Origin of the sequence: Carboxylicivirga mesophila (assembly GCF_018271975.1) — a bacterium.
GTDB lineage: Bacteria > Bacteroidota > Bacteroidia > Bacteroidales > Marinilabiliaceae > Carboxylicivirga > Carboxylicivirga mesophila.
On the sequence record NZ_JAGUCN010000006.1, the window covers coordinates 1 to 230,686 of the forward strand.

The following is a 230,686-nucleotide window of genomic DNA, read 5'->3' on the forward strand; positions in this document are numbered from 1 at the left end:
ACGTGGCTTATTCGCTGGCCAATTATGGCATTGATGCCTCATTGATTACGCGCCTTCCGCAAAATGATATGGGCAGAGCCTGTATGATGGAATTGAGCAAATATGGTGTGGACACCAGCCAAATTATTTATGGAGGCGAGCGACTGGGGATTTATTTTTTAGAAACAGGAGCTGTGGCTCGTGCCAGCAAAGTGGTTTACGATCGTGCGCATTCGTCATTCTCAAGTATCCGGAAAGGGATGGTTAATTGGGAAGAGGTGTTGAAAGATGCCAGCTTCTTTCACTGGACAGGTATAACCCCTGCCGTTTCGCAAGGTGCAGCCGATGCCTGCCTGGAAGCTATTCAGGTGGCCAACCGTTTGGGAGTGACTGTTTCGTGTGATCTGAATTATCGGAAGAACCTATGGAAATACGGTAAAAAGGCATCTGAAGTGATGCCCGATTTGGTAGCTGGTTGCGACATTGTATTGGGTAATGAGGAAGATGCAGCCATGGTATTGGGCATCCATCCAGAAGGAATGGACGTAACTAGCGGACATGTCGAAGCAGAGGCTTATCGTAGCGTATCACAACAAATCATGCAACAGTATCCTCGCGTGAAGAAGGTGATCACAACGCTTCGCGGTTCCATCAATGCCAATCACAATACGTGGTCGGGTGTGCTGTACGATGGCGAAACATTATTTAAAGCAGCTGATTATGATATCACACACATCGTCGATCGTGTGGGGGGTGGCGATTCATTTATGGGCGGACTCATATATGGACTGCTCACCTACGAAGGTGATGATCAGAAAGCGCTTGACTTTGCTACCGCAGCATCCTGCCTGAAGCATACGATACCAGGTGACTATAACCTGGTGACAGTTGAAGAAGTGGAAAAACTGATGGCTGGCGATGCCTCAGGACGTGTATCGAGATAATAGTTTTTTGAAGGAGGACTGAACAGTAGTGCATGCAACCAAAGTGTTGATGCACGCTGATTCGGTCAATTAAAGCAGACTAGATAAATGGCTAAATATTCAAGAATAGAAGTGTTTCAGGCGATGAAGACGACGGGTGTTGTACCTGTTTTTTTTCATCAGGATATTGATGTGTGTAAAGCAGTGGTAAGGGCTTGCTATAATGGTGGCATCAGGGTATTTGAGTTTGTTAACCGGGGCGATTTTGCCCATGAGTTATTTGCCGAACTGAATAAGTATGCCCTGGCTGAATTGCCGGGAATGATTTTGGGAGCGGGTTCTATTGTTGAAGAAGCCACTACCGCACTCTATATCCAGAATGGCGCCAACTTTATTGTTTCGCCATTATTGAATGAGAACATGGCACGCATTTGCAACCGGCGCAAGATTATGTGGTCACCAGGTTGCGGAACAATCTCTGAAATCAATATGGCGCAAGAACTAGGTGCCGAGGTGGTTAAGTTATTCCCTGCCTCAGAGGTTGGCGGGCCATCATTTGTAAAGGCCGTTAAAGCCCCAATGCCCTGGACTGATGTAATGCCAACAGGTGGTGTTACCTGTGAGAAGGAGAACTTATCAGAATGGTTTGCAGCAGGTGTGACTTGTGTGGGTATTGGCTCTAATCTGTTTTCTAAAGCGATTATGGAAAGGCAGGACTGGGAAATGCTTGAAGAAAAAGCTAAGGAATTAATAGTGATAATAGGTGATATTTGTTCAAGAGAGAATAAGAATATTTAGCTTGACTTTTTATTACTATTAGAAATCTGTTCTTTTTGGGAGTGTAATCTAAACTCTGTCTGGATTCGATTTAGTAGTTTCTTTCTTATTTATTAGTGCAGTAGGTTCTGCAAAAGCGTTGATTTCAGTCTTCGCTTCAAATGGTGATTCACATTGCTCACATATTTCTGGAATCTTCAGCTTGCTTTTTCCCATGGTATTTGCAGTTATTGGATTATTCATTTTAAATGAGGATGAAGTAAGACTGATTAAGGCGCATATTGTCATCAATTAGCGCGCGGTACAGTTATGGTACATATCTATGGTGAAAAACAATGAAATTCCAGTATTATTTAAAACTAATTAAAACACAAAGATCCCGGTAAAACACTGTCTTACCGGGATTTTGTTATTGTTGTCTATCGTTTGTGATAGTCGTTTACTTCACTTCTTCGAAGTCCACATCTGTTACTTCGTCGTCTTTGCCGCCCTGTGCTTCTGCTCCTGCCTGTGCACCTGCATCAGGTCCTGGTTGCGCACCTGCCTGCTGGCTGGCGTTGTACATCTCTTGCGAGGCAGCCTGGAATACAGTATTTAGCTCAGTAGTTGCCGCGTCAATAGCTTCAATGTCCTGTGCTTTGTGTGCTTCCTTCAGCTTTTCAAGAGCCGCTTCGATAGGTTGCTTTTTGTCAGCTGGCAATTTGTCACCGAACTCTTTTAGTTGCTTCTCAGTTTGGAAAATCAAGCTGTCTGCACCATTCAACTTATCAATCTTTTCTTTGGCCTGCTTATCTGAATCAGCATTGGCTTCAGCTTCTTCTTTCATGCGTTTGATTTCGTCATCAGACAAACCAGAAGAGGCCTCAATACGGATACTTTGCTCTTTACCTGTTGCTTTATCCTTAGCTGTTACGTGCAAGATACCGTTAGCATCAATATCAAATGTTACTTCAATTTGAGGTGTGGCACGTGGTGCTGGTGGAATACCATCCAGGTGGAAACGGCCAATGGTTTTGTTGTCTTTAGCCATTGAGCGCTCGCCCTGTAACACGTGAATCTCTACTGAAGGTTGGTTGTCAACTGCTGTAGTAAAGGTCTCAGACTTTTTAGTAGGGATTGTTGTGTTGGCTTCAATCAGCTTAGTCATTACACCACCCATGGTTTCAATACCCAATGAAAGAGGCGTTACATCTAACAGAAGAACGTCTTTTACTTCACCGGTTAATACGCCGCCCTGAATGGCTGCACCAATAGCTACTACTTCATCAGGGTTTACACCTTTTGAAGGCGCTTTACCGAAGAAGTCCTCAACTACTTTCTGGATAGCAGGTATACGCGTTGAACCACCTACTAAAATTACTTCGTCAATTTCTGATGGCGTCATGCCGGCATCTTTCAAAGCTGCTTTACATGGCTCCAGTGTGCGCTGAATCAAGTTGTCAGACAATTGCTCGAACTGAGCACGCGACAAGCTGCGAACCAAGTGCTTTGGAATGCCGTCAACCGGCATAATGTATGGCAAGTTGATTTCAGTGCTTGTTGATGATGATAACTCGATTTTAGCTTTTTCAGCCGCATCTTTCAAACGCTGAAGAGCCATTGGGTCTTTGCGTAAGTCGATGTTTTCATCTTTCATAAACTCATCAGCCAGCCAGTTGATGATTACATCATCGAAGTCATCACCACCCAGGTGAGTATCACCGTTGGTTGATTTTACTTCAAATACACCATCACCTAATTCTAATACTGAGATATCGAAGGTACCACCACCAAGGTCGAACACGGCCACTTTCATGTCGCGGTCCATCTTATCTAAACCATAAGCTAACGAAGCAGCTGTAGGCTCGTTGATGATACGGCTCACTTTCAAGCCTGCAATCTCACCAGCTTCTTTGGTAGCCTGACGCTGTGCATCATTAAAGTAAGCAGGTACCGTGATCACAGCCTCTGTTACTTCCTGACCAAGGTAATCTTCAGCTGTCTTCTTCATTTTCTGAAGTGTCATGGCTGAAATTTCCTGAGCCGAATATAAGCGATCGTCAATTTTAACACGTGGGGTGTTGTTGTCACCTTTTACAACCTCATAAGGCACACGTTTCACTTCGTTTGGAATCTCATCAAACATTGAGCCCATGAAGCGCTTAATCGAGTATACTGTTTTATGTGGGTTGGTGATTGCCTGACGCTTAGCCGGATCACCTACTTTACGTTCACCACCTTCAACAAAAGCTACGATTGAAGGAGTGGTTCTTTTACCTTCGCTGTTTGGAATCACAACCGGCTCGTTTCCTTCCATTACAGAAACACAAGAGTTAGTTGTTCCTAAGTCGATACCAATAATTTTTCCCATTGTTATGTAATTATCTTGTTATTCTTTTAATGTTTGCTTCAAAATTACGGGGAGCAATACTCAAATGGTGTGCCATTGCAAAATGTGCCGTTTTTTGTGCAAATATGACAGAGAAGCATACAAGAAATGGAAAAGTCTGTCAGGTTGAGTGACAGAATGACAAATTTCTATTGCAATCTAATTGTATCGAGCTGGGCAGCATTCTCTGGTTCGACGGTTAAGACGATGTCTTTTTCATCGAGCCCTTGTAGTATCTCAAAAAACTGTTCGTTTTCAATGCCAACATTTACTTCTTGTCTTACGACTGATAGTCCACTTTTTTTGAATACATATTTTAACGAGTCGCTACCTCTGACTGCACTTTTCTCAATAAATAAGGTATTGCTCTTGCTTTGTGTAATTATGGTGTTGCTGGTTGTCATGTTTGGCAGTAGGGCTGCCGTATAGTCATCCAGCTTCACTTTTACTTTAAAGCCATTCTGAAATTCGCCCGGTATTTCCTGTCCGATGTTAGCGATACTAATGATCTGCCCTTTAAACACCTCCTTGGGGAAGGCATCAATAGTAATGTTCACCTGCTGACCGGTTTTAACTTTAGCAATATCAATCTCTTTCACATACATTTCAGAGATAATGGAACTAAGGTCGGGTAGGGTGGCGATCAGCGGCATCCATCGTCCTACGCGGGAGCCTACCTTCACCTTTTGGCCTTCGTAGCTATTGCCGTAAATAATCATGCCATCAGCGGGCGATTTAATGGTGAGCTCGCTTCGTAGTTGTTCCAATAAGGCCTTTTTACGCTCGTAGCGATCCACTTTTCTTTGGTTGCGGGCTATTTTGGTTTTGTGCTTTTGTGTTTTAGTTATTAAGTCGCGTTGTGCTTTTGATAACGAACGTTGAGCTTTTTCAAGTTCGATTTGTGTTTGGCGCTGCACAGCTTTTGATTCAAAACTCGATTGTTCGACTTTTATTTTAGTATCCAATACCAAATCTTTCTCCTTCTGTATGGTTTCTCTTTGAGCTGCCAGCTCGAGGCTGGAGTCAATTTTAGCATCTTCCACCAGGGTATAGTGTTCATTCAGTTTTTCGTTGACGCTGGCCAGGTTTTCTTCAACCTCGGTAGGCTCAAGCTGAGCCACCTGATCACCCGCCTTCACTATTTTACCCTCTTCAACAATGCTGAGGATTTTCATGGCCCATATATCCACCTCGTCATTGAAGCTAACTTCCGGCACCAGTATATCTACGGCTTTTTCGGCCTTTAATTCGCCAGTAACAACCACAGTGGCTTCAATAATTCCTTTTTTTACAGTAACGGTTCTGTCTGAGTTTTTAAGCAAATGCCATGGTTGCCATATGATGATAGCTACCAATGCAACACCTGCTAATATGCCAATGGTCTTTTTATTCATAGTTTAGTTTTCCAAAAGGTAATCCAGCGATTTGATTAAGCTTTCATTGCGGTCAAAATCGTAGAGGGTAATTTGACGAATGGTATAGTAACCTCTCCAGAATTCGGATAAGGCCTCGATGTAACGTCGACGGGCATTATCGAGCGAGTTACGGGCAGCGTTTAATTTAATGACATCTACCTTGTCAATCATAAAACGCTGTTTGGTCACATTGTATCCCAGTTGCGCAACTGTATCAGCTTTTGCCGAGATGTCTACTTGTTCTTCCTGCAGGTTGAATTGAAGGATGCGCATAACGATGTCTTGCTCAAAATCAATCAATGCTTGTTTGACCTCTGCTTCTGCCACTTGCTTATTGGATTTGGCCATCAGTATTTTACCTCGGCGGGTGCCCCAATCAATGATAGGCGCATTGAGTGTTACTCCCAAACCTCTGTCATCGCCGTAGGGTGGGGTGTAGAGGTCGCTTATGTTATCCGCCTGCTTATTGATTCCAATATTGGCACTTAAGTCTGCACTTAAGCCGCTGGTGGAGCGTGTTCGCGCAATGTCTTCATTTGCTCGTATCAGTTTAGCTTCCAAAGCCAGTACCTGTGGGTTATTTTCTTTGGCTAGCTCAAGCGCCTTATCGGCATTGATTTTTAACCCGGGTATGGTATTGGGGATGAGTGGGGTGATAACAATTTCTTTGTCAAAGCCTAAGAATGAGTTCAGCTGGTTTCGCATTTGCTTTAAAGTCACCTCCGCTTTGGTTCTTGACATTTTGGCATTCAGGTAAGTTAGTTCCAGATCCAGCAGTTCATCCTGCGTAACAGTACCTATTTGAAAGCGCCCTTTACCAACATTGTATAATGTATCGGCATTGGCCAGGTTGGTTTCGGCTATGTTAAGATCAATGTGAGCCCCAACGACATTAAAAAAGATTCTGACCGTTTGTTCCGAGAGGGCTTCCATCTCGGCCAGGAATTGCTTTTTCGCCTGTTCAAATTCTAAAGGTCTGAGTTTAGATTCCCATTTGAACTTATTATATCCGGTTAAGGGTTGGCTGAGACGAATACTTATAGGCACTGAAGTATAGCTGGTATTTTCAGAGCGCATATTTTCAAGGCGTCTGGCAACAGATGTGAGGCTCAGCTCACCACCAGTAAATGTGATGTTCTGATTGACCGATAGTCCAATATCATTGGAGATACGTTCATCGGGTACGAAGATAAAATCGCCTGATTCGGAATCGTACTGTGGTGTTACCGAGCGATTGTAATTAAATGGTGTTGTATTGAGACGTAAACCTGGTAACTGCGACGCTTTAAAACTCCTGAAGTCCCAGTAGCTGGCCAGGTACATGTTTTTTGATTTAAAGCTGGAGATGGATTGCAGCTTGGCAAGCTGTATGGCCTCATTGAGTGTCAAACTCATTTTTTGTTTTAACGAGTCGGCTGAGACTTGCGCACCGACTTGTAAATAACCAGTTAATAGGATTAGAGATAGGATGTAACGCATGAGTTTAGTGTCTTAATGATTCAACAGGATCCTGGCTGGCAGCACTTTTAGCCGGGATGTATCCGAATATGATACCTACCGTGGCTGATACGCCAAAGGCAACAATAACAGAAAAGAATGAAACGATTGTTTTAATATCGGCCATCAGGTGAATAAGGTGAGCCAGTAAAACCCCCAGTATGATGCCGATTAGTCCACCGGAGATACTGATTAAGGTTGATTCGGCCAAAAACTGAACAATGATGTCCTTACGTGATGCTCCAATGGCCTGTCGAGTGCCTATTTCGCGAATACGTTCCCACACTGAGGCCAGCATGATGTTCATGATACCAATGCCACCTACAATAAGGGAGATGCCAGCAATTGCACCCAGAACAATATTGAATATTTCATTGGTTTTTTGTTGTTGTTTCAGCAGCAGCTCAGGTACGGTTACTTCAAAATCGTAAATATTGGAATGCCGTCTTAAGATGAGTCGTTTAATGACATCGGCAGTGGCCGATAACTGTTCCGTTTCATCCACCTGAACAATTATCTTATCGAGCTGGTTGGTAGTTTTGCCTGAAGCTTTGGGTGCTTCATCCTCCGGGTTGCCACCCATGAAAAAGACAAATCCGCCACCTGCCATGTTGTCCATTACCTCAGGTTTTATGGCGCCTCTGTCCTTAAAACGCATCAGCATGGTTTTAATGGGGATGATTATTTTGTTGTCACTACTGCTAATACCCATTTCATCAGATGCAGAAGCTGTAAAGTCGCGTTTTTCGATAGTGCCTATTACCTGCAGCCACACCTGGCCACACTTGATGTACTGTCCAACAGGATCACTTTGATTGAAAAAGCGGTTGCGTATATTGTCACCAATTATACAAACTGGCGTTCCCATGTCGGAGTGTTGTTCGCTGAAATGTTTGCCCTGATCAATAACAATATTAAGCATTTCGAAATAGTCAGGTGACACACCTTCAAGCGTTACAGGGTAACTTTTACCCTTTTTAATGGCATGATAGTTCAGTGAGACAACCGGACTGACCTTTTTGACGGATGGTATGGTTTCAATAATGGCATTGGCATCCAATTGATGAAGGCCTTTGGAGAATTTCTTCTTTTTATTGCCATTGTCGGCGTTTTCGCCATTGCCATCTATTGATTGGTTAACAGGTGTAATAATTATATTATTGACACCTACCAGCTTTATCTGTTCGAGCACCTCTTGTTGGGCACCTTTGCCAATGGCCAGCATACTAATAACGGCTGCAACGCCAAACATAATACCAAGAGCAGTCAGAAACGATTTTACTTTATTGGATAAAATGGCTTCTATGGCAATGGTAATATTATGAGCATAGCGCAAGTATATTTGAAACGGAGTTTTTCTCATGGTCGGTGGTATCAAATATTAGCAGGTTCATTGTTTAGGCTGTCTGCCTTTGCTTTTAACTCGCGCTCGTATATTTCAATGCCGCTAAATAGCTTCTTATCTGCATCTGTGGGTGTATTCATTAACAGTTCATCGGATTCATTCACACCATCAATCAGCTGCACATGGTTTTCGTTACTGATGCCTAGCTGCACTATCTGTTTACGATAAGCATTGCCACCTTCTTTAATAAATACAAAGCTCAAAGAGTCGTTGGTGAATATACATTCAAGAGGTGCGTATATAATATCCTCCAGATAAGCCGTATTAATAATGTTGCTGGTGGTCATGGCTGGGCGTAAGTCCTTATCGGTACCATCAATTTTAACAGACACTTCAAACACTTTTGCGTCGCCTTCGGGAATGACTTGCCCGATATTAGCCACCGAAATGACTTCGCCATCAAAGCTCTTTTCAGGGAAGGCATCGATGCCTACTTTGACAGATTGACCTACCTTAACTTTAGAAATATCTATTTCGTTGATAAAGGTTTTGGATAGCATTGAGCTTAGATCGGGTAATTCGGCTATTTGCGGGCGCCAACGACTGATGGTTGAGCCTGCTTTAATCTTTTTGCCAAAGCGATCGTAACTATATATAACCAATCCGGGCTTTGGTGCTTTTACTTCAAGTACTTTGAATAGCTTATCAATGTCATTGACCTTATCCTGCTTTACTTTAACTTTTTCCCACGCACGGTAAACTTTAAACTCGTCTTGCTTTTGTTTCAGCTTATAGTTCCGTTTCTTCTGCTCCAGATCGCGCTCCGAACGTTCAACGTCAAGTTTTGCTTTTCGTTTAACGGCCGGCGACTCGTAAATGGATTGCTCCAGAATCAGCCTCTTTTCTTCCAAATCAACATCAGCATTAAGCAACTCGTCGCGTAATGTGCTTAGATTTAAGTTAGTATCTATTTTAGCATCTTCGTAGGCATTAAGCGATGTTTCCAGCTCCTCCTGTGCCTTTGTTCTAAGTTCTTCAACGGCAGCATGGTCGAGCGTGGCTACATAACCGCCTGAGTCAACGACCGTTCCTTCTTCAACAATGTTCGATACTTTAATCTCGTACATGTCAATATTACGGCTCGACATTTCTTTAGGCAGAACTATAAGTTCAGAGTTTTCTGTCTGTAACTGGCCTGTAGAGTATACACGTGCAGTAAAGTTACCTTTTACTGCTCGGGTAGATAGGTGATTATCAGCTGATTGTTTTCTAGGGATAAATAGTAGGGAAAGGATACCTATAGCTATGCATGCTATAATAATGTAGTGCTTCTTCTTCATAATACGTTAGATGCAGGTTTAGCAACTACGATTTTAGTTAAAAACTATATAACGGCACAAAAAAAAGCCCGTTTTTCAACGAGCTTTCTGTTAAATAATGTTAATAGGCTGTTAAATCAAAGCTTTAATATCATTTATTATTGTTTGTGCTAGCTCATCAGCAGCAGCCATTGATTGAGCTTCGGCATATATGCGTATGATTGGTTCAGTGTTTGACTTACGCAATTGCACCCATTTATCAGGAAAATCTATTTTTAGTCCATCAACCGTGTTGATGTCTTCGTTTCTGTATTTTTCCTCAATGCTTTTTAAGATGCCATCTACATCAATGTCAGGCGTTAATTCAATCTTGTTCTTTGATATGTGGTATTCTGGGTATTTTGCACGAAGTTCGGAGCATTTAGTACCTGATTTTGCCAGATGCGTCAGGAATAAACCAATACCAACCAATGCATCACGTCCATAATGACTTTCAGGATAAATAACGCCGCCATTGCCTTCACCTCCAATTAACGCGTTTGTAGCTTTCATGGTGGCAACCACGTTTACTTCACCAACTGCAGCCGGTGAATATTCGCCGCCAAAGCTGCGTGTTACATCAGCTAAGGCACGTGATGACGACAGGTTGGATACTGTGTTGCCAACTTGTTCCGATAACAGATAGTCAGCTACGGCTACAAGCGTGTACTCTTCACCAAACATACTGCCATCTTCATTAACAATAGCCAGGCGATCTACATCCGGGTCTACCACAAAGCCTACGTCGGCTTTTTTCTCTTTAATAACTTTAGATATCTCAGTCAGGTTTTCTGGCAGTGGCTCAGGGTTGTGTGGGAAGTGGCCATTAGGTTCGCAATAAAGCTCAATGATATTGTTTACACCCAATGCATTCAGAAGCTTTGGCAATGCAACTCCACCAACACTATTTACGCAGTCAATGGCCACCGTAAAATTTGCCTTTTTAATGGCATCCACGTCAACCATTCTCAGGTTAAGTACATGCTCTACGTGTAAGTCAGTATAGTTATCCAGTTCGCTTACTTGTCCCAAGTCATCTACGTCGGCGAAAATAAAACTTTCGTCTTCTGCAATTTTTAGCACCTCGGCACCATCAGCTGCCGTTAAGAATTCACCTTTTTCATTCAAAAGCTTCAGGGCGTTCCATTGCTTAGGGTTATGACTGGCAGTGAGAATTATGCCACCGTGTGCTTTTTCTTCCGTAACAGCTATTTCGGTAGTAGGAGTGGTGGCTAAGCCAATATTTACAACATCAATACCTAATCCCTGAAGACTGCCGATTACCAGGTTTTTGACCATATCGCCCGAGATGCGTGCATCGCGTCCTACAACTACTTTAATTTTACCTTTATGGCGCAGTTTAGCCCATTGCCCATATGCCGATGCAAATTTAACTACGTCAAGAGGTGACAGGCCTTCACCTACCTGGCCGCCTATTGTACCTCTGATTCCAGAAATGGATTTAATTAATGTCATAAATAAATTGCTTTTAAAGATAAGTACGCAAAATTGGTTGTAATTTTTTAAAAAGCCAATAATTTCTTACGAAACATTTTATAATAATTAAATATCCAATTTGTTTTCTTACGTAAGGTTTCGAAAGTCGTAAATCTTAGCTGTATGTTGAAGGGCTTTATTTTTTATTGTGTATTCAGCTAATTTTAGCTGGTTTTTTATCAACTTTGCACAGTTAAATATTTGAGTTTGCCACTGTTGGTAAGCTGATGCAACGAATTGAAATAAATGAAGAAAGAACGAAATAGTGGAGGTCGGCGACGATTTGACGGAGAAGCCAGGCAGGAACATAAACCAAAAGCATTCAGACGCAAGGACTCGGAAGAAAACGGGATGGATGCTTCGCGTCGAAAGCCCTTTGTCAAAAAAGAAGCTAAGCCGGTTGAGGTTGTTTCCGAAACTATGCGCTTAAATAAATACATTGCCAATGCGGGCGTATGCAGTCGCCGCGATGCGGATAAGCTGATTGAAAAAGGTGAAATCACCGTTAATGGCAAGGTGGTGACGCAGCTGGGAACTTCCGTAGGGCGTAAAGATGATATTCGTTACCAGGGACAACGCCTTAATCCGGAAGAAAAAGTATATGTGCTTTTGAATAAACCCAAAGGTTACGTAACAACTGTAGAAGATAAGCATGCCAAACAAACCGTGATGGATTTAGTGGAGGATGCCTGTGAGCAGCGCATCTATCCGGTTGGCAGACTGGATAAACAAACAACAGGTTTGCTTTTGCTTACCAATGATGGAGAACTGACTAAGATGTTGACTCATCCGAAATATAATGCCAAGAAAATCTATCATGTATTCACAGATAAACCGGTTTTTGCCAGTCATCTGGAGCAGTTAGCATCAGGTATTACCTTAGAGGACGGTCCCATCCATGCGGATGCCATCAGTTATGCAGAGAAGGACGATAAAACACAGGTGGGTATAGAGATTCATTCGGGACGAAACAGGATTGTACGCCGTATGTTTGAGCACCTGGGTTATAAAGTGATGAAGCTCGACAGGGTTTATTTTGCAGGTTTAACTAAAAAGGGTGTGCCCAGGGGTAAATGGCGATATCTGACTGATAAGGAAGTGACCAGGCTGAAGGCAGGCATGTTGAAATAGCCTCGTTGAACGATATAATCCCTTGTTATTTAATTATAGCAAGGGATATTTTTTTAAATCCATAAGTGTTTTATAATTTAGAACGGTTAACCAATCTAAACAATATCCCTGATGAAAGTATCATCAATCTTACTTTTACTCTTTCTGCAGTTATGTCAGTTCGTATCAACTGCTCAAACCTACAAAGGTATAGTGGCCGATGAGCAAACCAAAGAGCCCATTGCCTTCGTTAATATTGTGTATAGCGAAGGTGCAGGAACCGTAACAGATATTGATGGTCGTTTTGAAATCAGAACTAATATAGAGGTAAGCGAGTTTAGAGTCAGTTGTTTAGGATATGAATCCAAAGTGATTGATGTTAGCCAGTTTGCCAATAAAGCCACCATCTTTTTGAAGCCTTTGGAGTATCATCTGCCAACGGTTAATGTATTACCAACAGAAAATCCTGCTGTTATTATTATGAAGCAGGTGGTAAAAAACAGGTATCGGCATAATCCAGATAACTACGATCCTTTTAGCTGCATTATTTATCACAAAATGACCTTGGATTTTGAATGGCCTGCTAACTTGAGTGCTGAAGAAAGAGCTGAGTTAAGGGATTCGCTGGGCTTGATAAATGATAGTTACCTTTTTCTGTTCGAATCAGTTTCTGAAAAGAAACATTTGAAAAAAGGAGTTGGTAAGGAAAAGATATTATCAGGCAGAGTAAGCGGTTTAAAAGATCCAATATTGGCTTCATTTCCTGCTATGCTGCAACCGTTCTCATTTTATAATCAATACGTCAAACTATTGGGGTATTCTTATCTCAATCCGGCATCTAAACCCGGGTTGGCAGCCTATCAGTTTGTATTGGAAGATACTTATACAACTGCTAGTGGCGACTCCATCTACTACATATCGTACCGTCCGCGTAATGATAGAAACTTCAGAGGTTTAACTGGTGCGTTTCATATCGATGGTAGTTCATTGGCCATAAAGACCGTATCGGCCACCACCGCTGGCACCGAAAATGGAATGCGTTTATTTATAAGGCAAAATTACCAGCCGGTTGCTAATGGTGCCTGGTACCCAAAGCAACTTGAAAGTAGTCTTGAACTGGGAGGTATGGGCGCATTGCGAAAACTGCCGTTCCCGCTGGTTGGCAAAGGCAAGAGTTATGTGACAGCCATTAATACACAGCCACAATTTTCACCCAGGGAATTTGATAATGTAGTGATGGAGGATTTAAATATAGCTGATGATGCTCCTGATATTGCACATTTTCGTTATGAACCATTGACGGCAAGGGATTCATTAACTTATCAATACCTCGATAGTATTGGGCGAAAAAATCATCTGGATGCCATACTTAAAACCCAAATTTCTCTGGTGAAAGGGTACGTACCAATAGGGAAACTACAGCTGGATGTTTCCAGGTTAATCGACTATAACGATTATGAAGGGCTAAAGCTTGGGGCAGGTCTGTATACCAGTCCTCGGCTGTCAAAGAATTTCTCTACCGGAGGCTATTATACCTATGGCTTTGGAGATAAAGCCAGCAAATATGGACTTGAATTGACATTGTCTCCATTTCGAAATAAAGAGAATCGCTTATATGTGAAGTATCAGGATGATGTTTATGCTACTGGTTCATTTGAGTTCATTGATGGCGTAAAAGCACTATCAAGTGAGCGCTTTAGCCGGTTTTTAACAGAAACAATGGATTTGTCAAAAGGGTGGACCACCGGAGCTGAGTTTCGGTTCGTGAAATATTTTAAGGCAGGTATCTATTATAGTAATCACGAGTTGAATCCACAGCGATCGTATCGTTTTGTGGTTGATGATAATGTGGCTCCGGCATTAGAGTTGAATGAAGTTGGTCTTAAACTGAAATGGGCCAATAAAGAGACTTTTTCGAACTCTCCATTGGGTAAAATATCGAATGGAACCAATTGGCCCGTTGTGTGGTTAAATGCTGCAGCAGGCAAGTGGGAAAGTGATAGTCAGTATGAATATGCCCGCTTGGAGTCGAGGGTGCATAAGCGCTTTAACTATCCCAATTCCATGTACACGGTTTTGCGATTCGAGGGTGGCTATATGTCAGGCGATTACCCAAGTACGTTAGTATATAGTGCTTTAGGTAGCTATAAGTCATTTACAGTTTTGGTGCCATATACTTTTGGTACCATGCGTTTAAATGAGTTTGGAGCCAATCAGTTTACTGCCATGTATTTTAGTCATGGTTTTCCACTGGGACTCAATACAAATAATCGCATTAAGCCCGAGATTGTTGTTAGTACCAATGTGGCTTTTGGTGATGCGCCTGAAGGGATTTCAACTTTTAATAAAGGCTACTACGAATCGGGTTTATACCTGAAAAATCTCTTTTCAAATTTTATCTTCCAATATGGTTTATCGGTACAGTACCGATACGGCGCATATCGTTTGCCTGAAGCGATTGATAACTGGGCGTTTAAATTGGGGCTTGAATTTGCCTTCTAAAATAAAGAAGCTGCCTTTGTTATCAGTAACCAGAGAGTAGGGAGGCCTTCTATGTAAAAGTTGATGAATGCAGCTGATGGGTGCGCAGCTACCTTTCCTATAAATAGTATTGCCAAAGTCAAAAAGAGGGTATTACCAATGATGATATTTACAGTGTTGTTTGATGTAGTCAATAATATCAAACTAGTTAAAATGCATCCAAAGGAAAGCCAGGTGGCCGCATTGGTGCCTGTGAGTTGAGGAATTGTTTTTAAGGCTTTGGGATCAGTTGCAATATCTCGTATGTCAAACGGGATGGTGAGGCCAATAATGAAAAGCCATGTTGCCAATATGGCTATGGCATTAAACTCAATTGATTGCTGGAGTGGAAGCGTAGCTAATAAGGTCCAACAGCTGGCAATAACTAAAATTTTTAGACCTGAAATCCAGCGTAATCCTATGTTTTTTCGGCTGGGAATAATGTAAAGAGCAGAGATGATAGTAAAGAGCAATATATTTTTCTGATTGCCTGAGCCTAAATAGAAAAATAGGTATACGCTAATTAATGCAGCAACTAATGTGATAATGATAATGAGGGTTTTGTGTTTGTAGAGCCATCGCAGTCGTGATGCCTTTAAATTGTGCGGGCTGACAATAAAAACAGAAAGATGCATATAGTTATAACCCGCCAATGCCGCGCAAAAATTAAATATTACAATAAGAAGGTTGTCAATTTGGGCATGAATATTTAGCACCTCTGTTAAAGATGCTACTGAAAGTGCTACCCATATATTTGAATAAACCAGAAAATTCCGAACATTTCGGAAGAGTGCTTTTTTTACTATCATTTAACCAACCCGACTGATGTTTTCGAGGGTTTTGGGGGAGTTAATTTCAATTTGATTACCATTAATCGAAATAATGCCACTTTCTTTAAAATCCTTCAGCACTCTAATTAAGCTTTCTTTTGACACGCTTGAAAGATCTGCTATATCTTGCCTGCTGAGCGTTGTGTAGAAATTACGGGAGTGATAAATTTTTTCAGAAAGGTACAGGATAGTATTGGCAATTCTGCCTGTCATTTTTTTGTGCGAAAAGTTGATGAGTTGGTGGTATAAGTCTGTCGTAATCTGATGATTTAGTTTTAGTATTTGTTCAGCAAAGCAAATGTTGTTTCTAAAGGCACTGGTAAAAGCCTCAACACTAATAAGGCAAGTATCCATTTCAGTCAGGGCACTTACCGAAAAGTGGTTCAGATTATCGGTAAAGAGCCCCGGACTAACAATGAAATCTCCCTCTTTAAGTACTTTTATGATGATATTTTTATTTTCTAATCCTTTGATATAGAGTTTGGCATACCCTTTTTTGATGCAAATGATATTATTGCATCGGGTGCCTTCTTTTATAATGGTTTCACCCTTTTGGTAAACGACCTTACAGTGAGATTCCTTGAACGCATTTAGCTCATCTTCATTAAGCGTTTCAAAGCCATTGAATTTGATATTGCACTTGCTACATCCGGTAATGTCACTCATTGTTTTTGTCATATTAGTACCTAATTGATGAATTGTTGCTGAAATTGAAAGTATAAAGTTTCTTTCAATTTACCAAATCGCTAACGCTTGTACGTTATGCGCAGTCTATAGCTGGTTTTAAATTAATTATCACATTCATAGAATAATAAGATTACTCTTTAGATGGACTGAATTTAAATAACGAGAAGCTTCGTTAATCAGTTTGTAAATTCTAATATACCAAATATCAATTAGATATGCAATTTGTATTGATTTATATCAATCATTAGGCGTATAACTTACATCGTGTTAGTTAACAAGGAAATATTTAAAATTGTTAAAAAGTATTTTAAAATTAAGAAACCGCGTAATCACAATTAAGTCCAAGAGTTATGAAAAAACTAAAACAATTTATTTGGCTTGTAGTAATGGCATTAGCTGTTGTATTCGCTAGCTGTACAAAAGAAGGTCCTCAAGGCCCTCCGGGATCAGATGGTACCAATGGGACTGATGGAATTAATGGAATTGATGGTACTACAGGATGTATTGAATGTCACACTAATGATAGTGAATTACCTATCAAGATTGCTCAATTTAAGCATTCATTGCACTTCTCCGGTGGTCAGGAACACGTGGGTTATGCAAATTATGCTGGAGGTTCCTGTTCAATGTGTCACTCACATAATGGTTTCATTAAGGCAGTTGAAGATGGTACAAATTCAGGTGGATTGCATCCTGAAGCTGCACCTATGTCGTGCTCTACTTGTCACCAAATCCATACTACCTACAAGCGCGGTGATTATGCATTGCATTACACAGATGCTGTAGATTTCTACTTAAATGAAAACGATAATGGTATATTCACAGGATTAGAAGTGGATGCAACCAATCAATATAGTGATCCTGATGGATTAAGTAATACTTGTATTAAATGTCACCAGCCTCGCCATAGAGGAACAAGTCAGCCAGATCCTAGTGTTGAAGGTTCAATTGAAATCTCAGCAGGTTCTGCGGCTCACTGGGGACCTCACTATGGTGCTCAGGGTGCTATATTTGGTGGTGTAGGTGGATACATTGGTACAGATAACCCAACTGCCCCTTCAGGCACAAAAGGACATCATAGCTGTAAAAGCTGTCACATGTCGTTTAACGCTTTGACAGGTAACTACGGTGGGTATGTTGGTGGTCATTCAATGAAAATGGCTGCTACAGAAGACGGAGAACCTGTGTTTACTGCTTGTGATGAGTGTCATACAGATAGAGGTGCTACTATTGATCTGCCAGGTAAGATGGCAGCCAATAAAATATTATTAGACGCGCTTCATGCTGATTTGATGGCTGCTGGTATTGCTGATGCAGATGGACATTTAATTGGTGGTACATGGACACATCAACAATTAGCTGCCTACTGGAACTTTGCACTTGTTAAGAATGATCATAGCTACGGTATCCATAATGAGGAATATACTCAGAGTTTGATTAATGCAGCAAGAACTTATTTAGGAACGAATTAGTAAATTCAATTGAATGGCTATTCTATTATGATAGCCATTCAATCTTTTGTTTAACTAACTAAATAGGTCATATGAAAGCATTACAAGTATTATTTGTTTCTATATTATTCCTTTCGGTGCTGGGTGCTGGGTGTGATTATAAATTTATCAAACCTGACACAGGTGAACCGGTAGATCCTGAAGAGCCAATCAGTTTTTCTGAGCAGATAGAGCCGATATGGACAACGCAAAGTTGTACTAATTGTCATAATGGTAGTGTGACATTTAGTTTAGAGCCAGGTAACGCCTATCAATCGCTGACTAGTTTAAATCTTATGGATTTAGATAATGCCCCCAATAGTTTAATTGTAAAAGTGCCTGGCACCAGTGCCCCGCACACCAATTATAATTATGTTGGTAATCAGAAAGCGCTCATTATCACCTGGATTGAACAAGGTGCAGAGGATAACTAAAAAACGATTACAATGAAAAAAATAGTATATCTGATTGTTTTGGTGTTGTTATCTGGTCACTTTGCAATGGCTCAGGAAGAAGCACCAGTTGAAAAAAAAGTAGATAAGCCGGTTAGAGCGCCATGGGAGTCTGGAACTCTGGTAAACCACCAGACCAGTATTACTCAGTACAAAAATACATTGGAAATGGTGATAAGTCACCGTTTTGGTCCTGTAGAAAATGGGATTAGTGATGTATTTGGTATTATGGCGCCGGGAGCAAACATCCGTATTGGCTTTAATTATTCGATTTTAGATAATTTAAGTGTAGGTTTTGGAACGAACAGCCAGAAGAAGTATCAGGATTTTCAGGCCAAATACACCCCATTTCAGCAGACGCGCGAAAATACCATTCCGGTTAGCTTAACGCTATATGGTAATGCAGCCATAGATGGTAGAGAGGACGCTGCTTTTGGCGTAGATTATGCCTTTTCCGATAGATTATCATACTTTTCTGAGGTGATAGTAGGCCGTAAGGTTAATGATTGGTTATCGGTTCAGGCAAGTGCCAACTTTACTCATTACAATTCAGTAGATAGTTTGCTGGATAATGATAAGATTGGACTTGGCTTTGGAGGACGTATTAAGTTTAGTCCTCAATCGTCATTGACTCTTGAGTTGGGGGTTCCACTAAAGATTGAAAGTATTTCGCAACACACATCTTTTACCAACCACCCAAAGCCACACTTCTCAATCGGTTATGAGGTATCAACGAGTACGCACGCTTTTCAAATATTTGTGACTAATGGTTTAGGTATCCTGGCACAAGAGTTGTATATGTACAATACAAATGAGTTTGATAGCAAGAGTATTCGCTTTGGTTTTAATATAACGCGATTGTGGAATTTCTAGATAATTATTAAAAACTAATAGTATGAAAAAGTTGAAGATGTCGATAATGGTTAGCTGTGCATTAGTAATGCTAAGCTTTGTGTTAATGTCTTTTGTGCAGGAAAAGAAACCTTGGGATGTGCCAGCCAAGTATCAGAGTATGAAAAATCCTCAGGCTGCTGATGATGCTGAGATGATAAAAATTGGTAAGATGAATTATGCACGTCATTGTAAATCGTGCCATGGAAATATTGGAAAAGGTGATGGTCCAAAAGCAAGAAGTATTGATGCAGATTTAGGAGACTTTACTTCAGCTGAATTTCAGGCTCAAAAAGATGGCGTGATTTATTATCAGTCTTTTGTAGGTCGTGATGATATGCCAAATTTCGAAAAGAAAATTCCGGATGATGAAGACCGATGGGCAATCGTTACGTATTTACGTACGCTTAAAAAATAAATAAATCACCATTATTACAAACTGCCCGCGCAAGAGGTATTTGCCTTTTATGCTGGCAGTTTTTTGTTTTATCCAATAGTATATTCAGATACAATGGTTCAAAAATTAAAAATAATTCCGATTTACCTGCTGGTTCTTCTGTTTGGTCATCAGATATGGGCAAATGGAGTGGCCGACAATTCACAATGTTTAAAGTGTCATGGTCAGGTGTTTTATGAATACCATAATGAGTGGACGGATCAAATTGATCGTAAACCTCTTAATCCATTTCATCATATAGATAGTACGAAACTGCACACCTCTGTTCATAAGATGTTTGCTTGTGTAGATTGTCACTCTATGGAGTATGAGACATTTCCACATAGTGGTGAATTAAGGCTTGAAGAGAAGTATCAGTGCATGGATTGTCATGGAGGTGACGAAACCTTTGCTAAATTCAACTTTGAAGGTATTGAGGCTGCTTTTATGGAAAGTGTGCATTACAAAGCTTCCGATGAGCGTTTTAATTGCTGGATGTGTCATGATGCGCATGGATATGAGTTGGCTTTAAGAGAAGATAGGCCTATAACTGAGGTTGTTGAACTAAGTAATAATATGTGCTTAAGTTGTCACGATAACAAGTTTAAATATGGGCTGTTATCTGATGATGAACCACAGGATATTGCAAGTATTCATTCCTGGTTGCCAAACCAGAGCCGACATTTTACCAAAGTGAGGTGTATTGATTGCCACACAAAGGTTCAGTCTGACTTGCTTGTCTCCCATAATATATTGCCCAAAGAGGAAGCAGTGCATAATTGTGTGGAATGTCACAGCTCTAATTCAGTATTAATGGAATCGCTTTATGCTCATCGGGCCAAGGAAAGCAGAGCTGAATCAGGCTTCTTCAATGCCGTTGTGTTAAATGAAGGATATATTATTGGTGCCAATCGAAACAAGACATTGAATTTTGTTAGTATAGCCTTATTTGGTATGCTGGTAATAGGTTTGTTGATACATGCCACATTACGTTTCATCGTTTCAAAAAAGAAGTAATATGAGTGATAGACTTTATTTATATCCAGTTTGGATCAGGATTTGGCATGCAGTTAATGCGTTGTGCTTTCTGGTTTTATTAATATCAGGGATTAGTATGCAGTATTCCAACCCGGCATATCCTTTATTACCATTTGATGTAGCTGTATCTAGTCATAATGTGTCGGGGATTGTAATATTTCTGGCCTACCTATTCTTTTTAGCAGCCTTTGTTTTTACTTCTAATAAAAAGCACTACAAAATAAGGTTTAAGGGGATGTCTGAACGTTTATTTAAGCAAATCAGATATTATACATTTGGTGTATTTAAGGGTGAGAGTTCTCCTTACCCAACAACAGAAGATGCAAAGTTCAATCCATTGCAGCAAGTAACATATGTAGGAGTCATTTTTGTATTGTATCCAATATTAATTATAACAGGTTTAGCGCTTATGTTTCCAGAGGCCATTATTGATAATTTCTTTGGAATTGGCGGTACCTTATTGACAGCATTACTTCATGCCAGTGCTGGATTTTTGGCCAGTTTGTTTTTGGTGATTCATTTATACTTTGCTACTATGGGAGCTTCTGTAAGTGCCAATTTTAAGAGTATTGTTAACGGTTATCACGAATCTCATTAATCTATGGATGATTTATCGATCAAAAGAGGATATCTGTCGGGTATCCTCATCACTATTGGGTTGTTATTAATTGGTTATTTTTTAAGTCCTGTATTATCTACGCTGGGAATTGTACAGCTGGTGTGGCCACAGAACCTTTATTTTATATTACTGGTTGGTGCTATAGGGCTGGCTGTAGGAATTATCTCTGATTCAGCAAAGGTTAAGTTTGTTGGGGGTAAGGAAGTATTGTTGCCCGTTGGTATTGCAGTTGCCATATTTGGAATTGTGATTCTAATCAGGCCCGATGGGCTTGAGATTTCTTTAATTAATCGCTTGCTGACTGTACCAGCCATGCTTCTTGCGGTTTTTGCATTTTTTGCTGGGGGTGTTTTTCTTGGAGTAAATAGTCGCCAATTTAAAGCTAAATGGTCTGCATTTGCTTTGGTAATTGCTACCCTCGTATTTGTATTTTCAACAGTAGTAGGGCAGCATGACTATTATAACCTGTCTATGCGCATTGGTGCCGATAGAGCTCTGTTTGAGGCTGAAGCTGAAACTGGTCAATTCTATCGTTTGCCTTTTGCTGTAAAGTTGCTTGGAAATGAAGGTGGAGAAGAAAGCGTGGTAAGTGAATCAGGTGAGATTAAGGTTCGCTTTTTCGATACTGTTAGTGAATATACTGATGTTGTAATGGGAACTGACGATGTTCATAATTTAAAAGGTTGGGTGGTTAAAAGAATTAATACACCTGTTATTAGCGAAGATTCAGCCGAATTAATAGATTTAAGCCTGGTGTTTGATCGCTGGGTGGAGTTGAAATACATTAGTCTTGGATTATTATTGCTTTGTCTGGGGTTAAAGATTAAATTTTAGTGTTGAGTTTGATAAAAAAAGAGGCTGTTCATTGTATGAACAGCCTCTTTTGTATGCTTGAATTGATGGTTTAAAATACGCTGGCAATTTTATCGCTCTTGTATTTACCATCTTTAAGTTTTTCTTGTACTTCGCGGAATGCTTTGATCGTATAATCAACATCCTCCATTGTGTGAACAGCGGTAGGAATAATACGCAGCATAATCTGGTCTTTAGGAATTACCGGATAAACAACAATAGAGCAGAAGATATTGTAGTTTTCACGCAAGTCCATTGTTAACTGAGTTGCTTCAGCCACGTTACCTTCAAGGAATACTGGTGTAACAGGAGATTCAGTTTTTCCAAGGTTAAACCCGGCTTCTCTTAGGCCTGATTGAAGCCTTTCAACCACTTTCCATAGGTTGGCTTTGTGTTCAGGCTCATCACGCAACATCTCTAATCGCTTAAGCGCACCTACTACCATTGGCATTGGTAAAGACTTAGCAAAAATTTGCGAACGCATATTATAGCGTAAATAGTTGATAACTTCTTCGGTACTGGCAACAAACCCACCAATGCCGGCCATTGACTTGGCAAATGTATTGAATACAACATCAATTTGGTCAACAACATCATAGTGCTCTGCTACACCAGCACCTGTTTTACCCATGGTGCCAAATCCGTGTGCATCATCCACTAAAATGCGGAAGTTATATTTTTCTTTTAGCTTAACTATTCCTTTAAGATTACCAAGGTCACCAGCCATGCCAAATACACCCTCTGTAATAACAACGATACCTCCGCCTGTTTCTTTTACTCTTTTAGTGGCAAACTGAAGCATCTTTTCGCATTTATCCATTTCATTATGGGCAAATACGAAACTTTTACCTCCTTTGGCTTTGTGAAGGAAAATACCGTCCATGATGCAAGCGTGTGACTCAGAGTCATATACTATAACATCATTGCGGCCAATTAAGGTGTCAATGATTGATACCATTCCCTGGTAGCCAAAGTTTAGCAGGTAGGCATCTTCTTTACCAACAAATTCGGCCAGTTTAGATTCCAACTCTTCATGTTTGCTTGTTTGACCTGACATCATCCGAGCACCCATTGGATAGGCCATGCCATATTCTGCAGCGGCATCAGCATCAGCTTTACGCACTGCCGGGTGGTTAGCTAGTCCAAGGTAGTTGTTTAAACTCCATGTAAGTACTTCTTTTCCACGGAATTTCATTTTTGGACTAATTTCGCCCTCTAACTTTGGGAAAGTGAAGTATCCATGTGCTTCTTTACTATATTGACCCAATGGGCCCATATGTTTCTTTATTTTATCGAAAATATCCACTATACTGAGCTTTTAAAATTTTCGCTGCAAATGTAATGTTTTTACTTATCTTTTTGAAAGAAACCCGGTTAAAAAAGAGATGTAGCCGATTGATGTTCGGCAGGATTACACATGAATTGATGGTAATGTTCAATCCGTGAGGTATTTAGTTGTTTTCTTGACTTATCTGTTAGTGAGTTTTCTCTACTGCTGCAGTTTGTTGAAGTAATATGAGTGGTTGTAGGTGCAAATTATTGTGCTTGTTGATTATATCTGTTTCGGGGTTGTGAGGTTAAATCCTAAAGATTATCTTTGCACGTTGTAAAAGCAGCTAAAAAGAACTGGCTTATTACGTATTTTTTGAATCTCAAAAATTTCAAATATATGAAGTTGAAATACTTACTGATTGTTGTCGCATTACTAGGGATAATTGGTTCTGGTTGTAGTAAATATCAGAAACTACTTAAAAGCCAGGATTATGAGCTTTGGTATGCTGAAGCGATGAAGTATTATGAGCAGGAGGATTATACGCGTGCAGCTACTCTTTTAGGGCAATTGGTAAATATTTACAGGGGTACGGATAAAGCCGAGGAAGCAAACTACGTTTATGCTAATTGTTTATATGGGTTAAATGATTTTTTAACTGCAGGCCATTACTACCGTGAGTATGTTAAGAACTTTCCGGCAGGAGATTATGCTGAAGAATGTCAGTATATGAGTGCCTATTGTTATTATATGCGTTCGCCTAAACCACGTTTGGACCAGACAACAACAGAAGAAGCAATACAGGAGTTTCAGTTGTTTATTAATATGTATCCTAATAGTGCCAGAGTTGATGAATCGACCCGTTTAATGGATGAGTTGCGTGATAAGTTAGTATATAAGTCGTATCTTAATGCCAAGTTGTATTATAATTTGGGTGACTATTTAGGTAATAATTATCAATCGGCAGTCATTGCAGCTCAAAACAGTCTGAAGGATTTTCCTGATACGAAATACAGAGAAGAGTTATCGTTCCTGATTCTGGAGTCTAAATATATTCAGGCAGTTAATAGTGTTGAGGAAAAGAAAGAGGAGCGTGTGCGAGATACTATTGATGAGTATTATTCGTTTGTAAATGAATTTCCGGAAGGAAAATATAAGAAGAAGGCAGATCGGATATTTGAAGATACCGATAAGATGCTGAAAGGATATAATAACGAAGTTGCAGTAAATTAAAAATTATCATATGTCAATCGACTACAAAAAAACAAATGCACCGGTATCGACAGTGACCTGGGATAAAAATGTTTTATCTGAGCCAACCGGTAACATCTACGAATCAATCGTAGTTTTGGGTAAACGTGCCAATCAGATTAGCTCTGAAATGAAGGAAGAGTTAAACAAGAAGCTTCAGGAGTTTGCGTCGTATACCGATAACTTAGAGGAGGTATTTGAAAACAGGGAGCAGATTGAGATTTCGCGTTTCTATGAGCGCTTACCAAAGCCTGTATGCATTGCTACGCAAGAGTTTGTAGAAGGTAATGTGTACCATCGTAATCCTGATAAGGAAGAAAACGAGGAGTAATCAGATTTATTCTGGTTAATTCAACGACTTTATAAGAATAATAATAAAAGGTAAAGGAGGATAGTATATTCTCTTTTATCTTTTTTTATTTTTGAGTATGCTAAAAGGTAAGAAGTTTATTCTCGGAATATCAGGTGGTATTGCTGCATATAAGTGTGCCACGCTCGCACGTTTGCTGGTCAAAGAAGGAGCAGAAGTGCAGGTTATCATGACGAAATTGGCGAAACAGTTTATAACGCCACTCACCATGGCAACCTTATCAAAACGACCGATTCTGGTGGAGTTTTTTAATCCTGAAAACGGCGATTGGAATAGTCATGTGGATAGTGGATTGTGGGCTGATGCTATGATTATTGCGCCGGCCACTGCTAATACAATGGGTAAGATGGCCAATGGGGTGGCTGATAACTTGTTGATCACTACTTATCTTTCTGCACGTTGCCCGGTGTTTATTGCCCCAACAATGGACCTGGATATGTACCAGCACCCATCAACGCAGCGTAACATGGCCACTCTTCGTTCTTATGGTAATCATTTGATTGAGCCTAATTCGGGTGAGTTGGCCAGTGGTCTGATTGGTAAAGGGCGAATGGCTGAGCCCGAAGAAATTGTGGAAGAACTAAGAATGTTCTTTAGTAAACAAGAAACGTTGGAGTTGGAGGGTAAAAAAGTACTTGTGTCTGCTGGACCAACTCATGAGAAAATTGATCCTGTGCGCTTTATTGGCAATTACTCGTCTGGTAAGATGGGATACGCAATTGCGGAGGAACTAGCTCAGCGAGGTGCTCTTGTGACCTTAGTGAGCGGGCCAACCAGCCTTACTGTAAATCATCCGAATATCGGCCGTGTTGATGTTGTTAGTGCCAATGATATGTATAATGCATGTGAGAAGACTTTCGCAGATATGGATGGGGCCATTATGTCAGCGGCAGTAGCGGACTATACGCCTACTATTAAGGCTGATGAAAAGATTAAGCGTACATCAGAAAAGATGGCCATTAACCTGGAAGCAACGATTGATGTAGCCGCTGCATTAGGGAAAAAGAAAACGGATAAGCAAGTTTTAGTGGGGTTTGCTCTAGAAACGCAGGATGCCCTAAATAATGCCCAAAAGAAGCTTCAAAAGAAGAACTTAGATTTTATCGTTTTAAATAGTCTGGAGGATAAAGGGGCTGGTTTTAATTCTGATACAAATAAAATTACGATCATCGATAAGGATAATAAGACCACGGAATTTGCGTTAAAAGCTAAGGATGAAGTTGCTCGTGATATCGTAGATGAGTTCGTTGCTTGTATACATGGGCGAGAGTAAAAAATCATAAATAGCTATGAGATATTTAATCAGTATTCTTCTTTTGGTGTATGGGCTATCGTCGACGGCACAAGAGTTTCAGTGTGCGGTTCAGGTAGTGTCACCTCAAATTCAAGGTTCAAATAAGAAGGTTTTTGAAACCCTTCAAACGGCCATTATGGAGTTCATGAATAATCAAAAGTGGACCAATGATAAGTTTGCGCCAGAAGAACGTATTGATTGTAATATAATGATTAACGTTGCTGAAATGATTTCGATTGATGAGTTTAAAGGTTCATTTCAGATTCAGGCTCGGCGACCGGTTTATAACTCAAATTATTATACAGTACTGTTCAATCATCAGGATCAGGATTTTCATTTTAAATATGTGGAGTTTGAGCCATTGATTTATAATCCGAATAATTTTGAATCAAACCTGATAGCCGTGTTAGCCTTTTATGCCAATGTGGTACTTGGATTAGATTACGACTCCTATAGTAATAATGGAGGAACGCCTTACTTTCAGGAAGCTGAACGTATAGTTAACAGAGCCCAGGGAGCCAGGGAGGCTGGCTGGAAATCGTTTGAAGGTCAGCGTAACCGTTACTGGTTAATCGAAAATATTCTTAATGAATACCATCGTCCTTTGCGACAGTGTATGTATGAATATCACCGAAAAGGTCTGGATAAAATGAGTGATAAGGTAGAGGAGGGGCGCGCCGAAATTGTAAAGGCTCTGGAGTTGACCAGAAAGGTGCATCGTCAAAGGCCCAGTTCATTTTTTACACAGGTGTTTTTTACCGCAAAATCTGATGAATTGGTGAAGATTTTTGAAGAATCCTTTTCAATGGAAAAAGGACGGATTGTAGAGTTGTTACAGGAGGTAGATCCTGCCAATAATAAGAAGTACGAAAAGATATTATCATCAAACTAATATGCTCAAGTCATTATCTATATCTAATTACGCCTTAATTGATAAGGTTGAAGTGACATTTGACAGCGGCTTAACTGTTATCACCGGCGAAACAGGTGCAGGTAAGTCTGTTCTGCTTGGAGCACTCTCGTTGATTTTAGGTCAACGAAGTGATGTAAATGCTTTGCTGAACAAGGATCAGAAGTGTGTGGTTGAAGGAGAGTTTTATATTGGCAATTATGGTTTGCTTGATTTCTTCAATGAGCATGATGTGGATTATGAGGAGGTAACCATCATCCGACGCGAGTTGCTGCCTTCAGGTAAATCGCGGGCCTTTGTTAACGATACACCTGTTAATCTTGGTTTCTTGAAAAGTATTAGTGCTCAGTTGATAGATGTACACTCTCAACATCAAAACCTGCTGCTTGATGATAATGGATTCCATCGGATGGTGGTTGATACCTTAGCTGGCAACAAGACATTGCTTGATGAATACCGCATTAACTATGCTGCCTATAAATCTTTACAAAAGGAAATCGAAGAGCTGATTGCGGAAAATGAGAAACAAAAGGCAGATTTGGATTATATGCAGTTTCAGTTTGAGCAGCTGGATAGTGCCAAATTAAAGGTTGGTGAACAGGAGGAGCAGGAGCAGTTACTGGAGCAGTTATCGCATGCTGAAGAAATAAAATTGAACCTGGTAGAGGTTGTAAATAACCTCAGTCAGGAACCTGCACCGGTGGTGGGCCTACTGACTGATTCAGTGAATAAGCTTGGCCGCATAGCTAATTATTTGCCGGATGGAGAAGAGTTGATTCAGCGGTTGGAGTCGGCTCGTATCGATCTGAAAGACTTAGCAGAAGATATCGAAGCCCGTTCTGAAGATCTAGAGTATAATCCTGAGCTTATTCAGCAAGTGCAAGAGCGTCTCAATCTGATATATAGTTTACAGCAGAAGCATCGGGTTGATAGCGTTGGACAGTTAATGGCGCTCAGGGATGAGCTGGGACAGGCTATTGATAAGGTAAATTTCTTTGATGATGAGCTGAAAGCAAAGCAAGGGAAACTGCAGCAGCTCGAAAAGGAACTGGTGAAGACAGGTAAAACCATTACCAAGAGCCGGACAGGCGTTTTTGAACTGGTTAAATCAAGCATTGAGAAGCAGCTGCAAACTCTTGGGATTCCACATGCTAATTTTGTGATTCAGCACCAGATAAGTAGGCATTTTACGAATGATGGTGTTGATGAAATTGAGTTTCTGTTTTCTGGTAATAAAGGCGGTCAGCCGTCGCCCATTAATAAGGTTGCCTCTGGAGGGGAAATATCACGTGTGATGTTGTCTATTAAATCTCTTCTGTCGTCTTCCAAAGGCTTACCAACCATTATTTTTGATGAAATTGATACAGGAGTTTCTGGTGAGGTGGCTGATCAGATGGGCGGTATCATGGCTCAAATGGGGAGCTCCATGCAGGTAATTAGTATCACTCATTTACCGCAAATTACTGTCAAGGGCGATCATCATTTTAAAGTGTTTAAAACGGATGAGGCCGAAAAAACAATATCTAATATCCGAAAACTTTCACACGAAGATAGGGTTGTAGAGGTGGCAAAGATGTTAAGTGGATCAACTTTATCGGAAGCCGCTATCGAAAATGCACGTTCGCTATTGAATAACTAATCAGCTATTTATAACTTATAAGAACCTTTTTAATAATTAATTGTTAAAGAAGGTTAGGTATAGAATATTAACATTGAAACTTGTGTTGTGCAACATATGCAGTATATTTGTGCGCTCAAAATTAAATTAATATGGGATTTGATCTTTTAAAAGGAAAAAGAGGGATTATTTTTGGTGCCCTAAATGACATGTCTATCGCATGGAAAGTAGCTGAAAGAGCTTACGAAGAAGGAGCACGTTTTACTTTATCTAATACACCGGTAGCTTGCCGCATGGGTGAGGTGGTTGAATTAGGTAAAAAATGTGAAGCAGAAATTATTCCTGCTGATGCTACTAATGTGGCCGACCTTGAAAATGTTTTCCAGAAATCGATGGATGTGCTTGGCGGAAAGGTTGACTTCGTATTGCACTCAATCGGGATGTCGCTAAACGTTCGTAAGAAAAGGGTTTATCATGATTTAGACTATAACTATCTAACCAAAACATTAGATATTTCAGCTATTTCATTTCATAAAATGTTGCAGGTTGCTTTCAAGATGGATGCTGTAAGTGAGTGGGGCTCTGTTCTTGGATTAAGCTATGTAGCTGCACAGCGCACATTCTATGGCTACAACGATATGGCAGATGCTAAAGCCTTATTGGAATCTATTGGTCGTAGCTTTGGTTATATCTATGGCCGTGAACGTAAAGTGCGTGTTAACACTATTTCGCAGTCGCCTACAGTAACGACAGCTGGTAGTGGAGTGAAAGGTATTGATGGCCTTATCGACTTCTCTGACCGTATGTCGCCACTTGGTAATGCCGATGCTGCCGACTGTGCTGACTATTGTATTACAATGTTCTCAGACTTAACTCGCAAAGTGACCATGCAGAACCTGTTCCATGATGGCGGTTTCTCAAATGTGGGAATGAGCCTCAGGGCCATGACACAGTATAATAAGAGTTTTGATACCGATGATATTGAAACGAAATACTAAAACATTGTGAAAGGGTGCCGAAAGCACCCTTTTTTTATAGGGTTAATTTCCTAAAAAGCACTGCTCTCAAAATTTTCAAAGTCTTTTATTTATCATTAAATTTGGCGTCGTTTTTGTTAAGAGATGGCAGACGACAGCATATCTGTCAAGTTATATTGTAAGACAAATCAACTTATCATGGATCAATACCGAATAAATCACCTTAAGGAACTGGAAGCAGAGTCTATCTATGTTATTCGAGAGGTTGCAGCTCAATTTGAAAATCCTGTGATGTTATTCTCCGGAGGAAAAGACTCAATTGTAATGTTTCACCTGGCGCGCAAGGCTTTTTGGCCGGGCAAAGTCCCTTTTCCTTTAATGCACATCGATACAGGCCATAACTTCCCCGAAGCGTTGGAATACCGCGATCGTATTATGGAGGAAACTGGTACTAAATGTATTGTGGCATTGGTGCAGGATTCAATTGATCAGGGCCGCGTAGTAGAAGAAAAAGGCGTTAATGCCAGTCGAAATAAGCTTCAGACCGTAACACTTCTGGATGCGATCGAAAATCATAAGTTTGATGCAGCCATGGGTGGCGGGCGCCGTGATGAAGAAAAGGCACGTGCTAAAGAACGTTTCTTCTCACACCGTGACGAATTTGGACAGTGGGATCCAAAGAATCAACGTCCCGAACTTTGGAATATCTTCAATGGTCGTAAAAACATGGGCGAGCACTTCCGTGTATTCCCAATCAGTAACTGGACTGAAATGGATGTGTGGCAATACATTTATATGGAACAAATTGACCTGCCAAGTCTTTATTTTACGCACAAGCGTGAGGTATTTAATCGGGATGGTGTTTGGTTGGCTAAATTGCCCTTTATGCAGTTGAAAGATACTGAAAAAGTAGAGACGCTTGATGTACGTTGTCGTACCATTGGTGATGTTACTTGTACGGGTCTAACACTATCAACCGCTAATACATTAGAGGATATCATTCATGAAGTAGCTTCAACAAGAACAACCGAGCGTGGAGGACGTGCTGACGATAAGCGTTCTGAATCAGCCATGGAAGATCGTAAGCGTGAAGGTTATTTCTAAACTTTGTTAAATCTGAAAATTCAATAATATGTCCGGAAAAGAATCAGGATATCTCGATATGGAGCTTTTACGATTCACCACTGCAGGTAGTGTTGATGACGGTAAAAGTACATTAATAGGTCGTTTATTATATGATAGTAAAGCCATCTTTGAAGATCAGATGGAAGCTATTGAGCGTGTTAGTGAGCGCTCGGGTCATGAAGAAGTGAATCTGGCTTTATTAACTGATGGATTGCGTTCGGAGCGTGAACAGGGGATTACCATTGACGTTGCTTATCGTTATTTTGCAACGCCTAAGCGTAAATTCATTATTGCCGACACACCGGGTCACATTCAGTATACCCGTAACATGGTAACTGGTGCAAGTACAGCCAACGTAGCTTTAATTTTGGTTGATGCCCGTCATGGTGTTTTGGAGCAGACATTGCGTCATGCTTATATTGCTTCTTTGTTGCAGATCCCTCATGTTATTTTCTGTATCAACAAAATGGATTTGGTTGATTACAGCCAGGAAACATTTGAGAAGATTAAATCTGATATTGATGCAGTGTCATCAAAATTATCAGTCAAAGATATTCGCTTTGTGCCAATTAGTGCCTTAAAGGGTGATAACGTTGTCGATCGTTCTGAGGTAATGGATTGGTACGATGGACCAACTTTAATGTATCTGCTGGAGAATATACACATCAGCAGCGATATTAATCACGATGACTTCCGTTTTCCGGTGCAGTATGTGATTCGTCCTCAATCGGCTGAGTGGCCTGACTACCGTGGTTATGCCGGACGAATTGCCAGTGGCGCTATTAAGGTGGGTGACGAGGTAGGTGTATTGCCAAGTGGTTTTACTTCTAAGGTGAAATCCATTGATATGATGGAGGAATCTTTGGAGGTTGGTTTTGCGCCTCAATCGGTTTCTATTACCCTGGAGGATGAGATTGACATTAGCCGTGGCGATATGCTGATTAAGAGAAACAATGGCTCTGAGCCCAAAAATAGTCAGGATATTGAAGCGATGGTGTGCTGGTTTAATGAGCGTAAGCTGATGCCGCGTGGTAAGTATGTGATTAAACACACTTCTTCAGATGCCCGTTGTATGGTGACTGATATTCAGTATAAGATGAATATTAATACACTTGAAAAGAATGAAGAAGATAAAGAGGTTGGTATGAATGATATTGCGCGTATCAAGATTCGCTCAACAAAGCCTTTGTTCTTCGATTCGTATAGTCGTAATCGCATCACAGGTAGTTTAATTCTGGTTGATGAAGCAACTAACGAAACTGTAGCTGCCGGTATGATTATTTAAGCTAAATGTTTAGTTCAAATAAAAGGCCGCTTCTCATTTGAGAAGCGGCCTTTCTTATGGTTAAGAATAGGTTGGAGAAGGTTAAAATTTCCAACCAAAGGTAAAGCTTGCCTGATGGTTTCTGTATTCCTGAGCAACCGGGTCAGTAAACGATAGTCCATGCAGAAGCGACAGATCGCTCACAGTGTCTATATAATAGTTGTCTTTATTGAATTTATAGGCATAGGCCACGTCAAAGAAGAAGTTTTTACTGCGTACACCAATACCTCCTGTAGCCATCCATTTTGTGAGTTCCTGATCGATAAACTCCTTCTTGATAGGCGAGTCAAAATAGGCTGCACCTGCACGGATAGCTAAATAAGGAACGGGCTTAATTTCAAGGCCAGCCTTAAAGTCGTGCGTCACCTTCATCGTCGTTTTGATTGCTTCGTTGGCATCCTTAATATTAGTGGCAAATCGGCTTGATGAAAATTTTGACGAAGTATGGTCGGTCATTTCATAGTCAAATGAGAGAAGCCCAAATTTTCCCAGAATCATTGAAATGCTTCCCTGGGCTCGGTATGGAGTGCGGTAATCATATGAAAATTCACCATGCTCAAAAGGTTTGTCAAATGAACGATAATCAATAAAATATGAGCTAATCCCCTTATTAAATTTTTCATCTATATTATAGAATGTTGGGGTGTGAAAAGATGCTCCTAAGCGAATGGGGAATAAATTGACGATCAAACCAAACTTGCCATTCACTCCAAATCCTTTTTGTGATAACTTGTTGTAGGCATCAAAGTAATCTACATCTTCGGGGCCGGATGGAACGAAGCTGTTATTGTTAACTTCCCTGAAACTTTCTTTTTGCTCGAATCGGTATGTTTGAAAGTTTAGAGAAGCACCAAGTAAGAGTACATGACTAATGTTAGCGCCAAAAGTAAGTCCGTACTCGCCAGAATAACCGCTGCGCTCTATGATATTGTATTGGTCGATTCCGTTAACATTACGATCGAAAATATAACCATCAGCATCAATGTCTTCGTATTGGCTAAAGTACTCGTAACTTCCTTCTTCAACAGGGTCAAAAAGATAGGCTTCGTAAGCAAAATACTCTCTGTTTTTAAAACTCTCGGGAGCTTGACCGTTGGCATCCCAAACAATATTATTCAGTAATGTATTAAGTTGTGTCGGATAGCCTGAAGCATCGTAATAATCTTGTACGCCCCTACCCATAAACATACTGGTGTTTTCGTTAAAATCAGCAGTGCGGGTGTAGGTTAATCCAAAGTGAGTACTGATTAGCCCTTTTTCTTTCTCTCTCATTGGTTTGTTGGTTGCCACACCACCTACCTGATTGAATGGGAAGGCATATTTATCATCTTTATCGGCCAATCCCATGTAATTTGTTTTGGATTGATTTAAAGAAATAGATGGCGTAAAAGCAAATTCTGAAGTACGATATACTGCAATGCCCGCCGGGTTAATGCTTATACCGGTTAAGTCGCCTCCCAATGAGCCAAATGCATTAGCCATGCCCAGAGAGCGAGATGTACCAGTGAGTTCTCTTTTATTAAACCTAAGGGCATCATCCAGGTTTTGTGCGTTTAAGAAACTGCTAACAAGTAGACTGGCAAGCAGAATGTATAATGACTTTTTCATATTGGTTAAATATTAGGGTAAATAGATTAAGTGCTTATCGTCTTCCTCCGCTTCGCGATGACCCACTGCTTCGTGATGAACCAGAGCTTGAACTTGAGCTACGTGAGCTCCCGCTTGAACTACTTCCTGAATAGCTACTTGAACTACTCGAACTTCGGCTTGGCGTGTAAGAGCTACGGCTGCTACTGCCAGATGAACGGCTGGGAGTATAGCTGCTTCGACTACTATTTCCAGACGAACGACTTGGCGAATAGCTGCTTCGACCGCTATTGTTGTAGCTCTTATTTGACGAGCTACTGTTGCTTTGACTACGCGTTGTCATGCTTCTGTTTGTTGAGCTAGAGCTACGTGTTGAAGAAGGTCGACTGTAACTGCTGTTTCTATTATAGGTAGTTCTGCTTGTGTTGCTTCTTGAATTAGAATAGCTGGGAGTGTAGCTTCTCCTGGTATTGCCCTGACTTCTTGAGGTTCCAACGGAACCTGAACTCTTGGTAGTGTTATCTTGTCTGCCAACTCTGGTATATGTATTGCCGGTTTTAGTACTGGTTATTGTCCGTTGGTTCTGACTGTTATGTGTTACACTGGTTGTGCCACGCGTATAGGATTCTCTGGTGGGTGTAGTTTCAATGTAGCTTTTGGTGCTGGCAGTTCTGCCACTTGAAATTCTGCTCGACGAAACTCTTGAACTACCTTCCGGACGTACAGATGTGGCCTGTCCGCCTCTTGGTCTATATTCGCGGGCGATACCTCCGCCACCACCTCCAGGTAAGTGGGCAGGAGGATAATAGCCGCCTCCGTACCAGGGATAGCAGTGGTGATGTCCGTAGTATGGATAATACCACGGGTCGTACCAGGGCGAGTACCATGGTGAATACCAGGGATCATAGAATCCACCATATCCCCATCCCCAGCTCATAGATACATTCCAGCGCCATGGGTTGCGGTAGCCGTAATTCCATCGGTAGTCGTTGTACCAAGGGTTGCTCCAAGTGGGGAAGGCGTAGGCGTAGTTACCATCTACATATACATTCCAGTCCCAGTTATTGAAGTAAACCATGTCATTATATAAAGGCGACCAATAGGGAATGCCGTTGAAAGGTCCATGAAATCTTATGAGTCGTTCGGCATAATCCTGATCCATAGTTGAACCATTGAATCCATCCACCCAGTAGCCGGTTTCTTCATTAAAATAGACCAAAGTGTCCATTTGCGCCAGCGAATCATTGGTAAGCAGGTCCATGTAATCAGCCTGTATTTGAGAGAAGTTTCTGTTATCCTCTGTTGCCAGTTCTGATTGGTTGTACTGGCTTTTAAGTTGATTGACTGTTTTCTGATCTTCTTTTCTTATTGCTTTATCCTGGGCGATAGGCGCATAAGAATCGTCAACTACTACAGGATTACTTTTTGGTTTATAATACAAATCATCATCGTAGTAACTACTGTCAAGATACTGAGAAGAACTACATCCGCTTAAAATAAGCAGGATAAATAAGCCGAATACTGTATAGGTTTTCATCGCTAATCCTCCGGATTTACAAGGTTTAATTATACATGAAAAGAAGCAAATACCGTGCCGTATATTAAAAAATGTAAATATTATTTCAATAAATGTTAACGGTGGTTGTTTCGGTTGTTTCTCTTCTGATGTGTGCAATATTAAAAAATCAAGGGTTATGGCCTAACGAATTGGCTTAAATTTTGTTATTTTTGTGCCTCTTGTTTAGAAACGGATACAAATTAAGAATTATAAGATGGCAAAAGTTTTAACGCCTAGGAGTGAAAGTTATTCACAATGGTACAACGATCTTGTACTGAAAGCAGATTTAGCTGAGAATTCAGCTGTACGTGGATGTATGGTAATTAAGCCTTATGGCTATGCTATATGGGAAAAAATGCAAAGTGTATTAGACCGGATGTTTAAAGATACCGGGCATGAAAATGCATATTTCCCAATTTTTATTCCCAAGTCATTCTTTAGTAAAGAAGCAGATCATGTGGAAGGGTTTGCTAAAGAGTGCGCCGTTGTTACCCACTATCGCCTGATGAATGATCCTGATGGAAATGGTGTTGTTGTTGATCCGGAGGCAAAACTGGAGGAAGAATTGATTGTGCGTCCAACATCTGAAACCATTATCTGGAATACATATAAAAACTGGATTCAATCGTACCGTGATCTGCCAATAAAATGTAACCAATGGGCCAATGTGGTGCGCTGGGAAATGCGTACGCGCCTGTTTTTGCGTACAGCCGAATTTTTGTGGCAGGAAGGTCATACGGCCCACGCCACCAAGCAAGAGGCTATAGAGGAAACGGAGACAATGATTAATGTATATGGTGATTTTGCTGAGAAATTTATGGCCGTGCCGGTTGTGAAGGGTATCAAATCAGCTAATGAGCGTTTTGCAGGTGCTCTTGAAACCTATACGATTGAAGCATTGATGCAGGATGGAAAAGCTTTGCAGTCTGGCACATCGCATTTCTTAGGTCAGAATTTTGCTAAGGCATTTGATGTGAAATTTGCCAGCAAAGAAGGAAAAGAAGATTATGTTTGGGCAACATCATGGGGGGTGTCAACGCGTTTGATGGGAGCCTTAATTATGGCTCACTCAGATGATAATGGCTTGGTATTACCTCCAAAATTAGCCCCAATTCAGGTGGTGATTGTACCTATCTTCCGCAAGCCTGAGGAGTTGGCGAAAATTAAAGAAGTAGCCGGCGGATTAATTGCAAAGCTTCGTGATAGAGGTATTGATGTGAAATTTGATGATAACGATAATAAAAAGCCAGGCTGGAAATTTGCCGAGTACGAATTGAAAGGTGTGCCTGTGCGTTTGGCCATGGGGCCACGCGACCTGGAGAATGGAACGGTTGAAGTGGCTCGCCGTGATACTCTTAGTAAAGAAGTTGTTGCACTGGATGGTGTTGATGAGCATATTGTCAAACTATTGGATGATATTCAAACAAATATATTCCAAAAGGCCTTGGATTTCAGAGCTCAGAGCACAGTATCAGTAGATACCTATGATGAGTTTAAAGAGCGCCTGGAAGAAGGTGGCTTTATTATGGCTCATTGGGATGGAACGCCTGAAACAGAGCAGAAGATTAAAGAGGAAACGAAAGCAACAATACGCTGTATTCCATTAGATCAGCCAGAAGAAGAAGGTGTATGTATCTATTCCGGAAAACCGTCGAATAAGCGTGTTATGTTTGCAAGAGCCTACTAAAAGTATATTAATTGATACAGTAAAGGGAGACCATGATAAAGGTTTCCCTTTTTTTATGCGAAAAAGTTTAAATTTAGCCAACCTTTTACTATTAAAACTTTAAAGTACACTCTATGAATAATCAAGAAATAAAAAAGGGAATAGTCGATATTTTGCAGACTAAAGCTGTTGTTAAACAAGATGTTTTTGAATCAACAAAGAAGAATTTTGACTTGCTCAAAGAGGTACTTAAAAAAGTGCAGCACGAGTATAACCTGCAATTAGGTGATGCGGACGCCAGAATACACTTGCTGTTTGAAGATAAAGGAGAGTTTGTAGCTCAGTTAAAGGTGGCAGGAGATGTACTGGTATTCCATATGCATACCAATACTTTCGAATTTGATCGCGACCATGAGGTATGGAAAAGTGACTATGTAAAAGCCGAAGAGAACAACTCATACTGTGGCGTTGTTAATATCTACAACTTTTTGCACGATTCTTTCAGGTATAACCGAGAGCATGATGCCGGTTACCTGATTGCCCGTGTATTTATTAATAAAGAAGGGCATTATTTCGTGGAAGGAAAACGACAAAAGGGCACGGGCATTAATCATTTTGGCAGTTCAATAATTAATGCAGAGAATTGGCAGAAGATTATTGAGACAGCCATCTTATATTCACTGGAATTTGACTTGTTGGTACCTCCTTATGACGATGTGAAAATCATATCGATGATGCAGATGAATGGTGAGATACTCAGTTCTAAAATGCAAACGGGCAAGCGCTTGGGTTTTGTTTATAAGGCCGATGATGTGAAACAGTGAATTTAGATATTAAGACGCTTCGCTGATAGTTATTCGATAAATAATCAGTAAAGCAACTTAACAATTCAACAAATAACCAAGCTAGTGGTCAACAGCCAATAGCTATCAGTATAAAATTATGGAACAAGTACTTAATCGATTTTTGAAATATGTGGTGGTGGATACACAGTCGGATACAGATACTGGTCTGACACCTTCAACACCAGGGCAGATGGAATTTGCAAAGACATTGGCTGAAGAGTTAAAGGCCATTGGTCTGGAGGAAGTAAGTGTGGATGATAATGGTTACGTAATGGCCACCGTGCCGGCAACAACAGATGAGGATGTGCCCGTTATTGGTTTTGTTGCGCATATGGATACCAGCCCAGATTTCTCTGGAAAGCATGTCAAGCCCCGGGTAATTAACAATTATCAGGGAGGTGATATCGTTTTAAATGAATCAGAAAATATTATTCTAAAGGTAGCTGACTTTCCTGAAGTGGAGCACTATAAAGGACAGGATTTAGTGGTGACAGATGGTAACACTCTTTTAGGTGCAGATGATAAAGCAGGAGTAGCTGAAATTGTGACGGCAGCTGAATACCTCATTAACCATCCAGAAATTAAGCACGGCAAGATACGCATCGGATTTACACCCGATGAGGAAATTGGTGCCGGGGCAGACCATTTTGATGTGAAGCAGTTTGGTGCCGAGTTTGCTTATACGCTGGATGGTTCACAAATTGGTGAGTTAGAGTACGAAAACTTCAATGCGGCAGGAGCAAAGGTTATTGTGAAAGGACGAATGGTGCATCCGGGCTATGCCAAAAACAAGATGCGTAATTCAATTCGCATAGCAAATCAGATTATTACTATGTTGCCACGCCATGAGACACCAGAACATACTGAGGGTTACGAGGGATTCTACCACCTGATGTCGTTTAATGGCGATGTGGAAAAAACTGAGCTGGTGTATATCATTCGTGATTTTAAACGCGATCGCTTTGAAGACCGCAAGCGCGAGATGCAGCACCTGATTAATAAGATCAATGCTGAATATGGTGAAGGTACGGCTACTATTGAGATTAAGGATCAGTACTATAATATGCGTGAGAAAGTGGAGCCCGTAATGCATGTGGTTGATTTTGCCAAGCAGGCCATGGAGGAAGTAGGCGTTACGCCAATAGTAAAACCAATACGAGGAGGAACTGATGGTTCACGCTTGTCGTACATGGGATTACCATGTCCAAACATATTTGCCGGAGGGCATAATTTCCACGGACGTTTTGAATTTGTGCCTGTGCAGAGCATGCAGAAGGCCGTTGAGGTAATTCTTAAAATAGCTGAATTAGTTGCAAAAAAACACTAAATCGTTGAACATCCCCTGACCATTTTTGTTTGAAGAGTGGTTTTAATTAAGAAAATAAGTTTAACGATTAAAAATAAAATTATGGCTGTATTAGTAGGAAAACAAGCCCCTTCATTTAGCGCAAGTGCTGTGGTTAACGGCGGTGAAATTGTTGAGAACTTCTCATTGGAGCAGTTTAAAGGTAAGAAGTACGTTATCTTATACTTCTACCCGGCAGATTTTACTTTTGTTTGTCCAACAGAGATTATTGCATTTCAGGATAAAATGGAAGAGTTTGAAGCGCGTAACGTTGAAGTGGTAGGTGTTTCTGTTGATTCAGAATTCTCTCACTGGAAGTGGTTACAAACAGATCCTAAAGATGGCGGTATCAAAGGTGTTAAATATCCATTGGTGGCAGATAATAGCAAAACCATCTCTGAAAACTACGATGTGTTGGCTGGTGAATATGATTACAACGAAGATGGACAAATTGTATTCAATGGCACGCCAATGGCTTATCGTGGTTTGTTTTTGATTGATAAAGAAGGTGTTGTTCGTCACCAGGTAGTAAATGATATGCCGTTAGGACGCAGCGTTGAAGAAGCTATCCGTATTGTTGATGCTTTGCAATTCTTCGAAGAAAACGGTGAGGTTTGTCCGGCTGACTGGCACAAAGGCGACAAAGGTCTGACTGCTACTCAGGAAGGTATTGCCGACTATTTGGGAAGCAAGTAATTAATACATTTGTACTGAGTTATAAGAAGCACCTTCGTTTGAGGGTGCTTTTTTTATGCAAGCCAGTAACGATATTAAGGTAGAATATTGATATAATCTTGAAGCATTCCAGACGGCTTATGCCATTTCTCATACATGTGAGAAAAGCTGGCACAATTGTTTTTCTTATTTTTGTGTCATGCGTAAGTACCTTAATATTCATCCCGGCGATGAGCGTACATTCAAACAGCAAATATGCCAGGCTTCACGTAACGAGGGGGCGGCTGTTATTTTAGATGGTAATGGTTTTCATTCTCCTGCCTGCGTAAAAAGTGATATTAATTATGATTTTGTGGCTGGCTTGCAAAGTGTTGGCGACTGCACTAACGATATTCATCAGTTAAAGCTATTTCATGATCAGTATCAAGACTGGATTTTAGGTTTTATAGCCTATGATGTAAAGAACCTGCTGGAGGAACTATCGTCTGATAATCCCGATCGCATTGAGATGCCTGATATGTTCTTCTTCAGGCCACGTTACCTATTTTTAAATGATGGTACTAGTTGGCAGGTGGGCTATCTTGAAGAGTATGATGATGAGGCCTCTGTGAAAGACTATATCAGTGAATTTGAAAGTATTTGTTTAACCGAGGAGCCGCTGGGGGATATCAAGTTGAACCATCAGGTATCGCATGCCGAATACCTGGAGGCCATTGAAAAAGTATTATGGCATATTCAGCGTGGCGATATATATGAGCTTAACTACTGCATGGAGTTCTTTATTCAGGATGTTGATTTGATGCCTCAATGTGTGTATGAGCGATTGAAATCTATATCTCCAACACCTTTTTCATCGTTCGTTAAGTACCATGATAAGTTTTTGATGGGCGCCTCACCCGAGCGCTACCTTAAAAAAGAAGGTGCGCGTATTGTTTCTCAACCGATAAAAGGTACATCTCCCCGCGATAGTAATCCTTTTATTGATAGGGCCAACAAACGCTATCTTATTAACTCGGAAAAGGAGCAGGCTGAAAACATCATGATTACTGATTTGGTGCGTAATGATTTGTCAAGGGTGGCCAGGCGGGGCTCAGTAAAAGTAGATGAGTTGTGCGGTATCTACTCTTTTAAGCAGGTGCACCAGATGATTTCAACTATCTCAGCAGAACTGGAAGGAGCTTATAACTGGCTGGATGCCATAAAGGCAACTTTTCCGATGGGTTCAATGACTGGCGCACCAAAGGTTAGTGCTATGCAGCTGATTGAGAAATACGAAAGTAGTAAACGAGGCTTGTATAGTGGTGCTATTGGTTATGTTACGCCGGAAGGCGATTTTGATTTCAATGTGGTCATTCGTAGTTTATTGTATAACCGCAAGAAGCAATGTGCCTCTTTTATGGTAGGTGGCGCCATTACCAATCAGTCTGAACCTCAAAAGGAGTACGAAGAGTGTTTGCTGAAAGCATCTGCCATAATGAAAGTGTTTAACATTGAGCAATAGAAGTTGATATGTATGCAATAACACCTCAGACGATACAAAATGTTTTAGCAGAAAAGTGTCAGGTAACCGAAGCTGATAAGCTGTTAGTGGCTGTTAGTGGCGGAGCTGATTCAATGGCTTTGTTGCATTTATTGCAGCAAGCAGGGTACCAGCTGGCTGCTGCCCATTGTAATTTTCAGTTACGGGGCGATGCTTCGGATAGTGATGAGCAGCTGGTGACTGACTATTGTAATGCGCATGCAATACAGCTTAATAAAACCACCTTTGATACTCGAAAGTATGCTGCTGATAATAAGTTTTCGATTGAAATGGCAGCACGTGAACTGCGCTATAACTGGTTTCAGGAAATTGTCAATAATGAAGGGTATAATGCCATTGTGACTGGTCATCATGGTAATGATTCCATCGAAACGTTTTTTCTTAACCTGGTACGAGGAACCGGCGTAAAAGGACTGACGGGGATTAGCTTCCGTAATAATAATATTGTTCGGCCTTTGTTGCCTTTCACCAGGGAGCAAATAGAACGCTATTGTGAGAAAAATAATCTGGATTGGTGTCATGACGCTTCCAACGATGATTGCCGTTTCATCCGCAATAAGCTGCGCCACGAGCTGATACCGGTGCTGGAGTCTATCAATCCTGCTTTTTTTGATACCATGCAAATGAATATGGCGCATTTACAGGATACCGAATTGATGCTGGAGGAGGAGGTTGAACGTTTTCGAACCAATGAGGTCGTCGATGAAGAGGGTACGGTCATTATCCCCATCTCGAAGTTAAAGTTGTACCCTTATTATGCCTCTTTGCTATTTGAGTTGCTGCGACCATATGGCTTTAATTCATCGGTCGTTAAGGAGGTGCTTGAGCATCTGGAAGGCTTATCAGGCAAGCAGTTTTTTAGTGATTCATATCGTTTGATTAAAGATCGCCATAATCTGCTGGTGTTGCCCATCGAAGAAATAGGGGTGCAGCACTTTTGGGTGGAGGAAGGGCTAAATATTGGCGAGCAGCCCATGAAGATTCAGGTGTACGATAAACCGGCAGATTTTTCATTTTCACGAAAGCCAGAGCTGATTCATTTAGATGCAGATCTGGTTGATTTACCTTTGCTTGTGCGTAAATGGAAGCAAGGTGATGCGTTTATGCCATTGGGGATGAAGAATTTTAAGAAGCTGAGCGATTTTTTTATCGATGAAAAATATAGCCTGAAAGATAAAGAAGATGCCTGGCTGATGTTAAGCGGCGAAAGTATTGTATGGGTACTTGGCAAACGCATTGATGAACGTTATAAAGTGATGAAACGTACCAAACGTATACTGGAGATTCAGTTGCAATAAAAAGGCCCTAAGAATATCTCTTAAGGCCTTTATTGTTTATTATAGTTCCTTCTTTATTACAGGATAACTATTCAGTAGTTGTTCCAACTCAATCACTACTTCTTGTTTCTTTTCTTTAAAAAGCTCAGTGTAGTAATTAACTCCTTCCATTATGTTTTTACGGAAGGCTGTCAGTTGCTTCATTTCTTTGGCATCTTCCGGTTGGCTTAGAAATTCATCCATGCGCTTTTTGAAAATATCCAGATACATACCCAGCTCTTTTAAAAACATGTGTGGTCGCGGACGCTTATCCAATAAATCCTGTCGGCCATATATGTGGTCAACCATTTCGGTTAAACTGGATTCTTTCGAGAAATATGCCAGGTTTGGTCCCGGACAAACCGTTACCTTATCGGTTGGCCCAACAGGAATATTTTTTGATTCCAATAGAGATACGCCTAAACCAACACATAGACACTCTTTTTCAATAATGTCGGCATAGGCTTTGTTGTGCGCTTCCTTAGGCAGGTTCAATGCATCCAGCTCAGCCAGTTTTTTGCGTTGGTATTGCTTGGAGGCAGTACAGATAGGTTTCTCGGTATATTCAGTATTGTACTTCAGGAATTGCTTGGTACAAGGCATTCCATGCTCACCTTTTTGCGCATTAGCCAATCGTTGCTCACTCATTGAGGCCCATTTAACACTGTTGAACGGAACGCCTAATGGAGACAGACCACTGAAATATAAATCTTTCTCCTTAGCATCTTTAAGAAGCTGCAGGGTAGCAGTGTCAATACTCACTGCTTCAGGTACCAGCATAAAAGGTGTACCCCAGCCAACGCCATCCATTTTGTAGTGCTCCATTAACAAACGGTGCTCCTCATTGGTGCCTACTCCACCCTGGGCAGTCACTTTTATTTCTGGAGTTTGTGCAGGTGTGTTGAGTTCCTTCTTGGCCAGGGCCGACTCGTAAACGCCTCTACAGGTTTCAATCAGCTTGTCCCTGTTTTTGCGGAATTCATCCAGTATGGGGCCAAATAAAACACCGTTGGTAGGGAAGGCATGTCCGCCACAATTGACCCCGCTCTCAATACGGTATTCAGATACCCACAGACCTTTGGCTGCAAGCATTTTTCCTTGTACCAGCGCCGATCTGAAATCACTAACTTTCAGAATAATCTTCTTCTTGAGTTCACCATTTACATCAGGGAAGAAGTCTTTAAACTTCTCGATGTAGCTGTACAGCCGTGGGCTCATACCTGCCGAAAGAACCAGTGAAGAACTTAAGTTACTGTTGGCAAAACCTCTTAGCGCTGCGTGGGCATCGTTGAACTCAATCGGCAATGCCTCGCCATCCTTGTAGTTGACTTTATCCAGTTTGGTCATGATGTTGACATCAATTTCACCAACATGCAAGTGGTTCTGAATCCAGTTGTTTACTTCTTCCTTTATCTGGCGGCTTTTGTCACTCAGCTTAAATTTTTCTTTTATAGAGCTTAAATCGGGCAACATATTGAAATATTTTTCCAATTCACTGCCTTTATCAAGCGCCGATTTCTTTAAATCAGTCACTTTAGCCGTCACAATCTCATCTACCATGTTAAGGTAAGAAGTAATGCGCTTAGCTCTGAAATCATCTACTTTTTCCGAAATAGCTTTAAATGGCATGTCAAACTTCTCGCAATAGAACTCGCGTAATTGCTCCATAAGTTTGTCGTCAACCAATGAAATAACGGACGAAATGCCGTACGGCGCCACCTTAATAGGCGTATCCAGAGTGTATCCAAGTCCGAGTACCGGAATATGGAAAGTGTGTTTGTTCAAAAAGTCCATTGAAAATTATGGTTTATTAGATGCCCGAAGATACATCAATATTGGGTACAAAAAAAACGACCTGCAGGTCGTTTCTTATTCAATTTCAATATTTTAGAATATTTGTTTGTTTTGTTCAAACAGACTGTCCTAATTTGTGTTTTATTAACTGCTGAATATCAGCGGTCAACTCTTCCACATCTTTACCTTTGGGCTCGATAGGAGCAAGGGCGGTGTAGCTTATTTTTTCGCCAAATTTTAAAGGAAACATACCGTTGTACATCATTCGACTATGGCCGTCTATTACAAATGGAATGATAATAGCATCTGGAGCTGCTCTTAAGAGGGTGTTAAGGCCAGCCGTCATAAACTTTTTCACACGACCTGTTTTGCTTCTGGTACCTTCAGGAAAGATGCAGGCAGCATAGTTATTTGCCTGAATCAATCGGCCCAGTTTGAAAATTTCTTTAACCGATTGAGAGCCGTTTTTACGATCTATTAAGGCTGATTTACCATGAATGAGGTTGTATGAGATGCTTGGCAAGTTTTTGCCCAGTTCAATTTTTGATATAAATTTAGGATAGTATTTTCTGAACCCATACACTACAGCCGGTATATCATATAAGCTTTGGTGATTGGAAACAATGATGACGGGGCGCCCCTCAGGTAGCTGCTCAAAACCCGAAAACTTGATCCGGCATCCCATAATATAAAGGCCTTTAACTAGAAAGAAATTGAGTGTATCCACTACTTTTCGTCGTGCATGGTCGCCAAGTAGCTTATGACCAATTACCTGGAAGGGGTGAAAGATAACTAATACCAGTCCAAAATAAAGGTGGAATATGGGGGTTAAAAGAAACCCTAAAACTTTTCTCATTGGTGTGCTTATTATTTATTAAGCCACAAAAAAACAAAAATACAACGATAATCGCCGCATATGTCGCTATTATCTATTGTTGTAAACCATTAAAATCTGTTATACGTCTGATAATTGGTTATATTTCGCAAATTTGACCTAAACTACTTGGTATGCATATAGAAGTTAACCAACATATTATCCTAAAGGAGATCAATCAGGCAGATGCACCTGTTATTTTTTCAGTTATTGACCAGCAACGGGACTATTTGGGTAAATGGCTGCCATTTGTTGCTGGTACAAAGGAACAGCGAAATACAGAAGAGTTTATAAAATCAATACTGACGCAGCCAGTAGGTGAGCGCGAACAAATCTTTACCATTTGGTTTGAGGACGAGTTTGCCGGTATTGTAGGTTTTAAAGATACGGATCGCTTAAACCGTAAATCAGAAATAGGTTATTGGTTATCAGAGGGATATCAAAAGAAAGGGATTGTAACCCTTTGTGTACAAATGCTGTGTGGTTATGCATTTAGTAGATTGGGATTAAATAGAGTGCAAATCAAGTGTGCTGTAGGTAATATTCCCAGTCAGAAGATTCCTGAACGGCTGGGCTTCGTTTTTGAAGGAGTAGAAAGAGCAGGTGAGCGATTCGGGGAAAACCAGTATTTTGACTTAAGAGTGTATAGTATGTTGAAAGACGACCTGTGTTAACTGGCTCTTGGTTACATTGTCTTTGAGGATGCACAGCCTGCGCTGCACATACAGAGAACTTACAACCGTCTGCACCAATCAGTAGGGTAAATTTTAATATTTGCGTAAGTGCTTTTCTATTGAAATCAGAATGATAAATTAGCACTTTTCGCCTTGTTAACATATATTAACAAACCATGGGGTGTACTGTTATTACTGCATTACGGAAGCTTTAGTAGTATATTTGTTTAATAAATATTAAAAATAAATAAACAAAAAATCATATCTACAGTTAGGTTGGTGTAAACACTTTAAACTTAGAGATATGAATAGATCGATGATTAAGAGTAACAGACTAGTGAGCCAATTTTTCCTGGTAGGATTTTTGGCCCTCGCCGTGATTTTTGCAGGATGTGAGAAAGATGCAAGCATAGCTCCTGAGAACGCGACTGAACAGCAACTGTATGATATCGAAACGACCCTTGAGATGATTACAGAGAACCCTGAATTTTTGCAGGAAGACGGTAACAGTGATTTAAAGCGCTGGAGAAAATTCCCAACTTTCAGAAATCTGACGTATGCTTTATTTAAAACTCGACTTTTCGGTACGGTTGTGCGTAATCAGCTAACCGTTTTTGCTCCAACAGATGAAGCATTTGAAAAGCTTTTTGATCAAATTGGCGTTAAAAGTATCAGGGAGGTACCTACCGAACAATTAAAAACTATACTTCTATACCATGTTGTTGCTGGTAAAGTTAAATCCACTCAGTTAAGTAATGGTTTTGTTCCCACATTAAATGGAGCGGCTATTGAGGTAAATCTTGATAATGGTGTCATGATTAACAATGCCGAAGTGCAATATGCAGACATACGAGCCCTGAATGGTATAATTCATATCATTGATGAGGTGTTACTTCCTCCTACTCAAAATCTTGTTGAGATTGCTCAGGCAAATGAAGCATTTTCAATTTTAGTGCAGGCAGTTATCAAGGCTGATTTAGCAGAAACCCTTGCAGCAGGTGGACCTTTTACTGTTTTTGCACCAACTAATGACGCATTTGTGGCTTTGTTAGATGAACTTGGTCCTGATGTAAATAGTCTAGATGATATTCCGGTTGATTTATTAACTCAGGTTTTATTGTACCACGTAGTTGATGGTAGGGTTTATTCAAGTGATTTGCCTGCTGGACCGGCGGATGTACCAACCTTGCAAGGCGAAACATTTGCTATTGATGTGACCATTCCTTCTATTACTGATGCCAATAGCAGGGAAGCCGGATTAGTAGGTACATTGCTAAATATTCAGGGAACAAATGGCGTCATTCATGTTATTGACCGTGTGATATTACCAACACTTCCATAGGTACCTTAAATCAATCAAACAAAAAAGGGGTAAACAGCTACAGTTTTACCCCTTTCCCTTATTGTAGTATATCGGTTTGTTGTGTGCCTATTGATACTTGCTTTCGCGCACTGCTTTAATGGTATCGTCTGAAAGGTATTCTTCAAAATCCATTAATTTATCGACAATACCATTAGGCGTTAGTTCGATAACACGTCCGCAAGTCGTTCTAATAAACTCATGGTCATGTGATGCCATCAGGATTTGCCCGGGGAATGTTTTCATATTGTTGTTAAACGCCTGTATAGATTCCAGATCCAAGTGGTTGGTTGGATGATCCAGGATTAACATGTTTGGCTCTTCCATCATCATACGTGCAATCATACAGCGCATTTTCTCTCCTCCGGACAGTACGGTGGCTTTCTTCTCAATATCATCGTTGGAGAATAACATCTTACCCAGGAAGCTACGCATATAATCTTCAGAGGTGTCTTTGGCAAATTGCGCCAGCCAGTCATACAGTTTTATGTCTTTTTGGAAATACTCTGTATTGTCCATTGGCAGGTAAGCACTGGTAATGGTTTGTCCCCATTCGTAAATGCCTGATTCAGCTTCTTTCTCGCCATTAATAATCTGGAAAAAGGCTGTTACTGCGCGGTTGTCTCGCGAAATGAAAACTACCTTCTCGTCTTTTTCGATGTTGAATGTCACATCTTTAAACATCACTTCGCCATCGATGGAGTAACTCAGGTTCTCCACCTTCAATATTTGATCACCAGCAGGGCGTGATGGCTGAAAAATGATGCCCGGATAACGACGTGTCGAAGGTTGAATTTCTGTAATATTGAGCTTATCCAGCATCTTTTTACGGCTGGTTGTTTGCTTGCTCTTAGCCACATTGGCACTAAAGCGTGAAATAAACTCCTGAAGCTCTTTCTTCTTTTCTTCAGCTTTTTTGTTTTGAGCAGCTAACTGGCGTGCAGCCAGCTGACTTGATTCGTACCAGAAACTGTAGTTACCAGAGAACATACGGATTTTGCCATAGTCAATATCAACAATGTCGGTACATACATTATCCAGAAAGTGACGGTCGTGAGAAACAACTATCACCGTATTTTCAAAGTTGGCCAGGTAATTCTCAAGCCACAATACTGTTTCTAAGTCCAGGTCGTTGGTAGGCTCATCGAGTAACAGGTTATCCGGGTTGCCAAATAGCGCTTGAGCCAGCAGAACACGTACCTTTTCTTTACCAGTTAGACTGCTCATTTGCTGATGATGCAGCGCCTCTTTAATACCTAGGCCACTTAATAATTCAGCTGCATCACTTTCGGCATTCCAACCTCCCATTGCTGCAAAATCATCTTCCAGTTTGGCGGCCTTCATACCATCTTCCTCATTAAAATCGGGCTTCATGTATAGGGCATCCTTTTCCTGCATCAGGTCCCACATTTCCTTATGACCCATCATTACCGTGTTTAAAACGGTAAACTCATCATAAGCATAGTGATCCTGTTTTAAAACGGACAGACGCTCGCCTGGTTCCATTTTGATGTTACCACGTGTGGAATCTAATTCGCCCGAAAGAATACGCAGGAAAGTAGATTTACCGGCACCATTGGCACCAATCAAACCGTAGCAATTACCCGGTGTAAACTTTAGGTTAACATCTGAGAATAAAGGTTTTTTGCCAAACTGAATGGCTAAATCAGAAACTGTAATCATGTTGCAACTCGATTTTTTCAGGGCGCAAAAGTAGGAAGTTTTATTTGAATAGTGGCCTATTTAGTGTTAAAAAAGGTTGGAATGATGGATGTTGAGTTTCTTGGCTGTTGCTATTAATTATCTTGTTTTGAGTCAGTTTTGTATTCTCGAGGGGTTTTTTGATATTCCTTCTTAAAGCACTTGGAAAAATATTTTGGATCGTTAAAGCCTACACGAAAAGCAATCTCAGCAATGGTAAAATTGTATTTTTCAAGGAGAGAAGCCGCTTTTTGCAACCTGAAAGAGCGAAGGAAGTCAACCAGTGTTTTACCAGTCAGGGTTTGGAATTTGCGATAAGTATTAGAGTAGCTCATGTTTAGCTTCGAAGCCAACTCTTCTAATCTGAAGTCAGGATCTTCAAAGTTGTTTTCCAATTCGCGTAAAATTGATTCTAGAAATACTTCGTCAGGAGAGTCTACCTCTATTTCTTTGCTATTAGTGAGAATATCAGTACGGTATTTTTCAATTAAGTTTTCTTGTGAGCTAAGTATGTTATTAACTTTTAATAGCAGTTCCTTTACAATAAACGGCTTGTTAATGTACTCGATGGCGCCAAATTTAAGGCCTTCTAATTTGGAACTGACGGCATGTTTTGTAGTTAATAATATGATAGGAATGTGGCGTGTGTTTTTTTCCTGTTTGAGTGTTTTGCAGAGCGTTATTCCATCCATTAAGGGCATCATTACATCGCTGATTATGAGGTCTGGAGTAAATTTGCCAATGGAGTTAATGGCTTCCTTGCCGTTTTGAACGCTACATACGTTATAGTCTGGCCGAAAGCTGTCTTCAAGAAACATCAGCATTTCGTAGTTGTCCTCAACCAACATTATATTTTTTTTGTTTTTGTCATTTGTTGGTTGTTCTGCTCTTTGGTTGTCAGATGTTTCAATTTTAGTCTGTACAATGTTCTTGTTTTCAACCTGAACAGGCACTATTTCTTTACTGCTAAAATGTTGGTTGCCTAAAGGAAGATAGATAGTTACACTGGTTCCTTTGTTAACTTGTGAACGTACACTAATTTCTCCTTTGTGCAGAGCAACTAGTTCGTTGCAAAGTGCTAATCCGATGCCGGTTCCCCCAATCCTTTCTCCATCTGGCGATTGGTAAAACAGGTCAAATATTTTTTGTAAGTCTTTTTGAGGAATACCAATGCCAGTATCGGATACTGTTATTACTGCTGCATTTAGAGAAGTATCTTCGGATATCGTCAATGTAATATCACCTTCAGGTTGTGTGAATTTAAAGGCATTGGTTAGTAAATTATAAACGACGTGTTCGATTTTATCCTTATCATACCACACCCATATTTTCTGGTTAGAAACACCTTCTGTGTTAAAATTGATTCTTTTATATTGAGCTTGTTCTTTAAAAGAAAGAGCAATATTATCAATTTCCTGAGCCAGGTTATTTCTGCTGGCTTTAATCTTTAGTTTACCAACTTCCTTATTTCTAATGGTTGCCAGTTCATATGCAATCTTGGATAAACGTTTGGCATTATTCCTGATTATTTTTAAACGCTGACTTAATAGCAGGTTACCTTCTGCGCGCTCTATCATATTTTCGAGAGGTGACAAAATCAAGGTCAGTGGCGTTTGAATTTCATGTGACATTTTAGCGAAGAAATTCATTTTCATTGCATATACTTCTTTGTTTTTTTCATTTTGCCACTCTTCCATCATTAGTTTTCTTTTTAACCTGGTCCACAAAAGAGAGTAACGTATGATAACATAGCCGATGACGACTGCCAGTATAATGTAAAGAGTAATTGCCCACCATCGAAAACCTATTGGTGTCAGAATTTTAATCGTTAACGACTGAGGAGCAATATCCCATTCATTTCTTGTGCTTCCCGCCTTAACTTCAAAAGTATATTCGCCGGGCGGAATATTAGTATAGGTTGCAGTGCGTTGGTTGTCATTAGCCATCCAATTATTATCAAATCCTTTTAGTCTGTAGGCATAATAGTAGTCAGGTTCAAGGTAGTCGTCAATCACCGAAAACTGTATGGTGAAAGAATTATGGTTGGGCTTTAGTGTTATAGATTCCAAGTGTTCTATGCCTTCAGTCAATTGATTAGGTATGAGCTGTTGAGCATCGCGGTTAATAATGGTTAGGTGATTGATGTAGAGATGGTGTTTTGTTCGCTGTGTTTTCATAAGCGAGGGATCAAAAAAGTTAACACCATCAACGCCACCAAAGTATAGAATTTTATTCTTGTCATTATAAACACTGCCTGTAAGGTAGCCTCCCTTTAGCGTGCCATTTTTTTGAGTGTACTTATAATATTCTTTATTGGCCAAATCAATGTGCGCTATGCCATCTGTTCTTGATGTCCATATATTGTCTTTATCAGTCATTGTGATGCTAAGCACCTGGCTAAGCTTGTCATTAGTAAAACCCTCGATTAGAACGACTTTTTTACTGGCAATATTAAATTTAATAAGTTCTGAATTTGAATTAATGAGATATAGGTTACCAAGCTTATCGGCAACGCCATTATATACACTGTTTTCTACTGAGGTATTACTAATAGAAATGTTATGGTTTATGAATGTGGATTTGTTGAGGTCCTCTGCTTCAATAAACTGGGCAATGCCACCGCCAAACATGCCAATCCATATGTTAGAATTTTCATCTTCCATAAAAACCTCTGCGATATCACCTATAAGACCGTTTTTATTTTTTGGAAAGTAGGCTAGTTGTTTAGCGTCTTTAGAAAAAATAAAAATACCGGTGTTACTGCCAGCCCATATTCTTTCCTGTTTGTCGATGTAAAGAGACCGGATGTCTGTAGATGGCTGGTCTGTGTAATTAGAAGTCGGCACGTGTGAGAAAAAGCCTGTTTTGTCGTCGTAGATTGCTAATCCATTCAGGTATGTTCCAATCCAGATATTACCTTGTTTATCCTCTTGCATTGCCTGAATATAATTTCCAGGAAGACCATTTGCAGTTTTAGTGCCAGCTAAATATTGCCTTTGCGGAACACCATTTTCATCAATAATAGTTATTCCTTCACCATCTGTTCCAAGCCACAGCTTATTGCTCCGTGTTTTTAATACAGATAAAATTCTGCTGGGGGAGCCTGAGATACTGCCACTATGATAGCCTATTGTTGAAGATTCGGCAGGAAGAATATTTATGTTCCCGTAATTTGTAAAGACCCAAATGTCATCGTTCTTCGATTGACTGATCCCAATTACGGTGTTGCTTTGAAGAGAGAATTGATTAGCTTTCGAATGGTTATATACCTTTAGGTTATGAGTTTGAGGGTCTATTCGGTATAAACCGCCGCCATCGGTGCCAGCCCAAATAATGCCCTGTCTGTCATTAAAAATGGTAATAATCATGTTACTGGGAACGAAGCGGGAAGCGTTTGATTTGTTATTTAACTGTTTGAATGTTGAAGATTTGGTATCATAGAAGTATAGACCAAATAGTTCTGTTCCAATCCATAAGTTCCCATTTATATCGGTAGTAAGCATAACATTGTTGTACTGATTGCTTCGAGGGAGCTTTAGCTCAACGAACTCTTTGGTGCTTAGGTTGCCATTAAATACACGGCCTTTATTGGTGCTAAACCAAATTGTATTGTTGTCAGCTTTTGAAACTGATATTATTGATTCATTTGGAGTGAGTATATCGAAGGTGATTTTTGAAGAATCTTTAAGGTTTAATCCAAGCACAGCGCCTCTATTAGTGCCAACCCATAAACGCTTTTCGGTCATCTGCATGCAGGTCAGCTCACTTTTATCCTTTAAATGAAGATAACCTAATTTGCGCTGTTCAAAATGCTCTGAATTAAGTAGTTTCGAGATTTTTCCATTTTTTGAAACAAACCAAATTTGTCCCTTACTATCTTTTGTTATACCTAGTATTGAGGAAGTATAACCATCAAAACCAAATATCTGGTTATTGCTGTAGTGTTTATAGTCATATCCATCAAAGCGAAGTATGCCCATTTTTGATTCCATCCATAAGTAACCCAAAGAATCTTCCACTACATTGGTAATGATGGTTTGCTTCCGACCTACCTCAGCCGTTAGATGAATAAAGTTTGCTAATTCCGATGCATTACTGTTGGTAGTATTATTCAGAGAAATAAATACGATGATAATGTTTAGGATAGTTTTTAAGACTTTCTGTTGCATCATGTGTCAGCAGTGTTTCGGGTTGACAAATCTCAAGCAAATATATAGGAAAATATTAGTTGGAAATAAATCCCTGAATACAGAAAGGAATCAGACCCTGGTTTTAAAAGTTTTTCCATTTTTGCGAAATATGGGTATTCATAACTAATGCATAGATTAGCATTGCGGTAAGTTAGAGTTTCGTGTTAGTTTGCAAAATTAGTCGCCATATACGTGCGATTGTGTCTTTGAAATGTGATTCTTTTATTTTTATATTTGGGTCGAATTTATTCATAATCGGCAGTTGGGTTATAATAGTAGCGATTTTATATTACACGAGCTAAAAAGTGGTCAGGAAAGAGCTTTTGACTACATCTTCAGAAAGCACTATAAAGGACTTTGTGCGCAAGCCATGCTGTACCTGAAAGATTTGGATACGGCTCAAGGTCTGGTGCAAAATTGCTTTATTAAATTCTGGGAAAAACGCAGTGAAGTAACCGAGATACAAAACATTCCCGCCTATCTTTCCTTCATGGTTAGAAATCAGTGTATCGATTATTTGCGAAAAGAGAAAGTGATTGCAAAAGCTCATAATGAGCATGAATCAGGTAAATCCCAGGCTGAAAATTCAACCGAGAATTTGGTGATGCTTCGTGAATTTGAAGAGGAGTTGGTGATTGCTCTGTCTAATTTGCCCGAACGCTGCCGAATGGCTTTCGAATACAGCCGTTTTGAAGACTTAACTTATCCCGAAATTGCTAAAAAAATGAATGTTTCTGTAAAAGCGGTTGAAGCCTTGCTGAGTAGGGCTTTAAAGTCGTTGAGGTCAGAGCTTAAAGAGTATTTTCCTTTGTTGCTTTTACTGTTGGATGTCATCCGATAATTTCTTCTCATTAACTTTTTTTATAGTTCTTTAAAAATTTATTATGACTTCAATGCATTGTGAGACAATGTGTTGTGTGATTTTCTTTCTTGAATTTTAATTTATTTTAACATCGCATGTAGGGTGTCCTTCTTTTGGTTTCGTCAGAGTTGTAAATGAAACGAACTGAAAGTTTACATCTGTATTAATGTTAATCTAAAAATTAAATTTTATGAAAAAAAGAAGAATTAGTGAAGGTAAATGTCCAAAGATTCCGAAGCGGAATTTTATGGGGATTTATTTTTTCGCCATGGCCTTAATGGTTTTTTCATTAACGAGTTGTGATAGTGATGATGAAGGAGGTAGCTTACCGGTTACAACAACTGTAAGTGTTACAGATATAAAGGATGTTAGCGCTGTGGTTAACGGAGCCGTTACTTCTGATGGCGGTTCTAACATTTTAGCTATCGGTGTTTGTTGGATACAAGGAGAAGGCGAGCCTACCATTGATGATAATTATATTCCAGTGGGTGAGTATACTAAAGATGGGATTTTAGAAGAAGATTGGGATTACTCAATAGATTTTGAGGATTTATCTTCAAAAACTGATTATAGCGTTCGATCATATGTGGCTAATGCCGCAGGTGTTTCTTATGGCGAAACAATAACATTTACCAGTAAAGCAGGAAAAACCTTCCATACTTTGACTGCTGATATGATTGAAACACATGTTCAGGAACCATATGAAGGACCAAAAGAAGGTCTTGTGGATGGTGATCCGGCTACTTTCTGGCACTCAGCATGGTCAATTGCTGGTGTAACTTTGCCTGCACATATTCAAATCAATTTCTCTGAAGAAAAAAGCATTGGTGGATTTAATTTTATGACTCGCTTTGGAGGAGCTAATGGTAATGATGCCGATCAGTTTGACCTGCAAACCAGTGCTGATGGCGTGAATTTTACAACCGTTTGGGAGTCTGCAGAAGTTATTAACGCGTTAGTGCAACCAGAAGTAAACGTGATTGCTTTTGACAAGAATTATACATCCAAGTACTTCCGAATCCGGATTTTGAATACGCGAAGTCGTGTCGGAACCTCTACGCACATGGCTGAATTGCAGGTGTTCGAAGATGGTTTACTGCCTTACTAATAGCTAACAAGATTAAACGATAAATAATGAAGTATATAAATTCAATAATATTAAAAGGTCGAATTAAGGTTTTAAACCTTTTGATCGTTATACTGCTGGCATCGTTTTATGCCAATGCGCAGACGCTTGAAGTGAGTGGAAAGGTTACAGATGCTGCCACACAGGAGGCGCTACCTGGAGTTTCCATTGCAATTGTAGGAACAACAACAGGTACAATCACTGATTTTGATGGAAATTATAGTCTTGAGATAAGTGATAAGGAAGCTATTTTGGCATTTTCATTTATTGGTTACGAAACACAAGAAATACCTGTTGCAGGCCAATCTATGATTAATGTAGCTCTAAATCCTGATACAGAGAGTCTGGATGAAGTTATGGTGGTAGCATACGGTACCATCAAGAAATCTAACTTGACTGGTTCGGCTGTTGCAATTGACAACAAGGAGCTTAGGGATGTTTTTACACCAAGTGTATCATCCATGCTACAAGGTAAGGTGGCCGGTGTTTATGCTTCTTCTACAAGCGGTAGACCTGGGGCCACTACAGATATTACGATTCGTGGTAAAGGATCTCTATCAGGACCTACAGCACCACTTTGGGTAGTAGATGGTATAATCTATGGTAATTTTGATCCAGGAATCAGTCCGAATGATGTAGAGAGTATTACTGTACTTAAGGATGCATCTGCAACATCGCTATACGGTTCTTTAGGTGCCAATGGGGTCATCTTAGTACAGACTAGAACAGGTGATGGCGTATCAAGAATTAGTGTGAATGCGTCGCGTGGATACTCTAAATTCAACATGGGGAACTTCTCCCTGATGAATTCACAGGAACTGTATGACTATCAAAAGACCTGGAATCCTAATATTACTGAAGATGTTTTAGGAACAGACACAGACTGGCTTGAAAATGGCACACAAACAGGTGTTGCTCAGGAGTATAATGTTAGTTATTCAGGTGGTAGTGAGAAAATTAGCACCTATCTGTCTGGAACCTATTATGGGGAAACGGGTACCATAAAGGGATTTGAATATGACCGCTATTCAGCACTAGGTAACGTGAATATTAATGCGACTGATAAACTGTCCATCAGATTAAACCTTTCAGGTGATTACAGTACAACGTATAACCAGGAGCACTCGCTTTATAACATGTTTACCTACATGCCATGGGATGAGCCATATCTTCCAGATGGTTCTGTATTGGATCCACGAACTGAAGCAGGAGAAGACTATCTGCTGGAGAATGGTAAGGTTTGGTATGGTCGTGACAATAACAACTACCTATACGATTTGCAATACAACTACGGTACTTCACGTGGTAACAATTTTCGTATTAATGTTGGGGGAGATTATAAGATTAACGATTGGTTGACATTCTCCTCAATGAATAATATTACGCTTACCTTTGGTCAGAGCGATTATTATACGGACCCTCGTTCATTCGCAGGAATGGCCAATAACGGTAGTTATTCTGAATCTCATAGTTTTACTCAACGACGCTTTACCAACCAGTTACTTCGTCTCCAAAGAGATTTTGGACTTCATTCGGTAAATACTTTTGTTGCTTGGGAGTATAGTGATTATTATACAGAGAATACGTCAGCTGCTGGTAAAGGCGTTGGTGGTGGTTTGCAGGTGCTTAATACCACAGCAGAAGCATTAAGTGTTGGTGGTTATAAAGGTGAAAGTGCCAAACAAAACCTGATGGCGAATATTCAATATGCCTATGATAACAAATATCTGGCTACAGCTTCATTTAGTCGTCAAGGCTCAAGTAGCTTCGGCCCTAACAATAAATATGGTAACTTCTGGTCTGCCAGTTTAGGATGGAATGCTCACCACGAATACTTTATTCAGGATATTGAGTGGTTAAATGTACTGAAGCTTTCGGCGAGTATGGGGCAAATTGGTAATGCACCAAGTGGATTCCAGTATCTTGGTTATTATGCTTTTGTTGACCAGTATAACGGTAAGGGTGCTGCCACGCCATATCAGAAAGGAAATCCGGATATTAGCTGGGAAAAAGTAACTACTTATAACACGGCCATTAACGCACGTTTATTCAACCGCGTTGGATTAAACCTGGATCTGTATTATAAGAATAGTGACGGTCTGTTGACATATGTGCCACTGCCTGCAATGACTGGATATAACGGTGTTTGGATGAACGTAGGACAGGTTAGTAACAGAGGATACGAATTAAGTATTTCACCTGAAATAATTAAAGGAAATCGCTTCTCATGGGATATGACCATTAACCTGGCGTACAATAAAAACCGAGTTGAAGAATTATATGATGATCAGGCAGTGAATCGTGGCAATACCCGGTTTGAAGTTGGATATGATATGGATTCATATTATCAGCGCGTATGGTATGGCGTGAATCCTAACAATGGTGATCCGCTGTGGGAGAAAGTTGAAGAACAAGTGGATGAAGAAGGGAATGTGATTGGTGAAACAGTGAGTCTGACTTCAGATTATGCAGATGCAACACTTCAGTTCACAGGAACTAAAGGTACGCCTAGCTATATTGGTGGTATTTTAAACTCTTTCACGTTTGATAACTTTACTTTGACGGCCAATATATCTTTCGTCAGTGATGTGTATAAATATAACAGCAACCGCGAGTTATTCGATAGTGATGGTTCTTATGTTGGATTCAATAACATGAACCTGATGGATGGCTGGAGCCGTTGGGAAAAACCAGGTGATATTGCTACTCACCCAAGACCATTTGATGGCGGTGTAAATGCGAATAAAGTGTCATCGCGTTATCTTGAAGATGCCAGTTTCATTCGTTTACGTAATGTGAACCTGTCGTACACAATTCCGGAAACTTTGGCGGAACGTTTAAAAATTAAAAATGCCTCGGTATATGTCAGTGCTGATAACCTGATTACCATTACCGATTGGTCGGGAATGGATCCTGAATCAGGCGCTCTGTATCCCTTATCGAAAAAGGTACTGTTTGGCGTAAAAGTAGATTTTTAACAATGAATCCTTTTTTAATCTAAGAGTATGATAACTAAAAAAATATATTCTATTATTGCAATTTTGCTGGCACTTTCAATAACTGCCTGCGATATTACCAGAGAACCTTTTCAGGATTTATCAGATGACAAAGTGTTTGCTGATGAGTTAGGAATTGAAGCAGCTGCTTTGGGTACTTATGCCTTGTTGAAAAAGAATGAATTTATGCGTCCATACCATTTTCATGGTGAATTTGGAGGTGATAACATTGCATTAAGTGGTTCTACTACTGACCCTTTGTTTTACATGTACAACTATCAGCATATTCCAACTAATGGGCATTTGAATAGTTTATGGTCAACATGTTACCAAGGGATTGTAAACGCCAATAAAGTTATTGCGAATGCAGAAGAGGGTACACCTCGTATGAATCATGTGATTGGAGAAATGTACTACTTGCGTTCATTCTTCTATCTGAATCTTGTAACTATTTGGGGAAGACCTTACAACCAGGATCCTGATGGAAACATGGGTGTGCCTATTATCCTGGATGCAGAACCAGATGTTGATAATTTGCCAGGAAGAGCTAGTGTGAAAGAGGTTTATGACCAGATTCTCAGCGACCTTGAAACGGCTGCTGATTTGATGAGTGAGTTTAAACGAGTGGATAGTGAGTATCCGATTTATGCTTCTGAGCAGGCTGCGAATGCTTTGTTGTCACGCGTTTATCTTTACATGGAAGAAAATGTAAAGGCTGCTGAATACGCAACGAAAGTAATTGATTCTGGTAATTTCTCTTTACTTACAGGTTCAGCTTATGAGACTTTTCCAACGATGGTTCCAGAGGATAATCCGGAAGTAATTTTTGCCTGTCGCGCCCTGAAAGATGAGGATGACTATGGGTGGTATGCTTTTGGTGGTATGTATGCTACTATTGATGGTGTTGGTTGGGGTGAAATGTATGCTTCAGAACCATACCGTGATTTGTTGGACAAGAATCCTGAGGACCGCAGACATAAGTTTATTGAGCCGCAGTACGTGGATGATGGTACCTATGAGTTAACTTATTCATATGATAAAGCTACACCTGTTGGTTCAAGAATGTTTCAGATGTACGCTGTTACAGATAATGCAGGTACTTGGGAGTATGAATACAATGGGGGAACTCACGCTGTGATGACTGAAGAGGTGAATGGTGTAATGAAGTATTACATTACCGAAGGTGACCACATTAGTGGAAAGACCTATGTACGTATCAATATGAAGATGAAAGTTCGTAATGGTTATCCTAAGTATTTTGTCATTAAATGTTCGAACCAGGAAGGACAACCACAACTTTTCTCACCGATTATTTCTCGTTTGGCAGAAATGTATCTGAATCGTGCTGAAGTGAATGCTAAAGCTAATAAAGTTACTGAAGCATTGGCAGATGTAAATGTAATCAGAGAACGTGCGGGTATTCCAACTTATACAGAAGTGCCAGATGGTATGACTATACTTGAAGTGGTATTGGAAGAGCGTCGCCTGGAGTTGGCCTATGAAGCTCACCGTCGTTACGATATCTTCCGTAATGGTCTGACACTTGATCGCAAATATCCGGGTACACACGATAAAGGTTCAAATGCCTTACTGACAGTACCGGCTAATCATCCGAGGGTAGTAGATTATATTCCTGAAGCACAGATTTTGGCGATGCCAAATCTGATTCAGAATCCATAATATTTGCCTGAATAATTTAAGAGAGACTTTGCCAGGTAAAATCATGCCAGGTAAAGTCTCTTTTTCTAAAAAAATAAAGACATATGAAATATTCAAAACAATTCATTGCGTTTATTTTATCCATATCCCTGGTGAGCTTTATTATTTCTTGTGATGGAGCTAATGGAGATGAAGATACCGATCCTCAACCGGAGACAAAAGAACCTCCGAAAATGTTGACTCAAGTTCCTGCAGAAGGAAATAGTTGGTTCCTAATAAACGTGGGGACAGCTCAAATGCACTCGAAAGATTTTAAAGGTAATAGCTGGTCATCAACTCAGTCGGTTTTACGTACTTATTTTCATCTCGAAAAGGCAGGTACAGTGCATATTGGTATTAAGGGTAAGGTAGTTTCCGGAACCTCTACTATTGAAGCAACTTTTCAGGGGGAATCTAAAGAGGTTACCATGAAAGATTCATATACAGGAGTAGTTTATATTGGTTCCTATGAGGTGGCATCTGCCGGGTATTATCACCTCGACTTAAAGGGAATAAAAAAAGTGGATGTTCAATTTGCTGAACTTGAACATATTGCCCTGGGTGGTGATGCAACCAGTGCAGGCGTTAATTTTTCTAATGAAGATTATTTTTACTGGGGACGTCGTGGGCCTTCAGTACATTTAGGGTACCAGGTGCCGACAGAAGCGAGCGATGTGCAGTGGTTTTATAGTGAGGTGCAGGTGCCGGAAGGAAATGATGTGATAGGCTCATACTACATGGCCAATGGCTTTGGACAGGGGTATTTTGGAATGCAGGTAAATTCAAGCAGCGAAAGACGGGTGCTATTTTCTGTTTGGAGTCCATACCACACCGATGATCCCAATAGTATCCCAGAAGATCAGAGAGTGAAGCTAATCTCTAAAGGGGAACTAACAATTACCAACGATTTTGGCAATGAGGGTTCAGGAGGCCAGAGCTACATGGTACATAATTGGGAAGTTGGTCGTAAATATGGTTTTCTCCTGAGAGGCGAACCAGCGGCCGATAATAAAACTGAGTACAAAGCTTACTTTTTTGATTCGAAAGAAGAGAGGTGGCATTTCATTGCGCATTGGAGTCGACCAGAAACTTCAACCTATTTGACGAACTTGTATTCTTTTCTTGAGAATTTTAATACGTCAACAGGCCCGCTGGGACGCATGGCCTATTACGGTAATCAATGGGTTTATGATACAACTGGCAAATGGTATGAGGTAACAAGTGCCAAATTTACAGCTGATGCAACAGCTCGTGATAAAGCCCGTATGGATTATGCCGGAGGCTATGTGGCTGGTGATGATGGATTTTACCTTAAAAACTGTGGGTTTTTCAGTGAAGTTTCTACGCTGGATGTTGTTCATAATCGTCCTGCAGGTGGCACTGCGCCAGTCATCGATTTTGACGCGCTTCCATTGAATTAGTAAATAGGACAGGAAAAGTGAAATAAACTAAAAAATATGATTTCTTCTTGAAATATCGTATTATTTTGGTTTATTTCACACCTTTGTTATAGGGTGTAAGGCCCCTGGAACCGTCTTACAGATAAGAAACAAACAATGCAATAGTGCCGATGGATTTTAAGAAGGATACAGATCATCTTATTATAAAATCTTTATCCAACAATTTGAATAAAGAAGAACAGTCGCGTCTGGATCAATGGTTAGCTGATTCAGAGCATAATGAAGATGAGTATTCTGCTTACTCCGAATTGTGGAAGCGTTCAGAAAAACTTGCTTTATCTGATGAGATTGATGTAGACATGTCTCTTGCCGCTACCAAAAGCCGGATGAACTTCAATTCCACAAAGCAAATTTGGTTGAATCGTTTACAGCAAATTGCAGCCATATTGGTTGTTTCTATAGCTATCTCAACTGTTTTACATTTCTGGACAAGCTCTGAAGCTGAAGATGCAGTTTATCAGGAAATCGCAACAGCTTTTGGTGTTCAAACCAATGTTACTCTGGCCGATGGGACTGTGGTATGGCTTAATTCCGATAGTAAGCTTCGTTTTCCTGTGTCTTTTGACAATATGAAGGAAAGAAGGGTTGAATTGTTAGGGGAAGCATTTTTTAAGGTAGCGCATAATGCTGAGGTGCCTTTTATTGTTAATGCCGATGAGTTGGATGTTAAAGTTTTGGGAACTTCGTTTAATGTCACAGCATGGCCTGAATATGATAAATGGAGTGTTGCTTTAGAGGAGGGAAAAGTTAGTCTGTTTAATGCTAAATCCGATTCTAAGAAAGCACTACTTACAATGAAACCTAATGAAGTGGTAACTTTTGATCGTGAATCAAGAAGTTTAAATGTGGCTCATGTTAATGATCTTGAAAGGTATAGTGAGTGGAAGGATGGTCGTTTAGTATTTTTGGGAGATGACATCGAAACAGTGATGCAAAAGCTGGATAAGTGGTATAATGTGGAAACGGTTATTGCCGATGAAGCACTCAAAGATTTTCACTTTACTGCTACTTTTACTAAAGAAACACTCAACCAGGCTTTAAGTCTGTTATGTAGTACCTCAGGTATAGCATACAAGATAGAGGCTGCTGTGCAAATGCCAGACGGAAACTACACGAAGCGAAAGGTGGTACTGTCTTCGATAAAATAAACTGGACAACAATAATAAAAAACAGAGGGGTGATGACGCACTCCTCTGTTTTGCAACTTATACCCAAATGTTAATCAGGTAAAATAAATGTTAATTTAAGCTAAAGGCAAAAATATGAAAAAATAGAAACAACCGGTTATTTCCGATGAGATATATAGAAAAAAAAGTGTCAGTATGGAGAAGCTTATTGTTGACAATCATGTTGGTCAATGCCTCTCTAATACCTGATCTGTGTGCGCAGGAAAATGGGATTCACCTGGATGAGAAAGATGTTTCCATTAAGGATGTATTGCGGAAAATTGAAAGAATGAATGGTTATTTCTTCCTCTACAACAACAATCTGATTGATGTGGAGCGTAAGATTGATATACAAGTCTCCAATGCTGTAATTGATGAGGTTATTCCTCTTATTTTCAGCAATCAAAAAGTTAATTACGTCATTCATGACAGGCAAATTGTTCTTTCACCTTATGAGCTGCAGGCATTTAAAGGCCGTGAGTATATAGCGCAGGGGAGGGTTATTGATGAACAAGGGCAGCCCCTCATTGGTGTGGCCATTGGTGTGTTAGGTACAACGCGAGGTACAATTACGAATATGGAAGGGCAGTTTAAAATTGAATTGGATCGTCCGGTTGCTGAATTGATATTTACTTTTGTTGGCATGAATACTATTCGTTTTGACTATCAAGGCGAAGAAGATATTCAGGTTGTGATGTCGGCCAAAAATCAATTGATTGATGAGGTGATTGTTGTAGCATATGGTCGGCAGGCTGCCATGACGGTCACCGGGGCTGTACATTCCATCAATATGCAAAAAGTTGAGAATGCAGGTGTGCCTCAGGTGGCCAATTTGGTGCAAGGAGTTGCTCCCGGATTATTGGTGATTAATTCATCAGGTATGCCGGGTGAAAAGCCCAAAATGCGTATCCATGGCGAAGGTTCGTTCAATTATTCCAACGAGCCTTTGTGGGTGATTGATGGTATAATTTATGGGCACTCTTCCCCGGATATTAACCCCACCGATATAGAGTCGGTTTCTGTATTGAAAGATGCTGCTGCTACAGCACTTTACGGTTCCAGGGCTTCAAATGGCATCATAATGGTTGAAACAAAGGTTGGAAAGTCTGGGCATAATGCCTTTACTTTTAACTCCAACGTGGGTGTTACTCAGCTCAACCAAGGGCGTTTTCAGATGATGAACGGGAAGGAGTTATATGATTATACCATTGGTTTTGTCAATGATCAAAATCAATTTACCATGCCAGATCCTGACTCTGATAATGTTCTTAAAAGTACCAATTGGCTCGATATTGTATCAAAAACGGGTGTTGTTCAAGATTATAATTTGTCATACGAAGGCGGCCGAAAGGGAGTGTTGATTTATGCCAACCTGGGATATTTCGAAGAAAAGGGTGCCGTTATCGGGCATGAGTGGAATAAGATTTCCGGGCGAATTAACTTTGACTACCAGGTATCAGAAAAAGTTAAGATGGAGGCCCGTCTCAGCGGAGTGTTTCAGGATCGATTCAATAAAGAAAATGGAATGCTTCACTACTCATACCTGATGTTACCATGGGATAATCCTTATCACGAAGATGGAAGTATTAAATTAATTACCAGCGATGACTCCAGCATAGAGTGGTATAGCCGCTATCAGTTGAATCCGTTATATGATCAGCAATATAATTATACTCAAAGCAAAAATTACCAATACATGTCAGACCTTAAACTGGAACTTAAGCTGACTGACTGGTTGAGTTTTTCTTCCGCAAATCGACTGCACAATACGCACAGCCGATATGAAAGCATTGTTGATGCGCGTACTTCTGCTGGTATTGCTAATAATGGTTCCATTGAAAATCATTATGCTCAACGCCATTACTTTTCAACCAGTAATATCTTTCGTTTCAATATTGAACAGGAGAAACATCACCTGTTCGGCTTGGCTGCTTATGAATATTCAAAATCATACTTCAATAATATGAATGGAGCAGGCAGAGGTGTGTATTTCGATCTTGAGACCTTGAATAATACCTCGGTGCCCATGTGGCTGAATGGTACTAAATCAGAATCTGCATTTTTATCTGGCCTGTGCAATTTTCAGTATAACTACGACCAAAAATATATGATGAATGCTTCATTTAGAAGTGATGGATCATCCCGTTTTGGCAAAAATAATCGCTTCGGAAATTTCTACTCTGTTGGTTTAGCATGGGCACTACACCGTGAGAAATTTATGAGTGCTGCCGGTTTCATTGATCATCTGCGAATCAGGGCAAGTTATGGCTCGGTGGGTAATGCTAATATCAATGAATACGTGGCTTATGGGGTATATAATATGAATAATGTGCAGTACAATGGTGAGCCTGGCGGTCATCCCAGACGCCTGTCAAACCCTGATCTCACTTGGGAATCAAATTATAATGCCAACTTTGCCATTGATGCTGGTTTATTTCGTCGATTAAACCTGACACTGGATATTTACAGTAAGAAAACTGCGAATCTGATACAGGATATACCAATGCCCCTTGTGAGTGGCTTCTACTGGTACACCGACAATGTAGGCTCGATTCAAAACAGAGGAATAGACATTCTTTTGGAGGGCAGTATTGCCGAAGGACGGTCTTTTGAATGGAGAGCCAATTTTAATGTTAGCTTCAATAAGAATAAAGTGATTGAACTAAATGAAGGTGAAGAAATATTTATCGGTAATAAAATAATTCATGAAGGCTGGGATATGAATACCTTATATCTGCGCAAGTGGGTTGGTGTGAATCCCGAAAATGGAGATCCTTTATGGGAGAAGGTCGTCATCGACGAGAATGGAGATGAGGTGATAGAAATCACCAATAATTATAGCGATGCCACGATGCAGCCCGTTGGAAGTACTTCACCGGAGTTCTTCGGAGGTTTTTCCAATACATTACGCTATAAGCGCTTGAGTATGATTGCTGATTTCAATTTCGTTTATGGTAATCAGATTTATAATAGTTACCGCGAATTGTTTGATAATGACGGAGCTTATCCCAGTTATAACTCCATGAAACTACATTCGGGTTGGAAGCGATGGGAAAAGCCAGGTGATGAGGCCACTCATCCCAAACCTGTGTTTCAGGGTAACAGGTTATCCAATAAGAGTTCGTCGCGTTATATTGAAGATGGCAGTTATATACGTTTGCGGCAACTGGTGTTACGCTATACGTTACCCGAAAAGTATATCAATCGGATAGGCCTGAAAACGGCAGAGTTGAGTGTGTCTGGCGCTAACTTATGGACATGGGCTAACTTTTCAGGTATGGACCCGGAAGTTGGTATTGAAGGTTATTCCCAAGCGTTGTATCCGGTGACACGTAAGTTTATGCTTGGAGTTGATATTAGTTTTTAATGCAGACAATGGTGAGTATTATGAGTAGAAATATTTTTTTACTGGCAATTGGCTTAGTTTTATTGCAGGCTTGCAATCTGGATTTAGAGCCTTATGAGGGACTGCCCGAATCTGAACTTATTGACAGTGACCATGGGATAAAAGGAATTACAGTTGGTAATTATAACTACTTGAAGGACTCGTATTATCAGCGCAACTTTCATTTTTTTGGCGAGTATGGCGGTGATAATATTTCACTGAGTGGAACCACCACGGATCATTTGTTTTATTGTTATAACTACCAGCATTTCCCGGCTATGTCCAGTACAACCAATTTCTGGGAAAAGGCCTATCAGTTGGTGGTTGGTTGCAACAAAGTGATATTGAGTGTAAACACAAAAACAGCATCAGCTCAACAGCGTGAACTAAAAGGTGAAAACTTGTTTCTACGGGCGCAAACCTTCTTTCATCTGTGCAATACTTTTGGCAGACCATACTATCAAGATCCTGAAAATAATCTGGGAATACCCCTAAAGTTGGATGATGACCTTGAAAATATTCCGCATCGTTCAAGTGTTGAGGAAGTTTATCAGCAGGTTATATCAGATTTAAAGGAGGCAGAACAGCTCATGACTAGCCGCAAACCAAATATCTACGCTACAAAGGAAGCTGTTCAGGCGCTCTTGTCAAGGGTTTACCTATACATGTCAGGAAGCATTGAGAATCCCAATAAAGAGTATGCCTTAATGGCGGTCGAATATGCCACAAAGGTGATTGATTCAGAGATATTTCACCTGCTTAATACGGAGGTTTATAAGACTTATTTTCAATTAGCTCCGGAAGAAAATATTGAAACAATTTTTGCGGTGAAGCATCTTCCGGACATAGATGATCGAGGCTGGAATTCCATCGGTTCAATGTATAACTATGTTAATCAGCAGGGTTGGGCTGAGATGTTTGCTTCTGAACCATATCGTGAGCTTTTGGGCCAGAATATGGAAGATGTACGCCACTCATTTATAGAACCTCAGTATGAGCAGGACGGCGTTACCTTACAGAAACGTAATGGCTATCCCAAATACTATATCAATAAATTCTCTTTGCAGGAAGGATACCCAACACTTAGTTCGCCCGTATATATTCGTCTTGCGGAAATATATCTGAACCGGGCTGAAGGGAATGCCCGGGCAGGCCATGAGCAGGCTGCTCTGGATGATGTGAATTTACTTAGGGAGCGCGCCGGTCTTTCAGGTCAACAGCTATATACGATTGATGATCTAAAAGGAAGAGAAAGCGTTTTGGCAGTTGTGCTGGAAGAGCGCCGACTTGAGTTGGCTTTTGAAGCTCATCGACGTTGGGATATATTCAGAAATGGTCTGACATTGGATCGACGTTATAGTGGAGTGCACGAGAATGATTTTGAAACACTACTCATTTCTCCTGAACATCTAAGGGTTGTATTTTTTATTCCCGAATCACAAATGATTGTGCAGGATAATCTGGTTCAAAATCCATAATGAAATTAAGACACTGCTGATATATGTTAGTTTTATAAGGGTGCTTATTGTTGAAAATAATTAATTAGCTTTCCTGAATTGCATGATGATTTTTGTAGCGTTCGTCAATTAATTGGTTATTTGGATTATAAGCTGTTTGATGCCGGAAATTTATACCTTTTTGACGAAAATATCCTCCTTGATGCTAAGCGGATGAATATCAATTATATGCGTTGGTCTCTAAAGGAGGCTATGGTTTTTTTATCTCGCTCATATATCCGTAGATGGGATTATTTAACTGCCTTAAAGCTCTCATTTATTGGTATTAAAACTCTGTACCCTTATTTGCTTAAAATTTGCACCTGTTTCCGCGTCGTTTATGTCAATTTTGAAGATGACTAAAAACTAGTAATATGACATCAAGAAGATCTTTTTTAAGGAATATGGCGATGGGTGCAGGTGTTGCAGCAGCAGCTCCATTGGCAAGTTGCAACACGCGCTCAAACGAGAAAGAAGCTGTTGCTTATATACGCGAGAATGCTGAACGTGTACCAAAGATGGAATTCAATATGTGTGGGTATGCCGCACCAAAGCTTGATAAAGTACGTGTCGGTTTTGTTGGTATTGGCGATAGAGGTATTGGTGCAGTTGATCGTATGGGTTTCATTGAGGGAGTTGAAGTAACAGCTCTTTGCGATACGCGTCAGGCGGCTATTGATGGAGCGCAGGCTTCATTGGCAAAATCAGGTTTGCCAAAGGCTAAAGAATTTACAGGTAGCGATACGGCTTTTAAAGCTTTATGCGATAGTGGCCTGGTTGATTTGGTATATATTGCCACACCATGGGAATGGCACGTGCCTGTTGCCCTGGCTGCAATGCGCGGTGGTAGTCACGCTGCTGTGGAGGTATCAACGGCTAAAACCATGGACGAGTGCTGGGAAATGGTGGAAGTGTCGGAGCAAACTAAAAAGCACTGCGTGATATTGGAGAACTGCTGTTATGATTTCTTCGAACTGTTGACATTGAATATGGCTCGTCAGGGTGCTTTTGGTGATCTGGTGCATGGCGAAGGAGCTTATATTCACGATTTGGATTACTGGCACTTTAATAAGCCACAGGATGATAAACCACGTGGTGATGGTGCTTACGACAAGCTATGGCGCTTACATGAAAATACCCGCAAAGCCAATGTGTATCCAACACATGGTTTAGGACCTATTTGCCAAGCCATGGATATTAACCGTGGTGATAGAATGGATTACCTGACAGCTATGATGTCGGATGATTTTACTTTAAAGCATCGCATCAAAGAGTTGGCACCGGACAGACCTGATTTGCAGCAGTTCATTGGCAAAGAAATGCGCGGTAATATGGATATGCAAATGATTAGAACGGTAAAAGGTCGTACCATCATGATTCAGCACGATATCAGTTCTCCTCGTCCTTATTCACGTATCCACATGTTAAGCGGTACCAAGTGTTTTGCACAAAAATGGCCGTTGCAGCACATTGCTTTTGGACATAGCAAGGCTGATGATGCTAAAATGAAGGAATTGCAGGAAAAATATACACCTGAAATTGTAAGGCGTATTGGAGAGATGGCCAAGCAGGTAGGTGGTCATGGAGGTATGGACTTTATGATGGACTGGCGTTTAATCGACTGTCTGCGCAATGGCTTGCCGATGGATATGGATGTATACGATGCGGCAGCCTGGAGTTGTATCACGCCACTAAGTGAATGGTCTATTTTAAATGGTTCGAAGCCTATTGATATTCCTGACTTTACAAGGGGCAAGTGGAAAACAAATAAACCTGTTGAATTAACACTGAAAGGTGGCGGTACAACGGGAGTAAGAAACCTTAAGAAGGCAGATTCCAATAATCAGTTATCTGTTTAACCTAAATTCTGTCAGAAATTGCGATTTTTGACCATCTGTACTTAATTAGGATGATGCAGTCATGCGTCATCCTAATTTCTATCGATATTCAATAACCCATCCAGATAAATCTATGAAAACATTTACCTACTTATTAAGTGTTGTGGTAATGATGGTCCTTATGGCATGCTCATCAGATACTCCACAGCCACAACCAGAACCTGAAAATCCAGAAGAACCAGTCAGCTATAATTACACATCTTCGGCTAAATACAATTTGAATGTAGTTTATTTTGTTCCTAATGATATTAGTGAACGCCAGGAGTGGCATCGCCGTTTAAGTGAAATTCTTTTAAATGGACAGGATTTTATATTGAAACATATGAAGGCCTATGGGTTTGGCGACAAAACCGTTCATTTGAAAGTAGATGAGGAACATGCCCGCGTTAAAATAACGCTTGTTAACGGAAAGTATGCCACAAGCCATTATCCATCCGAAGGAGGTGGCACAAAAATAATTGAGGAACTGGAGGCTTATTTTGCTAGTCATCCTGATGAAAAAGACAGTGATCATACTTTGGTGTTAATTCCTGTAGATAACCCGGATCCGGGTCAACGAGATATTCCTTACTATGGTTATGGCCGCTATTGTTTTGCACTCGACTACAACGAAATGGATGTAGCTTATCTGAAAGATGAAGATGAACGCGGACAACGTGCCACAACATACATTGGAGGGCTTTTGCATGAGTTGGGCCATGCGCTTAATTTACCTCATAATAAACAAACAGTATCAGCCGATAAGAATCCTGAACAAGGTACTGCTTTAATGGGAAGCGGAAATTATACCTATGGAAAGTATCCTACATATTTAACCAGGGCTAGCTGTGCAATATTAAATAATTGTCAGGTAGTCAGTACTGACGAATCCACTAATTTTTATTCAGAGGTATCATTAAAGGTTACTGATATACAGGCCAAATACGAAAATTCAGAATTGAAGGTCTCAGGTAGTATTGAATGTGATGTGCCAGTTAATCAAGTGTGTTTTTATAATGATCCGGCTACAGATAACGCTGATTATGACGCAGTGAGCTGGAGTGTGGCATTGGATGGAGGCAACAGCTTTAGTGTTAATATGCCTGTTAGTGAGCTTTTTCAGCGCGGAAATACGCCATACGTCTTGCGTTTGCGCTTCTGTCATCAGAATGGAGCCATTTCCACCTATTCATACGCTTACACATTTAAGGATGACAATCTGCTAATTGAGTTTGGCGATAAGGACTATCTCGACAGGCAAGGGTGGAGCATGGTTGATTTCAGTTCTGAAGAAGCAGGCGAACAAGCAACTAATGTACTTGATGGTGATCATTCAACTTTTTGGCACTCACGTTGGTCAACAAATGCAGCTTCGTACCCGCATTACTTAACCATTGATATGGGACAAAGTCAGACAATTAACGGATTTACATTTGTGCAGCGCGACGGTATGCGCAAAGTAAAGGATATTGAAATATTGCTAAGTAATGATATGGAAAACTGGGAGAGTCAAGGAAGTTTTGTATTGAAGAACATTAATACAGCGCATCATATTGAACTGAATCAACCGGGTACTTATAGATATTTTAAAGTAATTGCAAAATCAGCATTTGATGGTCAGCAGTTTGCTGCTATGGCTGAAATAATGTGTTTCTAATGACAATATAAACGTATGAAAACAATCTGTAGTTTTATTCTGATATTATTAGCTGTAGTTTTTCTAAGCTGCAACGGAAGTAATACAAAACAAAAGGTGAAAACCGGTGAGGTGCCAGTCATGGGCGTACGAGTGCCTGCAGGTGGCAATACCTGGGTGGTTGATAATCCCTTTAACGGCTCCAACGTTATTGGTGAAGATGGTATTAAAAGCTGGGACAATCAATCTGATAAATTTCGTATTTACTTTAAACTGCCCAAAGCCGGGGAGTTGCATGTTGGCCTGAATGCCAAAACAGGAGGTGGTTTGTCGGTAATTAAGTGCTCCGTTAATGGTATATCAAAAGAGACTAAGGTACAAAGTGATGCATTAACAACGCATTTTGTGGGCACTTTCAGTATTGATGAACCCGGTTACCATTTTGTTGAGCTCGAAGGCGTAGCCAGAGAAGCAGGGATTTTTGCCGAAATAAAAGACGTGTTGCTGGGTGGAGAAGCTACGGTGGGTAAAATGTACTTTGTCAATGAAGAATACTACTGGGGACGTCGTGGGCCCTCAGTACACTTAAGCTATAAAGTACCTGAAGCCGCATCTGATATCGAATATTTCTATAACGAAATAACAGTGCCTGAAGGAGAAGATGTGATTGGCTCTTATTATATGGCCAATGGTTTTGGTGAAGGCTATTTTGGTATTCAGGTAAATTCTGAAACCGAGCGTCGTGTGCTATTTTCTGTTTGGAGCCCTTATCATACCGATGATCCAAGTTCTATTCCAGATGATGAGAAAATTATTCTTGTCAGAAAAGGAGAAGGTGTTACAACCGGAGAATTTGGCAACGAAGGTTCGGGTGGTCAGAGCTATTTAAAGTATAACTGGATAACAGGTAATACCTATCAATTCTTATTGAAGGGACAACCTCTCAACGACGGTTATACTCAATATTCAGCATGGTTTAAAGGGCCTGAATTGGATGACTGGCGATTGATTGCCAGCTTCAAGCGTCCCAAAACCCAAACCTGGCTAACCCATCAGTATTCATTCCTTGAGAATTTCCATACCGAAACCGGTGCTATTAGTCGTAAGGCCTTATACAATAACCAGTGGGTGCGCGATACCAAAGGGGACTGGTACGAAATGACTGAAGCTAAGTTTACAGCTGATGCTACGGCACGCAAAGAGTCGCGTATGGACTATGCAGGAGGTGTTGAAGACGGCATCTTCTTTATGCAAAACTGTGGTTTCTTCAACGAAACAACGCCGATCGATAGTTATCACCAACGTGATGCTTTGGGCGTTCAGCCTGCTATTGATTTTGATAAGCTCCCATAGATTTTTTTATTGCATACTAAAGGTGGATAATCTCTGGTTGACATTTTTGTTAATCGGGGATTTTTTATTTTGCTATTGCAGAGTAATCAGCGAAAGAAGGAATACAATTTAGTCGCAATAAACCTTGGGTTGTACAACAATAAACTATTTTTACATGCGTTCTCAATGAAGGTTATTTAATAAAGTATATCAAATAATGAATCGCTTAGCTAATATCATTTTACTATCAGCGCTTTTTATCCAAGCCGCTTTTGCACAGGACAACATATTGTTAACCATAGGAGACAAGCAGTTTTCTGTTGATGAATTCAATTACATCTATGATAAAAACAATACTTTGTCGCAAGAGCCTATTAATAAAAAAGAATACATCGATCTTTTTGTAAATTATAAGCTAAAAGTAGAAGAAGCCATTGCTCAGGGCTACGATACAGTGCCATCGTTCCAAAAAGAGCTGCAATACTATCGTGATGAGCTGGCAAAACCATACCTCAGCGATAAAAAGGCCATTGAAGAAGTAGTTGAAGAGGCTTATGAGCGCATGTGCTACGAAGTGGATGCTTCACATATTCTTATTAAACTTCCGCCATCACCTACGCCCGAAGATACCCTCAAAGCCTACAACAAGATTATGGATGTTAAACAGCAACTAGGCAAGGGTGCTGACTTTGAGGAAATGGTACTGCGCTATTCCGAAGGACCTTCGGCTAAGCAGAGTAATGGCCATTTAGGCTATTTTACGGCATTTATGATGGTCTATCCGTTTGAAGAAGCTGCTTTTGATACGCCTGTGGGGGAAGTATCAGAAATTGTGCGCACGGCCTTTGGCTATCACCTTATAAAGGTACACGATAAGCGAGAAAATAAAGGGGAAATACTGGTAGCTCATATTATGAAATCATTCCCTTATAAGGCCAGTGAAGCGATTCAGACGCAAGCCAAAATAGCCATTGATTCTATTTATCGGAAGCTGCAAAGCGGCGAATCATTTAATGCCCTGGTAGCAGAATATTCTGATGATAAACAAACAGTACCTAATAATGGTAAGTTACCATGGTTTGCTACAGGCCGCATGGTGCCTGAGTTTAGCGAGGCTGCTTTTGCCCTTACCGAAAATGGGCAAATAGCTCCGCCTGTTAAAACACAGTTTGGCTGGCACATTATAAAGCGACTGGACAGCCGACCGATAAAACCTTTGGAAGAATGTCGCGATGACATAATGCAGAAAATAAAGCAGGATGAGCGGTCGTTGGCAGGGCAAAAAGCTACAGTCGCCCGATTAAAGAAGGAGTATCAGTTTACGATTGATGCCAAGGGCTATGAGCAATTAAAGGCTTTTGTAATCAACAAGAGCAATGCCGAAGGGTGGATGGATGAACTGAAAGCCAGTTATTGGACGGTGGCCTCCTATGTCGAAGGTCAAATTTTATCAGCTGACTTTGCTAAGGAAATGGCTGCTCACCGTTTGCCTGAAGAAGGTGTGAGTGAGGAGCTGTTTACCAGGCTTTGGAATAGTTTTACTGACAAGGTGCTGATTGAAACTGAAAAGGCCAACCTCGAAAATAAGTATCCGGAATTTAGATACCTGATGGGAGAGTACCATGATGGCCTGTTAATCTTTGAAATCAGCCAAAAGGAGATCTGGAATAAAGCGTCAAACGATAGTGTGGGGCTGGCTGCATTCTATGAAGCACATAAGGACAGGTATGTGCAGGAGGAGCATTTTGATGGGCGTGTCATCTATTGCAAGACGAAAGCAGTTCATAAACAGCTAAAAAAGTTAGCAAAGAAAGGAGAGCTGCAGATAGATTCGCTTGCCCAATCGACGCGCGAAGAGTTGCTGGTGAAACAAGGTCCGTTTTACAAAGGCGATGAGGCCCAGCTGGATAAGCAGGTATGGAAAGTGAAGACGGCCGCTATTAATGCCAATTACCCCTACATGCTTAGTGATGGTCAATTGGTTTCTAAAAGGGTTCAGCCACTGGAAGAAATACGTGGGCGCGTAATTTCTGATTATCAGGAGAAATTGGAGCAGCAATGGATTGAGTCGCTTCAACAAAAATACAATCCAAAGGTCAACACTTTTGTTTTTGACTAGACAATGATATACTTTAGCCATAACATTTTCTTTTAACACAGATAGAAATGAATGGAAAGTACTCTGCAGCCGGCCTGGCAGCTGTTTTATTGGTGGTGGTAATGGCCGCCTGCAACAATTCAGGTAGTTCAATTAATGATGATCCTTTGGTACGTATTAATGAAAAGGTACTCACTAAAGGGATGATTTATCAGGCAATACCCAACAGCCTGTCAAAAGATGACAGTACCATATTTGCTCAGGATTATATCAATCGGTGGATTCGCTCGGAGTTGCTGATTAGTAAAGCAGAACTTAATTTGACACCGGAAGAGAAAGATGTGGCTCAACTGCTGGAAGAGTACCGCCGTTCGCTTTTAATACACCAATACCAGCAAAAACTGCTTGAGCAAAAGTACAGTCCGTTGATTACTTCATCCGAAATCAGGAATTACTACAATGATATGGAGGATAACTTCAAGCTGGCTGACCCTATTATTAAAGGCGTGTTTGTGATTGTGCCGCAGTCGGCTCCTAATATCAATAGTTTAAACGAGCTGTATCGGTCCGATGATTCAGAGGATTTGGTTAAGCTGGAAGCCTACTGTTTTCAGAATGCCAAAAAGTACGAGGTGTTTCTCGACCACTGGTTGGTGATAGATGATATCAATAAGTTTCTGCCCGAACCCATTAATCGGGTAGAACGTTTCCTGAGAAACAATACTTATTATCATACAACCGATTCGTTATATCAGTATTTTCTGTCCATTAAAGAGTATAAACTCAATAATGAACTGGCACCATTGGAGTTTGTAGAAGGTAAAATAAAGGCCATCTTACTCAATAAGAAACGACTGGAGTTTATTAAGCAATTAGAATCGGACTTGTATGAGGAGGCCCTGAAGAATAAGAGCATTACCTTCTATTAACAGAACCTGTCAAGGGGCTAAAAACTTATTAACTATTGGTAATAGCAGCAAAAAATTATGTAGGTTTGCAATTGCCTTTTCAGATGCCCATGTTAATTGGAGAGATAATAGTGTCCGGCACCTGAAAACAGATTATTACGAAAAAGATTATACAAACTACCGAACATGAAGAAATTCATTAAGATAAGCACGTTTATTTTATCAATATTCTTTTCATTCCAAACCCTTCAGGCACAAACTAATGTAATTGATGAAGTAATTGCTGTTGTTGGTGATAATGCTATTCTTAAATCGGATATAGAGCACCAATATGAGCAGGCTTTAGTGGAAGGCGCTAACTATGCAGGCGACCTAAAATGTCACCTTTTCGAGCAGGCACTGATTAGTAAGTTGTTGCTCAACCAGGCTAAGCTGGATAGTATTGAGGTGGGCGAAAACGAGGTGGTTAACCAGGTTGACCAGCGTATTAACTACTTTATTCAGCAGATTGGAGATAAGGAAAAACTGGAAGAATATTTTAATAAGTCATTGCTGCAAATTAAGCGCGACCAAATGGAAATGGTGCGCACGCAAATGCTGACTCAGCGCATGCAGCAGGAAATCACTAAAGATATTAAGGTAACACCAGCCGATATCAGGGGCTACTACCGCAACCTGCCCAAAGATAGTCTGCCCATGGTACCTACTCAATTTGAATTGCAGCAAATTGTGTTGCACCCAAAGGTGGACCAGAAAGAGATTGACCGTGTGAAAACACTGTTACGCGACTTCCAGAAGCAGGTGAACGAAGGACGCGATTTTGCCACCTTGGCAGTGTTATATTCTGAAGATAAAGGTTCGGCTACACGTGGTGGTGAATTGGGCTGGATGCCGCGTTCAGGGCTGGTACCTGAGTTTGCCAGTGTAGCTTTTAACCTGCAGGATAAAAAGAAAGTATCGAAAATTGTCGAAACAGAATTTGGTTTCCACATTATTCAGCTGATCGACCGTAAAGGTGAGCGTATCAACTGTCGCCATATTCTGATTAAACCAAAGGTAAATCAATCAGCCCGTGAAGAAGCAAATGCAACACTTGATACTATCAGAGGTTTAATTACGGATGAAACCATGTCGTTTGAAGAAGCTGCTCTGCGCTTCTCAATGGATAAGGATTCAAGAACCAGTGGCGGACAGATGGTTAATCCGCAAACGGGTACCTCTAAATTTGAGATAGCGCAAATACCTGTGGAGATTAATAAGCAGTTACAAAACCTGAAGGAAGGGGAGGTTTCTCCATCATTCTTTATGCTGGATGAGCGTAAAGGACAGGAAACCTACAGGCTGATTAAGCTCAAGCGCAAGTCGGAACCGCACAAGGCTAATCTGAAGGAGGATTACCAGCTATTGCAGTCGATGCTTGAAAACAGTATGCGACAGGAAACACTGGATAAATGGATTAAAACCAAGCAGCAGGAAACCTATATTACGGTTGATAAGAATTGGGTGAATTGCGACTTTGAATACGATAATTGGGTAAAAGAATAATTACTTGTTTAGATAACATATAACTCCGGTATTGTATTCAATACCGGAGTTTTTTTATCCCTTAAGCCGTAGATTGTATAAAAACAGTACAGATTTTCATGGCTGCAAATAAAAAATGCTTACATTTGAATTATTGCAACAGTTGAGGTGTGAAACGAGTAACCTATAAGTATAGAAACTCCCATTTAGAAGCTTATTTTTGGTTAATCGCCCTTGTTTCACTAGCGTTTTCCTCACCTGACAACGCAACGCATTACACGTTATGTATTTTCAAGAATCTTGGTTTTGATTTTTGTCCAGGCTGTGGCTTAGGTCATGGTATCGCCTATTTATTTCGCGGGCAACTATTGGAATCATGGCAGGCACATCCGTTGGCTTTGCTGGCTGTTGTGATATTGGTTGTTCGATCGATTAATATTTTAAGAAAGGATATAAAATTCACCATAAAAGAATAGACACTATGAATAAAATTTACACCTTATTACCAGAAGTTGAAGGGGAAGAGGCTATCTTCCTGGATTCACTTTTAAAAGATTTGAATGAGGAACAAGCGCAAAACTTTATCCTTATTTACAGGGGACGACGTAAAGACCCGCAGACCATACTGTTGACAGCTTTGTTGGGATTCTTTGGTTTTGCCGGTATCCATCGCTTTTTTATTAATCATATCGGTATGGGTATTTTGTATTTCTTTACAGCTGGCCTGTGTTTTATCGGTACAATTGTTGATTTAGTTAACCACAAAAACCTGGCGTTTGAGTATAATCAACAGGTGGCACGCGAAATTAAAATATTAATCAATTGATAGCATTCATCATCAGTTGTGCATAACTGATGGGATAGTGTTTACTACCAAAGCTCCGGATTATCGGAGCTTTTTTCTTCTTGATACGGCATGGCCTGCAAACGCTCTTCAGGAAATGGTATTAATAAGGACGCCAGGGCATTTTTGTCCTTGAGCTGTAACCAATCATCTTCCTTTCCATCGGCTAGTATAAGCGGCATGCGCGGCTCTTTGACCTTGGGATTATTATGAATCTGAGTCATTAGTTCGTTGGCTTGTGTGGTAACAATGGTGCAGGTGTGATGGCTTTGCCCGTTGTCAGGATTAATCCATTGGCTCCATAGGCCGGCCAGTTGCATTGGTTCGTTGTCTTGCCTGGCAATGTAATAGGGAATGGTTGTATTATCACGATGATGGTATTCATAAAAGCCAGCAACCGGAATGAGACATCGCCAGCTATGAGCAGCAGCCTTAAATGAGGGCTTCTCAAATATGCTCTCTCCACGTGCATTAAGTGTCTTATTCCAGATGTTATGGGCTTGCGCCGTGTTGCGAATCCAGTGAGGAATCAGTCCCCATTGTGAGAGAATGGGATGATAAGGCTCTTTATTCGTGTAGATAATGATTTTAGGGTGCGAAAAGCCCGATGCTTTTTCCAAATCTTTAAAGTCTTTCAGTTCTTCTTCATAGCGTCTGATGTCTTCAGCAATGCCATAGTGTCTGGCTCTTTTTAGTGCCTTTTCAATAAGGTATTTGGCTGTGTAACACATATTAACATGCTTTCTGTTACAACAGCCTCGGCCATAAATTTGTTGCGTGGCTAATGTGGTTATATCAGCTACTTTAATCAGAACAACCATCGCACATAGCAATTTGCCAATCATCAAACATGTGGGCTGTGTGGTTGTATAAACCGGTGCTAGAATAGAATTCGCCTAAAAACAGACAATGTTCAATTTTGGGCATAGTTGCGCAGTTGCGTTTGTGAATGGTTCTAACACCCTCTTTACTGGCCTTGTATTGTATGTAATAGCTATTCATGGCCAGGTATTAACTGATAACGCAAACGCGTTTTAGTCCCCTTAGGTTGGTTACTTTAATGGTTTCCTTATTCATCTCGATGAGGCCTTCGCGCATAAAGTCGTTCAACGAACGACTTACCGACTCTTTGGAAGTGCCAATCCAGCTGGCCATATCTGTGCGCGATATACGAACCGGAAAATCATTGCCTTCTTCTACCTCAAATAATTCGAGTTGCTGAACCAGTATGTTGGCCGCCCGCGCTCTAACGGTTTTCTGGCTCATGTTAACAATAGAAATGCAGGTTTCTTTCATCTCCGAACAGGCTTTCTGAAGCATTGTAAAAGCCAGGTTACTGTCTGTTTTAAAGGCTTCCTGCAGGTTGTATTCCGAAAGTTCACACAACACCGAGTTGACCATGCATTCGCAGCCGGTTACTTCAGGCTCATTGGTGAATTGTGAATAGTAGCCTACAATCTCTCCTTCGCGCACCATTCGTATTATCTGCTTAGTGCCTTTGGCTCCTACACTAAAAAGCTTGACCATGCCTTTTTTTACCAAATAGGCGGTTTTGGCTTTGCTGTTAACGTCATAAACGACTTCGCCGGTCCGGTACATTGAACACTTGTCAAATGAAGTGAATACCTGCCTGTCTGGTTCCATTGTTCTTTCCATTTGGCTTCATTTGTGGTTGTACAATTATCAGGTATAAAACGGTGGCTCTTGTTATTTATTGTAGCATTACATCGCTTAAACCTGCTGTAATTGTATAGACACCTGTAATGTTAAAATGGGTGACAGGTTAATCAAAAAAATGGCCGGGAAACTGGAAATTATGCGGCCTCTTAAGTGCTTATTTGATTGCAGGAATGGGTATTGCGTGGGTCTTTTAATGACCACTCTTAGTGCTTCAGCGAGGTCTCAATGCTTCTTAGAAGTGTCTCTGAATGCTTCACGGGCGCCTCTGGGCTTTTCAGGGATATCTCTGAATGATTCAGCAACATCTTTAAGCTCTTTAGAGATGTTCTTGAATGCTTTAGCGATGTATCCAAGTTTCTTGGAGGGGACTCTGAATGATTCAGAGGTGTCATCAAATGATTCGGCGATATCTCTGAGGCATTTGGAGATATCACCGAACGATTTAATTATGCATTTTTCATGCTGAGCTGAATACGTTTTCGAACCCGATCCACTTCCATCACTTTTACTTTAACCTGCTGCTGCAGCTTAACCACCTCATTGGGGTCGCTAATGTAACGGTCGGCCATTTGCGAGATATGCACCAGGCCATCCTGTTTAACGCCAATGTCAACAAAGGCGCCAAAGTTAGTAATGTTGGTTACCAGTCCTGGCAATACCATACCTTCGTATAAGTCGTCGATTGAATAGATGCCTTCTGCAAACTCAAAAGCTTTGATTTCACTACGCGGATCACGCCCGGGTTTATCGAGCTCTTTCATGATGTCGGTAAGTGTGGGCAGCCCAATGGTATCGCTCACATAGTTCTGCAGCTTAATTTTATCGCGCAGCGCCTTGTCTTTCACCAGGTCATCGACCTTACAGCCCAGGTCGGCCGCCATCTGTTTCACTACTTTATAGGCTTCGGGGTGAACGGCTGTATTATCGAGAGGGTTCTTAGCATTCTGTATCCTCAGAAAACCGGCTGCCTGTTCAAAGGCTTTAGCGCCCAGACGTGGTACCTTCTTCAGTTTATCGCGCGAGTCAAAGGCACCGTTTTCGGCTCTGAAATCAACAATGTTTTGTGCCAGTTGCGGACCTAATCCCGATACATAGGTGAGCAGGTGTTTACTCGCAGTGTTCAGATTAACACCAACCGAGTTAACGCACGACTCCACCACCGTGTCCAGCGATTTTTTTAGTTGTGTCTGGTCCACATCGTGCTGGTATTGACCCACGCCAATTGATTTGGGATCAATCTTAACCAACTCGGCCAAAGGGTCCATCAGTCGGCGGCCTATGGAAACGGCTCCACGCACAGTAACATCATAATCAGGAAACTCCTCGCGTGCCACTTTGCCTGCTGAATACACCGAGGCGCCATCTTCACTCACAACAAATATCTGTACCGATTGCTTCAGGCGTAATCCTTTGGCAAAAGCCTCTGTTTCGCGCGAGGCCGTGCCGTTACCAATAGCAATGGCTTCTATCTGATGCTTGTCAATTAATGCAGTAATGGTTTGTGCCGATTTCGGATAATCGTTCTGTGGCGGGTGTGGATAGATGGTGGCATTATCCAGCAGGTTACCTTGTGCATCGAGGCACACCACCTTACAGCCTGTCCGATAACCGGGGTCGAGTGCCAGCACCCGTTTTTGCCCCAGTGGTGAAGCCAGTAACAACTGACGCAGGTTCTCTGAGAAGACACGGATGGCTTCGGTATCTGATTTTTCGGCAGAGAGTCTGGTAAACTCCGTTTCGATAGAAGGCGCTAAAAGTCGTTTATAGGCGTCGGCCACAGCATCGGCCACTTGTTCTGATGCGCTGGTATTGCCCTTTACAAAGAAACGATCGAGGCGTTGGATGCTGTTCTCAGCATCTGGTGCTATCGTTAGTTTTAAGAAACCTTCCTTCTCGCCGCGGCGCATAGCCATAAAACGGTGTGAAGGACAGCGTTTCAGGGGTTCGTTCCAGTCAAAGTAATCCTTGTACTTGACACCTTCTTCTTCCTTACCTTTTACTACTTTGGAGCAAATGGTGGCTTCTTTATCAAATACCGAACGTACAATCTCGCGAGCCACCTGATGCTCATTTACCCATTCGGCAATAATGTCGCGGGCGCCCTGAAGTGCTTCATCCACATCTGCTACTTCGTCGTTGACAAAGCTGGCAGCTCGTCCTTCGATGTCACGTTCATATTGCTTCATCACGATTTTTGCCAGAGGCTCCAGTCCTTTTTCTTTGGCTTTCACGGCTCTGGTTTTGCGCTTGGGCTTATATGGCAGGTAAATATCTTCCAGTTCGGTAGCATTATAACAGGATTTAATTTTAGCTTCCAGTTCTGGTGTTAAAACGTCCTGTTCATCCATTGATTTCAGGATGGTTTCTTTACGTTTTTCCAGTTCCTGAAGCTTTTCATATCTCTCCTTAATGGCACCCACCTGTAGTTCATCCAAACTACCTGTCATTTCTTTACGGTAGCGACTGATGAAGGGAATAGTTGCTCCTTCGTCAAGCAGTGTAACCGTGTTTTCAACGCCTTTAAGTGGCAGGCTTAGTTCCTTTGCTATTAGCTGAGTTAATTGCATATAATCAGATGACAGTATAATGAGATTATCCGTTGTTAATAGTTCGTTAGTTTTTAGGCAGTAGGCAGTAGTTTGTTTCGTATGTGTTTAAAATACTGCACATTGTTCATAAACATTATAGAGTCTTCAACCTTTTGGAAATAGACACCAATAAAACCTCAACTAACTATTGCATTTGTGTTGATTAAAAATACCAGTGTTATTCCCCTTTATTGGTTTTTTTACCGGGTTTCTTTTTGTAATTATTCCGTTTGTTGCCCGATGGTTTTCCTTTGCCACCTTTGCCTCTTCGGCGCCCCTTTAATAGTTCTTCGGGATTATAAACAGGTGCTTCGCCCAGCTCCGGATTAAGCGGAATCTTGTAGATATTCGTTTCAATCAGGCGCTCAATCTTATGAAACTCCAGTATTTCCTTATCGTTGATTAAGGTGATGGCCACCCCTTGTGTTTGTGCCCTGGCCGTACGACCAACACGGTGCACATAATCCTCGGCATCGCGTGGCACATCAAAGTTGATGACCAGGTCTATCTTTTCGATATCTATACCGCGGGCAATAATATCGGTAGCCACTAATATCTGGATGTTGCGGTTTTTAAACTCGCGCAGTACATTCTCGCGATCAGCCTGTTCCAAATCAGAGCTGATATCCTGCGCGTTAAAGCCGTTGCCTTTAAGCGAGCGGGCTATCTCCTTCACCTTTTGTTTGGTAGAAGAGAAGATGATGATGCTGGGTAAGTCTTTGTCCTTAAGCAGGCTGTTCAGCAATGGTATCTTTTGTGTGTCATACACCATATAGGCGGCCTGCAGGATGCCTTCGGCCGGCTTGCTGATGGAGATATTCACTTCATCGGGCTCAACCAAAATGTTTTTAGCCAGTTCCCTGATTTTTGGCGGCATGGTAGCCGAGAACATCAGGGTCTGTCGCTCCTTGGGCAAGTACTTTACCACTTGCATAATGTCATCGAAAAAGCCCATGTCGAGCATACGGTCGGCTTCATCCAGAATCAGGTGCTGCAGTGTATCCATTTTCACATAGCCCATGGTTAAATGCTGGATGAGGCGGCCTGGCGTAGCAATCACAATATCAGCACCAGTGGTCAGTGCATTTTTTTGACGGTTCCATTCACCTGAATCATTACCGCCGTAGATGGCTGTCGATGAGATGTCCAGAAAGTAGCCAAATCCTTCCATCTGCTGATCAATCTGGATGGCCAGTTCGCGTGTGGGAACCAGAATAAGGGCGTTTATTTTGTTATGGCCGTTACGCACCAGCTTGTCTAAAACGGGCAGGAGGTAGGCGGCCGTTTTTCCGGTTCCTGTCTGAGCGCAGGCAATCAGGTCTTTGCCATCTTTGATAACCGGGATGGTTTGTTCCTGCACCGGTGTTGCTTTTTCAAAACGCATGGCGTTCAGTCCGTCAAGCAACTCTTCCGAAAATCCAAATTCTTTAAATTCCAATGTATTCGCTTTACAATAATACTATTCTACATATACAACCAATCCTTTAAGGTATTCTCCCTCAGGATGGTAAATGTCAACCGGGTGATCGGCTGGCTGTGTTAGTTGCTGCAGTATTCTTACCTTTCGACCAGCTCGGGCAGCAGCCGAAAATACCATCGTTCTGAACTGCTCTTTAGTTATCACCTGTGAGCAGGAGAAGGTAAACAAAATACCGCCCGGGCGTATTTGCTCAAGTGCTTTGGCGTTTAATCGACGGTAACCCTGCAGGGCATTCTTAACCACATTGATATGCTTGGCAAAGGCCGGAGGATCTAATATAATAAGGTCGTATTTGTTTTTGATTTTGTTGAGATACTTAAAGGCATCAACCGCAAAAGCTTCGTGTCGGTTATCGCCCGGGAAGTTAAGTTCAACATTATCGTTGGTGATTTGTATGGCACGCTCCGAGCTGTCAACTGAGTGAACCACCTTTGCGCCACCCCGCATGGCGTAAAACGAAAACCCACCAGTATAACAAAACATGTTCAATACTTCACGGTTGCTGCTGTAATGCTCTATCAGAGAGCGGTTATCGCGCTGGTCGACAAAAAAACCGGTTTTCTGGCCGCGTTCCCAATCAACTTTAAATTTTAAGCCGTTTTCAAGTGCAATCTTCTCTGAACTTTTACCATAGATATAGCCATTAACGGGTTCTACATCGGCTTTATAAGGCATGGTGCCTTCTGATTTATTAAAGACAGATTTAAGTCTGTCACCAAGCACTTCCTGCAGGGCTTTTGCAATCAGGTCTTTTACCAGGTACATACCAACGGTGTGCATTTGCACCACTGCTGTTCCATTGTAAAAATCGATAATAAGACCGGGCAAATAATCACCTTCACCATGCACTAATCTAAACGCATTGGTATTAGCATTATCGGCCAGTCCAACGGCACACCTTAAGTCAAAAGCTTTCTGTACTCGGTTCTTCCAGAAGTCATAATCAATAGTCTCTTGATTAAAACTTAGTATTCTGACGGCTATTGAACCAATTATATAATGTCCGATAGCCAGGAAATTATCCTCACTATCTAATACTTCAACAATATCTCCTTCTGTTAATTCGGGTCCTTTTACGCCTTTTACAGCTCCTGAAAATACCCAGGGGTGAAAACGACTTAAGCTCTGCTCTTTACCTTGTTTAAGAACTAATTGTGGACGTTCTGTCATCGGTGCTAAAATTATTATATGGTTTGCGCCTCTGCGTGCGGAAACTCTTCCTGTAGTTTATTTAATAGTTCAATGGCCACCCAGGCATCGGTGGCCGCATATAGGATTTGGCCTTCGGATAAATGTGGTGCTTCCCAGTTAGATAGCCGCTGACGCTTGCTTACTCTGAAATTAAGGACTAGTCCCGCCAGTTTTTTTAGGCTGGTATCTTCAATGCCTACACCTTTCACGTGGTCCTGAATTTCGATGAATCCAGCTTGTTTAAAAGGCACTAATCGGTTTAAGCCTTTAATATCGTCTCTGATACCAACACCCACTTTTTTTATTTGTGGGTTTGATAACAGACGTACAAGTGATGGGTGAAATCCTGTTTTGTTTAATCGAAACAGATAGGCTTTTTCATTGGTTGCCAGCTGCAGCAGAGCTACCTGGTTCACTTTCCCTTTCTGAAAAGAAGGTTTGGTTTCTGTATCAAATCCTATTGTATCGTGTTTTTCAAGTTCTTTTACAAGTTCTTCGATGACATTGATGTCTTCAATAACATCAACACGGCCTTCAAAGTGCTTTAAAGGTAATTGATTAAGTTCTTCTTTTGTAATGGTTTTCTCCATTTATCTTAGTTGGCTTTATTATAGTAATGGGGGCAGTTCGTCACTATCATCCTGCCAGTCTTGTTGCATTCGGTTGTACCAGTTATCTTTTTGTTGATTGCTCTGGAAGGTATCTTCACCCTCTTCCTCATCCAGTGGCTCATCTCCATATTGTATGGCATGTAAGGCCCTGAGCGTATTGACCATTTTTTGTCCCCAGTACAATTGAAAGTTCTCAACGACTTCGGCCAGTGCATCATTCATAATTTCAGTCACACCCAATCGATAGGCCGAAATAAAGTCTTTAATATCCTGGTAAATGTCAGTCAGATCTTCGGCAATGAAAGAAATAACCGGGGTATCACTACGTTGCATGTCAGGGGTGAAAACTTCCAGGTAATCATTAAAGCGGCCCAGTTTAGTGGTTAAGGCATCTAATACATGGGTGTAAGTCATTTCATCCACTGTTTTTTCGATGCTCTCTTCCAATTCACTTTCTACCTTTGGTAATACTGTCGCTTTAAGATACAGAAGTGGAATAATACGCGTGGCTACCGTTACAAATTGCTGCCTGTTGTATTCATCTGTGGATTCCAAAAAGGCACAATATTCCTTAGCTACAGTAACAAATTCAATAACATTTTTAGAGTAAACGATGTGCTCAAATGCTTCTTCCATACTTAGTAATCACCCTTATGTTGAGACAATGTAGATATGATAAGTGGCAAAAGTAACAAAAATTAGCGACTATATCCGGCGTGTTGAGATATTAACATCACCAGGCTGGTGAAAGGCAATGACAGTAGGTTACGCAGAGTGTTTTGGCTGGTTGATTATCTCTGAAGCTGCAGCCGCATCAGCTCTTGGATGTTAAGAGTTGGGGAAAAATATTATTTTTGCACAGAAGTGTTGAGAAGCTGTATATGCGCCGCAACATTTTTTGTGCATTAATAATGACAGATGAATAAGGAAGCAATAAGTTTAGGAGTGTTGTATAAAAATCTGATTGGTAGGTTGAAAGGTTTGGTGGTGAGTCCGCAAAAGGAGTGGAGTGATATCTTCTCAGAGCGTAAAACTATCAACGAGGTGCTTGCGCAATTCAGTTTTCCCTTGTTGGGTTTTTATACCCTCAGCACTTTTATTGGTTACTTGTTATCACATCAGGGACTCGATTTTGGTTCGGCGGTTAAGGAGGCTGTGTTTACTTTCTCATCCAGTTTTTTCGGACTCTATGTAAGCTATTTTTTATTGGTTAAGGTGGGGGCCCTTTTAGGGCATGAAATTGGGAAAGAAAAAGCTTTTCAGTTGATTGCCTATGCATCAGCGATTACATACCTTACCGGTAGTATTATTGCTTTAGTTCCTGAAACCATTGTTGTTGCAAGTATTGTCAATCTGTATATTATATACCTGGTGTGGCTGGCCTGCGGAGTGTTATCAACTTCGTCGCAGGATGCTCGAATCTGGCTAACCATCATCGCAAGTATCTTCATTCTTGCTGTACCGGTATTAATAAGCCGATTGTTTGTTTTCATCAGTAACCTTACAGTATGAGTCTGCCCACATCACGCATCAATATAAGAAATAAAAGAGCCACGTTTGATTATGAATTGATCGAGCGCTTTAGTGCTGGTATACAGTTGGCGGGTACAGAAATAAAGTCCATCAGACTAGGTAAAGCCAGTTTGGTTGATTCGTACTGCTACTTTGTTAATGGCGAGCTATGGCTCAAAGGAATGCGTGTGTCCGAATATTTCTACGGAACCTTTAATAATCATCAACCTGAACGTGAAAGAAAATTGTTGCTAAAAAAGAAAGAGTTGCAGAAATTGGAGCGTAAAACCAAAGAATCTGGTTTAACCATTGTGCCAATTAAACTCTTTTTCAATGACAGAGGCTTTGTGAAAATTGAAATTGCATTGGCCAAAGGTAAAAAGCAACACGATAAGCGTGAAACACTTAAAATGAAAGACGCAGGCAGGGAGATGGATAGGGCTAGAAAAAAGTTCTAAAAATCAACATCTGTCACGCAACCCCTTCTAAATTAATTCATCTATCAGGTGAATTTAATTTCTATGAAAGAATGAGGTTGATGCCACTGCTGCGACAATTTATTATTCAGTTTAGGTGTTTAATTAGAATCATCTTTAATGCTAAATTGGTAATTAATTGTTGTGAATAATCTCAATGACATAATTAAGGGATGTCAGAAGAACAAGGCTGCTGCTCAAAGGCAATTGTATCAGGCATATGCTGCAAAAATGTTTGCGGTATGCTTGCGCTATTGCAAGGATAAAACAGAGGCCGAAGATTGTTTGCAGGAAGGTTTTATTAAGGTATTCAACAACATAGGTAAGTACGGATTTAAAGGCTCGTTTGAAGGATGGGTGCGTCGTATAATGGTTAATACGGTTATTGAGATGTTTCGAAAAAAGCAGCCTGAGCTGTTGGTTGATGAATTTCCTGTTCTGACCGATGGTGAAGATGAAGATGTTTATGATGCGTCGTTTACACATGATGAATTAATGGCTATGGTGCAGGAGTTGCCGCCAAAGTATAAGCTGGTGTTCAATTTATATGTGCTTGAAGGATTTTCGCATGCCGAGATTGCTCAAACTGCAGGTATTTCTGTAGGAACGTCAAAATCAAACCTGGCACGAGCCCGCCAGTGGCTTAAAAAGAGTGTTGAAAACAGATTGTTGGAGAAAAAACAGGCCGTATGTTAAGGGAAGGCAAAAATATAGATGCTGTTTTTAGAGAAGGGCTATCTGAACATGAGGTGGTACCTGAAGGATACGTATGGGATTCTCTTGAGAAATCGCTTGCTAGCCAACGCAAACAACGGAAGGTATTGGTTATCTGGCGAAGTTTGGCTGCCGCCTGCATTGCTGGGTTTATAGCACTTGCTATTGGCTGGCTCTTCAGGGTGAGTGAACCATTGACCAGTTCCGAGGTGCAATTGGTGGAAAATGATAAGATTGAGAATGAAATGCCTTTGCAGACTGCAGGATTTACTGAGCAAGTTGTCGAAAAGAAGACTATTGTTGAGGATGCTAAGAGTGAACCAGTCTCTTTAATAGAGAGTAATTTACTACAGCCTAAGAAGGTAACTGTTGCAGTGAATGAAAAGAAGACCGTTGGTGCTGCAGGTGCATTGGATTATTTATCTTCCAATTCATCTCTTCAGTTAACTGAGAATTATGATATTGACAGGCAGCTTCATAACAGGCAAGAAAAAGTATATTATCCGATATATGCGTATAATTCCACACCAGTACCTGAAAAGAAAAAGGCTACGGTAAGCGTAGGCGGTTTGCTCTCGCCAGCTTATAATTCAAAAGTGAGTTATGGAGCTCCTGCCAGAAATGTTCTTAAATCGGGAGGTTCAATTAATGAGAGTGGCATTAACTCATTAGGTGGAGGTTTGCAGGTGAGGGTTAATACCGGTTCGCGCTGGAGCTTCGAAACGGGTGTTTTATACTCGCAGGTAGGACAGTCTGTAAAAAATGCACAATCGACCACATTTGCAAATGTGCGCGAGGGTGTCATAAGCCCAAATACTGCAACGGCTAATTCACTTGGTGAGATTGTGATTAACAAAGCCAGTGAGGATTTTAGTAGAGCACAAGTGTATGCCAACGATATTGAATCAGCAGTGTTAAATTACGACAATTCATACAATTCAGTTAAGCAAACGCTTGATTACATTGAGGTGCCTTTAATGGCCCGTTATGCCTTATTTAATAGTTTTCCCTATTTGTCAGTTTCAGGAGGCTTTAGTTCCAATTTTTTAGTGAATAACAGTGCCTATGCGGTTAGTGGCAGTTCTAAAGAGAAAATAGGAGAGACGAGCGATATTAAGTCATTTGTGATTAGCAGTTCTCTGGGAGTAGGTGTTGATGTGCCTATCACAAAAACTATCCGTTTGAGTTTAGAACCCAGGTTCAAATATTTTCTTAATTCAGTCAGCTCTAATGAGCTCAATAGTTTTCAGCCGTATTCCTTTGGTGTATACGGAGGCCTCACTTTTGTGGTGAATTAGATTATTTTAGTGATTCGAGCATAGAAAAGTACACTCCCCTTTGTTTCAGCAGTTCATCGGGTGCTCCCACTTCAGCAATGCCTGAATTTTCCATCACAACAACTATATCAGCCAGTTTGATGGTGGATAGGCGGTGGCTGACAATGATGGCTGTTTTATTTTTGGTGATTTCTTTAAAGTGGGCAATAAGCTTTGCTTCGGTAAATGCATCCAGCGAGCTGGTTGGTTCATCCAAAATAATAATTTGTGCATCGGTATTGTAAAATGAACGTGCCAGTGCAGTACGTTGCCATTCTCCTCGACTGAGCATTTGACTGCCTTTAAAGAGAGTGCCCAGGGTGGTATCAAATCCTTCCGGCAGATTTGAAAATAATTCATGTATCCCTGCTTTCTGGGCTGCCTCTTGTATGATTCCGTTTTCATCTTTACGTCGCATATTACCAAAGCGGATATTATTGGTGGCACTTACATTGTAAAGCATAAAGTCCTGAAAGATGACTGATATGTTTTTAGAAATCTCTGATGATGATATATGGTACCAATTGATATTGTCAACCGTGATTTGTCCTTCGTTTGGTTGATGCAGGCCGGCAAGCAATTTAACCAGTGATGTTTTGCCACAGCCATTGCGGCCAACCAGTGCTACTGTTTTACCTTTCGGAATAGTCAGGTTTATGTTTCTCAGTACCCACTTGTTGGTGTTAGGGTATTTGAAGCTGACATTTTCTATTTCAATGGTATTTTTAATGGGGTTAGGAAAAAGTTGATTAGCAATGGATTTTTCAATGCTGATATTATTAAACTCAATGAAGTTCTGAAGAAATAGGTTGTCTTCATAAAGTGAACTAAGGCTGCTTAACAGTCCCTGAAGTACCGCATAGGCACGTTGAAGGGCCAGAAAGTACATGGCCATTGAACCGCTGCTAATCTGCCCTTCTACTGTTTGTTGTACAACATAGCCAATTATTAACAACAAAATAATTGTTGCCAAGATCTGTACTGTTACTTCATAAAGGGTTTTAGATTTGGAAAGAGTCCACTGCTTATCCCGCAAATCGTGTTTGAAATACTCATATTCGCGCTTGAAGGTTTCTCCCAGATTAAATACACGAAGTTCTTTAGCGAAGTCTTTGGCGGTTAGTAGCCTGTTGAAGTAATGAACGCGTCTTTCGTCTTCGGTATGCTGTTTTCTGTATTGGTAAATTTTGCGTGTATGGGCTATTCTGAAGTAAAAGATGGGAGCGCCGGAAATGATTAAAATGGGTATCATGGCCCAATGGATATTACTCAGTATAATTAGTATCAGCAATAGTGTCAAGCTGTTCTGTGCCAGCTGTAAAATACCATAGAAAACCCTGGCGGGCCTGAAGTTGGCGTCATTCAATGCTCTGTAAAACGTATCCTGATAATTGGCATCTTCAAAATATTTGTAGTCAATGTTAATCGTTTTTTTATGGATGATGTTTTGAACGTAGTCATTCACGAAATGACTCTGGCGTTCTCTTACCAGGCTACTTACCGAACCGCTTATGGCATTGAGTAAAAAGAAAAGCGCCGTAGCGCCAATAATATAATAGAGGTGCTGGGGATTATTATTGATGGTGTTGATGTGATTGGTGACTACATCAATCAGTTCTTTTACTACATAGAGCAACAGCAAGGGAATGCAGCCTCTTACTATTGTTATAATGGCATTGATAAGTGTCCATTTAGGAGAACTCCTATAGACGATACGTAATGATTCAAGTAGATGATTAATTGATAGTTTGTTGACTCTTTTCATTCAACACAGGTGGTTTATATTACTTCCATGTAAATATAGGATCTTTTATTAATGGAATGATTATAATCTCACCTGTAATTCCGTAGTTGAAAACACTAATTGCCTGATAGCAGGGTTGTCAGCTTGTGATGAATTCGACCATAATAATAAAATGGCCTTCCTGTTATAGGTGTTAGTTTGGGCATTAGTTTCTTGAATAGTTTGAAAAGAAGATGATTGACAGATGTTGTTTTGTTGTTTCTTTTACGTGCTATAACGGTTCCTAATACGTTTTTAGCTTCGATGGGAGTGTCGGCTTTAATAAGTCCGTCACCCTTGAAATAATAATAGTGATTATCGGTTTTGATTAAGCGGTGGGCAATTAGTATCTCCTGGTTATTGAAGATACCTATATCGCCAATGTCAGGAAGCTTTGGAATAACGATTAATTTATCGCCCGGATGCAGGAGAGGATACATGCTGATACCATGTGCGGGTACTTCCACCTGGTGCCCATCCTGAAGTAGCTTTTTTAGCGTTATTTGTAGTTTAGTATCAGCCAAGTTTCTGCAGAATTAGATTAACTATTTCGTTATCTGGTTTAAAACCACATTCGTATACTCCGCAGCTTTCAGCAATGGTGAGCAAGGCATCAAGGCGGCTTTGCACCTGTTGTTCATCATACTGAAATTGCATACAGTTGCTTAAAAGTCCCATTGTGCCTTTAATGGCAGGTAGCTTCTTGATATAGTTGTGTGGCGATTGGCTGATTAGGAATGTTTTGTGTAGCCTCACACTCTTGTAATTATCCTGATAATAGGGCATAGGAGTGTTATATGTCACAAACCCCTCCTTATCGGGTAATATAATCAGCCTGTCGTCATTAATGATAGTGGCACCTTGTTGACGCCATAATTCGGCCATGGTTGACTTGCCTGTGCCTGATACTGCTGAAAATAGATAGCCTTTATCTTTATATTCAACTGTTGAGGCATGGATAACAAAACCGCCGTATTGATGAATGATGTATTGTAACAGCAGAATGCCCAGAGGATGAAAAAACGGATCGAAAGAGAAGGCCTGAAGGTGTTGAGCGCAGATATCGATCCCTATCTCTTTGCGTTGGATACTAATATTTGCCAGAGCTTCTTTAATGTATTGGTGGTTTTCGAACTCAACAAATATTCCTTCATCTTCGCTATTTCTTATTACCGACCACTTGTAGGGTATTTCAGTGTCAAACTTGTCTGCACCGGTAAAGATATGATTGATTTCGCGATGGTTTATTTTTTCCGTCAGCCTAATGTTAATTGTCCATTCATTCAAAGATGTTGGTTGTACAGATGAAAAATTACTACTCCCACCCATCGGGTCGAAGTCAAAAAGGGGGCATAAGAGATTAACTGTAAATCTTATGCCCCCAATTGTATACTGTTGGGTTTTATAAACCGTGTCCATTTACTACATATTAGAAAAATCAGGTGAATCATTACCGAATGGATAATCCTGTGCCGGCGGATTCTGATAATCTGGTGCCGATTGTTGCATTGGTGCCGGTTCTTGAGGTGCAGCCTGAGGAGGCAGTGGTGCACTTCCTTCCCAGAGGTTTACTACCCTATCAATACAGTGTTCCTCAATATCTGGCTTATTATATCTTCTTTTAATATTCATTCCCGATTCGTCTCCGTTTTATCGCCTTTATAGCTCTTGTATTATGCCTTTATCAACAGCCTTATTTAAGAATTGTTCTAAATCAGAATGAGCTGTTTCCCTGTCAATCTCAAACTCACAAAGGATTAACTCAAGTAGTTGATCCAATGATTTTGGTTGGCTTAATGCATTATAAACAATCGATCCAATTTCATTTAGGGAGAAAACTTTTTCCATCAGAGCAACCTGGTCAACAAGTGGTACAATCACCATCTCTTCACCAACTGTTTTTTCAACAAAACCGTTCTTTTTCCTGTACAATTTCCCCACTAAACACGTTTAACTTCGGCAAAAATATAAAAAATCAAAAAATCAATTCGCAATTATGCTAAAAGTAATGATTAATTTGACCAATGGCTCATTTTAGCCAATTAATTAGTTAATAGTCGTTATTTTTTGATTGATTAAAATTCTGTTCGTGCAAATGGTGCTACCTCCTGACCAACAAAATCTTGTTTAAGATATTTATAGTAACCATTAATGGCAATCATGGCAGCATTATCGGTTGTATAAGAAAACTTTGGAATAAACGTTTTCCAACCTTTTTCTTGTGCTAATTGTGTCAGTCTGTCGCGCAGACCCGAATTAGCCGAAACACCTCCTGCCAATGCAACCTGTTTAATGCCTGTATCTTTGGCTGCTTTTATCACCTTATCCATCAATATGTCAATAATGGTTTTTTGCAAAGAGGCACAAATATCAGCTTTATTCTCTTCAATGAACTCAGGGTTTTTCTTCAATTCATCACGGAGAAAGTAAAGAACTGAGGTTTTTAAACCGCTGAAACTGTAATTGTAATCTTTAATTTTTGGCTTATTGAATTTGAATGCTTCAGCATTACCTTCTCTGGCCATTTTGTCAATTAAAGGACCTCCCGGATATGGCAGCCCGATAATTTTAGCACATTTATCAAAGGCTTCTCCGGCAGCATCATCAATGGTTTGTCCAATTATTTCCATGTGCAGTTGATCCCTCACAACAATAATCTGGCTGTTGCCACCTGATACCAAAAGGCATAGGAAAGGAAATGAAGGCTGGTTGGTGTCGTGTTCATTCTCTTTAATGAAGTGCGCCATTACATGCGCGTGCAGATGGTTCACTTCAATCAACGGCAGATTATTGGCCAAGGCAAAGCCTTTGGCGAAAGAGGTGCCCACTAATAATGAACCCATCAGTCCAGGACCGCGAGTGAAAGCTACTGCGTTTATATCGTTTCTGCTTACACCAGCATCTTTAATGGCCTTTTCAACCACCGGGATGATATTCTGCTGGTGCGCTCGTGAAGCTAATTCTGGCACCACACCTCCATAGGCTTTATGCACATCCTGATTAGCTACAACGTTTGATAATATGACATCATCTTTAATAACAGCCGCTGAAGTGTCATCGCATGATGACTCAATTCCCAAAATTATCGCACTCATAATTTTTATCAGATAGATTTATCCCTAATCAAATTATTATTCCCGCCTTTTTCTTACTTTTGGTGGGTTAAAACGGGATAAAAGTATAAAAAAAAATATCAAAATAGGATTGTATGTATTGGCGGGACTATTACTAGTGCCGCTCTTGTTGTATTCTGTTTTGTTATTGCCTGCAGTTCAGACATCTGTGGTGAATTATATCACAGCTGAATTATCCGAAGACTTAAACGCTGATATAACTATCAAACGGGTCCATCTTAGACCATTCAAAACACTGGTGCTGGATGATATTGTGATTTATGATCAGCATAAGGATACACTGCTGGTTGTTGAGCGCGTTTCTGCTAATATTGACTCGTTATATTTCAGAAGCAAGGAGCTTTATGTTGGGCTCTTGAGTGTTCAAGGTCCTGATATAAATATTCAAAAAGAAGATTCGGTTTATAATTATAGTTTTTTAACCAAAAGGCTAGTCAACAGGCGCACAGGAAATTCAAAATGGACAATTGGTCTGAAGGATCTTGAAGTTAAAAATGGAACGGTCGATTATGCTGTTGATTCATTGTCACGCGCTACCACTATTTCAGAAATCAATCTGCTGTTACATGACCTGCGAAAGGATAGTCTCTGGCGCTTTGATATCAAAGAATTTGGACTTAAAAACCTAATGCGCCTTAATCTTGAAAGGGTTGAGGCTAATGTAGCTGTTGGTGATTCGTGCTTGTTCTTAAATAAGGCTTTAATTTCTACCGGCCGTTCATCATTGCATATTGATTCGTTAGCTCTTGAGTTTAATAAGGGGAAAAAGGGAATGGCGCAAATTGGTAGTTTTTATGCAGATGTCAGAAAATCCGATTTCAGTGAAGCAGATATTGTTAAGATTAGTCCACTGAAGCGAGCTACAAATATTGGGCTTTCAGGAGTTGTGTATGGAACGGTGAATAACATAAAGGGGCGTAATGCCAGGATTTATTTCGGGCCTCATTCGCAATTGGTTTCCAGTTTTGATATTAGTGGATTGCCAAATATCGACGAGACGTTTTTGTATTTAAAAGTAAACCGATTGAGTACAACTCCGTCCGATTTAGAGCAACTTTTTTCGCATGTAAAAGGGCAGGCTTTAACCTTACCGGCGGCTATCAATAGTTTAAATGAAATAAAGTATCAGGGAAACTTTACAGGGTTTTTAACAGATATGGTGGCCTATGGTGAGTTTACAACTGCTTTGGGGCAAATAAGCACAGATATAGGCCTGAAGATTGATAGCCAGGATGATCTGGTATTCTCAGGTAACCTGAAGACACAACAGTTTGATATTGGTCAACTAGCCGGTGCCGAGGAGTATGTTGGAAAAGTTTCAATGGCCGTGACTATTAATGGAAGACGGCGTTCAACTGAACAGTTTGATGCTTTTCTGAGTGGCGTTATCGATACTTTATCCATTAATAACTACGATTATAAGAACATTCGATTGAACGGCCTTTTTGAAAACAATAAATTTGATGGTGATTTTTTGATTGATGATCCCAACGGACAAGTTGGATTTAATGGAAAAATTGACCTGTCGGGTGACCTTCCCAATTTCAGCTTCAACGCCCACTTAACCGATATCAAACTTGATCGCCTCAACCTCTATTCAAAACATAAAAACAGTTCGCTTACTGTTGATATAGAAACTGATATTTCAGGTAAAGACCTGAATGATATTGTTGGGTTTATGCATCTTGATAATTTCTCATATCTGTCCGATGATCACGATGTTGCCATTGACTCGTTGTTGTTGATTTCTGTGCGTGAGGGAGAGAGAAAACGCGTTGTGCTGCAGTCTGATATTGCTGAAGGTGATTTGGTGGGTGTTTATAATTTTACACACATTGGGAGTTTGCTCAAAAAGAATCTTACTCAGTATTTGCCAGCTCTGGCCAATACGGTTAATATCAAAGAAAAAGAGCTGACGCATAACGATTTCACGTTTTCCTGCACTTTTAAACGTATTTCTGAAATAGCAGCAGTGTTTGCTCCCGGTATTAGTGTTTCCGATGAAGGTTTGCTCTTAGGTAGCTATAATTCATCACTGGGGGAGATGGATGTTGAAGTGGAGTTGCAGTATATTGATGCCAATGGATTAAGTGCCAGTCATCCCGAGGTGCATATTTCCAGCGGACAAAGTGATGAGCTGGATGTTGTATCACGATTCAGAGAGTTAAGTGTAGATAAGCTTGGCACTTTTCAGAATCTGAGTTTTCATCATAGTGCCCATAATGATACAGTTGATTTCAATATTTTCTGGAATAACTGGGACGACTATACCAATAGTGGTTCTATTTTAACAACAACCACCTTTAAAGCAAGGGATAACGGCGTGTATGCAACTTGTAATCTTCACCCTTCCTATATCATGGTGCGCGACAGCCTATGGGAGATTCAGCCAACTACTTTGCATTACCACCCAGACGGATTCTCAATGAAAAATTTCAGGGTGTACCATGGCAACCAGGAGGTTGGCATTAATGGTTTTGCTCATCGTCATGTAAAAGATGGATTAAGGGTTCATTTACAAAATATCAGTCTGTCTGACATTATTGGTTACCAGGATTTGCAGCAGGTGCAGGTATCAGGTGCTCTGAGTGGCACATTAGATTTTCATAACATTTATAAGTCACCTGTCATCAGCGGAGATTTGGCGGTTGATGGTTTTGTTTTTAATGATGATAAGGTTGGTGATTTTTCAGTTGTGGCCGACTATCAGCCAAAGAAGAATCAGTTAACCGTGCAGGCAAACGTAGTTAAGGACGAAAAGCAGTCGCTTACAGGTGGTGGGTATATTGATTTGGCCCAACAGGAGTTAAACATGAATTTCGATATTGATCAGTTGGAAATTGGTTTTCTGAATCTTTACCTCAGTCGAATTATGCAAAACTTAACGGGTACCGCCAGTGGACAGATTGCTGTGGTTGGTGCACTCAGTAGCCCCGAGTTACTAGGTAGACTCCGCATTAATAAGGCGTTTTTTGATGTAGGCCTGCTTAAGACAACCTATTCTGTAGCCGATTCGGTTATTTTCGAACCTAATGAAATGATCTTTAAAAATCTATTGGTGGCCGACAGGAATGGGAAGCAAGGTAGTTTTAATGGTACAATTCATCATACTGCCTTTCGGAATATGAGCTATAACCTTAGCCTTATAGCCAACAATATGTTGGTGATGGATACTAAATATAGCGATAACCCTTTGTATTATGGCGAGGTTTATGCCGATGGCAACATGGCTATAACCGGAACGACAAAGGATTTAATAATTGATATAGCCGGACGGACGCGTGAGAATACAGAGTTTTTTATTCCCCTTACCGATGAAGAAAGTGCTGAAGAGAGTAGTTTTATTCGCTTTATTAATCCTGTTGAAGAGGCAAATACACAGCGCAAAAAGGGCGACGAGATTAGTAATGAATACGATATTGATTTGACCGGGATGACCGTAAGTATGGATCTGGATATTACACCCGATGCTCGCTGTCAAGTGATATTTGACTCTACTGTGGGTGATATACTCAGGGGAAGTGGTAATGGCAACCTACAGGTTAAAATGGATAAAGAGGGAGGTATCAACTTCTATGGGGACTTTAATTTTGAAAATGGTGACTATATGTTTACCCTTCGAAATGTGTTAAATAAGAAGTTTGTTATTAATCAAGGTTCAAGCATTAACTGGGATGGCAACCCGTATGATGCCAATATTGACCTTAATGCCACTTATAAGCTGAAAACAAGCCTGCTGGATTTGATTGGTGATTATTCCGATGAAACGCAAAGAGACTTTGGCCGGCGTATACCCGTTAACTGTAATCTGCTTCTGAGTGACCGACTGACACAGCCAAATGTGAAGTTTGAAATTAAGACACCATCCAGCCAGGATTATAATCAGAATATTATTGATGCCTACATTAATACCGAAGAGGAAACCAATCGTCAGGTATTATCCCTACTGGTGTTAAATAAGTTTTACACCACCGAAAATGCCTCTGCTAATAACCCAACCGGGTTAGCGGCTGGTAACAATGCGGCTTTAGTTACCACTACCGAGATGCTATCTAACCAGTTAAGTCACTGGTTGTCCCAAATAAGTCGTGATATTGATATAGGTGTAAGCTATCGTCCGGCAAGTGAAATGACAGATGATGAGGTGGAAGTGGCGCTCTCAACCCAAATGTTCAATAACCGGGTGCTGGTCAATGGTAATGTGGGTTATGGACAGGACCAAACGCGCCCCAGTAACCTCATTGGTGATTTCGACGTCGAAGTAAAGCTGAATAAATCAGGCAGTTTAAGGGCTAAAGCTTACACACATACTAATAATGATCTGATTTATTCCAGCGATTATAATGTGTCGCCAACCACGCAGGGTGTTGGTGTGTCTTTCCGCGAAGAGTTTGATACGCTCGAGGAACTCATGCATAAATACTGGCTGAAAATATCGGGTCAGAATAAGAAAAAAGCTGAGCAAGGGCAGAAGGAAGAGGAAGAAGAGACTAAAGATTAAATCTTTTCGTTACCTATTACATAGCTATTTTATTATTTTTAGCCTTGAATTATTTAAGAGGTAAGGAAGAGGTTGTGTATACTTCCTTATGGGTTTTGTCAATATTATAAAACTAATTGATATGAATTTGTTGTTGTTCATTCAGGCAACTGCTGAAGAAATGCCTGTAGACGAATTGGCTGAAGGAGCCGAAAAAAGCATGAATTACATGGAGATGGCTAAAGCCGGTGGATTGATTATGATACCGTTGGTGCTGCTGTCGTTTGTGGCTGTGTATATATTTATAGAGCGCTACCTGGCTATTCGTCGTGCAACAAAAGAGGATGCCGGCTTTATGAATAAGATAAAGGATTACATTCATGATGGTAAAATAGAATCAGCACTGGCTTTGTGTCAGTCGCACGATTTTCCGGTGTCGCGCATGATTGAAAAAGGCATCACCCGCATTGGTCGTCCGTTGAATGATGTGAATACCGCCATCGAAAATGTAGGTAACCTTGAGATTAGCCGACTGGAGAAAAGTCTGCCTACTTTAGCAACTGTTGCTGGTGGAGCGCCAATGATTGGTTTCCTGGGAACCGTAATTGGTATGGTAAAGGCTTTCTTTGATATGGCCAATGCCGGCAATAATATTGATGTGCAGTTGCTGTCATCGGGTATTTATACGGCGATGGTTACTACCGTTACCGGATTGGTGGTTGGTATTATTGCCTATTTTGCCTACAACATATTGGTAGCCAAAGTAGAGAAGGTGGTGTTCAAAATGGAAGCCCGCACCATGGAGTTTATGGATTTATTAAATGAACCAGCTCATTAAGCATGGCTTTAAAGCGAAGGACAAAGATTAGTGCAGCTTTTAGCATGTCATCTATGACAGACATTGTGTTCCTGTTGTTGATCTTTTTTATGATCACATCAACAATGGTGCACCCTAATGCTATTAAACTGCTCATACCAAAAAAGGCCACTAAAAAGGTGGTGGTAGAGAAATATCTGAATGTGCGCGTAACAGAATCGGGCAGGTACTATGTGGATGGGAAGCGCTTGGGTGCCGATAACCTTGAATCGGGCTTAATAAGGGCGTTCAGCAGCAGCGATAGAGCTATTGTGAGGTTGCGCACCGACCGGAATGCATCAACAGGGCATGTGGCCCGCATTCTCGATATAGCAGAATCGAATGGAATTAAAGTAATTTTAGATATCAGGTAATGGCACTTAAAAGACAAAGTAAAGTAGATTCGGGCTTCAGCATGTCGTCCATGACCGATATTGTGTTTCTGTTGCTCATCTTTTTTATGATTACGTCCACCTTGGTAACGCCTCAGGCAGTGCGCGATTTAGTGCTGCCCAAGAGTGATCACCAGGTGTCGGCCAAGCCCAATACAACCATATCCGTAACTGCAGATATGCGCTACTATGTGGAGGGTGAAGAGGTGCCCTTCTGGAAGATTGAGCGGCGATTGAAGGAAATTATCGAGATCAGTCCCGATACTTACATCGCTTTGCACGTGGATGAGTCGGTGCCTTTTTCGGTCGTTGGAAAGATAAGAGATATTGCTATCCGTAATAAGTACAAACTGATATTGGCCACACAGGGTAAATAAAATGGAAGAAAAGGATAAGAGATATGGCATTATAGGCTCAGTAATATTTCATGCTGTAATATTATTGTTGTTGATATTCTTTGGCCTTCAGACTTTACCACAGGAGGAAGAAGGCATACTGGTGAATTTTGGTGACACCGTATTGGGACAGGGTGAAGTGGAGCCGAAGGAATCGCAGGCACCGCCTGTGGAGCAGCAGCAAACACCACCGCCCCCTAAAGTAGAAAAGGTGCCTGAACCTAAAGTAACCGAGCCTGAAAGTAAAGATGAGGTAGCTACTCAGGATTTTGATGATGCCCCGGTAGTAAAATCGGAAGCACAAAAGAAAAAAGAAAAGGAAGAGCAGGAGCGATTGGATAAGGAGCGCCGTGAACGCGAGGAACAGGAGCGTATAGAGCGTGAAAAAGAGCTGGAAAGGCAGCGCATTGCTGCAGAAGAGGAGGCCAAACGTCAAAAGGAGCTGGCTGAACAGCGGGCCCGCGAAGAAGCCGAACGTAAAAAGCGGGAGGAGCAGGAGCGACAGGCGGCCGAAGCGCGAAATCGTGTGTCTGGCGCTTTTAGTGGTAAAGGTACGGGCGATAGCTCATCGGAAGGTGAAACGGGTGGCAGCGGTAACCAGGGCTATGTAACGGGTGATCCGAATTCGAAAAACAGAACAGGATCGGGATTAGGTGACTCGGGCAGTGGCTTTGATCTGAAAGGACGTTCATTAATAGGTAGCTTGCCAAAGCCACAGCATAACTCCAATAAGGAAGGTGTTGTTGTGATCAAAATTATTGTTGACAGAAATGGTAATGTGACTTCGGCCGAGTTTCAGTTGAAGGGTTCTAATACGCAAGACAGGGAGCTGGTGGAAAATGCAAAGGCAGCAGCTCGCCGCGCGAAGTTCAATGCTGATAAAAATGCCAGCGCCTACGCACAAGGTACTATAACCTATTATTTCCAGCTGGATTAAGCATCGCTACCATCTGCCCAATATAGGCTATGTTGTCCTCTGGAAGGGGGTGTCTGTCCCCAATAAAGTTGAGCCGTCCCCAGTAAGGGTGAGCCTGTCCCCAGTAAGGGTGATTCTGTCCCCAGTAAAGTTGATTCTGTCCCCAGTATAGGTGAGCCGTCCCCGGCAAGGGTGAGCCGTCCCCATGGGGTTTTCAAGGTGAAATTAAAAGAACAACACCTTAAGACCTGCCACAAATACTGTAGCCAGCAATATGTACCGAATATACTTAACGCCTATCTGCTGCGCATATCTGGAGGCGATAAAAGCACCACTGGCATTGCCAACAGCCAGAATAATGCCGTATAAAAAATTCACCTGTTCAGACCAAATAAAGATGCCAAGCGCAATGGCTGTATAAGCCAATACAATGAAAACCTTAATGGCATTAGCTTTTATTAAGTCATAGCCAACACCCAGCACCAGGCCTGCCAGTAAAAAGAAGCCGACACCGGCCTGTATGAATCCACCATAGACACCAATAAAAAAGAAGATAACAACCTGCCAGAAGGCTGGTTTTTCATTCACTTGTCCGGCTTGTGCTTTCACCCATTTGTCTGGTTTAAACAGGATGACGAAGAACATGACGAAAAGGAGTGAACCGATAAACAGGTTCAGAATTGCCTCATTAATTGTAACAGCAATAGAGGCACCAATAACAGAACCAATAATGGCCGGAATAACCAGGAACGAACTGCTCCGGTAATTAATCAGGCCCTGCTGTTTAAAGTTACGCACTGCTATCACATTCTGGAAAAAGATAGCTACCCGGTTGGTGGCATTGGCCTGGTGTGACGACAGACCCAGAAACATCAGCAGGGGCAAGGTGATTAAGGAACCACTGCCCGCCAAGGTGTTAATAAAACCGGCAAAAAGGCCGGCCAGTATAAGTAGTGCAGCATCAATTATTGACATGTTTGTTTGCTTTTCAGGTACAAATATAAGGCGTATAGGGATGCGATCTTTATGTGCACTGTGTAAATAAAGATCGCATCCCCATTAACAACAAAAGCCGCTCTCAATCGAAAGCGGCTCTGTATTTTATTATGTGCATTGTAAATAGCTATCAGCCATTAGCCAACAGCTATCAGCTTTAATCTACCATGCAAACATAGGCTTATCAGCCATCAATGCATTTACTTTTTTACGTGTTTCAGCGATAGCTTCTTCGTTGTCGATGTTCGAAATTACTTCGTCAATCAAATTAACGATAGTACGCATGTCGTCTTCTTTCAAACCACGTGAAGTGATAGCAGAAGTACCTACACGGAAACCTGAAGTAGCAAATGGTGAACGTGTATCGAAAGGCACCATGTTTTTGTTAATGGTGATATCAGCCTTCACTAATGTGTTCTCCACTTTCTTACCTGAGATATCAGGGAATTTTGTGCGAAGGTCGATCAGCATTAAGTGGTTGTCTGTTCCGCCAGAAATAATTTTGTATCCCAACTTAACAAACTCAGCAGCCATAGCTTGTGCGTTAGAGCGAACCTGATCTACATAAACAGCGAAATCATCAGAAAGAGCCTCGCCAAAAGCAACTGCTTTAGCCGCAATCACGTGCTCCAAAGGACCACCTTGCTGGCCTGGGAATACGGCGAAATCCAGTACGGCACTCATCATCTTGGTTTCACCTTTTGGTGTTTTGTAACCAAATGGGTTTTCATAATCTTTACCCATCAGAATCATACCACCGCGTGGTCCGCGTAGTGTTTTGTGAGTAGTGGTAGTTACAATGTGACAGTGCTCAACAGGATTGCTCAAACGACCTTTGGCAATTAAACCAGCCGGGTGTGCCATATCGCAAAGCAATAAAGCACCAATCTCATCAGCCAAACGACGCATGCGGGCATAATCCCATTCGCGTGAGTAAGCCGAAGCGCCTGCAATAATCATTTTAGGTTTGTGCTCACGAGCAATAGCTTCCATCTCATCGTAATCTACCAATCCGGTATCTTCTTTAACATGATAGCAAACCGGGTTGTATGTTACACCTGAGAAGTTAACAGGTGAACCGTGCGTTAAGTGGCCACCATGTGCCAAATCCAAGCCCATGAAAGTGTCACCTGGCTTAAGTACAGCAAAAAATACAGCGGCGTTAGCCTGAGCTCCAGAGTGAGGCTGTACGTTGGCATACTCAGCACCAAATAACTCACAAGCACGGTCAATAGCCAATTGCTCAGTCTGGTCTACCACCTGGCAACCACCGTAGTAACGTTTGCCCGGATAGCCTTCAGCATATTTATTAGTTAAACAAGAACCTTGAGCTTCCATTACTTGCTCACTTACAAAGTTCTCTGAAGCGATTAGCTCAATACCTTCTTTTTGGCGAGCGTATTCCTTCTCAATTAGGTCGAAAATTACTGTATCGCGTTTCATCTTATTGATATGATTTTAAGATGTGAGTATCAAAACACAAGATTTATAGTCGATTTTGCGTAGTTAATACTGACTGATTATGATTATTTATTAAACTATTTCTCTCTTTTTGCTCCTGCCGTTGCAGGTTGCGACTGAACACGCCAGGTATTATTGCCTTGTTGTCAGTAGCTTGTTTTTATCAAGGGAACACAAATTTACGCGAACCAGCCGATAAAAAAAACATTGCAGTTTATAACTTTTTATGAGAGGCAAAAATGATAAACAGCAACATTGATATCATTCATCTTTTTACCTTGCAAAGCTCATAAAAAGTACATGGGGAGAAATACTTTGTTGAGAAGGCTGCACTAAGCACCAGGCACAATGTACCAGGCACTTTAATTAATCATCCGAATAGTGAATAAGTACACGACGATAAACGGAGAATATCTTTGATTTTGAGACAAAGCCGAGGTATTTACCGTCTTTAACTACCGGCAGGTTCCAGGCGCTGGTGTCTTCAAACTTACGCATCACCCGGTCCATGTTTTCATCAATTTCTATCATGGCAGGCGGTATTGACATCAGTTCTTCAACGGTTGTTTCGTTGTAAAGCTCATTGTTAAACATTATCTCACGAATATCATCCAGCAGCACTATGCCGCATAATTCATCCTTATGATTAATCACAGGAAAGATATTTCGTTTTGAGGTGGATATGACCTTTACCAGTTCGCCTAATGTCATCTCCGGATAGATGCATTTGAAGTCTGTCTCCAGCACCTTCTCCAATCGCATGAGTGTTAACACTGCTTTATCCTTATGGTGGGTAATCAGTTCGCCCTTTTGTGCCAGTCGCTTGGTGTATAATGAATGAGGCTCAAAATACATGATGGTCAGGTAGGCAATGGTAGAGGTAATCATCAATGGAATAAACAGGCCATAGCCATTGGTTATTTCGGCAATCAGAAAGATGGCTGTCAGTGGCGCGTGCATTACACCAGCCATCATACCAGCCATGCCAACCAGTGTAAAGTGCGACGATGGCAGCTCTGCCAGTCCTAATGTTTCCATAAGCTTAGCAAACAGGTAGCCTGTTACACCGCCCATAAATAGAGTGGGGGCAAAGATACCACCTATACCACCACTGCCGGTTGTGGCAGCTGTGGCAAATACCTTAAAGATGATAAGCAATACAAGGAATGAGATTAAAGCCCAGGTATTGTCGTGCCACACATAAAAGAAGCTTTCACCCATCACTTCCTGACTATTACCATTCAGCAAGGCAATAATTGTGTTGTAACCTTCTCCATATAGCGGAGGAAACAGGAAAATCAGTAAGCTCAGTGCCAATCCACCCACAATCCATTTCGAAAACGGGTTTTTCATCTTGCCAAACTGCTTCTCGGTATTCATAATACCGCGGGTGAAGTAGAGTGAAATAAACCCAGCTAAAATGCCCAACAGTAAGTAATAAGGTATGTTGTTCAGTACAAATGGTGCTTCAAGGGTAAATGCAAATTCGGCTCCTTTGCCCAAAAAGAAATAGGCGATGGTTGATGCTGTGATGGCGGATATAAGTAAGGGAACAATAGATGCCATGGTCAAGTCAAGCATCAATACTTCCAGTGTAAATACCAACCCGGCAATGGGTGCCTTAAAGATGCCGGCGATGGCACCTGCAGCTCCACATCCCATAAGCAGGATGATGGTTTTGTAGTTCATTCTGAACAGGCGTCCCAGCGAGGAGCCAATGGATGCTCCTGTGAGTACAATCGGGGCCTCTGCTCCAACCGAACCACCAAAGCCAATGGTGAATGTACTGGTGATGATGGACGAGTAGTTATTGTGACTTTTTATATGTCCGCCTTTTTTGGAGATAGCATAAAGTATTTTGGTAACACCGTGCCCAAGGCTGTCTTTTACAAAGAATTTAATAATCAGGATGGTGATTAAGATACCAATCATCGGATAGGCCAGGAATAAGTAGTTTCCTTTATCCAGGCTAAAGTTCTCTGTTAAAAAGTGGTGAGTATGATGTACGGCATTTTTAAGCGTCACAGCAGCCAGTCCGCTAAAAATGCCAACCAGTAAACTAAGTAATAAAATAAAGTGTTTTTGACTGATGTGCTTAACTCGCCAAATAAGAACTTTCCCGATTATCTGATTGATTTTGTTCATAGTGGGCACAAAAGTAATACAAATAAAACGACAATGTTTTAGGCGGTTTTTATTTTTAACGAATCTTAAGAGTACTGATAGTCTTACTATAATTGAAAGGAGTGTGGGTATTGGGCACACAAAAAGGGAGTTTTTAACTCCCTCCACAACTATATCCTGTAATTAATAGATTACATCTTGGGTTCAATCTCAGCCCAGTTTTCTTTTCGAGCAATGCGGCTTACCTGCATTTCACTCACGCAAAACAGCTTGGCTATCAGGTTCTGCTTAACGCCTTTTTCGAGCATGCCTTTAATAACTGCCACATCATCAGTCGAAAGCTTAGAGCTGGTTACTACCTTGCCGGCTTTTTTGCGAGCTTCCTGAAGCACCTTGTGCATGCGCTTGTAACTTTCGGCTTTAGTTACCCACTTGAGGTTGGTGTGGTAGTTGTTTTGCTTATTCCAGTCAAGGTGAATTACCACATCCTGGTCTTCTGCTGTTTTATCAACAAAATACTCTGCTGTTAACTTATGTACTAAGTATGACTTTTTTTGTCCTTCTACTCGTAGACTAACATTGTAAAAGCCCTTAATATTACCAAGTTTAACGATGCGCCCGTTTACCTTATCATAACAATAGCTTTTTATGCGGCCATAGTTACTTATTTCATATTTTTTGTCGGTAAACGTAAGCTCTTTCCACTGCTCGTCTTCAATTTTCCGAAGCTTGCGTTCGTTCATGTTTGGTTTCATTACACTTTAGGTTAAAGGTTGAAATATACTAGATTAATGCTGTAAGATCTTATAAATCTATACTTTTAGTGTCGAGAAAAATGTCGAGAATTCGACTAACTGTTTTAAAGTAACAGCAAAAGTATGAAAAAGGATCTGTCAATTCAATATAACGCTGACTTTTAGTGCTGTTAAAAAAAGTTAAGTGCTTATGAGTTGGAAGACAGGGAGCTGTTGGCTTGCTCAAATAATTGGCATTTTAATATCTTTGCAGCCTAAAGTGCTATTACTATGTCGTTAGGTATTGATGATAAAGAATTAGAGAAATTTATTTTGGTAGGCGATCGTATTTTACTTAAGCCTAAAGTGCCTCAAAGTAAAACCAAATCGGGGCTTTATCTGCCACCCAGTGTTCAGGAAAAAGAAAAGGTGCATAGCGGTTACATAGTAAAGGTTGGCCCGGGCTATCCAATACCAGCTATGGCTGATGAGGATGAAGCCTGGAAAAAGAAGGATGAAACCGTTAAGTATGTGCCTTTGCAGCCCAAAGAAGGGGACTTGGCCATATACCTGCAAAGCGGGGGCTACGAAATAGAGTATAAAAACGAAAAATATGTCATTGTATCTCAATCGTCGGTATTGATGGTGATTAGGGATGAAGGATTGTTTGAATAGGAGAAATCAATGAGTATAATGGGAGAACGAATTACCACCAATAAAACCAACTACTGGAAAACAAGTGAAGGGCCAATCTGGGCGCTTGCACCAATGGAAGATGTGACTGATACTGTATTTCGTGAGGTTGTTTTACGTTTATCGAGTCCGGGCAACCTGCATTTACTGTTTAGCGAGTTTTTATCAACCGATGGTTTTTGTCACCCGGTGGGCAAAGAAAAGGTTGTGCACCGCTTTCATGTTAACGATAGTGAACTAGAGCTGATTAAGCGTGATAATGTAAAGCTGGTAGCTCAAATTTGGGGTACCGATCCGGAGAAGTTTTATAAAACAGCCAAATATATTGCTGAAGAAACGGCGTTTGACGGTATTGATATCAACATGGGCTGTCCCATGAAAAATATTATCAAAAAGGGCGCATGTTCGGCATTGATTAATACACCTGAGCTGGCGCGTGAGATTATAACTGCGGTGCATGAGGCCAGTGATTTGCCATTAAGCGTTAAAACGCGTGTAGGCTTTAAATCAGTAGTCACGGAGTCGTGGATCTCAAACCTGCTGCAATCCGAAGCCGATGCCATTATCGTGCACGGACGTATCCAGAAAATGATGTCGGAGGGTGAAGCTGACTGGAACGAAATAGCCAGGTCGGTAGAGTTGCGTAATCAAATTAATCCTGACATAAAACTGCTGGGTAACGGCGATGTCATGTCTATTGAGGAATCGCTTGATAAAGTGATGGAGTATGGTGTTGATGGTGTAATGGTTGGTCGTGGTATATTTCATAATCCATGGTTTTACAATCCTGCCTATTCACCTGCAATGGAAGAGCGTATTGAGGCCCTTCGATTGCATGCATCGCTATATGCCAATACCTGGCAAGGCGTGAAGCCCTGGTCGATTCTTAAGCGCTTCTTTAAAATTTATACCAATAGTTTCCCGGGAGCAGTTCAGTTGCGTGCACAGTTAATGGAAACGCATGGTTTTGATGAGGTAGAGCAGATACTCAATGATTTCCTGTTGGAGCAGGAGGCCAGAAAGCAAGCTAAGGAGTCAGAGGCTGAAGAAGTACAATAGCTTAAGTAAACTGTTTGAGCTGATTGCGGTAAGCGGTAAATGCATTGGCCCGCGATATAAAACCAAGGTATTTACCCTTATCGATAACAGCAATGTTAAAGCGGCTCGATTTGCGAAACATTTCCACCAGGTCTTCCATGCTGTCATCCGGGCTAATATAGTACTCCGGCATGTACATCAGGTCTCTTACCAGGGTTGATTCGTAAAGCTCCGGTTTAAATATGATTTTACGGATATCGTCCATCTTAATCATACCATGTAGTTGTCCTTCATCATCTACTACCGGAAACAGATTTCTGTGAGCTTCCGAAATAACCTGCACAAGGTCGCCCAGATTGGCATCTGGCTTAATTTTGGCGAAATCATTCTCAATCAGATTTTTAACTTCCATCATGGTTAATACGGCATGATCTTTATCGTGCGTGATAAGTTCGCGGCGTTGTGCCAGTTGATGCGTATAAACCGAGTGTTTAACAAAAGTTTTTGTGGTGGCAAACGAGGCTGTAGCTGTAATCATCAAAGGCAAAAACATTTCGTAGCCACCCGATAAATCGGCAATCAGAAAGATACCTGTGAGAGGAGCCTGTAATACACCTGCGATGAGTCCTGCCATACCAATGAGCGCAAAGTTTGGTGTGTGTAGCTGATGAAATCCCAGTTTATTGACAATGCTGGCAAAAAGTAAACCTGTATTGGCGCCCATAAAAAGAGTAGGTGCAAAAATGCCACCAACACCACCACTGCCAAAGGTGAGTGAAGCGGCTACTACTTTCAGCAAAATGATGATACTGAGCAGGGAGGCCATTGCGGCAAAGTTATCGGTCATAAATGCAAAGACCGAACCATCAAATACATGGCTGAAATCGCCGGCCAAAGCCTGGTTAATGTATTCATAACCTTCTCCGTACAGCGATGGGAAGAAAAATAAAAGTGTACCAAGTAATAAACTGCCCACCAACAGGCGTATCCTGCTTTTATTAAATCGTTCGAACCACTGCTCAATAAGAATGTATACACGTGTAAAATAGGTGGCAACAAAGCCAGCAATAATGCCCAGCAATATATAATAAATAAGGTCTTTCAGTTCGTAGGTGTGGGTAACATCAAAGGGATAAACCACCTCTTGTCCCATGAATAGATAGGATGTTACTACTGCCGAAATAGAGGCCATCAGGATTGGCACCAAAGAAGCCAGTGTAAGGTCAAGCATAATCACTTCCAATGCAAAAACAATGGCGGCAATGGGTGCTTTAAAAATGGCTGCCATAGCTCCGGCACAGGCACAGCCCAACAGTAATTTTATCTGCCTGTAATTTAAACGAAATAGTTGGCCAACATTACTCCCGATAGCCGCACCGGTTGACACAGTTGGACCCTCTAATCCCACACTTCCGCCAAATCCAACAGTTAATGCACTGGTTATGATTGATGAGAACATATTGTGCCGGTTCATCTGTCCCTGATTTTTTGAAATGGCATAGAGCACATTAGGAATACCATGACGTACCGGACGTTTGATGACATACTTGATAAATAAAACCGATAAAAAGATGCCAATTGAAGGGGTGATGAGGTAAAGGTAGCCTTTGCTGCTTTGTGTATAATGGTGAACCAGTTCGCTGATAAAGTGGACCGAGTTTTTGATGATCACAGCAGCTAAACCGGCTCCTATGCCAACTAAGATGCTTAAAATCATCATAAACTGACGATTGCTCACATGTCTTAAACGCCATACCAGGAACTGGCGAAAGAGAGATTTTCGATTCATTTTCAAAGATTGTAGCAGCAAGGTAGCAAAAAATGTACATTTCCTGAATATTGCTTAATTGTAGAAGGGAAAAACATTTTCTGCGATATCGTGTTTAAGGATTAACTTTGTTTATTCAACAGATACAACCCTGATAAATATGAAAAATAGGTTCAGATTATTAATAATATTCGTCTCTTTATTGATTAGCCATACTTTAACTGCACAAACCGGAACCATCAAGGGTTTAGTGAAAGATAAGTATAATAACCAGCCGATTCCTTTTGTAAATATTGTCGTGTATGGGACAACTACCGGAACGATGACTGATTCCATTGGCCGGTTTGAGCTTCAGAATGTGCCAGCTGGTTTTGTGCAGCTGCAACTCTCATCAATTGGCTATAAGCCTTTTGTTACCGAAGAATTTAACATCTCGCAGGTACGAAATAATTATTTTGAGATAGCACTGGAAACTACCGCTGAGGCATTGGATGAAGTGCAGGTAACGGCATCGCCCTATGCCGTTAAACCAGAAGCGCCGGTTTCGCTGCGGCGAATTGGCATCGACCAGATTGAAAAGAGTGCCGGTGCCAACAGGGATATTTCAAAAGTATTGCAGTCGTTCCCCGGTGTAGGAAGTGCCAGTACCTTTCGCAATGACTTGTTTGTGCGGGGTGGTGGTCCTTCTGAAAACCGCTTTTTTATCGACGGCATCGAAATACCAACCTTAAACCACTTCACCACTCAGGGGGCATCGGGTGGTCCGGTTGGTATTCTGAATGTGGATTTTATTCGCGAGGTGGATTTTTATTCGAGTGCTTTTCCGGTGTCAAAGGGTAATGCATTGAGTTCGGTGTTTGAATTTAAACAGATTGATGTGCAGGATGATAAGCCACACTTTAAGGGTACTGTGGGAGCATCTGAATTATCATTGACAACCACAGCTCCTATCAGTGAGAAAACAGGATTGATTGCATCGGTGCGTCGTTCATATCTGCAATTTTTGTTTGATGCGCTGGAGCTGCCGTTCCTACCCACTTTTACTGATTTTCAGTTTAAGACCCAAACACGCATTGACGCTAAAAATGAAATCACCTTTTTGGGCGTAGGAGCCATTGACAGGTTTAAGCTTAACCTGGATGCTGAGCCCACTGAGGAGAACAATTATATTTTAGACTATCTACCGGTTAACAATCAGTGGAGCTATACAGTTGGCGCTGCTTATAAACATTTTTTTGAGCGTAGCTACCTGTCTGTTTTTATGAGTCGCAACCACCTAAATAATGTGGCATATAAGTACAAGGATAATATTGAAACGCCTGAAAATCTGTTGACCGATTATTCGTCCGACGAAATTGAGAACAAGTTGAGGGTGGAATATACAGCCCGCCCCAATGATTTTACAATAAATATTGGCGCTGGTACCGAGTATGTGCAATATCAGAACGAGACCTACAACAAAGTGTTCGAAGATGGTGTTCCCAAGGAAATTAATTATTCATCGGAGCTTGATTTTATAAAATGGTCGGTTTTTGGCTCCGTTTCGCATCCTTTCTTCAACGATCGTTTAACGCTTTCGGCCGGACTGCGCATGGATGCCAACAGCTATTCATCGCAAATGAATAATCTATTTAGTCAAATTAGTCCCCGGGTGACGGCTTCATACATGCTTTTGCCTGATATCTACCTGAATATGAATGTAGGACGTTATTATCAGAACCCGGCTTATACTACTTTGGGCTATCGGAATAACGCAGGCGAACTTGTCAATAAATCAAACGGAATAAAATATTTGCAGGCCGATCATGTTGTGGGAGGGCTGGAATATCGTCCCAATAAAAGAACCCGTATAACCCTGGAGGGCTTCTTTAAGCAGTACGATGATTACCCTTTTTCGGTTAAGGACTCTATTTCTATGGCCAGTAAGGGAGGTGATTTTGGCATATTTGGTGATGAGGAAGTGACATCTACCTCTAAAGGGAAATCGTATGGTGCAGAACTACTCTTCAGAACTCGTACAGATAAAGGTTTTAGCATGATAGGGGCTTATACTTTTGTACGAAGTGAATTTACTGATTGGAAGAATGACTATGTGCCATCATCATGGGATAGCCGCCATATTTTAACATTTACTGGAAATAAGGATGTCGGTAAAAACTGGAACATTGGCGTTAAATGGCGTTTTGTGGGAGGTTTACCATACACGCCTTACGATTACGATAAGTCATCGCTGGTTTTGGCCTGGGATGCACAAAATCGGCAGTACCTTGACTATTCACAGTTTAACACGCAGCGCTTAGATAATTTTCATCAGCTGGATTTGCGCATCGATAAGACCTGGTACTTGAAAAATATGACACTTGGCTTTTACATCGATATCCAAAATTTGTATAATCAGAAGGCCAACCAGCCGCCCGAGTTGATTCAGGAACTGGATGATAGTGGTATGCCAATCATTGAAAACCCTGGTGTGCCAATAGAAGAACAGCGATACCGTCTGAAAGAGATTATTACAACATCGGGCACAGTGCTGCCAACCATTGGATTGATGATTGAGTTCTGATGTAGCTATAACTATCAGCTGCTTTGAGTTAATACTCTTCGAAATAGGTTGTACGTGATAAATAAGATTAACAGAAAAAGATTAGTTAGGGCGTTTAGTTTAGTTGTTTTGTTAGTGAGTTTGTTAACGTTAGTTAATGGTAACGAACTACTTGTTAAACCTTTTCCAGGTATTTGTTGCATGCCATTTGGAACCGTAATAGCCTGGGGTGGATTTATTTCATTTTCAATTTTATTATTATCATTTAATGCGTTAAACTTTCTTGCAAAAGTAGCTATCGCCAACTCATTTCTATGGGGATTTATTAGTTATTGCCTGGCCGGAAACTGGCGCTTTGAGTTCTCAGGTTCTGTTGACGTCTTTATTGGTAGTGCACAAGCTTTCAGTTGGTTTGTGGCATACAGTGCTTTTACCTTGGTTTTTCCTTCAGCCATATTTCTACTTTCATTAATTATTAGGCGTTTCAGGTAAATCTGTTATTTAGGCCTTATCTTCGCAAAAAAAGATTCACAATGGATATTGTTTTAATCGGTTCAGGAAATGTAGCAAGCCATTTGGCAAGGGTTTTATACGCGGCTAAGCATCAAATATTACAGGTTTATAGTCGTACAATTGACAATGCCCACATTTTGGCTAAGGAAGTGAATGCCGATTCAATTGATGAACTCCAACAAATAGATGTACAGGCAGATTTATATATTCTATCCATTAAGGATGATGCAATGGCGGAAGTTGTTGAACAAATGCCTGATGTAAATGGACTGGTAGTGCATACGGCTGGTAGTGTATCTGTTGATGTCTTATCGCGATTTAAAAATTATGGGGTGCTTTACCCGTTTCAAACCTTTATTAAAAGTGCAGAGCTTCAATTTGATACTATCCCCATTTTAGTGGAAGCCAATACCACAGCTAATGCTTCTTTGCTGATGAGGTTGGGTAATGAATTAAGTAAAAGAGTTCTGCAGGCCAGTTCAGAACAACGGGGCGCTTTGCATATTTCAGCTGTTTTTGCCTGTAACTTTGTAAATCATATGTATCGTTTGGGTGAAGATGTACTAAAAGAGAGTGGACTTCCATTTGAATTGTTACATCCTTTAATTAAGGAAACAGCAAATAAGGTATTACGCATGTCACCATCGGTAGCGCAAACAGGGCCTGCATCGCGCAATGATCAGCAAATAATCCAAAAGCACCTTAATCAGTTGGAAGGCCAGGAGGAAACTCAACAGATATATCGAATACTAACGGATAGTATTGTAAAGCACAATGAATAGATCATAGTCGGGTTAAAGTTGACTGACTAATACATCGGCAATATGCATGGTTTTGATGTTCAGTTTCTGGGCATTAATGTAGCTTTGGATATTTAACAGGCACGATGCTTCCGTTGATACAATGTATTCGGCTCCGGTTGAAAGCGCATGCTCAACCTTTTGCTCCGTCATGGCTGTTGAAATAGGTGCATATTTTACCATAAAAGTGCCACCAAATCCGCAACATTCAGTGCGCTGAGGCATTTCAATAAGCTCCAAATCGGCCACATTCTTCAATAGCTGGCGAGGTTCATCTTTTAATCCGTACTCTCTCAGGGCCGAGCAGGCATCATGATAAGTTACTTTATGAGGAAATGAAGCATCGAAATGAAGTACCTTAAGCTGATTGACCAGAAAATCTGTTAATTCAAAGGTATTGTTTTGCAGGCGTTGGGCATGTTCTTCATCTACCAGATTTGCATAGTGATTGCGAATATAGGCGGCGCACGAAGCTGAAGGGGTAACGATTGGGCGATTATTAGGAAAATCCGTAATGAATTTTTGGGCCAGTTTGCTTGAGTATTTCACATCACCACTGTTGAAAAGAGGTTGACCACAACAGGTCTGTTTCGGGTTGTAATGTATCTCACAGCCGGCTTTTTCCAATAGTGTAATCGTATTCCAGGCGGTATCTGGAAACATCTGGTCAATAAAGCAGGGAACAAATAGATTGATCAGCATGGGAGATTGAATTTATATGAGGAGCAAAGTTAAGTTTCCCCAATTAAAGGATGTTAATAATTAGCAATTATTTGTAAAGCTCATTTGTTTGGCATGTTAAATGTTTATCACTGAGTGATTAAACTTTCTCATAGCTTTGGTGTAACTGAATGGCTATAGTTTACGTTGAAGGCTTTGGGTGGATAAAAACTCATGCGGATGAAAAGGTATATTGAGCACCTTATAGAGGATTTGGAAAAGGTAAAAGTTGAGTCAACAGAACGCCTCAACAGTTTTTTTACCGTGCCGGTGGCCAGTGATTATGATTGCATGCACGATGAGGAGCTGGAAGGAGTTAAATTGTCGGACCTTATTGGGCTTGAGCAATTCTTTTTCCCCAATATTGATTATTTATCGGATGTTGAGGTGGCAGAAGTGGTAATGTCATTAATAAAGGTGTATGAGGCATACGGTTTAAATCCCATATTCGAAAGCTGCGTAAATGATCGCATTAAATACGGACATTTGCGCTTTGCTTTGGAGCACCAGGTGTTTCCAGTGCGCAATCAGGTGGTTGATTTAGAAATGTGTGACTATCTGCCTAAATATTGTCCTCTGTACGATTTATGCTCGCATCACAATGCACATAATGTTTGCTGCGAACTAAAGCGGAGAGCATAACTCACTAAGTCAGCAATTAAAAACTCTCTACTGCCTTTTGACGAAATAAAATCGTAATTCCAAAAGCTGAATCTATTTAGCAGGCACAAACTTCAGCGAAATTGAATTAACGCAGTGACGGGTGTTTTTGGGCGTAAAGCCTTCACCTAAGAATACATGGCCCAAGTGACCATTACAACGGGCGCAAACAATTTCGGTTCGTCGGCCATCGGCATCGGGCACACGTTTAACTGCGCCTTCAATTTCATCATCAAAGCTGGGCCAGCCACAATGCGAATCAAATTTGTCATTTGAATTATATAAAGGGGCGTTGCATTGCTTACAAATGTATTGTCCCTTTCCTTTGTGGTTAGTATATTCTCCGGTATAGGGGTATTCTGTTCCCTTATGCAGAATAACTCTTTTTTCCTCTTCATTGAGCGGATTAAGAACCAGTTTTGTTGAATCTTGTGCCATCATATTTTGACTTATCAGAACTGTCAGAATCAATATTAACCATTTCATCAGCCTATCGTTTTTTGTAGCTACTCAGTGTCGCTATTTCTTCATTGACTTATTGGTAGGTATTACCTTATATTGGTCGCTTTAGTTTGAGAATCCTTACAACGATTCTGTTACTTAAACTCATTTTAAATAGAGCAAATCTGCTGTCATTTTGTTCATTGTTCATAGCTATTTGTGAATTTGTTCGAAAAGTATTTGGAGTTGTTTGTAATGTGGTGATAATGTGAAAAATAAGAGGGTGTTTTAAATGATTTGTTAAAAAGTATTACATTACCTAAATGTTAAACAATATCTTGTAAGGTATTTAAATACAGTATGATGTGTTGCTCTTTGTTAATTGAACTCTTTTTATATATTTGTCAACCGTTAATAATTCTTTACCAAAAATTGAAGCAATGGGATTAAAAATTGTAGTTCTTGCGAAGCAAGTACCTGATACCCGAAATGTAGGCAAAGATGCCATGAAAGCTGATGGGACAGTGAATCGTGCGGCCTTGCCGGCTATCTTCAATCCAGAGGATTTAAATGCCCTTGAGCAAGCCTTACGATTAAAAGATAACTATCCGGGTACTGAAGTAACTATCTTGACGATGGGGCCGGGACGTGCAGCGGATGTTATTCGCGAAGGTCTATATAGAGGAGCTGATAATGGTTACTTGCTAACCGACAGAGCTTTTGCAGGTTCCGATACTCTAGCAACTTCTTACGCCATATCATGTGCCATTAAAAAGATGGAGAAATGTGATTTAATTATCGCAGGTCGTCAGGCGATTGATGGAGATACCGCTCAGGTAGGTCCTCAGGTGGCCGAAAAATTAGGATTACCACAGGTAACCTATGCCGAAGAAGTTCTTTCGGCTGATAAAAAGAAGATTGTTATCAAGCGCCGTTTAGAGCGCGGTGTTGAAACTGTTGAAATGCCGCTACCTGGTGTGATAACAGTTAATGCCAGTGCGCCCGATTGTCGCCCGCGCAACACCAAGCTGCTGATGAAGTTTAAGCACGCTAAAACCATTACCGAACGTCAGAGCGAATCAGAAGATTACATCGATTTAACCGCTGATCGTCCGTATCTTAACATTGAAGAGTGGAGTGTTAATGATATTGAAACCGATATTAACTGGTTAGGTTTATCAGGCTCACCAACGAAGGTGAAGAAAATCGAGAATGTGGTATTCCAGGCTAAAGAAGCCAAGCGAATGACACCAGCCGATGAAGAGATTGATGAGTTAATGAAGGAATTAATTGCTAATCACACAATAGGTTAATAAAGCTAACGGCTAATAGCTATTAGCTAATAGCTTTTGTTTCACCGACCGGAATAACCGGTAAAAAATCGAAAAAATGAACAGCGTATTTGTTATTTGCGAAATAGATGAGGGAAAAGTAGCCGACGTGTCGTTAGAATTAATGACTAAAGGGCGTTCTCTTGCCAACCAGTTAAACTGTAAATTGGAGGCTTTGGTATTAGGCCACAAGCTGAAAGGGATTGAAAAAGAATTATATCCATACGGAGCTGATGTGGTTCACATTGGCGATGATGAGCGTTTGGATCCGTATACAACATTGCCTTTTACAAGCATCATCGTTAACCTTTTTGAAAAGGAGAAACCACAGATTGCTTTATTAGGTGCTTCTACTTTTGGCCGCGATCTGGGGCCTCGTGTATCTTCTGCTCTGGTTAGCGGTTTAACAGCTGACTGTACTTCACTGGAAATTGGTCCGCATGAAGATAAAAAGGCCGGTAAAACCTATGAGAATCTGTTGTATCAGATTCGTCCTGCTTTTGGTGGTAACATTGTAGCAACTATTATCAACCCGGATTGTCGCCCACAGATGGCTACCGTTCGCGAAGGGGTGATGAAGAAGGAAATCTACGATGCTAATTATAAAGGGAAAGTCAACAACCTTGATGTTGATAAAATATTAAAGCCTGAAGATTTAGTGGTGAAGGTAATTGAGCGCCACATGGAAAAATCAAAGGTCAACATTAAAAACTCGTCCATCATTGTGGCCGGTGGCTATGGCGTTGGTTCGAAAGAGAACTTTGCGCAGCTGCAGGAACTGGCTGAAGTATTAGGTGGTGAGGTTGGTGCTTCACGTGCCGCTGTGGATGCCGGTTTTGCTGAGCACGATCGTCAGATTGGTCAGACAGGTGTAACTGTTCGTCCAAAGCTGTATATCGCTTGTGGTATCTCGGGACAGATTCAGCACACCGCAGGTATGGAAGAGTCGTCTATGATCATTGCCATTAACAATGATCCGAATGCACCAATTAATAAAATTGCTGACTACGCCATTACCGGTGATGTGGGCGAGGTGGTGCCTAAATTAATTAAGTTCTATAAGCAGAACACTAAGTAGCAAAAAGCTAATGGCTGGCAGTCAATAGCTATCAGCTAACTAAAATTATTGTTGGATCAGAATTCCGATGTGTCGGAACTCAAAATAAAAAACAAAATGGCAAATTTTTTCACAGACAACCCGGATTTGAAATTCCACCTGGAGCATCCGTTGATGAAGAAGATTGTGGCTTTAAAAGAGCGCAATTTTGCTGATAAAGATAAATTCGATTATGCGCCCATGGACTTTGAAGATGCCATGGACAGCTATGATAAAGTACTTGAGATTGTAGGGGAGATTTGTGGCGATATAGTGGCGCCAAATGCCGAAAGTGTAGATCAGGAAGGTCCGAAGATTGTAAATAACGAAGTGGTGTATGCCCGCGGAACACAAGAAAACCTGGATGCTTTGGTTAAGGCCGGTTTGATGGGTATCACCTTGCCACGTAAGTACGAAGGATTGAACTTCCCAATTGTGCCTTATATCATGGCAGCTGATATTGTATCACGTGCCGATGCTGGTTTTGTGAACATCTGGGGCTTGCAGGATTGTGCCGAAACAATTAATGAATTCGCTGATGAAGATCAGAAAGAGCGCTTCCTGACACGTGTCTCAAGAGGCGAAACAATGGCCATGGATTTAACAGAGCCAGATGCCGGTTCTGACCTTCAGGCGGTTGAGTTAAAAGCTGAAATGAAAGATGGCAAATGGGTGTTGAATGGTGTGAAGCGTTTTATCACCAACGGAGATGGCCACATTGCTTTAGTACTGGCTCGTTCAGAGGAAGGTACGCATGACGGACGTGGTCTGTCAATGTTCATCTACGATCGTAACCATAAATCGGTTATTGTTCGTCGTTTAGAGAACAAGATGGGTATCAAAGGCTCACCTACTTGTGAATTGGTATTCAAAGATGCGCCTGCCGAGTTGGTTGGTTCACGTAAAATGGGACTGATCAAATATGTGATGGCTTTGATGAACGGTGCTCGTTTAGGTATCGGTGCCCAGTCGGTAGGTGTTTGTGAGGCCGCTTACCGCGAAGCGTTGGAGTATGCCAAGGAGCGCGAGCAGTTTGGCAAGCCAATTATTCAATTCCCGGCAGTATACGAAATGCTGGCAACCATGAAAGCAAAGCTGGATGCTGGTCGTACCATGTTGTACGAAACATCGCGCTACGTAGATATCTATAAGACATACATGCATATTTCAGAAGAACGTAAGCTGGAGCCGGAAGAGCGCAAAGAGATGAAGCGTTACCAAAAACTGGCCGACTTCTTTACACCACTTTTGAAAGGGATGACATCAGAGTACAGTAACCAGTTGGCTTACGATGCGGTTCAGATACACGGTGGTTCAGGTTTCATGAAAGACTATCCGGTGGAGCGTATCTATCGAGATGCACGTATCACATCTATCTACGAAGGAACCACTCAGTTGCAGGTAGTGGCTGCTATTCGCGGTGTTACAACTGGCGGCTATCTTGACAGAATCCGCGAATTTGAGATGATGGAATTAAAGCCTGAACTGCATGCCTTGCGTCGTACTTTAATTGGCATGACCGATGAATATGAGCGTGCTGTGAAGGCGGTGGTTGCTGTTAAGGACACTGAGTATGTGGATTACCATGCACGCCGTATGGTGGAGATGGCCGGTAACATTATTTTTGGCTATCTGTTGCTGCACGATACTCAGCGTAACGATAAATTCCGTACCTCTGCCGAAATATTTATTTCACGAGGTAAAGCAGATAACCATGCGAAAGCAGGATTTATCTTCAATTCGTCAATTGATGACCTTGGATTCTATAAGCCTGATTTAGCGGAAGCTTAATAGCAATTAGATATAAATCAAAAAAACGGCTGTTCCTCAGGAGCAGCCGTTTTTATTGATGTGTAATTGTAATTACCGGGCTTCGTTACCAGTTTTATATGTTTCTAAAAGAACGTTCAGTTCTTTTACAATCTCCGGATATTCATTGTATAAGTTATGCTGTTCGCTACTGTCATTGTGCATATTATAAAGCTGCTGGTTAAGGCTGTCGGTGCAATTCCCCTCAGGCAAACTCCAGCCTCCCGAACCTTTGGCATCAATCAGCTTCCATTCGTTTTTGCGTATGGCGAATGTGCCATTAACGGAGTGATGCACAATATTTGTTCGTTGCTCGTTTGGCGATGATGCACCTGTTAATGCAGGTAGGAATGAATAACTATCGCAGGCAGATGATGGCGTTAGTTGTCCGCTTATTTCTGCACATGTCGCCATTAAATCTGTTGAACTTACCAGAGTACTGCTTTTAGTACCTGCCTTGATGGCTTCAGGCCAACGAGCAACCATCGGCACCCTATGTCCGCCTTCCCAAACATCTGATTTCATACCGCTAAAAGGTCCGTTGGCGCTGTGGTTGAATTGTTCAACGTCTTTAGGTAACCAATGCGATCCATTATCGGAAGTAAAGATGATTAGCGTATTGTCGGCAATACCAGCGTTGTCAAGTGCCTGCATTACCTGGCCAACAACATCATCTGTCATGGCAACAAAGTCGCCATAAACTCCAGCTTTTGATTTACCGGCAAATTCCTCAGATGGAAACCAGGGCGTATGAGGTGAAGTTAAAGGGAAATATAGGAAGAATGGCTCTTCTTCATTTCTGTTAGCAATAAAGTCAAGTGCTTTTTGGGTGAGTGTTTGCAATACGGTAGTATGATCGAAGTCCTCAGCCACATCGCCCCGCCGATACCAAATGCCTCGCGCGCTTTCATCCTTATAAAAAGGAACTTGCCGGTTAATAGCTGCAGTTGTCTGATCATTCTCCAAATAAACGTAGGGTGCAATATCAAGTGAAGCAGGTATTATAAACGAATAATCGAATCCCAAATCACATGGTCCACCAGATACGCGAGCAGCATAATCCACATTTTCCGTATGAAAAATATCCCACAGGTTACCACCATGAAACAAGGGTTGAGTTGTGTCTTTTTTGGCCCAGTTTAGTCCTAAATGCCATTTGCCAATACAGGCTGTTTGGTAATCGGCTTGTTTCAGCAGACTGCCTACTGTGGGCATGGAGGGCTCAATCAATGCAGGTTCATGTCCAACAAGCACGCCGCTTTTAAGCCGGCTGCGAAAGGCATACTGTCCCGTTAAGGTTCCATAGCGGGTGGGGGTGCAAACAGCCGAGTTGCTATGCGCATCTGTAAAGGCTATTCCTTCGTTTACCAGTTGATCGAGGTGGGGCGTAGGAATTTTTGAGTTAGCGTTTAAAGCTTTTATATCGCCATAGCCCATATCGTCTGCTAAAATATAGATGATGTTGGGGGCTTTGGGTTGATTTGTGCATCCCACAATAAGTGGGGTAAGCAGCAAGAAGAGTTGTAGAAATCGTGGCTTCATCTTTAATGATTTGATAGGAAGTGCAAATTTAACATCGATAATTGCTCCTATGGCGTACGTATGTTATAAAGGGGGCTGTTTTGTTTATTTGCTATTCCTGGCTATACTCAGAATGAAATGCCGCAAGGCCAAGTCTCAGTTTTGAAGTTGAAGGACTTGGGTAAAATACAAAACAGATGATTGGTAAAATACGGCAAGGCGGATCTATACAGCAATGTAGATCTTCATGTTGTGCACATAATGTGACTGCTATTGCTCTGCGTAATGGTTATTTATTTTGTTTGGGGTGGATATAAGCTTTCGTACGTTGTTCTATTTGTAGAATAAAACAACAAGTACATTATTCTGATAATCTAACTGATAAAATTGTGTCTTTTTTAAAGGTTGACCGTAAATGAAGAAAATAAAAATAGCTAAGCTTCAGTTAGGCTATAGATACAGAATTTCATCATTTAAATTGTTCATTGTTATTGCTTTATTTTTATGATTATCAATGCTCAATCGTCATATTAGATTTTTAATCAATATTAGTATACAAAAGTATTGTATAGATAATGTCAAGTATTTCTTGGAAAATTCTTTTAGAACTGTAATGTTGTGTGATAATCTACTTTCATTAAGTAACACAAAAAGAGGTTTATAACGGTGGTTTGTGTATTGCTAGGGTTGATTCTTATATATCCTTCTGTTTGTTATTGCTTAACTCATTCGCGTTAGCTTATTCAAGGTTATATTCTGTAAATAAACAATTTTAATCAAGTAAATTAATATATACATATAAAAAATAATTTAATTCATCATAGAGTACGTGTTTATACGAATTTATCTTTCATTATTTTATACATTTGCTTCATAAATATGACATAAGTTTATGTAACTTGTTATCAATGATGATGTGTTAATGGTCATAAATAGAAGAAGATGTATTGTTTAAATATTATATATTTTAATCTGTTTGTGTTGCCATTTATTTACTGAATCATATCAATTATTTTAAAGCTCTAAATCAAACTCTAATTCAATTAACTATCTATTAAAAGTTTAAAGATTAACTAAACATGAAAATGATTAAAAATTTACTTTTACTGTTGCTTATTAGCGGCGTAGCGATTTTCTCGTCTTGTTCAGATGATTTACAAGATGAAGTAGATCAATTAAAAAAAGAAAAAGAAGAGCTGCAGAAACAATTGGATTTGCAAAACTCTTCATTAAGCGATTTGGAAGCGCAGTTAGCATTACTTATTGATGAAAAAGAAGCTTTGGAAGGTGACAATACAGAGCTAAATAATCTGATTGCTCAGCTGCAAAGCATGATTAATAACCGTTACATTGAGCGTCATATTGCCTTTGTATTTCATGGCTATGACAACATTAGCTCTCAAACCTGGCAGCACCTTTATTCTGAGGATATGAAGTTGTCGATGTCGATTAGAACGACCACCAATTACTATGATTTTGAAAGTTACGATATCAGGAGGGGAAATATTGATGGTGTTAAGACTAAGCGCGTTATTGAGCATAGCTACGAAGATGGCCTGTTAACTCGGTCATCTTTCGACGATAAATCCATTGACTGGATTTGGGAAGATGGGGTATTAACATCCTATGTGTATAAGTATGAAAACTACAAAACCATTTATTCAATTAGTGACGATTTCATCTATCTTGATTTAAAGGAGAATTATGTGGGCGATGAATTGATTAGTACAACTACTTATGACTACAACCAGAATGGAACTATTAAGTCACTAACTACAAAAGATGCCCAGGATGTTGAATTGTATAAAGAAAATTACGAATACAATGAGGCTACCTTTCTAACAGCATACACATATGTATCAAATGGAGAGGTGATTCGTTCAATTGAATGGCAGTATAATGAAAGCTTGCAGCTGACCTATTATAAGGAAGTCGACAGCTATGAAGTGGTGACGATTGATGTAGTATTCCATGAGGATGATTCATATACTGTAAAGTATTATGTTGATAGAATGGATTGGAGTCCCCGAAGACAAGATTATACCTTTAGAGCTGATGGGCTTATTCTTCAAACAGTTTCATATAATTACCAGTATAGCTCTGTAAGCGAGGATTACTATGTGAGACAGACCTCGACTGTTACAAACACCCTTGATGAAAATGATCAAATAACAAATCAACAAGATGTAGATGTATACTATGATGAGCAGGGGGTAATGACTGAGCATAATGCTATTCATTTCGACAATATTGTTTGGTCTGCAGATGGTTATGATAGGATGGAATACATCGAAAGCCGATATTCTAATGATGTGCTGCTCTATAAGAGCGAATATAAATACATTAATAAGGGTACAGAAAGATACCTTGATTATGTGGCTCATTGGTATGTGGAAAGTGGTGAAGTCAAGTATATTATAGAAACCGAACAGATAGATAGCTATTTTGAAGCGGCACCTTTTGCACCGCTTACTAAAACCATAACGAATTATAATGAAGCTGGAGATGCTGTTATTACTAAGAAGGAAAATAGTTTAAACAGCAAGTTGGAGTGGGAGTGGATATGGCAAGATATTACTGAGTAGGTTTATCTTACAAGAGATATCAAATTAAAGAAATAAAAATCCGGAGATGACTAGTCTTCGGATTTTTTTTGTTTATACCTGGCTAATCAAGTTATTAATGCTGATGAGAAAAATAAATCTACAACCCAGACTGATAGTACTTTGCCAATAAAGGCTATAAACTATCTATGTTTTTATGAGCAATCCTTCTTCATGCCAGTCAAAACTTCTATTTTTGTGGCTCAAAGAACACTACGTTACTATGACTAAAGAATTCAAAGCAACGCCTTATAAACTGGAGTCGGTTAAGTCAGGCAAACAGTTTGAGGACGAAGGCTGGACACTGGATGCACCAAATGAGCATGAGTGTAGTTTGGTAAGAGCTATCTATAATAAAAAACAAATTCAAGTTAAGGATGATTCATACGGGGTATTCCGTTTCGCCGACTGGCTGCCTGTGCATAAAATGCTGGAGGGATCATCGGCGCCTGTTACTTATAAGAGTGAAGGTTTAGCTAAGTACCTTGGGTTATCTGATTTATATATCACATTTAGTGGTTACTGGCCCGAGAAGGGTGCTAACTTCCGTACTTGTTCTTTCAAAGAAACTGAAGCTTATTCGGTAGGAGGAAGATTGAACAACGAGGATGGAACCGTATTGGTTGTCGCTTCGGCCGGTAATACAGCCAGAGCCTTTGCACGCGTTTGCTCAGATAATAATATTCCATTGTTACTGTGTGTACCAGAAGATAATATTGACGCTTTGTGGTTCGATGAACCAATCAAAGATAATGTTAAGCTGGTGGTGACTAAATCAGGTAGTGACTATTTTGACGCTATCCATTTGTCGAACCTGGCTTGCGAGCTGGATGGTTTTATTGCCGAAGGAGGTGCTAAAAATGTGGCCCGTCGAGATGGTATGGGAACCACTACTTTGTCAGCTGTTACCACCATTGGTCGTATTCCACAGTATTATTTTCAGGCCGTGGGCAGTGGCACAGGTGCTATTGCGGCCTGGGAAGCCAACAAACGATTGATTGAAGATGGTCGTTTTGGTAAGCATTTTATGAAGCTGATGGTGTCACAAAACGTACCTTTCCTGCCGATTCATGATGCATGGAAAGCTGATTCACGCAAGATGTTGCCACTAAATGATGATATAGCCCGCAAGCAGGTGGAAGAAATTGATGCAAAGGTATTATCAAACCGAAAACCTCCTTATGCTATTTTTGGTGGTTTATATGATGCCATGAAAGAGGCTGGTGGTGATGTATTAACGGCTACCAATGAAGCAGCACTGGAAGCAGCCCGTATCTTTGAAGAAACTGAAGGTAATGATATTCATCCGGCAGCAGCTGTAGCAACAGCTACGCTCATTCAGGCTGTTAAAGACGGTGTAGTTAATAAAGACGATTGCATCATGCTTAATATTACCGGAGGAGGTGAGCAACGTTTCAAGAGTGACAAAGAGATTGTGTATTTAAAGCCAGCGCATGTTTTTGACATTACTCCATCGAAAGAAGATGTTGAGAAGGTGTTGAGTCAATTGTTTAAAAAGTAGAATAATGAGTGTAGAAAAGGCGCTTATGGCGCGAAGTGGCGGTAAATGTGAATTGTGTGGAAGCGAAGAAGGATTGACTGTTTATCAGGTGCCTCCTGTAGAGGAGGTGGCTGCAAAAAGCATTCTAACCTGTTCTACTTGTCGTTCGCAGATAGAGCAGCCTGATGCGATGGATGCTAACCACTGGCGATGCCTGAATGATAGCATGTGGAGTACAGAACCGGCTGTTCAGGTAATGGCCTGGCGATTGCTCAGCCGTCTCAATGCCGATTGGACGCAGGATTTACTGGATATGCTTTACCTGGATGATGAAACGCTGGAGTGGGCTAAAGCTGATGGCGATGGGTTGAGTGATGATGAGGTGGTGAAGTACATCGATAGTAATGGTGCAGAGTTGCAAGCGGGCGATACCGTAGTACTTATCAAAGATTTGAATGTGAAAGGAAGTAGTTTTGTTGCCAAGCGCGGTACAGCGGTTCGTAACATTATTCTTTCACACGGCGATCCGGAGCATATCGAAGGGAAAGTAAATGGTCAACACATTTACATTTTAACCAAGTTTGTGAAGAAAAACTAATTACCGCATTTGATAATTATACAGGGGGTGACTACTTTAGAACAAAATAGTCACCCCCTGAATGTTAATAGACCGAAAGTATGCTTTTGAATATTGCTTTAATCGTCACCTTAGCTTTGGTTTTATACTACCTGTTTTCGCTCGTTAAATTACCAGGGATTCTCGGCTTAATTGTTGCCGGAATTATTGTTGGCCCGAGTGTTTTAAATGTGGTGGATCCGGAAGTGAGTATCATATTAAAGGAGCTCAAAACGGCAGCCTTAATCGTCATACTTATACGTGCGGGCCTGGGCATTAACCGCAAAACCTTGCATAAAGTCGGGCGTCCGGCCATTAATATGAGCTTTATTCCCGGGGTAATTGAAGGAAGCATGGTAATGGTTGCTACACATTTCTTATTTGATTTCACCTGGATTGAAGGGGGAATTTTAGGCTTTATAATTGCTGCAGTTTCTCCGGCTGTGGTAGTGCCAACCATGCTTGACCTGAAAGAAAAAGGTTTTGGAAATAAGAAAGAAGTACCGACACTGGTGCTGGCAGGGGCCTCGGTAGATGATGTATTTGCTATCACTATTTTTAGCGTTTTTATAGGCTTGGCTGCTGGTACAAGCATCAATATCGGGCACTTAATCTGGAGTGTGCCGGCAGGGATTGTGCTGGGGGCTTTGCTGGGCTTGGTGTTAGGATGGGGCTTAGTCTGGTTCTTTAAGAAATTTCATATCAGGGACACAAAAAAGGTCATCATCTTTATGATTGTTGCTGTGGTGTTTTATGAACTAACCGAGATGGAGGCTGTGAAATCGGTTATCCCACTGACTGGTCTCCTTGGAATCATGGCAATTGGGTTTATCATCCTTGAGCAATACGGTAAACTGGCAAAACGCCTGGCTTCTAAATTCAATAAAGTATGGGTGTTGTCTGAAATTTTGCTGTTTGTATACATTGGAACGGAAGTGCAAATAAAGCAACTGGATGTCTCTATTGTTGGCGTAGGGTTATTAATCCTCGCATTGGGTTTGATGGCTCGTAGTTTTGGCGTTTGGCTATCGTTACTGGGCTCTGACTTAAATAGCAAGGAAAAACTTTTCTGTGTGATTGCCTATTGGCCAAAAGCCACTGTGCAGGCTGCTATTGGGGCCGTACCTCTGAGTCTTATTCAAGCCGGGAAGCTGGGGAATGTGTCTGTGGAAACGGGTCAGGTGATTCTCGCAATTGCTGTATTGAGCATTATCACTACCGCCCCTGTTGGAGCTATTGGTATAAAATTGTTTGGACCGAAGTTGTTGGGGAAAGATGATGAGTAAGCATTACCTCCAATTAAATGAGTGATTTCTACTGCATGAAGTTTTTCTGATAAAATAATAGTTAGTGCTATATGTCTTTTATAGTACTAACTATGTACATTGATTAGTTATAACTATACGCAATTGATTAGTTATAACTATACGCAATTGATAGTAGTAACTATATATCATCAATAGTTGCTACATACGTTATCAATCGTTCAATTTATGTATATAGTTTTACTGTTCAAGGAGGGATTCTTCTATCTGGGTTAAAATACGAACGGGCGTCATATATATCTGAGACTTGTAATGTTTGTAATCATCCGATGCATCAGAATCATGCAGTACATAGTTGGCCCAGTGGTATAAATATTGTCCAAAACCGGCTGCGATAGTTAAGCTGTCTGTATAATGTTCTACTTGCCTTTTGCCTTTTTGTGAAAGGTACTGAAGGCCGCGCTCCATCACTCCTGTAACTTTTCTGCTTTCATAGTCGCGAATGTGCATCAGTTCATGAGCAAATAATCCAATACGTGCTTCCGAAGGAACATCTTTAAGGTGCACACCTTTAAATGATTCTTTCTTATTTACCAAGATGACATATCGCCTGTTCTTTTTTCCCAACAGTAGCGAAAAGAAGTGAGGACGTGCTGCCATAGTGGTTTTAATATTTTTGTTTCTGACCTTAATTTTGCAATTATGCAGGTCTGCAAACTCTTGATAGGGCACCATGAAATCCTCTAGATATGCACTATTAAAGCTTGTATCTACTTTTAAGTTACCAATTTTATTGTATCGCTTGATTTTTTGATTAACCGAATCCTGAGCGGTAATCACTGAAGAAATAAGTACACCTGTTACCAACCCAAACAAATCTTTCAACTTCATATCCAACAAGTTTTTGATTAGTATTTATGTATTTTCTTACCGAAATGTTACGGATAAGACGTTAAAAAATGTGAATAAAAATACTAAGTGGCTTATTTGTAGTGTTTTGGTTGTTGGTCGGGAAGGGTTAAATAACCAGTGGCTATTTCGAATTAAAAGCCACCGGCTAATGTTTTAGCTCATTTGCATCGAGTGCAGTTTCTTATAAATCCCATCTTTAGCGATTAGCTCATCGTGCGTGCCTGTTTCTACGATCTTACCTTCATTAAACACACAAATCATGTCGGCGTTACGCACGGTTGATAATCGGTGCGCAATCACCAAAGAAGTACGATTCTTCATCAGGTTTTCAAGTGCATCCTGCACCAAACGTTCTGATTCGGTATCTAAAGCTGAGGTGGCTTCATCAAGAATCAGAATAGGTGGATTTTTCAAGATGGCCCTTGCAATGCTAATGCGTTGGCGCTGACCACCCGACAGTTTGCTTCCCCGATCGCCAATGACGGTTTGATAGCCTTCTTCTGTAGCGGTGATAAAATCATGTGCGTTAGCAACTTTAGCTGCATTAATTACTTCTTCTTCGGTTGCCTGCTCCACGCCAAAAGTAATATTGTTGTAAATAGTATCGTTGAAAAGGATGGCTTCCTGATTAACGTTCCCCATCAATTCCCTAAGGTTATATAATTTTAAATCCTTAATGTTATGACCATCAATGTAGATACCACCTTCCTGCACATCGTAGAAACGAGGAAGTAAATCCACAAATGTGGTTTTACCACTACCTGATTGACCTACCAGAGCAATGGTTTTTCCTTGCGGAATACTCAGGCTTACATCTTTCAGTACTTTAACATCTTCGTAGGCAAAACTGATGTTGCGGTATTCAATCTGATTTTTAAAAGTGGTGATAGCTTTAGAGCCATCATGCTCTTTAATATCCAGGTCGGCACTTAATACCTGCTCAATACGCTCGTAGGCTGCCATTCCTTTCTGGATGCTATAGGCTGCTTGTGAAAAGGCTTTTGCAGGGTTAATGATTTGATAAAACATGCCCAGATAGGTCATAAATACGGCCATGTTTAATGTATCATCACCTTGCAAGATGAGTGAGCCACCATACCAAAAGATGATGACGAACACGATGGTTCCCAGGAATTCACTCGTTGGGTGGGCCAGGTGACGCCGCCGTTGAAGTTTATTCATCGTTCTGCGGTAACTCTCAACTTCACCTGTAAAGCGGCCTGCCATTCTATTCTCGGCATTAAATGCTTTAATGATGCGTAAACCTGATAATGATTCTTCTATGATACCCAGAATTACTCCCAGTTTTGTTTGCCCTTCCCGTGATGTTTTTTTCAGGCTTTTACCGATGCGCCCGATAACAAAACCAGCAATGGGTAGCACAATAAACACGAACAAAGTTAGCTCAAAGCTCACGTAAAACATGGATGTCAATACCACAATAATGATGATGGGGTTTTTAAGCAACATGTCTAATGATGACATAACGGATGCTTCCACTTCTTGCACGTCGGCAGTGGAACGTGCCATCATATCACCTTTGCGTTCATTGCTGTAAAAGCCCAGCGGTAGTTCAATCATCTTATTATAGATGGCCTTTCTGATATCGCGCGTAATGCCATTGCGGACGCCTGTAATGGTGTATGAGCCCAGGTAGGTAAAGCCGGTTTTAAGCAAGGTGGTGACAATGCCGAATATTCCCAGGTAAAGGAGTGTTGTACCTGGTCCGTATTGGCTTTTTATAAGCGTGATGTAGTAATTGATGTTATTGAACAGGGCATCTTTGTCAAACGACCAGGCCATTAATGTGCTTACCTCTTTATCTTCTTCCAGAATTACTTGTAGCATCGGTATCATGGACATCATTGAAAAAACAATGAATAATGCACTTAAAATGTTGAACAGGAAAGTTAAGGCAAGTTTAGCTTTATATGGAGGCAGATAAATGCGTAATACTCTGAAAAAGTCCTTCATTATTGTCTGTTTGTTATTAGTGTCAATATGACAGTTTGATTGCGAAAGTTTATAGAGTCAATCATCTTGCCATAAAACGAAAACGGGCAGTAAAAGTAACTTTTTACTGCCCTAAACACAAATGGTAGTTATGTTTTATATTTTGAAAACACCTGTATAGGAGTGAGGCGTCAATGCCCTCATTTCTTCTTTCACTTCTTCTGATACGTTAAGTCGTTCGATGAAAGCACCCATGGTTTTGGCATTAATTTCTTCGTTGGTGCGTGTTAAATCCTTTAGGGCCTCATAAGGATTCGGGTATCCTTCGCGGCGTAAGATGGTTTGAATGCCTTCAGCAACTACGGCCCAGTTATCTTCCAAATCGCGCTTGATGGCATTTTCGTTCAGTAATAATTTACCCAAACCTTTGGCCAAAGAGCGAATTGATATAACAGAGTGAGCGATAGGCACGCCAATGTTACGTAATACGGTTGAGTCGGTTAAGTCGCGCTGAAGACGGGAAACCGGCAGTTTTTCAGCTAAGTGCGAGAAAATAGCATTGGCAATACCCAGGTTACCTTCGGCATTTTCGAAGTCAATAGGATTCACCTTGTGTGGCATGGCACTTGAACCAACTTCCCCTTTTTTAATCTTCTGCTTGAAATACTCCATCATGATGTATGTCCAGAAGTCGCGGGCTAAGTCCAATAAAATGACATTGATGCGCTTAAAGTTGTCGAATGACGCAGCCATATTGTCATAGTTGGAAATCTGCGTTGTTACCTGCTCGCGATCCAGCTTCAGGATGTTGTTGACAAAGTTGTTTCCAAAATCTACCCAGTCGATAGAAGGATAAGCCGCGTTGTGTGCGTTGAAGTTTCCGGTTGCACCACCAAACTTAGCTGAGCAAGGAATACCTTTTAGAAGAGCCAGTTGCTTGTTCAAACGCTCAACATACACTTTCATTTCTTTTCCTAAACGAGTAGGAGAGGCAGGCTGCCCATGCGTTTTAGCCAACATCGGGATGTCTTTCCATTCGTTAGCCAAATCATCAAGTGTTTGAATCAGCTCTTCCAACAGCGGGTAGTAAATATCATGTACGGCGTCGCGCAATGAATATGGTACCGCTGTATTGTTAATGTCTTGTGAAGTTAAGCCAAAGTGTATAAATTCTTTATACTTATCTAGCTTCAATACATCAAATTTCTCCTTGATGAAATACTCAACAGCTTTTACATCGTGGTTAGTGACTGATTCGATTTCCTTAATACGCTCAGCATCCTCCAATTCGAAGTTCTTGTATACTTTGCGTAAATCAGCATACAGGTTTTTGTCAAAGTCGGCCAATTGAGGTAGTGGCTGCTCGCAAAGTGCAATAAAGTACTCTATTTCAACAAGCACACGGTAGCGAATTAGTGCGTATTCAGAAAAATACAAAGCCAGACCATCTACTTTGTTTCGATATCTTCCGTCAACAGGAGATATGGCAGTCAATAATTGAATATCCATCATTTTTTCTATTTGATTTTTTGGCAGTGCAAAAGTAGTAAATTTTAGCCGAAAAGCTTAGTTTTGGCTCCTCAGGATTATAAATATCGGAAAATTACAAATGAATTACAGACAAGGTTTTCAGTTGGGTATACGAACCTACTCCCAGGCAATGTCATTTATGTTTCGAAATCGCTTGGGCTGGTTTTTTATCTTCCCGGTGCTTTTTAATATCCTGCTCTTTATTGCAGGTTTTTATTCAGTCAGTTCTCTAAGTGATGGAATGATTCATTCGCTGAATGAATGGATGAATATTGAATCGTGGGACTTTTGGGGAGCGAGTGCCATTGTGGCATTAATCAAAGGGCTCATTTGGATTGTTTTACGTCTGCTGTTCTTTATTATCTATGCCTATATAGGTGGTTATATTATTTTGATTTTGCTTTCACCTGTTTTTGCCTATTTATCGGAAAAGACGGAGGAGGCTATAACAGGGAATAAGCTGCCATTTGATTTTATACAATTTGCCAAAGATATTCTGAGGGGGGTGTTATTGGCTGTTCGGAATTTAACGGTTGAACTTTTGTTTACGGCTCTGCTATTCATTCTCAGTTTTATTCCGTTGGTGGGCTACTTTACACCTGTTGCTTTATTTTTTGTTTCGGCTTATTTCTACGGATTCTCCTTTCTGGATTATACCTTTGAACGACGTCGTTTGCAAATAGATGTGAGTGTGCGGTTGATGCGTAAAAACAAGGGATTAGCGATAGGTAATGGCTTTGTATTCTCATTGGTTCTATTGATTCCATACATTGGTGTGATGGTGGCAGGTTTTGTAGCAATTATATCGGTTGTTGCTGCTACCCTGGCGGCTGCTGAGGTGGTTGACAAAGAGTTGGAACTTATCAGATAACTGATAAAAGAGGGTCCAATCACTGATATAACTCATCACGAGGCGTTCATTTTTTGTCACCAATCCTGTCTAGCTTTGCAGTGTGTTTATTTGAGTATTAATTTTTACTTATTCTAGAAGGATGACATCTAAAAACATTGCAATTCTTGGGGGAGGGAACCTTGGCTCTTCAATTGCAAAAGGGCTTGTGAAAAGTGGTTTAATGACACCACAGCAAATTACCATTACCAATCTTGATTTAGAACTGATTCAGCATTTACATGATGAAGATGGCTTTAATATTACAACTGATAACATTAGTGCCATAAATGGTGCACAAATTGTAATTATAGCTGTTAAACCAACTGCTGCGCGTGCTTTACTTAATCAGGTTAAAGGCGCTTTAGGTAATGGGGAGCATGTAGTGATTTCGGTAATATCGGGCATTAAAATTCACGACCTGGAGGAGATTTTAGGCGATATGCCAATTATACGAGCGATGCCTAACACAGCCATTGCTATTCAGGAGTCGATGACGGCCTTATCATTTAATGAGAAAGGATTGATCTATAAGCAGGAAGTGTCTGAAATTTTCAACCAGCTTGGCTCAACGATGCTTATCCCTGAAGCTCAGATGCCTGCTGCTACAGTATTGGCTTCATGTGGCATTGCTTTTGCTTTGCGCTTTTTACGGGCTGCCTCACAGGGAGGAATTGAAATTGGCTTTTCTTCAAAGTTATCCCTTGAGATTGCTGCACAAATCATGAAAGGTGCTTCTAAACTGATTATTGAAAACAACTCTCACCCTGAGCCTGAGATTGATAAGGTTACCACACCGCTTGGTGTAACCATCAAATCGCTTAATAAAATGGAGTATGAAGGATTTAGTTCTTCGTTGATACAGGGTGTTGTAGCTGGTTATAACAAAATTCTGGAAACAGAATCGTAAAATGCCGACATAGGATTTTTAGCCTGGTTGATTGAAGATACAATAAAACCGCCTTCTTGCAATATGAAGGCGGCTTTATCCAAACCAAAACTTTACTCAAACTATTATTATTGTAATTAGTGTGCAGGTTCGCGTCGCGGGCAAGCAGGTAGCTTTACCTCATTATCCTGTCCTTCGTAGCAGGACTCCATGCAGTCGCTCGGATCGCAGCAGGTATGACAAACTCTTTTGAAAGCAGCGTAGCTTAGTAATTCCACACCTGGAGCAAGAAAGTCATCTTTAACTGGCTCATCCTTCATTAAATCTGTACTCAGGTACTTCTTATTATCGTCAGCAAAAACAGTAACAACTACTGCATCCGGGCCGAGTTCTTCCTGTATTTTAAGCGCCCCCAGGAAGTTGGCCCCGCTGGAGATACCAACGCCTAGGCCTAACTGAGCGCTTAGTTTTTGGGCCATTATTATAGCATCGCCATCATCAACGCTAACTATCTCATCCAGCTCATCCAGTTTTACAATTGAAGGAATAAACTCATCTGAAATTCCCTGAATGCGGTGTTTGCCCACTTTATAACCGGTTGACATGGTTGGGGAATTTGATGGTTCAAGCGGATGAATTTTTATACCAGCAACCTTTTCTCGCAAATATTTACCCACGCCCATTACGGTACCTCCTGTGCCTACACCAGCTACAAATGCAGCAGGCTCCAATGAACGGAATTTTAACTGCCAATATAGTTCAGGACCAGTGGTGGTGTAGTGTGCTTCGCAATTGTCGTAGTTAGAAAACTGACGGGGAAGAAATGTGTTGTCATTATCAGCAGCCAGTTGATTGGCCATTTCAATACTTCCCAGGAAACCACCTTCCTCAGGAGTTACTAACCGGATGCTGGCACCAAAACTTTTTATCAGATTTTTTCGTTCCTGACTCATCCAGTTAGGCATAAATATAGTTACGGGATGCCCCATGGCCCTTCCCACACCAGAAAACGCAATACCAGTATTACCACTTGTGGCTTCTATGATTCGGTCTCCCGAATTTAATTCGCCATTTTCATAGGCTTTGGTCAGAATATGATAGGCCATACGATCTTTAATGCTGCCGGTAAGGTTAAGAAACTCAGCTTTTGCATAAATCTTTCGTATTGTGCCTTTGTATTCAAACTCTATGGCCAGTAATGGCGTATTGCCAACTAAAGTTGATATGCCTTGTATTCGTTTAAATTGCTTTTCATTCATGGTGTAAGAATTAAATATATCAATTGCTTATAGTTTGTTATATGCTCTAAAGACACTTATACGTAGCTTTAGGGTGACAATGATACATGAAAAATGTATACTATACTTATGATTTTTTGCACTCTGTATAACGGAAATTCTTAAAGATGAATTACTAAGCTGGCAGGATAGTATAGCAAAGCGCCCAATTAATGTGATGATCAATTGGGCGCTTTATAAGCTGAACAGGTATGCTAATTGAAACTGAGGTGACGGCCTCTGTTCATATGGTGCCTGTCAAACCATATTTTTTCTTCATCACTCATTTGGCTTCTAATGGCCTGCATTTTAGAGGAACGCAGTTTGGCAATATCCAGCCTTAATGCAGCTTGCTTGTCAATTAGTTGATCAACTTTCTTGAGATCAACCGATTTACCTGAGGTCATGGTTTTAAGTTGTGCATCGAGTTCGTTTAGCTGATTAGTAAGTGGTTGCTGCTGTTTTAATAAGTCAATATGAGCTTGTTTGATAGTCTGTTGCATTTCATCACTTAACATTGCTGGGGAATTTGCTGAACCATAACCACGTCCATAGCCTTTGCCGTTTCCTTTACCTTGGCCTGGACCATTGCCTCTTCCATAACCTGACTGGTTGTTATAACCTTGCCCTCGTCCGCCACTTAAAGCCTTATTGTCGCATTGTCCCTTATTAAAGTTGCGGCCTTGGTTGGGGCCCATGCCATTTTTAGGACCTCGTTTACCATTAAAGCTGTCGTATGCAACTGCCTGGTCATCAGTTAAAAACGATTTGACAGTTTGCTGGTGTCTAATACGTTTTTTTTGGATGGCAGTATTCACTTTATTCATCTCAGCCATAATGTTGTCAAGGCCTTGCTGGTCAATCGGCTCAGTGGTTTCAATGGTGCGTCTTTTAGCCTGTAGTTCACCCAAACGGTTTCTGTCGGCCTGCACATCTTTCTGAAACTTCACTCTTTCAGCATTCATTTTGTCTTGTTGCTCATCTGTCAAATCATCTATTATACAATACTGATTTGGACTGTTAACCGGACAGTTTGATTGCCTGAATCCTTTGTTACGTTGCGCTGTTACACTGCCAATAGTTATAGCTATTAATGCTAAAGCTAAATAATATCTGTTTTTCATCGGTTTATTATTAAAATGTTAAACAAAAGGGTATAGTTATCACATCTCAGCAAGCGCGCATTTGCTAAGTGTTAGATATTTAATATGTTATCAATTAGTGGTTTTTTCTACGGCCTCTGAAGCGTTTTCGATGGCCATCTTTCATTATTCTCGAACGCAATAGCTTATCCAGCATCTCACGTTGTTCATCGGTTTCGCATACATTTCTTAGTTTTCGGAAATGCTGGTAGTTAATCTCTTCAATTTGTTGCTGCCTGAAGGCTAGCTGGTTCATCAAATTACGGATTCTTATAGTGTCAGTATTATTACTGAATGTTTCATTCATCAATAACTGGCGCAGACTGTCTAATTCTATGTGACTTTTATACATCTGTTTTGAGTGGTCTTGCCAAAGCTGATACATTTCCTCAAATTGTTCTTCGTTTATGGAAGTGTTCTGCAGCAGCATGCCTCGCATTTGATCGCGGTACTCTTCTTTATTAAATCGTCGCACATCCTCATTTTGCTCTGGCTCCTTTTCATACCACCAAATGCCCAGTAATATGAGGTTGCCCAATAGAAAGAGGCTTAGTATAATCCAGCAAAGTTTACACGAATATCTCATATTACTTTAGTGTTTGATTGTTAGCAATAAAAGTGTTTTCACTATTGTATTCATACCAGTTGGATGTGGTTTCTAACTGATAAACAGTTGCCCAGTCATTATCGCTTGATTCAGTGTTTTTAGTGGCCGTTGTTAAAATAAAAAGATTGCTTGTAAACACAATAATTGCAGCAGCTGCAGCAACTTGTAATAGCATTTTAATATACTTCGATGCCGGACGTTCCATCTGTACCTTATCCATCACTCTGTCGATAAAACCGTCGGATGGTTCGTAATTGGTAACCAGCATCTGATTCAGCAGCTGGTCAATTTCGTCTATATGTTTTTTATTCTCTTTCATAATAACACTCACTTTATATGACGATAAGCCTTTCAGTTTCCTGCGCTTATATGAATTCTTCTTTATGGCGAATCAATGTTTCTTTTAATTTTCTTTTGGCTCTTACCAGTAACGATTCAACAGATGCTATTGTTGTTTCCATTATTTCGGCCACTTCCTGCTGTTTCAACTCTTTAATTTGCGAGAGGATGATGGCTTTCTTTTGTCGCTCTGGCAGCTGTTCTATGGCCATGTACAGTAATTTCTTTTTATCATCTTCCTCCATACCGTCGCTAGGCATTTGCCTGTTGCTAATACTTAGCCGTTCCAAGTCATTTTTTTCCATCAGCCCAACTTTTCCACTTCCTCTTTTTTGGCGTTTCGATTGGCGGATGAAGTCAAGCGATTTGTTAACCGATAGCCGGTATAGCCAGGTTGAAACAGATGCATCCTTTCTAAAATTCTTCAATGAGCGAAACATCTCTATAAATACCTCTTGTGCTATATCTTCGGCATCATGCGGGTCATTTACGAATGACAAACAGATATGAATAACCTTTCTGTGATGCAGCTCCAACAGTTGCCTGAATGCGGCTGTATCACCCTGGTTGATTTGGTCAATTAGTTCTATCTCGTTTATCATTAATTTCTCTCTACAAATCTATAGACGCTGAATGAAAAATAATCCTGTGCTTATCTCAAAAAAAAATGAAACCTCTCTTAAGTTTAGTGATTTGGAGGTGGTAGACGTTTGATGTTGAGTAAGACTGGCAGGTGGTCGCTAATGCCGCCATTGTATCGCGGACCAATATAGGTTCTGTAAGGTTTTACGCCACTAAAGGTTAAGTCATCTTCAAGTAGAAATGGTAATGATACGATCCGGTGACTGATGTCATAATTTGGATTTTCTAGCCAGTTTTTGGATAGAAATATGTGATCAATCAACGACCATTGCCCTTGATATTTATAGGAGCCGCCAATGCGATGATGACTGACATCATCAGGTTTTAATTGAGAGTCAATATCGTTTTTTGTAATAAAAGACTGGAGCACATCGGATGTATATTCTGCGTTAAAGTCTCCTATGATTATTAGTTTGGGATTTGTCTCAATCTGTTTTATAGAGTCAATGTGTGCTGTTATCTTTTCGGCTACTCTTACTCTTTTGTGTGCCGACTGCAGGCTGCCTCCGCGCTTGGATGGCCAATGGTTAATAACCAGATGTATGGTATCTGTTGCAATCGCCCCTTTAACGTATAAGGCATCTCTTGTGTAAAACTCACTGCCAGGTTCTGATAGTTTGATTGGCGCTGAAAGAACTGGGGTAAATACCTCGCGTTGGAATAATAATGCAATGTCAATGCCCCGATGATCATCAGACTCAAAATGAATGTAATTGTACTTCAGTGAAGAAAGTCCGGTATTGTAGATTAGTTGTTTGATTACCCATTCATTTTCAATCTCGCAAAGACCTATAAGAGCTGGAGCTTTCCATCCATTGCATGCCAATATGGTTTTACTTACATCTGTTAATTTTTTGTACATCCGTTTGTGCGACCACCTTTTGTCGCCATTATACATAAACTCTTCATCATTTTTAAGCGAGTCATTTTTGCAATCGAAAAGGTTTTCGACATTGTAGAAAAGAATAGTATAACTATTGTCATTATTGCTTTGGGAAAGCAAAGGGCAGGTGGAGAGTAACAGAATAAGGGTAATCGTCTGGCGCATTACTTTTTCTCATAGCGTTCATAGGCTCCTAAGTCAGGTCCATCATCCTGCAGTCTGTTAATGCCATGTATGTCGATGGGGTAGGGCTCTGCAAGTCCATACGAACCAATGTCTTTGGCTGCCGAAAGTGTATCGAGTTGGTAATTGTAATCAGGGATGTTGATGAAAGATGGATCGACGTTCAATTGTACATTGATAAACTTCGAATTATCCGAAATATCAAAATCATCCTGCGCTTTAATGATGGCATGGTTGAACTGATAAGATGCGTCTACTTCCGGAAATTCAGCATTATTGTATTTTAAATCAAAACCAATTTCAGATACGCTGTTACCGTATATAATGCAGTTGTTGAACGTGGCTTCTTTTAATGGAATGATCTGTTCCTTATCATTTTTATCGATGTAGTAATTATTAAGGAATACAGCAGGATTACTACGGTAGGTCCAATCGAAATAGTTGGCAAATGTGCAATGTGTAAACAGATAATTACCACCAACTGTCAGGGCAGCCGAGCTGTTACCGCAATCTCCAAAAACACTATTTGATACATTGAGGTTTGAGGTTTGAGCCAGCAGACCAAATGTACTGATGTGTTCAATTTTAGTGTTATTAATTGTGATTGGAGTGTCATTAAGGCCCACAGAATCGGCCAAGATACCCATCATGCCATTTTTAATGATGCAATTATTGATGGTTGACTGGCCGGAACCAGGAAGCAAATGGATGTAGCCCCATTGTCCGGGCTTATCAGCATACCAATCTTCCTGTCTGTGCCCGGCAAACACTACCGGTTCTTCAACACTGCCATTCACATGCAGTGTGCCAAGTACCAACATGCTGGCATCTTTGTAAAAGTATAATCGGGCTCCCGGATCAATATTAACAGTTTGCGCCGAATCAACTACAATGTAATCGTAAATCAAATATGGTTTTTCATTTGTAAGTGTCTGGCTATTTAGCCACTCTTTTCGCATCAGTATGACATCCTGTCCGTAGGCAACAAGCTGAACGGTTTGTACCTTGTTTTTAGTTCGAAAATATATTGAATCGGTAACTACATAAGGGGTGTTACTGCCAATTGGATCGATGGTGACTTCCACAAAAATGTATAAACTATCTCTGGATCTTATTCGAACATCTTCGGCGTAATTATCTGAAGAACCATCAATGTTAAGACGAAAATCGGAGTCGTCACCACCAGCCAGTTCAATTGACTCAATGGCCATATCTTCACTGTAAGGGTTAAACACTCTGAAGTTTTTGGTGGTTGAGCCAATAGAAGTAAAAATGGTATCGAACATGAGTGTATCGGCCGAAAAGGTAAGTCCTTCTTCTCCGCCTCTGAACACAAACTCCCGTTCACAAGCTGCAAACGCTATTGTGCAGAAAACTACTAATATGGTCCGTTCAATCCAAGTCATCTCCCTCTTGCTCAAATCAATTTTTATAGCTCAAATTGCTAAAGGTCCGGAAAGGTTTTTTACTTTATGCAAAGTAATAAAACATCGCCCAAAAAACAATACATATTTTTACAATTTGACCAAAAATATTTACAAATTTTAACTAATTAATGATAAAAATGTTTATTCAATAAATATGAACGTACCTTAAGTGCAATTATTTTATTTTGTTTAGAAATTGTTCTCTATTTTGCTACATTCGACATAAATTTATTGACTATGGAAAATAATCAACCCCGCCCTTATACATTCGACCGTGTTGTCAGAATGCTACTTTCGGCATTGGCTTTAGGAGCTGCTTTATACGTTATTAACCTCTTGAAGAATGTACTGGGTCCTTTTATTATAGCTCTGTTTATTGCCTATTTGTTGGATCCTTTAGTGAATTTTGTTCAGAATAAAATGAGAGTCAGGCATCGTGGCGCATCTGTTTTGTTAACTGTGCTAAGTGCTGGGGTGATGGTGGTTGTTATTCTATTATATCTCGTTCCTGCATTTATTGATGAAATGAATAAGATGGTATACTTGATTAAGGTATACCTGCAGGCTGTAGATATGCGAGAAGTGTTGCCATTTGAGATGGAGAAAAGTATACGAGAGTTGATCAAGGAAATGGAGTTGGTCGATTACCTCAGTTTTGAAAACCTGACAGAGTTCTTTAAAAAAGTATTGCCTGGTTTCTGGAACTTATTTTCTGGCTCTATGAGAGTTATAGCCGGTATTGTTGGTTTACTGGTTGTCATCTTATACACCATTTTTATTCTAATGGATTTTCAGAAAATTGGGCAATTCGGTTTAGGATTAATACCTGCCCGATATCGTGAAGTAACTTCTGAAATATTTGATGATCTGGGGCATTCAATGCATTTGTATTTTCGTTCGCAAGGTTTAATCGCTTTAATTGTTGGTATATTATTAGCTATAGGATTTAAAATAATAGGCTTGCCAATGGCTATTATTATTGGATTATTTATCGGTGCCTTAAATATCGTTCCGTATTTACAGCTGGTTGGCCTGATTCCCGCACTATTACTAGCTTTGCTAAAAGCTATGGAATCGCAGCAAAGCTTCTGGCATGTTGCCTTTTTAGTATTATTGGTTTTGGGTATTGTTCAGCTGATACAAGAAACGGTTCTGGTGCCACGAATTATGGGTAAAACATATGGTATGAATCCTGCGATTGTGCTATTGGCATTATCAATATGGGGCAGTTTAATGGGTTTAATGGGCTTATTATTGGCTTTACCACTAACCTCTGTAATTGTTTCTTACTATAAGCGTTTTGTTTTGCATGAGGAGGCTGGAGAGATTTCAAATATGCTTAATGATGAATAGCTTTAGTAAGGCTTTGAGCTAGTATGGATAGTTATTAACGAAAGGAAAAGAAAGTTGGTTTAATTAAAAACAATAAAACGTAGGATTTTCAAAAGTAAAAGTTAAATTTGTTGCCATATTAATACTTGATGTTATGGCAAATAATATAGAAGCAATAGTTAATCAATTTAAGATTGAAGGCAGTTTTGAAGAGGCTAAAATATTTGGTGACGGATTAATCAATACGACCTATAAGGTTAAGACGAAAGAAGCTGATCAGCCAAACTATCTGTTGCAGATAGTGAATCACCATATTTTTAAAAATGTACCTGAGTTAACCAAAAATATAAAGCGGGTAACCGATCATCTTCGTTCAAAACTAGAGCAAATTCCGGGTAGTGATTTAAAGCGACAGGTGCTAACACCTGTTGATACGTTCGATGGTGCTGGATTTGTGAAGGATGAAGAAGGTAATTACTGGCGTGTATTCTTATTCATTGAAAATGCCCGCTCTTACAATCAGCTTTCTAATGCCAATCAAGCATACGTAGGAGGTAAAGCATTTGGGCAATTTCAAAGTCGTTTAGCCGACTTGCCAGGTGATCCTCTTTATCCTGTTTTACCAGATTTCCATAATACAGAAATGCGCATCCTCAATTTTATTGAGCGTGTAAAGCAGGATCCGGTAGGACGATTAAAAGAAGTTCAGACTGAAGTGGACTTTTTAATGGAACGTTCAGAAGAGTATAAGAAAATTGTGCAAATGGGACGTGAAGGATTGTTGCCAGAAAGAATTGTGCACCAGGATACGAAGTTTAATAATGTTTTGCTCGATGAGAAGGACGATATTTTGTGTGTTATTGATTTGGATACAGTGATGCCAGGCTATGTGTGCTACGATATCGGTGATGCTATCAGAAACGGTGCTAATACCGGCTTGGAAGATGATCCTAATCTGGATAATGTGAGCATGAATATCGAATTGTTTGAAGGGTTTATAAAAGGCTTTCTGGAAGAAACAAAAGCAGTTTTGACACCAGCTGAAATTGATACACTGGCTTTTGGTGCCAAACTATTGACTTACGAGCAAGCTGTTCGCTTTTTAGATGATTATATTGATGGAGATAACTACTACAAAGTTAATTCGCCTGATCACAACCTAGTAAGAACAAGGGCTCAAATTAAACTTTTGCAAAGTATGGAAGAACAATTTGAGCAGATGGAAGCAATTGTGAAGAAGTATGCATCGTAAATAAATGACCTTACCTTAATTACAGGATAAGGTTTTGAAAATAAAAAAAAGGGGCTATAAGCCCCTTTTCTTATTGTATGTTTGTCTTAATTAGCGAGAATAGTTTGGCGCTTCACGTGTAATAGTTACATCGTGTGGGTGACTCTCGTTCATACCTGCATTCGAAATCTTTGTAAATTTCGCGTTGTGCAGATCTTCAATTGTAGCTGCTCCACAATAGCCCATTCCGGCACGTAATCCACCGATCAACTGATAAATTACTTCATACAAAGTTCCTTTGTATGGCACACGTGCTGAAATTCCTTCCGGCACCAATTTCTTAATATCATCCTCCACATCCTGGAAGTAACGGTCTTTAGAGCCTTGCTGCATTGCTTCAACAGAACCCATGCCACGGTAGGCCTTAAACTTACGACCATTATAGATAATGGTATCACCCGGCGACTCATCAACACCGGCAAACAAGCCACCAAGCATCACTGCATGACCACCTGCGGCCAGGGCTTTAACAATATCACCTGAGTAACGAATACCTCCATCAGCAATCACTGGCACACCAGTTCCTTCAAGAGCTTTTGATACATCATAAATAGCCGATAACTGAGGTACACCAACCCCTGCAATCACGCGAGTTGTACAAATCGAACCCGGACCGATACCTACTTTAACACCATCGGCACCAGCCTTCACCAAATCAAGTGCAGCCTGAGCTGTAGCAATGTTACCGACTACCACTTCAAGATCAGGATACTTTTCCTTGGCCTTTTTCAAGGTTTCCAGCACGCCCACACTGTGTCCGTGTGCTGTGTCAATTACAATGGCATCCACATTCGCTTCCACCAATGCATCGATACGCTCAAATGTATCAGCGGTAATACCAACACCAGCTGCTACGCGCAAACGGCCTTTTTCATCTTTACAGGCAAATGGCTTATCTTTTGCCTTGGTAATATCTTTGTAAGTTACCAATCCTACTAACTTATTGTTAGCATCCACAACGGGCAACTTCTCAATCTTGTACTGCTGAAGAATAGCTGCTGCTTTCTCCAAATTAGTAGTTTGATTAGTGGTCACAAGGTTTTCAGTAGTCATTACCTCATCAATCGAACGATTCATATCCGGCTCGAAACGCAAGTCACGGTTGGTAACAATTCCTACCAGGTAACCATATTGATCAACCACAGGAATACCTCCAATCTTATACTCTTTCATTAAGTCAAGCGCCTGACCAACAGTGCTTCCCTGAAGAATTGTAACAGGGTGATAGATCATTCCGTTTTCAGCACGTTTAACCATCTCTACCTGCTTAGCCTGATCTTTAATTGGCATGTTTTTATGAATTACACCAATTCCTCCTTCGCGAGCAATCGCTATTGCCAAACGCGCTTCAGTTACTGTATCCATTGCAGCTGATACAATTGGTGTTTTCAATTCAATATTCTTTGAAAAACGACCGTTTAACTTGACATCGCGTGGTAACACCTGCGAAAAGGCAGGAATGAGTAAAACATCATCGAATGTTAAACCTTCAGAAACGATTTTATCCTCATTAAATGACATGGAACCTTGTTTTTGGGATTTAAAAATTTTGGCAAAAGTAGTAAAAAAAAACACTCACTAGCGTTAATTGTGAAATATTACAAAGTTAATTTCTGATAGTCAACAGTAATCTATTAATTGTCGGCTGCTTACAAGTTTAAATGCATATTTTTTCGGAGGACCTGATGCACCTCAAGAGTCATAATATTACCTTTGCTTTTGCATGAACATCTTTCATCATATACTTAAACAATATTGGGGCTATGATTCCTTCCGCCCCTTGCAAGAAGACATTATTAAGTCGGTAGCCGATGGGAAAGACACTATTGGTCTGATGCCAACGGGGGGTGGAAAATCGCTCACATTTCAGGTACCCGCTCTAGCTACTGAAGGTATCTGCATTGTTATTACACCGCTAATTGCTTTGATGAAAGATCAAGTGAGCAACCTCAAAAGCAAAGGTATTAAAGCAGCTGCCATTCACTCCGGACTATCCAGAGATGAAATAAACACTTTATTGGATAATTGCATTTTTGGAGGTGTTAAGTTTCTGTATGTTTCTCCTGAACGATTAGGAACAGAGGTCTTCCAGGAGAAGATACAGCAAATGCCCGTTAATTTACTGGCAGTGGATGAGGCACACTGTATCTCGCAATGGGGGTATGATTTCAGGCCATCCTACTTGAAGATTGCCATCATAAGAGAATTACTTCCCGATACACCTGTGCTGGCATTAACTGCCACAGCCACGCCTGAGGTGGTTGATGACATACAGGAACGACTTTTGTTTAAGGAGAAGAACCTGTTTCAGAAAAGCTTTAAGCGCGACAACCTTGTATATGTCGTCAGGCAGGCAGAAGATAAAGAGCAGCAATTACTAAATATTATTAACAAAGTACCGGGCAGTGCAGTTGTTTACGTTCGCAATCGCAAGAAAACGCAGGAATATGCAGAGCTACTGATTAAAAATGGCATTTCTGCCAGCTCGTTTCATGCCGGCATGCCACAGGATGTAAAGGATCAAAGGCAAAAACGCTGGACTGATGGAGAGATAAGGGTGATTGTTTCTACCAATGCATTTGGAATGGGCATTGACAAACCGGATGTAAGGCTGGTGGTGCACATGGATGCACCCGACTCACTGGAAGCTTATTTTCAGGAAGCCGGACGTGCCGGACGCGATGGAAAGAAAGCCTTCGCAGTGCTGTTGTGGTCCGACAACGATAAGGTACGATTGAAGCGATCAATATCCGTAAGCTTCCCTGAAAAGGACAAGATACTGGCTGTTTATGAAGCTCTGGGTAATTTTCTGCAGGTGGCTGTTGGTAGTGGGTTTGGTATGGTGTATGACTTTAACCTGACACTTTTCTGCAAAAACTATCGTATGAACTTGATGACGGTTTTTAACAGCCTGAAGTTATTGCAACGTGCTGGCTATATCGAGTTCACCGAAGAGTTGCAATTGTCTGCTAAAGTCCATTTCACCATACGGCGTGATGACTTGTATAAGTTTCAGGTGGCCAATGAAGATTTTGACAGCTTTATAAAGCTATTACTCCGTTCATATACCGGGTTATTTACTGAATATGTTCCCATTAACGAGGAATTGCTGGCCAAACGTATGGGTGTTGAGCGCAACACCATTTATCAATTTCTTGTTAAGCTCAGTCAGTTGCGCGTTATTAAATACATCCCCCAGAAAAAAACTCCGCTCATTACCTATACCACTTCGCGGGAAGACAGCAAGTATATTGAACTGAGAAAGGAAGTATACAAAGACAGGAAAGCAAAGTATGAGCAGCGTATACAAAGTGTTATAGAATATGGTACTATCAATCATATCTGCAGAAGCAAACAGCTGCTCAGGTATTTTGGACAGCAAGGCGGCGAAAACTGTGGCTTGTGTGACGTATGCCAGAGCATGAAGAAAACTGACCTGTCGGTTCAAACATTTGATACCTTGCAGGAGCAGATCATCAAAGAGCTTTCATCTCAACCTTTAGCTTTTGATCAATTACTAATTAAACTCAAAGCCAAACAGGAAGACTTTTCAAAAGTGCTGCGATGGATGGAAGAATATGAGGTTGTTAGTGAGAACGAAGCCGGCTTGTTGGAAATTATACGCATACCTTAAGTCACCAGAAATCGAATTATTTGTCTTAGCTTTGAGCAAAATTACTTAACATGCTATACTCTAATTCTCCATACAACCTCATCGTCGTGCTTGGGCCAACCGCCTCTGGCAAAACGACCTTTGCAGCTCATTTAGCTAAACATTTGGATGGAGAAATTATAAGTGCCGACTCGCGCCAGTTATACCGCGGCATGGATCTGGGAACCGGCAAAGATATTGAGGATTACACTATTGATGGCTACACCATTCCACATCACCTTATTGACATTGTAGATGCAGGCTATAAGTACAATGTATTCGAATATCAGGCCGACTTTTTTAAAGCCTTTGAGCAGGTAAACGCCAATAAGCACTGGCCAATTATGTGTGGTGGTACTGGTATGTATATTGAATCTGTACTCAAGAAATACAAGCTGATTAATGTGCCAGTTAATCAGGAGTTACGAGATAGTCTGCAGGGTAAAAATTTACAGGAACTGAGCGGCATACTATCCACATACAAATCATTACATAACCAAACGGATACAGATACTGTTAAGCGAGCCATTCGCGCCATTGAAATAGAAGAGTACTATAAGGAGAATCCGGAGATAGAGGTTGAGTTACCGGATGTTAATCCGCTTATAATCGGCGTTAACATTGACCGCGAAGCAAGACGTGGGAAAATAACCTCACGCCTGAAGAAACGCCTCGAAGAAGGCATGATTGATGAAGTAAAGCAACTGCTGGACAGCGGTGTTGCGCCTGAAGACCTCATTTATTATGGCTTAGAATATAAGTACCTGACTATGCATGTAATGGGGCAGCTAAACTATAAGCAGATGTTTGATAAGCTGAATGTGGCCATTCATCAGTTTGCCAAACGCCAGATGACCTGGTTCAGAGGCATGGAACGAAAAGGCGCCAATATACACTGGATTGACGCCTTTGATTCGATGGATGATCGCATAGTTAAAGTAACTGACCTGCTTAAAGGTTAATGGGCTTTGTAGGATACTACTTGATTAGCAAAAAAGGTCGGAACCAGTATTTCGTTGGTATGTGGATTAAAACCAATATCGGCACACTGTACATTTTGCTCAGCAGTATTGAGCAGCTGAACCGGGTCTTTTCCTGGAATATAGTGATATAATTCACCTTTCCAGAAGGAATAGTAGTAGCCACCTTGCCCGTCGGCTTCAATACCATCAGCCTGACCGCCTGTCTCCAGAAATACTTCAGTCTTTTTGGTAGTAACATCAATCTTTACAATATTGCTATTGGTGCCCAATAGTACATGTTTCTTTTCTGCATAAAGACCATTGATTCGACCCAAATCAGTATTTTTTAGCCAAACCGTAAGTTCATCTCCATCCAATTTGTAGATAACAGATGTGCTGGAATCAGATATAAGAATATCACCGGTATGTGTAATGGCTACGTCATTTAAAAACTTGGCGTGAGGCTGATGTATTTTTCTGACTACCACTGCTTTTTTAATGTCAATAATTACCAAATAATCAATATCAGACACATAAAGCAGCCCTTCTTTTATGGCCATACCCTTAGGAGCATTTAATTCATCTACCCACTTTAGTTCAATTATTTTTCCATCAGCCGATAGTTTGGAAATAAAGCCGTTTCCATCTTTTTCGGAAGGCTTTCCTGAAACATTAGAAACGAAAATGCAGTTTTCCTTGTCATAATATTTTACTGACTCTGGTACTTCAAGGGCTACATTGGTTTCCCAAACCTTGGTAACTTGGCCAATTGCGAGATTAGGAATGAGGATTAATGTGATTAAAAGTTTATTCATAATCATTTTTTATTCGTTTATGTAATTTTTTAGACTGATGATAAATATAAATAACATTTTTCGAGGTATCAACGTACTGTGTATAGACGATTTACGAATGAGTGTGTTCAACAGCGTGCTGTAAAGGGTTTTTATCCCGATGGTAATACATTATTTTAGTACGCGATCTAAATACCCAAACAATGGAAAGCATTGAAGACTATATCTTGAGAATTACGAAGTTGGCCAATAGAAATAAGGAGTTGAACGATCAATTGCAAGGACTCGTTGGGCGGTATGAAATCATTCAGAAGCAAAATGAAAAGTACCTCAATTTACTTTCGGAATATTCCTATGAGGAGATTGAAGAGCGTTTGAAGATACCTTCCAAAAAACGGGTAAAACGTTTCAGAATGGTTTCGGTGCTTCATGCCACCATTAAAGGTTTTGATCGGATAAATGGTAATGCCCATTCGCAAAAACTGATTGATGCACTGGATGAGCTATACCTGCAGTTTGATGATATTGCAAAAAAGTATGGGGTATTAAAGGTTAAAACCATAGGCGACACATTTTTATTTGCTGGTGGTGTACTTGAAGAAAACAGAACCAATCCCATTGACGTGGTCAATACAGCATTGGAAATGCAAGCCGCAGCTGACGCCTGCCTTATTAATGGTGACACAGAGCCTTTCTGGAAAGTCAGCATTGGCATCCATACAGGGCCTGTGCTTGGTGAACCAACCGGCAAAAAGAGCTCACCCTATACTCTAACCGGCGAGAGTGTAAATATTGCATCCCGCATGGGCATGGCCTGTAAGGAAGGTGACATCAACATATCGGTAATGACCTATGAGCTTATCAAAGAATTCTTTAGCTTGACAGAAAATGGCAAAATGCCAGCCAAGTACAAAGGCTTTCTTGATATGTTTAAAGTCAAAGGTATACTACCTGACCTCTCGGAAGACAGCGAGGGGAGGGTGCCCAACCGCCGATTTAATACCAAATACAGTCTGATTCAGTTTATGGACATCCAGGAAGATTTATTAGACATCCTGGAGCAAAAACTACCTGAAAACCTATATTACCATAACATTAAGCACACCATTGATGTAATAACCGAGGTGGAGCTGATTGGCTGGGCCGAAGGGCTTAATGAAGAAGAAATATTATTGCTAAAACTGGCAGCGCTTTTCCACGATAGCGGACATACGATAGGTTACCAGGAGCACGAAATGCATGGCGCTAAAATTGCGCGCGATATTTTGAGCAATTACCACTATCCCGAGGATCAGATAGAAACTGTTTGCCGATTGATATTATCTACTAAATTTCCACCGGAACCCAAAGATATACTAGAACAGGTTATTTGTGATTCGGACCTTGACTATCTTGGAAGAAGTGATTTTATTCCTGTATCGAATACACTTTTTCAGGAGCTGAAAGAACGTAATATGATTGGCACCATTGATGAGTGGAATCAGATGCAGCTTAATTTTATCAGAAAGCATCAATACCATACCGAAACGGCGCGTAACTTGCGAGAGGTGAATAAACAAAGTCAGATTGAGCGCTTAGAGAGCCTTCTGCAGCTAAGCGAGAAAGCATAAAAACAAAGGGCTGAGATCAACTCTCAGCCCTTATTTTTTACTTCTTTAATCCACAGCGTTTTAATAATGGATCAATGGATGGTTCGTGGCCTCTGAAATTCTTGTAGAGCAACATCGGATGAGCTGTGCCTCCTTTTTCAAGTATTTCCTTACGAAAAGCCTGTGCCGTGTCTTTATCAAAAATGCCATTTTCTTTAAATGCTTCAAAAGCATCGGCATCCAACACCTCGGCCCACTTATAGCCATAATAGCCGGCAGCATAACCGCCATCAAAGATGTGCGCAAAGCCGGTTGAAAAAGCCGTCTCCTCAACAGCCGGAAACAGCTCAGTTGCAGCCATCGCTTCCTTTTCAAATTCAATCACATCACCTTCAAAAGGCCCCTCCAGTGAATGCCAGGCCATATCATTCATACCAAAACTCAATTGACGCACTGTTGCATAACCACTCTGATAGTTCTCACTATCGATAATTTTTTGAATTAGTTCGTCCGGGATAACTTCGCCTGTTTGGTAATGTACGCCTACATCTTTCAGCCATTCTTTTTGCGTCGCCCAGTTTTCCATAATCTGTGAAGGCAACTCCACGAAATCGCGGTAAACATTTGTACCAGCCAGACTCTCGTATGTGACTTTACTAAACATCCCATGCAAGGCGTGTCCAAATTCATGCAGAAACGTTTGTACCTCATTAAAAGTTAACAAGGAAGGTTTTTTATCTGTTGGTCGAGTGAAATTGCATACAATGGAGATATGCGGACGCACATCGCCTGAACCATCGTGATGCTGATCCCTGAAGCTGGTCATCCAGGCGCCTCCCTGCTTGGTTGTTCTTGGAAAATAATCGACATAGAAAATACTTAAAAAAGTACCGTCAGTATCAAATACTTCGTAGGTTTTTACTTCATTGTGATACACTGAAATAGCCTTACTTTCCTTGAATGTTATACCATACAACCTGGTTGCTAATTCCAGAACGCCTTGCTCTACTTTTTCCAACTGGAAGAAAGGTCTTGTTGCTTCATCATCCAAACCATACTTTTCGGCCTTCAACTTCTCACTGTAGAAAGCATAATCCCATCGTTGAAGCGTTCCTTCGAAACCATTCTGGAGCGCATAATTCTCAACATCCTTTACATCTTGTTTGGCAACATCCAAAGAGGCATCAAGCAATTCTTTTAGGAAGCTATTAACTTTATCAGGATGCAATGCCATATGCTCCTCCAAAACGAAATGTGCGTGACTCTTATAACCGAGCAGTTGAGCTTTTTCTACCCTCAGGTTGACTATTTGTCTGATTAAATCTTTATTGTCATGCTGATTTTCATTATTGCCTCGTTTGGAATACGCCATGTACATCTGCTTGCGCAAATCCCTGTTTTCAGCATATTTCATAAACGGCATGTAGCTGGGAAACTGTAAGGTAAAAATCCAACCGTCTTTACCTTGTGCTTTAGCAAGAGCTGAAGCGGCTTCCATGACACCATCCGGCAAGCCAGATAACTCATCAGCATTGGTAATATGTAACTGAAAAGCATTCGTTTCTGCCAGCAGGTTTTCGCCAAACTGCAAGGTTAATTTGGACAGTTGTGTAGTGATTTCTCGATAGCGTTCGCGAGCGGTCCCCTCGAGTAAAGCCCCTTTTCTAACAAATCCCTTGTAAGTTTCATCCAACAACTGATTTTGTTCATGGCTCAGCTCATCTCTGTTTTGGCTATCATGCACCTGCTTCACTTTTCTGAATAAGCTGGCATTTAGCCATATATCATTGGAATACTCGGTTAATAATGGAGAAACTTCCCTGGCAATACCCTGAATACGTTCATTTGTCTCGGCATGATTGAGATTAAAGAAGATATGACTGACAATGCCCAACTGGCTACCCGATTTCTCGAGTGACACAATGGTATTGTAAAAATCAGGGATAGCCGTGTCGTTAACAATCCGGTCAATTTCCTTTTTTGCTTCTTCAATTAGTGCTTTGAAAGAAGGCAGGTAACTATCTTCACTAATTTGCTCAAAGGGAGGTGTTTGATGAAGTGTGTCAAATCGGTGTTGTAAAATATTTTGTGCCATTATGTCTTTTTAGTTTTTTTAATTATCAATCAATAGGCTGCCTAAGGTCATTTCTTTAACACAGCCAGTCAGCAAAAGTAAACATCAATTGCATTAAATTTCATTAAGTAACAACAAACCTTTTTGAATAACGTTCGTTAAAAATCCTTAACAGGCAGATGTTAGTCTATCATCAACATCAAAGGCTTTATAAAATAAATTCATTTACAATTAATTAAGATGAACAAACCAGTTTTTATTGCCATCTGCACATTGGTAATTATATTTTCCACTTCGGTAAATGCCGACAATAATGAACTGAAAAAGATACTTAGCAGCAAAGAAATCAAGCGTATTGAATCGGCAGAAAAGCTAATTGCCAAAGGCGATGCTTTGCTCAAGGAAACCCAAGAGATTGAAGACGAAATTAATGCGCTAAAAAATGCTGAGGGCCGCATTAAATCTGGCAAGATAAACAAGCGTAACAAGAAAGTGGCCGAGATAAAGGTCAAAGCTTCATTGTATTATCAGGATGGATACAAGCGTTATATTGATGTCTTAGACGATCACATCAGGGACTATGAAAAATCGGGCAACTCACAAGCCAGCCAGGCTCGCGACGATGTTAAAGCATTGGAAAAGAAAGCCCGAAAACTATACAATAAAGCTGAAAACAAGCCATCGGCTGAAAAAATGATTGAGTTTATTGAGCTGGCGCAGGACAACCAAAAAAAGGCCATTGATATTCATAGCAAATGCCTCATTAATTTAAGTGAAATAGAGGTGAACGAAGAAGAGTTAATGATAGCTGAAGAGGTGGTTATGCAGGATACAGTAACTACAGCAGAAACACAAGTAGACGAGTTAGTAATAGCAACAGTTGACACTCTTGAGACGCAAACCATTGCTCAGTCTGCAATCAGTGATCTACCTGAAGGTGAAGCGGCGCCAGCTCCGTTGACGGTGCCGGTAGTTATTTCAACAGCAGGGGTCACTACAGCAGCTCTTCCAGCTGATTCGGCCTTGATGACCGAAGCGGTTGTTGCTGAGCAAATTGAAGCAGAAGTACCAGAAGAAATGCCGGAATTATACCCTGATGTATTTTTTACCATACAGATTATGGCCGATAAAAAACCAGCCAGCAATGAGCAGTTAAAAGCGGTTTACAGTGGCCAAAAGGAGGTGATTGAAATGAAGATTAATGATTGGTATAAGTACTCGGTGGGTCGATACCAAAACCTGGATAATGCGAAAGCTGACATGCAAGCCGAAAATATTAAAGGATTTATTGTAGCCTACAACAAAAACGAGCGCATTTCGGTTAAAGAAGCAGAAACATTACTCAACGGAGACTAATAGAAAACAACCTATACAAATTGCATCATGAAGAAGATTCGGATTATTTTATTTATTGCGTTTATTGCAAGCGCACATGCTCTGTTTGGTCAGGGACAGATAATTGATTTTTTGAAGGCAGGACAAGCGGATGCCAATACACTATCGCAGGCCTACCTGCTGCCATATGGCGAAATGCTGGGTGTTAACCTGAATAGCGGTTGGTACAATTCAGCTAAAGTGCATAAGGTTGGTGGATTTGATTTTACCATAACTGCCAGTTATACCACGGCTCCTAACAGTAAAAAAAGTTTTGATCCAAGGAAAATTGGTTTATCAGAATACACAGTTCCTCAAGGACAAGGCAATGCACCTACAATGGCAGGTAGTAAAAATAAAAGTATGGCTTTTGCTCTCATGGAACCTAATACGGGTTTACAAATTGCAGAGTTGAATGTAAATGGCGCTGATGCAGACTTTTTCGTCAGTCCGATGATACAAGCCGCAGTAGGCTTACCTTTTCATACCGAAATCATGGGACGCTTTATGCCTAAAACCACTTATGGCGATTTTGGGAAAGCAGGTTTATGGGGGCTTGGTGTAAAGCATGAAATTAAAGAGTACATACCATTTGTTAAGCGCGTTCCATTCCTCGAAGCATCAGTATTGGCTGCCTATACAGACTTTACAGCAGACCTGAGTGTTGATGAACCAGGTGTTGGTGCTGGTAAACTTGAAACTTCAGCTGGAGCATTTACAACACGCTTGTTGCTGGGCGTTAATGTACCAGTTGTGTCTTTTTATACAGGGCTAGGTTATGGTACTACTACCAGTAACTTCGATTTGAAAGGAACTTTTAACGCAGGTGATGAAGGTGAATTAACAGATCCTGTTGCATTGGAATACAAAACTGATGGATTTGATTTTAATGCTGGTATGCGCATTCGATTGGGTATTTTCTCAATACATGGCGACTACAGCATAGGAGAGTATGCAGTGATTACCGGAGGTGTTGGTATTAATTTCAGATAAAAAAAGAATAGTTCAAATACAGAGCCCTGATGAATAGCCATCAGGGCTTTTTTACATCCTTATTTCATAAGAGGCTTACCATACACCTCGTCAAAGGCAACTTCCGAAAATGGTTTTCTTTTCTTTTGGGGTGCTTTACTTTCCTGCGGGTAACCTATGGGTAACAATGCAATTGGTTCAATATGCGCAGGCAATTTTAATACCTCGCGAACCTTATCCGGGTCAAAATGGCAAATCCAACAGGTACCTAAACCCAGCTCGGTGGCGCGTAAAGTCATATGGTCGATGGCAATTGAAGCATCCACATCCGTGTGATCTTTCTGATCGAATGAGCGTTTCCAGGCCATTTCATGATTGCCGCAAATAACAATCACCTGTGGAACTGCTTTAAACCATTCCCTGTCGTAGCATTCTTTAATTTTCTCCAGATTCGCATCGTCTGATACTAAAATAAAGCTCCACGGTTGACGGTTGGCGGCAGAAGGAGCCATTCGGCCAGCTTCAAGTACTTCAATTAGCAGTGCCTTGGACACTTTGAGCGGTTTATATTCTCTTACCGAGTAACGCTCACGAAGAAGTTGGTTAAAATGCATAAAACAGGATTTTGCTCAGTTGCTAACTTTGTATTTCTTTACAACAAAATTAAAAGGACTGGTGTAACTTCCAAATTTTAACTGAAACAAATGTTTTTCTTACTATCCAAAATATTAACTTTCTTATTAGTTCCATTTAATTGGTGCGTTCTATTAGTTTTAGCAGGCATTATTTTTAAGCGTAAAAAACTAAGAACTTACTTCTTTGCCGCTGCTTGTGCTATCTTTCTTCTTTTTTCTAATACGTTTATATTTCAGGCTGTTGTGTCGTTTTGGGAATATCCGGTTGAGAACACAGATGCAGCTATCTCGCCAAACCAGCCAATTGTGGTACTTGGTGGCTTATCCAGTTATGATGATATAACTAATCGCATCTATTTCTATGAAGCTACTGACCGCCTAATGCAAGGATTATTGCTGCATAAAAAAAACACGAGCCAGAAGATTATAATCAGCGGTGGTTCGGCCGAAATATATTTTGATGAAAAACCTGAAGCTGAATACCTGAAGGACTATTTGCTGGCAATTGGTATTGAATCTGACAAGGTGCTATTTGAAACGAAATCGCGAAATACGCATGAAAACGCCTCGTATACGGCAGCATTGTTTGACAGCCTGAATATGCATAAAAACATCACCCTGATTACATCGGCTTTTCATGTCAAACGAGCAAGCGGCTGTTTTACGCAACAAGGTTTTAGAGTTTATCCGATAGCTACGAATGCTTCCACCAAGCATCAGCCATTAAAGCCTGCCGATTATTTTATGCCATCCCTCGAAACATTGCAATCATGGCCAATACTGTTGAAAGAATGGATGGGTATAATGGTTTACAAACTCAGGGGTTATATGTAAACCTGTTCTTTGGCCGACCAATCAGGCAACTTGCCTGGCCATTAAATACCTACACCAAAGCCTATGCTGAAAATTGGCTCCCAGGCTTTATAAGGCGAGTACTTATGTTGTAATACATCAAAAAGCACTTGCACTGAGACAAAACTGCGTTCTGAAATCATTTGACGATAGCCGCCACCAAAATAGATGAATGGCACAAAGTTTCGTTCTTTTTTAGACAAGGTCGTGTATCGTTCCATACTATAGCCTGCCAGCTCTCCATGGGCAAACAGATTGGGTACAATATTATATTGGGCAAAAATGCGTCCACCAAACTGATTATAGGTTAAAGCCGGATTATACCGCTTATCCTTCGTATATTGATACTCGATGCCCAGGCCTGCATATACTTTAGGATTTAAACGGGCACCAACAACCGGACTGATCATCACATTGGTATAATCGCCAAACGTTAAACCTACACTACCGCCGGTAAACAGCTTATCTTTCAAAGGAACTTTTTTTGATTCCGCAGAATCCTGGGCGCTTGCCAGCATGCTAATACTGATAAAAATAACCAGTGCAAAAACAGTTTTAATTCTATTCATAGGATCAGGTATTAAATGCAGCCACACACAAATCCATCGGCCAAACCCTCCAGTAGCTCTTTCTCTTTATTAACCTCAGCAGCAGAGCCAGAGCAGGTATTACATACAGGTAGGTTTACTCTGCTATTGTACTCTATTTCAATTGTCTGAAGTGATTTTTCACAAACGAAGCACTTTAATGGTTTGGTATTGTAATTCTTGTGTGGCATACTATTTGTTTGCAAATAAACTAATTACAAAAATATAACAATTAGCGTTATTGTACGAAATTTATTAATATTATAATGAAGCAGAAAATTAATTGCTTCAAACGGGTTTGTAATTTTGAATAACAATTTAATCATAGGAATTATGAAAGCAATAGTTAGTATTTTCCTTCTATCGTCTTTGTTACTGGTGACAACAACAGAAGCTTCGTCACAAAAAAAGACAAAAAAAGAGCGCAGGGCAGAGCAGTTTGCTGAGACTCAAAAGTTAGTCGATAGCAAACAATTTATATTTGTACCCGATAGAGCTTTCCCGCAAGGAGGCCGTTCCATTGATTTGACAACCAACTATGGATTTATTAAAATAATGGGGGAAGAAACGGAAGGTGATATGCCCTTTTTTGGCAGAGGATTCACTGTGCCTTATGGAGGAGGCGGTGGAATTAAATTTGATAAAACCACCATTGAAAATGAGCAAGTGCAAATAAATGAAAAAAAGCTACGAATAACATACAGCTTTGAAGCTAAAGGTAAAGATGACCATTACAGGGTAAGTATGGATATTGGATACAGTGGCAATGCATCGGTGAACGTTACAAGCAACAATCGAAGCCCGATAAGCTACAATGGCGAAATATCAGAAATTGAAGAAGACAAGAAAAACTAATTTGAGATAAAATATAAAAGGACTTACTGTTTCTCCTGTAAGTCCTTTTTTTTGTTTTTAGTGACGACTAGTAGCCAAGTAGCACAATATCATATGGAGTATCAATTTCCACGCTATTGCTTTTTACAATTGCCGTATTGCCTGAATAATAGTCCAATAGTTGATCGCCATTACTAAAAACTCTGCTTACATCCACTTTTTTGAGACCTTCAGCTAAATCAAGTCCAACCACCACTTTATCTGTGTAGCTATCATTGGTAAATTCCCGTTTAAAATAATATGGTTCGGCGCTAAGCTGTTGGTGCACTCCAGCTCCCACAGCAGGGTGTGCTGCACGAAACTGCCCCAGCTTCTGCCAATGCAGTAGAATATCTTGTGTGGCAATTCCATTTATTGTTTTATTACTTTCAAGCTCATCCCAATTCATAAATGAACGTAAGGTAGCATCGCCAACGGCGCCATCAATTTGAAGATTACGTCCTGTTTCATCGCCGTAGTATACCTGTGAAGAGCCCGGGCATAACAGTAATTTCGTTCCTGTCTCAATCACCCTTTTCCGCTCCTTGTCAAATGGTCCGCCATCGTCATGGGAGGTCGCGTAATTCATTACACTTAGTCCTTTTAGTGGGCCATTTAATGCTTCGCTATACTTCGAAAAGAGCTCTTCGTAGCTATTATTGGCATCGTATTTAAACTCAAAGTTGATAAGGCTCTGCATACCATTGGCAAAATAGTCGACTTTACGATCGCCAAAATCAAACCAGCGACCACCCGATACACCATAGTTATACACTTCACCCACCATGAAAAAGTCATTATCATCCATCACTAAATCAGGGTTGGCAGCTTTCCATTCGGCAAACGCTTTGGTGGCTTCCTGCCATAAATCGGCCCAAACACCCTCTTCAGTATGCTTTACTGTATCCAAGCGAAACGCATCAATCCCATATTTACGAATATAATCAGTTAGCCACTTGATGATGTAATAGCGTGGCGTGCGCGGATAGCCTGTGGCACTAAAAAAGGCATCTAACTCATCCATCTCTTTCTCTAAACGTCCTTCGTCGGCCCATTTATCCATCAAAGCTTTGGGCAACTCCACTTCCTGTGAGCTTTCAGTCCTGATATCGGGTAGGTTTTCCACCAAGGTGCACGTCACTGTTGATTCATAATCCTGGTAGCGACATTGCGGTGAAGTACGTACCCATTCATCTCCCCAAAGTGGGTCCTTTGCGGTCACCGGCCCCGTATGATTAATCACCACATCAAGCACAATGCGAATGCCATGCTTGTGGGCTGTTTGTACCAATTCAGCTAATTCTGCTTCAGTCCCGAAATTAGGTTCTAAAGCTGTCCAGTCCTTCGCCCAATACCCATGAAATCCATAAGTTTCACCGGTTCCTTCGTCTACTGAACCATGAATTTGTTCAACCACAGGGCTGAACCAAATAGCATTGATACCCAATTTGGTGAAATATCCGTCATTAATTTTTTTGGTGATACCTTTTATATCGCCGCCCATAAAACCTCGTAGCACACCGGTTTCTTTAGTCCGGTTAAAGTTGACATCATTATTGGTATTGCCATTGTTGAAACGATCGGTCAATAGGAAATACACGTTGGCGTTCTCCCACATAAACGGGACATCGGCTTTGGTTTCTTTGGTGCTTGTTTCTTTTGTAACACACGACACCGTACCCAAAGTCAGTAGTAATGCAAAGAAGAAAATGCTTTTCATATGCTTTGAATTTAGTTTGTATGTAAAATTAAGAAAGCCTCCTGATACATGCTTAAATAAGGCTTAAGCTTTATTGGGTAGATGGTTCTATTTTGCACAAGGCTTGAGTGTTACGGTTGTTATGCTTCTTTGTTTTTTCTCCACAGAGATTTCCGAAAAGGTTTGCAAAAGCAGAATGTCCTATGTCAACAGCCGCCATTTTTAGTTAAATTACTTACTTTTGACAAGCTCATAACCTTACAATAATGAACGAAACGCTTCAACTTAGAACTAGGTACAGAGTAACATCTGCCGATACAGATATGCATGCCAGACTAAAGCTGAGTGCTTTGGTTAATTATTTGATACAGTCAGCCATTAACTCAGCAGAGTTGCTTGGATTTGGTTTCTCCGAACTAAAGAAAGAACATTTATTTTGGGTGCTTAATCGTTTAACTTTGGAGATTTATCGCCCGATCAAATGGAATGAAACGATAGAGGTAGAAACATGGCCTAAAGACATCGAACGTATTTTCTATATACGTGACTTTGTTGTGCGTGATGCTCAAAAGCAGGTCATTGCCAAAGCGAGTTCGGCCTGGTTGGCCATCGATCTTGTCACTAAACGTCCGGGCAACTTTAATAAAGAGAAAATGGAGCTTTTTACACGACTGAAGGATATACATAGTCTGGAGTACTCACCTGAAAAGCTTGGTTCGACCATCAATAATGGCTATGAAAGAGAAGTTGTGCCCAGCTATTTTGATATTGACCTCAATAAGCATGTTACTTCAACGCGCTATATCGACTGGATGATGGATTGCTTTTCCAGTTCTTTTCATACGGTCAGCTACCCGTCATTTCTTTCAATCAACTATATGAAAGAAACCATGCAAGGTGAACAATTAGGGTTAATGCACGATGCCCTGAACGGCACTCATCATTTTGAGGGGTTTAATAGGGCACAGGACAAAGTGGCCTTCAGAGGGAAAATCATTTTCTGAGGCTTATAATATTATTAAGCCTGCCTCACGAAGCTGCGAAAAAGTATAGCTATTGATAAATTTGTTGAAATCGCCCAATGAGGCTGTCTCATATTTGTGCTGGAAATCACTAAAAGTAATACGCTTTTCGGCTGTTACGGCCATCTCACTCAGGCATTGACATAGCCATTGTCCAAGCTTAGCCTTAACATTGATCGTAATATGCGTTTTAGCACTTAGCAAGGTTAGCTCTGACATTTCAACCGTTTTCTTACCTTTTGTTTTTACAGTGTTTTTGCTAATTGGTTCATGGGCTATCCAGAGTATTTGACTGTTTGGTTTCAGTACTACATCATCACTTATCATCGTGGCAACATAGTTAGGTGGTAATTGTGTTTTTGGTACTTTAAAGTTGAACCATTCGCCCAGTGGAAAATCAAAGCCAAGGCCATGCATATAATTATACAACGCCTTTTTAAGGCCATCACCAAATGTTTCGTGAATAGCACCTTGCTTATCAATAAATTCAAGATCATTATTGGCAAATGAGCCGTGTAAACCGCCCGTTATTTCAATATCATAAGCTGCCGGCCGAAGTCCTACCGGGCTATGTGCTGTTAAGGCAAACTGATGCCAGAAACCAGATTCAATAATGCCCATTTCAAACAGTTGGCGCACCACCTCCAGGGCATCAATTGTTTCCTGTGCTGTTTGACCTGGAAAACCATACATCAGGTAGGCATGCACCATGATGCCTGCATGGGTTAAATTGGCAGCTACATTACTGACCTGCTCAAGGGAGACTCCCTTGTTTATCAATTTAAGTACTCGGGGAGAGGCAACCTCGAGCCCGCCTGCCACTGCAATACATCCACTTTGCTTTAGTAATAAACATAAATCAGCCGTAAAACTCTTTTCAAATCGGATGTTCGTCCACCAAACAACCTTTAACTGGCGCTTTAATATTTCTAATGCCAGCTCTTTAAGCAGCGCAGGTGGTGCAGCCTCATCAACAAAATGAAAGCCCCGGATACCTGTTTGTATAATTAAGGCTTCCATACGATCTACCACCATACCAACAGAACTGGGCTCATAGCGTTTTATGTAATCGAGTGAACCATCACAGAATGTGCACTTCCCCCAGTAGCAACCGTGTGCAAGTGTGAGTTTTAGCCAATGACCATCGGACCACAGACGAAACATAGGATTGGCTACTTCAACAACCGGAAAATATTTATCCCATTCAGCATCTGAATAATCGGGTATACCAAGGTGTTTCTGTAAAACATCATCTTCAGCAGCACCATTTAAGTAGCGTACGGCATCATCCTGACAGATATAAGTGCGTTTTAATTGTTCTAGCTTTCGCACCCCTTGCAGATATTCGAGGATGCATTGCACGGGCCTCTCCCCGTCATCAAGGGTTACAAAGTCGCAAAACTCAAACAGCCTAATGTCTTTTAGTGCACGTAATTCGGTATTCACATAGCCACCGCCCAAAGAAATATTAATAGCGGGATGGTATTGTTTGAGCCACTGACCAATTCTTAATGCTCCGAATAAATTGCCCGGAAAAGGAACTGTTATCAACACCAGCTGTGGCTGGTACTGTTCCATGGCAATAGCCAGCTCTTTCATTAAAACGTTTTCGATAAAGGAGTGTGGCTGCTGCAGCTGATCGTATAATTCATTAAACGATGATGCTGATCGTCCCAGGCGCTCAGCATAACGGCTAAAACCAAACCTGCTATCAACGGCTTCAACTATAAAATCAGATAAATCTTCAAGAAACAAGGTACAATAATGCTTGGCTTTATCAACAAGTCCCATTGTGCCAAAAGCGGTATGTTCCTCTTCTAACTGGTTAAACCTCGAGGCTTCGGGTAATAAGGTGCCCTGACAAATGTTTTGCGCCTCAATGAATGTAGGGTGTTTAAGAAATGCCATTACCCTGGTAATGGCATTCACATATTCATGTCGTAACTGAAATATTCTGAAGGCATTTTCTGTTTGTATATGATTGGTGTCAACGCAGGCAAATAGCTCAGTTAATCCTCTCTCAGAGAAAATACGATTAATCACCCTAATTCCCAGATCAACTTGTGCAGAAGGAACATCCAGGGTATTTAGATATCCTTTTAAATAGGCAGTGGCAGGATATGGTGTATTTAACGGAGTAAAAGGAGGTGTAATTAATAGAACCATTGTTTGCTGAATTATCTTATTGCTTTAGCTGAAGGAATATGAAGTGTGCTCTGGTTTTCCAGTTTGTTAATAGTACTTTTCTTTGATTGTGTAAGCTCGTTGCGTCATGTCTGTGTTTTGCAATATTTTAAGTTTTAAGTGTTCAGGATAGTTTGAGTTATTGTTTAAAAAACGCTGAGCAACATTGTAGGCTTCATCTGATGAGTGCCCACTGAAACTACTGCCTAGCCAGCCGATGGGGAAGAAGATATCACCTGTTTTCTGTATTTCCTCCAATTGCTGTAATGTGGCAGGCAGGTAATGAACCGAGTGGCTGGTACGTAGCGGATGATGAAGGTTAAGCAATGCGCTTTGCACCCAGGCCTCTTTACTTCTGTTTTCAACTTTTGAAAGTGAAAGAAAAAATGCATCCCGGTCTGCGGCATTAGACGATAATGAAGGCATCAGGAAACTTAGTTTTTCTTTGTTATGTTTGCTGCTCAACTGCCCCAGTGTTTCAGCTTGAAGTTCTTTCGAATACTGGTATTCTTTTATACTTAGTTGCGAGATAATGCGAATTTTATCATTGTCACTCAATGTAATACCTTCTATTTTGTATTTGTCAGAAAGCATCTGTGCCAATAGTTCCTTTGCGTCTTCACTCATTGAAATGTTGCTCCAAAGCCTGAATAGTGTTTTTTTGTTGGCAATGGTCTGTTGAGTTTCCATTGAGGCCCATAATTCTTTCTCAAGTTTTGCTGATAAAGCATCCCATGATGATTTTGGAATAAATTGCCAGAACACAGTTTGCAGCTGATTGGCATATTGACTTAGTATCAGCGGATTTATTTCCTTTTTAATGGATTCCAACAGGTAATTTAAGAATTGATCAGGATGGATGCTGCCATCCAGAAAGTTCTCATAGAGGTTGATGACTATTCGCCCTCTCAGTAATTCACCTTTTACCAAATGTGTGTTATTGAGCCAATAGTTAATTTGAGGCTCTGTTAACCGAACGAGTCCATAACCTTTTTCGTCTGCCAGAAACAAGGTGTTGAGCTCATCCGGATCTGTGTCTAGGTTTATGCTGGCATCAAACATTTCGTACTCAAGTCTGATAGAGTCCTTCTGGATAATGTTAATGGCTTGTGGCCAATATGTTTTTTTAGACGCCAACCCTGGATGTTCGGCTATCTGCTTTAGTTGCCAGATGGTTTTATCCTCTGTCGATGGTTCAAAATGAATGATGGGTCTTCCAGCTTCGAATACCCAGGCATTGCTCCATACCTTAAGGTCTGTTTCAGTGTATTTGTCTATGCTGGCTATTAGATCATTCCACGATGCATTGCTGTAGGCATTGGTTTTAACATATTCGCGTATGCCTTGCTGCAGTTGAGCTTCGCCCGCCATGCTTTCCAGCTGTTTCATGACGATGGGCGATTTATGGTAGATAATGCCACCATAAAGCGTTCCTGCGTTTTGCAGGTTTTTCAGCTGTTGACCAATGGGATTGGCACCTGCAGTTCGATCAACCGCATAGGCAGCCGGAAAATGGGCCAGTAAAAAGCGTAGCTGATGATTCATCTCCGGAAACCAGGGTTCTGTGATTTTATCTGCCATAAAATTGGCAAATACCTCTTTGAGCCAGACTTCATCGAACCATGGCATGGTTACCAAGTCACCAAACCACATGTGGGCTGTTTCGTGGGCAATGAGGTTGGCACGGGCAAGTTCTTCGTTGCGTGTTGGGTTTTCATCCAGAAACAGTTTTTCTGAACGGTAGTAGGTGGCTCCCGGGTGTTCCATGCCGCCAAACTGAAACGATGGAATGGCCACCAGATTATATGTGTCAAACGGGTAGTCGAAGTCGGTATAGTCTTCCAGCCAGTCAAGTGAAGCAAGGGTTTGCCTGAATACCTCTTCAATGTTTCTATTGTACTTGGTGCTGTCATCCACCATGTGAAACAGGCCAATGGTTTTGTCTTTCCACTTAATTGAATCGAACTGGTATTGGCCGGCAGTGAATGCCCACAAGTATGTGCTTATGGGCTGTGAAGGGGCAAACTCAAGTTGAATACGTCCCTCAGTAGCTTGTTTGGTAGTTGCTTGTCCGTTGGCAACACCAGTCCAGCCTTCGGGCAGGTCCATCTTAACTTCAAAAGTGCCTTTAATATCCGGCTGGTCAAAGCATGGTATAGCTGTGCGTGCACGGTCAGGCACGAAAAGTGCATAAAAATAGTCGGCGTTGCGATTCAGTGCTCCATCACCCAGTATGTATTTTACTTGTACTGTGTTGGCACCTTTTATTAAAGATGACTTATGGAGTTGGATATGCTCGTTCTCAATTACTGGCGAAGGAATGGTATCCTCATTTATAATTAATTGCAAGAGTTGTTGGTTGTCTGCCTTAAAATCCAGATAGGTGGTCGTTCTTGAATTGAGGTTGAAACGAATGATTGAATGCCCGTCAATTGGCTCATCCTTATCTTCGGGTACAATTATTGAGAGGGTATAATTCAAATCGGATATATGAGCTTTGCGCTGTTTGGCTAAGCGCTGACTAACTCCAGCTTCTGGAGCAGGTTTTTGGTAGATGTTACAATTGGTTAATACTAAACTCAAACTTAACAGTAGGATGACGTGTTTCATGTTGTAGCGTGTTATGGCAGCTAAAAATAAGCAATCGCTACGGAATTAATTGAGGGTTTGATAAAACTCAGTTAAAAAAGCCAAAATAATGGCCCGGAGTTTGAAGAAAATACACCTAAGACAACTGAATAATTTATTATAATTACATTTGGATAAGTATGAATGAAATAAATAAAACTAAGCCTATGAAATATTTGTTAAGCATTGCTCTTGTCGCCTTGCTGGTTAGTGGATGTTCCGGTATTAAAACCACACACGATTATGATACGTCAGTTGATTTTAAGCAGTTTTCAAGCTATTCTTTTTATGGATGGGATAAAAATACCACAGAGGATTTAAACTCGCTGGATAGGAAGCGCATTGAAGCGGCCTTTGCCGATGAGTTCGCCAAGCGCGGACTGCAAGAGATTGAAAAAGGACAGGGAGCTGATCTCATTGTTAGTTTGTATCTGGTCAACGAAGAGCGCAAGCAACGCACCACAACCAACACCGTTAATCCTAATGTAAGTGTATATGTAGGATTTGGAGGCTATTATGGCTATGGCCCAGGCTGGGGCTATGGTCCGGGTTGGGGAGGCTACTCTACCACCTATGTCACTGAAACTGATTATCAGGTGGGCACTCTCATCTGTTCGGTTTATGATGCAGAGAAGAAGCAATTGATATGGGAGAGTGCTGCAAGCAAAACGATTGATGAAAATCCGCAGTTACGCAAAAAAAGTATTCCATACGTTGTGAGGGCAATTATGCGGAAGTATCCCAAGTAGTATTGTTTTGAGTGATATATTAATACGAAGGAGCATTTTTTTAATGCTCCTTTTGTGTGTTAAAGGGTTGGTAAATAGGTATTAGTATTTCTCTGAACTTATTTTTAAATAATAAAACGTAAAAATAAGTTGACAAACTTAAATATAAGTTGTAGGTTTGAAATGCTGATTAACTAACTTGGTATATCGATGATTACTTTAACAAAAGCAGAAGAGAAAATTATGAAGCTTCTTTGGGAGCTGGAGAGCGGTTTTATTAAAGATATTATTGCCCAAATGCCTGAACCTAAACCGCCTTATAATAGTGTATCGACCATTGTAAGGGTTTTGGTGAAAAAAGAAGTGGTTGGGTTTAACAAGTACGGCGGCACATACGAGTATTATCCATTAATTTCGAAAGAAGAATACCGTAAAAGTCAATTGGGGAGTCTGGTGAAAGGCTACTTTAATAACTCACTGTCGCAGGTGGTGAATTTCTTTTCTGAAAATAAAAATCTGAAAATCGAAGAAGTTAATGAAGCAATAAAAATGCTTGAAGAGCTTAAAAAGAAGCAACAATGACACGTTTTCTGATATATCTGTTCGAGAGTGGCTTGTGCCTGACTTTGTTTTATTCAGGCTACATTCTTTTCTTCCGGAAGGAAACCTACTTTACCTTCAACCGCATTTATTTGATGCTGTCAATGATTTTGGCCTTATTACTGCCATTAACGCCGGTACAGTTTTCGGTTGATAATTCGGATTTCTTAGGGATAACACTCAATAGAGTCAGTGAATTCAGAAACTACTATGAAGAACTTATTTTAATGACAGAACCTGCCTTTAGAGTAGCAGAATCTGAAGTTTTAAATAAGAATGCTATCGCTCCGGCTACTTCAATGCCCGAAGGAACGATGGGAGTTGTAAAGTCTTCTTTTAGTTGGTCAAGCCTGATATTTTACACTTACATCATCGGTTTGCTCTTCTTTGCGATACGTCTTTTGATGTTACTTTTTAACCTTTACCTGATTATACGCAGAAACAAAGTAGTTAAATACGATGGATTTTCTATTGTGTTGATTACTGAAGAAAGCCCGTCCTTTTCGTTTCTCAAGTGGATTTTTGTGAATAAAAAGGTGTTAAAGGCAGAAGAATTTGAGCAGGTTATAGCACATGAAAAAGTTCATGTGAAGCATAAACATACAGTGGACTTACTATTGGCACATATCATCACGATATTTCAATGGTTTAATCCGCTCACATGGCGCATACAGAAATCGATTAAGACATGTCACGAGTACATTGCCGACAGGCAAGTAATTGACCAGGGGCATGAGTTATTCGATTATCAGTCTCTATTACTGAGTCAGTTAATCAGCATTCGCTCAGTAGAGCTGGTCAATAATTTTAATTTATTATCAATTAAAAAACGAATTGCCATGATGAATAAAATAAAATCCGGACTAAGGGCACAACTAAAAGCATTGTTAGTATTTCCATTGCTTATTGTCGCATTTTTCTTCTTTGCCAATATGACGCACAGGCAGGAGAAAATACCTGCTATTACTGAATCATCTGATTCAGCGTTTGCACTTGAACGTCAGGGAATTGATATTCCGGTTGCCAAATCAGTAAAAGTTTATGACTATACATTTGTTCGTTTTAATATACAATTGTCTGATAAGGGGTGTTTTGTAAAAGGTCAAAAAACGAATATTGATAAACTCGGAACGAAACTAGCTAATATGCAGGCTCCGGCATCCAAAGATGTAAACAAGATGTCTATTCTACTGGAGATTGATAAGGCTACCAGGATGAAAGAAGTGGATAAGCTTAAAACCGCACTTCGGGAGAATGATTTATTAAAGATTGGCTATTTGGCTAAAGCCGATGAGTCAACCGGAATAGAAGGCAGTGAAACAGCCTTGTTTAACTTGTTGCCGTCTAAAGAGGCAAAGATGTTTGAGTCGGAAGATTTGGATAGGCAAGGAATTAAGCTGTTTAAGATAAAATATTCGTCGAGTGCCAGTTTGAAAGAAACGGCCAAGCAGTTGCATAAGCATGTAATGGCAAATAAGAAGTATGTAATGCTATACGAATACAGTAATGCAACCACCTACAATGAATACATTCAAACGCTGGACATGGTTTATTCCACTATTTGGAATATACGCAAAGAGCATGCTTTTTTTGAAGGCCTGAATTATGATTCGTTGACCAAAGAGCAAGAAATAATGCTGCGTAAGAAATTCCCACTGACTTTAACCATGAAGAATGTGGATGAAGAATAATCATAATGATTTGTAAGAAATGTTGGCCCGGTGTAATGCCGGGCTTTTTATTTGTTAGAAATTAGAGCTTATTTCTTCTTTAGGCAGTGCGATTTTATTACATTTGAGATGACTTGACTGAAAAAACTATTCGGATCGAATATTTAATTAATACATCATAATTTATGGCATCTAACCAATTTGATCTCAACTCCTCCAGTGGATTGCTTGAGAAACTACTAAAAAACATCCGGTCGGTGGGGCTTATCCTTCTTGTAGCCTTCGTCGCCTGGACAGCTTTCTTCACGGTCGACCCGGAGGAAGTCGGCGTAATTGTGCGTTTTGGTAAATATGTAAGAACTGTTGAGCCGGGCCTGAACTACAAAATTCCTTTGGCAGAGTCGGTTTATAAAGTGGCTGTGGAGCGTCAGCAGAAGATGGAGTTTGGATTTCGCACAGCCAGGGCAGGCGTTAAAACATCTTACTCCAGTAAGGGCAGTATTGAAGAATCATTAATGCTGACTGGAGACCTGAATCTGGCAGATGTTGAATGGGTGGTACAATATCGGATTGACAATCCGTACAATTACCTGTTTAAGGTAAGAAATCCGGAGGTGACTCTAAGAGATGTTTCAGAGTCAGCTATGCGACAGATTGTTGGTGACAGAACCGTAAATGAAGTTTTGACAGTTGGTCGCGCCGAAATTAGTGCCCGATTGCAGGAGTTAATGCAACGCATTTGTCGCGAGTATTCAATTGGCGTAAAAATTGAGCAGGTGGTGCTGCAGGATGTTAATCCGCCAGAGCCTGTTAAAGCAGCATTTAATGCGGTGAATGAAGCGCAACAGGAAAAGGAAACCCTAATCAATCAGGCTAAGGCTGAATATAATAAGGTGATTCCGAAGGCTGCGGGTCAGGCAAAGGAGACGATACAAATGGCTGAAGGCTACGCTACTGAGCGTGTGAATAATGCCAAAGGTGATGTGGCGCGTTTCAATGCTTTGTACGAAGAATATGTAAAAGCGCCGGAAGTAACACGTCGTCGCATATATCTGGAGACAATGGAAGACGTGATTCCGCGTTTAGGTCAAAAAATTATTACTGACCAGAATGGTAGTAATGTGTTACCACTTTTGCAAATGCAGCTTTCACAACAAAAAACAGCTAACAATGGACAATAAGAAAACCATCATATTTATAATACTCGGTGCTATTGCTTTGTTTTTCTTTTCGCAAGGAGCATACATAGTTAATGAAACCGAGCAGGTAGTAGTTACGCAGTTTGGTAAACCGGTGGGTGATGCCATTACCACGCCCGGAATGAAGTTTAAGGTACCCTTTATACAAACAACACATTTCTTTGATAAGCGTTACCTGGAGTGGGATGGCGACCCTAATCAGGTGCCTACCAAAGACAAGAAGTTTATATTTGTAGATACTTATGCACGCTGGCAGATAACCGATCCATTGCAGTTTTATAAGCGTATGACTAATGAGCGTAGTGCCTACTCGCGCCTTGATGATATACTGGATGGCGAAACACGTAATTTCATAGCCAAGCATAATATTGAAGAGGCAGTTCGCTCAAGTAATCGTACGCCTGTTTCATCAGGTGTTGTTGGCGAAATGATTGGTGATAGCTTAATGACTATTTCTATTGGTCGTGATAAGATCCAGGAGATGATTCAAAAGGCCTCTAACGAACAAGCCAAGGAGTTGGGTATTGCTATACTGGATTTCCGCATTAAACGTATCAACTATGTGGAAGAGGTACAAACACAAGTGTATGAGCGCATGAAAAGTGAGCGCTACCGTATTGCCGATAAATTTAAGTCTGAAGGGCAGGGAGAAGCATCTCGCATTAATGGAGAAAAAGACAGGGAGCTGAAAACCATTGTTTCCGAAGCTTATAAAACAGCAGAGGAAATTAAAGGTAAGGCGGATGCTCAGGCTGCTGCCATTTATTCAGCCGCTTACGATAAGTCAGCTCAATCGCGCCAGTTGTATAGCTTCATTAAGTCGATGGAAGCTTACGAAAAGACCTTTGATAATCAAACGCACATTATACTTTCAACAGATAGTGAATTTTATAAATATCTGCGAGAAATGAAATAGCGTTAAGTAATTAATGACTGATAGAAGCCTGCCTTGATTAATCTCTGGCAGGCTTTTTTATTAAGATAGATAGAAGTACCGTTGCGCCCATCAGGTAGGGGTAGAACAAATAGCCCATAATATCGAAAGGACTTAGTGCGCCTGCTGCAAGGCCGACAGCTGCCAATATTTGGGCGCCATAGGGTAAACTTCCCTGCACAAAGCATGATGCTGTATCCATCAGGCTCGCTGAGCGTTTACCTTTAATCTTGAATTTATCAGCAATTTTTTTAACCAGTGGGCCAGCCATTAAAATGGCAATTGTGTTATTGGCTGTGAAAATATTCACCACCCCTGTAAGCAGTGTGATGCTAAACTCGGCACCTTTTGTACTCTTGGTACGTTTGCCAATGTGACTGATAATATAGTCGATACCTCCATTGGTTCGTACAACTTCAACAATGCCGCCAACCAGCAAAGATACCAATACAATTTCGGCCATACCCAGCATGCCATCACTGGCCGAAGAAAAGAAAGACCATGCGTCGTAATCACCAATGGCCATGCCAATACCTCCTGCTAGCAGAATACCAATGGCCAGTACCAAAAACACATTCATTCCCATAATGGCAGCTACAAGGACAGCTAAATAGGGCGTCACTTTTAAATAATCTATCCATGTGATAGTGGCGGTGTGTTGAGCGTCAGAAGAAGGTATTAAAATATAAGCCGTTATGGATATTAGGGCTGCCGGCAATACCAGTTTGATATTGGCCTTAAACTTGTCTTTCATACTACAGTTCTGTGTTCGCGCAGCTGCTATGGTAGTGTCTGATATCATTGACAGGTTATCGCCAAACATAGCACCGCCTATGGCTGCTCCAACGGCTATGGCAGCGTTTACTTCAATAGCTTCAGCCAAACCAATAGCTACAGGAGTGAGTGCAACTACAGTGCCAACAGAAGTACCAACAGCTAATGAAATAAAACAGCCGATTATAAACAGGCCAGCCAGCAGAATTTCTTGAGGTAAGAAGTGTAGCCCTATGTCCACCGTTGCATCTACTGCGCCAATTTCTTTAGCCACATTGGCAAAAGCACCGGCCAGAATAAAGATACCGCACATCATCATTATACCTGATTGACCCATTCCCTTGGTAAATACATCAATTTTTTGAACTGTTTTTTGCCCGGGAGCCATTACAATAGCGATGACGGAAGCTATTATAAATGGAATTAGTATAGGTAGCTTATAAAAATCGCCACTAATCCAACCTGGTATGAGGTAAACAAATAAAAAGGCGATGATGGGCAATAGTGCCAATGATTGCTTGGTTTTCATGTATATGGTTTTTGTTTTGCGGTGCAAAACTATAAAAATGCCCAATAACCATTGTTGTCAATTATAAAACTTATTGGTCTGTTAACATGTTTTAAGTGGCATATAGCTAACAACATATAAAAAATATGCCAGAAATAAATCCTGATAATTGGGTGGAAGACCATGGCGACTATCTGTATAACTACGCTTTGGTGCGCGTTGGCAGACCGGAAGTAGCAGAAGATTTGGTGCAGGAAACGTTTTTAGCCGGTATAAAGGCGCTTGCATCATTTGAGCATAAGAGCAGCGTGCAAACATGGTTGGTAGCCATCTTAAAAAGAAAGATAATTGACTACTATCGCAAAAAATCAACCGTCCGTGAGGAGGTACATGTTGAAGAGCGGTTTGGACCGTATGGAAATATGCAGGATCATTGGGTTGAAAAACATGCACCTGCCCAGTGGCAATTGAATAGTGATGAACTGCTCGAAAATGATGAGTTAAAAAAGATACTACAGGCATGTATCAGGCATTTGCCCGGAAAATGGGCATCCTGCTTTATACTGCGTGTCATGGAAGAACTAAAAGGTGACGTGGTTTGTAAAGAATTAAATATCTCACCGTCTAATATGTGGGTGATGTTGCACCGCGCAAGACTTCAGCTGCGCGATTGTCTCGAAAAAGGTTGGTTTAATCAGTAAGACGATGGTATGGAAACACAAGGAAAAATGATGATTACCTGTAAGGAAGCCACCTTTCTGATTTCGAAAGAGCAACAAGATAAGTTAAGATTTAGTGAACGACTTCAACTGAGGCTGCATTTACTGATGTGTAAATATTGTCGGCGATTCTCAGAGCAGGTTAAGTTTATGACCAGGGCTATTGGGCGAATGAAAAAACGTATAGAGCAGCAAGGGGTAGAGGTTAAGTTAACCGCTGAACAAAAGCAACGAATGAAGCAGCGTTTGACCGATCTGAAAAATAATTGAGGCTATTTGTAAGGATGTAATTGGTAGTGCGTCTAACTTGACAAACAATAAAAGAAATGTATATCTTTTACTATTAATTATATCATTATGAAAACGAAGAAAAACAATTCGAATGGTTTGCTTAAAACCGTAATTATTGGTGGAATGATTGCCGGCGCTTCAAGCTTAAGTGCTAATGCCGAAAACTTGTTGAATTACGGTGATTTAGGCTCAGGTGCCGAGTTAAGAACGAACTTACAGGAGCAATACGGTTCACCGGTGCACACAGCTAATTTGCCAGATACCTATAAATCGGGTGAAGCTAAATGCGGTGAAGGAAAATGTGGCGAAGGCAAGTGTGGTGAAGAGAAGAAAGCTGAAGGTAGCAAAGAAGCCAAAAAAGCTGAGACCAAAAAAGCTGAGACCAAAACGACTGAGGCAAAGTGTGGAGAAGGTAAGTGTGGAGAAAAGAAAGGTGAAAAAGCCAAAACAACCACTAAAGAGGCTAAAAAGTCAGAAACAAAAACAACAGAAGGAAAGTGTGGTGAGGGGAAATGTGGAAGTTAATGCGAAAATGATGCTGAGTAGGCTTGGAACAGAAAGCTTACTCAGCTTGGTTATTAATCTGAAGAGTAACAATGAAACATCAAGTAGGAATAGGTTTCAGGCGCGATTTTGCTGATGAATTCATCGATAATGAAGCTTTTAAGCCTGATTTTATAGAGTTGGCTCCCGAGAACTGGATAGGAATGGGTGGCTACTGGAAGAAAAAACTTGATGCTGTGGCTGGGCGCTTTCCTGTAACTTGTCATGGTTTGTCATTGTCTATTGGTAGTCCGGATGACCTTGATTGGACATTCCTGAAGCAACTTAAGGATTTCCTTAAGTGCTACAAGGTTGATATATACTCGGAGCACCTTTCTTTTGCCAAAGCCGATAATGCCCATTTGTACGACTTATTACCGATTCCTTTCAGAGACGATGCTATCAAGCACATTGTAAAGCGTATTAAGATGGTGCAGGATTACCTGGAACGACCACTGGTGTTGGAGAATGTATCATACTATACTTCATTGGCGGCGCAAATGACTGAACTGGAATTTGTAAATCGTATCGTGGAAGAATCAGGTTGTCAGCTGCTGCTGGATGTAAATAATGTTTATGTCAATGCCTTCAATCATGGCTACAGCGCAGAGGAATTTATTGCCCAATTACCCCTTGATAAGGTGGCTTACATGCATATGGCTGGCCATGATAAGGTGAGTGATGATTTGATTATTGACACACATGGTCAGGCGATTATAGATCCGGTGTATGCGCTTTTTGAATATACCGTAAAACTACTTAATAAGCCGCTGCCAGTGCTGTTGGAGCGTGATTTTAATATTCCTGAAACTCATGAATTAATAAGTGAGATTGAGCGGTTGAAGGCTATTGTGAAAAAGCATTGGGAGGAGGAACATGTTGTTGAAAGATGATACCCGGAAAATACAGGAGCAGTTAGGTGCTGCTTGTCGAATCGGGAGTGATGCCCAATTAGAACTTAGTCGGCCTGAGGCTTTGGCGCACTATCAGCGCCTAATTCGGAATATCTTCAATAATACACTCGAAACGGCCTTCCCGATTACCAAAGAATGGCTAGTACCAACCGATTGGCAGTACCTGGTGAGCGAGTTTATGGAGAAACATGCTACGCAAACGCCTGCGGTATGGCAGATGCCCCGTGAGTTTGCTGGATTTGTGACAGCAAATGTCTATGCTAAAACACTCAATAAACCCGCCCTCAATGATTTATTGTGGCTTGAGTGGTACGAGATTGAGGTACATACCATGCCTGATGTGGAGGAGCCTGCTAGCATGAAAACTGTTTATCAGCTTAATGATTCTCTAATAATGAATCCTTATCATCGGATAATCAACCTGACATATCCGGTGCATAAAATGCATGCTGATAAAGCTGCTGCTAAGCCTGGTGATTATTATATCTTGATTTATAGGATGATGGATTCAGGAAGTGTACATTTTTTAGAGATATCTCCTGTCCATGTATTTATCTTGCAAAATATCATACAAGGTTCGCAAAGCCTTCCTGAAATTATGCCGATCGTTCTTTCGCAATTTAATTTTGATAATAAAGAAGCTATTCAAAAATATCTTGCACTTTTTTGCTCGGATTTAGTTGACAAAAAAATATTAATTATAACTTAGGCAGTGATTTAATCGCCAAACTCACCCTCCTTTATCGTTTATTAACTAAATCCAATTAAATGAAAGATGTAATTAAATTTATTAACAATGCAGCTGAACGAACGGGTGACTGGGCTTTACTGGCTATGCGTCTGACACTTGCTTTTGGTTTGTTTGAGCCGGCTGTTAAAAAGTTTGAAAACATACGGGGTACAGCTGAGTGGTTTTCCTCGCTGCATTTCCCGCTGCCTACAGTTAGTGTATTGCTGGCAGCAACTGTTGAGTTTGCTGGTTTTTTTCTGTTAATGTTAGGATTATTAACGCGATACATTACAATACCTTTAATGTTTGTGATGCTCATGGCTATTCTGATGGTGCATTTGGGTAACGGTTTCTCTTCGGCTGATAATGGTATTGAAATTCCGTTTTATTACCTGGTAATGTTGTTCCTGATATTTAGTAAAGGGCCTGGGCGCTTTAGTATTGATGAAGCAGTAGTAAACAAAATCGCAAAATAAAAAAAGAGGGTAGTCATTAATGATTACCCTCTTTTTTTGAGCCAATGACGAGAATTGAACTCGTGACCTCTTCCTTACCAAGGAAGCGCTCTACCCCTGAGCTACATCGGCAAACTAAAATTGAACCGACCGCAGAATCACATCCAATTTTAATTACTATTAAACCCTGAGCGAAAAACGGGACTCGAACCCGCGACCCCGACCTTGGCAAGGTCGTGCTCTACCAACTGAGCTATTTTCGCGTTGCCTGTTCGTTTAACAGGTGGCTGTTTTTCTCAACAGCGCTGCAAAAGTAAAACTTTTTCTAAAGTTCACAAATCTCAAAAGGCATTTTTTTTACACTTGACTGCACTTTTCTTCAGTTGCGATATTGCCCACCCATCAAGGGGTGTGTCGGTTTATGATGTTATTTGCCGAAATATCAGCTAAAAGAGTAAATGAAGGAACATTTAGTTACCCTTTCAGAACAAATGAACGAAGCACCTAAGAAAGCACCATTGTAATTTTGCAGCATAACTTATTTCAGATAATAATGAGCAAAGCGTTATTTACACTCTCACTAATTCTTTTATTATTCGGCTGTCAAAATAGCACCATAATCGATAAGTATGCGATTATTCCACAGCCTAACTCAGTAACCTATAACGATGATTTTTTATCAATCAATCATGGTATCGACATTGAAAGCAACTATCCGGATGGTATGGAATTGATAGAACTTCTGCAACAACAATCCAATAAACCTGGTTTGATCTTCGATAGCGAGGGAGCTACTCCTTTTTTGTTGATATATAATCCCGATTTGGATGAAGAAGCGTATCAATTGCAAATCAAAACAGATAGAATAGTAATAAATAGTGCATCAAAAGCCGGATGGATAAATGGCTACCAGTCTTTCTTGCAAATGTGGCCTGTTGGTGAATACGATAATATCCAGATTAGATGTGGAGAAATTAATGATAAGCCAAGATTTGCCTACCGTGGGTTGCACCTTGACGTATCGCGCCACTTTTTTACCCTGGATGAGGTAAAAGCATTAGTTGATCAGATGGTGTATTACAAGCTCAATAAGCTACACCTGCACTTAACAGATGATCAGGGCTGGCGTATTGAAATAGAAAAATATCCTTTACTAACCGAAAAAGGAGCCTGGCGCGTGCATAATAATCAGGATAGTCTTTGTCTGGAGCGCTCAATTGACGATGCAACCTTTGCTATTCCTGATCATAATTATGCCATCAAAGAAGGGGAAAAACTATATGGCGGTTTTTATACAAAGGCCGATTTGAGACACTTGATTAATTATTGCGCACAGCGAAATATTGAAATAATTCCTGAGATTGATGTGCCTGGACATTTTAAGGCGGCTATTGAAAATTACCCTCACCTGTCATGTACAGGAAAAGCCGGATGGGGTGCTCATTTTTCTTATCCTGCTTGTCTGGGCAAAGCATCAACTTACACCTTTATTGAGGATGTTTTAACTGAGGTGGCCGAATTATTTCCATCAGAATATATCCACATTGGAGGTGATGAGGTGAATAAGGATGAGTGGAAAAAGTGTCCTAGCTGTCAGGCTGCGATCAAAAAATCTAATTTAAAGGATGAACACGAATTGCAATCGCATTTTAATCATCAGATAGAAGACTTTTTAGCTTCGAAAGGTAAAAAGTTATTAGGCTGGGACGAAATAGTGGAAGGTGGTTTAAGCAATAATGCCACAATTATGTGGTGGCGCAACTGGGCACCTAACACAATTCGTGATGCTGCTATAGGTGGTAATGATATCATTGTGACCCCTGATTTTGAGTACTATTTCGATTTTCCATACTCAGCAACGCCTACCAGCAAGGTTTATAACTTTGAGCCGGTGCCCGATGACTTTACTGCTGATATGGCTAACTGTATTATTGGTGTACAGGGAAATGTGTGGACAGAACGTATTCCGAACACTAAGCGATTGGCTTATCAGGTGCTGCCACGCATGTTGGCGCTGGCGGAGTCCGGGTGGACCAATAAGGAGTTGAGAAATTTTGAAGCGTTTGAGGAGAGATTAAAAACACATTATTCATATTTCCAATCGCAAGGGTTGTTTTATCATTTGCCTGAAATTACCGGTTTTGATGATAAAACTGTTTTTACGGATGTATCATCACTTGAGTTAAATGTGCCGGATAATGAGATGGAGGTATTTTATACACTGGATGGAACAGCACCCGATCGAAGTAGCGCAAGATACTCAGGTGCCATTGAAGTTAAAAAATCATGCACATTAAAGTTTAGAGCCTATAAAGGTGATGTGTATAGTAAAATATACAGTGCCGAGTACATTAAGCAAAATTTGGCAGAACCTGTGATTGTTGACGTAAAGTCAGGCCTTAAGAAAAGCTATTATAAAGGGCGTTACTGGAAAAGTAAAGATGTGCCGGCAGATAAGAAGGCTGATGCCGAAGTTGTGGTTGATGGTTTTGGCCTGGGGCATTACGAGGGACAGGAAAACTATGCTTTGGTATTTGATGGCTATTTTAAGGCTTCTACCGATGGGGTTTATACTTTTTATACCAAGTCCGACGACGGTGATCAGCTTTTTATACATGAGCAGCTGGTTGTTGATAATGATCCTAGTCATGGACCACGGGAAAGAAAGGGAGCTGTGGCCTTAAAAGCAGGATTGCATCCTGTACGTCTGATATATTGTCAGATTGGAGGAGGAGCTTTGCAAGAGGTGTATGTTCAGGCACCAGGTCAGGAGAAAAGGAAAGTAACCTCAGATGAGCTTTTTAATTAAAACAAAAGAACAAATAGGATAAATATAAATTTCTCTTGACTGCTGTGGGGTGAACAAGAGAAAAAAGTAAGAGGATGAAGAGATTAATACCAATATTGTTGATTGTGATTGTGGCGGCATGCCAATCAGCTCCACCTGAAAAAGTGGGACAACTGGAATTGCCTTCTTTTGCACCCAGGCATTACATCTGCTATCGTGTATCTGAAGCTTTGAACATCGACGGAGAATTGAATGAGGTGGCTTGGAAAAATGCGCCCTGGACTGATTTATTTGTAGATATAGAAGGGGATAAAAAGCCGGCACCTGCATTGTCGACAAGGGCTAAAATGCTTTGGGATGATGAGTATCTTTACATTGGCGCTTACCTTGAAGAACCACATTTATGTGCCAGTTTAACTGAACGTGACGCCGTGATTTTTTATGACAATGATTTTGAAGTGTTTATTGATCCGAATGGTGATACGCATGGTTACTATGAGTTTGAAATGAATGCATTTAACACTGTTTGGGATCTGCTTTTAGTGAAACCATATCGCGATGGCGGACCGCCAATCAATAATTGGGACATTAACGGCCTTAAGTCTGCTATTAGCTTGAAAGGTACTATTAATCAGCCCGATGACATCGATGAAGGCTGGTTCATTGAATTGGCATTTCCATTGAATGTATTACGTGAGTATTGCGGTGGTGTGGATGCTAAAGCAGGTAATCAGTGGCGTATTAATTTCAGTAGGGTACAGTGGCAATATGATGTGATTGATGGTCAGTATAAAAAGAAAACAAATCCTGAAACAGGAAAACACTACCATGAAGATAACTGGGTGTGGTCGCCGCAAGGGGTCATTGATATGCATCGTCCTGAAACTTGGGGATTTTTGCAATTTTCTGATGTTGTTGCCGGTGAGGGTGAAGAAGCTTTCAAGTTTAATAAGGATGAGTTAGTAAAATGGGAACTCTATACCATATATCACGCTCAAAGATTATTTAAAAGTAAAACAGGCGCATACGCCAAATCAGTTCATGAATTATCGGCTGTGCACTTGCCAGAGCTCCAATATGTCAATAAAATAGCTACAACAGGTTCTCTCTTTGAGGCGGTAGTATCTCGCGCAGAAAGTGAATTTAACTGGCACATTAATAATGAAGGGCGTACCTGGAAAATGAAGAAGTAAGATGAATTGTTTACTCGTTTCCTGATAAGGTATTTTAGGGGTAATAGAGTATTGTTGCAGATGACTAATAAGCTGAAAAAGTATAAAACAAAGTATATGAGAAAACACGTATTATTTATTCTGACCTGCCTGATAGCCACATCTGTTATGGCACAGCAAGATGTAACCGAAACAGATAAGGCAAAGGAAAAGCGTATGCAGTGGTTCAAAGATGCCAAGTTGGGCATATTTATACACTATGGTATTTATGCGGTTAACGGCATTGATGAATCCTGGTCATTTTTTAATGGGTACATTAATTATGACGACTACATAAAACAGCTTGATGGCTTTACTGCCGCTAAATATGACGCCGGTGAATGGGCCAAAATCATTAAGGCCAGTGGTGCTAAGTATGCCGTCTTAACCACCAAACATCACGATGGAGTGGCACTCTGGGACACCAAAACAGAGCACTTTAATACGGTTGATGATACACCTGCAAAGCGCGATATAGTTGAGCCATTTGTGAAAGCACTTCGCAAAGAAAAGCTAAAGGTAGGCTTGTATTACTCTTTAATCGATTGGTCATACCCCGATTATCCGGCGCATTTACGTAACGAGAATCGCTACCAGAATGATGATGAGCGCTGGAACAAGTTCACTGACTTTTACTTTGCTCAAATGAATGAGCTGTCGGGGCGTTTCAATCCCGATTTATATTGGTTTGACGGTGATTGGGAGCATTCGGCCGAAGAGTGGAAATCGAAGGAGCTGCGTGAATTGATGCTCAAATACAACAAGAACATCATATTAAACAGCCGCCTGCAAGGGTATGGCGATTATGATACGCCAGAGCAGGGTGTACCAATCAAGAAACCCAATAACCCTTACTGGGAATTGTGCATGACCATGAATGACTCATGGGGGTATCAGCATAACGATCATAACTACAAATCACCCTATCAGTTGATACGTATTTTTGTGGATTGTATTAGCATGGGAGGTAACCTGTTGTTGGATATTGGTCCTCATGCCGACGGAAGTATACCGCAAGAACAATTGGATATACTTAAAGAGTTTGGTCGTTGGACTTCAAAGCATGAGGAAGCCATTTACGGAACTCTGGCTGGTATTGATACAAAACATTTTAACGGACCAACCGCTTTATCTAAAGATGGCAAAACGCTTTATTTATATATAGATAATCAACCCAATCATCCTGTATTAGTGAATGGTTTAGATGCTGGCGTTGAGAAGGTACGTGTTGTTGGGCAAGAAAAAGAACTTTCATACACTTATAATAATAAGCTGCTGTCTGTCAATATGGATAATGCACAGGCTGACCCGATGGTAACAGTAGTGGCGGTCGAGCTAAAGCATAGCATTAAATTAGTTGAGCCGGCAACCAGTCTTAGTACTTATGCATTGGCCGAAGTTGCCAATGATGAAATGTGGAACAAGAAGCACCAGATTGCATTGGATGATATGACAGAATCAATTCCAGGTGGTCATTATAATGGGGCAACCGCATTGTCGAAAGATAAAAACATACTTTACCTGATGGTAGATGGTAAAAACAACGGGCCTTTGGTTGTGCGTGGTCTTAAGAATAAAATTAACCGCATTTGGGTGGTTGGTAATGGTACAAAACTAAGTCATAAGGTAATAGGTAAGCAATATTGGAGCGATGTGCCTGGTATTACATATATTGATTTGCCTGAGAAAGTGCTGGATAAGGAAATGACTGTTATCGCAGTATTATTAGATGGTGAATTAGATCTCTATAGAGGAAAGGGCCATGTTATAGAAAGTAACTAGTTTGATTTTGCATTTATATTGTAATGGGAGCCGCCATTGTCCGCAGGATAGAGGCGGCTCTTTATTTTCAGGCTATTGATATGCCATATTTAGCGTTATCATGGTCATTAAAAGTAACTCAAGAAGTCGTCTTTGGTGGAAAAGTAACACATAATTAAAGTTGTTTCCTTATAGATTGTTATTTTTGCAAATCTTTTAACTGCAAATTAATATCATGAATAAGAGCAAAGAAATTATATTGCTGAATATATCCGGTGAGGATAAGCCAGGGTTAACCGCCATATTAACAGGTATCTTGTCGCATTACGGCGTTAATATTCTGGATATTGGTCAGGCAGTTATACACGAGGATTTAGGTCTGGGTATTTTGTTTGAGGTACCTGAATCGGCTGAGTCAGCTCCGGTATTAAAAGAGCTGTTGTTTAAATCCTATGAATTAGGACTCAATCTAAAATTTACCCCTGTTACCGAGCAGAAGTACAAAGAGTGGGTGGGGCAGCAAGGTAAGGAGCGCTTTATTGTCACACTTTTGTCACGTAAGTTAAGTGCTGAGCAGCTGTCGCAGGTAACCAGTATTATTTCAAATCAGGGCTTAAACATTGACTATATATCCCGTTTGAGCGGCCGTGTATTATTGGATGATCACGAGGGAAATGATAAGTCAGTTGTTGAATTTTCGGTGCGTGGTACGCCCAAAAGTGCCGAGGGAATGAAGCAGGAGTTTATAGATATTGCCAAAACAGCGGAGGTGGATATTGCCTTCCAGGCCGATAATATATTCCGCAGAAACCGCCGTCTGGTATGTTTCGATATGGACTCGACACTGATTCAAACTGAGGTGATTGATGAGTTGGCCATCAAAGCTGGTATTGGCGATGAGGTGAAGGCCATTACAGAGGCTGCAATGCGCGGCGAAATTGATTTTAACGAGAGTTTTATACAACGTGTGGCACTGTTGAAAGGTCTGGATGAGAGTGTGATGAAAAATATTGCAGAAAACCTGCCCATTACAGAAGGGGCAGAGCGTCTGTTTAAAACACTAAAAAAATATGGCTACAAAACAGCTATCCTGTCGGGGGGATTTACCTATTTTGGTAATTACCTGAAGAGTAAGCTGGATATCGACTATGTGTTTGCCAATGAGTTGGAGATTGAAGACGGAAAGCTAACAGGTAAGCACAAAGGGGAGATTGTGAATGGAGAGAAGAAAGCTGAACTGCTTAAATTACTTGCTTTTAAGGAAGATATTCATCTGGAACAGGTCATTGCTGTTGGTGATGGCTCCAATGATTTACCCATGTTGAAGCTGGCAGGTTTAGGTATTGCTTTTCATGCCAAGCCCAAGGTGAAAGCATCGGCCAAGCATCACATTTCTACCATTGGATTGGATGCCATACTCTATTTATTGGGTTTCAGGGATAGGGAGATAAATCTATAAGGCATTGAGCTGTAGTGTTGTATTTTATGATCTTTTAGCTTTTATTTCACCTTCCTGAAAAGTAGAAATTTATTATTTTTGCCGCCCAATGATTTGAGTTAAGTATGGGGAAAGGAATTTTTCATCGCTCGGAGCTGTTAATGGGCAAGGAAGTGATGCAGGCATTGGCCGGGAAAAAAGCGATATTATTTGGTATTGGAGGTGTAGGCAGTTGGTGTGCCGAGAGTCTGATTCGCACAGGTATCACTAAATTGACCATTGTGGATAGCGACCGCGTGTGCGTTACGAATGTTAACCGTCAGTTAATGGCTACTTCAAAGACGGTGGGGCACGTTAAAACGGAGGCGCTTAAGGAGCGTTTGCTGGAGATTAATCCAAAGGCCGAAATTACAGCATTACAGAAAATCTACAGTAAAGAAACATCAGATGAATTTGCGCTCGATGATTATGATGTGATTATTGATGCTATCGACAGCCTGGGCAGTAAGGTGCACCTGATTCGCCGCGCTACCGAAACAAATGCATTATTTGTTTCATCAATGGGAGCAGCTCTTAAAGTTGATCCAACGCGGGTAAGAGTTGATTCATTCTGGAATGTGAAGGGATGCCCTCTGGCTCGAAAAATTCGTAAAATGGTGCGAAAGGTGGGGGAACCATCGCGTGATTTTCTGTGCGTGTATAGTGATGAGTTACTTGAAAATGCTGGTGCTGATGCTACTTGCGGAACTGAAAAATGTTTGTGCCCAAAGGCAGAGAACGGACCGGGTGACCCTGATTTGGTTAACCACGAGTGGTGCAGCCTTAAAGCAGCCATCAATGGAAGTTTAGCACATATAACCGGTATTTTTGGGATGACACTGGCAGGACTGGTCATACAACAAATACGAGATGAAGTAATAAATGAAGCATAAAAAATCCCGGCCTGCAGGCCGGGATTTCTTTTACCCATTGGTTTTTAATAACCAAAAATATCTTCTAAAGCCAATTCGTTTACCTTACCAAGTTGCGATAAAGCTTTCTTGTCTAAATCAGATTTGCGGCCTAGCACCATGTAAGTGTAGTTTTTGCCTTTAATATGCTCGTTAAAGAAGGATTCGAAGTCATCTAAAGAAATAACTTTTGCCTTCTCATAAACATCCTTGCGCACATCATAGTCAATGCCACGATCGTTATTGCTCAGGTACTCCCAAAACATATCTTTATTGGTAATGCGTTCGGTGTTAATCTGCTTAACTATACCTTCGCAGGCCTGCTTAAATTGCATCTCAGCTCTTGGCATCTCATTCATCAACTCTGTTAAGGTTGATGTGGCAATACTTAACTTATCAGCCTGTGTACCAAGGCGGCCGTATATAAAGTTATCTTTATCTGCTTTGCGGGCAGTAACATAACCTGCACCTGCCGAATAGGCTAAAGCCTTTGATTCTCTGATTTCCTGGAATACGACTGATGATAAACCGGAACCAAAGTAGTTATTAAATACCTCAGCATAAGGTATTATTTCAGCATCGAAAGGTGTGTCTTTAACCAACAGCAAAATGTTGGCCTGGTTAATGTCATAATCAACCACATACACCTGTGAGCTTTCGTTTTCGCGCATTTTGTAATCTATGGCCTCTGGTATAGCTGCCAGCTGCTCAGGTGTTTTATGATGCTGATTCAACAATGCAGTAACTGTTTCAGCTGATGATGGGCCATAGTAATATACCTTGTGCTCATAGTAGGTCATCTCATTCAGCTGGCGGGTTAAGTCTTCCGGATTTATAGCTGTCAGTTCATCGGTGCTAAGTAGGTATTTTCCAGGTGATTTTTTGCCATAAATACCGTAATCAACCATGGCACCAAAGATACGTCCCTGACTTTTCTTGGCATCACTGCGCTTTTTGACGATACCTTTAACAAATTCATCGTACGACTCTTGCTCGGCTTTAGCATTATGGATAATGTGCTCAAGCAATTCAATACCTTTTTCCAATTTTTCATCCAGTCCTGCAATGGTCACATAGCAACGATCGTTACCAGCATTTACCGATAGGCTTAATCCGTAGCGGAAAAGCTCCTTGCGCAGGTCTTCAGGTGAGTATTGGTCAGTTCCTAAAAGAGGCAGGTAATCAACCGCCAGTGGAAACTGCAGGTTGTTATTTTTACCTAAATCAATCACGTAGTTAAGGCGGAATAAGCCATTGTTTTCGTTAGTTGAGTGGAAGAATTCTAAACCAGGTTTAAGTTCTTCTTTGTGAAGTTTACTGTTGAAATCAACAAATACCGGGTTGATATCACTGATTTCCTCGGCAAGAAATGACTGGGCAAAGTCCGATTGTAAATCCCTGTTCACAGGCACAGCTGTAATTTCTGGCTTATCCACTTTAACAAGTGCGCTGTTGTCGCCAGTTCGTTTATAAACAATTACATAGTTGTCGCCATATTTCTCTTTGGCATATGCCATTACCTGTTCTTTGGTAATTTGCTTCATCTTATCCAGGCTTGCCAACACATCGGCGTGTGACTGACCTGAAGTAAATTCATTCATCAGCGAATAGGCCGAATAGAAAGGATACTCAAGGGCATTCATAAAGTCCAAACGTGCTTTATTCACGATAGCCTCAATGATCCAATCTTCAAATTCACCGTTTTTCACTTTATCCAACTCGGCTAACAGCAGGTCTCTTACTTCCTCAAGCGTTTGTCCTTCTCTTGGTTTACCATTGAAGATGTGAATGCCATAGTCGCGCATGAACCATGAGCCAGATGAGGCACTTAACACCTTCTGCTTCTGTACTAGGTCAAGATCGATTAATCCGGCTTGCCCGTTTGATAGGATAGAGCTGATAAGGTCTACCATAATTTCGTCGTCGCTGCCAACCCCATTAAAACGGAAAGCCATTTGCATGCTTTCGGCATCAGGTCCAACAACCTCTTTGTCTACAGGGGCAGTGATTGGTTCTTCTTTTGGTAATTGTGGTTCAGCAAATTCTTTTTTTTCCATCTTACCAAAATATTGGTCAATCAATTGAATGGTAGGTTCGAAATCCAGGTCGCCAGCCAGAGCAATAGCCATATTATTCGGGATGTAAAACTTGTCCTTGAACTTGTAAATCTCTTCCATTGAAGGATTCTTCAAATGTTCCGGGAAGCCAATTACACTTCTGCCATATGGGTGGTTCGTAAATAGACCTTCCATCATAGTTTGGAAAGCACGCTGACCATCCATATCCTGGTACATGTTGAATTCCTCATAAACGGTTTCCAGCTCGGTGTGAAATAAACGTAGTACCAATCCGGTGAAGCGCTCATGCTCTAGTTTAGCCCAGCGTTCCAATTCATTTTTGGGAACTTCGCACATATATACGGTTGATTCGTAGGATGTACCGGCATTTACGCGTGATGATCCCATGGCAGTGTTAAGCTTATCAAATTCATTGGTGGCAACATAGGTGGCAGCAATTTGCGATAAGCTGTCAATTTGTGCATAGATAGCTTTCTTGGCTTCAATATCATCTGTTGCACGGTGTTTTTCAAATAATTCAGATACTTGCTCTAGTAAAGCACTTTCTTTTTCCCAGTCAACAGTTCCTACTTTGCTGGTGCCTTTAAACATCATGTGTTCCATGTAGTGCGCCAGACCGGTAGCATTGGGATCTTCGAAGGTAGAACCGGCTTTAACACCTATAAGGGCAGCTACGCGAGGTTCGTCAAGGTTACGTGTTAAATATACCTTTAAGCCGTTGTCAAGGGTGTAAATGCGGGCATTGTAGGGGTCGTTGGTAACTGATTCGTAACTGTAGCCATTACTATCAGTATGTTGTTGAGTTTGGTAGGTAGGTTGTTGACACGAAAAAAGTGCCATAAAGCCTGTGAGTAGCAGGCATGATAGTTGTTTCATAAGTTTAGTTTTTGATGTTAAGAATATTTGAAGATAGTTATTTATAATTAATATAAAGACACTTGTTAAATAATTCTACTAAAGTTTTAGTTGGTTGGTTGAATTGTTAATTAGCAATGATTGAGGTGAAACTGAGGGTTGATAGGTATTTCAACTATTTTATTACCGAATTAGAGGTGTTGTTTTATCGTTAATTAGATGGGGCGAGGTGTTAAATGATTTCATAGGTTGTATTGTTTTTACTTATTTTAGACAGTAAACCTTAAAATTAAAATTATGAATAAGATTAAAACAACCATTCTGTGGTTGGTGGTCGGCTTTGTATGCAATTCGCTTACAGCCCAACAAAACATCTATGTAAACCAGTTAGGCTATATTCCTTCAATGCCTAAGAAGGTACTGGTTGATTATCCGGCCGAGCGATTTGAGGTCATCAATACGCATACGGGCACAATTGCGTATGAAGGGACTTTTCAATTGCACAGAGAAAATGATGCCTGCAGTGGCATGACCTTGTATGAAGGCGATTTTAGTGCAGTTGTATCTGCCGGTAATTACTTGATTCGTGTGCATTCACCCCTTAACTCAGGCATCACTTCCTATACCTTTTCCATTGCTGATGATGTGTATACCGATGTGCTGGAGAAGGCCAATAAAGCCCTTTTTCTGCAACGATGCGGCATGGAGATAGAGCCTAAGTATGGTGGTCAGTACGCCCGTAAAACCTGCCATACAGATAATTGCTTTTATCATCCGGATTGTGAACAAGAGGGAGTGAAGAACATGACTGGCGGGTGGCACGATGCCGGTGATTATGGCAAATATGTGGCGCCGGGAAGCGTGACCATTGGTATTTTGTATGCAAGTTATGAGATTAACCAAGGCAAATGGCAGTCCGATAGCTGGAATATTCCGGAAAGTGGCAATGGTGTGCCAGATATGTTGGACGAAATACGCTATGAGCTTGATTGGCTTTTTAAGATGCAGAGAACAGATGGCGCTGTTCATGAAAAAATACACACCAAAGATTATGTGCAGTTTATAATGCCATCAGAGGGTCAGGTTCCGCAGTTTATCTATGAAGTGTCATCGACAGCTACAGCTGACTTTGCGGCCATTATGGCAAAATCAGCACGTGTATTTAAAGAGTTGGATCGGCACCTGGCGGATAAGTGTCTTCAGGCAGCTCTACTATCCTATAAGTACCTTGAGCAGCATCCTGAGATATTTCCTGAAGGAGGATTTAAGAATCCGGCTGATACAAAAGCAGGTGGTTATTCTGATGCATATGACAAGGATGAGCGTATATGGGCAGCTGCCGAGTTGTATCTGACAACCGGCAAGAGAAAATACCTGAATGATTTCAACGCGTTAAATACTATTTTTAACAGTGAGTTTGCCGAAGCCGGATGGATTAACCCCGCAGCTTTAGGTTTCTATTCAATATTATTGGCTGAAGATAAGCAGTTGTTATCTGTTCAGGAGAAATTGCGGAAGGGACTAATCAACTATTGTAATCATCATAAAGAAATCGCCAGTAAGGATGGGTTTGGTATTGGCATGTTGCCCGATGACTATACCTGGGGGTCTAATGGTACGGTCATGTTTAAAGCCATGAACCTCATAATGGGGGATTACTTATTGAATGATAAAAGGAGTGGAGAAATAGCATTACGGCACCTGGACTATATCCTTGGTATGAATCCCAACAAGAAATGTTATGTGACAGGGGTAGGTACCAACCGGATATTGCACCTGCACCATGCGCCTACGGTATCGGATTTAAATGCTGAGCCAGTGCCAGGCATCATGACGGGCGGTCCCAACAAGTACCGTAATGACGAAGCCCTGCAGGCGGTTTTTACCGATTCAACACCACCGGCCCGGGTTTTCCTGGATAATGAAGAAAGCTACTCGTCCAATGAACATACCATTTACACCAATGCGGCATTTCAGTTTGTTGCAAGCTATTTTAACAGGCCATAACGGATTAATAAAGCCGCACAGCTATTGGCTGTGCGGCTTCATCATATGCTTTGAGGTATTTATTCAAACAGCTCATTTAACAGGCCGCTGCTTTCTTTACCGCTGTTCTTGCCCATGGGCGCAATAGCCCTTATCAGCTTATTGATTGGCATTGATTGCAACCACACCTTACCTGTTCCGCGCAAAGTGGCCAGGAACAGCCCTTCGCCACCAAATACCATGGATTTTAGCCCTCCGGCTCGTTCAATGCTAAAGTCGATACCATCTGTGAAACCAACAACACAACCTGTATCAACGCGGAGCGTTTCGCCGCTCAACTCTTTTTCAACCAATGTACCACCGGCGTGAATAAAGGCCTTGCCATCTCCTTGAAGCTTTTGAAGAATAAAACCTTCACCGCCAAAAAAGCCGGCGCCTATGCGTTTGTTGAAATGCATGGATAGTTTGGTGCCTAATGCAGCACATAAGAAGGCATCTTTCTGCACAATAACACGGCCGCCTATTTGGCTCAGGTCAATTGGCACGATGGTTCCCGGATAAGGAGCTGAAAAAGCCACTCGCTTTTTGCCATAACCACGATGGGTGAAATGCGTAATAAAAAGTGACTCACCGGTAATTAGTCGTGATGCACCAGCAGCCAGCTTGCCCAGAAAACCCTGTGATGGATTAGAGCCATCGCCCATTTTTGTTTCAAAATCAATGCCGTCTTCCATATAAAGCATTGCACCTGCCTCGGCAATAACAGTCTCGTGTGGATCCAATTCAATCTCTACAAATTGAACATCATGGCCTTTAATTTCATAATCTATCTCGTGAGAGTTCATAGTTGTTAAGTTTAAGTGTTATTTAATTAGTTATGTTGGGTAAAATATCGTTTTCTATCTTCTTTTTGGCTGAGTTATAACCGTGTTCAATAATTTCATCAAACTTATTAAAATCCCACATCGAATATTTACTCAGCTTTTTGGTTTCGATAAAAAAATCACAATGCAGGCGGCTGATGCGTTCGTTCTGCAGTATGGATAAATTAAACACACGTTCGGCTACATCCTTGGTGTTCTTAATCTTGTCCATCTTTTTATCGGCTACCACGCTGGAACCAATCACGGTATCACAATCAAACATTAAAGGTTCGGCTGGCAGGTTCATAAACAAACCGCCATCAACATAGGTATAACCATCAATAACGGTTGGTGTAAATGCTACCGGCACACTGGCGCTGGCAATTACCCAGTCGAACAATTGCTGACCTTCACTCACCACTTTTACCTTGCCGGTATTAAGGTTGCTGGCTGTTATGCAGAATGGTTTCTTCAATTGCGAGAAATCCTCGTGCCCCAGGTGCTCCAGTAAGGCCTCTTTAACTCCGTTCAGATTGACCAGGCCACCTTTCAGTATATCAATGTTAAACCAATTCCATACCTTTTCATCTTTCAGCTTCCTGATAATTGTATCCGCATCAAAGCCGGCGCTGTAGAGTACACCAATAATGGCTCCCATACTGGTTCCGGCTACACTGTGGATAGGGATAGAAAACTCTTCAAGGGCTTTTATAACGCCAATATGGGCAAAACCTTTGGCTCCGCCGCCACCAAGTGCCAGTCCTGTTTTTCCTAGCTGTTTCATGTCAGATAACTTCGGTTAGGATGGTTTTAATGCCTTCGATATTATCAATCGTATATTCCTCTTCGATTTTCTTCCAATCTACCTTCAGGCGCATTGTATTATTAATTAATAGCTGAGTGATGTCTTCCTTACTCAAAAGGATGCTGGCTTTATAGTAGGACACATTCCACTTATCGATAAATTTTTCTTCGATATTGTGCGTGAAGGTATTAGTAAGCTCTGCACCGTTGGAAAGAATTAAATGTACAGGGCGTTCTTCGGCTGTATAGCCAAAGTATCGGTTGGCATCACCCACTGGCACCATAAATTCAAAATTGATGAGTACCTCACCATTATTATTGGTGGCGGATGCTGAACAGCGTATTCTGCCTTTTTCTTCGCCAAAGAAACGAGCCAGTTTTTTGCTGACGGCATTCATTATTTCAACCTTTTCTGAGGTGGTATTTTTAGTATTGTCAACGGAAATAACCTTGGGAGCAGTTGCAACAGGCGCCACTGCAACAGGTGCATTCACCTGACTTAGTGAGGCCTTGTTTTCAATATCTTTCTCGTATTTCCAGGTGCCATTCTCATACAAAACCACCGTTTCACCGTATTGAGTAATGGCTTTTATAGTTTGAGCTGAGGCTGCGCATGTAGCAGCCAACAGGATAAGTAGAATAAAGAGATGCTTCATTGTGCTTAAGTTTTATTGCTTAAAGATAGAAATCCTGCGGGATATAGGCTTATCTGTCGGATGATTGTTTTGCAAACGTTTGCTAATCATGTGTGAAAATATTTTGACTTTAAAAGTTAGTCCTTAGGAGTCAGTTGATGATCGCTGCAAAGTGTTGTGGTTTAGTTGACTGTATGCCTTTTGTTAGTCGCTTAAATGTATTTCCTGTTGCACAGCATGCAGGGTGCTGAAAATGAAATCTCTCTAATCTGATTATTTTTGACACAAGTTAATTGGTTATTAATGAGCTTATTCAAAGCTAAGTGCGTATTAAAATATACAAGTATATGAAGAAGTTATTCGTTTTGCAGCTTATGGTATTGATGGGGCTGACGATGTTTGGTGAAGAGTTAAAATCACCCAACGGCGCCTTTAAAATGTTTTTTGAACTGAAGGATGGTGTTCCTACCTACCAGCTGGCTTTGCATGATAAAGCAGTCATCAAAGAAAGCAAACTGGGATTGGAACTAAAAGATGCTGAGTCGTTGTTGAACGGTTTTGAGGTAACAGGCGTGGAGCATGCATCCTTTGATGCAACCTGGCAACCAGTTTGGGGTGAGTGGAAAGATATTCGCAATCATTACAACGAAATGGCAGTGACCTTATCACAAACCGAGAGCCAACGAAAGATGTTGATTCGTTTTCGACTGTTTGATGATGGCATAGGTTTTCGCTACGAATTTCCTGAGCAAGAGCATCTGACCTATTTTGTGATTAAAGAAGAGCGCACGCAATTTGCCATGGCAGGCGATCATAAGGCATTTTGGATTCCCGGCGACTACGATACACAGGAATATGATTATACCGAGTCAAAATTGAGCGAGATACGTGGCTTGATGGAGAAGGCTGTTACGCCCAATGCTTCACAAACACCCTTTTCAGATACTGGCGTGCAAACAGCGCTGATGATGAAAAGTGATGATGGTTTGTATATCAACCTGCACGAAGCTGCTTTGGTGGATTATGCGTGCATGCACTTGGAACTGGATGACAGAAACCTTGTGTTTGAGTCACATTTGACACCTGATGCAAGAGGTGATAAGGGCTATATGCAGGCACCTTGTACCACACCATGGCGTACGGTTATTGCCAGTGATGATGCAGCTGATATATTGATGTCGAACATTACTTTAAATCTGAATGAACCATGTGCTTACGACGATGTGTCGTGGATTAAACCGGTTAAGTACATTGGTGTATGGTGGGAGATGATTACCGGTAAAGGAAGCTGGGCATATACCGATGCAACCAGTGTGAAACTGGGAGAGAAGTTTTATGCATCAACACCTCCTAACTCAACGCATTCAGCAAATAACGATAATGTTAAGCGGTACATTGATTTTGCGGCTGAGCATGGCTTTGATGCCGTATTGGTTGAGGGCTGGAATGAAGGCTGGGAAGACTGGTTTGGCAAATCAAAAGACTATGTGTTTGATTTCATAACACCTTACCCGGATTTTGATGTGGAGATGCTGCGCGACTATGCCAAGGCTAAAGGCGTAAGAATTATGATGCACCACGAAACATCTGGCTCGGTGCGTAACTACGAGCGTCATATGGATAAAGCCTACCAGTTTATGGCTGATAACAACTATAATTCAGTGAAGAGTGGCTACGTGGGCGATATTATTCCACGCGGCGAATACCACTATGGCCAATGGATGGTGAACCACTATCAGTATGCCGTAGAGAAAGCAGCCGAGTACAAGGTGATGGTGAATGCCCATGAGGCGGTGCGCCCAACGGGTTTGAGCCGTACCTATCCTAACCTGATTGGCAATGAAAGTGCCCGCGGAACCGAATACGAGGCCTTTGGAGGTAACAATGTGAACCACACCACCATTTTGCCATTTACACGCCTGATTGGCGGACCAATGGATTATACCCCGGGTATATTTGAGCCGGATGTAAGCCAGTATAATCCTGATAATGGCTCACGCGTACGCACCACCATTGCGCGTCAGCTGGCCTTGTATGTAACCATGTACAGCCCACTGCAGATGGCGGCCGACCTGCCTGAAACATATACTAAACACATGGATGCTTTCCAGTTTATTAAAGATGTGGCCATCGATTGGGAGGATACTAAAGTATTGGAAGCTGAACCAGGCGACTACATCACCTATGCCCGAAAAGAGAAAGATGGCCATCGTTGGTTTGTGGGCCGTACGAATGATGAACAAGGTCGTACCTCACACATTCAATTTGACTTCCTAGAACCCGGTAAAAAGTATGTAGCCACGGTGTATGCCGATGCAAAGGATGCACATTGGGAAACAAATCCGAAAGCTTATCAAATTAATAAGTATGTGGTAACCAATAAGTCAAAACTGTCGCAGTACTGTGCGCCGGGTGGGGGGTATGCCATAAGTATTGTAGAAGTAAAAGAAAAGAGTGATATTAGAGGTGTTAAGCGCCTGTAAAAGGGGTTTAATTTTGGTTAAACGCGGCCGCCTTTGCTTTTGCAGAGGTGGCTTTTTTGTTGCTATTACACACCGTTAATGTAAATAATATTGGTATTGGTAAAAAAAACGATTAAGGCATTTTGTGCATTAAATGCTATGGATTATGTTTAGAGGGAAAATGAAAAAAATCTTTAAACTTAATTCGTAAAAAAATGATTGTATTTTTAGGAGTATTGGTTGTTTTTGCCGGTATTGTAGCGTTTATCATATCTAAACTGGAAAAGCAAAATAGTAAACTGCCTGCTGTTTTTAAAGGCATCACTAAGTTGCATGGGATAATACTGGTTATAGCCGGATTAACCTTAATGTTGCTTAATTCAATGTTCTTTTTTGCTGACAGAGGATTTAATTATCTGCTGGTTTCACCAACAGGTCATATGAGTGCTGTTATGGAGCAGGGTATTAAAATAATGGTACCAGGAACCAAATTAGATAAATGGCAGAAATACATCGATGTGAAGGTGGTGAGTAAGCAAACCGAATCAGACCTGGATGAATTAGAAGGGGTGATGAATCCAATACCGGTGCGTTTTATCGACCAGGTGACAGCACAGGGACACGTTTCTTTGCGCTTCCAATTGCCCGAAGATAGTCCTTCGTTTATTAAGTTGGCCGTTAAGTATCGTACCATGAGTAACCTGGTGAATAACACCATTATTCCAACCGTGCGTGAACAACTCATCAACACCGGCTATATGTTTGCAGCGCAAAACTATATCTCTGGTGAAGCACAATCTTTCCGTCAAACTTTTGAAGAGCAGTTAAAGGAGGGAACGTATGCGGTAAATAAGCTGGAAGTGAAAGATACGATTTACGATGCGATTGATATGACCACCAAGCAGCGTACCATAAAGGAGATACAGACCAGTTACAGGGTTGAGAAAATTATGGAGAACGGTATACCAAAGCGTATTCCGCATGAACTGTCGGAGAATAATATCATTGTTTCGCAGGTGATTGTAGATAAGATTGACCTGGAAGCCACCTTTAAACAGCGATTGGAAGCACAGCGCGATGAATCAGCAAAGCGACAGTTAGAGCAGCAGATGATTGAAACGGCTAAGGCTGAGCAGCAACGTATTGTAGCGCAGGGTGAGCGCGATAAAGCCGAAGAGCGTGTCAACCAGGAGAAGGAACAGGTGAAGGCACTGATTGCCATTGAAACCAAGCTGAAGCAGGAAGAAACCAATAAGAAGCTGGCAGCCATTGCCCTTGAAACCGAAAAGCTGAATGCCATGAAGAAAAAGGTAACAGCTGATGCCGAGGCCTACGAAATTGCCAAGAAGGTAAACGCAGGTATCACACCTGAGGTGAAACTGGCAATGGAACTGGATCGTGATGTGAAGGTGGCGGCTGAGATTGCCAAAATCAAATTCCCTGAAACCATGATTATGGGTGGTGATTCTAAAGGAGGTACCCCTCTGGAAAGCCTGATAGGAGCGGCCATGGCCAAGCAACTACAAACCAGTAAAGGCAACTAAAACAGTATCCTTATACTTGCAAGCCACTTCTAACGGGAGTGGCTTTTTTATTTCCCATAGCATGTACATCTATGCTCCCCATGGGGAGCTGTCCGCAGGACTGTGGGGGATTTGTACAAGATGCATTTGCAAAATAACTTCTGCCTTCTACCCAAAAACTAATAAACTATTCCTATCTTAAAAACAAACTTAAAACGATAAGCTATGACAGACGATAACACAAAATTAGTGACTGTATTTAACGGTACACCCATGGAGGTGGAAATGCTTTGCCAGGTGCTGAAAGACAATGGCATTGAAGCCAGTATGAAGAATCAGCTAATAGGCATGGTGGCGCCACACCACACGCTTGACGGAGCCGATGTGCTGGTGATGGAAAAGGATAAGGAAGCTGCGCTCAAATGGGTGGAAGAATTTAAAAAGGCAGAATAGGAGTTTTAAGAGGTGAGAAATGAGAAGCCGATTAAATGCTATCAGCCATTAGCCACCAGCCATCAGCTTATTAATAGACGAAATTATAAACCCCGCTTGCTCAATGTATCAGGCGGGGTTTTGTATGCGAACCTATTCGTGGTTAATGTTTATTGCTATGCTTGAGGCATAGTTTGTCCTCCTACTCAATATACCTCATACTGTAGGCCGGTATGGCCAAAACCTGAATGCTGACGTAACTTGTATATTCATCTTAATACAATGGAAAATGAAAGCAATTAGGTTTTACCTGTTTCTGTTAAGTGTTGCTTTACTAGGAATGGTTTCGTGCAACAACAAACAATTAACCGAAGAACTTGAAGGTTTAAAAGCTCAAAAACAGCTTGAGGAGACGAATAAATCAATAGTTCAAAGGTATTGGGAAGGCAAGTGGGAAGAACGTCGGATAGAAATATTAGATGAACTTTTGACTAAAGATGTTATATACCATGGCAGCAGTAGTATAAATGGTGTTGAAGAATATAAGCAGGTTTATAGCATGTATCGCTCAGCATTTCATGATACACATATTGTGGTTGATGAATTAATTGCAGAGGGTGATAAGGTCATGTCGCGGTGTCAATTGAGGGGCTTCCACAAAGGTCAGCTGGGCGAAATACCACCAACGGGCAACGAATTGCACCTAAAAGCCTATACGGTTTTCAGAATTAAGGATGGAAAAATAGCTGAGGAATGGGAGCTCTTAAATGAATTAGAAATGATGATGCAATTAGGATTGGAACTAAAATAGAGATACTGGCCAGCTACCGAGTGCGTCTTCAAGCGAATTGTAACTATTAAGTATCATCGTTTAATGCTATCTTGTAGCTCATTGAAAAAACAAACTCAACATCTATGCTACGTTACTTACTATTTCTCGGGCTGTTGCTATTTGCCACAAGCCTTGGCGCACAAACAGCAACGCAGGAAGACCTTAACCTAGAATCGGTATTTGAAGGTACTACAGGTACTTTTGTGCTTTACAATGTAGGGGGCGATAACTATAAGGTTTACAATGCCGATAGGGCCAGTCAGGCTTTTTCGGTGCATTCAACTTCTAAAATAGTGTGGTCCATTATTGGCCTGGAAGAGGGGCTGATAGCCAATGATACAGCGGTGATGAAGTGGGATAAGGGTAAATATCCGCCTGGAAATTTCTGGCCGGCAGGTTGGAGTCAGGACCAGACAGTTGTGTCGGCCCTTAAGTATTCGGTTAACTGGTATTACTTTGAACTGATGCCATTAATGACGACCGAAATGGTGGAGCAATACCTTAACCACCTCGATTATCAGCCGGGCTTTCAGGTGGAAAAGCTGCATTATTTTGGCTTGACCTACCAGATAGAAAAATCCGCCATGGAGCAGATTGCGTTTCTTCGGCAGCTATATACCAATGCCTTCAATCTGTCACCTTCAACCATTAGTACCATTAAAAAAGGGATGCTGCAGGAGCCGCACGATGACTACACCTTATACTATAAAACCGGTGCCGGCGAAATTAAGAATGGTAACTGCATTGGCTGGGTCATTGGCTTTGTTGAAAAAGGCGATGAGCTCTATTATTTTGCCATGAACATTGAAGACAAGGATTTCAAGAGTATTCTGGGAAAACGCATTGTTTTTACCAAAGAAGTGCTTAAGGAGCTTGGTGTTAGTGAATAGTTGGGAGTAAGTTATTATGTGAATAGATGAAGGAACTATAATACCCTCAGTTATTACCCCTGCTACCACGTATGTCCTCACGCGTGGTGTAACAATATAACATCAAAAGTTAAGACGGCCGTATTTCCCTCATCGCCTTCGGCACTTGCCAATTTGTGTTAAACTTCAAAGGCATTAGCGAAACTTTGTTTTCCCCCAGGGGAAGATCGATAGGCAGCTTTCGTAAAGAAATTTTAACGTTATGGGAATCAATTCTCCCCATGGGGAGACACCTGCAGGGAGAGGGGGAATTGTCCGTATGTTTCAATTTAATCAGCTCTAGCACCATTGGCCAGCCGCCGAATAGCATCCTTATTTATTCAGTAGTTTAATCAGCTGGTCTAAATCGTTTTTTAATCGTTTGAGGGTATCAATATCCATGGTGTCGCCAGCAATTTTTTTCACAAGCGACTCGGGTATCACAGCTGCTTGCTCTTGCAGTTCATACCCTTTGGTGGTCAGCTTAATAATCACCTTGCGAGAATCTTCAGTCGACTTTGTACGCGTAATAAATCCTTGTTTTTCCATCCGTTTCAGCAGTGGTGTAACCGTGTTGGTATTCAGGATGAGTTTTTGTGTAATTTCATTCACACTGCGCTCGTCCTGCTCCCATAATAGCATAAACACCAGGTACTGCGGATAGGTGATACCCAGCCGATCCAGATGCGGTTGGTATTCACGGGTTATCAGCCTTGATGCTGCATACACAGGGAAACAAAGCTGGTTTTCAAGTTTTAATTGTTCGTAGGCCATTGTATGGTGTTTAGTTTATTGGGGAACCTTCACGGCTCCCCAAATTCAATGCAAATCTACTGTAAAATTTTAGATAGGTAGCTGTCAATTTTAGCAGGCTTGGTAACGGGTGCAAACCGTTTTATGGGCTGGCTGTTGGCATCAATGATAAATTTGGTAAAGTTCCACTTGATTTTGCTGCCCAGCAGTCCGCCCAGTTCACTCTTGAGGTATTTAAACAGGGGATGAGCTTGTTCACCATTCACGTCTACCTTGGCAAACATGGGGAAACTCACGCCATAGTTAATCAGGCAGCCTTCTGATATGGATTTTTCATCGCCTGGCTCCTGGTTGCCAAACTGGTTACACGGAAACCCCAGTATTACCAGGCCTTTGTCTTTGTACTTTTGATATAAGGCTTCGAGGCCTTCGTACTGGGGTGTTAAACCACACTTACTGGCGGTGTTCACCACCAATACGGTTTTGCCCTTATAGTCGCTCATTTTAATGGTTTTGCCTTGCAGGCTGTTGGCTTCAAATTGATAAAAATTGTTGGTCATAGTTTTCGTTTTTTATGTATTTTTTGTCTTTATAGTGTATAAATATCGTGTGCGATACAAATATAGATAAAGCTTCCGAATAAATATCGCTCACGATATAAAAAAGGCGATATTTATGCATGAAACGACAATACGCTGTGATGAAACGACAAAAGCGAAAGTGTAGCGGCCTGCTATCTTTAGGGGCAGGCCATGACAGTATATCCCACCATCATACAGATAAAGGCTATTACACCATATTTACCTACCTTTGCATAGCAATAGAACGAATGCTATCAACAGATATCCAATGAGAATACTTTTAAACTGTTTGCCACCAGCCGATATTTACAGCCCATCTATTTCGCTTTCTATACTTAAGAAGTTTATGAATGTAAACGGCTTTGAAACAGCCATAAAGTATTGGAACTTCGGCTTGTCGGTGATGAGTGATTTTACCGATAGCGAAGATACAGAAGATCGCTTGTTGCCTTTTTTGTCTATTCTCAACGATCAACATGGCAATGCCATTGGCAATAGGCGGATACTATCTAAGCTTCAGGCATTAAATCCCGATTATATCAGTATTGATATCAACCACTATGCAGAGTTTCTAAAAGATGCAAAAACTGAAATCATCCGTCGAATCAGAGAGGGATTAGCGGCAATTGATTGGACTGAGATTAGTTTGTTTGGTATCACGGCCAAGTTTAACCAATGGATACCTGGCATTATACTGGCTGAAGAGTTGAAGAAAGTGGCGCCTCATGTGAAGGTGGTTATAGGAGGATTTGGCAGTGATGAGGTGGCGCGCGAAGCGATGAGGTTATGCCCGGCCTTTGATTATGCAAGCTGGGGCGAAGGGGAATATCCCTTATTGAAGCTGGCTACTCAGATGAATGCTAAGGAAACAGATTTATCCGATGTGCCGCGTTTATTTTACCGCAAAGAAAACACCCTTGTACAATCGGATCATAACATAAGTGAGTACCTCGATTTCGACCATTACATCTATCCCGATTACAGTGATTATCTGCGTGCTTTCCCAAAAGATGAAGATCGTGAGCAAATAAGTTTGCCCATCAATTCCATCCGCTCATGTCACTGGCACCGTTGTAACTTCTGCGATTTTAACAAGGGGTATAAGTTACGGGCACGAAGTCCTGAATGTGTGGTCAATGAGATTGCCACCATCAATCGGGCGTATGGCCTCACTACTTTTACGTTTGTGGATAGTGATACGTTTGGCAGTTTAAAGCATTTTGAAACATTGCTCGATTTGCTGATTGACCTGAAGTACCAAACTGAGGAGGACTTTTCTTTTTGGGCCGAGATAATACCAAACAGGCATTACTCAAAAGAATTAATGCAAAAGATGGCCATTGCCGGTTTCAAAAACCTGTTTATTGGCTACGATGGTTTATCCGACGGTTTGCTTAAGAAGATGAATAAGAGCAATACATTTTCTGATAATGTGCAGTTTATCAAATATGCCCTGAAAAATGGCATATATCCCTATGTGAACGTAATTAAACACGTGCCCGGGGAAACAGAGAGCGATGTGCAGGAATGTTTGAATAATCTACATTTCTTACGATTCTTTTATAACCACCCGATTGTCGAATTTTCGCACAACTATGTGACGCTTGTGTTGTCATCCATGTCGAAGTATTACAAGTTGATGCCCGATAACGAGGTGGGGAATTACACTGTTGATGAGTTATCGTATTTGTTACCAGGCAGCTTTTCTGATCACGATGAGCGCTTTCACTTATTTCGCTATCAACGTAATGTGGCTGCTAATGCGCGGGAGTGGGACAGGCTTGAAGAAGCTGAAAACTATTACAAACAGCACCGTTTCAGCTACACTGTACAAGCACATGATGGTGTGTTGTATTATACCGAATATTGCGATGGCAGCGAGATCGAAAACATTGTTTTTGGCGAACCGGAGTATGCCTTTGTACTGAAGGCAAGCGCTAAAAAAGTCATAAGCTTTGATGAGTTATATGCATTGGCAAGGGAGGAATTTATCAGCCTTAACAGGGAACGCTTACAAGAGGTGATAAGCAACCTGCGCATGGGCTATTTATTGTATTGTAACGCAGAGCTGGACCAGGTGGTGTCATTAATCGACGTGGAGTAGGTGTGTAGTCGATAATCACTTTGATCTTGCCTGAATAGAAGATTTAAAATCTATAATAACAAAGCCCGCTTCAGACGATGCAGGCTTTGTCAGGAGTATATAAAACGGTATTAGAATTTCATGCCGAGTCGTATCATAAAGTTGGTGCCAGCCTGTGGGAAATAGCCATCCAACACATCGTGTTCGCCTGCATAATAGTAGCGATATACCCATGCATTTGATTCATACTCTTCGTTAAGCAGATTGTTAACCTTGCAACCAAGATTGAAGGCTCCAACAGAAGGGATCGTAAAATCGTAGCTCAGTAGCAAATCATTTACAAACCAGGCATTCAGTTTACGTGCTTCGTTAGATGTGTTATCAATATACTGGTCGCTTACATATTTGCTTAATAAGGATATGGTCATGCCTTTTGCCGGCGTCCAGTTAAACTGGCTGGCAGCAGTAACAGAAGGCGAAAAGGCAATATCTGTTTCACCCAATTCACTTACATACTGGTAAGGTTCATTTTCAGGATCATCCCAGTAGCTCCAGTTGTCAACATATTCCGTATAGTTCTTAATTTTATTGGTAGATAAAGCCACATTACCGGCCCAGTTAATGCTTGATGACAGGTATATACCACCTTCTATCTCAATACCGGCTCTATAACTATCGGGCACATTCACCATTATGGGTGCACCCACATCGTTAATCTCGCCAGTTAATACGAGCTGATCTTTATACAGCATATAGTAGGTGTTAAGGTTGACAAACACTTTGTCGCTTGAGTATTCATAACCCAGTTCCCAGTCATAAAGCGTTTCAGGTTGCGGCTTTCGGTCGGCCGGAGCATCCCTGAAGTCACTTCTTGATGGTTCGCGCTGTGCTACAGCAAATGATGCAAACAAGCGCTGCTGTTGATTCAATTGTAAATTAACTCCCATCTTAGGGTTTACAAAATCAAATGTATACGACTGAGTTAAATCACTGTTGTCGTCATGGTTGCCACTCATTTTATAGTCTACATGACGGTATTGCATATCGCCATATAACCAAAAATTATCGCTAAGGGCATATGTGGCTTTGATGAAGCTGTTAAGGTCCTTTTTCTTACCATTGTTAAAATACCACTGGTGATTATGAGGGATACCATTATTATACTGGCTCCAGATGACATTACCAAAGTGGTCGCCATCATATTCATTATATGCTCCACCAATTACCAGCTCAAGGTTACTGTTGATGTAGATACCCGAAAAGGTAGCTCCATAGAAATCATTATCCAGCCATTTACGCTGAATAAGATCTGTTTTTTCAATGGTTTCGCCATCTATGACAATACTCTCGAAACCTACGTTGTAATCTTTAAATTTGCGACTGTTTTTATACGACTCGTAGTAGCCTTCACCTTTGGTGTAATGCAAGGCTGCTGTCAGATTCCAAAACTCATTGGCCCGGTGGGTAAAATGAAACTGGTAATGGTCCTGCTGATAGTTGTCGGTCTGGTTTTCGTACAAGTACTTATTGAATGTGCGGGCATCTGAAGCAAACAGGTTAGCAGCTTCAGCATCTGTCCATCCATCCATCATTATTAACTTTTCCATTCCTGCCACGTCATTGTTCAGCTTCACCTTGGGCACACCATTCCATGCCTGGTAGGTTTTTTCTGCTCCCGAGAACGTGATGAATTTAACCGTCGTCTTATCGCCATAATAACCGCCAGAGAAATAGTATGATTTTAGATCAGAGGTGGCACGGTCAATAAATCCATCTGAGTTAATCCGCGATAAGCGTACATCAAAAGCCATGTTGTTATTCAGTAATCCGCTCGAAACAGCTACTGAGTTTTTCATGGTATTAAATGAGCCATAGCTGTTATCAATAAAAGCCATAGCTTTTGAAGCGGAGTTTAGCGTGTTAAGGTTAACCGAAGCACCAAAAGAAGCGGCTCCATTGGTAGAGGTACCTACACCACGCTGAACCTGCACTTTATCTACAGAAGCCGCAAAGTCAGGCATGTTAACCCAAAATACACCTTGCGACTCGGCATCATTCATGGGGATACCATTTACCGTTACGTTAATGCGGGTAATATCTGTACCTCTTATGCGCAGGCCAGTGTATCCCACACCTGCACCGGCATCAGAGTTGGTGACAACACCAGGCATCTGGTTGAGCAGGAAGGGAAGGTCTTGTCCGAAATTCTGCTGTTGTATTTCTTCAGAAGTCATCTCGGAACTGGCAACTGGAGCTTGTTTATTAGCTCGTATGGCAGACACAATAATTTCATCGGTAAGCACAGCTGAAGGCTGCATAGTGACTGTTAAGTCGTTGGCCGCCTCCAGTGATTGTGATTCATAGCCAACATATGAGAATACTAATGTTGGATCCTCATCTTTAGTAGTAATAGAAAAATGCCCACTGGCATTGGTGATTGTTCCTTTAAAGGAGCTTTTGACGATGACATTTACACCAACCAAGGGCTCCCCGGTTTCATCAGTGACGTGTCCGTTGAATGTGTTTTGCGCTATGGTTCCCAGTGTTATTACTGTCACCAGCGCTAATGCATAAAACCTCTTCATTTTAATTACGCAGTTTAAGTTATTAACTAATACCGCAATGAGGAATAATTTGGAGATACTCTGTTCCCTTGTCGGCATTACCCGGCCAGGTTCGAAGGGTATAATCTCAGCCCCTGAAGGGGCACCCCATTGGAATTGGGCGCAAAAGTAGCCAGCCCGTTACTATTATCAAAGAAAAACAAGACCTTTTTGTCCTATATAAATCATCTTTCCTTTCAAGTAGCTGAATGGTAGATGCTTCTGTAAAATTATTGTTTTGGCAGGTATTTATCCAGTCCGTTCGTACAGAAATAGCTGCTATTGCCCTTCATTTTTTCAGCCAGTGCTTTATTGTTTTGTGCGTTATCGGTGTTTTCAATAGGATGGTAGAGGTGATAGGTCAAAGCCCTGAATTTGTTATTGTGCCGTTTTAATCCGTAGTTAAACAGGCGAATAAATAAGTCGGTATCTTCAAAGCCCCACCCCACAAAGTCCTCATTCATACCGTTAACAGCCACAAAATCTTCTTTCCATATACCCATCAGGCCACCACGGCAGGGTTTTAGCTTTTGTTTGGTGGGTATTAACTTACCCAACCGTGGCATATGAAGGCCGTTTTTGCTGTTTTTTTGTTTAAACAGCTGGCTGGCAGAGATACTAAACTGCTTTTTTTTGAATACGTCTTTTGTAAAGGTTTCGTCCAGCATTACCCGGGTGTTAACCACAAAGTAACCTTTTGTTGCAGTAATTCTGTTATCCTTGATGTAATTGGGGTGCATCACCAAATCGCCATCAAGAAACAGTAGGTAATTACCACTCGCTTTGGAAGCAGCATGATTTTTATTCGCTGCCAGTCTAAAACCGTCATCCTCTTGCCAGGCATGAATGAGAGGTACGGGAAAATCTCTCTGGCATTGTTCAATTACCTGACGTGTTTCATCACCTGAGCCATCATCAGCAACAATTACTTCATGTGGCATTTCCTTTTGTACCCGAACCGATTGTAGTACATGATATAATGCCTGCGGGCGGTTATAGGTTGAGATAATCAGTGAAATTGTGGGAGATCCTGAAGGTATGTTCATATAGGTGTTGTTTGTCCAAAAGTAGTGAAACCAATTAATGCATACAATCGTCCCAGTCTTTCCATACAGGTTCGTAACCGCCAGCTTTAATCATTTCGCATATGTCTTTCGGGCTGCGATCATCATTGACTGAGAACTGCTCAAGTGCTTTGTTGTACACAGCATAGCCGCCTGGTTCAGTTTTCGAACCGGCACTCATGGCTGTCACTCCCAATTGCAGCATGTTGTTTCTGAACGCTTTGCTCTCGCGTGTTGAAAGCGACAGATCAACATCAGGATTAAAAATACGGTAAGCCATAATCAGCTGCGCTAATTGTTTATCAGTCACATCCACATTGGGCTGGAATGAGCCTATATGGGGTCGCAGACGAGGGAAGGAGATGCTGTACTTGGTACGCCAGTAGGTTTTCTCCAGATAGTTAAGGTGGAGGGCTGTAAAGAATGAATCGGTGCGCCAGTCTTCAAGCCCCAGCAGACAGCCAATGCCAATTTTATGGATGTGGGCACGCCCCAGGCGCTCTGGTGTTTCCAGTCGATAGGCAAAATCAGATTTCTTACCTCGTGGATGATAGGTTTTATAGTTTGTACGGTTGTAGGTTTCCTGGTAGACATACACCGTGTGCAGTCCCAGTTGAATTAGTCCTTCGTACTCCTCTTGTTTCATAGGCTGTACCTCAATGGAAACCGATGGGAAGTGAGGTTTGACCAGTTCAACCATCTCTTTCAGGTAGTCAAAACCGCACTCTTTGGGGTGTTCACCGGTAACCAATAGCAAATGCTGAAAGCCCATTTTTTTGATCACGGCAATCTCCTGCAACACTTGTTCTTTGTTTAAGGTAATGCGTGTGATGTTGTTGTTGTGGCTAAATCCGCAGTAAGCACATGAGTTGGCACACGCATTTGACAGGTAGAGTGGAATGTATAGCTGTATGGTTTTACCAAAGCGACGCTGCGTAATTGCCCGGCTTTTATGCGCCATATGCTCCAGGTAGCTTTCTGCCGCCGGTGAGATTAATGCCTTAAAATCCTCTAATGTTGGCGTGTGGGCTGAAAGGGCTTGTTCAACATCAGCCCTGGTTTTATTTTGTATCGATGCTTTGGTACTTTCCCAATCGTGAGAAGCGTGCACCTCTTCAAATGTTTTCATCTATAGTCAGTAGTGAGTAGACAGTAGTCAGTATTATAGGTCATTTTCTTTTTTTTTGAAAGATGTAAATCGCTAGCAGCTATAGGCTAACAGCTATCAGCTTTTTTTCTACAATTCATCCAAAAAAGCTGTCAAAGGGCTGGATGCCTCTGCACCCATCGACTTGGTGGCCAGTTTGGCTTCATAGGCCATGCGCCCGGCTTCCACCGCCAGCTTAAAGGCTTTTCCCATTTCAACCGGATTGGGCGAAACAGCAATAGCGGTATTGACAAGCACAGCATCGGCTCCCATCTCCATGGCATCGGCGGCATGTGAAGGAGCACCAATACCCGCATCCACAACAACCGGCACCTGGCTTTGCTCAATAATAATGCGCAGCATCTCTTTGGTTTGTAATCCCTGATTCGAACCAATGGGTGCTCCCAATGGCATTACGGCTGCAGTGCCCACTTCCTCAAGGCGTTTGCACAAAACCGGATCGGCCTGTACATATGGCAATACGATAAAGCCAAGTTTCACCAGTTCTTCAGCAGCTTTTAAGGTCTCAATAGGGTCGGGCAGTAAGTATTTAGGATCCGGATGAATCTCCAGTTTCAGCCAGTTGGTTTCCAGTGCTTCACGAGCCAGCTGTGCTGCAAAGACAGCTTCTTTAGCTGTGCGCACGCCCGAAGTGTTGGGCAGCAGGTTGATACGTTTGTGCTTCAGGTGTTTTAGGATGTCGTCGGCCTGATTGTTCATATCAACGCGGCGCAAGGCCACGGTTACGAGTTCCGATTCGCTGACCTCAATGGCTTCCTGCATCAGTTGATTGGAAGCAAACTTACCAGTTCCGGTAAATAATCGTGATGAAAATGTTTTATCGCCTAATTGGAGTGGAGTCATTTTTCTTAGCTTATAGCTGTTATGGTTGTGTTATTAGTGTCTTTTTTTAAACTTCTGCCTGTTAAATAATTGCCTTACTGCTTAATGAAATCTGGTCCAGTTGGCCGAGCTGTAACGTCCAATCTCCTGCAATAAATCAAGAGTTGTAGCACCCGGTTGTTCACTTTTAGCGATGTATGATGAGATGGCCACCCCATGTACGCCTGTTTTAAACAGTTCGGGCAGGTCGTCAGGCAATAGTCCGCCAATGGCAATCACAGGAAGGTTGATGCCTGCTTCTTTACATTGATTAAGGATAGCCCGATAGCCTTGGGAGCCAAGCACGGGGCTTAAATTCTTTTTAGTTTCGGTAAAACGGAAGGGGCCAAGGCCAATATAATCAACCCCTAACGTGGCCAGTCGTTCTATGTCATCAAAAGTATTGGCTGTACCACCAATAATGACTTGTGGCCCCAAAATAGTACGCGCTTCATCGGGAGCCATGTCATTTTTACCCAGGTGAACACCATCCGCACCAATTTTAGCTGCAATATCCACATGGTCGTTCATAATAAAAGTAGCACCATTATCCATACAAAAGCTGAGTGCTTCAACGGCTACCTGTTCAATATTCTCTGTTTTTTCTTCTTTCATGCGCAGTTGCACCCAGTTACCGCCACCCATCACTACCGACTGTATTTGCTGTAAATAGCTTTGGGTAGAAGGGGAGGTAATAAATTGCAGACGTGCGATTGATTTCTTTTGCATAGCTGTATGATTAATCAATGGAGTTATAATGATAGCCCAACAGTGTAATGTTGCTGCCAATAATTTTTTTCACATAAAAATGAGCTGATTGACAGGCAACTGCCGAGGATTTGCCAAGTGCTATTTCGGATGCGATTGCAGCCGAAAGTATGCAACCTGTACCGTGCTTTTGCCAGTCTCCCTTAACTTTTTCAGATGTTACTTTAATAGGCTCTTGTGCAAAGCTGTAGAGTGTGTCGCAAACTGTATTGCCCTTGGAGTGACCACCTTTAATGAGAATAGATGTCTTCAGCTGATTGGCGAGTATCTGTGCATCTGAATCGTTAAATAGTAGCGAGTATTCAGGCAGGTTGGGAGTGAGAAGGTCTACCTTCTCTCTTAGTAATTCCTGTATGCTTTGGTGAAGGTGAGTGTGGAATGGAAATCCGGCAGAAGCTTTTAATATGGGATCCCATACAATAAAAGCCTCTGGCCAGTTTTTCTTTATCCAATCCAAAACTTGACTAAGAGTCGCAGCCGACTCTATTAAACCAATTTTAATAGCTTTCGGACAGTATTGCTCAGCAAGCGGTATGAGCTGTTTAATTATCTCTTCAACCGACAGCCATTTAGCACCCTCGAAGTCTGATTCATTCTGATAGGTAATAGCCGTTACAGCGCCTAAGCCATAGACCTTATGTTGTTCAAACGTTTTAATATCACTTGTAACACCTGCGCCACTGCATGGGTCAAATCCGGCAATGCTCAGTACATAAGGTCTTTCATTCATTTGTTTAAGTCCATTTTTCAGTGACTTCTTTGAAGCGTTCAACAACACCTTCAATGTCACCATCATTTTCAAATTGCGCCCACAGGTGTCCGTGTAAAACAACACCATCAAAGCCTAGCTCTTTGGCAATATCCACATTTTTATGGTCGATGCCACCAAGTGCCAATACCTTGACATCATGAATTGTGGATAAAAATTTCTTTAATATGGTCTGGTCAATGGCCGGGCCATATCCTTCTTTCGAGATACTTTCGAAAACCGGGCTTAGTAAAGCATAGTTGAATGATTCACTCAAATTGATAAGCTCGCTCATTGAATGCACCGAGATGCTTTTGGGCAATGATTTATTGCTGTAATCATCAATCAGGTGGCGGTTGTAAGAGGTGAAATGAACGCCTCTCAGGCCTTTAGGTTCCACAATGGAAAGATGACTGTGCACCACAATGCGATTATGATATTGAGCATCAATAGAATCAATAAATGCGATCATGTCCGCTTCGCTGTAAGCGGGCTTTCGTACATGTAAAATTTCAAGTCCGGCCTCAAACAAAGCATTAATTGCTTCAACTTCCTTATTAAGTTGGGTTGGATAACAAATTACAATTGGCTTCATAAAGTTTAGTTTTATTCTGGCACAAAAATAACTGTTATTCGTTACATATATAACTCTCCACCCGATTCTTTGAATAATTCTTTTTTATCTTCAAGCTTCTTAGCTAAGTCTCTGACCTCCATTGTACTTTTCATGGAACAAAACTTCTCTCCACACATAGAACAGAAGTGCGATGACTTATAACCTTCGTCCGGCAAGGTCTTGTCATGGTATTGCATAGCTGTTTCAGGGTCGAGTGCCAGTGAAAACTGATCTTTCCAGCGAAATTCGAAGCGAGCTTTGCTCATGGCAAAATCACGGAATTGCGCACCTGGAAACCCCTTGGCGACATCAGCTGCATGAGCTGCCAGTTTATAGGTGATCACACCGGTTTTTACATCGTGCTTGTCCGGCAATCCAAGATGTTCTTTAGGGGTTACATAGCAAAGCATAGCTGTTCCGTGCCAGGCAATCATGGCACCACCGATAGCTGATGTTATATGGTCGTAGCCGGGAGCGATATCTGTTGTTAATGGTCCTAAAGTATAAAACGGAGCTTCTTTACAATGTTCCAACTGCAGGTCCATGTTCTCTTTAATACCTTGCATAGGTACGTGTCCCGGACCCTCAATAATCACCTGCACATATTTGTCCCGTGCTTTCTGCGTTAATTCACCCAATGCTTCCAACTCGCCAAACTGCGCACGGTCGTTGGCATCTGCGATAGAACCTGGTCGTAAACCATCTCCCAAAGAAACACCTACATCGTAAGCTGCCAATATGTCGCAAATTTCATCAAAATGGGTATACAGGAAATTTTCTTTGTGATGATAAAGCATCCATTTTGCCATGATGGAGCCACCACGAGACACAATACCTGTTACGCGTTTGATGGTAGATGGAATATGTTTCCATAGTAATCCGGCATGAATAGTGAAATAGTCAACACCCTGCTCAGCTTGCTCAATCAGCGTATCCCGGTATATTTCCCATGATAGTTTTTCAACGTCGCCGTTTACTTTTTCAAGCGCCTGGTATAAAGGCACTGTACCCACCGGTACCGGAGAGTTGCGTACAATCCATTCGCGTGTTTCGTGTATATTATCGCCAGTTGATAAGTCCATGATGGTGTCGGCTCCCCAGCGTACTGCCCAAACAGCCTTCTCCACCTCTTCTTCGATGGAGGACGTAGTTGGTGAATTGCCAATATTGGCATTGATCTTTACTAAAAAGTTACGACCAATAATCATTGGCTCCGTTTCGGGGTGGTTGATGTTGGCAGGTAAAAAAGCACGACCTGCCGCTATTTCATCCCTTACGAACTCAGGTGTAACTTCTTTTTCTGGAATCTGCGCACCATAGCACTGGCCGCGATGCTCGCGATAGCTTTCTTGTATTTGCTGAATTTGTTGATTCTCACGAATGGCGACATATTCCATCTCTGGTGTGATAATGCCCTGACAGGCATAGTAGTACTGAGTAACGCAGCGTCCGTCTTTTGCCTTAAGGGGCATGGTACTCACATGGTCGAAACGTAAATGGTCCAGCTTCTTATCTGCCAATCGCATCTGACCATATTCAGAACTTAGCTGTTCTAATTCCTGGATATCATCGCGTTCTTTGATCCACTGTTCTCTAATTTTAGGTAAGCCTTTCTCCAAATTAACAGCATAATCAGGATCGGTGTATGGGCCACTAGTGTCGTAAACAGTGACAGGTGGGTTCTGGAATATCTCACCTTCACTTGTTTTGGTGTCGCTCAGTTCAATGCTGCGATGTGCTACTTTGATGTTATGAATCTGGCCCGATTCATATATTTTCTTCGAATTAGGAAAAGGACCGGTAGTCAGCCCTTCCTGCGATATTTTGCTTTTAGTCATAATTGTAAAGGTTAAGGATCAGCCACCCTGGCTGGCTTTAATGATTAGAATTTTGTCACCGTCAGAAATTTGAGCCTTAGCCCATTGACTTTTGGGAACCACCATGTCGTTTACCGCCAAGGCAATGCCACCGGTATGTGTTTGTCCGATGCGTTGCAATACATCGTCAATTGAAGTGTTATCAGGCATGTCTGTTGCTTGCCCGTTGATAAAAATGTTCATTGTCTTTCTAACATTTTATACGGGAAGCCAAATAGAGAGTCATTCATATCCCTGCGACAGCATTACCTGCATCAGGTTCAATGGGTGTAATCTCAGCCTGTAAAGTAAGGCACCCCGAATAATTTGATGAGCCAAAGGTAAACGAAAAAAAAGTTCCTAAACAAAAAAAAGCCGAAGAAAAAATCTTCGGCTTTCAATTTATCATCTAATTGCGATAATTACTTATCGACTTGTAATATTTCGCTAATCATTGTCTCTAAATCGTTTTGTGAGCGGTATCCCATAGCGGCCTGTGGCTCGCCCTTCAGAGGTACAAAAACAATGGTTGGTAAACTTCGTATTCCAAAGGTGGCGGATAATTCGCGCTCTTGGTCAGTATTGATTTTATAAATCTGAATCTTGCCATCGTATTCCTTTTGAATATTATTTAATACCGGTGAAAGCATTTTGCAAGGTCCGCACCAATCGGCGTAAAAATCTAATATGGCCGGTACTTCACCTTCATATTTCCACTCGGTATTATTTTCATAATCAAATACCTTTTCTTTGAAGCTTTGGGCATCTAAATAGATAACAGAGTTTTCTTCTTTAGCAGCCTTGGCTTCATCGCTGGTAGTTGAATATAGCTCAAAGCCAGCTATAGAGGTGGCTATTATGCCTATCAAAACAAATAAACCTATCTTCTTCATATCTTCTTCAAATTAATATTTCTCAATCTGTAAGTTAAACTCCGTACCTATAAATTAGTTGTTATCCAAACCCAGTTTAACAGGCTTTTAACAGCTTGTTATGGCGTCAGTCAATTATTTTTCTACTTTCAAAACATCTTTAAAAGCTCTGATAAAGGTGTCTTTCGGTAAAGCACCTTGCGCCATCTGAGGCTGACCTTCTTTTGGAATAAACAGAATTGAAGGAATACTCTGGATACCAAATGCTCCGGCCAATTCTCTCTCGGTTTCAGTATCTACCTTATAAATGTCTATTTTTCCATCAAACTCGGTTGATAATTCATCAAGGATTGGGCTTACCATTTTACATGGTCCACACCAGTCGGCGTAAAAATCAATAACGGCTGGTTTATCACCCTCAAACTTCCACTCTTTACTATCTGTATAATTGAAAACTTTTTCCTTGAATGTTTCGTTGGTTAAATGCTGTACCATAATTTTTGTTTTTTAGTTTGTGAATACTGCAAAGTTAATAAATAATTCTAAATATCTACAAATGTATATGTATCGATAAAACAATTACCATGCCAAACCCTATATCTGCCAAAAATGGTCAAAATGCCATAATAATGTTGTAATTTTGTCAGCAATATGATACAAGAAGCACAAAAAAGGGTGGAAAAGAGCTTAAATCATGCTGTTTTTCATGCCATTCGAGATATATGTAATGAAATGAATTGTCCCGCCTTTGTAATAGGTGGTTTTGTAAGAGATTTATACCTGAACAGACCTTCTAAAGATATAGATGTGGTTGTAGTGGGGAGCGGGATTGAGTTGGCTGAGAGAGTTGCGAAAAAGCTGGGAGGTCTTCGCCTGACCGTTTTTAAAAATTTTGGTACTGCCATGTTGCGTTACCGCGATTTGGAAGTGGAGTTTGTTGGAGCACGCAAAGAATCCTATCAGCGAAACTCGCGCAAGCCCATTGTCGAAGACGGTACACTGGAGGATGATCAGAATCGCAGGGATTTCACCATTAATGCACTGGCATTGAGTCTTAATAAGAGTGATTACGGTTCCTTGGTTGATCCATTTAATGGCATGGACGATATGGAAAACGGTATCATCCGTACTCCTTTAGAACCGGGCGTAACATTCTCGGATGATCCTTTACGCATGATGCGTGCCATTCGTTTTGCCACCCAATTGAATTTTCGGATAGAGGAAAAGACCTTTGACGGAATTAAAGCTCAAAAGGACAGGATTAGTATTGTTTCTGGTGAGCGCATTGCCGATGAGCTGAATAAGATTGTGATGGCAGACAGGCCTTCCATTGGCTTTAAGTTGTTAGAATTAACAGGGCTTCTGGAAATTATCTTTCCCGAGTTTCAAGCTATGAAAGGTGTTGATAAGGTAGATGGACGTGCGCACAAAGATAATTTCTACCATACGCTGGAAGTGTTGGATAGAATTGTTCCTAATACCGATAATCTTTGGTTGCGATGGTCGGCCATTCTGCACGATATCGCCAAGCCACGAACCAAACGTTACGACAAAAAACTTGGTTGGACTTTCCATAATCATAATTTCATTGGGCAGAAAATGATACCAAAGATTTTTGGTCGTATGAAGCTGCCGCTCAACGAGAAAATGAAATATGTGCAGAAGATGGTGGGGCTTCATATGCGCCCTATTGTTTTAAGTGAGGATGTAGTAACTGACTCAGCCGTCCGTCGTTTGTTGTTTGAAGCCGGTGACGACATTGACGATTTAATGACGCTTTGTGAGGCCGACATCACCTCAAAGAACGAGGCCAAAGTAAAGCGTTATATGCGCAACTTTAAATTGGTGCGTCGTAAACTAAAAGAAATTGAGGAGAAGGACCATATACGTAATTTTCAACCTCCGGTAACCGGAGAGGTGATTATGGAGACATTTGGATTAGAGCCATGCAAAGAAATTGGTGATTTAAAATCGATTATTAAGGAGGCGATTCTGGATGGAAAAATAGGCAACAATTTTGATGAGGCTTTTGCTTTAATGCTTAAAGAGGCGGAAGCGATGGGACTTAAACGTGTTAAGTAAATGCCCGAAACACATTCGAAATACTTTTTCAATAAAGAAAATGAAGGACATATAGCTAAAGGAGCCGATGTTATCATTGTTACTGATAATTTCTCAACGCCCGAGAATATTGGGAATATAATCCGCCTGGCAGCTAATGTGAACGCCTCAAAAGTAATTGTGGTTGGCAGCGAAGGCTGCCGGATGAGTAAGGTCAATAAAACAGCCGGGGCTGCTATTGGGCATGTGCCGGTAGAATGGTGTAATCTGGATAGCCTGGAGGTGCCCGATGGCTATCAAATGGTGGCATTGGAAACAGCTGAAGGGGCCATTAATTTATACGCTGAACGATTGCCGGTTAAACTATTGCTGGTGCTTGGAAATGAAAAATACGGTGTATCGCAAGAGATACTTATGCGTTGTCATCATGCTGTTTACATTCCGATGCCTGGATCAATTAAATCGATGAATGTATCGCATGCGGCAGCTGCATGCCTATTTGAATGGATGCGACAAAATATGCAGGTGTAATAATTGTCTGTAAAGTGGCTAACAGATTGATAACAAATAGTTATATTTGTCAGATAATTACAGAAATCAAGGATATAAGATATTAAAAGCAAACAGGTTGTTTTACAGCTTGTTTTTAGGGTTAGTTTTTTAAGGGTTAAAAGGGGAGCAGATGTTCCCCTTCCTTTTTATCCGGCCGTTTCTTCCAGCCAATATTTAAATGCTTTAACTCGCTCGCGACTTACAATTACATCGTCGGATGCCTGCATGCCTATTAACTTAAGCTTAAGGCGTGAGTTGCTGTAGTTGATAATATCAGCAATAGCGCTGATTCTTACAATGTATTTACGACTTATCCTGTAAAAATCAGCAGGATTGAGTTGAATCTCATACCGGTCGAGGCTTTGATCCAATGCATAACTATGCCCATCCAGGGTGCGCAAGAATGTGTCCTTTTCTTCGCTGTAGAAGAAACTGATTTCATTGGTGTTAATCATTCTCAGGTGCTCACCAACCTTTATTAAAAAGCGGGTTTTGTAGTTGTTTTGCTGTATGAGAGTTTGCGTTTGCAATATCGCCTGATGGATGCTTGTCAGGTCCATATTTTGATGATTCAGAAACTTATTGATGGCCGTTTCCAATGCTTCTTCTTCGATGGGTTTCAGCAGGTAATCGATGCTGTTGACCTTAAAGGCCTTGATGGCATACTGATCGTAAGCAGTGGTGAAAATGACCGGAAACATAACATCGCACTGCTCAAAGATATCGAAACTGATACCATCGCCCAGCTGAATGTCAAAAAAAGCCAAATCGGGTTGAGGGTTGTTTTTTAACCAGTCAACCGACAGCTCAACACTATCACAAATACTGCTAATTTCTGCATCAGGATGGAGTTTCTGAATCATTTGCGACAGGCGCGAAGCCGCCAGATGTTCATCTTCAACTATTAATATGCGCATTGTCCAATTGGATTAGAGGTAAATGAATGGTAAAGTATTGTTGGTCTTGTTTTATAGTAAGTTGTTTATTAGTCAGGTAAAGAATGCGTTCATTCAGATTTTTAAGTCCTGTACCAGAGTCAGAACTATCTTTTCTAGGGTAAAATGTGTTGGATATGATAACTTCATCATCAGAGAGCTGAATGTCAAGATGGACCTTCTTATTGGCGGATATGCTGTTATGCTTAAATACGTTTTCGGCAAGCATTTGGAGAGATAAGGGTATGACCATCTGATTGTTATTCTCAATGTCAGGAATACGGTAGGTAAAATTGTCTCCAAAACGGATTTTCTGCAGGTAGATGTAGCGTTTAACAATTTGTATTTCCTCTTCAAGAGGAATGATTTCTTTGTTTTTGAGCTGTAGTATGTCCCTGTAGAAGCAGGATAGCTCGTGCGTAAATTGTTTGGCAGCTGGCACATTCATCTCAATTAATGTGGTAAGTGCATTGAGGCTATTAAATAAAAAATGCGGATTGACTTGTGTTTTCAGTGATTCATATTGAAGCTGCAAAGCCTGTCGCTTAAGCTTCTCCCGGTTTTCAACTTCTTTTCGCCAATGAATAAAGAAAGAGCGGGCATAAAACCAAAGGGCAATGAAATAAAAAATGCCAAATTCTATCCACATTACATAGGCATAGCGGGCATAAAACTCTTTGAACGGCATTTGCCCCAATAGTGAATGCCACAGCCAATTGACACTAAAAATGACCAGTGAGCTATAAATAGTTGAGCTGACCAAAACAACGATTAAACTTTTGATTGGTGCACTTATCCAGGCAACATATCTATTTTCAAGCCATCCAAAGATAAAGCCAAAGCTAAAAAGGCTATAACCCAGTAGCAGGCTGTAACCGGCATTTTGACCAACAGCCTGGATATTTAGCAGGCATTTGGGGCAGGCAAACCCTAAGAATATAACGCCAATTAAGGCTGAAGTAATACCATACCACAGAAAAATATAGAAGGATTTTTTGAAGCTGTATTTTTTATTGCAGATATCGCTGTAGATGCTCATGTGTGATAAAATGAGAATTAAATATAAATATTAATTGATAAATCCCGGCAGAGAATTTAATACTGCCGGAATATAAGCTTTATTCGCTGGCAAGACATTTGTCCAGCATCACCTTGTTATGAATTGATCCCCAGGTTGGCCAAAGCTGGTTTGGATGTTTGCAACTGGCAAATAGTTCTGCTGCTTTTTCGTATAGTGGCTGTGCTTTTTCTTTGCCACCACCAAACATTTTTGGTGTATGGTAAATGTTGTTGGCTTTGCAATAGTATATGCGGGGATTAGCGGCATTGAGCTGTTCTGCTTTGGCCAGTGCTTCATTCGACAGGCTTGAGTATTTGTAGCCACGCATGGGATTAGTTATTCGTAATGAGTAAACCAGGGCTTGTAAGGCATAAACCTCCGATTCGTCACTTTTGCTGCTGACAAGCTGTTTTAGTGCCAGTTGTGCTTTATCGAGTTGTAAGTCAATAGAGTCGGCATCTGTGATAAAATGAGTTGAGCGGGCATAGGCATAGGCTACGTAATAGAGTGGTAGCCATTCATCCTTTTCCACATCGGCAATTCGCTGAAAGCCGGCGGCAATTTGATTGATCATACTAATATCTGTTGTTTGATAAAGCTGTGTGATGTTCTGCTGCATGATGGTCTCGTAGTCGTTTGCTTGCATCCATTGCGTTAGGCATAATGCAAAAATGAGTGTTAGTGTTTTCATAGTGAAATGATTTAATATTAGTTGTTTATTGAAATGAATATCCCTAAGAACAGGAACTGCTTAATGTCTGGTAAAAGAGGTATTTGATAGCTATCTCCGCTATTGTCTGGGGACGAAACTGTTCGATAGCCCACCAAATGGTTTCTGCCCAGCACGTTAGAAAATGAAAAATGGACAATGGTTTGATGGTCACCCAGGGTTGTGAGATAGCTTAAGTTCATACTCAGGTCATTGTATACAGGTGCTTTTTGATTCATAAATGTCGCATCGCCGTTGCGATGGTATGGGCGGCCGGAGGCCACTGTCCAGGTGGCGCCAAGCTGTGTGTTGATAGCACCCAGGAAATATTTTCCCACGGCCGAAAAGGTATGTTCTGCTATAAAGGATGGCGTTGCAGGGTTGGGATAATCCATATAGTGACGCTGGGTGTCAATGTATGAATAGGAAAACCAATAGTCTGTTCGTTTCAGTGTTTGTTTATCTCTGTAAAAAATATCGATGCCTTTAGCAAAGCCATTGCCTTTATTGGCCAGTTTCTGGAACTGATAATCTGTAAGTGAGTTGTAGCTTATGAGTTGTTGGTAGTTTTTATAATAAGCTTCAACACGAAACAGACGTTTTGTAAGAGAGCCTGTCTGGTAACCAATTAGATAATGTGTGGCTTTTTCAAACTGTAGTGATGATGAGTATTTCAGATAATCATTCTGAGGACTCTGGAAATAATGTCCCCATGCAGCTGTCAGTAAGCTGTTTTTGCCAGTTTTACAAGCCACTGCAAAGCGGGGCGACAGACTCGATTGGTTCAGATAGCTTGAGTACTCATACCGCAGGCCCGGCCGCAATGCCAGTTGAGCTGAAAGGTGTATCTCTGATTCAATGAACAAAGCTGCTAGATGGTCCCTGATATTGGTGCTGTATTCTGTATCTGGCAGCGTGTTGCTGTAATCTTGCTGATAGTAAGTGAAGGCATCAGCCACTCCGTATTTTAAATCTATACCTTCTGATAGTGGCTGATGAATACTCAGGCGTACTTCCGTATAAACCTCTGTATTTAATGTGCGATTAGAACTGGCCAATTCACGCTTTCTGTTGATGGTTGTGGCAAGGCCTGATTTAAGGCAACTTGCAGATGAAATGGGTGTGACATAGCTGATATTAATGTATCCGTTACCACCTTCTGAGTCGATGTTGACCTTATTACTGCCCACCAAAGTATTGAATTCCTGAACGCCAAAGTCAAAGGTTGAGAAGCATTTAAACATGGCACCATTCGCTTTTTTCTGTCGATGCATCAGATTGACATTACCTGCTTCTGCAGGTTTAATCCAATCAAGGCGGTTATTAGTCATGTTGAAGTAGGGAGCAAGGTTGGTGTAACTTAAACCCAATGAGGTTGAGCGATTGGGAGCTACCCATGTTTTGGAAGCCTCGAGGCCGATGGACATAAGTGATAGACTGGTTATCTCTTCTACCGCTATGTCATTTGATTCCAGAATAAGTATGGAAGAAAGAGCTTGTCCGTATTCGGCTGAATAACCGCCTGTACTGAACACGGTTCCTCTAAATAAGCTGGGAGCAAAACGGCCACGGGTGGGTAGATCAGGTACTTTGGAGTAGTAGGGTTTTGCAGCCAGTAGTCCATCCACAAATACTTTTGTTTCAGAAGCCTCGCCACCACGCACCAGCAGTCGTCCGTCGTCAGTAGCAGGCTGGGTACCCGGCAGTGTTTTAAGAGCACCATTAATGTCACCCAATGAACCCGCTGTTGTGTAGATATCAAGAGGTTCAAGCACGGTTGCCCGTTTTTTGTCGCCAGCACTAAAAGTTCCGGCAGTAATAGTAACAGCATTCAGGCTGGTAACACTCTCTTTTAGTACGATGGTTAAAAAACGGTTGTGTGGCGGCAATAGTTCTTTGGTCTTATAGCCGATATAGCTTATAACCAATATAGCTTCAGGATGATTCGTCACTATTTCGAATTCGCCTGCAGTATTGGTAATTGTACCATCATAGGTGCCTTTTAATGTAATGTTTACGCCGATGAGGGGTGAGTTATCACTACCAACGACAATGCCCTTGATTGTAGGTTCACTTCGCATGTGCTGGGTGATACTAACTAGGACGAGAAGAACTGTATAAATTACTTTGCTTACCATTGATTGTTTGCATTTAATTGACAGTTCAAAAGTGCAGATACCAATACAGCTACTAAATTTTAAGATGACGAGCTGTTGAAATACTGTGACCAGTTGTTGAAAGGTGCAGGATGGCACAGTTGATTTTTAAATCATTTATAAATCGTTAATTTCACAGCTTGATTGAGGCAGTGCGGTTCATCTGCTTGAATAATAAAATACGATATGAAGAATAAAGTCATTATAATTACAGGTGCTTCGTCGGGTATTGGTTTAGCTTGTGCCAGGGAGTTTGCACAACGGGGCGCTAAGCTGGCGCTGGCAGCTCGCAGTGCCGAAAAACTTGTGGAGATTGAGCATGAACTGAAGACCAATGGCACCGAAGTTATTTCAGTCAAAACCGATGTCAGTGTACAGGAAGATTGCAGGCATTTAATTAGTGAAACGCTGAAAGCATTCGGACGCATTGATGTGTTGGTCAATAATGCAGGTATTTCCATGCGGGCAGCTTTTTTGGATGTTGATTTAGAGGTGCTGAAACAGCTAATGGATGTTAACTTTTGGGGGACAGTATATTGCACAAAGTATGCTTTGCCTTCGTTATTGGAGAGTAAGGGTTCTGTGGTAGGCGTTTCTTCTATTGCCGGATTTATTGGCTTGCCTGGCCGCACCGGTTATTCGGCATCCAAGTTTGCCATGCACGGATTCCTTGAAACCATTCGCGTTGAGAACCTGAAAAAAGGACTGCATGTATTGATTGCGGCACCCGGTTTTACGGCTTCCAATGTGCGCAAGGCGGCACTAACAGCTGATGGCAGCAACCAGGGAGAAACTCCTCGCAAAGAAGAAAAGATGATGAGTGCTGAAGAAGTGGCCATGCACATGGCTAAGGCTATTATTAAGCGCAAGCGTACGCTCATTCTGACCTTTGTTGAAGGTAAACTAACCGTTTTTCTGAAGAAATTTGTGCCCGGATTGTTGGATAAATTGTCCTATAATCACATGGCCAAAGAACCGGATAGTCCGATAAAGTAAAGAGGTATTATAAAGTGAAAACAGAATAGTCTTAGTTTGGCTTTGGAGGGGTCAAATTATGATCTAGTTAGATTAAAGTCATAAAAAAATCCCCGCAGAATGACGCTGCGGGGATTTCTTTGTGCTGTTTTATTAGAAGCCTAAGCCAAATTTAGCCCAGTATTTCTCTTCCAGTTCTTTCCAACGCAACATGGTTGCTCCGGTAAAATCTTTGGTGTATCGGTTCAATAGATTTTGTGCTTTTTCTTTTTCACCCGCTTCAATGAGTTGATTAACGCGCGCTTCCAATTCTTTGGTTTCGGTCAGCCCTTTTTCTTCAAAATAGGCAATTTCCTTGTTCATCCCTTCTTTAGTGCTTTGCCACTCCAGTGTCGCCAGTTTGTTGGCTTTGCGGTATTGCCAGGTAGCGGCATCATCCCGGTAGCGTTTCTGTCCGCAAAAGTTGAAGCTTTCGGGTAATTCGGTGGCTCCGCTGTAGATGGGTATACGAGGTGATTGTGCCGGATTGTCGAAGCTGAACCAGGCAATACCACCAATTTCATCGGGTAGCCAATCGCGTAGCTGAATAATCTCTGAATAAGAACACCATGAAACTGCAACTGTTCTTTGAAACTCAACTGTTTCTTCTTTTAACGCATTGTATAGGTTTCGTTCGTTACGTCCCATCCATGGATTGGCAATAGGTGATTTAAGCGTATCTACGCCAATTTCTTCTTTTTTATCGTTGTATTTCTTTTTTGTTACCAGTAGGTTTTGTGTCATGTCATACTCTGTTCCTTCGTATGTTTCGCGGTACAAAGCCATTACATCCTGGACTGACACTTTTTTATCTGGCTTCACTGAGAAAGGCAGTTCATCTGCTTCAAAATCGAGGTTCAGCGAAGGTGCCAGGGCGTTCAAAATGAAATACTCACGAATCATAAACGGTTTCTCAACATCGCCATAGGCTTTCCAGAATTTAAAGGGCTCTTTACCATCCCAGCGACCCAGCTTCTTTGCTGCTGAGAAAACATTTTTAGAAGCCATAAAATGGTCTTTATCTTTGAGGTTGATTTCGCCAATGCGCGATATATTGGCCGATACACCCACGTGACCATCCGGAATGCGCTGTGCAGCCCATATGCCGCCAATGTTATCCGGACCTTCGCCAACAATCTCCAGTTGCCACACTTCCTTTTTATCAGCAATGGTAATGCATTCGCCCCAGTCGCCGTAGCCATATTCTTCAATCAGCTCACCAATCAGTTTAATGGCATCGCGGGCAGTTGAGCAGCGTTCCAGCGCAATGCGTTCCAACTCTTCGATCAAAAACATACCATCTTCATTCACCAGCTCTTTAGGTCCTACAAAGGTGGTTTCGCCAATGGCCAACTGTTTCTCATTCAGGCATGGATAAGCGGTATTCAGGAAACTGTATGTTTGTTTTGCCTGTGGAATTGTGCCGGCTACTTTAACCTTACGCATATCCCAAGGTGTTTCAGTTTTTAATTTTCCTTTAAAAATAGGTGTTGTGGTATCATTTTTGAATTGCTGGCCCTGCTCAATAGTCAGCCAGGTGCGATAGCGTCCATCGCAGGTGTGTGAAGTAATTACCGAACCATCGGCGGAAGCGCCTTTGCTGACCATGATACTGGTGCAGGTTTCGCCAAAATAGGGATCGTTAACCTGGTCAAAAATACTTTGTGCAAAAGTGGCTATTGCGCAGATTAAAAGGAGGAAAGCAGTGAGATGTCTTTTCATGAGCATTATTTATTATAGTGTTATTTGATGCTAAAATAGTAAAAGCCAAATACTAACTGGCTAACAAACATCATGTGAAAGCATTTAAACAGCGATTTAATTAATTGTTTATCTTTAACTATCAACTTAAAGGCTACAGTACGCCATGAAAACTAAAATCATAGCAAGTTTGCTGCTAATTACAGTATTAAGCAGCTGTTCATTATTGAAATTCCAACCTCAGTTTGGTACCGAAGCATTATCAAAACAAGATTTGAATACACGAATGGCTGTGCGTTCTTATTATAAATCATTTACAGGACAGGTCATTCAGGCGGCTGATTCGATTGTTGCTTCCACAGAAGAGCCAAGCATAAAAGCCGAAGCTATTAAGTGGAAGGGAGCGGCTACTTCGGCGTGTGCCCGCACTGCTTTTCAAAGTGATGCTGAAATAGCATTGGTGGATACCTGGTTACTGGCAAAGCAAATGGATGCTTATCTGCAAGCGAGAGGAACAGTACATTTTGGTGAATTGAGTCCAATAGCTGAAGCATGTGCCAATGAGCTCGTGAGTGAAATACAGCAAATGGCCAAACGCAGCAATGATAAAAAACATTACGAAGAGCTACTGAGTTTTGTCGAAGCCTATCCGCTGACTTCAGAATTATACGAATGGCAATTTTCTAAGTTCGATACGCGGCCGCTCTTAATTGAGCACCTGCAAATACCGGATTCACTATACACCTCTACCATTGGTACCGGGGCCGAGGTGATGAATGATTTTACTGACAGGATGAGTGTTTACAATGAGCAGATTCAGTCGCAGCTTGCCTGGGAAAAGGACTTGATTTTGTTGACATTGGAAAATGATAGTTTGGCTGAACCCTATTTAGCGCGTATTGATTCACTGTCTCAAATGCTTAATCGTTTGGCTATAGTGGCACAAGAATCACCTGAGATGATGGGCATAATAGCCGTTCGTATGCGCGAAGAGTTAACACCCGTCCTTCACGATTTTAACACGGGTATGCGCACGAGTATTTACGAGCTATCACAAGAGCGGCAACATCTGCAGAAATACCTGGATGAACAGCGCGTATTGTTGCGCGATGATATTCAGCAGTCGGGAAAAGTACTTATTAAGGAAACAACTGATAACCTTATTCGTTTTATTCGCAGAATATCCAGGCTGATAGTATTTGTGGTAATTGTGTTGGTAACCGTTATCTTTGGTTTACCATTTACATTGGGTTATCTGCTGGCTAAGGCCAGGTTTAAGTCGCGACAATCGACCAAAAAAGACGAATAAGTTAATTATAATGAAAAGAAATCTGTTATTTATTGCAGCCATGGGGCTGGTACTGATGGCTTGTACATCAAAGAAAGAATTGAAGCACTATCCATTTTATTTGGGAACCTATACCGATGGGGCCAGTGAAGGTATTTATCATGGCATACTAAAAAGTGATGGTTCATTTGATACGCTAAAGCTGGCGGCAAAGGCTGAGAATCCCTCATTTCTCTGTTTTGCCAATAAGCAAAAGACGCTTGTGGCCGTTAATGAACTTGATGTTGAAGGCACAGGAGCCGTTGAAAGTTATGCTGTTAGGATGGATGGTTTGGAAAAGCTGTCAACTTCGGAAAGTGGCGGCGCACATCCTTGTCATGTTTCAGGCAATGATAAGGGCGATATACTGGTTGCCAACTATTCAGGTGGCAATATTGGATATCTCACAATTGAACAGAGTGGTAAGTTGAGCCCTTTAAAAGCAGTGGCTCAGCATTATGGTAAAGGAGTAACGGAACGCCAGGCAAGTCCTCATGCTCATTCTATCTGGTTTATAGATAATGAGCATGCCGTAGCTGTTGACCTGGGGATAGATCAATTAATTTTTTATCAGCTTATTCAGGGTGAACTTCTAAAAAGCGATAGTCTTAAACTGGACAATGGAGCAGGGCCGAGACACCTTGCTATTCATCCGCAAAAGGAGCAAATGTATGTCATTAACGAGCTTAATAGTACCATTACAGTGGTTGGGAAGGTTTCAGGCTCCTGGCAGGTACTCGGATCGATATCTACTTTACCAACCGACTTCACCGGTGACAGCTATTGTGCCGACATCCATATTTCTGGTGATGGTCGGTTTATTTATGCATCCAACAGAGGGCATAACTCATTGGCCATATTTAAAATAGTCGGTCAGCAATTGGAATTGATTGGGCACGAATCGGTAAGAGGAGACTGGCCACGTAATTTCGCCTTAACACCTGATGGCGAGTTGCTGGTGGTGGCTAATCAACGATCTAATAACCTGGTGGCTTTTAAACGCAACAGAGAAACCGGTTTGTTGTCATACGTGAGTGAGCAAAAGGCTGAGATGCCTGTATGTGTGTTGTTTGAGTAAGTTATAATAAAGAGATTATAGAAAGAGGAAAGTAGTGCTGTTTGAGGCTGCTTTCCTCTTTGTTTTTAGGACCTTCATTAACTTATTATCTGTATCTTTGTCGCCCAAAATATACAGGAGATGCAATACGATTGGGGAACCAGCAAGCGCTACAACGACTATAGTTCATACATTAAACGAACCTTTGGAGAGCGGGTACAAAAAGTTTCGGTTAATGCAGGTTTTACTTGTCCCAACCGAGATGGTTCAAAAGGAACGGGTGGATGTGCGTTCTGTAACAACAGCACATTTAATCCATCGTATTGCGGACCGGAATTGAGTATTGTTGAGCAGATAGATAAGGGCATCTCTTTCTTTCGGCCGAAATATCAAACGCAGCAATACCTGGCCTATTTTCAGGCATACAGCAATACCTATGGTGAAACAGCCTATCTGTTGGAACAATATAAGCAGGCACTCAATCATCCAAAAGTTACGGGTATTGTGTTGGGCACGCGGCCTGACTGTGTATCTGATGATTTATTGGCTGCTTTGAAAGAGTGGCGCAAGGATTATTATATTGCGATTGAACTGGGTGCAGAATCCACCTCTGATGAGACATTACTTCAGATTAACCGGGGACACGGTTACGCCGAAACAGTTGATGCCGCAAAACGTATTGCCGGGGCTGGTATTCCAGTAGGTATGCACTTAATACTGGGTTTGCCGGGTGAGAACCGCGAGCAGTTGCTTCAGCATGCGCGTGAAGTAAGTCAGCTGCCAATTAGCTTTCTAAAGTTGCATCAGTTGCAAATTGTTAAGGGAAGTTCGTTTGCTAAAATATATGAAACCACACCTGACTTCTTCAGGCTTTATACAGCTGAGGAGTTTATTGATTTGGTGGTTGATTTTTTGGAGATAATGCATCCGCGCATTGTAATGGAGCGTTTTATTAGTCAGGCACCTCACGATTTACTAATTGCTCCGCGCTGGGGGCTCAAAAATTTTGAGTTTGTTGCCAAAGTAGAAAAGCGTTTGGCTGAAAAAGATAGCTGGCAGGGAAAGTATTTCCAGCTGTAGCACTTTCCCTGTGTTAGTGTTTATATGCCTGAGTTTCTGCGTCTGATCTTAATGCGCATGGCGCCATCAATTGGCTTTTCGGATACCAATATCAGGTAACCGCCACCCCCGGCACCTGCCAGTTTCCAGGCCAGTGCATCTTTTTTATAGGGCTCAATGGCAGCCGCCACCTCTTCATCAATCATGGCAGGAAACATGGTTGTTTGCGCTTTAAATGATTTAAGAAATGCTTGTGAAAAACCTTTCAGGTCTTTCGCCATAATAGCTTGCCATGCCTCTTCAGCGGCTATGGCTAATGATTTTACATTTTCTTCGTTAATATATGTTTCCTTTAAAAGGTCCAGTCCGTTTTTGCGTGGCCAAAGCAAAACCATATAAATATGTTCTTCAAGCCAGTTGAGGATATCTTCATCGTGAACAGACTCAAAGGATTTAGGCCAGTATGCTGCATCGTAATAGTGGCGAACCAGTCCGGGCATGCAAATGCCAATGGCATCCTGTGCGCCAGAAATGAGTTGCGATCCAGGCGAGTTTTCGTACTTAAATAGTATTTCGGCCAGCTTTTCGGGTTTCTCCAAAGGTAAAAAATAAGGCCATATTTTTTTGGCCGCATTGCGCGTTGATGTGGACATGCCGCAGCGTTCGTTGTATTCAATAATGGGTTCAAGCGACAGGGTGATGGCCCAGCCAGGATGAAATTTAGAAACATATGGCTGGTCAATCCAGGTGCCGGCTAAATCAATGCGATAGGGAAGCAGGCAATTATCCGATGTTCTGATGTCAGTTGTAGAACGTTTAGGCAAGCCATCTTCCGGAATACGCTTCAGTACCTTTAATTCGGTGCCAATCTCTCTGCAAAGCTTCTCTTTGGCGGGCGAAAAGCCATCTTCATTCACCACAAAATAATCGGGTTTCAATTGCTTCACTTCTTCTTCAAAATCCATTATGCCACCTCCGGAGTTCACAAAGGCTTCTTTAACAAATTTAAGCGCCTTAATCATGTATAATCTTTCTTCCTCGCAGTTGATGGTTTCACGGCCTTTCAGTACTCTGATAGTTCTGTCAGAACCAATTCCAACATGTAAATCACCATATTTGGCAGCCTCTTTGAAAAAGGCTACATGCCCACTGTGTAACATGTCAAAACAACCGGAAACAAACACTTTTTTGCTCATTTGATATATGCTTAATTAAGGATTTGAAAGCCAAATATAATGGAATGTGTGGGAAGTGAAGAATGCTTTTGCCCGAAATACAAAAAAAAAGAGCACCCAAACGGATGCTCTCTTTAGATTTGAAAGTTAAGCCACTAAAATTATTTCTTTTCGTAAACGAACCAATAGACTGTTCCTACCAATAAAGCACCACCAATAATGTTGCCAATGGTAACCGGAATCAGGTTGTCGATAAGGAATGAAAACCAGCTTACATCAGCCCCGTAAAAAATGGCTGTTGGGATAAAAAACATATTGGCCACACTGTGTTCGAAGCCCATAGCTACAAAGGCCATTATTGGGAACCAGATGCCCAGTATTTTACCCGATAAATCTTTTGCCGCATAGGCCAGCCACATGGCCAAAGCCACCATCCAGTTACAGGCTATACCTTTGACAAGTGCCTTAAGGAATGGTGCAGCAGTTTTGTATTCGCCAATATGTACTGTGCTTGAAAGCCATGGATCTTTGCCAAAAATATCGGTATAATAGGCAAACAGGAAGGCTACTATTAATGAACCAATAAAGTTGCCGGCATAAACAATACCCCAATTTTTAAATATGGTTTTTAATTGACGGTTTCCCGATAGCAGGCCCGGAATAAAATAAGCTGTATTGCCGGTAAAAAGGTCGGCCCCGGCAATGGCGCATAATATAAGCCCCAGGGGGAAAACAGCTCCAAACAGAAACTTTTGTATACCCGGATTGCTGGCACTTAGTCCGGGTAAACCGCCTCCAATAACAATGGCTAATAAACCACCCATGGCAATATAGCCACCCGCCAGCAACGCTAAAACAAATGTTTTTGGTACGCTGGTATTGGCTTTAGCTTCAGCCACTTTATTAACTTGCTCTACTATTTCTTTTGATGAATAATAGTTCATTCTTTCACTTTTTTAAGGGTTGAATATCAGTGGCAGGATTAGTTAATAACAACTTCTTTAAAATAGGTCGTCAGGATGTTATAAGCTTCATCCAGTTGTTCTGGCGTATTGGCTTTAACTCCTTTTAGCTTATACTCCCAGCCAAGGTGCTCATATTTGTGTGCACCAAGTTCGTGGTAAGGCTGTATTTCCAACTTCTCAATGTTGTTATATGCCTGAAAGTGTTTGCCAAGTTGGTGAAGGTGCTCTGTATTATTGCTATAACCCGGAACCAGAACATACCTCAGCCAAACAGGCTTGTTGATTTCCTGAAGGTAATCGACAAAAGCCAGTGTCTTGGCATTGCTTTTTCCAGTTAATAATTGATGTTGGGCTTCGTTAATGTGTTTAATATCGAGCAACACAATGTCAACATATTCCATCACCGCCTTAACATCATCATTAAGAATACTGCCGTTGGTATCGATGCACACATGGAAGCCTTCTTGTTTGAGTGTTTTTACGACAGGAAGTAATTGTTTGGCCTGCACCAGCGGTTCGCCTCCCGAAAAGGTAAGGCCACCTTTTTTGCCAAAGAAGGGCTTTTGGTTTTTGGCCATATTTACAATTTCCTCCACTGAGGTTGCGGTACCACCCTTTAGTTCAATGGTATCGGCATTGGCACAATACAGGCATTTAAAATTACAGCCCTGCAGAAACACCACCAGACGAATTCCCGGTCCGTCGTAGGTGCCTAATGATTCAAATGAATGTACTCGTAACATAAGTATCTAGTTAAGAGTCAGAAGCCAGAAGGCAGAAGGATGACATGCACCTTCTGCCTTAATTCTTCTGCCTGTATATCTGTTATTACATATTGCTGTGGAAGCTACGTGAGATAACCTCTAACTGCTGCTCGCGAGTCAGGCGAACGAAGTTCACGGCATATCCTGATACACGAATGGTTAACTGTGGGTACTCTCCAGGATTTTCCATGGCATCTTCCAATAGTTCACGATTCAGAACGTTTACGTTCAAGTGGTGAGCCTCTTTTGAGAAGTAAGCATCCATCATGGTTACCAGATTATCAGTGCGTGTTTCGGCATCGGCACCCAATGACTTAGGAATAATGCTGAAAGTATTTGAAATACCATCAAGTGCATTCTTATAGTCCAATTTAGCTACAGAGTTCAAAGAAGCAATTGCACCGTTCTTGTCACGTCCGTGCATTGGGTTGGCTCCGGGAGCAAATGGTACACCTTGCGCACGTCCGTCAGGAGTTGCACCTGTTTTCAATCCATATACCACGTTTGATGTAATGGTAAGGATTGACATGGTAGGCTCGGCGTTTTTGTATGTGGCCAAACCACATAGCAACTGGTTGAAGTGGTTTGAAATATCAACCGCCAGGTTATCTACGCGATCATCATCGTTACCGTAGCAAGGGAATTCACCTTCAATTTTAAAGTCTGTTGACAAGCCGTCTTCGTTACGAACAACCGTTACTTTAGCATGTTTGATAGCCGATAATGAGTCAGCCACAATCGATAAACCTGCCATACCATAAGCCAAATTCACTTTAGGGTTGGTGTCAACAAAAGCCATTTGCGCTTTTTCGTAGTAGTATTTATCGTGCATGTAGTGAATGATGTTCATCGACTCGTTGTAAACACGAGCCACATCTTTCATAGCCAATTTGTAGTTAGCCATTACCTCCTCAAAGTCAAGTACTTCACTCTTCAAGGCAGGGATGCCTTCTACAATGGTCTTACCGCTCATCTCACAACGTCCACCGTTTATGGCTAATAGTAATGTTTTAGCCAGGTTGGTTCGTGCACCAAAGAACTGGATGTGCTTACCAATTTCCTGGAATGATACACAACAAGCGATACCGTAGTCATCAGAGTTACGTGTGTTGGTCATCAAATCGTCATTCTCATACTGGATAGAAGACGTATCGATTGATACCTGAGCACAAAACTTCTTGAAGTTTTCAGGTAAATCTTGTGACCAAAGAACTGTCATGTTTGGCTCTGGTGAAGGGCCTAAGTTGTAAAGTGTTTGTAAGAAACGGTATGAAGTTTTAGTGATCTTATGACGGCCATCCATCAGTTTACCACCAATAGCTTCAGTTACCCAGGTTGGGTCGCCTGCAAAAATTTCATTGTAAGCATTCATGCGTAGGTGACGAACAACGCGTAGTTTCATCACAAACTGGTCGATAAATTCCTGAGCCAGTTCCTCAGTGATGTTGCCGTTTGCCAAATCGTACTCCATGTAAATGTCAAGGAAAGACGATACGTTACCTAATGACATGGCGGCACCATCCTGCTCTTTTACAGCCGACAGGTAGGCCATGTACACCCACTGAACAGCTTCTTGTGCAGATTCTGCCGGACGAGAAAGATCTAAACCATATTTAGCACCTAATTCTTTAATGTGCACTAATGCTTTGATTTGCTCAGCCACTTCTTCACGTAAGCGAATTTTATCATCGCTCATTGGGCCAACTAAGCCAGCAAGATCCGCCTTTTTAGCAGCCACCAAGCGGTCGATACCATAAAGCGCTAAACGGCGGTAGTCACCGATAATACGTCCACGTGCATAGTTATCGGGCAAACCCGTTAAGAATCCTAATGAACGGTATTTACGAATCTCATCAGTATAAACATCAAAAACACCATCGTTGTGTGTTTTTGCGTAATTGCGGAAAATATCTTTAACACGGTCAGATACTTCTAAACCTTGTTCACTACAAGCTTTCTCAACTACTGCAATACCACCATAAGGTTTCATGGCACGTTTTAGTAGTTCATCAGTCTGTAATCCTACGATTAGCTCAAGGTCTTTTTGGATGTATCCTGCTTCGTGTGATGTGATGGTTGAAATCGTTTCAGTATCGATTGAACGAACACCGTTGTTTGCCCGCTCTTCTTTGATTGCATCCAAGCAGATTTCCCAAAGCTTCTTGGTTCTGTCGGTTGGTCCACACAAGAAAGAGCTATCTCCTTCATAAGGTGTGATGTTTTTCTGAACAAAATCTCTAACGTTTACCTGTTCGTTCCAATTTCCTTTAACGAACACTTCATTAATTTTACCCATAATTTGCCTGTTAACCTGTACTAATTATTGTTTGTGCGTATAATGCTTAATTGAGGCGACAAAGAAACATTGTTTTGATGTCTTGTGCAATCCTCATTATTAGGGTAAAAGGAGAGTGTTTGGTCTGAAATTAGTTCTGTCAAGAAGTATTAATTATAGAATATGTAGATTAAATATTCGAATATAAATTGTAATGTCCACATTACAAATGAGATTTAAGAGTGTAATATGCGAGAGTCATTATGTGGAAATTTCGAAAACCCTGCTTGATAATTCCAGTTGTGAAAAGATGTAAATTCTAAAATTTATATATTTTTAACATTTAAGAGTTGATGGAAGAACATAAAGTCGGACTTCTTTCTTCTAAAGTTGTTGAAAGAAAACATAGAAAATCGTTTCATGAAGTATCATTATATATACCTTTATAACAGTTTAACCCAATATTAAAACTATGAATAAACTTATTTATCTGGTAGGCATTGTTTTGTTTGTTGCCTGCAATACTCAATCAAAGAAAACATCATTAGTACCGGGCGACCTGCCTGATGCACCGGTTGCTTCAAAAAAAGACTCTGTGTTAATGATGCACGGACATTCGAGGGTTGATCCTTATTTCTGGATGCGATTAACGGATGAGCAAAAAAATGCGGAATCGCCCGACCTGCAAACTCAAAGTGTGCTTGATTATCTGAATGCTGAAAATGCCTATACAAAGGCAGTGATGAAAAACACGGAAGCATTGCAGGAAAAGTTGTTTGATGAAATTGTAGGGCGAATTAAGAAGGACGATGAGTCGGTGCCTTATTATTCCAATGGTTACTGGTATTACTCCAAATACGAAGATGGTAAAGAATATCGTATTCATTGCCGCAAGAAAGGAACAATGGAGGCGCCAGAAGAAGTGTTTTTTAATGAAAACGAAAGGGCAGAAGGACAAGCTTACTATGCACTTGGCAGCTTAAGTGTAAGTCAGGATAATAAGCTGCTGGCATTTGCCGAGGACTTTGTAAGTCGTCGTATTTATACCATCCGTTTTAAAAATCTGGAGACAGGTGAAATATTATCCGATGAGCTGTCTAATGCGCAGGCTGGTGGTGCCTGGGCCAATGATAACCAGACATATTTCTATACGACTAAGAACAAAGTTTCTTTATTAAGTGAGAAAATCTGGCGTCATAAGCTTGGTAACCCAGTTGAGCAGGACGTGATGGTTTATCACGAGACAGATCCTTCATTTTATATTGGAGTAGGCAAAACCAAGTCTGATAAATACATTGTTATAGGTGAAAGCTCAACCTTGGTTAGTGATTACCATATACTGGATGCCAACACCCCGGAAGGGGAGTTTAAGCCCTTTACGCCACGTACTGATAATCATGAATATAGTATTGAGCATTTTCAGAATAAGTGGTTTGTATTAACCAATTCTGAAGCAACGAATTTCCGTTTAATGGAAACATCGGTTGATGCCACAGAAATGAGTAACTGGAAAGAACTTATTCCTCATCGCGAGGATGTGCTGCTGGATGGAATAGAAGTGTTTAAAGAACACCTGGTGGTGAGTGAACGTAAAGATGCCCTGACGC

Annotated in this window: 190 protein-coding genes, 2 tRNA genes and 1 riboswitch (1 of these 193 cut by a window edge); of the genes, 107 read left to right on the plus strand and 85 right to left on the minus strand. The window is 41.0% G+C overall.

Annotation, left to right across the window (positions count from 1 at the left end; genetic code table 11):
- Together KEM09_RS06660 and KEM09_RS06665 are read left to right on the plus strand one after the other, a co-directional pair.
- Positions 1-923: sugar kinase (locus KEM09_RS06660; RefSeq protein WP_212227019.1), on the plus strand; the 923-nt coding region annotated here is incomplete at its 5' end.
- Between the two features lie 87 nt (positions 924-1,010).
- Positions 1,011-1,700 carry a bifunctional 4-hydroxy-2-oxoglutarate aldolase/2-dehydro-3-deoxy-phosphogluconate aldolase gene (locus KEM09_RS06665; protein ID WP_212227020.1) on the plus strand — a complete coding sequence of 230 codons (690 nt, stop codon included), beginning with the start codon at positions 1,011-1,013 and terminating at the stop codon, positions 1,698-1,700.
- A 418-nt stretch (positions 1,701-2,118) separates the two neighbouring features.
- On the opposite strand, the gene dnaK is transcribed toward KEM09_RS06665, so the two are convergent.
- The 6 genes from dnaK to glmM all read right to left on the minus strand — a co-directional run bounded on the left by dnaK (position 2,119) and on the right by glmM (position 11,138).
- The gene (gene dnaK / locus KEM09_RS06670) at positions 2,119-4,029 is read right to left on the minus strand and encodes a molecular chaperone DnaK (protein WP_212227022.1); all 1,911 of its coding nucleotides are present in this window, start codon (positions 4,027-4,029) and stop codon (positions 2,119-2,121) included.
- Positions 4,030-4,196: 167 nt separating this feature from the next.
- Entirely contained in the window at positions 4,197-5,441 is a 1,245-nt protein-coding gene (locus KEM09_RS06675; protein ID WP_212227024.1) for an efflux RND transporter periplasmic adaptor subunit, read from the minus strand.
- Between the two features lie 3 nt (positions 5,442-5,444).
- Complete coding sequence (locus tag KEM09_RS06680) at positions 5,445-6,857, minus strand: TolC family protein (protein WP_212227025.1); 1,413 nt, start codon at positions 6,855-6,857, stop codon at positions 5,445-5,447.
- An 88-nt stretch (positions 6,858-6,945) separates the two neighbouring features.
- Positions 6,946-8,322: an ABC transporter permease gene (locus KEM09_RS06685; protein ID WP_212227026.1), complete on the minus strand. Its 1,377-nt coding sequence runs from the start codon at positions 8,320-8,322 to the stop codon at positions 6,946-6,948.
- An 11-nt stretch (positions 8,323-8,333) separates the two neighbouring features.
- Positions 8,334-9,644 (minus strand): efflux RND transporter periplasmic adaptor subunit, encoded by a 1,311-nt coding sequence (locus tag KEM09_RS06690; RefSeq protein WP_212227027.1) that lies wholly within the window; start codon positions 9,642-9,644, stop codon positions 8,334-8,336.
- A 111-nt stretch (positions 9,645-9,755) separates the two neighbouring features.
- The gene (glmM, locus tag KEM09_RS06695) at positions 9,756-11,138 is read right to left on the minus strand and encodes a phosphoglucosamine mutase (protein ID WP_212227028.1); all 1,383 of its coding nucleotides are present in this window, start codon (positions 11,136-11,138) and stop codon (positions 9,756-9,758) included.
- A gap of 267 nt (positions 11,139-11,405) precedes the next feature.
- Between glmM and KEM09_RS06700 the strand changes: the two genes are divergently transcribed.
- Both KEM09_RS06700 and KEM09_RS06705 read left to right on the plus strand, forming a co-directional pair.
- A complete protein-coding gene (locus tag KEM09_RS06700; protein ID WP_244824888.1) occupies positions 11,406-12,290 on the plus strand; it encodes a pseudouridine synthase in 885 nt (294 codons plus the stop codon).
- 111 nt (positions 12,291-12,401) lie between these two features.
- The gene (locus tag KEM09_RS06705) at positions 12,402-14,771 is read left to right on the plus strand and encodes a DUF5686 family protein (RefSeq protein WP_212227029.1); all 2,370 of its coding nucleotides are present in this window, start codon (positions 12,402-12,404) and stop codon (positions 14,769-14,771) included.
- Here KEM09_RS06705 and KEM09_RS06710 read toward each other — a convergent pair.
- The gene (locus tag KEM09_RS06710; RefSeq protein ID WP_212227030.1) at positions 14,768-15,598 is read right to left on the minus strand and encodes a UbiA prenyltransferase family protein; all 831 of its coding nucleotides are present in this window, start codon (positions 15,596-15,598) and stop codon (positions 14,768-14,770) included. The two genes, KEM09_RS06705 and KEM09_RS06710, sit on opposite strands and share 4 nt — an antisense overlap.
- A complete protein-coding gene (locus KEM09_RS06715; RefSeq protein ID WP_212227031.1) occupies positions 15,599-16,297 on the minus strand; it encodes a Crp/Fnr family transcriptional regulator in 699 nt (232 codons plus the stop codon).
- A 359-nt stretch (positions 16,298-16,656) separates the two neighbouring features.
- Between KEM09_RS06715 and KEM09_RS06720 the strand changes: the two genes are divergently transcribed.
- The 7 genes from KEM09_RS06720 (at position 16,657) to KEM09_RS06750 (ending at position 22,066) form a co-directional block, all read left to right on the plus strand.
- Positions 16,657-17,778 carry a hypothetical protein gene (locus KEM09_RS06720; RefSeq protein ID WP_212227032.1) on the plus strand — a complete coding sequence of 374 codons (1,122 nt, stop codon included), beginning with the start codon at positions 16,657-16,659 and terminating at the stop codon, positions 17,776-17,778.
- Positions 17,779-17,849: 71 nt separating this feature from the next.
- The gene (locus tag KEM09_RS06725; protein ID WP_212227033.1) at positions 17,850-18,230 is read left to right on the plus strand and encodes a hypothetical protein; all 381 of its coding nucleotides are present in this window, start codon (positions 17,850-17,852) and stop codon (positions 18,228-18,230) included.
- A gap of 12 nt (positions 18,231-18,242) precedes the next feature.
- Positions 18,243-19,121: a DUF5777 family beta-barrel protein gene (locus tag KEM09_RS06730; RefSeq protein ID WP_212227034.1), complete on the plus strand. Its 879-nt coding sequence runs from the start codon at positions 18,243-18,245 to the stop codon at positions 19,119-19,121.
- 22 nt (positions 19,122-19,143) lie between these two features.
- Positions 19,144-19,557, plus strand: coding sequence for a c-type cytochrome (locus tag KEM09_RS06735; RefSeq protein ID WP_212227035.1), 414 nt, complete (start codon positions 19,144-19,146; stop codon positions 19,555-19,557).
- 93 nt (positions 19,558-19,650) lie between these two features.
- The gene (locus KEM09_RS06740; RefSeq protein ID WP_212227036.1) at positions 19,651-20,592 is read left to right on the plus strand and encodes a cytochrome c3 family protein; all 942 of its coding nucleotides are present in this window, start codon (positions 19,651-19,653) and stop codon (positions 20,590-20,592) included.
- A gap of 1 nt (position 20,593) precedes the next feature.
- Positions 20,594-21,211 carry a cytochrome b/b6 domain-containing protein gene (locus tag KEM09_RS06745; RefSeq protein ID WP_212227038.1) on the plus strand — a complete coding sequence of 206 codons (618 nt, stop codon included), beginning with the start codon at positions 20,594-20,596 and terminating at the stop codon, positions 21,209-21,211.
- Positions 21,212-21,214: 3 nt separating this feature from the next.
- Positions 21,215-22,066 (plus strand): hypothetical protein, encoded by an 852-nt coding sequence (locus tag KEM09_RS06750; protein ID WP_212227040.1) that lies wholly within the window; start codon positions 21,215-21,217, stop codon positions 22,064-22,066.
- A 70-nt stretch (positions 22,067-22,136) separates the two neighbouring features.
- On the opposite strand, the gene KEM09_RS06755 is transcribed toward KEM09_RS06750, so the two are convergent.
- Entirely contained in the window at positions 22,137-23,279 is a 1,143-nt protein-coding gene (locus KEM09_RS06755) for an aminotransferase class I/II-fold pyridoxal phosphate-dependent enzyme (RefSeq protein WP_244824889.1), read from the minus strand.
- Positions 23,280-23,753: 474 nt separating this feature from the next.
- Between KEM09_RS06755 and KEM09_RS06760 the strand changes: the two genes are divergently transcribed.
- The 8 genes from KEM09_RS06760 to KEM09_RS06795 all read left to right on the plus strand — a co-directional run bounded on the left by KEM09_RS06760 (position 23,754) and on the right by KEM09_RS06795 (position 32,184).
- A complete protein-coding gene (locus KEM09_RS06760; protein ID WP_244824890.1) occupies positions 23,754-24,587 on the plus strand; it encodes an outer membrane protein assembly factor BamD in 834 nt (277 codons plus the stop codon).
- A gap of 10 nt (positions 24,588-24,597) precedes the next feature.
- Complete coding sequence (locus KEM09_RS06765; RefSeq protein WP_244824892.1) at positions 24,598-24,936, plus strand: DNA-directed RNA polymerase subunit omega; 339 nt, start codon at positions 24,598-24,600, stop codon at positions 24,934-24,936.
- A 97-nt stretch (positions 24,937-25,033) separates the two neighbouring features.
- Positions 25,034-26,248: a bifunctional phosphopantothenoylcysteine decarboxylase/phosphopantothenate--cysteine ligase CoaBC gene (gene coaBC / locus KEM09_RS06770; protein WP_212227044.1), complete on the plus strand. Its 1,215-nt coding sequence runs from the start codon at positions 25,034-25,036 to the stop codon at positions 26,246-26,248.
- A gap of 16 nt (positions 26,249-26,264) precedes the next feature.
- Positions 26,265-27,161 carry a type IX secretion system protein PorD gene (gene porD, locus KEM09_RS06775; protein WP_212227046.1) on the plus strand — a complete coding sequence of 299 codons (897 nt, stop codon included), beginning with the start codon at positions 26,265-26,267 and terminating at the stop codon, positions 27,159-27,161.
- A gap of 1 nt (position 27,162) precedes the next feature.
- The gene (recN, locus tag KEM09_RS06780; protein WP_212227048.1) at positions 27,163-28,818 is read left to right on the plus strand and encodes a DNA repair protein RecN; all 1,656 of its coding nucleotides are present in this window, start codon (positions 27,163-27,165) and stop codon (positions 28,816-28,818) included.
- A gap of 131 nt (positions 28,819-28,949) precedes the next feature.
- Complete coding sequence (locus tag KEM09_RS06785) at positions 28,950-29,795, plus strand: enoyl-ACP reductase FabI (protein ID WP_212227050.1); 846 nt, start codon at positions 28,950-28,952, stop codon at positions 29,793-29,795.
- Positions 29,796-29,972: 177 nt separating this feature from the next.
- Positions 29,973-30,878 carry a sulfate adenylyltransferase subunit CysD gene (gene cysD, locus KEM09_RS06790; RefSeq protein ID WP_212191182.1) on the plus strand — a complete coding sequence of 302 codons (906 nt, stop codon included), beginning with the start codon at positions 29,973-29,975 and terminating at the stop codon, positions 30,876-30,878.
- Positions 30,879-30,906: 28 nt separating this feature from the next.
- Positions 30,907-32,184 carry a sulfate adenylyltransferase subunit 1 gene (locus KEM09_RS06795; protein ID WP_244824894.1) on the plus strand — a complete coding sequence of 426 codons (1,278 nt, stop codon included), beginning with the start codon at positions 30,907-30,909 and terminating at the stop codon, positions 32,182-32,184.
- 81 nt (positions 32,185-32,265) lie between these two features.
- On the opposite strand, the gene KEM09_RS06800 is transcribed toward KEM09_RS06795, so the two are convergent.
- Positions 32,266-33,831 carry an OmpP1/FadL family transporter gene (locus tag KEM09_RS06800; RefSeq protein ID WP_212227052.1) on the minus strand — a complete coding sequence of 522 codons (1,566 nt, stop codon included), beginning with the start codon at positions 33,829-33,831 and terminating at the stop codon, positions 32,266-32,268.
- Positions 33,832-33,865: 34 nt separating this feature from the next.
- Positions 33,866-35,347, minus strand: a complete 1,482-nt coding sequence (locus KEM09_RS06805; RefSeq protein WP_212227054.1) for a hypothetical protein — start codon at positions 35,345-35,347, stop codon at positions 33,866-33,868.
- 235 nt (positions 35,348-35,582) lie between these two features.
- On the opposite strand from KEM09_RS06805, the gene proS reads away from it, so the two are divergent.
- From proS to tilS, 6 genes are all read left to right on the plus strand, one after another.
- Positions 35,583-37,055: a proline--tRNA ligase gene (gene proS, locus KEM09_RS06810; protein WP_212227056.1), complete on the plus strand. Its 1,473-nt coding sequence runs from the start codon at positions 35,583-35,585 to the stop codon at positions 37,053-37,055.
- Between the two features lie 113 nt (positions 37,056-37,168).
- Positions 37,169-37,858, plus strand: a complete 690-nt coding sequence (locus tag KEM09_RS06815; protein ID WP_212227058.1) for a hypothetical protein — start codon at positions 37,169-37,171, stop codon at positions 37,856-37,858.
- A gap of 118 nt (positions 37,859-37,976) precedes the next feature.
- Complete coding sequence (pepT, locus tag KEM09_RS06820; RefSeq protein ID WP_212227060.1) at positions 37,977-39,206, plus strand: peptidase T; 1,230 nt, start codon at positions 37,977-37,979, stop codon at positions 39,204-39,206.
- An 81-nt stretch (positions 39,207-39,287) separates the two neighbouring features.
- On the plus strand, positions 39,288-39,920 hold the full coding sequence (locus KEM09_RS06825) for a peroxiredoxin (protein WP_212227062.1): 633 nt from the start codon (positions 39,288-39,290) through the stop codon (positions 39,918-39,920).
- 178 nt (positions 39,921-40,098) lie between these two features.
- Positions 40,099-41,400 carry an anthranilate synthase component I family protein gene (locus tag KEM09_RS06830; RefSeq protein ID WP_212227064.1) on the plus strand — a complete coding sequence of 434 codons (1,302 nt, stop codon included), beginning with the start codon at positions 40,099-40,101 and terminating at the stop codon, positions 41,398-41,400.
- Between the two features lie 8 nt (positions 41,401-41,408).
- Positions 41,409-42,737, plus strand: a complete 1,329-nt coding sequence (tilS, locus tag KEM09_RS06835; RefSeq protein ID WP_212227066.1) for a tRNA lysidine(34) synthetase TilS — start codon at positions 41,409-41,411, stop codon at positions 42,735-42,737.
- A 39-nt stretch (positions 42,738-42,776) separates the two neighbouring features.
- Here the strand turns inward: tilS and KEM09_RS06840 are convergent, their stop codons facing one another.
- Both KEM09_RS06840 and KEM09_RS06845 read right to left on the minus strand, forming a co-directional pair.
- On the minus strand, positions 42,777-44,549 hold the full coding sequence (locus KEM09_RS06840) for a hypothetical protein (protein ID WP_212227068.1): 1,773 nt from the start codon (positions 44,547-44,549) through the stop codon (positions 42,777-42,779).
- Between the two features lie 115 nt (positions 44,550-44,664).
- A complete protein-coding gene (locus KEM09_RS06845; RefSeq protein WP_212227070.1) occupies positions 44,665-45,405 on the minus strand; it encodes a lysophospholipid acyltransferase family protein in 741 nt (246 codons plus the stop codon).
- Positions 45,406-45,557: 152 nt separating this feature from the next.
- Between KEM09_RS06845 and KEM09_RS06850 the strand changes: the two genes are divergently transcribed.
- Complete coding sequence (locus KEM09_RS06850) at positions 45,558-46,097, plus strand: GNAT family N-acetyltransferase (RefSeq protein ID WP_212227071.1); 540 nt, start codon at positions 45,558-45,560, stop codon at positions 46,095-46,097.
- 304 nt (positions 46,098-46,401) lie between these two features.
- The gene (locus tag KEM09_RS06855; RefSeq protein ID WP_212227073.1) at positions 46,402-47,439 is read left to right on the plus strand and encodes a fasciclin domain-containing protein; all 1,038 of its coding nucleotides are present in this window, start codon (positions 46,402-46,404) and stop codon (positions 47,437-47,439) included.
- An 87-nt stretch (positions 47,440-47,526) separates the two neighbouring features.
- Here KEM09_RS06855 and KEM09_RS06860 read toward each other — a convergent pair whose 3' ends face one another.
- Both KEM09_RS06860 and KEM09_RS06865 read right to left on the minus strand, forming a co-directional pair.
- Positions 47,527-49,140 (minus strand): ABC-F family ATP-binding cassette domain-containing protein, encoded by a 1,614-nt coding sequence (locus tag KEM09_RS06860; protein WP_212227075.1) that lies wholly within the window; start codon positions 49,138-49,140, stop codon positions 47,527-47,529.
- Positions 49,141-49,253: 113 nt separating this feature from the next.
- On the minus strand, positions 49,254-53,330 hold the full coding sequence (locus KEM09_RS06865; protein ID WP_212227076.1) for a hybrid sensor histidine kinase/response regulator transcription factor: 4,077 nt from the start codon (positions 53,328-53,330) through the stop codon (positions 49,254-49,256).
- Positions 53,331-53,610: 280 nt separating this feature from the next.
- Here KEM09_RS06865 and KEM09_RS06870 point away from each other — a divergent pair, with 280 nt between their 5' ends.
- The 16 genes from KEM09_RS06870 to KEM09_RS06945 all read left to right on the plus strand — a co-directional run bounded on the left by KEM09_RS06870 (position 53,611) and on the right by KEM09_RS06945 (position 77,738).
- Entirely contained in the window at positions 53,611-54,189 is a 579-nt protein-coding gene (locus tag KEM09_RS06870; protein ID WP_212227078.1) for an RNA polymerase sigma factor, read from the plus strand.
- Positions 54,190-54,400: 211 nt separating this feature from the next.
- Entirely contained in the window at positions 54,401-55,318 is a 918-nt protein-coding gene (locus KEM09_RS06875) for a discoidin domain-containing protein (protein ID WP_212227080.1), read from the plus strand.
- Positions 55,319-55,344: 26 nt separating this feature from the next.
- The gene (locus tag KEM09_RS06880; RefSeq protein ID WP_212227081.1) at positions 55,345-58,314 is read left to right on the plus strand and encodes a SusC/RagA family TonB-linked outer membrane protein; all 2,970 of its coding nucleotides are present in this window, start codon (positions 55,345-55,347) and stop codon (positions 58,312-58,314) included.
- A gap of 27 nt (positions 58,315-58,341) precedes the next feature.
- Positions 58,342-60,012, plus strand: coding sequence for a RagB/SusD family nutrient uptake outer membrane protein (locus KEM09_RS06885; RefSeq protein WP_212227084.1), 1,671 nt, complete (start codon positions 58,342-58,344; stop codon positions 60,010-60,012).
- Positions 60,013-60,095: 83 nt separating this feature from the next.
- A complete protein-coding gene (locus KEM09_RS06890; protein ID WP_212227086.1) occupies positions 60,096-61,451 on the plus strand; it encodes a DUF3472 domain-containing protein in 1,356 nt (451 codons plus the stop codon).
- A gap of 203 nt (positions 61,452-61,654) precedes the next feature.
- The gene (locus KEM09_RS06895) at positions 61,655-62,638 is read left to right on the plus strand and encodes a FecR family protein (RefSeq protein ID WP_212227088.1); all 984 of its coding nucleotides are present in this window, start codon (positions 61,655-61,657) and stop codon (positions 62,636-62,638) included.
- A gap of 145 nt (positions 62,639-62,783) precedes the next feature.
- A complete protein-coding gene (locus KEM09_RS06900) occupies positions 62,784-66,023 on the plus strand; it encodes a SusC/RagA family TonB-linked outer membrane protein (protein ID WP_212227090.1) in 3,240 nt (1,079 codons plus the stop codon).
- A 20-nt stretch (positions 66,024-66,043) separates the two neighbouring features.
- Positions 66,044-67,519, plus strand: coding sequence for a RagB/SusD family nutrient uptake outer membrane protein (locus KEM09_RS06905; protein WP_212227092.1), 1,476 nt, complete (start codon positions 66,044-66,046; stop codon positions 67,517-67,519).
- A 392-nt stretch (positions 67,520-67,911) separates the two neighbouring features.
- Positions 67,912-69,396 (plus strand): Gfo/Idh/MocA family protein, encoded by a 1,485-nt coding sequence (locus KEM09_RS06910; protein ID WP_212227094.1) that lies wholly within the window; start codon positions 67,912-67,914, stop codon positions 69,394-69,396.
- Positions 69,397-69,508: 112 nt separating this feature from the next.
- Entirely contained in the window at positions 69,509-71,071 is a 1,563-nt protein-coding gene (locus KEM09_RS06915) for a discoidin domain-containing protein (RefSeq protein WP_212227096.1), read from the plus strand.
- Between the two features lie 15 nt (positions 71,072-71,086).
- Complete coding sequence (locus KEM09_RS06920; RefSeq protein ID WP_212227098.1) at positions 71,087-72,403, plus strand: DUF3472 domain-containing protein; 1,317 nt, start codon at positions 71,087-71,089, stop codon at positions 72,401-72,403.
- A 196-nt stretch (positions 72,404-72,599) separates the two neighbouring features.
- On the plus strand, positions 72,600-74,501 hold the full coding sequence (locus tag KEM09_RS06925; protein ID WP_212227100.1) for a peptidylprolyl isomerase: 1,902 nt from the start codon (positions 72,600-72,602) through the stop codon (positions 74,499-74,501).
- Between the two features lie 47 nt (positions 74,502-74,548).
- Positions 74,549-75,409, plus strand: coding sequence for a hypothetical protein (locus KEM09_RS06930; RefSeq protein ID WP_212227101.1), 861 nt, complete (start codon positions 74,549-74,551; stop codon positions 75,407-75,409).
- A 165-nt stretch (positions 75,410-75,574) separates the two neighbouring features.
- On the plus strand, positions 75,575-76,933 hold the full coding sequence (locus KEM09_RS06935) for a peptidylprolyl isomerase (RefSeq protein ID WP_212227103.1): 1,359 nt from the start codon (positions 75,575-75,577) through the stop codon (positions 76,931-76,933).
- A 149-nt stretch (positions 76,934-77,082) separates the two neighbouring features.
- Positions 77,083-77,388 (plus strand): DUF2752 domain-containing protein, encoded by a 306-nt coding sequence (locus KEM09_RS22080; protein ID WP_212227106.1) that lies wholly within the window; start codon positions 77,083-77,085, stop codon positions 77,386-77,388.
- Positions 77,389-77,393: 5 nt separating this feature from the next.
- Positions 77,394-77,738: a TM2 domain-containing protein gene (locus KEM09_RS06945; protein ID WP_212191242.1), complete on the plus strand. Its 345-nt coding sequence runs from the start codon at positions 77,394-77,396 to the stop codon at positions 77,736-77,738.
- Positions 77,739-77,782: 44 nt separating this feature from the next.
- On the opposite strand, the gene KEM09_RS06950 is transcribed toward KEM09_RS06945, so the two are convergent.
- The 8 genes from KEM09_RS06950 to KEM09_RS06985 form a co-directional block, all read right to left on the minus strand.
- Positions 77,783-78,577 (minus strand): SOS response-associated peptidase, encoded by a 795-nt coding sequence (locus KEM09_RS06950; RefSeq protein WP_212227108.1) that lies wholly within the window; start codon positions 78,575-78,577, stop codon positions 77,783-77,785.
- A complete protein-coding gene (locus tag KEM09_RS06955; RefSeq protein ID WP_212227109.1) occupies positions 78,561-78,758 on the minus strand; it encodes a hypothetical protein in 198 nt (65 codons plus the stop codon). The genes KEM09_RS06950 and KEM09_RS06955 overlap by 17 nt, the downstream gene beginning before the upstream one ends.
- Before the next feature lie 9 nt (positions 78,759-78,767).
- The gene (locus KEM09_RS06960) at positions 78,768-79,412 is read right to left on the minus strand and encodes a Crp/Fnr family transcriptional regulator (RefSeq protein WP_212227110.1); all 645 of its coding nucleotides are present in this window, start codon (positions 79,410-79,412) and stop codon (positions 78,768-78,770) included.
- Positions 79,413-79,882: 470 nt separating this feature from the next.
- Positions 79,883-82,003, minus strand: a complete 2,121-nt coding sequence (locus KEM09_RS06965) for a Tex family protein (protein ID WP_212227111.1) — start codon at positions 82,001-82,003, stop codon at positions 79,883-79,885.
- A gap of 199 nt (positions 82,004-82,202) precedes the next feature.
- A complete protein-coding gene (locus KEM09_RS06970; protein ID WP_212227112.1) occupies positions 82,203-83,462 on the minus strand; it encodes a DEAD/DEAH box helicase in 1,260 nt (419 codons plus the stop codon).
- A gap of 21 nt (positions 83,463-83,483) precedes the next feature.
- Positions 83,484-84,674: a class I SAM-dependent rRNA methyltransferase gene (locus KEM09_RS06975; RefSeq protein WP_212227113.1), complete on the minus strand. Its 1,191-nt coding sequence runs from the start codon at positions 84,672-84,674 to the stop codon at positions 83,484-83,486.
- Between the two features lie 14 nt (positions 84,675-84,688).
- Positions 84,689-85,285 carry a 3'-5' exonuclease gene (locus tag KEM09_RS06980; protein ID WP_212227114.1) on the minus strand — a complete coding sequence of 199 codons (597 nt, stop codon included), beginning with the start codon at positions 85,283-85,285 and terminating at the stop codon, positions 84,689-84,691.
- An 18-nt stretch (positions 85,286-85,303) separates the two neighbouring features.
- Positions 85,304-85,942 carry a DUF5063 domain-containing protein gene (locus tag KEM09_RS06985; protein WP_212227116.1) on the minus strand — a complete coding sequence of 213 codons (639 nt, stop codon included), beginning with the start codon at positions 85,940-85,942 and terminating at the stop codon, positions 85,304-85,306.
- Between the two features lie 282 nt (positions 85,943-86,224).
- Here KEM09_RS06985 and KEM09_RS06990 point away from each other — a divergent pair, with 282 nt between their 5' ends.
- From KEM09_RS06990 to KEM09_RS07005, 4 genes are all read left to right on the plus strand, one after another.
- On the plus strand, positions 86,225-86,818 hold the full coding sequence (locus KEM09_RS06990; RefSeq protein ID WP_212227119.1) for a Yip1 family protein: 594 nt from the start codon (positions 86,225-86,227) through the stop codon (positions 86,816-86,818).
- Positions 86,815-87,276 (plus strand): SsrA-binding protein SmpB, encoded by a 462-nt coding sequence (gene smpB, locus KEM09_RS06995; protein WP_244824896.1) that lies wholly within the window; start codon positions 86,815-86,817, stop codon positions 87,274-87,276. Before KEM09_RS06990 ends, smpB begins: the two co-directional genes overlap by 4 nt.
- A 162-nt stretch (positions 87,277-87,438) precedes the next feature.
- Entirely contained in the window at positions 87,439-87,990 is a 552-nt protein-coding gene (locus tag KEM09_RS07000; protein WP_342343999.1) for an RNA polymerase sigma factor, read from the plus strand.
- Positions 87,984-89,306 (plus strand): porin family protein, encoded by a 1,323-nt coding sequence (locus tag KEM09_RS07005; protein WP_212227121.1) that lies wholly within the window; start codon positions 87,984-87,986, stop codon positions 89,304-89,306. The genes KEM09_RS07000 and KEM09_RS07005 overlap by 7 nt, the downstream gene beginning before the upstream one ends.
- Position 89,307: 1 nt before the next feature.
- On the opposite strand, the gene KEM09_RS07010 is transcribed toward KEM09_RS07005, so the two are convergent.
- The 6 genes from KEM09_RS07010 to tsaD all read right to left on the minus strand — a co-directional run bounded on the left by KEM09_RS07010 (position 89,308) and on the right by tsaD (position 94,202).
- A complete protein-coding gene (locus KEM09_RS07010) occupies positions 89,308-91,089 on the minus strand; it encodes an ABC transporter ATP-binding protein (protein ID WP_212227123.1) in 1,782 nt (593 codons plus the stop codon).
- A 95-nt stretch (positions 91,090-91,184) separates the two neighbouring features.
- Positions 91,185-91,631 carry a S24/S26 family peptidase gene (locus tag KEM09_RS07015; protein ID WP_212227125.1) on the minus strand — a complete coding sequence of 149 codons (447 nt, stop codon included), beginning with the start codon at positions 91,629-91,631 and terminating at the stop codon, positions 91,185-91,187.
- Positions 91,624-92,526 (minus strand): hypothetical protein, encoded by a 903-nt coding sequence (locus KEM09_RS07020; RefSeq protein ID WP_212227127.1) that lies wholly within the window; start codon positions 92,524-92,526, stop codon positions 91,624-91,626. The genes KEM09_RS07015 and KEM09_RS07020 overlap by 8 nt, the downstream gene beginning before the upstream one ends.
- A gap of 3 nt (positions 92,527-92,529) precedes the next feature.
- Positions 92,530-92,739 carry a hypothetical protein gene (locus tag KEM09_RS07025; protein WP_212227129.1) on the minus strand — a complete coding sequence of 70 codons (210 nt, stop codon included), beginning with the start codon at positions 92,737-92,739 and terminating at the stop codon, positions 92,530-92,532.
- 27 nt (positions 92,740-92,766) lie between these two features.
- On the minus strand, positions 92,767-93,048 hold the full coding sequence (locus KEM09_RS07030; protein WP_212227131.1) for a PqqD family protein: 282 nt from the start codon (positions 93,046-93,048) through the stop codon (positions 92,767-92,769).
- Positions 93,049-93,182: 134 nt separating this feature from the next.
- Positions 93,183-94,202 carry a tRNA (adenosine(37)-N6)-threonylcarbamoyltransferase complex transferase subunit TsaD gene (gene tsaD / locus KEM09_RS07035; protein WP_212227133.1) on the minus strand — a complete coding sequence of 340 codons (1,020 nt, stop codon included), beginning with the start codon at positions 94,200-94,202 and terminating at the stop codon, positions 93,183-93,185.
- Between the two features lie 118 nt (positions 94,203-94,320).
- Between tsaD and KEM09_RS07040 the strand changes: the two genes are divergently transcribed.
- From KEM09_RS07040 to KEM09_RS07060, 5 genes are all read left to right on the plus strand, one after another.
- Complete coding sequence (locus KEM09_RS07040; protein WP_212227135.1) at positions 94,321-98,742, plus strand: translocation/assembly module TamB domain-containing protein; 4,422 nt, start codon at positions 94,321-94,323, stop codon at positions 98,740-98,742.
- A gap of 121 nt (positions 98,743-98,863) precedes the next feature.
- Complete coding sequence (locus KEM09_RS07045) at positions 98,864-99,559, plus strand: MotA/TolQ/ExbB proton channel family protein (RefSeq protein WP_212227137.1); 696 nt, start codon at positions 98,864-98,866, stop codon at positions 99,557-99,559.
- 2 nt (positions 99,560-99,561) lie between these two features.
- Entirely contained in the window at positions 99,562-99,951 is a 390-nt protein-coding gene (locus KEM09_RS07050; protein WP_212227139.1) for an ExbD/TolR family protein, read from the plus strand.
- Positions 99,951-100,346, plus strand: coding sequence for an ExbD/TolR family protein (locus KEM09_RS07055; RefSeq protein ID WP_212227141.1), 396 nt, complete (start codon positions 99,951-99,953; stop codon positions 100,344-100,346). Before KEM09_RS07050 ends, KEM09_RS07055 begins: the two co-directional genes overlap by 1 nt.
- Position 100,347: 1 nt before the next feature.
- On the plus strand, positions 100,348-101,301 hold the full coding sequence (locus KEM09_RS07060) for a TonB family protein (RefSeq protein ID WP_212227143.1): 954 nt from the start codon (positions 100,348-100,350) through the stop codon (positions 101,299-101,301).
- A gap of 204 nt (positions 101,302-101,505) precedes the next feature.
- Here KEM09_RS07060 and KEM09_RS07065 read toward each other — a convergent pair whose 3' ends face one another.
- The 4 genes from KEM09_RS07065 to KEM09_RS07080 all read right to left on the minus strand — a co-directional run bounded on the left by KEM09_RS07065 (position 101,506) and on the right by KEM09_RS07080 (position 106,616).
- Positions 101,506-102,255, minus strand: coding sequence for a sulfite exporter TauE/SafE family protein (locus KEM09_RS07065; RefSeq protein WP_212227145.1), 750 nt, complete (start codon positions 102,253-102,255; stop codon positions 101,506-101,508).
- Between the two features lie 183 nt (positions 102,256-102,438).
- Positions 102,439-103,719 (minus strand): serine hydroxymethyltransferase, encoded by a 1,281-nt coding sequence (glyA, locus tag KEM09_RS07070; RefSeq protein WP_212227147.1) that lies wholly within the window; start codon positions 103,717-103,719, stop codon positions 102,439-102,441.
- Positions 103,720-104,103: 384 nt separating this feature from the next.
- Positions 104,104-105,882, minus strand: a complete 1,779-nt coding sequence (locus tag KEM09_RS07075; protein ID WP_212227149.1) for a chloride channel protein — start codon at positions 105,880-105,882, stop codon at positions 104,104-104,106.
- Between the two features lie 170 nt (positions 105,883-106,052).
- Positions 106,053-106,616, minus strand: coding sequence for an NUMOD4 domain-containing protein (locus KEM09_RS07080; protein ID WP_212191296.1), 564 nt, complete (start codon positions 106,614-106,616; stop codon positions 106,053-106,055).
- Between the two features lie 270 nt (positions 106,617-106,886).
- Between KEM09_RS07080 and KEM09_RS07085 the strand changes: the two genes are divergently transcribed.
- Together KEM09_RS07085 and KEM09_RS07090 are read left to right on the plus strand one after the other, a co-directional pair.
- Entirely contained in the window at positions 106,887-107,270 is a 384-nt protein-coding gene (locus KEM09_RS07085; protein ID WP_212227151.1) for a co-chaperone GroES, read from the plus strand.
- 18 nt (positions 107,271-107,288) lie between these two features.
- The gene (locus KEM09_RS07090; protein ID WP_212227153.1) at positions 107,289-108,347 is read left to right on the plus strand and encodes a tRNA dihydrouridine synthase; all 1,059 of its coding nucleotides are present in this window, start codon (positions 107,289-107,291) and stop codon (positions 108,345-108,347) included.
- A 1-nt stretch (position 108,348) separates the two neighbouring features.
- On the opposite strand, the gene KEM09_RS07095 is transcribed toward KEM09_RS07090, so the two are convergent.
- Positions 108,349-110,115, minus strand: a complete 1,767-nt coding sequence (locus tag KEM09_RS07095; protein WP_212227155.1) for a chloride channel protein — start codon at positions 110,113-110,115, stop codon at positions 108,349-108,351.
- A 139-nt stretch (positions 110,116-110,254) separates the two neighbouring features.
- Here KEM09_RS07095 and KEM09_RS07100 point away from each other — a divergent pair, with 139 nt between their 5' ends.
- The 3 genes from KEM09_RS07100 to KEM09_RS07110 all read left to right on the plus strand — a co-directional run bounded on the left by KEM09_RS07100 (position 110,255) and on the right by KEM09_RS07110 (position 113,931).
- Positions 110,255-112,657: a TonB-dependent receptor gene (locus KEM09_RS07100; RefSeq protein WP_212227157.1), complete on the plus strand. Its 2,403-nt coding sequence runs from the start codon at positions 110,255-110,257 to the stop codon at positions 112,655-112,657.
- Positions 112,658-112,771: 114 nt separating this feature from the next.
- Positions 112,772-113,128, plus strand: coding sequence for a hypothetical protein (locus KEM09_RS07105; RefSeq protein ID WP_212227159.1), 357 nt, complete (start codon positions 112,772-112,774; stop codon positions 113,126-113,128).
- A 2-nt stretch (positions 113,129-113,130) separates the two neighbouring features.
- Complete coding sequence (locus KEM09_RS07110; protein ID WP_425305776.1) at positions 113,131-113,931, plus strand: Rossmann-like and DUF2520 domain-containing protein; 801 nt, start codon at positions 113,131-113,133, stop codon at positions 113,929-113,931.
- A 12-nt stretch (positions 113,932-113,943) separates the two neighbouring features.
- On the opposite strand, the gene KEM09_RS07115 is transcribed toward KEM09_RS07110, so the two are convergent.
- Positions 113,944-114,651 carry a (Fe-S)-binding protein gene (locus KEM09_RS07115; RefSeq protein WP_212227163.1) on the minus strand — a complete coding sequence of 236 codons (708 nt, stop codon included), beginning with the start codon at positions 114,649-114,651 and terminating at the stop codon, positions 113,944-113,946.
- Positions 114,652-114,849: 198 nt separating this feature from the next.
- On the opposite strand from KEM09_RS07115, the gene KEM09_RS07120 reads away from it, so the two are divergent.
- Positions 114,850-115,311 carry a hypothetical protein gene (locus tag KEM09_RS07120; protein WP_212227164.1) on the plus strand — a complete coding sequence of 154 codons (462 nt, stop codon included), beginning with the start codon at positions 114,850-114,852 and terminating at the stop codon, positions 115,309-115,311.
- 72 nt (positions 115,312-115,383) lie between these two features.
- On the opposite strand, the gene KEM09_RS07125 is transcribed toward KEM09_RS07120, so the two are convergent.
- Positions 115,384-115,815 (minus strand): methionine-R-sulfoxide reductase, encoded by a 432-nt coding sequence (locus KEM09_RS07125; protein ID WP_244824899.1) that lies wholly within the window; start codon positions 115,813-115,815, stop codon positions 115,384-115,386.
- Positions 115,816-116,210: 395 nt separating this feature from the next.
- On the opposite strand from KEM09_RS07125, the gene KEM09_RS07130 reads away from it, so the two are divergent.
- From KEM09_RS07130 to KEM09_RS07140, 3 genes are all read left to right on the plus strand, one after another.
- Positions 116,211-117,083 carry an electron transfer flavoprotein subunit beta/FixA family protein gene (locus KEM09_RS07130; protein WP_212191314.1) on the plus strand — a complete coding sequence of 291 codons (873 nt, stop codon included), beginning with the start codon at positions 116,211-116,213 and terminating at the stop codon, positions 117,081-117,083.
- A 76-nt stretch (positions 117,084-117,159) separates the two neighbouring features.
- Positions 117,160-118,179, plus strand: coding sequence for an electron transfer flavoprotein subunit alpha/FixB family protein (locus KEM09_RS07135; RefSeq protein WP_212227165.1), 1,020 nt, complete (start codon positions 117,160-117,162; stop codon positions 118,177-118,179).
- A 96-nt stretch (positions 118,180-118,275) separates the two neighbouring features.
- Complete coding sequence (locus KEM09_RS07140) at positions 118,276-119,988, plus strand: acyl-CoA dehydrogenase family protein (RefSeq protein WP_212227166.1); 1,713 nt, start codon at positions 118,276-118,278, stop codon at positions 119,986-119,988.
- A gap of 72 nt (positions 119,989-120,060) precedes the next feature.
- Here the strand turns inward: KEM09_RS07140 and KEM09_RS07145 are convergent, their stop codons facing one another.
- Positions 120,061-121,548: a sulfatase family protein gene (locus tag KEM09_RS07145; protein ID WP_212227167.1), complete on the minus strand. Its 1,488-nt coding sequence runs from the start codon at positions 121,546-121,548 to the stop codon at positions 120,061-120,063.
- Positions 121,549-122,612: 1,064 nt separating this feature from the next.
- Between KEM09_RS07145 and KEM09_RS07150 the strand changes: the two genes are divergently transcribed.
- From KEM09_RS07150 to KEM09_RS07165, 4 genes are all read left to right on the plus strand, one after another.
- Positions 122,613-124,112, plus strand: coding sequence for a hypothetical protein (locus tag KEM09_RS07150; protein WP_212227168.1), 1,500 nt, complete (start codon positions 122,613-122,615; stop codon positions 124,110-124,112).
- Between the two features lie 241 nt (positions 124,113-124,353).
- Positions 124,354-125,652 (plus strand): cysteate synthase, encoded by a 1,299-nt coding sequence (locus KEM09_RS07155; protein ID WP_212227169.1) that lies wholly within the window; start codon positions 124,354-124,356, stop codon positions 125,650-125,652.
- Between the two features lie 4 nt (positions 125,653-125,656).
- A complete protein-coding gene (locus KEM09_RS07160; protein ID WP_212227170.1) occupies positions 125,657-126,229 on the plus strand; it encodes a PhnA domain-containing protein in 573 nt (190 codons plus the stop codon).
- Positions 126,230-126,309: 80 nt separating this feature from the next.
- Positions 126,310-127,533: a cation:proton antiporter gene (locus tag KEM09_RS07165; protein ID WP_212227171.1), complete on the plus strand. Its 1,224-nt coding sequence runs from the start codon at positions 126,310-126,312 to the stop codon at positions 127,531-127,533.
- Between the two features lie 219 nt (positions 127,534-127,752).
- On the opposite strand, the gene KEM09_RS07170 is transcribed toward KEM09_RS07165, so the two are convergent.
- The 3 genes from KEM09_RS07170 to purB form a co-directional block, all read right to left on the minus strand.
- Positions 127,753-128,403, minus strand: a complete 651-nt coding sequence (locus tag KEM09_RS07170; RefSeq protein WP_212227172.1) for a hypothetical protein — start codon at positions 128,401-128,403, stop codon at positions 127,753-127,755.
- A gap of 174 nt (positions 128,404-128,577) precedes the next feature.
- Entirely contained in the window at positions 128,578-130,398 is a 1,821-nt protein-coding gene (locus KEM09_RS07175; RefSeq protein WP_212227173.1) for an ABC transporter ATP-binding protein, read from the minus strand.
- A 135-nt stretch (positions 130,399-130,533) separates the two neighbouring features.
- Entirely contained in the window at positions 130,534-131,889 is a 1,356-nt protein-coding gene (gene purB, locus KEM09_RS07180) for an adenylosuccinate lyase (protein ID WP_212227174.1), read from the minus strand.
- Between the two features lie 97 nt (positions 131,890-131,986).
- On the opposite strand from purB, the gene KEM09_RS07185 reads away from it, so the two are divergent.
- Together KEM09_RS07185 and proC are read left to right on the plus strand one after the other, a co-directional pair.
- Entirely contained in the window at positions 131,987-132,778 is a 792-nt protein-coding gene (locus KEM09_RS07185; RefSeq protein WP_212227175.1) for an EI24 domain-containing protein, read from the plus strand.
- Positions 132,779-132,899: 121 nt separating this feature from the next.
- Complete coding sequence (proC, locus tag KEM09_RS07190) at positions 132,900-133,706, plus strand: pyrroline-5-carboxylate reductase (protein WP_212227177.1); 807 nt, start codon at positions 132,900-132,902, stop codon at positions 133,704-133,706.
- A gap of 116 nt (positions 133,707-133,822) precedes the next feature.
- Here the strand turns inward: proC and KEM09_RS07195 are convergent, their stop codons facing one another.
- The 7 genes from KEM09_RS07195 to KEM09_RS07225 all read right to left on the minus strand — a co-directional run bounded on the left by KEM09_RS07195 (position 133,823) and on the right by KEM09_RS07225 (position 140,164).
- Positions 133,823-134,944, minus strand: a complete 1,122-nt coding sequence (locus KEM09_RS07195; RefSeq protein ID WP_212192325.1) for a PLP-dependent cysteine synthase family protein — start codon at positions 134,942-134,944, stop codon at positions 133,823-133,825.
- Positions 134,945-135,177: 233 nt separating this feature from the next.
- Positions 135,178-136,086: a hypothetical protein gene (locus KEM09_RS07200; RefSeq protein ID WP_212227179.1), complete on the minus strand. Its 909-nt coding sequence runs from the start codon at positions 136,084-136,086 to the stop codon at positions 135,178-135,180.
- Positions 136,087-136,180: 94 nt separating this feature from the next.
- Positions 136,181-136,690, minus strand: coding sequence for a Spy/CpxP family protein refolding chaperone (locus KEM09_RS07205; RefSeq protein ID WP_212227181.1), 510 nt, complete (start codon positions 136,688-136,690; stop codon positions 136,181-136,183).
- Position 136,691: 1 nt separating this feature from the next.
- Positions 136,692-137,030, minus strand: a complete 339-nt coding sequence (locus tag KEM09_RS07210; RefSeq protein ID WP_212227182.1) for a hypothetical protein — start codon at positions 137,028-137,030, stop codon at positions 136,692-136,694.
- Positions 137,031-137,076: 46 nt separating this feature from the next.
- A complete protein-coding gene (locus tag KEM09_RS07215) occupies positions 137,077-137,652 on the minus strand; it encodes an RNA polymerase sigma factor (protein ID WP_212227184.1) in 576 nt (191 codons plus the stop codon).
- A gap of 83 nt (positions 137,653-137,735) precedes the next feature.
- Entirely contained in the window at positions 137,736-138,740 is a 1,005-nt protein-coding gene (locus KEM09_RS07220) for an endonuclease/exonuclease/phosphatase family protein (protein WP_212227186.1), read from the minus strand.
- Positions 138,740-140,164, minus strand: a complete 1,425-nt coding sequence (locus KEM09_RS07225) for a right-handed parallel beta-helix repeat-containing protein (protein WP_212227188.1) — start codon at positions 140,162-140,164, stop codon at positions 138,740-138,742. The genes KEM09_RS07220 and KEM09_RS07225 overlap by 1 nt, the downstream gene beginning before the upstream one ends.
- A gap of 258 nt (positions 140,165-140,422) precedes the next feature.
- Between KEM09_RS07225 and KEM09_RS07230 the strand changes: the two genes are divergently transcribed.
- Both KEM09_RS07230 and KEM09_RS07235 read left to right on the plus strand, forming a co-directional pair.
- Complete coding sequence (locus KEM09_RS07230) at positions 140,423-141,538, plus strand: AI-2E family transporter (RefSeq protein ID WP_212227190.1); 1,116 nt, start codon at positions 140,423-140,425, stop codon at positions 141,536-141,538.
- Between the two features lie 133 nt (positions 141,539-141,671).
- The gene (locus KEM09_RS07235; RefSeq protein ID WP_212227192.1) at positions 141,672-142,769 is read left to right on the plus strand and encodes a phosphotransferase enzyme family protein; all 1,098 of its coding nucleotides are present in this window, start codon (positions 141,672-141,674) and stop codon (positions 142,767-142,769) included.
- A 90-nt stretch (positions 142,770-142,859) separates the two neighbouring features.
- Here the strand turns inward: KEM09_RS07235 and guaB are convergent, their stop codons facing one another.
- Positions 142,860-144,329 (minus strand): IMP dehydrogenase, encoded by a 1,470-nt coding sequence (guaB, locus tag KEM09_RS07240; RefSeq protein ID WP_212192334.1) that lies wholly within the window; start codon positions 144,327-144,329, stop codon positions 142,860-142,862.
- 202 nt (positions 144,330-144,531) lie between these two features.
- Between guaB and KEM09_RS07245 the strand changes: the two genes are divergently transcribed.
- Positions 144,532-146,442: a RecQ family ATP-dependent DNA helicase gene (locus tag KEM09_RS07245; RefSeq protein WP_212227194.1), complete on the plus strand. Its 1,911-nt coding sequence runs from the start codon at positions 144,532-144,534 to the stop codon at positions 146,440-146,442.
- A gap of 50 nt (positions 146,443-146,492) precedes the next feature.
- On the plus strand, positions 146,493-147,422 hold the full coding sequence (gene miaA / locus KEM09_RS07250) for a tRNA (adenosine(37)-N6)-dimethylallyltransferase MiaA (RefSeq protein ID WP_212227196.1): 930 nt from the start codon (positions 146,493-146,495) through the stop codon (positions 147,420-147,422).
- On the opposite strand, the gene KEM09_RS07255 is transcribed toward miaA, so the two are convergent.
- Entirely contained in the window at positions 147,419-148,237 is an 819-nt protein-coding gene (locus KEM09_RS07255; protein WP_212227198.1) for an SMP-30/gluconolactonase/LRE family protein, read from the minus strand. The genes miaA and KEM09_RS07255 overlap by 4 nt on opposite strands.
- A gap of 182 nt (positions 148,238-148,419) precedes the next feature.
- Here KEM09_RS07255 and KEM09_RS07260 point away from each other — a divergent pair, with 182 nt between their 5' ends.
- On the plus strand, positions 148,420-149,826 hold the full coding sequence (locus tag KEM09_RS07260; RefSeq protein ID WP_212227200.1) for an adenylate/guanylate cyclase domain-containing protein: 1,407 nt from the start codon (positions 148,420-148,422) through the stop codon (positions 149,824-149,826).
- A gap of 37 nt (positions 149,827-149,863) precedes the next feature.
- Here the strand turns inward: KEM09_RS07260 and KEM09_RS07265 are convergent, their stop codons facing one another.
- The gene (locus KEM09_RS07265; RefSeq protein ID WP_212227202.1) at positions 149,864-151,900 is read right to left on the minus strand and encodes a M3 family metallopeptidase; all 2,037 of its coding nucleotides are present in this window, start codon (positions 151,898-151,900) and stop codon (positions 149,864-149,866) included.
- Positions 151,901-152,119: 219 nt separating this feature from the next.
- Between KEM09_RS07265 and KEM09_RS07270 the strand changes: the two genes are divergently transcribed.
- Together KEM09_RS07270 and KEM09_RS07275 are read left to right on the plus strand one after the other, a co-directional pair.
- Positions 152,120-153,235, plus strand: a complete 1,116-nt coding sequence (locus KEM09_RS07270; RefSeq protein WP_212227204.1) for a hypothetical protein — start codon at positions 152,120-152,122, stop codon at positions 153,233-153,235.
- 27 nt (positions 153,236-153,262) lie between these two features.
- Entirely contained in the window at positions 153,263-154,246 is a 984-nt protein-coding gene (locus KEM09_RS07275) for a DUF6588 family protein (RefSeq protein ID WP_212227206.1), read from the plus strand.
- Positions 154,247-154,305: 59 nt separating this feature from the next.
- Here KEM09_RS07275 and KEM09_RS07280 read toward each other — a convergent pair whose 3' ends face one another.
- Complete coding sequence (locus KEM09_RS07280) at positions 154,306-154,839, minus strand: nitroreductase family protein (RefSeq protein WP_212227208.1); 534 nt, start codon at positions 154,837-154,839, stop codon at positions 154,306-154,308.
- A 90-nt stretch (positions 154,840-154,929) separates the two neighbouring features.
- Between KEM09_RS07280 and KEM09_RS07285 the strand changes: the two genes are divergently transcribed.
- A complete protein-coding gene (locus tag KEM09_RS07285; RefSeq protein ID WP_212227209.1) occupies positions 154,930-155,694 on the plus strand; it encodes a YdcF family protein in 765 nt (254 codons plus the stop codon).
- Positions 155,695-155,735: 41 nt separating this feature from the next.
- Here the strand turns inward: KEM09_RS07285 and KEM09_RS07290 are convergent, their stop codons facing one another.
- Together KEM09_RS07290 and KEM09_RS07295 are read right to left on the minus strand one after the other, a co-directional pair.
- On the minus strand, positions 155,736-156,281 hold the full coding sequence (locus KEM09_RS07290) for a hypothetical protein (RefSeq protein WP_212227210.1): 546 nt from the start codon (positions 156,279-156,281) through the stop codon (positions 155,736-155,738).
- Positions 156,282-156,292: 11 nt separating this feature from the next.
- Positions 156,293-156,490 (minus strand): hypothetical protein, encoded by a 198-nt coding sequence (locus KEM09_RS07295; protein ID WP_212227211.1) that lies wholly within the window; start codon positions 156,488-156,490, stop codon positions 156,293-156,295.
- A gap of 142 nt (positions 156,491-156,632) precedes the next feature.
- On the opposite strand from KEM09_RS07295, the gene KEM09_RS07300 reads away from it, so the two are divergent.
- The gene (locus KEM09_RS07300) at positions 156,633-157,154 is read left to right on the plus strand and encodes a DUF4251 domain-containing protein (RefSeq protein ID WP_212227212.1); all 522 of its coding nucleotides are present in this window, start codon (positions 156,633-156,635) and stop codon (positions 157,152-157,154) included.
- A 67-nt stretch (positions 157,155-157,221) separates the two neighbouring features.
- On the opposite strand, the gene KEM09_RS07305 is transcribed toward KEM09_RS07300, so the two are convergent.
- Positions 157,222-158,892, minus strand: coding sequence for an alpha-amylase family glycosyl hydrolase (locus tag KEM09_RS07305; protein WP_212227213.1), 1,671 nt, complete (start codon positions 158,890-158,892; stop codon positions 157,222-157,224).
- Between the two features lie 245 nt (positions 158,893-159,137).
- Between KEM09_RS07305 and KEM09_RS07310 the strand changes: the two genes are divergently transcribed.
- Positions 159,138-159,875 carry an acyl-[acyl-carrier-protein] thioesterase gene (locus KEM09_RS07310; RefSeq protein WP_212227214.1) on the plus strand — a complete coding sequence of 246 codons (738 nt, stop codon included), beginning with the start codon at positions 159,138-159,140 and terminating at the stop codon, positions 159,873-159,875.
- A 3-nt stretch (positions 159,876-159,878) separates the two neighbouring features.
- On the opposite strand, the gene KEM09_RS07315 is transcribed toward KEM09_RS07310, so the two are convergent.
- On the minus strand, positions 159,879-162,059 hold the full coding sequence (locus KEM09_RS07315) for a B12-binding domain-containing radical SAM protein (protein WP_212227215.1): 2,181 nt from the start codon (positions 162,057-162,059) through the stop codon (positions 159,879-159,881).
- 66 nt (positions 162,060-162,125) lie between these two features.
- Complete coding sequence (locus KEM09_RS07320) at positions 162,126-164,687, minus strand: M1 family metallopeptidase (RefSeq protein ID WP_212227217.1); 2,562 nt, start codon at positions 164,685-164,687, stop codon at positions 162,126-162,128.
- 185 nt (positions 164,688-164,872) lie between these two features.
- Between KEM09_RS07320 and KEM09_RS07325 the strand changes: the two genes are divergently transcribed.
- From KEM09_RS07325 to hflC, 5 genes are all read left to right on the plus strand, one after another.
- A complete protein-coding gene (locus KEM09_RS07325) occupies positions 164,873-165,454 on the plus strand; it encodes a DUF4136 domain-containing protein (protein WP_212227219.1) in 582 nt (193 codons plus the stop codon).
- A gap of 189 nt (positions 165,455-165,643) precedes the next feature.
- A complete protein-coding gene (locus tag KEM09_RS07330; protein WP_212227221.1) occupies positions 165,644-166,015 on the plus strand; it encodes a BlaI/MecI/CopY family transcriptional regulator in 372 nt (123 codons plus the stop codon).
- A complete protein-coding gene (locus tag KEM09_RS07335) occupies positions 166,012-167,724 on the plus strand; it encodes a M56 family metallopeptidase (RefSeq protein WP_212227223.1) in 1,713 nt (570 codons plus the stop codon). The genes KEM09_RS07330 and KEM09_RS07335 overlap by 4 nt, the downstream gene beginning before the upstream one ends.
- A gap of 164 nt (positions 167,725-167,888) precedes the next feature.
- Complete coding sequence (gene hflK / locus KEM09_RS07340; RefSeq protein WP_212227224.1) at positions 167,889-168,884, plus strand: FtsH protease activity modulator HflK; 996 nt, start codon at positions 167,889-167,891, stop codon at positions 168,882-168,884.
- The gene (gene hflC / locus KEM09_RS07345; RefSeq protein WP_244824901.1) at positions 168,874-169,818 is read left to right on the plus strand and encodes a protease modulator HflC; all 945 of its coding nucleotides are present in this window, start codon (positions 168,874-168,876) and stop codon (positions 169,816-169,818) included. The genes hflK and hflC overlap by 11 nt, the downstream gene beginning before the upstream one ends.
- Positions 169,819-169,855: 37 nt before the next feature.
- Here the strand turns inward: hflC and KEM09_RS07350 are convergent, their stop codons facing one another.
- Entirely contained in the window at positions 169,856-171,139 is a 1,284-nt protein-coding gene (locus KEM09_RS07350; protein WP_212227225.1) for a Na+/H+ antiporter NhaC family protein, read from the minus strand.
- A 125-nt stretch (positions 171,140-171,264) separates the two neighbouring features.
- Between KEM09_RS07350 and KEM09_RS07355 the strand changes: the two genes are divergently transcribed.
- The 6 genes from KEM09_RS07355 (at position 171,265) to KEM09_RS07380 (ending at position 174,791) form a co-directional block, all read left to right on the plus strand.
- Positions 171,265-171,819, plus strand: coding sequence for a sigma-70 family RNA polymerase sigma factor (locus KEM09_RS07355; RefSeq protein ID WP_212227226.1), 555 nt, complete (start codon positions 171,265-171,267; stop codon positions 171,817-171,819).
- Between the two features lie 9 nt (positions 171,820-171,828).
- Positions 171,829-172,107: an anti-sigma factor family protein gene (locus KEM09_RS07360; RefSeq protein WP_212227227.1), complete on the plus strand. Its 279-nt coding sequence runs from the start codon at positions 171,829-171,831 to the stop codon at positions 172,105-172,107.
- A gap of 87 nt (positions 172,108-172,194) precedes the next feature.
- Positions 172,195-172,653 carry a hypothetical protein gene (locus tag KEM09_RS07365; protein WP_212227228.1) on the plus strand — a complete coding sequence of 153 codons (459 nt, stop codon included), beginning with the start codon at positions 172,195-172,197 and terminating at the stop codon, positions 172,651-172,653.
- Between the two features lie 71 nt (positions 172,654-172,724).
- Complete coding sequence (locus KEM09_RS07370; protein WP_212227229.1) at positions 172,725-173,564, plus strand: HvfB family MNIO-type RiPP peptide maturase; 840 nt, start codon at positions 172,725-172,727, stop codon at positions 173,562-173,564.
- Positions 173,548-174,294: an HvfC/BufC N-terminal domain-containing protein gene (locus KEM09_RS07375; RefSeq protein WP_212227231.1), complete on the plus strand. Its 747-nt coding sequence runs from the start codon at positions 173,548-173,550 to the stop codon at positions 174,292-174,294. The genes KEM09_RS07370 and KEM09_RS07375 overlap by 17 nt, the downstream gene beginning before the upstream one ends.
- 59 nt (positions 174,295-174,353) lie before the next feature.
- Positions 174,354-174,791, plus strand: a complete 438-nt coding sequence (locus KEM09_RS07380) for an HvfX family Cu-binding RiPP maturation protein (RefSeq protein WP_212227232.1) — start codon at positions 174,354-174,356, stop codon at positions 174,789-174,791.
- Between the two features lie 39 nt (positions 174,792-174,830).
- Here KEM09_RS07380 and KEM09_RS07385 read toward each other — a convergent pair.
- Both KEM09_RS07385 and KEM09_RS07390 read right to left on the minus strand, forming a co-directional pair.
- Positions 174,831-174,902: transfer RNA gene (locus KEM09_RS07385), tRNA-Thr, on the minus strand.
- Between the two features lie 58 nt (positions 174,903-174,960).
- Positions 174,961-175,033, minus strand: a tRNA-Gly gene (locus KEM09_RS07390).
- Between the two features lie 290 nt (positions 175,034-175,323).
- Between KEM09_RS07390 and KEM09_RS07395 the strand changes: the two genes are divergently transcribed.
- The 5 genes from KEM09_RS07395 to KEM09_RS07415 all read left to right on the plus strand — a co-directional run bounded on the left by KEM09_RS07395 (position 175,324) and on the right by KEM09_RS07415 (position 182,900).
- Positions 175,324-177,579, plus strand: a complete 2,256-nt coding sequence (locus KEM09_RS07395; RefSeq protein WP_212227233.1) for a family 20 glycosylhydrolase — start codon at positions 175,324-175,326, stop codon at positions 177,577-177,579.
- Positions 177,580-177,653: 74 nt separating this feature from the next.
- A complete protein-coding gene (locus KEM09_RS07400; RefSeq protein ID WP_212227234.1) occupies positions 177,654-178,751 on the plus strand; it encodes a carbohydrate-binding family 9-like protein in 1,098 nt (365 codons plus the stop codon).
- Positions 178,752-178,847: 96 nt separating this feature from the next.
- Positions 178,848-180,551 carry an alpha-L-fucosidase gene (locus tag KEM09_RS07405; protein WP_212227235.1) on the plus strand — a complete coding sequence of 568 codons (1,704 nt, stop codon included), beginning with the start codon at positions 178,848-178,850 and terminating at the stop codon, positions 180,549-180,551.
- 214 nt (positions 180,552-180,765) lie between these two features.
- Complete coding sequence (gene serB / locus KEM09_RS07410) at positions 180,766-181,989, plus strand: phosphoserine phosphatase SerB (protein ID WP_212227236.1); 1,224 nt, start codon at positions 180,766-180,768, stop codon at positions 181,987-181,989.
- A gap of 104 nt (positions 181,990-182,093) precedes the next feature.
- Positions 182,094-182,900 carry a tRNA threonylcarbamoyladenosine dehydratase gene (locus tag KEM09_RS07415; protein WP_212227237.1) on the plus strand — a complete coding sequence of 269 codons (807 nt, stop codon included), beginning with the start codon at positions 182,094-182,096 and terminating at the stop codon, positions 182,898-182,900.
- Between the two features lie 44 nt (positions 182,901-182,944).
- Here KEM09_RS07415 and KEM09_RS07420 read toward each other — a convergent pair whose 3' ends face one another.
- On the minus strand, positions 182,945-185,872 hold the full coding sequence (locus KEM09_RS07420) for a M16 family metallopeptidase (RefSeq protein WP_212227239.1): 2,928 nt from the start codon (positions 185,870-185,872) through the stop codon (positions 182,945-182,947).
- Between the two features lie 276 nt (positions 185,873-186,148).
- On the opposite strand from KEM09_RS07420, the gene KEM09_RS07425 reads away from it, so the two are divergent.
- On the plus strand, positions 186,149-187,858 hold the full coding sequence (locus KEM09_RS07425; protein WP_212227241.1) for a glycoside hydrolase family 9 protein: 1,710 nt from the start codon (positions 186,149-186,151) through the stop codon (positions 187,856-187,858).
- 59 nt (positions 187,859-187,917) lie between these two features.
- Here the strand turns inward: KEM09_RS07425 and KEM09_RS07430 are convergent, their stop codons facing one another.
- From KEM09_RS07430 to KEM09_RS07440, 3 genes are read right to left on the minus strand one after another with little or no spacing between them, the layout of a single operon-like run.
- Positions 187,918-188,682 (minus strand): TIGR00266 family protein, encoded by a 765-nt coding sequence (locus KEM09_RS07430; RefSeq protein WP_212227242.1) that lies wholly within the window; start codon positions 188,680-188,682, stop codon positions 187,918-187,920.
- A gap of 22 nt (positions 188,683-188,704) precedes the next feature.
- On the minus strand, positions 188,705-189,484 hold the full coding sequence (locus KEM09_RS07435) for a patatin-like phospholipase family protein (protein ID WP_212227244.1): 780 nt from the start codon (positions 189,482-189,484) through the stop codon (positions 188,705-188,707).
- Position 189,485: 1 nt separating this feature from the next.
- A complete protein-coding gene (locus KEM09_RS07440) occupies positions 189,486-190,160 on the minus strand; it encodes a hypothetical protein (protein ID WP_212227246.1) in 675 nt (224 codons plus the stop codon).
- A 326-nt stretch (positions 190,161-190,486) separates the two neighbouring features.
- Here KEM09_RS07440 and KEM09_RS07445 point away from each other — a divergent pair, with 326 nt between their 5' ends.
- From KEM09_RS07445 to KEM09_RS07465, 5 genes are all read left to right on the plus strand, one after another.
- Positions 190,487-192,622 (plus strand): glycoside hydrolase family 97 protein, encoded by a 2,136-nt coding sequence (locus tag KEM09_RS07445; protein WP_244824904.1) that lies wholly within the window; start codon positions 190,487-190,489, stop codon positions 192,620-192,622.
- A 194-nt stretch (positions 192,623-192,816) separates the two neighbouring features.
- A complete protein-coding gene (locus KEM09_RS07450; RefSeq protein WP_212227248.1) occupies positions 192,817-194,145 on the plus strand; it encodes an SPFH domain-containing protein in 1,329 nt (442 codons plus the stop codon).
- A 204-nt stretch (positions 194,146-194,349) separates the two neighbouring features.
- Entirely contained in the window at positions 194,350-194,577 is a 228-nt protein-coding gene (locus tag KEM09_RS07455) for a putative signal transducing protein (protein ID WP_212227250.1), read from the plus strand.
- A 268-nt stretch (positions 194,578-194,845) separates the two neighbouring features.
- The gene (locus KEM09_RS07460; RefSeq protein ID WP_212227251.1) at positions 194,846-195,367 is read left to right on the plus strand and encodes an ester cyclase; all 522 of its coding nucleotides are present in this window, start codon (positions 194,846-194,848) and stop codon (positions 195,365-195,367) included.
- A 104-nt stretch (positions 195,368-195,471) separates the two neighbouring features.
- Complete coding sequence (locus tag KEM09_RS07465; RefSeq protein WP_212227252.1) at positions 195,472-196,278, plus strand: penicillin-binding transpeptidase domain-containing protein; 807 nt, start codon at positions 195,472-195,474, stop codon at positions 196,276-196,278.
- Positions 196,279-196,629: 351 nt separating this feature from the next.
- Here the strand turns inward: KEM09_RS07465 and KEM09_RS07470 are convergent, their stop codons facing one another.
- Both KEM09_RS07470 and KEM09_RS07475 read right to left on the minus strand, forming a co-directional pair.
- Positions 196,630-197,070: a MarR family winged helix-turn-helix transcriptional regulator gene (locus KEM09_RS07470; RefSeq protein WP_212227253.1), complete on the minus strand. Its 441-nt coding sequence runs from the start codon at positions 197,068-197,070 to the stop codon at positions 196,630-196,632.
- A 56-nt stretch (positions 197,071-197,126) separates the two neighbouring features.
- Entirely contained in the window at positions 197,127-197,609 is a 483-nt protein-coding gene (locus KEM09_RS07475; protein WP_212227254.1) for a glutathione peroxidase, read from the minus strand.
- A 289-nt stretch (positions 197,610-197,898) separates the two neighbouring features.
- Between KEM09_RS07475 and KEM09_RS07480 the strand changes: the two genes are divergently transcribed.
- On the plus strand, positions 197,899-199,734 hold the full coding sequence (locus tag KEM09_RS07480; protein WP_212227255.1) for a B12-binding domain-containing radical SAM protein: 1,836 nt from the start codon (positions 197,899-197,901) through the stop codon (positions 199,732-199,734).
- A gap of 110 nt (positions 199,735-199,844) precedes the next feature.
- Here the strand turns inward: KEM09_RS07480 and KEM09_RS07485 are convergent, their stop codons facing one another.
- From KEM09_RS07485 to trxA (KEM09_RS07535), 11 genes are all read right to left on the minus strand, one after another.
- Complete coding sequence (locus tag KEM09_RS07485; RefSeq protein WP_212227256.1) at positions 199,845-202,298, minus strand: TonB-dependent receptor; 2,454 nt, start codon at positions 202,296-202,298, stop codon at positions 199,845-199,847.
- 248 nt (positions 202,299-202,546) lie between these two features.
- The gene (locus KEM09_RS07490; protein WP_212227257.1) at positions 202,547-203,362 is read right to left on the minus strand and encodes a glycosyltransferase family 2 protein; all 816 of its coding nucleotides are present in this window, start codon (positions 203,360-203,362) and stop codon (positions 202,547-202,549) included.
- A gap of 34 nt (positions 203,363-203,396) precedes the next feature.
- The gene (thiH, locus tag KEM09_RS07495) at positions 203,397-204,509 is read right to left on the minus strand and encodes a 2-iminoacetate synthase ThiH (protein WP_212227259.1); all 1,113 of its coding nucleotides are present in this window, start codon (positions 204,507-204,509) and stop codon (positions 203,397-203,399) included.
- 108 nt (positions 204,510-204,617) lie between these two features.
- Positions 204,618-205,391, minus strand: coding sequence for a thiazole synthase (locus KEM09_RS07500; RefSeq protein WP_212227261.1), 774 nt, complete (start codon positions 205,389-205,391; stop codon positions 204,618-204,620).
- Between the two features lie 81 nt (positions 205,392-205,472).
- Positions 205,473-206,138 (minus strand): thiamine phosphate synthase, encoded by a 666-nt coding sequence (locus tag KEM09_RS07505; protein ID WP_212227263.1) that lies wholly within the window; start codon positions 206,136-206,138, stop codon positions 205,473-205,475.
- A 10-nt stretch (positions 206,139-206,148) separates the two neighbouring features.
- Positions 206,149-206,907: a hydroxymethylpyrimidine/phosphomethylpyrimidine kinase gene (locus KEM09_RS07510; RefSeq protein WP_212227265.1), complete on the minus strand. Its 759-nt coding sequence runs from the start codon at positions 206,905-206,907 to the stop codon at positions 206,149-206,151.
- Positions 206,908-206,911: 4 nt separating this feature from the next.
- The gene (locus tag KEM09_RS07515; RefSeq protein ID WP_212227267.1) at positions 206,912-207,520 is read right to left on the minus strand and encodes a thiamine phosphate synthase; all 609 of its coding nucleotides are present in this window, start codon (positions 207,518-207,520) and stop codon (positions 206,912-206,914) included.
- 41 nt (positions 207,521-207,561) lie between these two features.
- A complete protein-coding gene (gene thiC / locus KEM09_RS07520) occupies positions 207,562-209,379 on the minus strand; it encodes a phosphomethylpyrimidine synthase ThiC (protein ID WP_212227269.1) in 1,818 nt (605 codons plus the stop codon).
- Positions 209,380-209,397: 18 nt separating this feature from the next.
- Complete coding sequence (thiS, locus tag KEM09_RS07525; RefSeq protein WP_212227271.1) at positions 209,398-209,601, minus strand: sulfur carrier protein ThiS; 204 nt, start codon at positions 209,599-209,601, stop codon at positions 209,398-209,400.
- Positions 209,602-209,632: 31 nt separating this feature from the next.
- Positions 209,633-209,728, minus strand: a riboswitch (TPP riboswitch).
- A 91-nt stretch (positions 209,729-209,819) separates the two neighbouring features.
- Complete coding sequence (trxA, locus tag KEM09_RS07530; protein ID WP_212227273.1) at positions 209,820-210,290, minus strand: thioredoxin; 471 nt, start codon at positions 210,288-210,290, stop codon at positions 209,820-209,822.
- Between the two features lie 114 nt (positions 210,291-210,404).
- Positions 210,405-210,764 (minus strand): thioredoxin, encoded by a 360-nt coding sequence (gene trxA, locus KEM09_RS07535; protein ID WP_212227275.1) that lies wholly within the window; start codon positions 210,762-210,764, stop codon positions 210,405-210,407.
- 156 nt (positions 210,765-210,920) lie between these two features.
- Between trxA (KEM09_RS07535) and KEM09_RS07540 the strand changes: the two genes are divergently transcribed.
- Positions 210,921-212,351, plus strand: coding sequence for a CCA tRNA nucleotidyltransferase (locus KEM09_RS07540; protein ID WP_212227277.1), 1,431 nt, complete (start codon positions 210,921-210,923; stop codon positions 212,349-212,351).
- Complete coding sequence (locus tag KEM09_RS07545) at positions 212,352-212,861, plus strand: TrmH family RNA methyltransferase (RefSeq protein WP_212227279.1); 510 nt, start codon at positions 212,352-212,354, stop codon at positions 212,859-212,861.
- A gap of 167 nt (positions 212,862-213,028) precedes the next feature.
- On the opposite strand, the gene KEM09_RS07550 is transcribed toward KEM09_RS07545, so the two are convergent.
- From KEM09_RS07550 to KEM09_RS07565, 4 genes are all read right to left on the minus strand, one after another.
- Positions 213,029-213,799: a LytR/AlgR family response regulator transcription factor gene (locus KEM09_RS07550; protein WP_212227281.1), complete on the minus strand. Its 771-nt coding sequence runs from the start codon at positions 213,797-213,799 to the stop codon at positions 213,029-213,031.
- A complete protein-coding gene (locus tag KEM09_RS07555; protein WP_212227283.1) occupies positions 213,780-214,856 on the minus strand; it encodes a sensor histidine kinase in 1,077 nt (358 codons plus the stop codon). The genes KEM09_RS07550 and KEM09_RS07555 overlap by 20 nt, the downstream gene beginning before the upstream one ends.
- 79 nt (positions 214,857-214,935) lie before the next feature.
- A complete protein-coding gene (locus KEM09_RS07560; protein WP_212227285.1) occupies positions 214,936-215,568 on the minus strand; it encodes a hypothetical protein in 633 nt (210 codons plus the stop codon).
- Positions 215,569-215,585: 17 nt separating this feature from the next.
- Entirely contained in the window at positions 215,586-217,667 is a 2,082-nt protein-coding gene (locus KEM09_RS07565) for a TonB-dependent receptor plug domain-containing protein (protein WP_212227287.1), read from the minus strand.
- A 261-nt stretch (positions 217,668-217,928) separates the two neighbouring features.
- On the opposite strand from KEM09_RS07565, the gene KEM09_RS07570 reads away from it, so the two are divergent.
- Entirely contained in the window at positions 217,929-218,738 is an 810-nt protein-coding gene (locus KEM09_RS07570; protein WP_212227289.1) for an SDR family oxidoreductase, read from the plus strand.
- A 132-nt stretch (positions 218,739-218,870) separates the two neighbouring features.
- Here KEM09_RS07570 and KEM09_RS07575 read toward each other — a convergent pair whose 3' ends face one another.
- Positions 218,871-220,478 (minus strand): dipeptidase, encoded by a 1,608-nt coding sequence (locus tag KEM09_RS07575; RefSeq protein ID WP_212227291.1) that lies wholly within the window; start codon positions 220,476-220,478, stop codon positions 218,871-218,873.
- Positions 220,479-220,623: 145 nt separating this feature from the next.
- Here KEM09_RS07575 and KEM09_RS07580 point away from each other — a divergent pair, with 145 nt between their 5' ends.
- The 3 genes from KEM09_RS07580 to mnmL all read left to right on the plus strand — a co-directional run bounded on the left by KEM09_RS07580 (position 220,624) and on the right by mnmL (position 223,921).
- Positions 220,624-221,766, plus strand: a complete 1,143-nt coding sequence (locus KEM09_RS07580) for a hypothetical protein (protein ID WP_212227293.1) — start codon at positions 220,624-220,626, stop codon at positions 221,764-221,766.
- A gap of 10 nt (positions 221,767-221,776) precedes the next feature.
- Entirely contained in the window at positions 221,777-222,862 is a 1,086-nt protein-coding gene (locus KEM09_RS07585; RefSeq protein ID WP_212227295.1) for a lactonase family protein, read from the plus strand.
- Positions 222,863-222,982: 120 nt separating this feature from the next.
- On the plus strand, positions 222,983-223,921 hold the full coding sequence (gene mnmL, locus KEM09_RS07590) for a tRNA modification radical SAM protein MnmL/YtqA (RefSeq protein ID WP_212227297.1): 939 nt from the start codon (positions 222,983-222,985) through the stop codon (positions 223,919-223,921).
- Positions 223,922-223,941: 20 nt separating this feature from the next.
- Here mnmL and KEM09_RS07595 read toward each other — a convergent pair whose 3' ends face one another.
- The 4 genes from KEM09_RS07595 to pflB form a co-directional block, all read right to left on the minus strand.
- Positions 223,942-225,096, minus strand: a complete 1,155-nt coding sequence (locus tag KEM09_RS07595; RefSeq protein ID WP_212227299.1) for an FAD synthase family protein — start codon at positions 225,094-225,096, stop codon at positions 223,942-223,944.
- A gap of 140 nt (positions 225,097-225,236) precedes the next feature.
- On the minus strand, positions 225,237-226,019 hold the full coding sequence (locus KEM09_RS07600) for a formate/nitrite transporter family protein (RefSeq protein ID WP_212227301.1): 783 nt from the start codon (positions 226,017-226,019) through the stop codon (positions 225,237-225,239).
- Positions 226,020-226,057: 38 nt separating this feature from the next.
- Positions 226,058-226,783, minus strand: coding sequence for a pyruvate formate-lyase-activating protein (gene pflA / locus KEM09_RS07605; protein ID WP_212227303.1), 726 nt, complete (start codon positions 226,781-226,783; stop codon positions 226,058-226,060).
- 85 nt (positions 226,784-226,868) lie between these two features.
- Positions 226,869-229,100, minus strand: coding sequence for a formate C-acetyltransferase (gene pflB, locus KEM09_RS07610; RefSeq protein ID WP_212227305.1), 2,232 nt, complete (start codon positions 229,098-229,100; stop codon positions 226,869-226,871).
- Between the two features lie 451 nt (positions 229,101-229,551).
- Here pflB and KEM09_RS07615 point away from each other — a divergent pair, with 451 nt between their 5' ends.
- Positions 229,552-230,686: the 5' portion of a S9 family peptidase gene (locus KEM09_RS07615; protein ID WP_212227307.1), read on the plus strand. Its footprint extends 1,031 nt past the window's final position; the window shows 1,135 of its 2,166 coding nt (coding positions 1-1,135); it begins with the start codon at positions 229,552-229,554; its stop codon lies beyond the right edge, outside the window.

Excerpts from the sequence above, each read along its gene's own strand:
- KEM09_RS06665 (WP_212227020.1), top strand. The coding sequence starts at position 1,011 with ATGGCTAAATATTCAAGAATAGAAGTGTTTCAGGCGATGAAGACGACG.
- dnaK (WP_212227022.1), bottom strand. The coding sequence starts at position 4,029 with ATGGGAAAAATTATTGGTATCGACTTAGGAACAACTAACTCTTGTGTT.
- KEM09_RS06675 (WP_212227024.1), bottom strand. The coding sequence starts at position 5,441 with ATGAATAAAAAGACCATTGGCATATTAGCAGGTGTTGCATTGGTAGCT.
- KEM09_RS06680 (WP_212227025.1), bottom strand. The coding sequence starts at position 6,857 with ATGAGTTTGACACTCAATGAGGCCATACAGCTTGCCAAGCTGCAATCC.
- KEM09_RS06685 (WP_212227026.1), bottom strand. The coding sequence starts at position 8,322 with ATGAGAAAAACTCCGTTTCAAATATACTTGCGCTATGCTCATAATATT.
- KEM09_RS06690 (WP_212227027.1), bottom strand. The coding sequence starts at position 9,644 with ATGAAGAAGAAGCACTACATTATTATAGCATGCATAGCTATAGGTATC.
- glmM (WP_212227028.1), bottom strand. The coding sequence starts at position 11,138 with ATGACATTAATTAAATCCATTTCTGGAATCAGAGGTACAATAGGCGGC.
- KEM09_RS06700 (WP_244824888.1), top strand. The coding sequence starts at position 11,406 with ATGAAGAAAGAACGAAATAGTGGAGGTCGGCGACGATTTGACGGAGAA.
- KEM09_RS06705 (WP_212227029.1), top strand. The coding sequence starts at position 12,402 with ATGAAAGTATCATCAATCTTACTTTTACTCTTTCTGCAGTTATGTCAG.
- KEM09_RS06710 (WP_212227030.1), bottom strand. The coding sequence starts at position 15,598 with ATGATAGTAAAAAAAGCACTCTTCCGAAATGTTCGGAATTTTCTGGTT.
- KEM09_RS06715 (WP_212227031.1), bottom strand. The coding sequence starts at position 16,297 with ATGACAAAAACAATGAGTGACATTACCGGATGTAGCAAGTGCAATATC.
- KEM09_RS06720 (WP_212227032.1), top strand. The coding sequence starts at position 16,657 with ATGAAAAAACTAAAACAATTTATTTGGCTTGTAGTAATGGCATTAGCT.
- KEM09_RS06725 (WP_212227033.1), top strand. The coding sequence starts at position 17,850 with ATGAAAGCATTACAAGTATTATTTGTTTCTATATTATTCCTTTCGGTG.
- KEM09_RS06730 (WP_212227034.1), top strand. The coding sequence starts at position 18,243 with ATGAAAAAAATAGTATATCTGATTGTTTTGGTGTTGTTATCTGGTCAC.
- KEM09_RS06735 (WP_212227035.1), top strand. The coding sequence starts at position 19,144 with ATGAAAAAGTTGAAGATGTCGATAATGGTTAGCTGTGCATTAGTAATG.
- KEM09_RS06740 (WP_212227036.1), top strand. The coding sequence starts at position 19,651 with ATGGTTCAAAAATTAAAAATAATTCCGATTTACCTGCTGGTTCTTCTG.
- KEM09_RS06745 (WP_212227038.1), top strand. The coding sequence starts at position 20,594 with ATGAGTGATAGACTTTATTTATATCCAGTTTGGATCAGGATTTGGCAT.
- KEM09_RS06750 (WP_212227040.1), top strand. The coding sequence starts at position 21,215 with ATGGATGATTTATCGATCAAAAGAGGATATCTGTCGGGTATCCTCATC.
- KEM09_RS06755 (WP_244824889.1), bottom strand. The coding sequence starts at position 23,279 with ATGAAATTCCGTGGAAAAGAAGTACTTACATGGAGTTTAAACAACTAC.
- KEM09_RS06760 (WP_244824890.1), top strand. The coding sequence starts at position 23,754 with ATGAAGTTGAAATACTTACTGATTGTTGTCGCATTACTAGGGATAATT.
- KEM09_RS06765 (WP_244824892.1), top strand. The coding sequence starts at position 24,598 with ATGTCAATCGACTACAAAAAAACAAATGCACCGGTATCGACAGTGACC.
- coaBC (WP_212227044.1), top strand. The coding sequence starts at position 25,034 with ATGCTAAAAGGTAAGAAGTTTATTCTCGGAATATCAGGTGGTATTGCT.
- porD (WP_212227046.1), top strand. The coding sequence starts at position 26,265 with ATGAGATATTTAATCAGTATTCTTCTTTTGGTGTATGGGCTATCGTCG.
- recN (WP_212227048.1), top strand. The coding sequence starts at position 27,163 with ATGCTCAAGTCATTATCTATATCTAATTACGCCTTAATTGATAAGGTT.
- KEM09_RS06785 (WP_212227050.1), top strand. The coding sequence starts at position 28,950 with ATGGGATTTGATCTTTTAAAAGGAAAAAGAGGGATTATTTTTGGTGCC.
- cysD (WP_212191182.1), top strand. The coding sequence starts at position 29,973 with ATGGATCAATACCGAATAAATCACCTTAAGGAACTGGAAGCAGAGTCT.
- KEM09_RS06795 (WP_244824894.1), top strand. The coding sequence starts at position 30,907 with ATGTCCGGAAAAGAATCAGGATATCTCGATATGGAGCTTTTACGATTC.
- KEM09_RS06800 (WP_212227052.1), bottom strand. The coding sequence starts at position 33,831 with ATGAAAAAGTCATTATACATTCTGCTTGCCAGTCTACTTGTTAGCAGT.
- KEM09_RS06805 (WP_212227054.1), bottom strand. The coding sequence starts at position 35,347 with ATGAAAACCTATACAGTATTCGGCTTATTTATCCTGCTTATTTTAAGC.
- proS (WP_212227056.1), top strand. The coding sequence starts at position 35,583 with ATGGCAAAAGTTTTAACGCCTAGGAGTGAAAGTTATTCACAATGGTAC.
- KEM09_RS06815 (WP_212227058.1), top strand. The coding sequence starts at position 37,169 with ATGAATAATCAAGAAATAAAAAAGGGAATAGTCGATATTTTGCAGACT.
- pepT (WP_212227060.1), top strand. The coding sequence starts at position 37,977 with ATGGAACAAGTACTTAATCGATTTTTGAAATATGTGGTGGTGGATACA.
- KEM09_RS06825 (WP_212227062.1), top strand. The coding sequence starts at position 39,288 with ATGGCTGTATTAGTAGGAAAACAAGCCCCTTCATTTAGCGCAAGTGCT.
- KEM09_RS06830 (WP_212227064.1), top strand. The coding sequence starts at position 40,099 with ATGCGTAAGTACCTTAATATTCATCCCGGCGATGAGCGTACATTCAAA.
- tilS (WP_212227066.1), top strand. The coding sequence starts at position 41,409 with ATGTATGCAATAACACCTCAGACGATACAAAATGTTTTAGCAGAAAAG.
- KEM09_RS06840 (WP_212227068.1), bottom strand. The coding sequence starts at position 44,549 with ATGGACTTTTTGAACAAACACACTTTCCATATTCCGGTACTCGGACTT.
- KEM09_RS06845 (WP_212227070.1), bottom strand. The coding sequence starts at position 45,405 with ATGAGAAAAGTTTTAGGGTTTCTTTTAACCCCCATATTCCACCTTTAT.
- KEM09_RS06850 (WP_212227071.1), top strand. The coding sequence starts at position 45,558 with ATGCATATAGAAGTTAACCAACATATTATCCTAAAGGAGATCAATCAG.
- KEM09_RS06855 (WP_212227073.1), top strand. The coding sequence starts at position 46,402 with ATGAATAGATCGATGATTAAGAGTAACAGACTAGTGAGCCAATTTTTC.
- KEM09_RS06860 (WP_212227075.1), bottom strand. The coding sequence starts at position 49,140 with ATGATTACAGTTTCTGATTTAGCCATTCAGTTTGGCAAAAAACCTTTA.
- KEM09_RS06865 (WP_212227076.1), bottom strand. The coding sequence starts at position 53,330 with ATGATGCAACAGAAAGTCTTAAAAACTATCCTAAACATTATCATCGTA.
- KEM09_RS06875 (WP_212227080.1), top strand. The coding sequence starts at position 54,401 with ATGAAAAAAAGAAGAATTAGTGAAGGTAAATGTCCAAAGATTCCGAAG.
- KEM09_RS06880 (WP_212227081.1), top strand. The coding sequence starts at position 55,345 with ATGAAGTATATAAATTCAATAATATTAAAAGGTCGAATTAAGGTTTTA.
- KEM09_RS06885 (WP_212227084.1), top strand. The coding sequence starts at position 58,342 with ATGATAACTAAAAAAATATATTCTATTATTGCAATTTTGCTGGCACTT.
- KEM09_RS06890 (WP_212227086.1), top strand. The coding sequence starts at position 60,096 with ATGAAATATTCAAAACAATTCATTGCGTTTATTTTATCCATATCCCTG.
- KEM09_RS06900 (WP_212227090.1), top strand. The coding sequence starts at position 62,784 with ATGAGATATATAGAAAAAAAAGTGTCAGTATGGAGAAGCTTATTGTTG.
- KEM09_RS06905 (WP_212227092.1), top strand. The coding sequence starts at position 66,044 with ATGAGTAGAAATATTTTTTTACTGGCAATTGGCTTAGTTTTATTGCAG.
- KEM09_RS06910 (WP_212227094.1), top strand. The coding sequence starts at position 67,912 with ATGACATCAAGAAGATCTTTTTTAAGGAATATGGCGATGGGTGCAGGT.
- KEM09_RS06915 (WP_212227096.1), top strand. The coding sequence starts at position 69,509 with ATGAAAACATTTACCTACTTATTAAGTGTTGTGGTAATGATGGTCCTT.
- KEM09_RS06920 (WP_212227098.1), top strand. The coding sequence starts at position 71,087 with ATGAAAACAATCTGTAGTTTTATTCTGATATTATTAGCTGTAGTTTTT.
- KEM09_RS06925 (WP_212227100.1), top strand. The coding sequence starts at position 72,600 with ATGAATCGCTTAGCTAATATCATTTTACTATCAGCGCTTTTTATCCAA.
- KEM09_RS06930 (WP_212227101.1), top strand. The coding sequence starts at position 74,549 with ATGAATGGAAAGTACTCTGCAGCCGGCCTGGCAGCTGTTTTATTGGTG.
- KEM09_RS06935 (WP_212227103.1), top strand. The coding sequence starts at position 75,575 with ATGAAGAAATTCATTAAGATAAGCACGTTTATTTTATCAATATTCTTT.
- KEM09_RS06945 (WP_212191242.1), top strand. The coding sequence starts at position 77,394 with ATGAATAAAATTTACACCTTATTACCAGAAGTTGAAGGGGAAGAGGCT.
- KEM09_RS06950 (WP_212227108.1), bottom strand. The coding sequence starts at position 78,577 with ATGGTTGTTCTGATTAAAGTAGCTGATATAACCACATTAGCCACGCAA.
- KEM09_RS06955 (WP_212227109.1), bottom strand. The coding sequence starts at position 78,758 with ATGAATAGCTATTACATACAATACAAGGCCAGTAAAGAGGGTGTTAGA.
- KEM09_RS06960 (WP_212227110.1), bottom strand. The coding sequence starts at position 79,412 with ATGGAAAGAACAATGGAACCAGACAGGCAGGTATTCACTTCATTTGAC.
- KEM09_RS06965 (WP_212227111.1), bottom strand. The coding sequence starts at position 82,003 with ATGCAATTAACTCAGCTAATAGCAAAGGAACTAAGCCTGCCACTTAAA.
- KEM09_RS06975 (WP_212227113.1), bottom strand. The coding sequence starts at position 84,674 with ATGACAGAACGTCCACAATTAGTTCTTAAACAAGGTAAAGAGCAGAGC.
- KEM09_RS06980 (WP_212227114.1), bottom strand. The coding sequence starts at position 85,285 with ATGGAGAAAACCATTACAAAAGAAGAACTTAATCAATTACCTTTAAAG.
- KEM09_RS06985 (WP_212227116.1), bottom strand. The coding sequence starts at position 85,942 with ATGGAAGAAGCATTTGAGCACATCGTTTACTCTAAAAATGTTATTGAA.
- KEM09_RS06990 (WP_212227119.1), top strand. The coding sequence starts at position 86,225 with ATGAATAAGGAAGCAATAAGTTTAGGAGTGTTGTATAAAAATCTGATT.
- smpB (WP_244824896.1), top strand. The coding sequence starts at position 86,815 with ATGAGTCTGCCCACATCACGCATCAATATAAGAAATAAAAGAGCCACG.
- KEM09_RS07005 (WP_212227121.1), top strand. The coding sequence starts at position 87,984 with ATGTTAAGGGAAGGCAAAAATATAGATGCTGTTTTTAGAGAAGGGCTA.
- KEM09_RS07010 (WP_212227123.1), bottom strand. The coding sequence starts at position 91,089 with ATGAAAAGAGTCAACAAACTATCAATTAATCATCTACTTGAATCATTA.
- KEM09_RS07020 (WP_212227127.1), bottom strand. The coding sequence starts at position 92,526 with ATGGACACGGTTTATAAAACCCAACAGTATACAATTGGGGGCATAAGA.
- KEM09_RS07025 (WP_212227129.1), bottom strand. The coding sequence starts at position 92,739 with ATGAATATTAAAAGAAGATATAATAAGCCAGATATTGAGGAACACTGT.
- tsaD (WP_212227133.1), bottom strand. The coding sequence starts at position 94,202 with ATGAGTGCGATAATTTTGGGAATTGAGTCATCATGCGATGACACTTCA.
- KEM09_RS07045 (WP_212227137.1), top strand. The coding sequence starts at position 98,864 with ATGAATTTGTTGTTGTTCATTCAGGCAACTGCTGAAGAAATGCCTGTA.
- KEM09_RS07050 (WP_212227139.1), top strand. The coding sequence starts at position 99,562 with ATGGCTTTAAAGCGAAGGACAAAGATTAGTGCAGCTTTTAGCATGTCA.
- KEM09_RS07055 (WP_212227141.1), top strand. The coding sequence starts at position 99,951 with ATGGCACTTAAAAGACAAAGTAAAGTAGATTCGGGCTTCAGCATGTCG.
- KEM09_RS07060 (WP_212227143.1), top strand. The coding sequence starts at position 100,348 with ATGGAAGAAAAGGATAAGAGATATGGCATTATAGGCTCAGTAATATTT.
- KEM09_RS07065 (WP_212227145.1), bottom strand. The coding sequence starts at position 102,255 with ATGTCAATAATTGATGCTGCACTACTTATACTGGCCGGCCTTTTTGCC.
- glyA (WP_212227147.1), bottom strand. The coding sequence starts at position 103,719 with ATGAAACGCGATACAGTAATTTTCGACCTAATTGAGAAGGAATACGCT.
- KEM09_RS07075 (WP_212227149.1), bottom strand. The coding sequence starts at position 105,882 with ATGAACAAAATCAATCAGATAATCGGGAAAGTTCTTATTTGGCGAGTT.
- KEM09_RS07080 (WP_212191296.1), bottom strand. The coding sequence starts at position 106,616 with ATGAAACCAAACATGAACGAACGCAAGCTTCGGAAAATTGAAGACGAG.
- KEM09_RS07085 (WP_212227151.1), top strand. The coding sequence starts at position 106,887 with ATGTCGTTAGGTATTGATGATAAAGAATTAGAGAAATTTATTTTGGTA.
- KEM09_RS07090 (WP_212227153.1), top strand. The coding sequence starts at position 107,289 with ATGGGAGAACGAATTACCACCAATAAAACCAACTACTGGAAAACAAGT.
- KEM09_RS07095 (WP_212227155.1), bottom strand. The coding sequence starts at position 110,115 with ATGAATCGAAAATCTCTCTTTCGCCAGTTCCTGGTATGGCGTTTAAGA.
- KEM09_RS07100 (WP_212227157.1), top strand. The coding sequence starts at position 110,255 with ATGAAAAATAGGTTCAGATTATTAATAATATTCGTCTCTTTATTGATT.
- KEM09_RS07115 (WP_212227163.1), bottom strand. The coding sequence starts at position 114,651 with ATGCTGATCAATCTATTTGTTCCCTGCTTTATTGACCAGATGTTTCCA.
- KEM09_RS07120 (WP_212227164.1), top strand. The coding sequence starts at position 114,850 with ATGAAAAGGTATATTGAGCACCTTATAGAGGATTTGGAAAAGGTAAAA.
- KEM09_RS07125 (WP_244824899.1), bottom strand. The coding sequence starts at position 115,815 with ATGAAATGGTTAATATTGATTCTGACAGTTCTGATAAGTCAAAATATG.
- KEM09_RS07130 (WP_212191314.1), top strand. The coding sequence starts at position 116,211 with ATGGGATTAAAAATTGTAGTTCTTGCGAAGCAAGTACCTGATACCCGA.
- KEM09_RS07135 (WP_212227165.1), top strand. The coding sequence starts at position 117,160 with ATGAACAGCGTATTTGTTATTTGCGAAATAGATGAGGGAAAAGTAGCC.
- KEM09_RS07140 (WP_212227166.1), top strand. The coding sequence starts at position 118,276 with ATGGCAAATTTTTTCACAGACAACCCGGATTTGAAATTCCACCTGGAG.
- KEM09_RS07145 (WP_212227167.1), bottom strand. The coding sequence starts at position 121,548 with ATGAAGCCACGATTTCTACAACTCTTCTTGCTGCTTACCCCACTTATT.
- KEM09_RS07150 (WP_212227168.1), top strand. The coding sequence starts at position 122,613 with ATGATTAAAAATTTACTTTTACTGTTGCTTATTAGCGGCGTAGCGATT.
- KEM09_RS07155 (WP_212227169.1), top strand. The coding sequence starts at position 124,354 with ATGACTAAAGAATTCAAAGCAACGCCTTATAAACTGGAGTCGGTTAAG.
- KEM09_RS07160 (WP_212227170.1), top strand. The coding sequence starts at position 125,657 with ATGAGTGTAGAAAAGGCGCTTATGGCGCGAAGTGGCGGTAAATGTGAA.
- KEM09_RS07165 (WP_212227171.1), top strand. The coding sequence starts at position 126,310 with ATGCTTTTGAATATTGCTTTAATCGTCACCTTAGCTTTGGTTTTATAC.
- KEM09_RS07170 (WP_212227172.1), bottom strand. The coding sequence starts at position 128,403 with ATGAAGTTGAAAGATTTGTTTGGGTTGGTAACAGGTGTACTTATTTCT.
- KEM09_RS07175 (WP_212227173.1), bottom strand. The coding sequence starts at position 130,398 with ATGAAGGACTTTTTCAGAGTATTACGCATTTATCTGCCTCCATATAAA.
- purB (WP_212227174.1), bottom strand. The coding sequence starts at position 131,889 with ATGATGGATATTCAATTATTGACTGCCATATCTCCTGTTGACGGAAGA.
- KEM09_RS07185 (WP_212227175.1), top strand. The coding sequence starts at position 131,987 with ATGAATTACAGACAAGGTTTTCAGTTGGGTATACGAACCTACTCCCAG.
- proC (WP_212227177.1), top strand. The coding sequence starts at position 132,900 with ATGACATCTAAAAACATTGCAATTCTTGGGGGAGGGAACCTTGGCTCT.
- KEM09_RS07195 (WP_212192325.1), bottom strand. The coding sequence starts at position 134,944 with ATGAATGAAAAGCAATTTAAACGAATACAAGGCATATCAACTTTAGTT.
- KEM09_RS07200 (WP_212227179.1), bottom strand. The coding sequence starts at position 136,086 with ATGAAAAACAGATATTATTTAGCTTTAGCATTAATAGCTATAACTATT.
- KEM09_RS07205 (WP_212227181.1), bottom strand. The coding sequence starts at position 136,690 with ATGAGATATTCGTGTAAACTTTGCTGGATTATACTAAGCCTCTTTCTA.
- KEM09_RS07210 (WP_212227182.1), bottom strand. The coding sequence starts at position 137,030 with ATGAAAGAGAATAAAAAACATATAGACGAAATTGACCAGCTGCTGAAT.
- KEM09_RS07215 (WP_212227184.1), bottom strand. The coding sequence starts at position 137,652 with ATGATAAACGAGATAGAACTAATTGACCAAATCAACCAGGGTGATACA.
- KEM09_RS07220 (WP_212227186.1), bottom strand. The coding sequence starts at position 138,740 with ATGCGCCAGACGATTACCCTTATTCTGTTACTCTCCACCTGCCCTTTG.
- KEM09_RS07225 (WP_212227188.1), bottom strand. The coding sequence starts at position 140,164 with ATGACTTGGATTGAACGGACCATATTAGTAGTTTTCTGCACAATAGCG.
- KEM09_RS07230 (WP_212227190.1), top strand. The coding sequence starts at position 140,423 with ATGGAAAATAATCAACCCCGCCCTTATACATTCGACCGTGTTGTCAGA.
- KEM09_RS07235 (WP_212227192.1), top strand. The coding sequence starts at position 141,672 with ATGGCAAATAATATAGAAGCAATAGTTAATCAATTTAAGATTGAAGGC.
- guaB (WP_212192334.1), bottom strand. The coding sequence starts at position 144,329 with ATGTCATTTAATGAGGATAAAATCGTTTCTGAAGGTTTAACATTCGAT.
- KEM09_RS07245 (WP_212227194.1), top strand. The coding sequence starts at position 144,532 with ATGAACATCTTTCATCATATACTTAAACAATATTGGGGCTATGATTCC.
- miaA (WP_212227196.1), top strand. The coding sequence starts at position 146,493 with ATGCTATACTCTAATTCTCCATACAACCTCATCGTCGTGCTTGGGCCA.
- KEM09_RS07255 (WP_212227198.1), bottom strand. The coding sequence starts at position 148,237 with ATGAATAAACTTTTAATCACATTAATCCTCATTCCTAATCTCGCAATT.
- KEM09_RS07260 (WP_212227200.1), top strand. The coding sequence starts at position 148,420 with ATGGAAAGCATTGAAGACTATATCTTGAGAATTACGAAGTTGGCCAAT.
- KEM09_RS07265 (WP_212227202.1), bottom strand. The coding sequence starts at position 151,900 with ATGGCACAAAATATTTTACAACACCGATTTGACACACTTCATCAAACA.
- KEM09_RS07270 (WP_212227204.1), top strand. The coding sequence starts at position 152,120 with ATGAACAAACCAGTTTTTATTGCCATCTGCACATTGGTAATTATATTT.
- KEM09_RS07275 (WP_212227206.1), top strand. The coding sequence starts at position 153,263 with ATGAAGAAGATTCGGATTATTTTATTTATTGCGTTTATTGCAAGCGCA.
- KEM09_RS07280 (WP_212227208.1), bottom strand. The coding sequence starts at position 154,839 with ATGCATTTTAACCAACTTCTTCGTGAGCGTTACTCGGTAAGAGAATAT.
- KEM09_RS07285 (WP_212227209.1), top strand. The coding sequence starts at position 154,930 with ATGTTTTTCTTACTATCCAAAATATTAACTTTCTTATTAGTTCCATTT.
- KEM09_RS07290 (WP_212227210.1), bottom strand. The coding sequence starts at position 156,281 with ATGAATAGAATTAAAACTGTTTTTGCACTGGTTATTTTTATCAGTATT.
- KEM09_RS07295 (WP_212227211.1), bottom strand. The coding sequence starts at position 156,490 with ATGCCACACAAGAATTACAATACCAAACCATTAAAGTGCTTCGTTTGT.
- KEM09_RS07300 (WP_212227212.1), top strand. The coding sequence starts at position 156,633 with ATGAAAGCAATAGTTAGTATTTTCCTTCTATCGTCTTTGTTACTGGTG.
- KEM09_RS07305 (WP_212227213.1), bottom strand. The coding sequence starts at position 158,892 with ATGAAAAGCATTTTCTTCTTTGCATTACTACTGACTTTGGGTACGGTG.
- KEM09_RS07310 (WP_212227214.1), top strand. The coding sequence starts at position 159,138 with ATGAACGAAACGCTTCAACTTAGAACTAGGTACAGAGTAACATCTGCC.
- KEM09_RS07315 (WP_212227215.1), bottom strand. The coding sequence starts at position 162,059 with ATGGTTCTATTAATTACACCTCCTTTTACTCCGTTAAATACACCATAT.
- KEM09_RS07320 (WP_212227217.1), bottom strand. The coding sequence starts at position 164,687 with ATGAAACACGTCATCCTACTGTTAAGTTTGAGTTTAGTATTAACCAAT.
- KEM09_RS07325 (WP_212227219.1), top strand. The coding sequence starts at position 164,873 with ATGAAATATTTGTTAAGCATTGCTCTTGTCGCCTTGCTGGTTAGTGGA.
- KEM09_RS07330 (WP_212227221.1), top strand. The coding sequence starts at position 165,644 with ATGATTACTTTAACAAAAGCAGAAGAGAAAATTATGAAGCTTCTTTGG.
- KEM09_RS07335 (WP_212227223.1), top strand. The coding sequence starts at position 166,012 with ATGACACGTTTTCTGATATATCTGTTCGAGAGTGGCTTGTGCCTGACT.
- hflK (WP_212227224.1), top strand. The coding sequence starts at position 167,889 with ATGGCATCTAACCAATTTGATCTCAACTCCTCCAGTGGATTGCTTGAG.
- hflC (WP_244824901.1), top strand. The coding sequence starts at position 168,874 with ATGGACAATAAGAAAACCATCATATTTATAATACTCGGTGCTATTGCT.
- KEM09_RS07350 (WP_212227225.1), bottom strand. The coding sequence starts at position 171,139 with ATGAAAACCAAGCAATCATTGGCACTATTGCCCATCATCGCCTTTTTA.
- KEM09_RS07355 (WP_212227226.1), top strand. The coding sequence starts at position 171,265 with ATGCCAGAAATAAATCCTGATAATTGGGTGGAAGACCATGGCGACTAT.
- KEM09_RS07360 (WP_212227227.1), top strand. The coding sequence starts at position 171,829 with ATGGAAACACAAGGAAAAATGATGATTACCTGTAAGGAAGCCACCTTT.
- KEM09_RS07365 (WP_212227228.1), top strand. The coding sequence starts at position 172,195 with ATGAAAACGAAGAAAAACAATTCGAATGGTTTGCTTAAAACCGTAATT.
- KEM09_RS07370 (WP_212227229.1), top strand. The coding sequence starts at position 172,725 with ATGAAACATCAAGTAGGAATAGGTTTCAGGCGCGATTTTGCTGATGAA.
- KEM09_RS07375 (WP_212227231.1), top strand. The coding sequence starts at position 173,548 with ATGTTGTTGAAAGATGATACCCGGAAAATACAGGAGCAGTTAGGTGCT.
- KEM09_RS07380 (WP_212227232.1), top strand. The coding sequence starts at position 174,354 with ATGAAAGATGTAATTAAATTTATTAACAATGCAGCTGAACGAACGGGT.
- KEM09_RS07395 (WP_212227233.1), top strand. The coding sequence starts at position 175,324 with ATGAGCAAAGCGTTATTTACACTCTCACTAATTCTTTTATTATTCGGC.
- KEM09_RS07400 (WP_212227234.1), top strand. The coding sequence starts at position 177,654 with ATGAAGAGATTAATACCAATATTGTTGATTGTGATTGTGGCGGCATGC.
- KEM09_RS07405 (WP_212227235.1), top strand. The coding sequence starts at position 178,848 with ATGAGAAAACACGTATTATTTATTCTGACCTGCCTGATAGCCACATCT.
- serB (WP_212227236.1), top strand. The coding sequence starts at position 180,766 with ATGAATAAGAGCAAAGAAATTATATTGCTGAATATATCCGGTGAGGAT.
- KEM09_RS07415 (WP_212227237.1), top strand. The coding sequence starts at position 182,094 with ATGGGGAAAGGAATTTTTCATCGCTCGGAGCTGTTAATGGGCAAGGAA.
- KEM09_RS07420 (WP_212227239.1), bottom strand. The coding sequence starts at position 185,872 with ATGAAACAACTATCATGCCTGCTACTCACAGGCTTTATGGCACTTTTT.
- KEM09_RS07425 (WP_212227241.1), top strand. The coding sequence starts at position 186,149 with ATGAATAAGATTAAAACAACCATTCTGTGGTTGGTGGTCGGCTTTGTA.
- KEM09_RS07430 (WP_212227242.1), bottom strand. The coding sequence starts at position 188,682 with ATGAACTCTCACGAGATAGATTATGAAATTAAAGGCCATGATGTTCAA.
- KEM09_RS07435 (WP_212227244.1), bottom strand. The coding sequence starts at position 189,484 with ATGAAACAGCTAGGAAAAACAGGACTGGCACTTGGTGGCGGCGGAGCC.
- KEM09_RS07440 (WP_212227246.1), bottom strand. The coding sequence starts at position 190,160 with ATGAAGCATCTCTTTATTCTACTTATCCTGTTGGCTGCTACATGCGCA.
- KEM09_RS07445 (WP_244824904.1), top strand. The coding sequence starts at position 190,487 with ATGAAGAAGTTATTCGTTTTGCAGCTTATGGTATTGATGGGGCTGACG.
- KEM09_RS07450 (WP_212227248.1), top strand. The coding sequence starts at position 192,817 with ATGATTGTATTTTTAGGAGTATTGGTTGTTTTTGCCGGTATTGTAGCG.
- KEM09_RS07455 (WP_212227250.1), top strand. The coding sequence starts at position 194,350 with ATGACAGACGATAACACAAAATTAGTGACTGTATTTAACGGTACACCC.
- KEM09_RS07460 (WP_212227251.1), top strand. The coding sequence starts at position 194,846 with ATGAAAGCAATTAGGTTTTACCTGTTTCTGTTAAGTGTTGCTTTACTA.
- KEM09_RS07465 (WP_212227252.1), top strand. The coding sequence starts at position 195,472 with ATGCTACGTTACTTACTATTTCTCGGGCTGTTGCTATTTGCCACAAGC.
- KEM09_RS07470 (WP_212227253.1), bottom strand. The coding sequence starts at position 197,070 with ATGGCCTACGAACAATTAAAACTTGAAAACCAGCTTTGTTTCCCTGTG.
- KEM09_RS07475 (WP_212227254.1), bottom strand. The coding sequence starts at position 197,609 with ATGACCAACAATTTTTATCAATTTGAAGCCAACAGCCTGCAAGGCAAA.
- KEM09_RS07480 (WP_212227255.1), top strand. The coding sequence starts at position 197,899 with ATGAGAATACTTTTAAACTGTTTGCCACCAGCCGATATTTACAGCCCA.
- KEM09_RS07485 (WP_212227256.1), bottom strand. The coding sequence starts at position 202,298 with ATGAAGAGGTTTTATGCATTAGCGCTGGTGACAGTAATAACACTGGGA.
- KEM09_RS07490 (WP_212227257.1), bottom strand. The coding sequence starts at position 203,362 with ATGAACATACCTTCAGGATCTCCCACAATTTCACTGATTATCTCAACC.
- thiH (WP_212227259.1), bottom strand. The coding sequence starts at position 204,509 with ATGAAAACATTTGAAGAGGTGCACGCTTCTCACGATTGGGAAAGTACC.
- KEM09_RS07500 (WP_212227261.1), bottom strand. The coding sequence starts at position 205,391 with ATGACTCCACTCCAATTAGGCGATAAAACATTTTCATCACGATTATTT.
- KEM09_RS07505 (WP_212227263.1), bottom strand. The coding sequence starts at position 206,138 with ATGCAAAAGAAATCAATCGCACGTCTGCAATTTATTACCTCCCCTTCT.
- KEM09_RS07510 (WP_212227265.1), bottom strand. The coding sequence starts at position 206,907 with ATGAATGAAAGACCTTATGTACTGAGCATTGCCGGATTTGACCCATGC.
- KEM09_RS07515 (WP_212227267.1), bottom strand. The coding sequence starts at position 207,520 with ATGAAGCCAATTGTAATTTGTTATCCAACCCAACTTAATAAGGAAGTT.
- thiC (WP_212227269.1), bottom strand. The coding sequence starts at position 209,379 with ATGACTAAAAGCAAAATATCGCAGGAAGGGCTGACTACCGGTCCTTTT.
- thiS (WP_212227271.1), bottom strand. The coding sequence starts at position 209,601 with ATGAACATTTTTATCAACGGGCAAGCAACAGACATGCCTGATAACACT.
- trxA (WP_212227273.1), bottom strand. The coding sequence starts at position 210,290 with ATGAAGAAGATAGGTTTATTTGTTTTGATAGGCATAATAGCCACCTCT.
- trxA (WP_212227275.1), bottom strand. The coding sequence starts at position 210,764 with ATGGTACAGCATTTAACCAACGAAACATTCAAGGAAAAAGTTTTCAAT.
- KEM09_RS07540 (WP_212227277.1), top strand. The coding sequence starts at position 210,921 with ATGATACAAGAAGCACAAAAAAGGGTGGAAAAGAGCTTAAATCATGCT.
- KEM09_RS07545 (WP_212227279.1), top strand. The coding sequence starts at position 212,352 with ATGCCCGAAACACATTCGAAATACTTTTTCAATAAAGAAAATGAAGGA.
- KEM09_RS07550 (WP_212227281.1), bottom strand. The coding sequence starts at position 213,799 with ATGCGCATATTAATAGTTGAAGATGAACATCTGGCGGCTTCGCGCCTG.
- KEM09_RS07555 (WP_212227283.1), bottom strand. The coding sequence starts at position 214,856 with ATGAGCATCTACAGCGATATCTGCAATAAAAAATACAGCTTCAAAAAA.
- KEM09_RS07560 (WP_212227285.1), bottom strand. The coding sequence starts at position 215,568 with ATGAAAACACTAACACTCATTTTTGCATTATGCCTAACGCAATGGATG.
- KEM09_RS07565 (WP_212227287.1), bottom strand. The coding sequence starts at position 217,667 with ATGCGAAGTGAACCTACAATCAAGGGCATTGTCGTTGGTAGTGATAAC.
- KEM09_RS07570 (WP_212227289.1), top strand. The coding sequence starts at position 217,929 with ATGAAGAATAAAGTCATTATAATTACAGGTGCTTCGTCGGGTATTGGT.
- KEM09_RS07575 (WP_212227291.1), bottom strand. The coding sequence starts at position 220,478 with ATGAAAAGACATCTCACTGCTTTCCTCCTTTTAATCTGCGCAATAGCC.
- KEM09_RS07580 (WP_212227293.1), top strand. The coding sequence starts at position 220,624 with ATGAAAACTAAAATCATAGCAAGTTTGCTGCTAATTACAGTATTAAGC.
- KEM09_RS07585 (WP_212227295.1), top strand. The coding sequence starts at position 221,777 with ATGAAAAGAAATCTGTTATTTATTGCAGCCATGGGGCTGGTACTGATG.
- mnmL (WP_212227297.1), top strand. The coding sequence starts at position 222,983 with ATGCAATACGATTGGGGAACCAGCAAGCGCTACAACGACTATAGTTCA.
- KEM09_RS07595 (WP_212227299.1), bottom strand. The coding sequence starts at position 225,096 with ATGAGCAAAAAAGTGTTTGTTTCCGGTTGTTTTGACATGTTACACAGT.
- KEM09_RS07600 (WP_212227301.1), bottom strand. The coding sequence starts at position 226,019 with ATGAACTATTATTCATCAAAAGAAATAGTAGAGCAAGTTAATAAAGTG.
- pflA (WP_212227303.1), bottom strand. The coding sequence starts at position 226,783 with ATGTTACGAGTACATTCATTTGAATCATTAGGCACCTACGACGGACCG.
- pflB (WP_212227305.1), bottom strand. The coding sequence starts at position 229,100 with ATGGGTAAAATTAATGAAGTGTTCGTTAAAGGAAATTGGAACGAACAG.